Here is a 230,686-nt window from a genome sequence, read left to right as displayed (position 1 = left end):
CCTGAGCTTCCTTGCCGAACATAAGTCCTCTTGAAAATTCAGTTGATAAGTCCCCGACGATAACAATTTTCCCTTTATCCCGTATCAAACGAAGAGAGCTGTTGATTAGTTCCTCTCCAGGCCCTCCCGCACATAAAATGATGCTGTCGGCGCCATACCCGTCCGTCAACGCAGCTAACTGCTCCTCCAGCTTTTCCTGATTGTCATAAGCGTCTTCAACTCCACGCTGCCGTAGCAGCTCTGCCCGGTGAGCAAGGATATCGAAGCCCGCAACGCGGATAGCTGCCGCCGATGCGATCTGGGCGATCAGCTGCCCCAGAATGCCCAGCCCCACAACGACGGTGGATTCTCCAAACCGCAGATCAGCCGTGCGGAGCGCATGAATGGCGATGGCGCCTAACCCTGCAAAGGCAGCTTCCTCCGGCTGGACATCTGGAGGGACTGCTGCCGTCAGGTTCGTCGGAACCGTCAGCCATTCCGCATGCCGGACATACGGCGCCCCGTAGCAGGCTACACGCTGGCCAACCTGCAGGTGGTGTACATATTCGCCCAGCTCCTCAATCACACCAACAGCGCTATACCCTAACAATCCCATCTGTTCGGACGCACGGCGAATGAAGGTCATTTCCGTTCCTGGACTAATGGCGGAATATTCCGTACGTATCTTCACATGCCCTGCGGGAAGTGGACCAGCCTCCAGCTCTGTAATAAGAATGTTCCCTTTTAAAGCCGCAACTGCTTTCACCTTGCTTCTCCTCATTTCCTTCAGCATTTAATCAACCGGCTTCTTGCGAAATTCGCTTGGCGAGATGCCATAATATTTCTTAAAGGTGGTGGTGAATGTGGAGGCATTCAGGTACCCTGTCTTCTCCCCGATTTCCGCCACACTCAACTCGCTATGCTTGAGAAACTCTCTGGCATGCGACAACCTTACCTTGTTCAGATAATCCACATAACCGACACCGAAAGCTTTCTTGAAATAGTTAGAAAAATACTTCGGACTCGTATTCAGCACTTCTGCCATATGATCGAGATACAAGTTTTCCATGTAGTGCAGCTCAATGTACTGGGTAATAAACTCCAGATTCAGCTTGCTTTTTCCTTCTTGAAGCCGTTTGCTGCCGATCCATTCAACGACTGCTTGCAGAGCGCCCGTGATATCCCTGTAGCTATAAGCGTTATCTACCTGCAGGCAAAACTCCATTTCCAGTTGGAAACTTTCCTTGCTGCCGACAGGCGAAGTCTCTGCATGTTTCATTAAGTAGTAAAAAATGCTTTTCGCAATATGCGCAAACTGGTGATGGTGAATGCCACGCTCTGTATTTTCGTGAACAATGTCCTGCAAAATGTGCTTGGCTTCCTCCTTTTTACCGCTCAGCAGCGTATTCGACAGCTTCTCAATCTTCTCAAATGGAAAGTGAATATGGGATACGTACCGGATTGACTCCAAATCGACGACAGCTCGCTCCGAATTGATGTTCCGGTATATCCTGGCGTTCTGAATATCTTGATAAGCCTCCTGGCAATTGGTCATCTTGGAATCATACAGCTTGCTGACGCTAGCCCAGAGCGCGAGCCCCTGCAGCTCTTCCTTGGCCGCCCGCCTCGTCAAGTCTTCTAGGCATTCGATGACCGCTTTGCGGGCGGAAGGCTGACGAATCGCTACGAGTGCCACAAATTGTAAATGTCCCGTGTAGAAGACTATGGCAGGACCAGCTGCACGGAGATGATCTTCCAGCATACCCGCAATATCAGCTACAGGCATACCTAGCTGCGAATCGCCGTCTGATGGAATCTTGAATTGCAGCGCAGTCATCACAAATTGTCTTTCAGGAAAAAAGAAAGCATAGTTCTTCTGCAGCTGCATCTCTAGCTCGCGGGAATACGCATAACCATCCAGCATCTGCAGAAAAATACCTCTGCGAAGCTCCTTATCCGCAAAATCCATCTGCGTTCTCAGCGATTCATTCTCCGCTTGCACCTTGACGATACCGCTGTAAATTTTACGGAAATCGTTCCCCTTCACATGGCCTCCGCCGAGTAGTTTCAAAATATCTTTCACCGGTCGGTACAAGTAGACGCTGAGCAGCGCGGACAGCAGAACCGCACTGATGATCGCTGAAATCATAATCATATGATTGGCTGTTTCCACGGAGCCGATATTTTGAAACTGATAAGGAACTTTGTTGATATAAATGAAATCGTTATAATCCGACTTATAGAAGTTATACTCGAAATCTTTGCGGGTCAGGGTCGCTTCTTTGGCAGGATTAAAATAAACCTCATCCAAGATGTCACTAGGATCTTGCGTTTGATCGGTGCTGAGTACAACATTTCGATTGGCATCGAGCACGACAAGGGATGCGCCGGGGATCATTGATTTGAGATCGATTTGTTTAAGCAACCTCTCCGCATTGAGCAGGACCATCACATTCTTATTGGACAATCGGACTTTGTTGCCGTCCATCACCGTCATCAGCTGCTGGGTTCTGCGGGTTAAGCCATCGGTCGAGACTGCGAAATCCGCAATGGGGAACACCGTCAGAGCATGCTTGGAATCGGAAAACATTCTCCAATAATTAGCACTATAGGTGTCATGCTTATACTTTTTATCAAAAAGGACGCTGAAATCGCTCGTTCCCTTGGAAGTAACGGCCAAGTCAAGGCTATCGTAAAATACAATCACATCTTCAACATAATCAATCGATGAGGCAAGCCTGGAAATATGTTCCTGCAGCGTGTAGGCCTTGGACATATCCATGCTCTTATCTTCCGACTCTAGATCGTACGGCAGCCCGTGTACGGTAAAGATCAGATTGTTGACTGCAGCGAAGGAGCTGTCAAACGACTGAATAATATTTTTAATAACAAGCCGGTTGTTCTGGGTCACTTTATCATAAATGCCGGAAATGGAGTTTTTATAGACGATATAGTTGGATACAAACATGATTACGATGACTAACAGCAATGCGAAAAAAATTTGCAGAAGTCCCCTGCTCGCCATTAAACGATGGATAGGCGTCACCTTATCACCTCTTACGATGTTATCCAACTAATATTCCACATTCGTCCCTTCAACCCTTTTCCGAACCGAGCATCACCCCTTTAGCAAAATATTTTTGGGCAAACGGATAGATAAGCAGCACAGGAATCATAGAGAGTACAATCGTCGCATTTTTCATCGCTTGCGGAGCCAGCGCAGCCCGATCGACAAGCCCAGCATCATTCTCAGCGTTGTAGATGAGCATATCTCTCAGAACAACCTGCAGCGGATACATCTCCTTGTCGCTCAAATAAATCATCGGGATGAAGAAGCTGTTCCAATGTCCCATGAAATAAAACAGCCCAATCGAGGCAAGCGCCGGCTTGGAGAGCGGAATGACAATGGAGAACAAAATGCGATAATCGGATGCCCCGTCGATGAGTGCAGCTTCGCGAATTTGACTGGACATGTTCTCATAGAAGCTTTTCAAAATAATAAGCTCCATGGTCCATATCGCGTTCGGAATCACAAGCGCCCACACCGTATCTAGAAGCCCAAGCTGCTGCACGACCATATACGTCGGTATGATCCCCGCATTAAAGAACATCGTAATGATGATCATCAGCATAAACCACTTCCTGCCGAAAAACGTGCGCTGGGAAAGCGGATAAGCCGCAACCGCAGTGAAAAGTAAATTAATAAACGTACCGAGCGCTGTATAGTACACGGAATTGAGATAAGCTCTCGGGATTTTATCGTTCTTCAGTACTTCCTTATAGGCATCGAAATTGAACCCCTTCGGAAACAAGAACACTTTGCCCTGTACGACAGCCGATGTATCACTTAAGGAGACGGCCAACATATACAGCACCGGATAGAGCGTCGCCACGGCTACACCAGAAAGGAGAAGCGCATTCAGAATGGTGAACCAAGTTATTTTGCGGTTTCCTACCATAACCCGTTCCCTCCAATCCTTTTGCTTAAATAGTTGGCTCCCAGCAGCATAATCATCGCAACCAAGGCTTCGAACATCCCAACCGCAGATGCGTAGCTGTAGTTCGATTCCAGCAAGCCCTTCCTGTACACATAGGTGGAGAAGACGTCCCCTACCTCGTAAGTCATCGGGTTGTACAGCAGCAATACTTTTTCATAGCCGATCCGAATCATGGAACCTGTTTTCAAAATAAACATGACCAGCAGGGTAGGCAGCAGCCCTGGAAGCGTGATATGGCGCATCATGCCAAATCTGGTTGCTCCATCGACTTTCGCCGCCTCATACAGTGTCGGGTTAATACCGGCTATTGCCGCCAAGTAGATGATCGCTTCATATCCGATCTTCTCCCAAATATCCGAGATGACATAGATCGGGCGAAACCAACCCGGATCAATCAGAAAATATTTCTTTGGAAATCCAAGAACCGCCAGAAATTGATTAAACAGCCCGTTATTCGGAGACAAAAAATCAATAATCATGGAAGAGATGATGACAACGGACAGAAAGGCCGGCAGGTAACTCAACGTTTGAACAGATTTCTTGAACCACTTCACTCTTACTTCGTTTAGCAAAATAGCCAGCAGGATGGGAAACGGAAATCCGAAAACAAGTGTATAAATCCCTAGCAGAAACGTGTTTCTAAACAACATCCAGAAATCTTGATTCGTGAAAAATTGAATGAAATACTTGATTCCCACCCAATCGCTGCCCCATATTCCAGTGAACACGCTATAGTCCTTGAATGCAATAATTAAACCGTACAGCGGACCGTATCGGAACAGAATATAGAACAGCAAACATGGCGCAAAAAGGATCAGCAGTTGTCTGTCCCGCTTCATGTGCCGAAAGACATCGGCAAACCTTGCCTTCAGCGGCTTCTTGGAGCGTGCCGGAGCTCCCGCCCCTACGATTGGTTGTTGCACAATAACTTCCCTCCAATCCGGATAAGTAGCGCCCTTCGGCCTTGCGGCGTTATCTTTCGAGGGCGCCTTCCCGGTTATCCGTGTTTCGTCTTATTTAGCTGCGTCATACCGCTTCTGCGCATCGTTATAGACTTTCATATAGGCATCCAGACCTTTTTTGACAATGTTTTTCTTCCATTCTTCCCATTGCTCGCTGCCGTACTTTTTATCCAAAACATACTTGGCGTTAAACTCTTCGGCTGCTTTCTGCAGCGTCGTTTGCAGCTCAGCCAGCGTGGAAATCTCGGCATCGGTGAAATTCAGAATCGGATCAGCCGCTTCCCGTTTATTTCCTTTGAGAATTTTATCCTGAGCCTCTTGTTCTTTCTCTGAGAATTTGTAGTACACGCTGCGGCGGTCCGGCCGGAGATACGCGCTTTCAAGCCACATCGCGTAGCGGTCCTCCAGCACACTGATATCCACGAGCGGCAGATCCTTTAATTCCGGGTACACAGGAATGCCGTCTTTACCCCATTCGAAGTTAACCCCTTCCACACCCACCGTCATCAATTCACTGCCTGAAGGGCTGGTCAAATAATCCAGCAGCTTCAAAGCCGTTTCTTTGTTCTTGTTATTCGCCACCGTCACGCTGAAATCGGATACCTTCGGCAGCGTTCTGACGTTACCCGTCGGTCCAATCGGATTCGCATACCGCAGATTGTAGTCAGCATTCTTCGATTTAATTTGGTTATAGAACAAATCCAATCTGCCGATCCAATCCCATGTCACGAAGGATTTGTCCGTTGTCATCTTCGTTGTCCAAGAATCCTGCGTATCCGTCAAAAATTCAGGATCGATCAGCCCTTCATTGTAAAGCTTCTTCATGAAGTCGAGCATTTCTTTATGTTCTGGCTGAATGCTGGCGTACTTCCAGGTTTTATCCTTCTCATCGTAGTAAGCCGGATAGCTCTCGCTGCCGAGCCCCCAACCATAGGACCAGTCTTTAAAAATATTGACAAGTCCTTTAGACGCGTAAGGGTACGAGTTCGGATACGCTTCCTTCAGTTTTTTGAGCGCTTGATAAAACTCGTCTGTATTCGTCCACTCTTTAACACCGAGCTTGTCGAAAATATCCTTTCGATACATAAAGCCATGATTGACGTCCCGGTTCAAATTATAGATGGGCCATGTGTAGAGCTTTCCGTTTTCATCGCCGTAGGATTTCACAACCCAGCTGTTTTCTTCCAGGTACAGCTTTTTGAAATTCGGCAGCATATCTGCATAGTCGTTAATCGCGACTACCCCTTTTTGCTTCCCGATCTTCTTTAACTCTGCCGGCTTCAACCCGTCGAAAATGTCCGGCAGCTTCCCTGACGCAACGATGACTTTCAGCTTATCCTGATACGTTTGAGGTGAATATGTCTGAAATTCTACTTTGATGCCTGTTCGCTTTAAAATTTCCTGGACAACCAACTTATCTTCTTTAATATTGGTGGAATTACTCGGCAGCATCCAGGTTACCGTAGTTGGTTCATTGACGAGGGGTAGCTTCAAACCTCCCGTATCGCCATACTGCTTGGTTGCCGCAGCTGGTGTGCCTGCTGGTGTGCTTGATGTCTGGGTTGGACTTGTCTCATTCTTGACGCCTGCATTCCCGCTGCAGGCAGCCAGAACGGAAGTCATCATGGCGATTCCCGCTACTGCGCTAATCAGCTTCTTTGTCATTTTCGTTCCTCCCTTTATAGCTTGCGTGTTCCATTTTATAATAAAAGCGCTTTCTACATCCGTAAATAACATGATTTCCATACACTTGTTTTTTTCACTTCCGCACGTAAAAAATGCCGAGAAACCTTGTCAGATCAAGGATTCTCAGCATGTAGATAATGCTAAAGGAGTAGAAAATCGTAAAAATGCAATGCTAGAAACATTCCGCGTGAAATGAATTCATTTAGGAAAACGGTTTATCTGGTACCCAAACGATCCCACTGTAAGTTGAAATATGATACCAATTGACCCCCTCTGGTGAAATCCACTTTTCAAAAGATAGGACTTCCTGATCATTGAAGGTTCCTGCTTTATGGAAAACTTCTCCTGTCAGTGGGAAATAGTAGGTTTTTGTTTCTGAGGTTAATTTTACTTTTTCTTGTGTTAATGTAATACCCTGAGGTCTTTCAAATGGTGCTCTATCAAGGTTGACCACTTTCCAACCGAATGGGGTTTGGATACGTGCCCAGCCTTCATTTATTTTGTCAGCTACATATGTTCCCGGCTGTAGCCAATTTTGTAGACTAATGCTTGCGTCACCGTCGATGTCGAAATAACGGGTGGCGGTTCGCAGTGTGATCTTTTCGTTATCTAAGTCAGATTGCATTAATGGACCACTCTCAGATTCAAATAGAGGATACGATTTAACCCATTTATAAGTTCCATCTTGTAATTGAATCTTGAACCATCCATAAATTTGAGTCTTAATGTTGAAAATGGAGCTTGCAACCGCTTGAACTATTCCAGGAGTCGCTTTCACTCCTTTACTAATTCTTTACTCAGTTTATCTGCCCATAACTTAAATAAGCCAGAAAGGAGCTGCTTCAAGGCAACCCCTGGGCTATCGGGATTTTACAATGGATATACGATAAAGTTACAAATTACTTAACACCTATGTTAAAATATGCTAATATTGTTAATAAGGCGGTGGTTAATAAAGTGAAACAAATCTCTGATTATCTTTTTATGAGTTCTATAATTCTGCTTATATTAACTTTACTTTTTAAAGGCGTAGGTTCTAAAGGTTCTTCTAATTCAATTGGAAATATCGATTTAGCCATGCATGAAAACCATGGTAATGATTTAAAAAGTCAGGACTCGATTGTCAAAAGTATATTTAAATCAGTTTTCGTATGGATTTCAATTTTAGGAATACTTGTTTCAATTCTCTTGTCGAAATTATAAATTCCTGCCTGAAAACGAACAAAAAAGGCGCTGGTAACAAGAGCGTCTTTTTTGTTCGTTTTCAGGTAAGTAGCTAGAGAATGAGAAGAACAGCGGTATCTACACCCCATGTCCGCTATTTAACTAATTTTTTCCTTTAGCAGAATGACTAAGGATTCAGCCCATTATTACCCAACTCTATCATTGCTATGAAATCAAAAAATAAGTGACTATTACTGCCGACTGCCTTCTCCTAATATCTAATCAGCTATAATTATCCGTTAGTAGAACACCTTGTACGGCACGACTATTTCTCCAACTCATAGCGGGCCGCGATAATGCCCGACTTGAGCGTTCGGCTGGACAGCAGCTTGAGCCTGATTTTCTCACCGTCGCGGTGGAATGCCGATTTTCCGCCGCCCAAGATGACCGGACAAATCGTCAGTAGGAATTCGTCGATCAGGCCGAGCTCAAGCAACGTCTTCGCCGCCCCCGGACTACCGAAGATAACGAGATTTTTGCCAGGCTGCTCCTTGAGCGCCTTGATTTCCTCTGCGATATTGTCCTTGATCAACATCGTATTGTTCCATTCCACAATGTCCATTGAGCCGGAAATGACGATCTTCTTAACATCCTGCAGCCATTTGGCATGCTCCATCCCGTGCCTCGACGCATTCGGATCGTCCAGCACCGTGGGCCAGTAGCTCTCCATCATCCGATACGTCGTGCGTCCGTATACGGGAGAGCCGACTTCAGCTACGACCTCCTCGGCGTATTTCTCTAATTCCTCGTTGTACGGAATCCAATCTAGTCCTCCGTTCGAATCTGACGCATACCCGTCCATCGACACATGCATGAACAATACAAGTTTTCTCATGTTTGCTTCTCCTCCGATTTCGAATTTAGTTGTTCGTTTTTTTGGCAGTAGGCTCGTGGTTCGTCCTGCTCTTACGTTCACTATAAATCATTACGTTACGTAAGGATCAAGTGGAAATCTAAATTTTCTTCGCACAGGTCTATTGTAGAAAAAATGTTATTAAATAAAATATACCATATATTGGGACTATTCTGCCCTTTAGTTGAGCAGTAAAAAAAGAGACCCGCAGCAATGGGCTGAGGGTCTAAGGTTTATCCAATCAGAAAATGTTGCGAAGAACTAAATAGGGGGACATGAGGCTGTTCTCTCCAGTTGAAATCCGATTCGATACTGACCAACTACAGACCCTAAGCTATTGCGTATTTCATCTGGACACAACATACGGAGACGCGCAATTGTAGTCTCATCCTGATATCCAATTTGAGTAAGAATGGCAGCCACGACATACGCCCACTTTTCTTCACTTCCATCTGCAACCTTTAAAGCAAAAGCCAATCTCTCTCGCTTCAGAGCAAAACAGTAGATGCCTTTTGCTCCACCTTTCGCAACAATATTAGCATCATACAACAACGCTGGACAGATGAGCCCTGTTCCAGATACCCAATCCGGACAGCCATTCATGGCTGCGGTCAAGTCGCGCACAGCAGCGGAAGTGGCTGAATCCTCAATCAGTTCGGGATGTGCGAGCTTAAGAAACGCTTGCGCCGCATGGTACAAGGGCATCGCATAGACAGGAAGTCCGCAGCCGTCTATACCAAGCTGTATGCGATCGCCCTGAAGGCCTGCCATTTCGCCTATGATCGCTCGAATCTCCTGCTGCAGCGGATGGTCATCCTTTTCATATCCATGAAGCGCGTATTCTTCTGCCTGACATACGGCAAGCATGCCTATGTGCTTCCCTGAACAGTTATGATAGAGCTTCCTTTCCAGATGACCATCATGAAGCATTCGATAATGGCTTGCCGTATGCAGAGGAAAGGATGCCCCGCAAACCAATAGCTTTTCATGCAAACCAAGCTTAATGAGCAACCTTTCTAAAGTATTCACATGAAACGACTGACCTCGATGCGAGGCTGTTAGAATAGCCTGTTCCTCCAAGGTTAGATCATATTTCGTATGAAGCTGTCTGCGAAAAAAGGGAATCGCTTGGAAAGGCTTTGCCGCCGATCGTAAATACGTAACATGATGGGGATCGCCTACCTGATATCGGATATTACCCTGCAGGTCGATCCCAACCACATGTCCCCAAAATTCGCATTCCACTAATTGTCCACGCCATTCTTCCACTAGCAATGCTGCATTCGTCATATGTAGTTTCGTACCTCTCTATACCTCATGCCACAACCGCCTTGCATTGTCCATCGCGATCTTCGAAGCTGCCCTGCATTCCTCCATACCTTCAAATTCAATGGTAAGATAACCGTTGTATCCTGAATCCTTAATGAGCTTCATGATTCGACGCATGTCGATATCTCCTTGACCGACGATCGCGCCTCTTAAATAGTTGCCATTCGCGGTTGTAAACCAAGCACCTTCGCCGGGATGCTCATCGTACGGTCTGAAGTAAAAATCCTTTACATGGATCAGTGAAGCATAGGGCAAATTTTTACGCACACCGATAAGCGGCTGCTCATCTACACACATGAAATTGCCGATATCCAGTGTCGTCTTAAAGTTAGGGCGATTAACCTCCGTTAGAACGCGTTGTACACGATCACTTGCCTGTACGCTGAAGCCGTGGTTTTCAATGGTCGTGGTGATCCCGTACTGCGCCGCATAATCGGCAATGAGACGACTTCCTCTTACCATCGCGTGTAAATTCGCTTCGAACCATTGAATCGTCATCTTGTCAGTCGGTAAGGTAAAAGCTGTTACATCATGCCGCATATGTGTCATACCTAGCCTATTCACCAAATCAACATGCTGCTTGACTCTTACTATCTCTGCTTCGAATGCCTCTTCCGACTCCTGGACAAAGTTAGCCGGCATCGAATAATTGGATAGTTCAATGCCAACTTCCTTAGCTTTAGATCGGACTGCGGCTGTTAGCTCGGGCTGGTCAATCAGTGTAAAACCGTAGGGGACGATTTCCATATGTTCGCCGCCATGATCTGAAATCCACTGTATGACGTCTAGGACTGTCATTTCCCCTGTTTTTAATGCACCCAGTAAGCTATATGTGCTAAGACCGATTTTCAACGCTTATTCACCTCTGCCTCTTATTCGATTTCCAGCGCGATCACCGTATCCATATCGTCTGGTAGTTCGGCGCCGGTCAAATGAATGAATGCCCCGCTTTCAGTATCCGAATAATGTTCTGCCATCCATGGTATAGAAACCTTTAGTTCTGAACCGTCTGCGAGGAGCCTCGCCTTCTTGATTTTCCCCTTAAGCCCCTGGAAATAAATCGGTCCGATACCTCGATCAAATACGTGGGCATATAGCATATTCCCGTTCTGTGTATAGCGTCCCCATTCAGGCTTCGGTAGTGAAGAAGCTCCGCAGCCATAAATACTTTCCCCATTACGCCGCATCCATTCACCAACCGAGGTCAAAATTCGAGTGGATTCCGTTGGAATTTCTCCTCTTGCATCTGGTCCGACATTTAGAAGCATATTGCCGTTCTTACTGATGCATTCGACTAAAGCTCGAACGACCTGTTTCGGTGATTTGTAGGCAAAATCCTTCGCATGATAGCCCCAATTGTCGTTGAGTGTAATACAGGCCTCCCAGGGTACATTTAATCCGTTTTCGTCAACAATCCCGCCGGGAGGAACGATTTGCTCAGGAGAATAAAAGTCGCCGGCGTATACTTCCGGTTCTGACTTTTTAATATCTCCACCGAGCCGATTGTCAATAATAATGTCTGGTTGCAGCGAGCGAATCAGGTTAACCAGCTCCGTTGCCCTCCACTTCTCACCTGTCATATCATCGTAGGAGAAATCGAACCACATGATATCTATTTTACCATAATTTGTAAGTAACTCTTTCACTTGTGCATGCAAAAAATCCACATAACGCTCGAATTGGATGGACCGGTTTGCATAAGCTTCATTGTCTCTCATCGGATGAATGCGATCCCCATACGCCGGATAATCATCGTGATGCCAATCAATCAGTGAATAATAAAAGCCGACCTTCAATCCTTCATCGCGAAAGGCTTCTACATATTCCTTGATCAAATCTCGCTGCGCAGGTGTGTTCGTCGCTTTGTAGTCCGTAAATTCGCTGTCAAATAAACAGAAGCCATCATGATGCTTCGTCGTTAAGACAGCATATTGCTGCCCCGCCGCTTTCGCTGCCCTTGCCCAAGCTCGCGGGTCATAGCGGTCCGGTCGAAACTCTCGGAAGTACGGTTCGTACGCCTCATTACTCAGTTTCTCGACACTTCGGACCCACTCCCCCCTAGCGGGGATTGCATACAATCCCCAGTGAATAAACATGCCGAACCTTGCTTCTCGGAACCAATCTGTTCGTTCCCAACGCTTGTTCATGTTTTCCCTCCATTTTGGCGAATCGTTATCTGACATCACTTTTTATACACTTTATCGTAAGCATCCTGATAGATTTTGATGAATTGATCCATGCCGGAATCTTTAAGACCCTTCACATAAGCATCCCAATCTTTGTCAATGCTTTTGGCTCCCATGATGAACTGCAGCATAGACTGCTTGACGTAATCCGTAATAATCGGCTTCAATTGCTTCACTTGATTAGCCTGATCGTTCGTTAAGAAAATATCCGTCGGGAACTCTTCTTTCGGTTGGTGTCCCTCATACAATTCTTTGGTAGCCTTGTAAAGACGGGTTTCCAAACCATCCATCGTATAGATGTCTTGGCTTGCTGCATAGGCAGTTTCTCGATATTCGGAGGAACGAAGTCCTGGTCCCATTTGATTCCAATGGTCGTTCTGCACCTGACCTACACCATAAGTCGTTTCTTTCACCTTGAACTTAGCAGCGGTTCCGCGTGTGTTCTTATCATTCGCATCCGCTTTCACCCAGTTTCGGCCTTCTTCCCCGAAGTTGGACAATGTCGTGCCCTCATCCGAATAGAGATAATCGGCTAGACGAATTGCGGCTTCCGGATTTTTATTTTTATTCGTCACGGCAAACACCGAGTTTCCAATGCCAATGTAGTGAGCTGCGAACGACGCACCATCTGGACCCGTAAGTGGCGCAATTGGATCATAGTCTTTGTGGCGCGTTGCCGTTGGTGAGGCATCTGTGAATTCGCCGAACCAGCCTGCAGGAATCGCACCAGCTATCGCAACACCAGGACTATTCCCTTTTTGGGAAAGCGCATCCGATTTCTGCGTAAAGGCTTCCTTATCAATCAAACCTTCCGCATACAGTTTGTTTAAGAATTGCAAACCTTTTTTGAAGCCTGGTTGGTCGACCGAGGTTGCCAGCTTGCCTCCGTTCATCATGAAATAATTGTTGTCCGCATTGAAATATACGAACGCATTCATGACGAATGTCTCAATATCCGTATGCCAACCCGTTGGTGAGCCCGTGAACGCAATTTCGTCTGCTTTGCCATTCCCATTCGGATCCTTTTCCTTAAACGCTTTTAACATGTTATAGAAATCGTCGGTCGTCTTCGGTGCGTTAAGGCCCAGTTTTTGCAGCCATTTCGTATTCACCCACATTTTGGCAGAAAACTGACAGTGGTAGCACTCATTCACGGATGGTATCGCATAAATGTTGCCGTCAGGTGCTGTAATCGCCTTCTGTAAGTACGGAATATCTGTGAACGCTTTCTTAATATTCGGCGCGTATTGATCAATCAACTTGTTTAAAGGGAGAAGGACGCCTTGTTGACCGTATAACAGCTGCTCCTCTTTCGTTAGATTACCTTGCATGAAAATATCGGGATAGTCACCACTTGCTAGCAACAACTGCTTTTTCTCATTCAATGCCGCTGTTTCTCCAGGCACTAGCTGCCAGTTCAAATGAATATTCGTCTTACCTTCCAAATATTTGGTGAACCAATTCGTATTCAAATCGGCAATATTCGCAGATTGAGGCGCGAAGGCACTCATTGTAATTTTATTTTTTGCAATCGGAAAGCCAGTTGTACTAACGTCTTTTCCGCCATCAGAGCTTGCAGCCCCTGTTGGACTAGCACTACCTTGTGGATCATCATTGGACGTGCAGCCCACTACAGGCAATGTTATAAATAAAATCAGGACCGCCGATAACCAAGTTTTTCTGGTTCCTTTATTTACCATGCGTAAACCCTCCTTGTTTTTCATAGCTATTCAATTTCCATGTGGACACAACCTTAACAATTTCCCGGCATCCCTCCCCTCATTGTGTACCTGATGTCAACCTTTCAGTGAACCAATCAAAAGTCCTTTTACAAAATGCTTTTGTACAAACGGATATAACATGAGAACAGGCGCGCTCGCCACGACGATCAGTGAATATTTAAGAAGTTCTTTTAACCCTTGCCGATCCGCAAGTTCTTTGACATCCTTAATCATCGTTGGATCAATGGAGTTCAAGATCAGAATATTTCGTAAAATAAGCTGCAACGGATACAATTTAGCCGATTTCAAGAAAATTAATGCTTCAAAATAAGAGTTCCAATAACCAATCGCATACATAAGCACGAGAACGGCAATGATCGGTTTAGACAACGGGATGACAATGCGGAGTAGAAACTTAAAATCGCTGCATCCATCTAAATGTGCTGCCTCCGTTAATTCCGAAGGAATTGAGGTTTGAAAAAACGTCCTTGCAAGAATGACCTGCCATACCGAAATGGCGCCTGGAATAATCATTGCCCATCTCGTGTCGAGCAACCCCATTCCTTTAACAGTTAAATAGTAGGGAATTAATCCTCCGTTGAACAGCATTGTAAAAATAAACAGTGCGGTGATGACGTTGCGTCCATAAAAATTTTTGCGCGAAAGCGGGTATGCCGCTGTTATCGTCAACATCACGCTAAGCAGTGTCCCGAAGAATAGATAGAACAAAGAATTCCCGTAGCCCGTCAGGATTTGCGGATTCTGAAATACGGCTTTGTACCCTCGAAGGGTTGGCTCAACTGGGAACAACCACACCTTGCCTGAGATCACAGCTGACGAGGAGCTGAACGATGAACTAACGATATAAATGAGCGGGTATGCCACAATGATTAAGCAAATAATCAGAAATATATAGACAAAGAACAAATACATTCTGTCGACACTATTTTCAAGAATGCGTGTAGGTGCCTTTCTCGCCTTGAGCAGCACGGTTTGCTCGGAATTCACCATCTCATTTACCTCCTACCACAAGCTTGTCTCTGAATTTTTCCTTGCCACATAGTTGACCACAATGAGCAGTAATAAATTGACAACCGAATTAAAAAGTCCGACAGCTGCAGAGAAACTGAAGTTCGCTCCGACCAAGCCCATTTTGTAAACATACGTAGATATGACCTCGGACGCTCCAACATTAATTGCATTTTGCATCAAGTACACCTTTTCGAATCCAACGTTCATGATTTGACCAGCATTCAGAATAAGTAAGATAACCGCCGTTGGCATGAGGCTGGGTAAGTCGATATTTATCATCCGTTGAAACCGTGATGCACCGTCTACTTTTGCCGCCTCATACAAATGCGGGTCTACCCCTGCCAGAGCGGCAATGTAAATGACCGAGGCATATCCTGTAAACTGCCAGACGTCGGAAAGGACATAAACGGTTTTGAAATACGCCGGCTTTGACATGATATTCTCCGCTGGAAATCCGAACTTATCTGCTAATAGATGAACGAAGCCTAACTGAGGAGAAAGGAACAGCATAATGATCGAAACCATGATAACCGTAGAAATAAAATAAGGAGCGAATGTGACTAACTGTACAGTCCTTTTAAAAATCCCGTTTTTTAGTTCATTCAATGCAAGTGCAAGTATGATTGGTGCCGGAAAGCCAACGAGAAGTGAGTAAAGGCTGAGGAGAGCCGTATTTTTGATCACCCTCCAAAAAATGGGTAGATGGAAAAAGTCCACAAAATGCTTGAAACCGATCCAATCACTTCCCCATATTCCTTTCGTGACCATAAAGTTTTTAAACGCGATTTGTACGCCAACCATCGGTATGTATTTAAAAATGATCAAATAAACAAGTGACGGCAGAATAATCAGATAGAGTTGCCAGTTTTTCTTTACCATTTTAAGTGCTATACTCATGGTACTCCCCCTCGATGCAGTGACTATTCGCTTGTATTAAGCGCTTACAAATCCAATAATAACGAAATATGTCTCATAATTATAGTGATCATTTTTAAGCAGGTAGTGTCCGTTTATAAGGTGGTGTGATCCGTGAAATTGAAGCCTGCTTTCAGCTATCAGAACTTGTCGATTGTAAAAAAAATGGCAATAGGCTACATCTTCATCATCTTTATTCCGATTATTTCATTCGGTCTGTTCCTTTATAACCAGAACTATAATAGCTTTCTCGAGGAATACGCGCAAGGCAGACAAAAAATTGTGAATCAAGTCCTTAATAACGTCAATGTAAGTACGGTACAGATCGAATCTGCGTATCAGTTATTCCAAAATAATTCGAACACGATTGCCTATTTAAGCGGGAACTACCGGAGCGATTTTGAACAAGTTTCCAATTTTTTGACTTACATCAGACCTTTGTTTTCTTATATTTTGTCATCTAATCAAATGATTGATGGGATGACGATCTACATGGAGCAGCAAAACGGTATGGTTTTCCGACCCGAAATGGCAAGAATGGACGAATTCAAGTTGGATGAGAGCATTAAGAAGCTTCCGCTAGGTATAGGTAAATGGATAACGTTTACGAGTGGCTCCAATCAAGACATCAATCTTCATTATTTTCATAAAATTGGAAATCGGAATTTTGAGCAAGACATCGGACTTCTCGATATCAAGGTGACTTCTAATTTCATAAAACCTTTATTGGAATCGCTTAATTTAAACAGCAAAAGTAATTTTTATGTCCTCGATCAGGATAATCAGGTTATTTCTCATATTGAAAAAATTCCCTTATCCAAAGATTCAGAGATGGCCTTATTGGACCAAGCCTTCCAACCTAATGCTAAATACGCGTATCACACGTTTAATGGAAATAAAATGCTGATTGAATCCTTTTATTCTGACAGCTTGAAACTGCAGTTTGTAATGATGGAGCAAGTAGACACCGTCTTTATTGGGATCAAAAAAAATAAGTATATTCTCGTATTGATTGTAGCTCTCCTATTACTGCTTCTTTCCGGCATCTACTATCTGATCGCCAGTTCGATAACGAAGCGCATTCTGAAGCTTTCCAAGCATATGCGGCAAGTTGACGAAAACCATTTCCCTATCTATCGCGGGGAAATCAATAAAGACGAAGTCGGACATCTGACTTCCTCTTATAATGCGATGATCAAGCGCATGGATGAGTTGGTTAATACCGTCCATCGTTCGGAAATGCTGCGAAAAGAATCGGCCTATCTCATGATGCAAGCACAAATCAAGCCTCATTTTCTATACAATACACTCGAATCGATTCGCATGATCGCAGAAGCCAACGATGACCCCGAAGCAGCTGAGATGTCCTATACGCTAGGCAAGCTATTCCGCTACAGTCTATCTGGAACGAAAAATGAGACTTCGCTCCGAGAAGAAGTGGACAATGTCAAAGACTATATTAAAATTCAGCAAATTAGATTGGCTGACCGCCTGAAAGTAACGTTTGAGATCGATGCAGCTATCGATAATTTTCAATGTCCCCACTATATGCTTCAGCCGATCATTGAAAATAGTATTGTTCACGGGATTGCGAATGTAAGAAAACAAGGATCACTTTCGATCCGGATTTGGGAGGATTCTGCTTTCATGTTCATTAGCGTTGTTGATACGGGTATTGGGATTGAGGAAGAACGCCTTATACTCCTCCAAGGCGTGTTAAACGGCACCATGGATGTCCATCGTTTGCAGAAAAGTGGCGGAGGTCTCGGAATTATGAATGTAAATGAACGTGTGAAAATGTTTTTTGGCGATCGTTCCGGTATTCAAATAGAGAGTAAGCTTCATGAAGGGACGATATGTTTACTCAAGTTAGCTAAGGGGGTAACATCATGAAGCTGATGGTAGTCGATGATGAACCTATCATCTTAAATGGTATTATCCGTATGATTGAGAAAGCGCATACTCCATTTATCGAGATCATCGGTGCTAATGACGGCGTTGATGCCATGCATAAACTAGCGACTTTTCAACCTGACTTGATTCTTACGGATATTCATATGCCTGAAATGGATGGACTCACTCTGATAAAGGAAATACAATCTTTGAACCTTTGCAATAAGTTCGTTATCTTGACTGGCTATGGAGATTTCGCTTATGCCAGACAAGCGCTTCGCTATCAAGTCATCGACTATTTGTTGAAACCGATTAATAAGGAAGAACTAATAAACGTACTAGAGCGAATCGGGAGAAGCATTCAGGATGAACAAAAGCAAATCATCGAGTATGACCTACTTCTGCTCAAAGAACATATCCTTTTCAATACGCAATTTGATGACTTGCCGTTTAAACCTGAACAGTTGCAATCTCTGTTTCCCCATCCTTATACTACGATAATTGTGATCCAAGCAACCAATCATATACCGCTTTTGACAACCGAAAGCCTCTCAAGTAAGGGTACCCATCTAGCACGTATTTTTCAGAAATTGTACACATTCCAATCTCGCTTCTTGCAGCAAAGTATCATAATTACGAATAGTGTGCACCTCCCCACCAATGAAGATCTACAGCTTGCATGTGGCGAGTTATTCGGTACCGAGAGAAAGCAAGGCAGCGGATTTTGCATTGGGGTTAGCATACGGAAGAATGATATTGAGCATATACGTGATCTGTATATTGAGGCTATGGCTGCGATGTTATTCAATCGATACTTTTCCTCCAGCACCATAACCCTCTATAAACCGGAGTCAGCATACATACATCAAAACTTTGATAAACTTGTACAATACATTGAACGTTCAATTGACGAACAGCTTACAATAGAGCAGATCGAGAAGGATGTACAATCCATACTTCCTCATTTTCCGGGCAATACTGTAAGTAATATCAAGCTTCGCGAGCAGTTTCTTATCTGTGTTAGTGTTTACTTGCAAAGTGTTGGCTTAACGCCTGAAGCCATCTGGGGTGAATATGCAGCATCCAAGCTTTTTTTATCGAACAACACGTTACATACAGATATCCATATCTCGGAGATCATTGCGCAGCTTATTCAATATATTCGCATCTCCAACCACCACCAACCGAACATTCATACAATTGATAAAATCGTCGCTTTCGTGGAACAAAATTACAAGTTGGATTTATCGCTCGATGCGGTTGCCGATCATGTGCAAATGCACCCTAATTACATCAGTATGTTGTTCCGGAAAGAGATGGGACTGACCTTCCTTCATTACTTGCATACCTTTCGAATTAACAAAGCAAAACAAATTATGCATGAGAATCCGGAATGGCCGATCAACACGATTGCAGAGCAAGCTGGTTATGAAAACCCACGGCAATTTTTCAAAGTATTTAAAAAATTCGAGAACATTACACCTGGACAATTCAGGCTTGAAAATTCCTCTTTTTGAAGTTCCACATAACGAGACAGATCGCTAAGAAATATGTTTATACTATTCTTCATCCTTATTGTCCTCTCACTTCAAATTAAATATTCCTTTTTTATCCAAATATCGATATAATGAGATTTGTTTACATTTTGATGAAAGAGAGGTGTATGGCATGCGCCTTAAATCTGACCAACCTTCCAAGGGTCGGCCAGTTCTATTCTCGCTCTTCCTCGGCATTGTGCTAACCTTATTGATTTCTGTAGCATCAGCTGTAGCAACCGTTCAAGGCTTGGGTGATACAGGCATGTTGATCGCCCAAGGGTGTGCATTCTTCGTCATGGCTATCGCTATTACAATGTATATGCTAAAGAAGGACAGCACGATGTCCATCTATGGCTTCAAGCGGCTGACAGGAAGGGACACTAAAGCAGCGCTGTACTATATTCCGCTCGGTATCATTGTCCTAGTTCAGCCTGTGATTGGTGGATTAAATAGCGAACTGTCCTTAGGTAAGGTTGTCTTAATTGTCCTTTTTTCACTTTTAGTCGGGTATACCGAAGAGTCAATCTTCCGAGGGATAATTTGGGTCAAGTTGAGGGAAAAAGGTCCCCTGTTTTACATCCTGTTTTCTTCCATCTTTTTTGGTATCCTACACATGGCCAATGCCCTAAATGGCAGGGACTGGTTGTCAATTTTACTTCAGATAATAAACGCGTTTCTTATCGGACTCATTTTAGCATTGCTGATTGAAATGACAGCTCGCATTCTCCCCTTAATCATTTTTCATTTTATGTTCGATGCACTCGCCCAACTGACAAACTCAACAACAACTGATAACGAAGTTTTTGTTGTTGCTGTACTGAATATCTGCTACTTGCTTTATGGTACTTATTTAGTTGTCAAAGTAACACGCAGACGCAAAACGAACATTCAAATATCTGCCTGATCTTATTCATTTGTAAAAAGCATTCCCTGCTGACGTAGTCAAACTGGAATGCTTTTTTGTGTTTTTCAGTAGATTTACTTTATTATCCCGCCTTATAAGTTCCCGAATTCTCTAGGAACAAATGGAGATTCACCTTCAAGGCAGGTTTGACATTAGGTGAATGGTAAATTTCTCGCCATTGGCGAAGATCATATTTAAACATTTCCTTACCCAAATTCAGCAAGTCGGTGTTGGATTTTCGACCCAGTTGAAAGGTTTCCATGATTTCATTGCGTATCGTTTTGTCCACAGCCGCCCTCAGCTCTTCTTTGGAGAACTGACCATTCCCCATTTCCATACTGGCTTTTATTTTTAAGTCCAGAATATATTGAAGCTGTCCTTTCGCATAAGTCCACTTTACGCTCCGATGACTACTTCTCACCATACACGTCACTTGAAATTGCTGTCCATTTACCTGCAGCAGGACCTCATCTGAAGGTTTGTTCATCCAACGAATTCCTTCGACATCGGAAAGCAGAAATTTCTTTTTATACTTTTTTTGATAAAAAGCATAGAGTCCATCGATATAGGCTACGGGCATCGGTTTTTCTTTAGTCTCCCAATTGTTATGTAACGATAGAGAGGGAATAAACGCCGTTTCCCCGGGCTCTCTATAGGCCTTAAGGAATTGTCTCACAGAAACTGGCCGAGTCCGTGCTACTTTGGCGGCAGCAGGTCTAGGATTGTGGATGACCGTCAGCTCAGGCGAGAGCCCAAGTAGAGCATCTGAACCAAACAATGGCGTGATGGGCTCTTCGGTCCCAAATAACCAGACAGTATAACGAAGCTCCCGATAACGGTATAACGCTTCTAGGATGTCCCCTACATCTTGCTCAAGCGCCCGGCTGGTTAAGACAAGAGCTGTCACCTGTCCTAAATATAACTGCTGCTGGGATGTCATTTGATTTAAATTTTGAAAAGCGACAAACGGGTTACTACCGGATGCTGTACCTATCCATGTGCTCTCTCCAGCATTTTTTCCCGTCCCACGCTTGGCAACGTTACTGAAATTAATAAGTTGGGAAGATACGAGATATTGTCCGTCTTTATAATCAACGCCAATTGCAGCTACGAACACGGTATCTTGAAGCTCTCTTCGATCCCAACAACCGGTGAGGAGCAGGCTGCAGCTTAGAATCAATACAACGATACGTCCGAAGTTCAAGAAGCGTCATCTCCTTGACGGGTGGCATCTTTTGGGTGCAGAGAACCTGGTCTCTTTTTCATTTGAGATAGTGGTTTTCTCACTAAAGCAGGTATCAATTCCTTCCAAAGCGGTGGAGACATTGGAGTCAAGTAAGGGATGCCGAAGGATTCCAAGCCGGACATATAAAAGACAATGCAGATAACGGAAAGGATGAACCCAAATATGCCAAAAAAGCAGGACATGAGAAGAACATAAAATCTAAAAATGGTCGCAGTCCCATTTAAATTTTGGTTGATCAGCATAAAAGATGCAACGGTAGATATCGATACGACCACGATCATGATTGGCGAGGTAAGACCGGCTTTTACAGACATGTCACCAATGATAAGCCCGCCGACAACGGCAACCGTCTGACCGACCGATTTGGGCAAACGAACGCCTGCTTCCCGAAACACTTCAAAAATACTAACCACTAGAAACGCTTCGAGTGTGGACGGCATAGGAAGACCAGCCCTGTTTACTTTTGCTGAAGCCACCAGGGAGAAAGGGAGCTGGTCGATATTGAAGGCGGATAATGCGACCCAGAAGCCCGGCAATAGTGTACCTATAATAAATCCAAGTATTCTAAGGAGTCTTTCAAGGGTAACAAATTGAAAAGGTAAATAGAGATCCTCCGGTGTTTTGAGAATCTCGGTAAACGTGACTGGAGCAATAATGGCGTTAGGGGAGCCATCAGCTAAAAAAACAAACCGACCGACCATTAAGCTTTCAGTCACATAATCCGGACGCCCGATATAATCGATTAACGGAAATAAAGAAATCGGACTATCAGCAAGCATGACCTCCAATTGGCTGCTATTATGCAGCACATCCACATCAATTTTACAAAGACGTTCTTTGGCTTCTTCGATCAAATCAGAATTTGCAATATCATTTACATACAATAATGCTACCTTGGTTTGACTTCTTCTACCGACAGTGAAATATTCAACACACAATGTGGCTGATTTAATTCTGCGTCGAACCAAGGCGACGTTGGTTGTCAAGTCTTCGGTAAAACCGTCACGCGGCCCTTTTACTGAGACCTCTGATGCGGATTCCTCAGGATTGCGTTTCGGAGCATTGGCGATTTCCAGAGAATAAAAGGTTTTTGATTTTTCTAAATATATAATTAAGGTTCCAGTAAAAACATCAGCTGTCAGCGTATCAACGTTGTCATTCCCATTCAGCTTTTTCAATCGTAAAGGACCGAAGCACTCAAGAGATTGTTCGTCCGGATGAAGCTCTATCATGCCCTCCAAATGAAGCAGGACATAATTATTGATTTGCTTGGAATCGGCTATGCCGATGCAGTAGATTAAAATCACGCTATGCGTTGAATGACGAAAATTCATTAATACGTTATCGATTTGAACATCTTGGCTGTTTTTGAACAGCCGCCTGATGGAGTGCTCCTCTAAAGAACCGATGGTGATCTTGTCTGACTGCAGCATAGTTGTACCACCTTTTTAAACTACTTTGTTACATTCTTTTGCCTCCATAGAGCGATAAGAACGAGCAGGATCACGACGATCAGCAAATGGAATAGTAATACCGCTGGAAAATACCAATGCCGTAAAAAAAACAAAAAATCATAATCGCTGATATGTAGTAGGCTAGCCAGGATGAATCCTGCACCAATCAATGAAGCAGCTAATGCTCGAGTACGCCGCTTATTCAAATTCGCAAGATCGAGAATTAGACAGATGCCAAGTGAAATTCGAACGGATGCACCGGTGACCCACTGATAAATGGACAAATAATCCATATGCTCAATAAAATGTCCAATACGTAGAAGTCGCCATTCTTCAAAAGAAGGATATCGTTGTTTGGCAGCCTCCACAGGCCCAAACTCACTGATCGAGCCTAAAGTCGGACCAAAAGCCAGGAAGACTAACAGCAGAGCAAGTAATATATAATAAAATAATGATTTTTTTGAAGCTTGCTGATTTAGAAATATGATGATGACCAACTCCGACAATCCGCCTCCAACATAAATCAGCCCTTTCAGAATAGGACTCCAACCGTTTTCAAGGACTGGAAAGATACTGGAGTAATCCTTATTCGGAATGTTCGCAAAGGAAATGTAGAAACCGAGCAAAGATACGGTCGGCAAAAAAATGCCACATGCAATCATAATCATGCGTACACCAAAAACGCTGACAATCGTGGATAAACCACATAAGAATAAGGCAATGACAAGCACGGGGGTATGTGGTAAATAGGAGACATGCGTCCACATGACCGTATCTTTAACCGCGACGAAGACGAAAAAAATAAAATATATGATCCATAAACTCCGAAATAAAAGGGACGGTATAAAGCCATAGTTGATCTTGATCCAGTCTTGAATGTTACGTCCGCTCGTTTTTTTACAGATGTAGTAAACCGGAATCATAAATAAGCAGATGGGTGCAGTCAATATTACTATGCTGATCCAAGAGTCCCTTTGTACCGTTTCCAATAATAGAGGGACCATTTGAACGTGATTCATTAGACCGACAGACATCATTAAAGTCATCATGACGAGCGCAAAGGGCAAATTCTTTTGAATCATGCGTGAATCCCCCTCTGAGATGAAATGAGCTTGATTTTTATATGCTTACCCATTTTCAGGAAAATATCCCTTTCATTTTATTCTCTGCGAATTTTCAGGTGTTCTTTAATCGGACAACTAACAAGCCCTAGTCTCCGGATAATTGCGAACATGGTTCTTAAAGTCAGTGACAGGGTTGTAACAACTTTACCTTATGCAATCAATCCGCAGAAGGCTCTCGATTCTCGGCGTTCTTGATCAACGTAAAAAGACGGCATATGTTGCCGCCTCTCGCTCTTTTAATACCCGGTATAGTGTAAGCTTGCTAATATAATGCTTATGTAATTTATGTTACTAATCCCTACGTTTTGGTGTTACTGCATACCCATAAACAAACACAGCAGGATATTTCCTCATAAATCCAAGCATCTCATTAACAGTTGGAGAGTTATTCTGTCTATCTTGTGGGTTAAGAATATTGAGTAATGTTTGAGCTTTCTCTGAATCGGGTATGTAATACTAGGGCTTTTAGCCGCTATTGCAATCGTTCAGGAGGTGTTCGTAATGAGTAATTCTATTCAACTATTAGACCGTACCTGTAGACTAAAACAGATGAGAAAGCAAGGGAAAATTCCGGCAGTCGTATACAGCAGCAGAATGAAAAGCGAGCATGTAGCTGTTGAGGAGAAAGTAATCCGCGCCGCACTTAAAAGCAATGCACATGCGATTCTGGAAGTCGCCCTGCCTTCCAAGAAAAAGCATCCCGTGATGATTCAGCAAGTTCAAAAGGACTGTTTAAGCGGACAATTGATTCATATCGATTTTCTGCAAATCAATATGAAAGAGAAGCTTGATACTGCTGTGGCCGTTCATTTCAGCGGAGAACCCCTCGGCACCAAAGAAGGCGGTATGCTGCAGATTGAGATGCATGAGGTCCTGATTCGCTGTATGCCAAATAAGCTGCCGAGTTCATTGGATGTGGATATCAGCAAGCTGAGCATAGGCGACAAATTGCATGTTTCCGACTTGGAAGCGGGCAAGGATGTAGAAATCTTAACAGATCCGGAAGCAATTCTTGTAACCATCCTGGCAGCTCAGAAGCTAGATGAAACACTTGAGCCTGCAGCCTTAGAACCTCAAGCAGATTCAGATGCCGCGGAAGCGGAAAGCGCAAGGTAGAAGTTTATGGAGGCAGCCGATCATGCCGGCTGCCTCCCATTGGTGTTTATTGAACAAACATTCATCGTTAGCGGAAAAATTGCTGATGATGCATTATTTATTATTTATTTTTTATTAATTCTTCTACTAACACCCCGTTAATCTTCAATCCAGATATATCACAATCGCGAATATCCAGATTTGCTAAATTACAGTTTGTTAGTTGCCCATTAGATAAGTCACAATTTACAAAGCTAGTTGGTTTGTAATCGCCATTTGGATTGTAATTACCATCCCCCTCCATAGGGAGAACAACATTACGAAATTCAGTGCCAATTAAATGAACATGGTCAAGAACAGCATGACTAAAATTGGCATTTTTGATTTCTGTGCCAGTGAGATTAGCATTTGAAATTCTAAAATCAGACATATTCACATCATTTAATACCATGCCTCTCATATTTGCATTATTAATTTGTGTCTTTGTCAAATTAACATTGTCAAAATATAATTCCTCAGCTTTAACCTTTTGAAACCTCGACCCAGAGAGATCAGCCATTTCAAAATCTAAACGTTCTACCTTTAATTCCATCTTCACAAACCTCCAATATTAGTATTAAACCAATTCTTCGACAGCTCACTTTTAAATTTTCATAATGTACGAAGTCGTAGTTCAAAAAAATACTGTACAATTGGATGCTTTAACTTCATCTTCTCGGTCATGTTTAGAATTCGTTTTTTTCCAACTCGTCTGTCAACCAAAGCTAGAATATTCAATAAGATATCATTGCTCTCTATGCTTTCCTCTATTGAAATGGATAAAAACTTATTAGCTATAACGATAAAATTTGATTTACTTAATGCTGATTGTGCTGACAAAAGCTCCTTTGCATATTCCGATATTTTTCTACTTCTTGCTATTACTTTTAAACGATCCTCCGGAACACTCCCGTTAGTATCTTTTCTGACCGCTTCAATTTCATCATTATTGATCGGAATCTGGATATCTGAATCATTCTTAATTTCCAACTCCGTCTGATACCATCTGATTAAGGTATCACTCATATTGAGTACTTTCTTTTTATCAACCGCAATATAGCAAAGTCCTGCTTTATCTGGTAAATAGCGGTAGCTGGTTGAAAGGTATTCGACCCTTCCATTTAGCGCAGGACTGAGAAAACTCTCCAGTTGTTGTTTCAATTTGCTCCAGGCCATTTCATCCTCCTGTATTTTGTATTATAAAAAACCGTTGAAGCTCTCGTTCTATTTTCTATAATACAATAACCACCACATCGATCCAAAACACCAATCCTCCCTCCTCTATTTCAGGGCTTGAGTTAATTATAATTAATCTTTCCCTATATTGTGGATGATCTTAATGTTACGATACTGTTGCCGCAAAAATAAATCGTAACGAGGTGAGGACAATGATAACAAAAAAATATACGTCTTATCCTCATGTTGCTTTTTAGTTATTCTTTTACGAATACATTAGTCCCTGAGGGTAGAATTCACTCACAGGGCTTTTATATTTAGACAGAAGAAACGTTTAAGCTTTCTTGCCGTCTATGACAGCCACTTACGAAGTGGCTGTTATTTTTTTAGGCATCGTTTCCCGTTATTCACCGCTTTCCAAATATGAAAGGATGATGCTTTATTAAAAGACTCGCTCAATATTTTCGCTCATTACAATCCGGACAGTCATCTTACAGTATGATTTATGAAGGTTCATACTATGAAGATGGAGGGACGATATCTGACCCAACCTATTGGAATAATGATGTTGCCTATTACATTGAACGGACACATAAACTCACACTGGATAAGCCATGTATCACCATAAAAATACCTTTTGATCGTCTCGGCTTAGATGAAAATATCGATCAAGTTGTTCTCTCAGATTTTGCATTACGAGAATGGGTTGATCATATTGAGGCATTAAATAAATTGATTTATAACCGGTCTCGTTCTGATAAAGAAAATGGTGCTTTTTATTGCTTTCGTCCAACCAATGTGGTGTTGCAACGGAATGCATCCTTTGTCGAAGTCATCTCCGAAAAATGGTATCTATGCTTAATGATTACCGTTCAACTTCCATTCAAGAATAATGATAAAGCTATGCGCATGCTATGCAAAATGCTTCCCAAAGAAGTGGAGGATTTAATTGCCAAGTGGGATCTCATCCAATTAAATGCTGCCTATGAATTGGTAATAAAACAAAATAGGATTCGCGAATGGCTGAAATCTAGTAGATATTGTGCGTTTATTGCGAATGGCAGCATATTGCCAAGAAATAATGACAACAGCGGACCACTGGAGGGTGCGTTACCTTTTACATCCCCGGAAGATGTTGAAATTGACATTTATGGTTTGCGAGGAATGGGAATAAAACATGGTGTGACGGTCATCACCGGCGGTGGTTATTCGGGTAAAAGCACATTGCTGGACGCACTAAATTCGGGAATTTACAATCACAGCATTGGCGACGGGCGTGAATTTGTGATTACTGATCAAAGTGCAATGGAAATTTCTGCAGAGGAAGGTCGTTCCATAACAAATATCAATATTACACCTTTCATCAAATGGATTCCCAATGGTTCCGCTGAACAGTTTTCGACTCACTACGCCTCAGGTTCCACATCTCAAGCCGCAAATATTATGGAGGCAATCAACGTCGGGTGTAAGCTTCTTCTTATTGATGAAGACAGAAGTGCAACGAATTTTATGATTCAAGATATCAAAATGCGTTCCTTAATCAAGCATGAACCCATTACACCTTTTACGGAGCGTGTCAGGGAGCTTTATGAGGCTGCCCACGTATCTTCCGTTCTTGTTATTGGAGGTAGCGGTGAGTTTTTATCCGTTGCCGATCAAATCATCCTGATGGACAATTTTGTGCCAATAAACGTAACTCAGGAAGCAAAAAAATTATGTGAACACGACAAACCACGCGAACGTATCCCCCTTACAAAATGGGAGATAGAAAGAAAAATAACCTCCGATCAATTTTCGAGCTATCCCCAGGGCAGTGGTACAGAAAAGCTGATGGTTTCAACCATGGGATACATGATGATAGGCGATGAACAAATTGATATCAGAGGGCTTTATAATATCACATCACAAGCCCAGCTTGCAGCTATTGCCTTTTTAATTCGAAAAATGGCTATAAGTAATCAGGACCGCCTCATTTTTCTTCAAGAAAAGTTCGAAAAAGCCCTCGAAGATATGGAGAGAGAAGGCGTAGATATCGTATTTTCTTCCTTTTTTCCTGGGTTCGAAAGATGGCTTGAATTACCAAGAATTAATGAAGTATTATCTGTCATAAACCGAATGAAACATTTGAATTTTATTCAGCTTGAGCCCTATGAACACCTCTAAATATAACATAAATATACGAATGCCAAAGAGCTACTGTCGCGTGGAAGCGGTCCTTATTTCTATATGCCAAAATTGGAAAGCTACTTTTCAATTTCACTCCACTAATCTCCCTTTACTTGAATGAACAAATAGAGGAGCTGCCGCGATGCAAGCTCCTCTACTATTTAATCTTCTAGATAATTTTCTTAGTTCGCATCTGCTTTCCAACTCTTTTGTAGCTTACGAATATAACAGATTTGACCAATGTGATAGGCATTATGAGTTGAGACGTTACCGATTATTTCCCACCACTAGGCAGCCTCTGGGAAACCTAATACATCACTTTCGACTTTTTCTTCAGTAAGTAGATCTTGCCATTTTAAAAGCACCTCTAATAGTCGTTCTTTTATTTCAGTGAATTTTTGATCTTCGGGAAAAATAAAACTTCTATTATTATTTCCTATGGAAGGCACAGCATTGACATGAGATTTTTGGTACCTGGTTTGCCAAGTTTCATTCCAATACAGTAAATGCTGCACAATTTCAGCGATACTATTACTATCTTCACTAGGTTTCCATAACGCAACTTCCTCTGACAAATTATCAACTGCATCGGAAAATGGTAGGTACCAACTAGGGTCATTAGCATTTGCTAACAACTGATTAGATAAAATATCTTTTACATGAAACATACTTTTCACACTCCTTATGAAGGATAAGCGGCAGACGGTACTTCTTCAAGCATTAGAGTTTACTCACCGTACCCCTTAGGCCTGTTCTGTCTCTTCTAGCAGACGGTCCAATGCGTAAAGCACGAACGCCGAAATAAATCATAGCCGCCCAGAGAACATCACCGAAATGTTTCACTTTCACCACAAAATCGGGGAGCGAGGAAGTATTCATCCTCGAACCGATCCCAAGCATTATGCATACCAATACTGCTAGAAGGTACTTCACTCTTGTTCTCACAAATTCCCTAAATTGGAATACCCCTCTTGCTGTTATTTAATAAGGTGAAGCGACTCGTCATCAAACGGATTATAGGAAGTATTTTTCATTTTAAACCTCCTCAAATTTCACTATCCATATTATAACATTTTTCTGATAAAAAGCCGTATATCTCGTGATATACGGCTTCTTGCTTTACTATTCACTTATTTGATGATCATGACTGGACATCAGCTAGATGATAAATCACACTGGCGGGATCCCCTGTTTTTAGCTCGGCTGAGAATTCAACCCCGTTAACTAAACTACATTTGAAAGCTATCGCCGAGTATACCCATCTACCATGATGATTAAGAAAGCAAAGAGCGAGTTGACCGACTTCTTTTCGTCTGAATATACCTCGATTACTTTAAAGTACTTATGTCACTTTAAAGTGCGTACTTCCTATGTATGGTTAGTTGATGCAAAATAATGTTATACAAAGAATAGTACAGAAGGAGCTGAAACCCTATGAATAATGAATCTACAACAACACGCAAAGTTGCCTTGGTCGTGGGTGCGAATGGTGTTATCGGTCGCAACCTCATTGATCACCTCATCACTCTTCCTGATTGGGATGTGATCGGCGTATCGCGTCGCGGTGGAGAATCTAACAACCATGTTCGATATGTGGCTGCGGATCTACTCAATATAGACGATCTTCACGAGAAGCTAAGCGATTTAACTGGGGTAACGCACATTTTTTATGCTGCTTACCAAGACCGTCCAACTTGGGCTGAACTTGTTCCACCGAACCTCGCCATGTTAGTGAACATCGTAGAAGTGATCGAACCAATCGCATCGGGCTTGAAACATGTCAGTCTGATGCAGGGATACAAGGTATACGGCGCACATCTCGGCCCGTTCAAAACTCCTGCTCGTGAGACAGACGCTAACCACATGCCTCCTGAGTTCAATATTGATCAGCAAGATTTCTTAGAACAACGGCAAAAAGGTAAGGCTTGGACTTGGTCTGCACTCCGTCCTTCTGTAGTCTGCGGCTTCTCGCTTGGAAATCCGATGAACCTCGCAATGGTCATAGCGATTTACGCATCAATTTCGAAGGAACTTGGAATACCTTTGCGGTTTCCAGGTAAGTCGGGAGCTTACAACAGCCTCTTGGAGATGACGGATGCTGGGCTTCTCGCGAAGGCAACAGTATGGGCGGCGACCGACGAGCGCTGTGCGAATCAGGCATTCAACATTACGAACGGTGATCTGTTCCGTTGGAATGAGTTATGGCCGAAGATAGCTCAATACTTTGGTATGGAAACAGCGCCTCCGTTGCAGATGTCTCTGGACGTTGTCATGGCGGACAAGGAGCAGCTTTGGAACAAAATGGTTGAGAAGCATGGGCTTGATCGAAATTCCTATAAAGACGTATCTTCTTGGTTATTCGGCGATTTCGTGTTTGCATGGGATTACGATTTTTTTGCCGACGGAACTAAGGCTCGTCGTTTAGGCTTTTACGAATTCGTCGATACCGAAGCAATGTTTATGAACATCTTCAACGACTTCCGCAAACGTAAAGTCATCCCGTAAACTACCGTATAAAATAAGAAAGCCGACCTTGTATTGGGTCGGTTTCTTAACTGTTATTAACGTCAGTAAGTATTGGATTAGCCAGAACAGTAGCCTTTCCCTCGTACTTTCTCTCTATATGCGAGTCTCCCCAACGACACATCAGATGTAGGATTTCCTTTAAACTCCAGCCGTAGTCTGTCAACTCATACTCAACTCTAGGTGGTACCTGATTATAGGAAATACGTAAGATGACACCCTCTTCTTCAAGCTCCCGAAGGTGCTGCGTTAACATCTTTTGGGTAATTGCGGGAATCAAGCTCTTAAATTCATTATTACGTTTCTTACCGAATGTCAAATGAAAGAGAATAACAGGTTTCCATTTCCCACCAATTACCTCTAATGTTGCCTCTACTCCAGTGTTGTAATTTTTTTCAGTTTCGTTCATACAACTTGCCCCTTTTCGAATATTTCGACACAGGTCATTAGTAACTCCTGATGAATTGGAGCCATTAAATGTCCCTATTAAACATTATAACTACACTATTAATCATCCGTATAGCTATCTTAACTTCATTTAACGTTAACGCCCACATTAATAAACCAAATGCACTCTACCTTCCACTTTATAAGGCTTCTCTCAACTTGTATCACCTGGTAAAGAAGACCCATCGCGTCTCTCTCCTCAAAACAAATTCATACCAATTAATTGCAATTAATCAAACAAATACCCCTCGATAAAACTTTATCGAAAGGTATTTGAATGCATGCCATGGAATTCATTACGTAGCCGCGACCCATGCCACGTCTTTTTTCAATAAATACTCTTCCCATTCCTTCGGTGCTGGGACATCGCTGACGATAATATCAACATCTTTCAAATCTGCTATTTTATAAAATTGGACAAGCCCGAATTTGGAGTGATCCGTGACGACGATATTGTTCTTGGACTGTTCCATCATTTTTTTGGCTAATTGACCACGTTCTTCATCAAAGCCTGTAATGCCCTTGTTCATCATGATTCCATCAATCGAGATGAAGGCTTTATCCGCGTAGAAATTCTCTAACATTTTTTCGGCTAATGATCCTGATACACGGGATTGCACGGAGCTCACTTTGCCGCCGATAAAGAAAATATCGCCTGAAAATAACTCTTTATTTTTATAATCGATTAGTAAATATAGGGCAGGAACCGAATTCGTCAATACGGTAATATTTTTCTTATTCAATAAATAATCAATCATATGTAGCGTCGTCGTGCCATCATCGATGAAAATAACTTCATTATCCTCAACCAACGTGGCTGCTGCTCTACCGATTTTCCGTTTCTCTTCTGCGTACAGCACTTCGCGCTTTAATTGAGAAGGTTCTTCACGTGAGAGATTGATTTTCACCGCACCGCCATACACCCGCTTTAGCTTGTTTTCTTCCTCCAGCTCCTCTAAATATCTACGAATCGACTCCGAAGACACACCAAGACTCTCAACTAACTCATTTGTCTTTACTTTGCCTTCCAGATTAAGCTGGTTAAGGATATAATCCTTTCGCTCTTCACCAATCAATGACATAACATGTAACCCCCATTTTTTCATTGCGTTGTAGTGTAATTATATGGTTTTACTTGTGACTTTGCCAGAGGGATCAAGATTGCAATCGTCATCATCCAACAAAACACACGATACAACCGATCACGCCATTTCCCCTCCGGAATTTGATAAGGCGTTGATTTGGAGGAGGTCATTGAACGTTGCTTTCGATCCACGAATCGATCAACCGCAAATGCGATAAAAGCCGGAAAACACACAGCGGTAGGAGTTAAAAGGAATTACATGCTCCGCGCCAGGGAGCAAAGGTCCAAGCCCTCTGCGGAAAGCACCCTCACCGCCAACAGATTTGGCATCGAGGGAAGCGCCGTGAAAAGCGCCCCACATGGAAAGTGTCTTATACTTTCCAGTGACAGCCCGCGCTAGCTTCAAAGCCATGCCAATCGCCGATGTCGCTCCCGGTGCGAAAAGCACACGGCTCAGCGATCCGTTCGTTAGTTCAACTAATTTATTGGCCAGATCAATAGCAGGAACATTCGTATATCTTCTGGTGCAGAAAGAGAGTTGATCCAACTGCTGTTTGACGGCTTCAATAACTTCCGGATGGCCAAAGCCAAGCTGATGCACATTGTTGCCGTGGAAATCCATAATTCTTCTTCCCTGAGCATCCTCTACGTAAATCCCTTCACAAGCAGATAAGACGTTTAGACAAGGTGAAGACAATGTTTGGTGTAAGAAGACATCCTCATCCTCTTGAAGAATGGTTCGCACTGCATCATCCACTTGATCGCTCAACCACGCTTGGCGCGCATCCGTCAAATTGATATCGCCTTCGGTCTTCATATAGGCTTTGTTCTCGTACATCGTAGTCACCTCAGGTTGGATTTGGTTGTTCTTGTTTCTTATGATACAAGGCATTTGTCATCTCACGGTTAAATACATGTAAAATTTATGTTTTTGTGTTGTTTTATTTTGTTTTAGTTTGATTTAAAGAAAAAAGGCTCCTAATGGGATTTCCCCATTAAGAACCTTACATTTTGTTTAATATTGTTGTTTGTTGTTGATTTTTGTTTAATCGAACGAAAAATCAATTGATAAAGCACGATTTATAAGGTACTATCAACTTAAACCTCAATAAAACAACAACATTCCAGAAAACATACAGATCCTATGTTGCTGCATTAGAGATCCAAAACAAGGAGGATTTCACATCTATGTATAAGAAGCAAGCCCTAATTTTCGACTTAGATAACACCTTATTATGGGATGAGAAGAGCATTAACGAGTCGTTTCAGGCAACATGTCGTCAAGCGGCAATTCAATTCGCTGTAGATGCTGTGCAACTTGAACATGCCATACGTGAATCGGCAAGTCAGCTATTTAAAGCTTTGGAATTATATGATTGGTTGCATATGATTGATGTGACCGATCTAGAAGCATTATGGGGAAATTTCCATCAAGGCGAACATCCGAATTTTGGCAGAATGCAAGAGTTAGCCCCCCAATACAGACGTGACGTATGGAGTCAAGGACTAAACGTACTAGGCATTGATAATCCATCATTAGCTGTCCAACTGGCTCATCAATTCATGGAGGAAAGAAGAAATCGTCCTTATGTTTACGACGACACCTTCAACGTACTTGAGGAATTACGCAAAGAATATAAACTATTGCTAATGACCAATGGCGCACCTGATATCCAACAAGAAAAAATTGATAGTATACCGGGACTTGCGGATTATTTTGATCATATTGTGATTTCTGGGACCTACGGAGTCGGCAAACCGAATCCTGCCATTTATCGCCATGCGCTGGATCTGCTTAGTCTCACTCCGAGTGATACGGTAATGATTGGAGATACGCTTATAACAGATATACGAGGGGCGCAGTCCGTCGATATCACTAACATTTGGATTAACCGCCATCATGTTCCCCCAACACTTCCCATTCGACCAACCTTTGAGGTTCACAGCCTAAGCGAAATTCCACAGCTTTTACTTTCGATTCAACGACAATAGATGACAATAAAAAAAAAAAAAAAAAAAAAAAAAAAAAAACCGGAACCCCTTGTTTGGAGTTCCGGTCTTATTCATGTTAAACAACTTCATTTAATCGCACAATCCGATGATTCCGCTGGAGCTCAAAGTTCCCAAAATTCACTACTACTACTTGTTAGTTATCATCAGTGGTGAAATCGTCCAAGCTGTCGATACGCCACGCAGGCCGACACGACCTAGTAGAAACGCATTCGGATCCTTCCACGTCAAGATAGGTTTATGGCTATCTTCAGAGAAAACTTCCATGGATGTTCCTTTCAGGTTCACAGAAATGTGGCGGGTTTGTCCAGGTTTAAAAGCAAGAGCGCCGGATGTCGCTTCCACCGAGTTCTCGTAGCTTACACGCCTTAGCACAACTTTGTCATTCAGAAAAGCAAGCGTGTAGCCCATGAAAGCATCCTTCACCTGATCCTTGAAATCAGACTCGTTCGTAGTCCGCAGCAGGACGCCCACTTCGTCCGACGTTGTTGCTTTGAGTGTCACATCGAAACTTACGGAATAATCCGTCCAACCGGGGTCCCCGCCGAATCGATTAACAAGGCCGACGGCCGTCGGTTTAATGACCGTCTGCTCTGGCACAGCAACAGTTTGACTCGCTTCCACGTATCGAAGCGTGACTTCTCCCTTCGCACCATGCAGCGACAGCCATTGTGTTCCTGCTTTCAGCTCGAACTCGCCAAGCGGTATCTTTGTCCACGCTGCATCGTCTGCGAATAAAGACGCGTCCAGCTTGATTGACTTGATGTTTCCGTTGGTTTCAACCGCCAACGTTGAACCTGCCGAAGTCTTGGCTGCATTTACGGAAAGCAGATAGCTGCCATCCTCACGGACGTTGATCGGAAAGTTGAGACCATCTTCCTTCTTCGAAAGGACGACTGCATCACTGCCATCCGGCGTTAAGCCAGATTGGATAACTGGACTGCCTTCAACATCAGCATGAACAGCTTCCAATGTACCGGGTAGCGGTTTGATCACATGCCTATCACTACTGCCGTTCACTTCATTCGAGAAGGCTGTGTAATGAAGCTCAGGCTTCGCCCCTTGCGGCCACGCATAACCGATTCGGCCAGCTTTCCCAGCCATTGCGGTTTGCTCGATCTTCAGCAGTCCGTCCCAATAAATGATTGTACCCGAGCTGCTTGACTCGATCCGGATCGTATGGATCTTCGCTAGATCCGTCCCTCTCGGCAGGTGCTTCGACGCAACAACTGTTTCGACGCCTTTCACACGGTCGATCAGAGAAAGCTCCATTGTCGCTCCATTCACACGCGTTAAACGGTAATTGTCAGCATCCCCATATGCGAATATGGCATCCAGCGAAGAATTCAGCCCGCTACTTTTCGCAACATTCCATCTAAAATTGTATTCAGTGGTGTACAAGTTACCTGTAGCTGCTCTTGTGAGCAAAATCTCCGTACCATCGGCTTGACTCACCTGCTCCCATTTGTCAGCAGAAGGAGCACCGCCCGGAACGTCGCGAAACGCCGGCATTCTTGGCGCTTCCTGCGGTGAACCGTGTGTCGGACCGAGAACAGACATCTTGTCACCGTTGAACACGAGCCTGTCCAGGTTCAGTTTGCGAACAGGCGGTCCTTCTGCAGACCGTCCGACTAGGTTATGGTAGACCATAAAATAGGAATCTAGATCAGGACCCATGACTGTCGCACTGTGGCCAAGTCCGTTGAAGTCATTGGCTGTGGAAATCAGAATCGGATTGTTCTCAGGGATTTTATAGGTACCTATCGGAGATTCATGATTGACCCCGTAATTAACACGGTATCCTTTGCTAAATACGTGATTTCCCGTATAAGTGATGAAATAGCGCTTGTTACGCTTGATGATCATGGAACCTTCTGTCCAATGTCCGAGCGTGGCGTTCAACTGCTTACCCGGTTCAATTGTATAGGGATCACTCATCAAGCTTGCCATGATACCGTTCAATTTGGCATGTGTGAAATACCATTGCTCATCGTCGTCGATAAACACGGAGCCATCGATTGTGAAACCGAGATTATCCGTCTTCTTCACGAAAGGTCCTGTCGGCTTATCACTTTGCAGAACGTAATGACCCTTGCCCGCCGGTGACGTATACATATAGAATGCGCCGTTCCAATAAACGACCTCGGGTGCATACGCACCTTCACTGATCGCCTCCTCGGTTACCAAGCCTTCATAGCGCCAGTTCACAAGATCGTCAGAGCTCCACGCTTTCACACCAACTCTCCGATCCTTCGTACTGCAATACAAATAATATTTGCCGTCAAACCGGAGAACATAAGGATCCCCAATGCCGTAATCTTCCCATTCCTGCTCCAACCCGAACGGATTCTGGTACGTCTGACTTAAAGATATCGCCATCCTATCGGTCCCTTTCTTTCCCCAGAGCCGGGGCGTAATCATCACAATTGCCGAAAGAAGTACACAAGCAACTACAATCCAAATCCATGTCTTTTTAACTTGTCGCATCCAATTATCCTTTAAGGCGAGTGATTTCCAGTATGTAGACAGACGATGCCTTTAGCTCACAGCTTACTTGGGCGTTCACAACTGGAACGTCAAATCCTTTGCAAACTACTGCCTCCGGGTGATGCACATTATTGAAGGCATCCGCATGTTCCCCTGTTAGTGCTAATAGACGGGCTGTACCCGACTTAACGAATCCATCCAACAGCACTTCGGTTACGACATTCTCTATACCCCGATTCACCATGAAGATCGTGAGTGTATCTCGGTCAACACTTTGGCAAGCCACAACATCCAAATTCGGCAAATCATCTAACTTAGGCGCAGTAGGTACAAGACTCTTCACACTAAAGCTGCCACATTCGGTATGACTCTGAACGACATAGCCTAAGTCTCTGTTAGCATACATGTTCATGACATAATAGGTTGGTGTACCATATACGGTTAAGGCGTTCTCCGTTCTGCCCGAGGACTTACCTCGAAACTGATCCGCATAGAAATCCCCTACTCGAATACATCCCCCAAGCCAGCCATTGACTAAATCGGAGAAACTGCCGATCTCGATTAGATCACTATTTCGAATAAATTCATTCAAATTAGCTGCATTTGCAGCAGCTGCTTCAAGAGTATGTTCATTGGGAAGTCCCTTACGAATTGTATTCGGATAGTACATCGTGTTATATTCGGTGATTGCTAATTTCAGATGGGTGTAGCGCGAATCGGAGTTGATCAATTCTCTTACTTGTCGAACAGATTCCCGTGTCCATTCTGGATAGGAAAGGATTGCTTTATAACGTTCTTCTTTCGATGTGCGATCATTCATCCCAAATCGATTATAGCCGTGATACAAATGCAACGTTACATAATCCATATGCTCTGCAGCTCGCTCTAACAGGATTCGGTTCCAATCCTGCTTATCATCGCCACAAGCAAGCAGCTTAATCTCAGGATCGATGGCCTTCATCGCTTTTGCGAACCGTACGTAACGATCTGCGAATTGCTCTGCGCTGCAGTGCCCGACTTGCCAAGGCCCCCAGACTTCGTTGCCAATCTCCCAGTACTTCACGCCATACGGCTCAGCGTGTCCATTCGCAGCCCGCAGTTTCCCCATTGGCGTGTCCAAACCGCCATTACAATACTCAACCCATTCGGCTGCTTCTTCCGGCGTGCCAGAACCATCGTTCACACAAATAAGCGGCTCCACCTGCAAGTCACGGCAAAATTGGATAAACTCGTCTGTGCCAAAATACTTATTCGTCCAGCCTCCCCATGCTTCGTTAATCACACAAGGGCGCTTATTCACAGGGCCAATCGCCTGCTTCCAGTGATAAGCACTAATATAATTTCCTGCAAGCCGCATCATGCCGGCGTTCAAGTCCTTCGTCATATCGACAACTTCCTTGCGAACAAGGCCAACATGGTCAGACGGAAGCAGTGAAATATGATCCAGCCAAAGCATTCCTGTGGAGACATTATCTCTCCAGCGTTCATGCTCCGCAGGAACATATAATCTGAACTCCGCTTGCTCACAAAGTCGACTGACCTTGATACGAGATGCATATCGTTTCCAGTTATGACTCTCGATCTCGATGCGGGTAGACCCCAGCACTTCTCCACTGGCTGTGTCCACGATCTCTGCTGTAAGGAACTTAATTTCAATAGAAGTTCTAGCATAGAGAGCTAATTCGTAGCCATGCTGATCTTCTTTTACAGCAATTGCTTGACGAACTCCTGCATAGGCCTCGTCATCGCTATATATATGTATCAGTTGGCTATGCCCGGAGTGATAAGTAGCAGCAGGTTCAAGCGCGAACACCGTACTTTTCCCATTCGTGAATGGACGCCAGCTTCCAGAAAGCCCTCTATACGTTACATCGTTACTTTCAAAATCCATATCCGATAGCGGATACGCCAACATTGCATCCATATGATCACGAATATCTTCCACAAAATGGCCGAATAGATACGGATTAATTCTGTCCTTACCGACTTGATTCGTATTCACTTGAATCTTAGCTTTTGCTTGCATGAACATAACGCTTCCTTCCATTCTTTATCCTTTTAATGAACCAATCATAACGCCTTTCACAAAATGCTTTTGTACAAAAGGGTACATCAGTAATACAGGTAAGCTGGAAATAATAATGACGACATATTTGATGCTTTCAGCCAAAAGGATTTTGGATTCAAGACCTACACTACTGTCCACCACGTCGGCTTGACTAACCATCAGTACTTCACGCAACACCAGTTGTAACGGGTATAAATCTTTGCTGCGAATATAAATCAAGGCATTGAAGAAGGAATTCCAGTGACCAACCGCATAAAATAAGACCATCACCGCCATAATCGGCTTTGATAACGGTAAGATGACATGGGTTAATAACTTCCAGTTGGAACATCCGTCCATATGGGCCGCTTCTTGAATCTCCCAAGGGATGTTGGATTGAAAATAGGTTCTCATCACGATCAAATTGTATGTGGCAATCGCACCAGGAATGACTAATGCCCACATCGTATCCACCATGCCTAAATTTTTTACAAGGAGATAAGACGGGATAAGCCCTCCGCTGAAAAACATGGTTAGCGTGATGAATACCATGATAATTCCCCGACCAGGTAAGTCTGGTCTCGACAGCGGGTAGGCCGCTAATGTCGTCATGATCAAATTGATTATTGTTCCTACTGCCGTGTACAAAATGGTATTTGCGTATCCGTTCCATATTTGCTCGTTTTGAAAGACGTTCTGATAGGCCTCTAAGGTGATCTGTTTAGGCAGCAAAATCACTTCCCCATTCAAGACCAACGCAGGATCACTGAAGGAGGCACTCACGATAAATAGGAGCGGGTACAGGACCACCACGACGATAAGGAATGCTAATCCGTTAACCACGGCATCGAATACTTTCTCATCCGACTTCCTTTTCTTGCGCATTTGTGCCTGCATCATAGGTCCCTCCTCACCAAAGACTAGTCTCCGCCTTTTTACGGGCAAAGCGATTCACGAGTAATAATAATATCAAGTTAATGACAGAGTTAAACAAGCCAATAGCTGCTGTATAGCTGTATTCGCCTTTTAAAATACCTGTCGAGTACACGAAAGTGGAAATCACATCACTGGAATCCAAGTTCAAATTATTTTGCATAAGCAATATTTTCTCGAAACCAACATTCATGAAATGTCCTACATCCAGAATAAGCAAAATGACGATAACCGGAAGTATGCCTGGGATAGATACGTGCCAAATGCGCCGCATCCGGCTGGCGCCATCCATCTTAGCCGCTTCATACAGTTGCGGATTGACTCCGGCGAGCGCTGCTATATAGATAATTGATTGCCAACCCATATTTTGCCATATATTCGAGCTAATGAAGATCGGCTTGAACCACGCTGCCGAATCGAGAAATCGAACCGGATCTCCGCCAAACGACTCAATAATGGCATTCAAAGGACCACCACGCGGAGATAAGAACAACATCAGCATCCCTACCATGACGACGATGGAGATGAAATGCGGGATATACGTAATGTTTTGCACAATTTTACTGAACGCTTTATTGCGGATTTCGGTAACGATTAAGGCAAGTAGAATAGGGATTGGAAACGCAAACAACAAAGAGAACAAGTTAATCGAGATCGTATTCCATAGCAACCGCCAGAAATAATAAGATTCAACGAATCGCTGGAAATGATCAAGACCCACCCATGCGCTTCCGCTAATCCCTTTCGCCGGACTGAAGTTTTTAAACGCAATTTGCAAACCATATAAGGGTCCATAATGGAATACAAGGTAATATACAATGGGAATGAGCAGCATCAAGTAGAGATCATAGCGACTACTCAATGTTTTAAAGAGGCTGGAGCGCCTCGATTTGGTTCGAGACGCAACGCCTGCTGTCTTTGCTGTATTGTTCATCTGTAGCCCTCCAGCCGTCAGCCGTGCTTATTTTTGCTGTTTGAGGTTATCATAGGCGACCTGATACAGCTTCTGCAGTTCATCGATTTTCATTTTCTTCAATGTGTTCTGGAACTCTCCCCATTTATCAAAACTTAGGGCGCCAGCAATAAATTTCGTACTCTGCTCTTCGTAATATTTATCAATATCGTTACGAAGTATATTGATCTGTTGCGCTGTTTGCTCATCAAACATAGGCGCTGCATAGCGAATCTTCGGCATGAATGGATCAAGCTTCTTCTGTGCTTCTTGAACTTGCGGTGGGTTAATGAAGGAAGCAACCTTATCACTGATCAAATGAGGTGCCCCGCCTCCAGCATAAGGGGTGATTTTGGATTGATTGCCAGTAGCCAAGAAAGCATCCGTGTAATAAGGAATCCCATTTTTCAACTCATAATTCTCACCCTGACGTCCGAATCGCAGCATGGTGGATCCTTCGTCACCATAGAAATAATCAACCCAACGCATCGTTGCTTCCGGATTCTTATTTACCGATGTGATCGCAAATGCGCCAAAATCTCTCGGTACCGGAGCGGCTAATTGCAGTCTATCACCATGCGGTCCCTTAAGCGGTGCGATACCGATATATTGATCTTGAACCTTCCCATCCAACATCGGATTGTTCGTCTGATCGAAGAAGAAGCCCGTATTTCCCGTCCCTTGCTTCGTCAGATATTGCGCTTCCTTTTGCGTAAATAGCTCTGTATCCAACAGCTTTTCCGCATACAGCTTATTTAAATACATCAATAATTCTTTATTCCGGTCGCTTCCCATCCAGAGATTAACCTTGTCATTCTCTAGGTTAATGTTATAACCTAATTGGAAGTCTAGACCGAAAGAGCCAGCCATGATTGGTACGATACTGAGGCCATTACGCGCCGTCATTGGAAGTTCGTCCTGCTTGCCGTTGCCATTGGGATCTTTATCCCGGAAAGCTTTCAACACCTCATACAACTCATCCGTCGTCTCTGGTTCCTTCAGATTCAACTTCTTCAGCCATGCTTGATTTATCCATTTTTTATCGGTTCTGGCCGAGTTGACACTCACAATACCTGGTAGCGCATAAATATGACCTTCGGGTGTTGTAATAGCGGAACGAATCTCTGGATACGTTTCCATTAATTTTTTTATGTTAGGTGCGTAAGCTTCTATCAGCTTCTCCAGTGGGATTAATTGACCACCAGAACCATAACGAGTTGCCTCTAGAGGCGTAAGGGCCGAGCGATACATAACATCAGGAAGCTCATTCGAGGCAAACAACAGGTTCTTCTTCTCAGGGAAGCCATCTGTTGGCGCTTCAATAAATTCAACTTGGATATTGCTCATTTTTTCATAGTCCTGGAACACTGGCATATCTTTAAAAGGCCCATTGGACGGCGCGATTCGTGTAAACATTTTTAGCTTCAGCGGCTCTTTAACGATAGGAAAACCTGCTGTAGTAACACCTTTTGACTCATTCGCCGGGGTTTTACCCTCATTTTCTTTACTAGATGTGTCCGAACTGCAAGCGGAAAGTGTCAAACTGGAAATAACTAACGTTGAGAAAAGTACTGTCCCCCAATTTCTTTTCATGCTTTTGTTCCTCCGATCAAGTTGTTTTCTCGCCCTATTTAGAAAGCGTTTTCTAAGGGTTGCTCTCAGTATAAGGAATTATCACTTTCCTGCGATTCAACATTTATGACTTTCCATTCTACTTTTTTGACTGTTTCAGTTGATCCATATACACCTGAGGGGTCATCTCTGTAATACTTTTAAAAACCTTGAAAAAGTAAGTGTAACTTACAAACCCTACCTCACTGCTGATCTGTTTTAACGCATATGTGCCTGACTGCATGAGCATGCAGCTTGTTTGAATACGAACCCGGTTCAAATACTCAGTAAATGTCATTTGCATTTCCTCTTTGAACAGTCTGCTTAAATACGATGCATTCAGATTAAGTGAACTCGCCGTCATGTCCAAAGAAATATTAGAAGAATAGTTGTCAGCTATATATTGCAGTGCTTTCGTTATATGGCGCGAATATGAGCCTCCTACACGCTGTTTCTTGATAGCCTCAACAAGGCGTGCATAGTAGTTTACCATCCAAAGCTCAAGCTCAGAGACACTTCCCATACGTCCAAGTTCTGCCCTTGTGGGGATATGCTCGGTATCTTCTAAAGCAGTCTGCGGATTATGCCGTTTCCATGCCATTTCAACGAGATGTAGCAGTTCACTGACTATGATTTGTACGGTCAACCCATACACAGGCTGCCTGCGCAGTTCAGCAAATATCGTCTTAATGAATTGGCTAGCTCGTTCGCCATCCAATTGCTCCAGATAAAGCAGCAGCTGCTTCTGTTCTTTCATGCTTGGAGAGGCTTTCAATATGGATGCGTTTAGATCCTGATCGTGTTGGACGTTCAACTCTTGATTCGCTTTGATGTAGCTTGGACGAACCAGTCGCAAATTTCCGCAAAGAGGCCCTATCGCGTAAACGCACTTTAAGTTAAGGAATTTCTCCAAGGAATGCGATAGCGCACTCATGGCTTGATTCATTTGCGTCGTAACCGCATGTTCACTACGCTCCTCTGAGGAAAACAAGACGATAAAACGTCCCTCCCCTACATAGCCTACCGTCCGTTTCTGAACATCGCCAATCGCCATCTGCATGACTTCGATCGCTTGAAGCACTAAACGATTCTTCTGTACATCGGTTAAAGACTCCGTCAACAACAGAAAAGGGACGATTTGTACAGCAGCAGATCCATAATTAATTGAATTCATATAGAGCTGATTGTCACGTGCGTAAACCTGCAGCGCTTCACTTGCATCAACAGTATCTCTAGCCAAATTAGCTACGTGCTCGCGAAGAATAACCGGACTTAGATGTTCAATCATTTTGCTATGCGCGTTTCGAGCTTCTTCACTCCGCAGCTCTTGGACCGCTTTATCGAGAAGTGTCAGCAGAGCTGACGCTTGTAATCTATGTTTGAGTAAGTAATCAATAGCCCCATTCATCAGACAAGTCCGAACATAATCATAGTCGTCAAAGCTGCTCAGCATAATCATTTTAACCTTTGGAAATCTTTCCTTGATCTCCCGGCTTAGCTCTACCCCATTCATGATCGGCATGCTCACATCCAAGATCGCGATATGCGGTGTCATCTGTTCCATCATGGTAAGTGCCATAGATCCGTTATACGCCTCACCACATATCGTGAACCCGTGCTTTTCCCAATCCAACATACTCTTCACGTCATGACGCGCCAATGCCTCATCATCAACTAATAATACTTGAAACATCATTCATCCCTCCTGAGGCAAGTGATTCTTAACCGGCAGTAATGGAAATCTAATCTGCACAGTCGTATGCGTATCGGGTTCACTATAAACAAACACGCCGTATGGCTCCCCAAACAAGCGTACAATTCGTTCATGGACATTTTGAACACCCATACCACTAAAGCGTGTATTCGTCTGGACTTTATTCCTTTCAAACAGCGCCTCAATCTTTTCCTGGGACATCCCTTTGCCGTTATCTCTCACTTCAATTCGCAGCTCTTTGTTCTCCTCATAAATCCGAATCAACACCACACCCTCATACCCCGAGGCCGATAGTCCATGAAGAATGGCATTTTCCACAAGAGGTTGCAGCATTAACTTCAAAACGTTATGTTGTAAAAGCTCTTCATTTTCGACATCGATATTCAGTTGCAGAGGCTCTACATATTTGTATTTTTCAATGGTCACGTAACTGCGGACGTACTGCAATTCTTCTTGCAGCGTAAGAAATTCATTTGTATTCCCAAGAACGCCGCGCATCAGCTCAATCAAGGATTCTGATACCTCTACGATATTCGGCACCCCGTTAATCTTGGCCAAATACTTAACCGTATTCAGCGTGTTATAGAGGAAATGCGGACGTATTTGAGCTTGTAAAACGGCCAATTCCGCTTCACGCTTCTCTTTCTCGGTTGTTACGATCCCTTCAAGTAAACGCTTTAATTCTTCAACCATGCTTTTAAAAACGTGATATAACTGTCCTATTTCATCCTTGGTATGAATTTCGACGGTTGGCAGGGTCATATTGCCCTCCATGACATGCATCATCATCGAACGTAATCTGCGAATATTTCTTGTTATTCTGGAGGAAACTTGCAGTGTCCCTATGACGATAATTACAAACACAATGATCGCTACAGTGGACAATACATTACGAATATGGGTCGTTTCCGTCAAGAGAGACTTCATCGGAACGATTGCCACTGTGGACCATCCTGTATAATCCGATTTCCGAGTGACAACTAGGTAAGATTGTTGGTTAATGATTCTTTCAACCGAACCGTCCGTTCCGGCCAGTTTCTGATTCATTTGAATGATCGTCTCTTTGTCAAATGTACTGTTTTGAGGTTGGTAGATGAACTCATTTTTTCTGTCTACCACGTACAGCATGCTGTCCGATGTCGGTTTGACATCAAAGATTTTCTTAATGAAATCGTCATTGAGATCGAACATCACCATACCGATTAAATTTCGGTTATAACGGAGTTCGCGACCGGTAACGATGGAGTTATTGAAGCCTGTTTGATGAAAATAAGCATGGCCTGAGCCATTTTGAAGTAAAGCATCCATCATCGGTGAGAATAACACGTTCTTGTCAAGCCAAGGAGAACCGACGAAAAACACCTTTTGATTCAACCCAATGACGGCCACTCGTGAAATGTAGGATTTGTAAGCAATCAAAGCCGATAAAAATTCCTCGATCCGTTTTTGCTCCTGAAACCACTCGTAGCTTGGTTCCTCTGTCTTGCTAAGCAGCGTATCCAGCACTGTTTTATTCGTAGCAACGACCGTATTTAATCGACTAACCTCCTCCAAGCGGAGATTTAATGACTCGTCTGCCTGCCTTATGCTTTCGTTAACGGAAGTAATGGCATTATTCTTCACAGTTTCTCTCATATATAAATAAACAATACTAGTCACAGCAACGATGCCAATTAACGTAACCAGACTGAATGCTACAAAGATTTTCCCCTGAATGCTCACCGTAGGCGAAATCAGCTTTTTGATAGAGAACAACTTCATAAACGGGTAGCTCCTTTCCATTTCAACTAGCAAAAGAAAAAACATGAACCCAGCCCAATCCAGAGCTTGATTCATGTATTTATCTTACTCACAATAAGGCTCGATGCATAGCCCCGCTTCATCCTCTTCGACATGAAGTACGACAATTCCTGGACGCGTCCGGAATGGCGCAGTGCGGTCGTTGCCAAAAAATGTAGACATGAGTCTGCCGTCATGATCAATAAACATCGTTCCGTGGCCGCCATGTGGAACTGCCAATCGTCTTGGGGTATACGGGCCGTACAGCTCATCCGCTACCGCATACATCAAATCGTAGGTACCGTCAACGCGTTTATCACCGTTCCATTCTGCCGCACCCAGAATATACTCGCCTTTATATTTCACGATGAAGGCACCCTCGTAGCCAACGCGTTGCCCATCCGTACATAACAACTTGCGAGGGTCTTCCGCAAAGCCCGTCATATTCGACTTCATCCTGGCAATTTTACCGTCCTGCCAAACAAAATACACCTGACCATCCTCATCTTGAAACAGACTGGAATCAATATCCGTATTTGTCATTCGCCCCATATCGATATAGGGTCCCTCCGCAAGTCCGCTTATGCTTTTAATCATCCCCGTACCGCCGCCTTGAAGTGAATACGTGATCCAGAATGTATCATACAGATAAATCATCTCTGGTGCCCAAAGACAAGGGTTCTCATAAATGTTGTTCTCCCAAGTGCCATTCTCGGACAAATCCCATACCTTCGCTACATGCTTCCATTCCTTCAAATCTGTCGAACTCCATACGTGGAGCTGGTTATTTCGATCCCAAAAATTGTGATGAGGCTTATCCGACGTTCCCGTCAAATAATAGATGCCATCCGGCCCTCTACTAATATGCGGATCACGAATCGGGAAGTCAGCGATGGGTTTAAGCGTTCCTACCCCACCTTTTTCAAGCAGTATGTCCTCACTCGGTCTTATTAAACCAGATCTCACCACGGACATTTGTACTACGGAAGGATAATGCTCGACCAGTGAATAGCTGCCACATCCAGAAAAAGAGGCATACAACTGATTGTCTATATCCGTAAATAATGAGATTTGACCGCCATGAGGAAGTGCCAAATACCGCCGACTGTAGGGACCATAGATCGATTCACTCACCGCGACAAAGGTATCCACAGCATCGCTCCCCATCCTAGCAAGAGCATCTGCGCAAAACATGTAATAATACCCGTCCCTTTTGTATAAAAAAGCCCCATACGATCCTACCTGCAAATGCTGACTAAACGAGGGATGATCTTCCCTCCCCGCAACCTTCCAAGGCTGTACTTCTACCATTCGAGGTAATTCCACGAGACCTGTCAGGTCCTCCGTCATTCTGGCGATGTTGCCGTTTCCGTAAACCCAATAAACCGCTCCGTCATCATCCTCGAACAGCGAAGCATCCTGTCCATCATTCGTTATTTTCCCCATATCCCGAAATGGACCCTGAACAGAAGCAGACAAGCTTTGGAACAAACCCGTGCCGCCTTCACTTAACCCGTAAGTAATCCAGAACGTCCCTTTCATATAGTGGATTTCCGGAGCACAAATTCCCTTAGAACCACTGCTCGCCTTCTGCCATGTGCCGTGTTGCTCCAAGCTCCATATGTTTGTTGGACCGCTCCATGATGTTAAGTCGGAGGATGTCCATACTTGTATATTTAAGCCATCTGTCGTTCCGGTCAAATAGTATCTATGATCCGGTCCCTTACAAATACTCGCATCACTTAACAAAATATCTAAAATTCGTTCTATGGGTAGGGCAGATTCCGAATAGCCTGTACACGCGGACCATTCCGTCTCAGGATGCGGAGGCTGCATGAGAAAATCGCTTTTCATTTCGATGATTCCTTTCATCTACCTAGTTGTGTTTGTAGGATAAGTATAGCGTGCTTTGTACAAACGCTTAATAGAGAAAGAGGTACGTGAGGTGAGGAAAAGGGACATCTGAAATCAAATAATGCTGTTGTGCTTCATCATGGATTCTTGGTAAAATTACCGAAAGATGAAACTACGACAAAACTACTTACCAATGAAGAAAGAAGGAACCCCATATACAAGTAATGCTAAATAAACCTGGTAAGTCTGGGCCTATCTATCACCTGCCATTAGTAGGAGAGCCTCCTCCTCTAAGTGTGCAGTTCTTGGGAATTAATTATTGTGAAAAGGAATACAGGAATATTCGAACGCTTGCAACGATTACCGTTTTCGGTTTCGTATTGTCAGGCCAAGGCGTTGTTAGGGTCGATACCCAATCCCATACAGCTTGTGAGGGCGACATATTTATCCTGCCAGCAGGTTGCTACCACGAGGTTACCTCGGACATCCATCATGAGGAGCAATGGAGCTACATCTGGCTTAATATTAGTGGAAACTGGATCCTAAAAATGCTCGAAGCTTACCAATTGCTTCCACATATCGTGACGCAGGATAGCGGGTTAGAGCATCTGTTTAAAGAGGCCATTGAAGCCGCAAAACAAAAATCCGTCGAGGACATGCAATGCGAGCTTCAAATCATCCTCATGCGAATGATCGTTGGCCTTTCTGAAACATTACGTAAAAGAGGCAATGCCTTAACATCAAACGTACAAGCTATCAAGCAATTTCTGGATAACAGCATCCTTCATCCCTTCGACTCGCGAGGGCTCTCCTCCCATATTGGCCTTTCCATGAAGCAAATGAATCGCTTATTTAAACGAGAAGTCGGAACAACCATCTATAATTATGTGATTACTAAGAAAATAGAATCCGCTAAGCTAATGCTGCTCGACACGAGACTAACTATTAGCGATATTGGTTATAAGCTGGGATATGATGATCCGCATTATTTTTCGAACCTGTTCTATAGCAAAACCAGTGTGAGACCAAGCGACTTTCGTCGGATATTTAGTCAAAGCGGATAGGTGAGGAGAAGGAGGATCTCCCATTGAAGCTTCAGGGGAGATCCTCACCTATTCATCAATCCAAAAAAATCCTTTGTTGTATGCGCTGTTGAATCCGCAACTTCCTGAGCAGTTTTACCAAGGCATGCTGCAACTGTCGCTGCGATGTGCGGAAGAAAAGCGGGCTCATTCCGGCCGTCCTGCGGCTTTACGGGCAAATCTCGCGGTGTGAGAAAAGGTGCATCTGTTTCAAGCATTAGACGATCTAGCGGTACTTGCTTCACAAGTTCACGCAGATGCTTACCTCTACGTTCATCGCAGATCCAGCCCGTGATTCCAATATAGAATCCTAGTTGCAGATATACGTGAAGCTCTTGCAGAGATCCCGTAAAACAATGGACAACAGCTTTATTGATTGAACCGACATACGGCTTCATGATACGAACGAAATCGTAATGAGCCTCTCGCTCATGTAAGAACAGCGGCATTTGCATTTCGCAGGCTAGCTTAATCTGCTCCTCAAACCATTTCCGCTGTATATCGCGAGGTGAGAAGTCACGGTTATAGTCCAGTCCACATTCACCAATGGCAACCACTTGAGGCAGTTTCGCCAACTTGCGCAGTTTATCCATCGTATGCTCCTTGCAATTGCGCGTGTCGTGCGGATGGATCCCTGCCGTTGCAAATAATTTCCCAGGAAATTCACCTGCATATCGCGACGCTTCATCGCTGCTTCTTAAGCTTGTTCCAGTCAAGAGGAGTGGGGTCACTCCCGCCGCAACAGCTCTTGCAACCACATCTTCGCGGTCTTGATCAAAAGAGCGATGCATTAAATTAACACCAATATCGATGAGTTGATTACTCAATTTTGTTTGCATGTCACCCTGTAACATCTCAATCACGTCCTAAATTAAATTCATAGTTAATATCACATTTCTCAACTAACCAAAAAACCAACCCTCACGTCTGTATCCTCTTTCAACCATGTCATCGTCTGCCCTTTATGCAGATCCGACTTCATCGATTTCACTAGCTTCTCGATATCCACGCTTTGCTCATAATGCCATTGAAGTGCAGCGGATACATACAATTCATTTAACTGGGCAAAAGTAAACCCTTCTGTTTGCTTCGCTGTCAAGAGTATCGAGGCTTCACTCAAAAGCTTCCCTATCCCCTTTTGCTCCAAATAGGTCTGTCTCAGCTCTAGGTCTGGGAGTTTGATTTCGTAAGCACGGTCGAATCTCCCTGCCCGGTTCATCAGTGCCGGATCAATTTGCTCGGGATAATTCGTTGTCCCAATGAGGAATATCCCTTCTTTGGAAGTCGCACCATCCAAAATGTTTAAAAAGTACGACCTTGCCCGCTGCGGCATCGCATCGATATCTTCAATCACAAGAATCATCGGCGCCATTTTAGCAGCAGCTTGAAACGCATCTTGAATAGATTCACTACCGGTGTTCTCCGTTATTTGCCAATAAGCAACAGGCGCTTTTACGCTGCCGGCAATCGATTTGACGAGCGTCGTTTTTCCATTCCCAGGCTTCCCATAGAGAAGGATTCCTCTTTTGTAAGGAAGATCATACTCTTTGAAAAAAGTGCGATCCTCCGTAAAAAACTGATCGATAGCGCGATAAATATCTGTTTTCACTTCGCTCTTCATGATGACCTCTGAACGATCAACCATACGTGTTATGGGCGCCAGTTCTTTTTCCATGCCATGAGGTCCATCCGTGAAAACGGTCACTTGTCGACGGTCCAAATCCCTGCGCCGCTGCCGAGCGTGTTCTAGAAAACGTAGTAAACTCGCATCATCGACAGCAAAAACAAAATCCTCTTCTCCGACACCATTCGTTCGAAAGATAGGTACTCTAGCTAAAGCGACTCCCCAGGACGGGTAAGCAAAAACGTTGTTCCGCAGGGTAGGATACGTTCGATATGCCGCAGCATCATTTTCCCCATCGATCCCGAAAGCACGTGACTCCATATGATCGAATATCCTAGTGACAAACTGCACATCACTTGACCCTGTCTTCACATCTTGTTCAAGCAGCTCCCAATACTCTTCTTTCCTATCATCACTCAAATAGAGTTCAAAGTCGTGACAGTACTTCTTCCCCAGCACGTTTTGAATCCGTTCTACTACATAGGCATAGTCCCCATATGCTTTAAGCGAGTCGCCTTTAGTCCTAATCGGAGCTGTTACTGCCGGTGATTCTTCGTTCATTTCTATGCTATGCACATGTCTCATTTAGCACCTTTTACTGTCGCCATAGGCTTACATTTAGCTACTACTTCAGCCAAACCCGCTCCGACGACACTTTCAATAATTTGATCAACATCTTTGTAAGCTTGAGGCGATTCATCTAGAATCGACTCTAACGACCTATGATTTACGACAATTTCATCATCCGTACCTACTCGCATGGAAGAGGCAAATTCATTCAGCGTTATCAATCTTTTCGTCGCACTGCGTGAGCGAATTCGCCCTGCTCCATGACAGATGGAGTGAAAGTTGGCTTTGCCACCCGGTGCTCCTACCATTATGTAGGAAGATGTCCCCATTGAACCCGGAATCAGCGCAGGGTGACCTGTTGTGAGATAAGGATGTGGGTTATCCGGATGGCCTGCCGGAAGCGACCTCGTTGCCCCTTTACGATGTACAAAATAGGACTGCCCTTCCTGCTTTTCCTCCCATGCATAGTTATGCATTAGATCGTACAGGGTGGTCATTTCAAACTTCGAGCCAAACACATCTTTACCAGCCTCACGAATGGCATAGGCAATCAGATGGCGATTGACAACCGCATAATTGAGTGCAGAATACATCAGATTGACATAAGTCTTCGCTTCAGGATGTTCCAAGGGTGCAAATAAGAGCTTAGGATCGGCCGTTCCTAATCCGTTCATCCGCATCACCTTCAACATATCACTGCTGCAAGTTTGGCTCACAGAGCCACCCCATGCACGCGAACCCGAGTGAATCATGATGACCACTTGACCATCAAATAGTCCCCAGGCTTCAGCCACCTCTCGGTTCTCTTCCGCAATCTCTATCGACTGAATCTCTGCAAAATGATTCCCATTCCCAAGTGTACCAAGCTGTCGATGTGACCGATGCCAAACATGACTCGGAAATCGATTCAATGCATTTTCATCCAAAGTAAATTTACTGCTCTCAACATGCGTAAGCGATGTTGCCTTTCGAGGCGTATAGCCATCCGGAATATACTTCTTCGGTAGACCATGCAGCCCTTTGGTAACGATGTGTTCCAATCGGATGTCCGAGAAATGACCGCGTGCGTGATCCTCAACGGGTAAATACTTCTCGATCGACTTCACCAGTTTGCGGCGCAGCTTCACATCTTTCAGCTCATCTTTATGCAAATTCGTCATATGCACGCGCATGCCACAGCCAATATCGCTGCCAACAATAGACGGTGATACATATCCGTTATCCGTATGCCATACTGCTGTCGTACCGATGCAAGTACCAACACCGACATGTACGTCAGGCGTATAGCTCATATACACTTGATTTGGAATCTGCAAATTGTTATTAGCCATCTGAAATACTTGATAATCTAGCGCTTTAAATAACTCAGGTCCTGCGTATACATGGACGACTCCCGCTGGGATCTGGACCTGTTGATAATAATTTTCTTTCATTGTTTTGTTCCTCTCTTTTGTAGACGCAAAAAAGCCGTAGACCAACATCGTCTACGGCTTTTCATGTCAAATTTAAATAGGCTAACTCAAAGAGTACCTACGTATTCGTCACAAGTCCGGTTGAGACCGATGGTATGAAGTGCTTTTCAGTTGTCAGGTTATTCATAGAAATTTGATTGCGAATCATATCGTCGGCCTCCTTTCCATTCATTTACAAACATCATACGAGTCAAAGCCAAGAACTGTCAATCCATCTGCGGCGGAAAGATTAATTATAATGATCATACCTATTAATAAAATCTATCAGCCCTTAGAAAGGTTTCTATCTCCAACAAAAGAGTTCAACTGCTCTAATAAGTTGCCTCCACCATGAAAAGAAATCGTCCCGATTTTCTCACAGATCTTCTCCAGGAATTCAAGCTCCTTAAGCCGGAACAGGGTTTGGTTCTCATCCATAAGCTTAGCCGTATTCAACAAGCTTCTCGTAGAAGCCGTCTCCTCGCGCCGCGTAATGAGATTGGCTTGAGCTTTTTTCTCAGCCAACAGGACCGTATTCAGGATATCTTTCATTTCACCTGGCAAAATAATATCTTTCACACCCGCCGACAAGAATTGCACGCCATAATCTAGACTTTTCTCATTCAAGCGTGACAACACGTAGGTAGTAACTTCCTGCTTCATTCTCAGCAAATCATCTAACTTCAAAGTACCGACATACTCACGTAATACAAGCTGCAGTTGAATGTACATTTGCTCTTCAAACGACTTGATTTCAAGCGCTCGAAGAGCGTTCAAAACGCGATATTGGCACACAAAGTTAAGTCGCAGAGTGACCTTATCCTCTGTCATCATTTCTTGCCCTGTCATATCCATTTGCTGTTGACGAAGGTCGACGGTTTTCACAGAGACTCCGACAGGTCCCTTCCAGAAATAATATTTGCCGGGAGCAAGCTCCTTTTGCATGACATGGTTATAATACAAGGCTCCACTTTCGTGACTAGCTACATCAAATGTTTGATAGTAACCAATGAGCTTAGGAATGATAGCTGGATCAATCTCATTGGGCAATTCAGGATTACGTATGTCTGCCCGAAGATAGGTGTGCTCTTTCAATACATTCCAAAAAGCATATCTTCCAGCTGTCAACAAGCCAACGAATTTGCCATCTTCATAATGCAGCACATATTCATTGTCTTGAACCTGTATCATATCCAGCTCTTTGATGAGTATGTCGTCATGCATAAACAACTGAAGATCTTTTCCTTTTACATGAAAAGCGTTCATAATATTTAAAATCTCAACATGATCATCCGAAAATGGTGACAGCCGATAAGTGCCAGGTTGTAAGCTTTTATAGTAGCTGCCTTTACGAAATAGCAGTCCTCGTTCGTCATTGTGTATCGTTACTTTTTTAAACATGTTAAACCTCCTTGAGTGTTAGATCACGTAGTTGGAGTCCCCCTGCGATGAAGGCGGAATTCTGCTTAAGAATACAAGGAATGAAGAAAGCCATTTGAAATGAGTTGGAGATATTGGGTTCTCACTTGTAAACCATCTATCTTCCCGTTAGTAACAAAAGGTTTTAATCGTTCTTGCCATCGGTATCTGCAGATTACAAAGCCGTAGCGCAGTGTGCGATGTGAAAGCCACTGAAGACTCCCGTACACGATCAAATAAGAATAATTTTTTGCTCGATTAAAAGTCGAGTGCTCTACCACTGAGCTAATCGTTCCACACGATAGGGGATTCGAACCCCTGCACCTGGGGAATGTAAGTCGAAATGAACATTACAGTATACAGACACATAGAGATGTGTCCGCACTGCCGGACGATTTGACATCCTAGCCAAGGTAAAATCATTCGTACTTACATCCAAATTTATGAATACGTCAATTGACGTCTATCATCACTACAATTTCCTAAACACCTTTAATCGCAACCACAGGCTTACAAGTTGCCACCACATCAGCTAGCGATGCACCCACAATACTATCAATAATCTGATCCACATCTTTATAGGCTTGCGGACATTCATCAAGGATGGTTTGCAAGGAGCGATGATTAACCAGTATCTCATCATCCGTCCCAACTTTCATCGATTGCGCGAATTGGTCGACGGTGACAAGCTCTTTGGTCGCTTTCCGTGATCTCGCTCTGCCCGCACCGTGACAAATGGAGTAGAAGTTTTTAAGGCCTTCGTCTCTCCCCACCATAATATAGGATGAGGTTCCCATGGAACCGGGGATTAATGCAGGATGACCCGTTTCTTTATATGCAGCTGTATTCAGGAAATGACCTGGCGGCAGTGCTCTTGTCGCACCCTTCCGATGTACGAGCATCGGTTGATTGCGGTGAAATTCCTTTAGCGCATAGTTATGCATGAGGTCATACAGTACAGGCATTTCAAGATCTTCGCCAAATACTTCTCGGAACGCCTCTTGAACACCGAAGGCAATCATATGCCGATTACTTACTGCAAAGTTAAGTGCGGAATACATGAGATTTAAGTAAGTTTGCCCTTCATGACTTGCAATTGGCGCATATAAGAGATTCCGATCCGGATTGACGACACCCCAACTGTTCATTACCTCTCTGAAAACCTTGGTGAATTCTTGACCCAACATGGCTCCCCATGCACGAGAACCAGAGTGAATCATGACGACAACCTGACCGTCAAACAAGCCCCATTTTGCCGCTAAATCCTTATGAGCTTCTGCCACTTCTAGATACTGAATCTCTATAAAATGGTTCCCGCCACCAAGGGTCCCAAGCTGCCCGTGAGCATATTTACGGATTTTTGCTGGCAAATTCTCAAGATAGCCCTGTTCAAACTTGAACGTAGACTCTTCGACATGTGTTAACCACTGATCGCTTGGTACGTATTTTTCTGGGAGTCCATTTAATCCGTTTTTAACGACATCCATGATATCGATATCTGAATAATTCGTATTTGTACGCTCATTGGTTGGGACATATTTCTCGATCGCTTTGATTAATACTCTACGAACACCCTTGTCTTGAATATCACGTTTATGCAGTGAAGTCGTATGCACGCGCATGCCGCAGCCGATGTCTACTCCAACAATGGAAGGGGAAACGAACCCATCCTTCATACTCCAAACTGCCGTTGTCCCAATGCAAGTACCAATACCAACATGGGCGTCAGGGGTGTAACTCATATGCACATTACGCGGAATACGTAAGTTATTATCTGCCATTTCAAATACTTTGTCTTCAAAGGATTGGAACACATCCGAGTTTGCAAACACATGTAAATTGCCATGCTCTAGATGCATTTCGTATTGATTACCGCCGTGTATGATCGTTTTCATATTCATTGGGTTAACCTCCGTATTTCTTCTAAAGCTATCTTCGCTTATTTCCCTAAGAACGAACATGGTGAAAGTATGGCGACAGGAAAAAGTTTTCCATTTACTTTCTCGTTTCCTGTTAACGAAAAAAGATACCCACAGACTGAACACTTTTTCAATGTGTCCCATCTATGCGTACCCGTGTATTGCATGCCGTCCGTCTTTACCTCATCTTTGTTCCCTAGACAACATTTTTTGGACTACTTGAAAATCATACATCAGACGCTCATAGGCAGGAAATGGCGCATGGCATTCGAAGGTTATCCATCCGTTATAACCGACTTCTTGCAGCGCATCGAACATCGGTTGATGGTCAGCTTCCCCCTCGCCCAAGCGACTTTGCAGAAACGCTTCTTCTCCGCGATGCGTCAAGTTACGGAAAGTGCCTGGTGCTCCAACATCCTTCACGCGAATCTCATCTTTGACATGAACATGGAACAAATGCTTGTCCAGATTCACGATGGAATCCCTGCCGTAATCCGTCTCTGTAATATACATATTACCAGCGTCGTGAATCATCCCAACATTGTCATGCTGGATCAAATTCAATAGCTTCAAGCTGCTGTCAACGGTTTCTACAAGCGATTCATTATGAATTTCAAGCAATAGTTTTATTTGAAGTTTTTGAGCCATCTCAGCGCATTTATTCAGCCAGTGAGCCGCTTTGGCATAGTGGTAGTCGTATGCCATGAAAGCATTCGGCCCTCCCGGAGAAACCCGAATCATGGAAGATCCCAGCTCTCCGCCAATTTCCAACAAACGATTGAAATCGCTGAATGCTTGCTCACACTCTGGATCGCTAGCCGTCGAGAACCCGCCCATATATCCGGCAAGCACCGGAATTTCCAGTCCCAAATCCGCTGCTAGCGCCTTGATTTCCTGGATCCGCGGCGTACTGGTTGTCGGAGAAAGATGTGGCTCGCGAGCAGCAATTTCGATCCCATCCATGCCCAGCTTTTTGGTCAATTTCATAGCTTCTTGAATACTGTGTGCCATAAAAACACCGCTAAATGCCGCAAATTTCAATGATATCTCCTCCTAGAGATGAAGTTGATTTCTACTATATCAACAATGCTTCTCTTAAAGTTGACATTTTTTTCGAAGAATATAGACATTTTTTAGAAAAAAATAAAACAAACCGGAACCCCTAGTTTGGAGTTCCGGTTTTATTCACGCTTCCTTTGCTGGGCGTTTTAGCAGCATAATCCCATTTACCGGTAGATCGATTACACCTTTTACCGTTTCATTCGATTCCAACAACGTGTAATCTCTGTCGTCAAGCGAAATACGTTCGCTTTGGCCGCTGAAATTCATGATAAATACATACTCCATTGAAGTATCTGTGCGCACCTGAACAGTTACTCCCTGAGGGATGTACGTATTCATCGCTTTTGCAACGCCCGTTTGCTCAATAAGTTTCGAGTAAAAAGCCTGAAGAAAATCTGCCTTCAAACGCGTAGCCATGTGATAAGCTTTCCCTTTTCCAAAACGATTAACCGTAAGGGCGGGTTGCCCTGCATAGAAGCTGTCCGTATAGACACCCAGTACCTCAGCGCCTTCGGTATGGATCAGTTCACAGATCTCATGCGACTCGAAAGTGCCCGTTAGTCCCAGTTGATTATTTATTGACATCGATAGGCCATTACGATCGTGATCATATAAACCTTCAATCTCTTCTGCCCAAATGCCAAGCGTTTTCCGAAGTGGTCCCGGGAATCCACCCAGATGACACAAATCGTGCTCGTTGACAATACCAGACCAATAGGTTGTTACCAACGTTCCGCCTTGCTCTACGAACCTTTCCAGTTTACGACCCGTTTCTTCACGACATAGATACAACATAGGCGCAACGACTAGCTTGTATGAAGATAGGTCATCCTCCGAACTAATAACATCGACCGGCACACCTTGTTCCCAGAATGCTTGGTGATGGGCAAGTATGGTTTCCTCATAATGAATGCCCATATTACGCGGTCCTTGTGCGTCTTTCACGGCCCAGCGGTTATCCCAATCGAACAGAATCGCTGTTTCCGAAGGCGTCGTAGTGCCTATTACTTCGGAAATAGTGGATAAGGTCTCTCCCAACTCTGCTACATCTTTAAACACACGTGTATATTCATGTCCGCAATGGTCAACGACTGCTCCATGGAATTTCTCACTGGATCCTCTGCTTTTACGCCATTGGAAATATTGTACGGAATCCGAGCCATGCGCTACAGCTTGAAGGGAGGACAATCTGTGCATGCCGGGTTGCTTCAGCTTGCTGACCGACTGCCAGTTCGTAAGGCTAGGTGTGCTTTCCATCAACAGAAAGGGCTTCTTCTTCAGCGAGCGGAACAGATCATGATAGAAAGCAATGGAAGCACCTAATTGACTGTCATTCTGCCCTTCATGCCAAGTTGGATAGGCATCCCAAGAAATCACGTCCAATATTTCGGCAAACTTTCGATAGTCCAGGCCTTCAATTAAATGCATATTTGTTGTAACGGGAAGAGCAGAATTAGATCCCCGAACCGCATCAATCTCATGCTTGCAGAAATTTACTGTTTGGTCCGTAACGAATCGACGCCAATCCAGATTATGCCCATGTACCATATACTCACCATGTGGTGCTGGAGATTCGACCTGCGACCAATCCGTAATCGTATGTGCCCAGAATGAGGTCCACCAAGCCGCATTTAACGCTTCCAGCGAACCGTATTTCTTTTGCAGCCACTCTCGGAAAGCATCCTGACAATACGCACAATGGCAATCTCCACCAAATTCATTAGAAATGTGCCAGCCAATGACCGCTGGATGATTGCCATACCGTTCAGCAAGCTTGGTGTTGATTATCGCGGTCTTTTCCCGATAAATGGGACTGGTAAAGCAATGATTGTGCCTAATGCCATACAAATTACGTACGCGGTTCGCTTCTACCCTTCTAACTTCTGGATAGCGTTCTGACATCCACGCAGGACGTGCTCCACTAGGTGTTGAGAGCCATGCATAGATGCCATTCTCAGCAAACGTATTCAAAATCCGATCCATCCACTCGAAAGTAAAGGTTCCTTCTGCAGGCTCTAATGCAGCCCAAGCAAAAATACCAATGGCCATCACGTTGCAGCCAGCCAGCTTCATCAGACGAATATCTTCTTCCAACACCTGTGGATTGTGAAGCCATTGGTCTGGATTATAATCAGCGCCGTGCATCAAGACGGGGAGCTTAGGGCTAATTGGATGAAATTTGTGAGTCATTTTCAAATCATCTCTCCTCTATGTTTATCCTCGTATTCTCTTATATATTTTGATTATAGGACAAATAGCTGATAAAATAGTAGAACTTATGAATTAAAAAATCGTACAATATGAACATTGGTGGTGAAAATAAGTTGATGCCTTTCCTTTTTGCTGAATTTGCTATGCTCGATAACAAATTGCCCCTCTATGTGTATTGTGTAGGCAGTCATGAGCAAAAGCATCTTCTAAGACCTGATGGGTATCCAGCTCATCAACTTTTCTTAAGCCGACGCGGGAAGGGAATATTTCGCTTACAGGGTAGTCAGGATATGGTGATGACGCCTGGCGCCATGCTAATCCTTCCCGCTGGTGTACATCATGAATATTTTCCTGATGAAAGTGAGGAAGCTTGGGAACTAGGCTTTGTGGCTTTTAGCGGCTCCATTGCTAGTTCCATTCTCGAGCATCTTGGCAACCACAATCCCACGCTACTAAAGAATAACCAGTTTCAGGAGTATTGGAATAAGCTTGAATCCTTATGGCAGCTTATCAACTTGAATAGCGAAAGTGGTTATTGGGAAGCGTCTAGAAAAATGTATGATTTCCTATTGTCTGTCATTGAAGGGCAGTCCGATCAAGAAATAAATCAGCGCATTAAACCAATTGGACATTCCAATGCTGCTTTACAAGAAGCGATTAAGCTTATTCATGATCACTATAATGAACGCTTGCATTTATCCAACTTGGCAAGAGCAGTCGGATATTCTGTTCAACATTTCCATCGTCTGTTCGTAAGTATTTACGGTATGTCACCCATGCTATATATCCAACAGATCCGAATGCGCCGTTCAATTCAACTATTTGAAGAGAACCCTTCAATTACTGTTGAAAAGGTGGCACAGCAACTGGGTATGGAGACAAGTTATTTTATACGAATTTTCAAACGAACTTATGGCAAGACGCCTAAACAATTTATTAAATATGTATAAAGTTCCTTTGAAATTCAAATATAAAAATGGCCGGGCTAAGGCCAGCGGAGCTGTTCCTACACAAGACGTGAGATCGCTATACCCCTTCATTTTGCAAGATATATCAAAGTTACACAGACGAGATCCACGAGTAATTCTTGGACGATCGCTGAGTTAAATCTGTACCAATAGAAAACAAAAGGTCAATCTACTCAACAGATTGACCTTTTGTTTCGTAATCAGCCAGCTATAACATCTGATTTCATAAATCATTGCCATTGGACCTCCCTTCGTCGACTTGCCAGTGTTGCGTCCGATATTCACTAGGACTTTGCCCATATTTAGTACGAAACGCGCGACAGAAGTAAGGATAGCTGCGGAAACCGGATGCTTCAGCAGCATCCTCAAGCCGCATGTCACTGTACAGAATACGTTCGCTGGCAATGACTAGACGAACCTCAACGGCATATCGCATAGGCGGAACGCCAAAAGCTACCTTAAACATATGGGAAGCGGTTGACGTACTGACGCCATTGCGCGCGGCCAGCTCCTCCAGCGTGAGCGCTTCCGTCGCATGCTTTTCAATATATTGCTTAAGCTTATTAGCAATGAAATGTTCCTTGCGGCCGACGCCGGCCAACATTTTAACGACGGACCGCTCAAGCGTCAAGCAAAGCAACTTGGCGCAGCAGGCAATTATTTCTGTGTTTTTCTCATGCAAATTCCGTTTTTCATAAATTAACCTCCGCCACAGACTAAGCAAATCATCATTGACCTCAATGTGAGCGACATCGGTTAAGGTCTGACTGGAGAGCCATTGGTCAACCCATTCCCCCCCACATACCACATAGTAATCCGCACTATCAACAAGGCACTGTTCATCCATCCCCCTCTCTTCGCCTATGAATAACTGATAGGTGCTTCCTGGTCTGGAAATAATCAAATCGCCGGTGCGAATGTGATGTGAAATACCATTGAGTTCAACACGGCAAGTCCCATTCACTTGCAGCCTCATCAGTACGCCATCGTTTCTACGATCCAACTGGTTGCGGTGTGGTGCACGATGGTGGGAGTAACCCACATGTATATAACGAAATCCGTAATTTTCCATGGTCGCCTCCCTTATTCACTTTCAACTCTTATATTTTAATAAAATGCAAAATAAGTCAACTGATACAAGATCGGGCATTCCTCCTCATAAACGCATTTCTTATAATAAATTTGCATGAACGAAATTTGAAAAAATTAAATTGGATAAGCATGTGTGAGCACATGGAGGAGGATTGAACAATGAGACCAACATATCGAATTGGCATCGCTGGAGCTGGCGGCATTTTCAAAGAGTCGCATTTGAAGGCCTGGAAGGAAAATCAAGAGTGCGAGATCGTCGCCATCTGCGACGTGAATGAAGCACGTGCACACGAAATGGCTCAGTTGTCGGCTGCAAAACTCGTTTACACCGATTATAAGCAAATGATAGCTGAGGCTAATTTGGATGTCATTGATATTTGTACACCAAATCTGTATCACTCGGAAATTGCAATTGCCGCCTTACAAGCGGGAATCCATGTTATCTGCGAGAAACCGGATGCGGTCTCTCCCGTCGAGGCGCAGAAGATGGCTGATGCTGCGGCCCAAAGCGGTAAGCTGCTCATGACGATCCGCAATAATCGCTTCCATCCGAACGCCCAGTTCCTACAGCAGTATGCAAAAGAAGGCGGCCTTGGTGAGATCTATACCGGACGCTGCGGCTGGATTCGTCGCAGGGGAATCCCCGGCAAGGGCGGTTGGTTTACGACGAAGGAATTATCTGGCGGTGGTCCTTTAATTGATTTAGGCGTTCATTTTATCGATATCGCGGTGTGGGTCATGGGCAATCCCAAGCCAGTCGCCGTCAGTGGAGCCACCTATCGGAAATTTGCCGACAGCGATGTATCGGACTCGAAGCATAGCGGCTTTGGGGAGAAGCAGACGGGTGGAACGTTCGATGTGGAAGATTTGGCTGTAGGTTTTATCCGCTTTGACAACGGCGCTACGCTGCAAATCGAGTTCAGCTGGGCTTCCAATATTGAAGAAGAGACTTATTTTGTTGAGCTTCGCGGGACGAAAGCAGGCGCAACTTACCGAAATTTCGAGTTAGGTCTATTTTCAGAAATGAACGGCCAATTAGTGGATACCAAGTCTTCCCGTACCCAAGGGAAACCAGTTAAGATGCATCATGCCAATATTAATCACTTTATCGATTGCTTGGCAGATCGAGCAGAGCCCATTATTCGGCCAGAACATGGCGTTGAAATGATCCAAATCTTGTCCGCCATTTATGAATCAGCAGAAACAGGCCGAGAGGTTCGCCTCTAGGTGCAGAAATGGAAACGGCGGAACGCATGAATTGCGTTACCGCCATTTTTTTTATTAATTTATGGAGCTAATTTCACCTCAACATCATCAAAATAAACTTTGAGCAAATGCGTGTACACACCGAACTTCCCTGCCGAGAATGTGCTGTCTGTAGCGGTGAGAATTGGGTTCCCATTCACATAAGCCTGCAAGGTATTCCCTATCACAGTAAATCGCAGCGTATGGTAGGTGCCTGTGGTAAGCGGCGTGATGGCAGCTGAAATCGCTAAGTCAGTTTGAACGCCATTTTGTAACTTACTGATGTAGACTTTCTTTGTAAAGGTGTCATAAGACATACTGTAATAGTTGTTATAGTCAATGAATCTCGCTACTAACCCCATTCTGCCGCTACCTGTCTCCATTTTCCCCTTAGCTTCTACGCTATAGTTGGTCCATGTTGATATGCCTGCGACTGACTTCGTTCCTCCTTTATCCGCATTATCAGATAAATAAGCTTTGGAGCCGTATACGTCTGATACGACGGAGTAATTCCCCCAAGAAGAAACGACCGACCACCCAAGCGCGTTACCTGACTCGAAATTATTGGTCAGAAGCGTGCTGTTCGTCGTGACGACGGTTTCACTGCTAGCTTCGGATTGATTGTTCGCCGCATCTAACGCCTTGACCGTATAGTGATACGTCGTAGCGAGGTTCAATCCCGTATTTTTGTACGTATTCACCGCACCATTAACGGTACCTACTAATTGCTGGTCACGATAAATAGCATAGCTAGTTACCCCTGTATCATCGGATGATTGTGACCATGACAACGCTACTTCTGTGGATGATAAAGCAGTGGCCGTTAGTCCTGTTGGGGAAGTCGGCGGCGATACGTCAGGCTTTGGAAGTAGTTTCACCACGATGTCGTCAAAATAACCTTTCAACAGGTGCGTATATACACCGATCTTCCCAGCTGGAAACGTACTATCCGTGGCCATGGCAAGCAGTTGCCCATTCACATAACCCTGCAAGGTATTTCCCGACACGGTGAATTTCAACGTATGGTATGTGCCGGCCGCAAGCGGTGTGATCGCAGCTGAAACGGCTAGGTCGGTAATATTACCGTTTTGCACCTTACTAAGGTACACTTTCTGGGTATAGCTTTCATAGGTCATACTATAGTAGTTGTTATAGTCAACGAATCTAGCTACAAGTCCAATTCTGCCCCTCGTTTGGTCCATTTTAGCCTTGGCTTCTATCTGATAGTCGGTCCACGATGATTGCCCCGCAACAGATTTCGTAGCCCCTTTGTCCGTATTGTCCGAGAGATAGGCTTTCGTACTGCCGTCCGTTATCACGGCGAACGTTCCCCATGAAGATACGACAGTCCACCCATTCGCGCTTCCAGACTCAAAATTATCTTCCAGCAGCGAGCTTTTTGTCGTTGCTATGGCATTACTACTTACAATAGAATAATTATTCGCTGGGTCAAATGCTTTAACAGTGTACGCGTAGGTAGTACCAAGACTTAAACCCGTATCAATAAAGCTCGTGCTCGACCCGCTGACTGACGCAATTTCTTGCCCATCTCGATAAATAAAGTAGCCAGCTACACGGTCATTATCGGTAGATGGGGTCCAAGAGAGTGATATCTCATATGACGAGAGCGCGGTTGCCGTCACATTGGAAGGTACGGAAGGTGCACTGACATCTCTATATGCAACAAGGAAATTATCATAAGAAACTGGCCCCATAACCCGCTTTACGATTTCTAGTAATTTTGTTAAAAAAGAACCGTTTGAACTTGTGACCCCTTCATTCAAATATCCCTTAATCGCGCTTCCTAGCGTTGCTAACCATTGTTGACTAGCCGCACCAAAAGGGAATCCTGCTGGCAGTACAAGATCCTTGGTTAATATACCTGCGGATCCATTTGCAATCGTGCTATCTGTTGCTGTAACGACTAATTGACCATTTATATAGCCATTCAAGCGATTGCCCGCCACGTCAAACCTAAGTTTGTTCATGACATCTAGCGGCATTGCCAATCCAGAGGTTGATTGGAGAACAATTGTTTGATCATTATTCTGTCTCTCGATGGATGCCTTGCCAAGAAGTGCATCATAAGTAAAGCTATAATACTTGCCTTGATTCACGTATCTCGCAACAAGCCCTATCGTATCCTTAAAAGTTGTGATTCGAACATCAGATTCAACGAAATAGTCCGCTCCGTAGGTTTGTGCAACAACGGATGTTGATTGTTTTGTCGTCCGATACACATGGTTGCCATTGCTCTCCGTTTGAATCCCGAAGTTCCCTTTGACCGTGGTCCATTCCGCTGCACCTGACTCAAAATCCGTGGAATATAGCGGATCGTATACGAGCTCAAAGGCTAATCCTTTATCCGTATCCAAGGTAACAGACACTATCTGACCATTCACGGTCACAGGTATTTCCTGAAGACACGCACCGTTCAGCGCAAGCTTATAAGCTTTAAAGCCTCCAGCAGGTTTCGTCGTTGTTAACGTGAACTTAGCCCTTTGCTGCTTCACTAAGGTTGGCAGTGTACCTTTGTAGTATTTGATTTCACCAGAAGGCAGCGAAACATATTGTTCCCCTGTAGCTGCTACATCCGTTGTATAGACAAGCAACATACGGTCGCTATCCTTCAGCGCATTCCCGTCCAAGGAGGATGCGAAAAAAGTACCCTTGTCGACATCGCCTGTCACTGTCGTTTGCCCCAGTGCGAACTTATGATTATTCATTGTTCCCGCTGCCGCGATGACTTTCGGCGTATTCACGAAGTAGGTGTCCAGATTGAGATCAAATGTAAGCTCACCGGTATCTGATAGCAGCTTATTCTGACTCAATGCAGCTAACATTTCAGCTTTCTTGTTCGCATCATCCAACGAATGAATGAACAATTCGGTCATCTGTCTATTCGACATCGAAGACGAAATCGGCAGTTTGTTGGCTTCTGGCAGATTGCCGCTAGCAATCTGTTCTGGTGTGTTGTCAGGCGTGATTTTGTACACAGTTAACGGCACATTCGGTTTATCACCATACACAGACATGGTCTTGAACAGATGTGGAATGTACATCATGTTCGTCAGATACGCGTCGCCTTCTGAGGCTGCTGCCTTATCGCGCGACCATGTGCGATCCCATACGAACACGAATTTCGGACTTGCGGCTTGAATGGCCTCATTTCGGAATAAGAGCGCCGCTTCTGCCTCCGACATAATAGCAAGCGGATCACCTACGATAGAGAACTCTTCAGGAGCACCTAACTTCATATTTTTATAAGCATCCCCTATATTGACGCCGAAGGAGTATCGGTTCATCATGTCCCAGCCTTGGTAAGCCCCAACTGCGCCATTGAAGATACCGATGTCTTCACGCCCTTTGACGGGTTGCGTATCCTGAAACTCCGTAAGCACAAATGGTTTGGCATATGGCTGCCTTAATGATAGGGCTGGATAGTAAGATCCAAAATTCGTATCCGTCGGCCAATCCTTCGGATAATTGGCAATTGTAGTGCTATTGAACGCCATGCTTAGACGAGGCTCCTTGAGCGGATTGTACTGATAGCCACTCCCATTACTGTCCGTAAATCTATTGTTTGAAAATTGGTAATAGGCATGTGTTTCATACACATCCGACGCTTGATCGCGCCAATAGTTCACATTCGGGCTATAAATGTAATTTAATCCGCCAATAGGCGCTTTAACGCCAAGATCCTCTTTCAAATAAGTCCTCATCGCATTTGAGACATGAATGGTTTTATTGGAATAATACGCACTAAGCTGATCCTTAATGTCCCCTGCTGCATCCCAATAATTGCCTGGGAAACTAAAGATGTCAGGCTTACCTATCGAGTCCAGATACTGGTTGAAATCCTGAAGCATATAGTCGCGCAAAGGCACCTTCATGCCGCTAAGATTCATATTCAGAAGCAAGGATTCATTCCACGGGCTAACACCGATTAGAACGGGATCATGCTTCAAAGGGAGACCCGTATAGGGGTTAACATGGGATAGCCACATGTCTGCAATCGCTTTCCACATGTCGAGCGCTTGGGGGAGAAGAGGAAGCAAATAAGGTGATTTCGTCCCATCTGCGTATTCGCCAAGCCCCGGTATATTTTTGAAATCATACAGGTGAAAAATGTCAATTGTTACGTAAATCCCCTTAGACTTCAACTTTGCAATAAAGTACTCTAATCGATCCAATCGATCCACATTTAGTTGTGGCGTCGTTGATCCATTTTGGATGAAAATACCTTGTACCCAATCGGCCATTGCATCCTGTGCATGTATTCTAACTGCGTTATAGCCTAAACGTGCTAGGCGATTCGCAGTTTGATCCGCATCATCATGCGAGCCGTAGAACATATTCCAGGTTATATTGGCTCCGTATAACTTCACCTTTTTTTGCGGTGCTTGCTCAAACGTATAGTCGCCGTCAATACCTTGTTGGATGAAGCCATATTTACCTGCTGGTGCTTCATTCAATCCAGATAAATCCAGGGCACTGCCAGGAACCGTCATCGGCTCTGTATCCATAGGCTTCCATACATCAGCTGCCTGAGCTGTCGGTACATGGCCTAAGATACCACCGCCAATAGCAGAGAACATCATGGTCAAAATAAGCAAAACGGTTATACGTCTACGGATCGATTTGTACGTCATTATTTAGCTCCTTTAATAGAGATTACAGTCGATCCCTCCATGTATCCAATGGCACAGTACTAGACTTAAGTCGTCTGTGCTTTATATTTGAGTTGTTTCCCTTATCCCCCCTCTCCATAAAAGTCCGCAAAAAGGCATATGCAAGCGTGTGAAGAAAGCTATCCACTCACGAACGTTGCATATGCCAATGTGCTAGCTTATACCATTAAAGTATTATTTCTTGATATTCGTCGGCCAAACGAACGGTACACCTAAAGCTTTCTTGGCTTCTTGGAATTTTTTGTTTTGATAGTCTAGCAGCTTTTGAGAGCCAAGTTTTTCTTCTTGATCAATGCCTTCTTTGTAGAGTTTCTCAACATCCTCTGGTGCTTTAGCGAGAATCATTTTCGCTCTTGTTTTGACACGAACCTCTTCGCGTTTTGCATTGATGCCCGCTTCTTCTGTTCCGCCAAGCGGTGAAGTGGATTCGAAAGCAAGCATGTCGTACGTATATTTACTGAAATAAATATTCGATTTGGTTCTTTCCGTTTCTTGTACACCGTTCACTGGCAATGTGCGTTGAACAGGGACATAGTTAATCAGCCAATCTAACGTACCATTTCCGTATTTCAATTTCGTTTTCGCTGCATCTTCGCTTCTAGCCTTAATAAACTCATCTGATAATTTAACCTTACCATTCGCATCATAATCCCACGTAATGCCTTTAGGACCATAAGTCACATTCAAACTCATTTCATCAGACGAGAGATAATGCATGAGCTTAATAATGCGATCCTGATTTTTGGCTTTACTGCTAACCATCGTCAATGTCCAACCTGAGGCTTGAACTGGATCAATAACAGGTTGTTTGCCTTTATCACCAAGAACCGGTCCAACTGAAACAAAGATTGCCTTCGGATCCTTGGCATATAAGGCATCCCATTTAATTGCCTTGTTTGTGAGGGCAAAGACTGCGCCATTATTCACTTTCTCGGTAAGCTGTGACTGATTCAACGTTTGACTATCTTCTGGCAATAAACCTTCCCGATATAAACGGTTGAGGAACTGATACGCTTCCAATGTCTCCGGAGTTCTTTCACGATCCAGAAGATTACCTTGCGCATCTTCACGTGGAGCGCCGAAGAAACTTGAGATGACCCAGCTCTCGAAGTAAGCGGGAGTTACATCGAAGCCATTATATTTCGTCTTTGAATCCTTTACTTTACGCAGCGCTGCAACCAAGCCTTCCTTGGTATTGAAGTCCTCAGGTTTAATGCCAAGCTGATCCATAATATCTTTACGCGCATATAAGCCTTGGTTGCTGTAAATGGTATCTCCTGGTTTAAACGTTTCTTTGGCCCAGAAATAGTTGGCATACCCATAGAAGTGGCCATCTGGATTACGGAACCAATCCTGCATGGATTTCGCTACATTAAACGATGGATCATGCTTCTTAATCAACTCATCTAGCGGAGCAACCAAGCCAGATTTCTCAAGCACACCTCGCTGCGGCGCCCCTTTATCCACGGTAATCATATCCGGGATATCTCCTGATGCGATAAGAGCGCTTAATTTATCATCATTTCCTGAAGTAAATTCAATTGAAACGCCCGTATCCTCTGTAATTTTCTTATCCAGTAAGTTATTCACTGGATCCCAGTTCTTTTTGTAGGATTCTTGATCGACGAACCAAGTTATCTTGATTGGAGATTTATCATCAGGTTTGGCTGACGCTTCTGATGCCTTTGGCGAACTCGCCACTTCTGTTCCTTTATCCGTTGAACAACCTGCAAGCAAAGTCCCCATCAACGTCGTAACTAGCCCCATACTTACTAAACTTTTTTTCATTTGCTTTGCCCCCTTTGATATGCGTGAACTAACCTTTCACAGAACCAATAAGCACACCTTTAACAAAATACTTCTGTAAGAATGGATAAATGGCGACGATTGGCGCTGTTGTTGCGACCATCATGGCTAACTTCAACGTAGCCGAACTAACATGCTTCGCTTCTTCTGGCATAAAGCTCATGGCTTGCTGACTAAATGATTCCCCGTACGAAGCATCTGTCACCATCCGCATGAGTACAAGTTGAACAGGCTCTAAGGATGATTTCGTCGTAAACATCAACGCATCCATATAAGAGTTCCAATGATATACCCCATTAAACAAAGCAATAGCGGCTAAGACAGGCTTCGTCAACGGCAGCACCAACTGCAGCAAAATCCGGTATTCCCCGGCCCCATCCATCTTAGCCGACTCGATAATTTGTTCAGGGATCGTTCGAAAGAAGGACATGATAATAATCATATCCCAAACACTGAACAAGGTGGGAATAATATAAACCATAAAATTGTTTAACAGGCCAATTTCTTTATACAGCAAGTAAGTCGGAATAAGTCCACCATAGAAGAACATGGTCGTGAGCATAATCACGAGATATATGTTGCGTCCACTAAGTCCTTTACGAGACATACCGTAGGCAACGAGAGCTGTAAAAGCGATATGCGTGGACATACCGAGCAGCGTTCTGCTAATCGTAATGAAAAACGCATGATAAATGGTCGTATCTGAGAATACTGCTTTATAATTCGCAAGCGTAAACTCCCGAGGCCATAAGTACACGCTTCCTCGCAAGTAATCCAACCCGTCATTAAAAGAACCAACCAAAGCAAACCAGAACGGAGCCAGCGTTACGAATACAACTGCAGACATAAAAATGATATTACCGATGTCAAACCATTTGTCCCTTCTAGAACGGATATTCATTATGTGTTCCTCCTTACACGCAGGCATCCTCTTAGAACAAGCTATTGTCTGTCACTTTACGAGATACATAATTAGCAGCAAATAACAGAATCAGGGCAACCACTGATTTCGCTAAGCCTACCGCAGTCGAATAGGAATACCTCATTTGCCTCAGGCCTACCTTATAGACATACGTATCGATTGTTTCACTCACATCCAGATTTAGCGGATTCTGCATGACCATAATCTGCTCGAAGCCCGTGTTCAAGATAGAGCTTATCGCAAAAATGAGCATAATCACGACTGTCCCCATAATGGCTGGCAGCGTCACATACCACATCCGCTGAAATCTGCCTGCACCGTCAATCTTGGCTGCATCATACATTTCTTGGTCCACACCGGCTATCGCTGCGATATAAATAATCGCTCCCCAGCCAATCCCTTTCAATATTTCAGCGCTCACCATAATCATCCAGAACAGATGCGGTTTCGCAATGAAATTAATCGGTTCATCAATAATATGCAAACTCGTAAGTAAGAGATTGAGAATCCCATTCGAAGGCGATAGCACTGTCAGCACTAACCCTCCAAAAATAACCCACGAAACAAAATGAGGGAGATAAGAAATCGTTTGTACAAAGCTCTTGAAACGTTTCTTATTCAGCTCATTAAGGAAGAGTGCAAACACGATGGGCGCAGGAAACCCAAGAACCAACCCCATAAGATTCATCGCTAGCGTGTTACGTAGTACATTCAAGAAATTCGGATCATTCAGAAATTCCTGGAAATGTGTAAACCCAATCCACGGTGAATTCATCACACCCAAGAAAAGATCGTACTCCTTAAATGCAATTAGAATGCCATACATTGGAACATACGAGAACAGAAGCAGAAACAAAATCCCCGGCCATACCATGCTTTGCAGCGCGAACTGACTCTTGAAACGCAGCCATCTACCCGTCACTGATAATCGTGGCGACCGAACACGTTGTTTTGCATTTACGGCTCCATCCACTTGACTTACCTCCCCGATTTACTGCCCCAAGTCGTGATAACCAGATGACAGCGTTCTCTATAATGCTAACTCTACTTCTGCTATAGCAAAGCAACTTCGGAAGCATATTCTCACTATACATTTTGAAAGCGCTTATAAAAATATCATCATTTTAGTTTTGATACCTTCATTTGGGCTCTGCCTAGTTAACGAAAGGTTTAGCATGCCTTGTGTCGAATACCTCCTACAAACATCTTTAGAGAAAGAAGGAGTGACGTTGCAACGTGCCTTTAATGCCATGAGTATCAAAAGTAAAGTGACGCTAGCCTTTATTTTTTTCATACTAATCCCCTTCAGTGTGCTCGGACTCTACACGTACAATCAATCACAGCGCTACGTGCAAGATCAACTGCTTACCAATTCACAGACCACCGTTAAACAGATTAAGTATACAATCGAGAATAAAATTGATCTTATTGAAAGCGTTAGCAATAACATTACGTTTAACTACCGCTTGCAACAATTTCTCGGAGAGCCGTATTCATCCGACTCCAATTCTTTAGATACGTATTTCAATTTCGCTGCTCCACTTGTTAACTATGCGATGTTATTCCAGAAAATCAACATCCAAAAAATTTCTATCTATACAAACAATGTTTCGATTCCAGAAGGTTTTGGTTCCTTTTTCTCCGAGCAGAAAATTAAAAAAGAGGCGTGGTACGATACCTTTATGGCTTCGGATCAGAAATCTCTCTGGGTGCTGGATACGAAGCAGGAAGACGGTAGTGATATTTTCCGCTATATCCAGAAAATGATCTCTATTGAAGGCTATTATCTAGGAATTACGATGGTTGACGTGCGCTCTGTTGATCTTCTTGAACCCGCTGAGGGCCCTAATGTTGTCAATCAGCCTGTTTATATATTGGATGAAAATCAAGGCTACGCCAAGGAATCCGGTTTTTTATACGTCGCTGACTCGTTAAAAGAAGTCCAGCAAGTCATCGTTATGGCGATTCCGCTCCCACCTCTGCTCGGTTCCTTGCAGGTTGTGGCTAATCTAGCTTTTATTCTTACCCTCATTGTTCTATTGTTCGCTTTCTACTTCGTCCTCAAGATGACGCTAAGTAAAATGAAAACGAGCATTAAACAGATGGATCTCGCCATTGAGACAGGGTTTCAGCCCATTCCTATTGTACGGAAGGACGAGTTCGGTGTTATCACCGAGAAATTCAACATTTTGCTGAATAAAATTACCCTGCTGTTAGCCGATATGATCAAAAAAGAGACCATGCACAAGGATGCACAGCTCATCGCACTGCAATCGCAGATTAATCCGCATTTTATCTATAATACGCTGGATATCTTTAGTGCCAAAATGGAAATTGCCGGCCAATATGATGTGTCCGATGCTATGGCCGATTTCGGCAAAATGATGCGCTATAATATGGACGGTCACGCAAAATTCGCAACGCTCCAAGATGAGCTTCGTTATCTGGGGCAGTATATGACGCTTCAGAAGGTGAAATACGGAGACAGTATTCATTTCCGCGTTCATGTTCCCAACGAGCTTCTCAGCATTCAGGTCTTAAAATTTATTCTTCAACCGATTGTCGAGAATAGCGTGAAGCATGGCTTCGCTAAGCAGGACACACTCGATATTGATATTTATGTGAGCCAAGAAACTGATTTATCCATCCGTTTATGTGTAAGAGATAATGGCATTGGGATTGAAGCAGCACGGTTGGAAGAAATTAACGAACAATTTCGCACTTCCGTGTATATGGCCAAAGGTAACAAAGACCGAGAAAGCATCGGTTTAGGCAACATTAATGAACGATTGAAATTATTTTACGGGGAGAATTATCCCTTACAAATCAACAGTATCCAAGGCCAATTCGCCGAAACGATATTAACCCTTCCTTATGACGCAAGAAGAAGCGAGGAGAATGACGATGTATACCGTATTAATCATTGATGACGAAGAATTGATCGGCAGCGGCGTCAAAGCCAAACTAGAAAGGGCCAATGTCGCTGGTATACGGGATATTTATGTCGCAAACGGTGGTCCACAGGGACTTGCAATGGCTAAAACCTTACAACCAAACATCATTATCACGGACATTCGTATGCCCGAGTTAGATGGCATTCAATTGATTAGAGAGCTTACCCCGCTCCTAACACGCACCAAATTCATTATGTTAAGCGGCTATGGTGATTATCCCTATGTCCGTGAAGCCTTCAAATACGGCGCACAAGACTATTTATTGAAGCCCGCAGCGTCCGATGAACTCGGCCAGCAAGTACAGTCCGCCATTGCGAGTATTGAGAAAGATACCCTCAACGACCAGCTCGTCGAAAGAAACCAAACGGACGCTCGGGCACTGCTTATTGCTCGATTACCCCTCGTCATCCACGGTTCGAACGCCATGGTGAGCAGCAAAGATTCCGAGCCACAGCAATCACTCGAAGCTTACTTTACTCATCCGCGATTCGCCGTTTCCATGTTTTCCTTCGGCGACGTTACCTTCAGCGAGGAGCATTTGGATAGGGTAAGTGAATGTTTGGAACAATGTGTTCAAGAAGATGATCTAACATCACATCTACGCTTCCTAGCATTTCATGATGTGCTAGGATCGGTGTGCCTTGTGTTTAATTATGCGGCATCCATTTCCTTTGATACCGTTCAAGGTGTACTTAGTAAAGCTGTTATCCTGCTTAGGAATGGCAATCTGCGAACGCCTACGGCCTCGATTAGTCAATCAGGGCAAGGCTTAGATGATTTATCACGACTTTACAAACAAGCGCATCACGCGATGTCGGAGCGGATTTTACGAGAACCAAGCGAGGTTTTCGAGACACTTGAACCAATGGATAGGACGGATGCTTGGCTGCCTGTCAAAAAGGAAATGGAGGAGTTCAAGCAAGCTGCCGAAACCCTGCATGTGGAACGTATCGGCCTTTGGGTTGACCGCCATCTACGCGATGTTTTACGCTCACAGATGTCTTTGGAGCAGCTCAAGTCCATTTATGACCTCGTGCTTTCTGAGATCCATCGCCATGTCCATGAGCGTTTTCTTTTTGAAGAGACCGAACGCGCAACAGCTTTCGACACTTTTCACACGTTAGGAGAGCTCCGGCATTATTTAAAAAGCTACGCCACAGATACGAAACAGCTGATCTCGGAGCAGGCTAATTTGGGCGAAACCGTTATTACTGTAGCGGAGTCCATCGTTCGTGAGCATTACAGCCGCGATCTGCAGCTAGCCGAAGTGGCTAATCGGGTATCGATGAATTACTCGTACTTTAGCAAGCTTTTTAAGGAACGAACCGGCTTAACTTTCACTGCCTATTTAACCAAAGTCCGCATGGAAGAAGCCCAGAAGCTGCTCAAAAACCCCACCTTACGGATCAATGAGATCTCAGAAAAAGTTGGGTATGGCAATCTCTATCATTTCTCGCGTGCTTTCAAAAACTATTTCGGCGTTTCCCCAAAGGAACATCGGAAATCGATGTAACGTGAGATTCGCACTTTTGCAGGCTGGGCAGCTTTTGGGGATTAACTGGATTTCCTACATCTATTTCCGGGGAAAACTAGCCTTTGATGATTTTAACTGGATTTTATGCATCTAATTTTGCCCGAAATGTTCCGTTTGGCGAAATTGGCCAGAAATAACGGGAGGAAATCCAGTTATTTTACGAAAAGCCGTGATTTTGCTTGAATTAGCTGCAGAAAATCCAGTTATTCTCCTGGCCAGGAGCAACGCCTCACACCATAACCCACGCTGATAACAAATAAATAAGGGTAAGCTTCTCTTACCCAAAACCCCAAACATATAAATTCTGGGGTGGTAAAACAGCAAGCCCCAGTTCAACGAACTAGGGCTTGCATCATATTAATAACAACGCACTTCATAGATGGCCGCAGACGGATCTCCATTGGTGGCATCGATGACGACACGCAGTCTTTGCGTTTGGACAGGTTGAGCTAGCGTATAACGGCAATGGCGCTGATAATTCTCCTTCACCTCTAAGAGCTGCTCCCATGCACCGCCAACAAAGGCTTCAATCCTATAATCTTTCGGACATTGCGGGTCACGATAAAACGGTGCATATCCATGGTATTCCCATAGAAGGCTTCCCGGGAATGTGAGCTCAATCTGTCCAATGGATTGTTGATGATCCCATTTCAATTCTAGCCATTGCGGAAGCTCCTCTCTCGCATCCGAGCGCCACAAGTTCGTAAAACGATATGGTCGCGTTACACCACTAATGACATGTTCAGGGCTGTACGCATGCTGCGGAGGATCCACGCGGAAGCTGCGCGTCGGACCATTCCAATCCCGGCGCATCTTGCCCTCGCCCATTTCATATGCGCACGTATGACCTGGAACTATGCCATCCCCGCAATGCCACGCAATGTGGGGATTTGCTAGTAAATCCAAACGCACATAGGTCCCTGACTTCAAGCCATCCGCCTCGCTCAACTGCACATCCCAATCGATCCATTGATAGGTCCCCGGCTTGATTTGTAGTTCCGTTGTGGCCAGCGCTGGGTTTGCTTCACAGCGGTAGTCCCAGATATGATCCACCGGAATAAGTTTCGCTTCCACGATTTGAAGGGTGTCGCTCGTATTCGTCACACAGACAGATACTCGGTTCAATACTCCCTCTGAAATGGCAATCCATTGTCCTTTACGTTGACGGAGCAGCTCTTCTTGATGACCCAATTTGCCAGATGCTTGTAGCTCCGCCTTCACTTCCGAACCACTGCACGCAGCCTGACTGCTAGCCGTAACGCGCCCCTTGCGTGCCAGATCCAGCTCGTCCTCGTTCGTTGTGTTTAGGAGGAAACAGCCATCACGCAGCAGCGTTTGCTTCACTTCTTGTATAGCCAGACCTGGTACGTCCGCGAGTGCTAATCCATGCCTCAATGCAATTGCAGCCGACGTCCCCACGGCCTGCCCTATCAACGCGGTTGTTGCCATTACGCGCACCGTACCTAATGCGGCATGCGTCACAGAGATATTCCGACCAGCCATCATCAAATTATCGACATCCTTGGCAATCGTTGACCGCAATGGAATACCATAAGGGCCACAATAGCTTTTTACCATATAGGAGGAGGTTTCATCATAGCCCTCTGAGCTGGCATGCTCACTGGTAGGCGCAAGTAGTCCCCCAGGTGTATGCAGATCAAGGAACCAGCCACCATAAGCAATCTCATCCTCAAATACCGTCTTATTCTGTGGATCATGCTCCGTCATCAGATATTGCCCCATAATTCGGCGGCTTTCCCGTTTACCCGGCACTTGGCCGATCCAGTCTATGGCATGATTAGCTGCCAGCTCTTTCGTAAGTGGATCTTTATTCTTGATCCAATCCCAAATACCTAACACATACCGCGTCAGCTCATGACGAATATCTTCACTTTCATAGATGGTGTGCCAAGGCATGCCGATCTCGATCCACCAGTAACCACCGCGCATATCATTCGGATTCCGACCCTGTTTATAGAAAAAGTCGGGATTATCGAGCTTCGCAGCCCAATCAGGAGCCGTGAACGGAGCCGGGGAACCAAGGTCTTTCGTTTTAAAAAGCAGCGAACTCCCCATCACATCTCCGCTAGCCTGCAGTGGTGCATGCGGTTCGGCGAATTCCTCGCGTCCTTCCGAGCCCATCCGCCATTCACAACCTGCACGGTCGGCAACGATGCCGTCGCCTGTGCAATCCACGAATACATCTGCTACAAGTTCGATCTCCATCTCAGCGTTAGCAACGTAACCCACGACCGACGCAATCTTGCGCTCACCCGCCATCCGAACATCCAGAATGGATGTGTTCAAGTAAAAGGTCAAATTCTCTGTTCGCTGCGCCATATCATACATCGTCATATCCCACACGCTGTTGGTCCAGCCATTCTCAAAAATCGGCTCATGATTTCGTGCGCGTTCCTCAATCAATAACTCAGATATGATCCCGGTTTCCTTCGCATAAACATGAAAGGCAGCCGCGCCATGAGGCGTTACTCTGACCTCGGACGAACTGTTTCCCCCGAAGACAGGGCGATCCTGTACCAAACATGTTTTGGCCCCATGTCTAGCCGAAGCTACAGCCGCACAGAAACCCGCCAGTCCACCCCCGCAAACGACAACATCGTACTTCTCTGTTTTTTGCCCATGCTTTCTTGCTGAATGATTACCTTCCTTGCCCGTATCCCTGAAGTTATTAACCATCTCTCTTAGTCTCCCTTTATGTAGCCGCACCTACTTCTGCGTAGATGATAGCGTTTTCTTTTCCTCCTTTACACTTTATCCTGAATAAGATCACAATAAAATATCACCGTTTTTGATTTGATGCCTTCATTTTGGCATCGAATTATCTAGGCACAAATTTGACGGCATCCGCAATAACGAATCCGGTTGTCCCCGTATTGCTAATGACCACATTTCCAGATGTCCCGGCATTAAATGCGTATCTCCCTATGAAGTTCCACATCCCACCGTTGGCCTGCTGATTGACGATTATACTGTCTGGTCCACCAGCATGATTTATAGTGACGGGTACATTATTTGCTCGATTCGTATCCGCATTCCACCACATGTAGACATCATAAGAGCCTGCAGATGCGATATCAGGTGCATACTTAACGCTCTTGGATCCCTTCGCTGTATCCCCGTCATGCAGATAGTCCGCACCAACTCTTTGGCTGCTGTAGGTACTGACCGTCCAAATCCCCGTCTGAGTTATTCCAGTTGGATGACTGTTATCCATAAGGATGGTAGGTTCGTATGCGCCAATGCTTGGCGGATTGCTCCTAACGTTCTTGAAGTAATCCTCTGCTACATCGGTTAGATTATTCTTCCCCTTAGCAATACACGGAGAAGTGCCCTGCAGTTTGAAATAGTCGGGTCCGAATGTGCCGCCAACAAGCAATGGATTGCCAATGACATCATTCACATTCGAAGCAACACCAGTAACAGCACTGGACCAGCAGTTATTCGAGAAAATTAATCCTGCACTCTGATCTACGTTTTGTAAAGAACCTGTGTTCGACTTGAATATATTGTTTTCTATCCTTGTGTTTACATGGCTTGCACCGCCGGTAATGGATATATTCGTACTTGTTGAATCAATAAAAGTGTTGCCTGCAATGATGTCATTATCCAAGCGAGTTCCTGTTGCTAATCCCGTGTTCCAATACGCAAAATTCTTGCTGTTCCCTTTCAGAAAATTATTAATAATCTTCCTGTTGTAGCCGGCTGTAAAACTTTGAAAAGGCTCATCCGCTATGGCAATCCCCATACTTGGACTTCCACCTCTGAAATAAATCGCATTCCCCGTGTTGTATATGAAATTTCGCTGTATGATTACGTCGTGAGCCTTGTCTACATAGACTTCCAATGCATAATTATCATAAATTACGTTATCCTCCAACACCACATCATGCGTGTTGTACCAGAAGCCAACCCCTTCACCCCAGTTGTGGTAAATCGTGTTGTTCTTGATTGTTCCATATGCGCTGCCTCGTATCATCAGAATTAGCGGCCAGTTCAGTTCATTGGATAATCGGCTAAAACGATCAAAATTGGCATTCTCCCACACCCTATTGCCGTCCAAAGTAAAATAATCAACATTCTCTACCTGTATCGCCTCACCACGGTTCTCATGAATCTTCGAATTTCGAATGATAATATCATGATATCTGGTTGTCGCCGAGTTACCGGCATAAATTCCAGCACCATAGGATTGTGTCAATTCAAGACCGTCAATGGTAATATAATTGGCCGTAATACTCATCAGCGAATTCCAGGAAAGCGTAAATTGCTGTCCGTTCGTATAGGTTACTCCATCATTGGTAACGGTAGGTCCCGTATATGTAACAGTTTGAAGACTGAGACTGTGATTCGGGTACGTATTCTGACCAGAAATGACTGGCGTCTCCCCTGAATATGCCTTGATCGTAATTGGGTTACCGCTTGTTCCTGAAGTAGTAATACTGATCGTTGATGTAATATTGTACGTTCCGCCTCTCACAATAACCGTGGAACCGGGGCCGGCAACCCCTGCCATATTTACAGCTTGTTGGATCGTAGCAACGGGTTGGCTCAGCGTACCAGGATTACTGTTGTTTCCTGTATTAGATACATAGTAGGTTGTTGCAGCAGCGCTGACTTCTGTCTGAAGGCAGATTCCCAAGGCAACCAGTATAAGGGACATTACCAAAATCACGATTACCAAGGATCCTTTTCCCATGCTTCTTGTTAACATCATCTAATCTCCTTTTTGGTCGAAGTAAATTTGAATCTCTTATGTAACCGTTTACAATAATTCATTTAACTTATGTTTTTGGTAGTTCTATCACCTCTTTCCTTTGCTGCTTTTATGTAAATGGTTCGGCGTGCCGCCAATTTACCATAATTAAGCTTATTTAAAAATACCTTTATTTAACATTGGATACCCTTATTTTAGGTGAATACATGAACTTTAAGACAATCAAAATAATCGGCTCCGCTGTCCTTTGAGGACGGTGCGTTTATGGTGAAATATAGCTAATAATCATAAAAAAAACATCCATCGGAAGCAATCCGAGGATGTCTCTTTTTTAAAGCCTAGCCAACGCTGATCCGCAAAACGCATCTACGGGCGAGGTGCCTATGAAGGGCTGTTTGCCTATCAAACAATTTAGAATCTCCCTTTGAACGACAGCCGAGGCATTATAGCCATTAATCATGGTTGGCATCGTTGGCATCTCGTATAAGGTGTACGGGTTACCTAACGAAATGAACAGCGTTGGTACGTAGGTAGGATACCAAGTAAAGATACCTCCCGCCTCCTCAGGTGACATACGCAGGGAATTCTGCATAAAGCTCGGCGACTTCTGCGTCACATAAATGACCAGATCGATGTCATTCTCTTCTTGTTTGAGGTGGTAATTTCTGACCACTTCAAACCCTTCCGTTACCAGCATCTGCTCAAAGCCGCTGCCTCCTGCACCATTCTCTGTGAATAATGAGCCTTCACTCCCAGATGCAATGAGCAGAATTCTCTTATGCTTTTCAGGTGAAATGGGCAGTACGTTTTGCGTGTCCTTCACTAGCGTCACCGAGGTTCGAGCTAATTCTTTGGCTAAATTCACATGCTCATCTGACCCTACACAAGCTAAATCTTGCAGCGCTGGTCTTTCATGATGCAGCCCCAACGAAGCTTTCAGTCCAAGTACTCTCGTAACCGCTTCATTCAGACGTTCCTCTGTAATAATGCCAGCGTTGACTCCTTGAAGCATGGCTTCAAAATCGTATTTGAGATCCGCTGTGAATAGAAACATATCCACACCAGAAGCGATACACTGGGGAACGATTTCATGTCGCGGCCCCCAGCTCGTCATGCCGACCATCGCTGACGCGTCGGAAATGATTAATCCGTTAAAGCCCAGTTCTTCTCTTAGAAGTTTCACATTGAGTTCATAGGAAAGCGACCCTGGCGTATGCTGCTTTCTAACATCATGAATACCAAGCTCCTCATAGTAAGCGGGAAGAGCAATATGCGCACTCATCACACTTTTTACACCCGCATCAAAAGCGGAACGATACACTCGCCCATAAGTTTCACGCCACTGCTGCATCGGCATGGCGTTTACGGTCAGAACCTTATGCTGATCGCGGTCATCCATGCCATCACCTGGCCAATGTTTCACGCACGCTGCCATTCGACCGGTTTCCTGTACGCCCTCTATAACTGGGATTGCGTACGTTTCTACAACTTCAGGCGTGTCTCCAAAGGCACGCGTATTGACAATCGAATTTTGATAATTATAGTTAATATCCAGCACAGGCCCGAATACCCAGTTAAAGCCAATTGCCGAGCCTTCTACTTCAATGCCTTTACCAAATGCCTGCGCCAGCTCTGGTTTCCCCGTAGCCGCTACCTGCATGTTCATGCCAAGATTGGTGCCGTCAACGGCTCCGCCAAATCCGCCGGATTCCAAATCGCCGGTCACCAACAACGGCAACTTGCTGCGGCTTTGCATATCCGCTATTTTCGCCTGTTGATTAACCTTTGTGGCATCAGAACTAAAAGCAAAGAGATGCACCCCACCGGGGTTAATGCTCAATAAATCCTCCGGCTCCGGTGAAAATGGCTTCTGAACTACTACAAACAGCTGCCCGACTTTCTCTTCCAAACTGAGTCCATCACGCGTTTCCTTCACCCAAGAGACGTCAGACTCTGATAAATAAAACGGTTTTTGACGAAGTTGATCATCTTTCATTTCGTGTACGACCTCCCGTTACAGTAAATACTTTCGAATAAAATACGTAGGTGTACAGCTCCATGCATGGCAATAACTATTAATTAAATTACTGCCATAGGGGGATAGTTTTTTATCATTGGGGTTGTAGATTTCCCAGAAGCAATCCGCTCCGTCTTTGACCATTTCTCCCCAATATGCTCTTATTTGCTCCAATGCTTTTTCGGATCTGCCGCTTTCAAATAAAGCCTCAATTAAATGATGATACATATAGGGTGTTGTCATTCCAATTTCTGGCGGTGACTCGAATAGCCGATCCATTAATTGACCATTCTCTTCCTCGTTCAACACGCCTGCCAGAGCTATCCACACCTGAGATGCCCATGAAACCTGCTTAGTTACTCCACTTACAAAAAAGCCTGTTTTCTCATCCCATAAATGCTGAAGCGCGCTGCTTGTCACACGATCAATTTGTTCTGAAATGAATGTTGCTTCTTGATCTTTTTCCAGCTCTTTCGCCAGTCCAAGGCCACGTTTGAGACAATACAACAAAATGGATTGCGCGGATGCTTGTTTATTAAGCTCTGGATGCCAATCCGTGAAGCACCACCAGGTTTCATCATCACGCACCAATCCGTATTCATCTAGTCGTTCTAATCCGATCTGTATTTGTTCTAGGGCAACTGGCCATAGTTCTACTAGCGCTTCTCTATCCTTGGACGCCTCATAATAATCGAATAGCGTCGCTACGAAAAAGAGTGAATAATCATAAAGTCGCGTATCATCGACTAACGGATTGGGCTTTTCAAAGACACAGGCCCCAACTGCTCCGTCATCAAGTGTCATACCGCCAAACAAATATAAGCATCGCTTCACCAGATCATGATGATGGAAGGTCTGATAATTCGCCAAAGCTTGTAGTCGTAAATCCCCAATCCACAGCCTGCGATCCCGCTTGGGTCCGTCCTCAAACACCGTTTGCATACAGTCTTGAAGCGTCTTGATGCTAATGGCATCGATGGCTTGTAAGTCTGCTGGAATATTAGCAGGCAGCGGCGTTAGTTCCCTCAGATCAGCTGAGGTAACCGCCGTACAATGAATATCGCTAAAGGAGACCGTAAACTTACGGGATGTATCGATAATCATCATTTTTACATACCGGAAACAATATCTACGAGGCAGCTTTAGGACTGTAGGAAGCACATCCATATAGATCGTCTCTTCCTGCAGCCAGGATTTGCTTAACCAACCATCATAGCTGTCAAAAGGTTCCGCTACCTCACATGGCATCTCGCCAAAGATTAGCTTCAGCCCAAGCGGAGCATCTTGTGGACTCCCAACAGATTTGATCGAAAGAGAGATATAACCAACTTGATGATCGCCAAAATCCAAAATGAAACTTTCATCCTTACCGAAGGATTTGGATTCTAACTCGGAGATACTCCCCGTCTCTTGCGTTCTCCACCCTTGAAACGCTTCTTCATCCGCTACAACCTCAATCACTGATTTAGGTAAAACAATCGACTCGTGCAAGTCGGGAGTGAGCTTTTCCGCCAATTCCACAAACTTTTGATGTATTCCCATAACTCTTAGCCACTCCTATCTGATCTTGCAAATACTTTAAATGAGAACTAATTCCGCGAGCATTGCATCTATTTGTTTCCGTGTTATGCCTGTCATCGTGTTCTCCCCCAGCTGCTTAATCGTCGATTTTCGAACGAAATTAAGAAAGGGACCTTCGAATATGGCTGACATATGTGTTTTGAAAATAGCTGTTGCCGCTTCATGATCCAATACATCATTGATTCTAGAATGTTCATTAAACGTTACGCGGAATAGATCGCTATTCAAATAGGTGAATGTATACTCACCTGATCCTAGATGGACACGCACGCCTTGCTCGGCTTCACTTATGGTTTGAATGCCAGGGATCGAGGTGTCGAGGGAAAGCCCTCCTTCTTGCACGCTGCCAATTACGGCTCCTGTCAAAATAACTTCTGCGGTTGTATTAGCTGGAATACGAACCCTCATTTGAATTTGCCCCTGATCCACTTGCCATCCAGATTCGATGCGTCCATATAGGGAGTTATGTGCTGTTTTGGCATAAGCTAGACGATTCCCTCCAAACAACGGTTCGATATGAATCCGTTTGAAAGCTGGTAGAGTAACGTTCATATCCAAGCCAGCTATTTTGCGATACATCCAGTCTCCGATCGCGCCATAAGCGTAGTGGTTAAAAGAGTTCATATCATCGCTCCAGAAGGAGCCGTCTGATTTAATGCTATCCCAATGCTCCCAGATGGTTGTCGCACCCTTCGAGACGGAATACAGCCACCCCGGATAGCTTTCTTGCAGCAGCAGCTTAACCGCTGTTTCGTGATAGCCGTTATTCGAAAGCGCGAAGCACAAGTAAGGTGTGCCTACGAAGCCCGTTGATAAATGATAATCATTATCCAGAATCAGTTCATTGAGATCCTTCGCGACTCTTTCACGCACCTCATCTTCGACGAGATCGAAGACGAGCGCAAGGATATGCGCAGTTTGCGTCGGGGCAGCGACGCGCCCATTTTTCGTTATAAATTCATCTCGGAATGCTTGAATTACGCCTTGGTAAAGCTCATCGAAGGCTTCCGCCTCTTCCTCATGTCCTAGCGCTCTTGCGGCATCGCGAACAATACGTGTCGAATACGCATAATAAGCCGTTGCAACTAGCGCAACCGGTGTCGCACCGATGTAGCTATTTTCCTTGGCATCCAGCGCAAGCCAATCGCCAAAATGGAAACCTGTGTTCCATAAATATTCCTGATCACCTTGAGATCGGATGTAAGAAATCCATCCTTTCATGCTTTCATATTGTTCAGCAAGGAGACGCTTATCTCCATAATATTGATAAACCGTCCAAGGGCAGATCACCGCAGCGTCTCCCCAAGCAGCTGAATTCTCGCCTCCTACAACATCTGGAACTACAAATGGAATCCCACCATTAGGTCTTTGTTCGGCTTTCATATCATGCAGCCATTTCGTGAAGAAGGGACCGCCTTGGTAATTAAATAGCGCCGTAGAGATGAAAACCTGAGCATCCCCCGTCCATCCTAAGCGTTCGTCACGCTGCGGACAATCTGTCGGCACGTCAAGGAAATTACCTCGTTGGCCCCAACGAATGTTGCTTTGCAGCTGGTTCACCCTGGCATCCGAGCATTCGAACTCACCTGTCGGCTCCATATCGGTATGCATGACTTCACCGACAAAAGCATCCAGAGGCAGGCCATTTTCTTGACCTGGAAAGCCCTCAACCTTCACATAGCGAAAGCCCATGAAGCTGAAATAAGGTGCATAAGTTTCAGGGCCATCCCCTTTGGCGATATAAGTCACGACCTGCTTCGCTGGACGCAGGTTGCCGAAATAGATATTGCCGTCTTTATCCAAGACTTCAGCATGTTTTAGCTTAATTTGCGTACCCGCAGGAGCAGTTAAAGTAAAGCGCACGCGGCCCACCATATTTTGGCCCATATCCAGTACATGATCGCCGGCAGGCGTTACGAAATATGCGATAGGACGAATTATTTCCGTTACACGTGTCGGTGCGTTTTCTTGAGGCACTAGCACATCATGGCTTACATCCGAACATATCTGTGTAGACATCCACTCGTCATCGCGGAAATTCACCGAGTTCCAGCCCGCTTGCTCCAAACGCGCGTCATACGTTTCACCATGGTAAATTGTCGAATATTGAATCGCTCCTGTTGAAGCCTTCCAGGTGGTATCTGTGGCTACAATAGTTTCTGTGCCGTCTTGATATCGAATATGCAGCTGTACGAGGGCAGCCCGGCGTTCACCGTATTTAAAGTTTTTATTCTCAAAGCCCATCCCGCTTTTGTACCAGCCATCACCAAGCAGAATGCCGATCCCATTACCATCACGTTGGAGCAGATCCGTTACGTCATAGGTTTGAACCTGCATCCGAGTTGGATAACTTGTCCAGCCTGGTGCCAGCAGCTCATCGGAAACACGCGTGCCATTCACATACAGCTCATAGACGCCTGCAGCCGTCGCATATATACGTGCAGACAGGACGTCTCCTCCCACCTCAAACTGCTTGCGAAGCAGAAATGCAGGCTCGGACTGCGGATCCATCTCACTTTCGTGAGGTGTGATCCACTCGGCTTGCCATTCCCCTTGATCTAACAAGCCCATCTCCCACCAAGCTATTTCACTCCATGCAGATTCACGACCAACGTTGTCCCATACTTTGACTTTATAGAGGTAACGAGCTCTTGATTGCAGCTCCGGCCCCTCATAAACAATTTGAATCGACTGATCGGATTCTATATAACCTGTATCCCATACCGGATTCGTAAAATCACCATCTTCGTTAGCTACGATGATCCGATACCCTTGCTGCAGCGTACCGCGGCGATCGGATTCAATTTGCCAACTTAACTGTGGGTTTCGCGCTCCTATACCAAGCGGATTCGTTCTATATTCACATTTCAATGCCGTAACTTTTACATTCCCCATTGTAATCCTCCTCATTAACAGTCCCTTGATTAGCCTTTAACTGAGCCTGCTGTCATACCTGCTACAATTTTTTTGTTAAAGAAAATGAATAAGACGAGAGGCGGTAGCGTGATCAGTAAAATATTCATAAATAGCAAGTTCCATTGCGTGACAAATTGACTTTGAAAGTTATACAAAGTAAGTTGTACAGTCGCATTCTTGGCTCCCGGAAAGAAATACAGAGGGTTTGTAAAGTCGTTGAAAATCCCGACAGATGACGTGACAATAATCGTTGCCGTTACGGGCTGTAGAAGAGGCAGAATGATTCTGTAGAACAGTCCAAATCCGCTGCTTCCATCCATCACAGCTGCTTCATCTACTTCACGCGGAATGCCTGACATAAACCCTTTGTATAACAAGACTCCGAAAGGAAATCCGAGTGCCACCTCAACTAGAACGAGACCTGGCAGCGTTTTGAACAAACCAATACCATTTAAAACCCAGATCGTCGGTACGATAGCTGGCGGTATAATTAATCCTGACAGGACAAGGAAGTTGAGCCATGGCGTTGCGCGATCACTTCTACGCTGCATCACAAAGCCTGCCATCGCACACACCAGAATCAACACGGTAATGGATATGACGGTCAGCAAAGTACTGTTGTAAAATGCCCGCAATAGCATGTAATCCCGGGCGGTAATCACTTCCTTCAGATTATCCCAAAGATGAATCGTGGAAGGCCAAGCTAAGTTTAATAAAGAAGATTCTTTCTTGTCCTTCAGTGCATTGACTACGACAAAATAGAAAGGAATCCAAAAGATAACAATGGTCAGAAGAATGGCAATGACTTCTATCCCTAAGCCTTTTATTTTTCTGCTCATAGTTCCGCCTCTTTTCTGTTCAAGTAGGAATACAGCGGAAGGGCAAGCGCCGTTACCACAATAAATAAGATCACGTTTCCTGCTGTAGCCAGACCATAATAACCGCCTTGATACTGCTTATAAATAATGGACGCGATAAGGTCAGTCGTAAATCCTGGCCCCCCTTTGGTCATCGCCCAAACGAGGTCGAAGGAGCGCAGGCCACCGATAAAGGAGAGAATGATGACAGAATTCGTTGCCGGTCGGCTTAAAGGTAGAATAATATTCCAGAACTTATGGAATGCGCCTCCACCATCCATTTCTAGAGCTTCATAATACTCTTGAGGAATAGAGAGAATTCCTGCGATATAAATAACCGTAGCGAAGCCCACGCCTTTCCAAACATCCACAAGCGCAACAGACAACAGCGCAATGCGTGTATCGCCTAACCAGTCTGGACCAACAATGCCGATTGCCTCTAAAGCTGTATTGATTAAGCCTTGTGTTGGATGCATCATCATGCTGAATGTGATTCCGACTGCAATGGTACTTAGCAAAGTTGGGAAAAATATGACAGACCGCAGATAGCCCTTGGCTCTTATTTTTGAAGTTAGAAATACGCCTAGCAACAAGCCCAAAACAACTTTTAACACACAAGTTACTACCGCATAAATAAGGGTATTTTTAAATCCGATCAGCAGCGAAGCTTCTTGGAAAAACATTGTAAAGTTATCCAAACCGATAAACGTCCAGCTTGTTAAATTCCATCTTGTTAAACTAAAGAAAAAAGACATAATAGTCGGAAAGATGAAAATCAATACGTAAATAATGGCTGCAGGAATAAGAAAAGCATATGAGTACGTACGTTTGAATACCTTGGCCACCGAGATCACCCCTAAGTTTAAGAAAAGAGCCGGTCCTGCATGAATTTCGCATCGCCGACTCCCTTCTGATTATTCTTTAATTATTACCAGCCTTGCAGACCTAATTGCTTGGCTTGTTTTTCAACATCTTTATCATAAACCTCTGCGCCTTGTTTACCCGTTTTGATAGCTGCGCCGACTTCCGTTGTAATTTGCGGCAAGCTGGATCCTTTAATTGGGGAAACGAATTCCAAAGCTGGTGCTGTTTTGTTACCGTCAAAATATGGCGTCATATCTTTAACTGCTTGTGCAACGTTATCTGGCAGCTTTGAACCTTTAATCGCATAAGGACCTGATGGCGTGGAAGCAGCCGATTGAGCAGCAACACCATCCATGGAAGCGATGAAATCAACGAATTTTTTCGCTTGCTCCGCATGTTTAGTTGCTTTATAAATATAAGCACCGCTTGGCATCCACACCGTCAAACCATTCGTAGCTGCACTATCCCCCGGCTGTGCAAAGAAGCCGATATCCTTCATTTTGTCCGGGAAATTCTGCGCAAGCGCTGGTGTTGCAAAGGATAACATCGGATATTGAGCACCTTTACCCTCCGCAAGCATCTTCAAGCCCGCATCATATGTCGTTGCTAAGAAATCTTTGTTCATGTACCCTTTTTTCGCTATTTCCTCCAGCTTTTCGAAACTTTTTAGTGCCGCTGGATCCGTCGCATATTTCGCTTTATTCGCTGTATAATCATCCGCAAACTTCGGATTGGCAGCTTGCACATTGTAATAATCCGCTAACACGACCAGTTGTGATGTCCAATCATCTTTGTATGAACCGATGACAGGAGTGATCCCGGCTGCTTTAATTTTCTCACTGTTAGCCATCAATTCTGCCCATGTTTTCGGCACGGAGAGACCGAGGTCAGCATAAATCTTTTTGTTGTAGAACCAACCGCCGGCCATCGTGGAGCCAATCGGGCCCGCATAGACTTTACCTTTCGAAGAGACAGTTGGTTTAAAGGAATCAATCACATTCGCTTGAAAAGGTTCGTTTGTCAGGTCAAGTAGATTTTGTTCTGGATTAAGCGCTTGCATAAGTGAACCGCTGTTATAGAAAAACACGTCAGTCATATCTCCAGTAGCTAGACGGGTTTTGACGATATTATCGCCTTCTCCGCCACCCGGGCGTGTCTCTTGTTCAACATGAATGTTCGGATACTTTTTTTCAAATGCCGCGACAATCCCTTTTGCAACATTGACTGAATCCTGTGTATTATCGATTAGAAGTGAGATGGTTACCTTCTCATCTGTTTTTTTGGTACCCGTATCTGTTGCATTCCCTTTCGTATCTTCGGATGATGTGGATGTCGTTCCACAGCCTGCTACCACACTAGCTAATAATACCGAAGTGGACATTGCGGCAACCCATTTTGTTGTCTTTGTACTCATTTTCAAATCCCCCTTAGTCATCTTGGTTAGGATGAATCGATTCCTATTGATCGGGCGCGAGTTCGTTTTCCCCGTGCTTTAATCTTAATCGCTTTTCCTAACCCCAGGCAGTGCGTCATTCTTCTGATTGATGTCCGTATTTTTTAGATTCCCGAGGGGTTGGTTAACTGCTCTTTATATTGTCCAGGTGTATGTCCCGTGTATTTTTTAAATACTTCAGAGAAGTGTCTATACGTATGGTACCCAACTTTCTCACTCACATCATTCACTTTCAAGCCGCGGCTAAGCAGCGTCTTAGCAAGCTCCATGCGAATGCGTGTCACATATTTAATATATGACTCGCCCACTTCCTCCTTAAATAACACGCTGAAATAAGTGGGATTCATGCCAACATGCTCGGCTACCTCCTGCAGCGTGACATCTCGCGTATAGTTTTGCTCCATATAATTACGAGCACGTGTGACGGAGGCATGTCTTGAATGCTCACGAGCATCGATCGTACTTCCAACAATCATTTCAAGTTGACTGCGAAACCATTCTGTCATTTTCCCTCTTGCGGCCATTTCCCGAAATTCCACATGTGGACGGTAATCTTCAGGAATGTGACTGACTTTGTCCCCAGATGACTTTCTCGCTTCTTCGAGAGCCAAATAAAGCAGCTTAAGCATCTCATGCTCTGCTACTTCGCTATCCAATTTTTCCGTTTGAATCCATGCTATGAAACGATCAACCTGCTCAAGCATGCCCGCCTTATTACCAGAGCGCAAACTCAGAATTATGGCTTCCTCTCGTTCGTTTAAGCCCTCAGGACGCGTAATCAAATCACCTAAATCTTCGAAACGCACAATTCCTTTTTCCCCCAGAAAATGAGCGGATCGCAGCGCACGAAGCGCTTCTTTAAAGCTATGTGCGGCATCTTTCAGCTCTGCATAAGTCCGACCGCTCCCAACAGAGACGTTAGCTTGCTCGGACTCCAATTGCAGCTGCTCCCAGAACTCAGGGGTTGGCTGCTGGGCATGCACGCATACAAGTAATCTCTCTTGGCCATGGCGCAGCGGAATCACCGTACAGTCCGTATGCTCAGGAATCTGCAGCCGATCTGACTCCGTCGCTAGAACGGTCACTCCAACGAGGGGCTCCACCCCTGCACCATAAATTTCTCGCCATTTCGATTCCGCTTCTTCGCCGATAAATAGCAAATCGAATGTCGCCTTCTCCAAGAGCTCGCGTTGACTACTGTTTACTTTTGTTTTAAGATCCAGCACTTCTTGCTCCTGGCTGATCTTGTCCATCACCTTGCGAATCGCTTTCTCAATCATTGGAATTGTAATTGGCTTCTCTAAATAATCAGCAACCCCGAGATTGATAGCTCTTTTCACATATTCAAATTCATTAAACCCGCTAAACACGATACATAGCGTCTCCGGTGCTTCCTGCATAATTTCTTCAATCAGCTGGAGTCCATCCATTCCTGGCATCCGAATATCAGTAAAAATAAGCTTGGGCCTATGCTCGCGAAATACTTCGAATGCAGACAGACCGTTGTCAGCCGTTCCAATGAGTTCAATGCCAAAGCTTGACCAGTCTATCATTTCACGAAGGCCTTGAAGCACAATATATTCATCATCAAACACTGCGGCCTTAAGCATCTGTATCCCTCTTTTCACCGAATAGTTGAAAACGAATCTGGATCTGAGTGCCTTGATTGACTACACTCGAAATCGTTAATGAACTGGTCGTTCCGTAGCACAAGGTCAATCGTTCACGTACATTTTTCAAACCATATCCTTGTTCCGTCGCATTTAAATCAGCTATTCCTACTCCGTTATCTTCCACAGTAAAAACAAGATATCCATCATCTCTTTTTCCGGTAAGCCGAATCGTACCTTCTCCTACCTTAGGTTCTAAGCCATGATAAATGGCATTTTCAACAAGAGGTTGAAGCAGCAGCTTCATAATCTCCATACCCATTATGGCAGGCTCTACTTCTTCCATATATTGAAAGCGATTATGATAGCGAATATTCTGGATCGTCATGTAATGCTCAATATGCTTTAATTCCTTATAAACGGAAATGGTATCTTTCCCTTTGTTCAGGCTCAATTTAAAACTTTCCGATAAGGAAATCGCCATCTGAGCGACATCATGATTCTTTTGCAAAGTCGCCATCCAATAGATCGAATCTAACGTGTTATATAAAAAATGCGGCTTAATTTGCGCCTGCAGCGCCCGAAGCTCCGCCTCTCGCTCCTTTAACTGGGAATGAATCAGCCGCTCATTTAATTCTTTATTTTCAGACACAACGCGTTTAAAGGTTTCCCCAATCGTCCCTACCTCGTCCTGTTCGAACGTCTCTTCGAATTCTCGAGCTCCTTTCGTCCAATCTACCATCATTTTTTTGATCTGTAGAAGCGGACGAGTAATACTGCCGGATATAAAAATGGAATACAATAGCGCAATAACCCCCATAGAAACAGCAATGAGTGTTGTTATTGTCCTAATTTGATTCGATTGCTTAAGCAGTTCATTCAGTTTAATCAGATGAATAAATGTCCAATCGGTCGTTTGGTTCTGGTATTGGCTAATGAGATACCCCCTTTGCTCCAATTGGCGAATAAGAGATTCATTGTCTCCTTCTTTGAGTTCGGCATTGTCGGTTAGAACGTTATTAAACACGACTTTACTTCTTTCAGGAGTATTATCCAGCGCCATGAAACCACCGGCATTGCTGTTTTCATTGAAAATATTGGTAAAAATATCCGTTGATATATTCACAACTAATAGACCCATCGTTTGTCCGTTTGGACTTGATGCATCGCGAAATAATTTGACTGTGGAAAATGAATTCTTCGAATGATCGAGTACATCATAGCCAAGAAAAACAACTTTACCCTGATCTTGTAAAGCACTTTGATACCAATCGGTTTGCCGGATGAGCTTGATTTTGTCTGGCTGTTCATAAACCCCTGCATCATCAGAGCGTCCAGCACAGAATGTCTTGAATTCCAAATTAAATACACAGATGGAGTTTACAAATTTGGTGTCAAATTGATTGTTATTAATCGCTTTTTGCAGCTTATTGGAGGTCCATTCACTGGTGGATTCCGTGGCATCCGCAGATTTAGGTTCATTGCTCTGAGCCAAGTTGCTGTTGGACAAAACCTCCCGCACCTCATTGTTCACCACGATCGAACGGTTCATATTAATAATGCTTCGAAATAATAAATCCGCCACTTCACTTGACGTTTCTAAATGATTTTCATAGGTTTGCGCATTCGTTTCCATCAGTGTGTTCTTGGCAATATCGAAAGACATATATCCTACAATCATAATTGGAGGCAAAGAGATAACAATCATAGCAACGAGAAACCGACTTCGAAGCCGCTGTAAACGGAATTTCGATACGAGATACCGCAATCTGTTTTTCATATTGTGCATCCCCCATCCCTTGTTATATGTATCTTGAGGTAACCTGAAAGCTATACAGGTATTATAACTAGATCAACCCTAATTACATAATGTGCTTATTATTTGGGTGAGTGTCCGTTTTTTTTGGGAAAGGGCATTGAGTTCCCTTGGCTCGAATGACAAAAGAAGATTTTAGTTGATTTCCCCCACTTCCTTACGTGGATTGTCCCTCTCTCTCGAACAAAGCTGATGCTATGCCTATCTCGATCGTAAACGGCAGCTTTGATCAGGGGTTAACGGGGTGGGAGACTACGTCGCTCTCCTCTTCCAGCTCGGTTTCCCTTGAACCATCCGATGACCCCATGCTCGGACAATGCTTGTACGTGAAGAACATAGCACATGACGACCAGGTGATTTTGGCAATGACAGATACGATTCCGGTATACGCTCAGGAGCATTACAGCATTCAGACGACCCTTCGACTGGACGAACTCTTCTCAGAAGAGGGCATATACGTCGAGGTCATAATCCTCAATGCCGCCGGGCAGCCCATGGAAGTGGTCTATACGTCCCCCTCTTTTAACCGTAAAACTTTGAATAATAAATATAAGAAGAACGGGGCCGTACCCGCTGTGAATACCCCTGCCGGTATGTCAAGCGGCATGAATAGCATACTTCCAGCCAAATCATAGTTGAGAACAGTTCTCACTATTAACGAGACAGGACAGGAGCTAACTAAGCTCTCATTTGATGTACGTAAATTAAAAAAGAGCATTCGATGTCTCTGTAAAACAAACTACACGAGAAATCGAATGCTCTATTCAGCTTGACCTCTATGCTAAAAACTAGTTTCTCTCGATCTAGCTGTTTGTGGGAACTTAATTTTGTTCTATAGCGAAATGAAGGGTTATTGGTTTACTTGCATCCTTGCTAATCCACTGTGCTAAGCGATAATTGCCGTTGCGATTCGGCATTAGCGAGGGAAGAACTTCAAGTTCAATGTCTTCGGATTCTGAATGTGGTTGGATTGCATATACCGCATTCGAATAATGGACGAACAGCTTATTGCCTTCGACACGGATGACCGATTCATCCGTTCCATTGGACACTAACACCGGTACGGTTACACCGACACCGGTTAGTTCCGCAGCCTCCGCCGCTTCTACCAACCATGACGTTGTTACTCCCTCGTTAGCGACCCGATATGATTCAGTGATCGTTGCTACACCTTCGATGCCTGGCCTTGGTAGTATATCAGCGATAGCACGCAAGAGGACTGGATGCATATTTGGATCTGGGTCACGCAAATCCATATCATTCAGCTGTTGAAGTCCAGTGGATGCATAGCGAATTTGGAAGGATAGCACATCACCAGCTTCATCTTTATTATCAACTGACGCATGCCAATGCATCTTCTCATCCTTGGTCGGCACCCCGTCCTCATTCAACGATGCAAAGGTTTCGTGATTTCTTCGGCCATAGTTGGCTAATCTGTGCCAAGTACCGTACCCATCTCGCCATGTCAGACCAATCGCTGCCGGCGTGTGCGGGCGTGGTATGTTCTGTTTGGCCACTAAATAATTCATGTGAAGATTACCACTGAGCCCAGCTATCCCCATGGAGAGCGCGGTTTCTTCTTTCACCTCCGCTTTATGCAGCCTCACCCAGCCAGTTGCATCATGCCCCATTTGCGCAGCTGTATCTATCACGAGATGATAGGCGCCTTGCCGTGGTCCAGTCGTGGCATAGATGCGATTAAAGGATTCAATCGGAACAACATATCCCCCCATATCCGCAGGTGTTGGCTTCTCGGGGATGTTTTCAACCGCACATTCATAGCAAGAAGCCGCAATTTGCGCAGCATACAAGCTGTAGGTCGAGTAATACGCATAGAACTCCCAACCGTTACGCATCTCGCTCCTGAATCGATTCTTCAACAATCGGAACTCGGAGGGATCCTCGATCCAGCGTTGAATGGATCCAAGTGATTTTCGAGCAGCTCGCTTAAAGGTACCTGCCCACGCTAGATCACCCGCTTGCGCATATCGCGTAGCTTCCCGTTCACAGAGATTGGCAAAGGTCAACTCATTCCAAATAATCTGATTACTTCTGCCGCCGCAGCTCGTGCCCCCCGTGCTAGATTGCATAAATAGCATGGTTTGAGCACCTTTGCGAAGCTGAGATTCAAGAAATAGCTTCCATTCGCCGTTATATCCGGCGTCTAGTAAGCCACTAAGCTGCTGCCGCGCAGCCATGTCATAAACCGCCGGAAGATTAGGATCACGGTATAACCCTTCTGGCGTGAACCGCGTCATTTGCGGTTGTAAATATGTCTCGATAAAGGCGTTCGATTCCGTCAAACCCTCGCTGAACCGCATCATTTCGCCATGCATCGCATAAGTAGCCCAGTTACGGATCGTACGAATGTCGGGGAAATTGCGGATCGTTTGGCTATACGTTAACTCAGGCTCAATTTGCGACAAATGCTTCTGCCATCTGTCACTACGCTCACGTCCTGCCATTTCCACAAGAAGCTGATATGCTCTAACCAGCATATGAGAAGTGAAATCGGCATGATCATCTGGGACTTTATTCTCGCCTAAACATTGGCTAGCCCAATCCATCGCTAGCATAATCTGATCTTGCAGATCCCTACAACGGCCGTTTGCTACTAAAATAGCTCCGGCTTTCACAAATGCAGCCGTGGCAAATTCGTGCTCTTTCCCATCGTTAGGCTCCAAAACCCCTCCGTATTCACTTAGATAAGGAACAAATTGACGAACACGCGCTTCGGCAAAGTCCAAATATAGATCACGAGATAGCCCAGTTTCTGTGATCTCATTGTTTTTGCTGTTTTCTTTGAAAGCGTCGATATGTGGTTGTATAGGATTAGACCCAAATAATCGTTCGATATATGCTAATTCTTGTGTTGAAAACATACGCTACCTCCAAAACGATGACTGTATTCTTACGAAACTCGAAATTCCCACAGAAATATAACAAATGTATATAAATGTAAATTTTCCGGTTGCCAGTTCGAACTAAAAACAGGACTGGAGCGTTCCCGCTCCAAGTCCACTCTTACCGTTCTACTGAATACTTATATCATCAAAATACGATGTATTCGTATTACCAGACCATAGATCTCCAATCGATATTCTTTTGAAGTTCGTTAAACCCGTCGGCGATGAAACCAATACACCATCGATATACATATCTACTTTTGTACCAGACGTATAGTCCCACTTGAACTCATGCCAGCCTGTTGTTCTGGTTACAGTCGTTGCAGAATGTGTACCGCCTAACCGTACGGCATATTTTGTAGTTGAAGTCGGGGTATTGACCTCAATTCCCCGAATCGTTACATTGTCATCGACAAAACCTGCTACTTGCATGTTCGTTACACTGGCATTGTCATAGAACCACATCGTAACCACTTTATTGTAGCTAGAGCTAAAATTTTGCTGAATAGCGTCCATATCCTCATTGACTATGTAGCTATTACTCCCAGAATGTTTCACGGTTGTACTCGTCGTTGGCGTCCCTTTCCCAGGTACAACTACCCAGTTGCCCAGTCCGCCTTCAAAACCGTCAAATGCGTACATGGATTGGTAAACGGTTGAATCCGGGATAAGTCCTGCATCATCCGCATAAGCCTCTCCCGAGCCTGATGTTTTCTTAAAATAAATTGTGGCACTCGTATTCGCTGCCCCTGTCGTAAACGTGACCTTCACAAAGGTCCAAGTGGCACTGTTGGATGGCGTCGATACATCAGATCCACCATAGTTTTTAACACCTAAAGCAGCCGTTTCACCCCCCGGAGTTCTCAGCCAGCCTCCAGCAACATAACTCGTATTTGGTTGCAATCCTGAGATCGTCTGTTCAACCCCATCTACGCCACCGCTAAACTTAACGCCATATAATTGAGATCGCGAATGTCCTGCATTAGCTGCGAGTCCCCAATGATTTTCGTTGTATGCAACAGCGTTGCCAGCATCCGTAGCCACCCAACCCGAGAGGTTCCCCAGCTCAAATCCTGCGTTGGACACCCTATTCATGGTTGGTGTACTTGGAGTTGCATACGTCGGACTAGGCGGAGCCGCAAAATTATGACCAGCTGTCCAATTTGTGCCGCCGTACTCATACGCACCAATATCCGGGGCACTGCCTACATAGCCATCCGTAATGCAAGGTATGATGATACCCGCATCTCTGGCTGCTGAAGTCGAAAGCAACTGATAGTCACGAGCTGCTTCATTCACAAATCCCGGCGTCGTTGTCAGATTGCTTCCTATGGTCGTATAGGCTGTTGTTTCAGCATCATAGCCCTTCACAATGTTGTTAAAGATTCGGTCCCCATACATATCCGTGGTAAAAATATTCCCCCAAGCTTGAACCGTCCCTGCATTCGTCCATGAGGTATTATTGTAGACGAGGTTATATTCCGATGGGATATTCAACTGCAAACCAGCATTATTCCAAGTCACATTATGATGAATAATGAAATTGTTCGTGTAATTATCTAGGTAGATACCCATGCCTAAACTGGCTGATTTAGCATCGTGTACCCAATTGTGATGAATCTCCGTATTCCCTCCATCTGTATTCGGTCCATAAAGCATCCCAAGGTCATTGGTCAGCCAGCCGGCATTATAGACGTTGTTATATTGAATGTCATTTGCGCTCATACCCGCATAGAAGTAGATAGTAACCCTGCCTGAATCACTTACCGTATTGTGGCTAATCAAGCTATTTAACCCTTTCAGATTCACAAGTCCTTCCCAATCAGGTACATAACCCCCATCATGGATGTAGCTGTTTATCACGTGGTTCGAGGTGCCCTTTACCGTAACAAGACTGCCTGAGCTATAGGCAAGCTCACTGTCTCTAATCACATTATTGGTTCCGTCTAAAATGATGCCTAAATTCGTTTGCTCGTTCGCAGTCGTATTGAGCTTATTATGTGAAATATATGTGCTTACGAGTCCTTGCAGCAAACAGTCATTCGTCGAACCATCCATTTGGATGGTCGAGGCAATCGTTTGAATGCCTTTAATATCTACGAAACCTTTACCAGATAGGTCGAAGGCAGTTGTTCTTTTTTTCGCTTCGACAGTTTGACTGGATGGACTTCCGCCACCTGGTGCCCATAAGTAGAGCATGGCGTTTGCCGAGTCGTACCACCACTCCTTCTCCACATCCAATGCACCTTTAATCCCAGACAAATAATATTTGTTGCCTGATGCTGGCACGTACGACGCTCCTGTCGACTTTAACGCACCAAAAGTCAGTTTCTTCGTAGTAGCATCAAAAGCTGTGATCGTTGATGTCATGGCAATCCATCCGCTTCCACTTGTCGTCCATAGGGTTGCTCCATTCCAGAACCCAGTGGTCCCAGGAAGATTCGTGTCGACGATGTGCGTTAAATCCGATCCAGACTGCATAGACGCACGGGTCGGCTGAAGCAAGGTGCCCGTTTGGTTGGGCCAACGTGCTTCATCCATCATTACTCCATTCACGAACACTTGGTTACCTGATCCTAGGGTCCAATTCATTGGAGCTTTATATATGTTCCCAGCATCAACAGTCCAACCGGAAACAACATCATTTCCACTTACGATAACAGTTTCCCCTGAATAGTTCTGATAGGTAATCTTGTTTCCTGTTGTCCCTGAATTAGCTGGCGTAACGGTTTCTCGATACGTCCCTCCCCGAATATTGACGGTATCTCCTGCTTGCGCTGCGAGTGCAGCCTTCTGAATCGTAAGGAATGGCGTGCTTAACGATGTCCCATTATTGGAATCGCTTCCATTTGTAGCAACATAATAGGTCGTTCCTGCCGCATGCACCTCAGAAATAGGGACTGCCGTGACCATTGGAGAGATCAATAAGGCACTTAATACGCATTTAATTAACCGATTCTTCCATTTGCTCTGGATTGAATTCATGTACACATGCTCCTTTTTGATTATTTTGAGTGTTCATTGGTTTGAGACACAATCAAAATCTTCTTGAGACTGAGCAGCGATGACGATCCCTAACTGTTTCCTCCCTTCGTTACAACCGATTACGATATATGAAATAGGCAGCCTGTTCAACCATGTAAACAGGCTTACCTGTACCGCCGACTATTAAACGCTCTCACCAATTTCAAAACAAAACTCAGAAAGCATCTCTCGCTCCATACTCGTACGATTCAATACGATTCGGTAGAATGGCGTTCCTATTTTATAATGAGAATCCACTTTCATTTCTTCCATGTCCAATTCCCACTGCTCTGAATTGTAAAGCAATGTCACCTTATTCATCTGTATCCGGCCTGCACCGATGACTCTAGGTTGTATACAACTTATGAAAATCTCTTGGAATGACTCCGGCTTTGTATTACTAATGACGCGATCCCTGACGATCAACTGCGGGGCTTTATGCACCGAATGATCCCAAATAAATTCTCGAGTGAAAATGTCCAATGAAACGCAATCATAGGCTTTCGTCAAATCCATAACGACATGAACTTGATCATCTGAAATTTGACTGTGAAGAATTTCAGAACGATACGACTTCCCAAATCCCTGTCTGCAGCCATCCACAATCGGTACGGAATGTCCGTGAGAACCCGCATTGATCATCTCGTACCGATAGCTAGGTTGGAAATATTGTTTGGTATATACCCCAAGCCCTAGATCGGCCAACACATTGTCACCATCAACATGTAAAATAAAATGCCCAAGATCATTATGATTGTGAGGCTCTTCATTATGTCCGCCTTTGGCAGCAAAAGCAGTCATCCCACCTTCAGCATCCTTAATTTTCGAAATCACCCATTGATTACCGATAAATACCTGCTCTTGAACCCTTTCTCCGTCATTAGCAGAAATTAATGGTTCTGAGTCTAATGACCAAAGCATCAACCTTGTAACATCCAGCCAATTCCCTATAACTGGCTTCATGCGATAGTAGTCGGTCGGAAGCTCCAGCGTTGGTACATATTGTTGCAATCGTTGAATAAGACCTGGATTCAAAGTGACTTCTTCTGGAGAATCGGAGAAATTGACAACCTTCCCCCCCGATAACATACAGAATTGCGGAAATTGCGAGATGGCCTCGACCTTAGCGTCTGTGAGGAGTGCAATGCGTCCCTGTGTTCGCTCTTTCAACAATTCCGCGAAATACACAAAATGTGAAAATCCAAATTGCCAATAAGCAGGTCCCTCTGGTGTTGCTCCTTGCTCGTCAAAGCCTGAGAAGTAATTCCGCAGCACCCCAATCACACGCCAGAGCATACCTGCCAGCTTCTCACTATCTTCGATCATATAGATCGCCGTTGCTCCGATACTTGAGGAGCAAACTGCCGGCCAGTTGTTCGTCTTCAGTTCCCAATTTTGCGGTGTAGGGTCATTGAAATAGACTTGAAATATGCGCTTATCGATTTCTTCGTTCACACGATGAATGATCCACGGATGCAACCTGTCTTTCAGCAAATGAACGGTCTCCGCTAACGTAAATGCGGTCATTCCTGCATACAGATCTACCGTTTCTCGTGGCGGAAGAGGCTGATCCCAGATCCCATTCGGATAATCATTATGGTAAAGTCCAACATGCGCTGGTGAAACCCAGGTATACTGGTTACATATATGCCAAATTGCGTTCTCTAATCCGGTCTTCCACTCCTGCTTTTCCTCTGTTAGGGCAAGCATGCTAAACATAGGGATGCCAACGAACAAGTCATCTTGCTGTTTCTGATAGATCGCCCTGTCACCTGTATCCCCGAACAAAGTGAACTCTGAAAATAATGGTGCACGTACGGGGTTTTCAAGTAAATGTGTCGCTTTCTCTTGCAATGTATGCCAGAATTCTGCGTAATTCACATCTTCTCTTATGCGTTTCCATTGCTCAGAGGAATGAGCTTCTGAATAAAGTGTTCGTGGTTGGCGCTGTGTTTCTTCCAATGCATTCTTAAGCTGACGAAATGTTATATGCTCTAGCATCATTTTCATCCCTTCTTTTAACAAGTAAAGGGGGAACCAAGAAATACTGGATCCCCCGCTATACGTCAATCATTATTTCTGTGTCTTTCTCCACGCATCGACTTGCTTTTGAATTTCTGCCAACACTTTATCCTGACCTGCTGCTTTTCGTTTATCGGTGTAAAGCTTCATCATTTTGTCCGGATCATCGAGTCCGTTGATAAGAATTGGCTTAAATTCCGTTGTTACAGCTGTCAACTGAGCAAGTTCATTTTCCACATTCGTACGGTCAAATGTAAATCCAATTGCAGGATCAACCACAGAGGTATCATTCAGTTTCTTCGTTTGATCCCAAACATCATCCGGCTGTCCAGGTACAACAAAGCTATTGAATTCGTTTCCGAATAACCAGCCAGGTACAGAGTAAGCATTTGGTTTCGGTTCAATGCGGTTGGCAGAAACCTTGGTATAATCCTGCCCCTCAAGTCCAAACTTCAGCAAGTTGAACAGCTCTTTATTGGTATCAATCAAGTTGATCAACATCATGGCGCGATCCGGATTTTTCGAAGTAGTGCTTATTGCATTTAGCGTACTCGTTACTGCAGATTTACTAATGACAGAAGGGCCGGTTGCGAAATTCACAACGTCAAATCCATAAGATGCTTTTAGTTCGGCGTCGACACCTGGTTTTTGACGACTGTATCTGCCGAATACTTTTCCAGCTTTGATTAAGGACAACTCGTCTTTCAGAGTAGCAACATCTTGCGGGAAAAAGCCTTTTTGGTACCAGTCTCTCATCAGCTTAAATTGAGGGGCCAACTGTTCATATTGGTTAGTTACTTTCCATGTCTTGGTATCCACTACAAATGTGTCCACAACTAATGAAACAACATCATTGTAAGCAACATTAATGCCGTTACCATCCCTAAGGGCAGAAATACCTGGTTCTCCGTCTTTAATAGTTTGTAGAACGGGTGTCAAATCATTTAACGACTTTACTTTGGTCAAATCAATTTTGTACTTATCTGCAAGATCCTTCTTCAACCAAAATCCCGGCTGGTCGCCCATGATTTGGTTATTCGGAACGCCATACGTTTTCCCATTGACTTTAACGGCATCCCAAATTTCCTTTTTAAACATGTTCGTCAAATTAGGATATTTTGCCAACAGATCGTCTAACGGAATATACGCTCCTTTACTGACGTTATTCACATAGTTATTTACCCAGCTTGCAGTGAAAGCGATATCATATTCCTCGCCAGAAGACATAACGAGCTGCATCTTTTTATCATAATCGGCTGGAGCGACATACTTGAATTCAACGGTTGCCTTGATTTTCTCATTGATAATTTCATTCGCTTTTTGCATGACAGCAGCCCCATTTTTAGGTTCTGCACTTCGCAAGTACCAAACCAACTTTACTGGCTTTAATTCTTCCGGCTTTTGAGACACCGATGTTTGCGCTGTGCTGGTACTACTCGGCTTATCCGTATTTGTTGAACAACCTGCTAGAAGAGCCCCAATTGTTAGAATCGAAGTTAACGCTACAGTCATCTTTCTTTTTCTGTTTACCATGAACAACCCTCCATTATTATATGCTTATCTTAAACCTAGAATTTCGGGAATTCTAGTCTTAATTCATGCTTAGCGCTTAGCCTTTGACAGCGCCCACCGTTAATCCTTTGGCGAAATACTTTTGAAAGAATGGGAATATGAACAGCATGGGTGCAATTGCTAACATGCACATGGCCATTCTGGCTGATTCACTCGGTAATTTGTTTAAAGCTGCCGTATCCACTATTCCGCCATCTTGCATATTTTTCAATATTTCTTGGATGTTACTCAACATTACCTGCAGCAAGTATTGGAGTGGGTACATGGATTGTTTGGTAATAAATAGAAGCGAAGCAAACCAAGAGTTCCAGTAGACAAGTAATGTCAACAGCCCTACCGTGGCTAACACGGGAGTTGAGAGTGGAACAATGATTGTTAAGTAAATTCGCATCTCGCTTGCGCCATCAATTTTAGCAGATTCGACTAAGGAATCCGGCAGTGCCTTGAAGAAAGTACGCATTAAAAACATGTTCCAAATGTTTCCTAATAAAGGGAGAATCAATGCCCAATACGTATTTTGTACATGGAAAACCTTTGTCATTAGAATATAGTAAGGAACAATGCCCCCACTGAATAACGTTGTGAAGAACAAATAAAAAGTAATGAACCTGCCATACTTAAAATCCGATCTAGATAGCGCATAGGCACACATGGAAATGATAAGTACGGATACAAATGTACCTACAAAGGCCATAATGATCGTAACTTTATACGCATTAATAATGGTCATCGGATATTCCAAAATATAACGGTAAGCACTAAAATCAAGATTTAAGGGAATCAATCGGTAACCAAACTTCGATAAGTCTACTTCATTAGAAAGTGAGATTGACACGATTGACAACAGTGGAATGATGAACAAAGCAGAAATAGCGATAAAAAATAGATGAATCGGCAACATAGATAACTGGTATTTCCTCAAACTTGCCATTCCTCTCTTCCTCCTCCATTCCTTTAAAATAACGAATTATCTGAGTTTATTTTTCGCACCAACGCGTTCGTACTGACAACAAGCAGCAAACCCAGAACCGATTTCGTTAATCCTGCTGCGCTTGACATGCCAACATTACCTGAATCCGTTAACGCTCTGAAAATATAAGTGTCAATCACATCCGTCGAGCTGTATACGGTTGGCGAATTCATTGGAAGCTGGTAGAACAAACCGAAATCAGCCGTAAAAATATGCCCAATGGCTAAAATCGTAAGAATCGTCATGAGTGGATACAGAAAAGGTACAGAGATTTTGATAAGAATCTGCCACTTGCTCGCTCCATCCATCTTGGCCGCCTCATAATAGGTAGGGTCAATACCTAGAAGCCCCGCATAATAAATGATGGCGCCGATCCCGATCTCTTTCCACATATTCGCTATTGGCATGATGTAGATCCAAGGACCTGACTTATTGTACCAGTCTACGGATCCTAAACCAATATCTGCCAACCACTGATTTAACATCCCCGATCTTGGGTTTAGAAAAGAATAAGCCATATAGGCAACCACTACCCAGGATAAAAAATGAGGATAGAACATGATCGACTGATACGTTTTAAGCAGCTTCTTATTCGTAATTTCATATAGTAGTAAAGCTACAAAGACAGATCCTACTAAATTAAGAACGATAAACGCTGAATTGTATCCCAATGTGTTACGAACAATTCGCCAGAGATCCGGAGAGCCGAATAAAAACCTGAAATTACTTAAACCCACCCACTCACTACCCAAAATACCTTTGTTAAACTGGTATCTTTTGAAAGCAACCATTGCTCCAAACATCGGTACATAACTGAAAATAGTTACATATATCACGAGTGGTAATGTTAGAGCAAGCAGTACTTTGTTCTTCCGAAAATCTTTCCATATTTGTCTCAGCTGCATGATGCGATGACCTCCTTCTGGCATTTATCGTAACAGATAATTTGCCAGGTGAGATAGGCACAAAATTGAAGAATCGGTTTAAAATCAAGGTTCAAATTATGTGAATGAGTTCAATTCGAGGCAAATGAATTCCATAATCTCGCCCTTTCAACTATAATAAATGGAGACAACACATGATTTTAACGTAAAGGGGGCGACGTATGAGGGTGAGATTTTTTCGTACGGGTCAGATCTATTTTTATAGCATGTTTACCAAAATCACATTCTTGCTTACTTTAATCATGCTTGCGCTTTTGTTGTTTCTCCATTTTAACTTTACAAACTACAGCATTGGGCTGCTCAATTCATCTAATCAGAAATTAATGAACCAGATCTATCAGAATGCCCTGCAAATAAACAACTCGGTGCGCACCTACTCTAATGCGATTTTTAATAACCCCAATACAACAAAATTAATGTATAGCGATGACATATCGGTTTTGGATCAGCTTAACAGCATTAATACTATTGAAACTTCGTTAGGAAGTGCGCCATTCATCTATTCCGCTTATGTGTATAACGGGAAGACGAACACCTATTATGCCATTGGACCGAATACAGTCACTCGGAAAGATCAGTTTTATGACACGGAATTGGTACAAATGTTTAAAGATCCAAAGCTATTACTGTCTCATACACCTATTCCAAGAAAAATCCCAGTATCAGAATTAGATCCTACGAAATTCGAGAATGTATTTTCCTACATCCTGCCTGAGTATTTTCCTGATAAACAGTTGAAAAATGCACTCGTTATCAATGTCCGAATGAATTGGATTTTCAATTCTCTTGCGTCCTATCAGGAATCTGATTCATTAACAGGTAATAATATCTTGATTATGGATCACAACGGGAACGTCATTGCCAATTCGGATCAAGAAAAAGACCTATTTCTAAGCAGTTTGTCCAACGAGCCTTTCGTTTCTCACGTATTAAAATTCACTAACCAATCTGGTGTTTTCACAGCTGACTTCAGAGGGACCTCCTCGATCATTACTTATACGTCATATGAGACATCGCCATGGATCTTGGTAAACATCACACCTTACAAATATATTGCTGGAACCGTGAGTAAGGTGAAAGCGATTACAGTGACGATAGGACTTGTTATGCTCATCATCTGTCTCATTACAGGATTTTTACTATCCAAGAATTTGTATGATCCTGTGCGAAATTTAAGAAAAACAATCGGACGTCTGAATCACACACAGGAGCCAAAAGGGGATCATCACAATGAATTCGAGTACATCACTGATTCCATAGAGTCGACTCACTATCAACTTAACTCCCTTGAAGATTTCCGTAAGACCAATCTGTTCACGTTGAAACAGACGTATTTGAAGGATCTTCTCTTGAGTAAACATGTAAAAGAAGTCGATTATGAAGCGTTTTTTAAGCAGCATAATGTTCATTTTGATCCAAGAAGCTCCATTGCCCTTATTCTCTTTAAAACAGATCATTATGCGGCTTTTCATGCGAACTATAGCTCGAAGGATCAATCCTTATTACGATACTCGCTTCTTAATATAGCAAATGAAATCGTGCATCCTTCCTATCCATGCGAGTCCATCGATGCGGGTCGGGATCATGTGGTTACCTTATTAAATATGGAAGTATTCAGTGATCATGAACCTGGTTCCACAGCACACATCGAGCGTTTGAAGAGCTTGGCACAAGAGATTCAGCAAGTGTACGCCAAGTACTGTTCGATTAGCGTTTCAGCCTTTATTAGCGAACCCGTAACTTCCATTAAGGATGTCCGGGCCCTGTATGAGAGAACATTAGAGCTTTCCCATTATCGGATTAAATATGGTCATGGTTGCCTGCTCACCCAATTAACGATAAATAAGGTCAATTGGTCCGATTTCAATATCAATACGGCCTCTGTGCAGCAATTTCTAGACTGTATTCAGAAAGCCAAATTAGAAGAAGCCAAAACAGCCTACTGGAACTTGATACAAGAACTAACAGATTGCAGCTTCAATATCATCATGTTTACCTTATCGTATTTGTCCTCCAGCATCTTCAATCTGGTTAATCTCATGGAGCGAAATGGGACGATCTCCTTTGGTCTAGACTTCGTTTCCTTTGACAATACAATGAAATCAATGGAAGTATTCGACGAGATCAATAACGAGTTCATTACCCTTATATCCGCGATTATTGGGAAAATTGAACAAAACCGAAGCGAGAAATCAGATATCGTGGTTTCCAACGCAATCCGCTTCATCGACTCCCATTATATGGATACAACCCTAACGTCCAATCGAGTAGCAGACCAGTTTAAATTAACGCCGGCTTATTTAGGCAAGCTCTTCCGTGAGCATTCTTCACGATCGATCGCTGACTACATATCTGAAACTCGACTAGTGAAAGCATCTGAATTGCTCAAGGACTCGCCATATAACGTAGATGAAATTATCGAAAAAATAGGTTGGGAAAATAAAAAGCATTTCTTCACCTTATTTAAAAAGCGGTTTGGCACTACCCCCACCGAATATCGGCTTAAATCCAGAGTGAGTGATATTCAGGAGATCTCACCGTAAATAAAAGCGGCCATTCTCAACTTGGAGAAGGCCGCTTTTGGTGTTCGAATTACTGAACTATACTAACTTCAATATCTTGTTCTTATTTCAAAAGGTATACGTCTAATTCCTACCAGAAGGTGTCGTGTACGCCGCGTAGTTTGCAAACTGCCTCTGCGAAGAAGAAGTCACCATAGATCATCGGTACATTCACATGGGCATTCCGAGGCCGATTAGCGGTTCCCAATCTCAGAATGGCTTCCTCGTTCGGATCGTCCCACGCCGTATAATTTTCGTTTAATTTAAAAATTAATTTCTCAGCCGCACGGCGATAGAACTCAGCTTCACGCTCAGGTACCAGCAAACTCAATTCTAACATGCCCGTAGCTGCGCAAGCTGTCGAGCTCGAGTCCATTGCCATTCCTTCTTCCCATGGTGCTCGGAAGTCAAAGGGAGGTAACCCATCTTCAGGTACATTCGCTAGGAAGAAATGTGCTGCACGTTTAGCTGCATCGATATAGCGTTGATCTCCTGTATAGCGTGCGCTTAGGGCCATACCATATAAAGACCATGCCGTGCCTCGCGCCCAAGCAGAATCAGGCGCATAACCTTGCCCGCCAAGGGCCTCTAGTCTCTCGCCCGTTTCGGGGTCGAAACACACGATATGGTAAGTCGATCCATCTGGGCGAAGAAACTCACGCAACGTTGTATCCGCATGTAAAACTGCCACATGTTTGAAACGAGGATCTCCTGTTTCTTGGCTAGCCCAATACAGCAGCGGTAAATTCATCATGCAGTCAATAATCGCCCAACCAACTCGCTCAGGCTGGTTCCAAGCACGAATGAAACCGCCTTTCACATTCAAACGACCAACGAGATGACTAGCTACCGTCAATGCCCTCCGCTTCGAATCTTCATTGCCGAACAGCTTGTATTGGGCCACGGAAGAGGGGCTCCACATAAAGCCAACATCATGGTGCAGTGGATAAAAGTCGGCGATCACCGTGTCCATTTTAACTTCAATCTGAGCAGCTGTTTCTTTGAGGCTTTCATTCTTGGTCTCACGATATACCATCCAAAGAAGACCTGGCCAGAAGCCATTCGTCCACCAATCAGCCGCTTCTCTGTTGTACTTGCCATTCTCCGAAATGTAGGGGAATTCAGTGCCAATAGACGCATTCATGTGTTCAACTTTGTTTACAATTTGATTCCAAACTTTATCCAACCATCGTGCATGCACGGCATCCGCTTTCATATTTGCTTCTAACTTAGACATGGGCTTATCATTCTCCTTTTACCACTGTAGTTGCTGACCTGGGAATAAAGACAGCAAGCGATCTAATTCATGTTGCAGGATACCTACGCCATCGCAATAACTGGCATTTAGTCCTAGCGATCGCAAGGAAGTAGTTCCAGTTAACGTTACCGTAATGTCAGGGCTAGCAAGGCTGAAGCGCATCGCAGGCTCAATTAATCCTTTCGGCTCTGACTTACGAAGGAAAGCTAACTGATCGATTCGTTGTTGCGCTTCGTTATATAAAGGCGAATCTGTCTTGATGAATGGCGCTGGGGCTTCTGCCAGAAGACCCATGCCGAGCACGCTGCCGTTAATAACGGCGACATTATGCTGTTTCGCCGTCGGTAGAAGCTCATCCATAGCCGTATAGTCGATCAACATATAACGGCAGAAGGTTTGCACGGAATCGATGTGGCCAGATCGAATAAATGGCAGCAATAGCGACGGATTGAAAGCATTAACTCCGATAGCCCGCACTTTGCCTTGCTCCTTCAACTTCAGAAAAGCCGGGATCGTTTCGTTCATCCCCATTTCTGCATTCAACTCTGAAAGCTCATGCATCTGAATAAGATCGACATAATCCGTCCCTAATCGCTTCAGACTATCTTCCACAGACTGAATCGTATTCTCGTATGTATAAGGAGTACCTCGCATAACCGCCTTTGTCGCAAGAAAAATTTGTTCTCTCTTGCCCTGAATCGCCTTCCCAATTCGTCTTTCACTTTCACCTGCACCATATAAAGGCGCTGTATCGATGAAATTGATTCCTAATTCCAAAGCCCGACCGATTACTTCAATGACTTGTTCATCCGTAACCGGACCGAAATCTCCACCAAGCGGAGCGCCTCCAAGTCCAAGCTTTGAAACTCGCATTCCTGTTCTGCCAAATGACGTGTATTCCAAAATAATCGCATCCTTTTTTCATGATTGTTCGAACTTACAATGTCTTCATTATATGAAATCTGCCCGTGTCAAAGTTATTCTCATTCGCATAAAATTGTTGTTTTCTTGTCATGTTTTCATAGATCATGTTACACTAAGCTCGCTGGACAATTCTATGCAATGATGGGGGAAACATCGAATGAAATTATTGGAAGATGTTGAATTACATGAAACTCCCTTTCGCTTCAGTTATCGCAAATTCACAACTGATTTATATAAAGGATTTCACCATTGTCATCAAGGAATGGAGCTATTATTCGTTCATCAAGGCACCGGTCAAATCGTGGTGAATCGCCAAGTATATTCGATTAAATCGGGTACGTTCCTCTACCTGCAACCCTATCAACTGCATAACATACAGGTTCATGTACAACCAGACTCACCATTTGAGCGCACGATTGTCACATTAGAGCCTTCGATATTTGAACACTATTTCTCTTCATTCCCCCACTTAGAGCGTTATTTTCAGCATCTGTGGAAAAATGAAGTCCAAGAACAGGTTCTCCAAAATGTTGACCAAACGCGGTTTATCTGCGAGTTATTCCTACATTACAATGCTAATTTCGCCAATTATCAGGAGCATGAAAAACAACATAACTTCGCTTTAATGCTTCTGCAAATATTTCATTTTCTCTATGCTAAAGGATTTGGTAATCCCGTTGAGAATAACTTACATCCGCAAAGACAGCTTCGCTATTCAGAAAAAGTAATGAATTGGCTGGAAGGACATTATTCCGATGATCTATCCCTTGATACCTTAGCAGAGCATTTGCATATATCCAAGTATTATGTGTCTCGCATTTTCAAACAAGAAACCGGCTCAAGTCTAATGGCATATATCCTTGCAAGGCGAATACGGCAAGCTTGTCTACTCTTACATATTACCAACAAAGGGGTAGAACAGATCAGTATTGAAGTAGGCATGAATAACTTCCCTTACTTTTGTCAAGCTTTCAAAAAGCTTGTGGGTACAACGCCAATGAAATATAGAAACAAAACAGCAACAAAATTGACATAAGATAAAATAACCGGTACTGAATTTCTCAGTCCGGTTTTTGTGTATATACCATTGCTATCCTACTGTCTGCTTATCCGCATTGAGGGCTCGGACGGACAACACGCTGTCATTCCCAGTACCTTTCCAGACAGCTGTAACCGTGCGACTTTCCCCCGGCAGCAGATGGAATCCGCTGTGGCTGATATAGACCGATCCTTCGGCATAGAGTACTGTCTATAGTCACGCTCATCGTCGGAAACGAGCTCACAAATTCTTTGTGATATTGCCCATGTTCCTTCAAATATTTGAAGGTTGGAAGCATATCCTTGCTAATTCCTTCATCAATTGCGGAAGATAGCAAGGAATCCACATGTATGAAGATAACCGGTTTTACCGAGTTGGGTTTATCTATCGCTTTCATTTGGACGAGATCAGGTATCGATTCATAACATTCACATCCGGTACTATTATTCACCATCATACTTAATATCTTCCAAAAAGTATTAAATAATTCACTCTAACCTGAAATCCCCAGCTCTTAAGCAATCTCCCGCTACGTCCGCTGTTATCACCTTTGAAACAATATACAGAACAACCTCACTTAGATTGAAGTGAGGTTGTTTGTTGAGACTTATATTATTCATTAGCCACCAGAATTATTATTTGCATCATCAATATCGTTATTTCTGCTGTTTTTGTTATTGTTACTTGGCTTTTGGTTTTTTTGCTTTGCTGATTTTACGCTCTTTTTCTGGTTCGTCATGACTTTAGCCCACCCATCTTGAGTAATTTGAAACACAGATATTATATGTTTTTAGAATTAATTTACACCATCCATATAGTGGTCGTTATTTCACGAATATTAAACCTGAATGATAATTGGCAATATCATTGGCCTTCTTTTGGTCTGGGTATATAAATATTTGCCAATCGCTTCTTTTAGAGCTTGCTTATAAAGCCCCCATTGATTCGTTTTCGCATCTTGTAGTTGAGTGATTGTAGTTAATGCAATCCGGTGTACATCCTCCATCAATCCCTCGGATTCTTTAACATAGACGAATCCGCGGGATATGATATCTGGCCCCGATACAACTTTCCCATCCGACTTACTCAGGGTAAGCACAAAAATTAATATCCCGTCTTCAGATAAAACTTTTCGATCTCGTAACACAATATGACCTACATCTCCAATACCAAGCCCATCAACTAATGTATTTCCATTTGGAACATGACGCTCTTTACGAGCTTTGGAGCTTATAAAGTCTACAACCTCGCCGTTATTGATAATAAAAATGTTATCAGAATCTACACCAACTGCTTCAGCTAATAAACGGTGCTGATGAAGCATTCGGTATTCCCCATGTATAGGGATAAAGTATTTTGGCTTCATTAATGTCAGCATTAGCTTTAATTCTTCTTGACTTGCATGACCAGATACATGCATTCCTGTTACGGATCCAGATCCGTAGATGACTTTAACCCCTCTTGCAAACAAGTTATCTACAATGCGCGATACGTTTCTTTCGTTACCAGGAATTGGCGTTGCCGCAAGTATAACTGTATCACCTGGGGAAACTTCGACTTGACGGTGTGTACCGCTGGCCAAGCGGGCTAATGCTGCCATGGGTTCCCCTTGACTTCCCGTACAGAGGATGACGAGCTCATCTGGAGAATAGCGATTCACATCTTGAGCTTCAATTAACATATCAGGGGGCATTCTCAAGTAGCCTAGGGATACAGCAATGTCTACGACATTGACCATGCTTCTTCCTAAAAGAGCGATTCTACGGTTCGTTTTCTCTGCTGCGACAATGACTTGCTGTAACCTGTTGACGTTAGATGCGAAGGTCGATAAAAATATTTTTCCAGTAGCCTTTGCAAATGCTTCCTCAATATGATCACCAACAAAGCGTTCAGAAGGTGTGAATCCTGGCCGCTCAGCATTCGTACTTTCGGAAAGTAGAGCAAGTACACCATTTTGGCCAATAGCTGCCATTTTATGTATATCCGCATATTGTTCGTTTACCGGTGTTAAATCAAATTTGAAATCTCCAGTATGCACGACAGTCCCTTGCGGGGTATCGAAGACGATACCTAGGCAATCAGGAATGCTATGGTTCGTTCGAAAAAAACTTAGTGGAATGGCACCTAAAATAAGGCTAGAATTTGCATCAATCTCATGCAAAGTAGTCGTGTTAAGAAGACCATGTTCTTTAAGTTTCCCCTTTATAAGGCCAAGGGTAAGACGTGTAGCATAAATTGGCATGTTCAACTGTTTGATTATATAGGGAATACCACCAATATGATCCTCGTGTCCATGAGTTATAACCAAACCCCTTACCTTATCTCTATTTTCAAGTAAGTAGGAGATATCAGGGATAATTAGATCTATTCCCAACAGGCTTTCATCTGGAAATTTGGCCCCACAGTCAATAATGACGATATCATCGTTATATTGAATAACGTACATATTTTTACCAATTTCATTTACACCACCGAGGGCAATGATGGAAAGCTTATCCTGGTTTGAGCCCAATATAAAGACCTCCATAGCTTGTACGATTAAGTTGTAGGTAAATTCCGACGCTTAACAATGGTACATATAAAACATTTCGCTTTTTTTCCTTTTAACACTTGCTCATTCTCGCAAAGTAAACAACGCATGTGATCACCTCTGTTGTATTGTGTCCAAAAGAAATAATCAAAAATTCACTTTACAGTTACTTTATTCTATATCTAGTTACTATCTGTCCCCGACCATGGACGCTCTGTCGGTAACGTAGGGGTAAATAACCATAAATTCACAGGATAAAAGCAGGTTGAATCCTTATAATAATGTAGGCTTCTACGGCCAAGATAGATAATCTAGGAGGGACTATTCAAATGAATCAATTCGGACAGCAAAGCCAAAACAATGCATCTCAATCATCTTATACAAACGGATACGCTAATTCGTATACTTCGCAGGACCCGGTCATTTCTCATTACGGTGGCTATCAAACTCAACATACACAGGACAACGCATTTACACAGAATGCTTCACAACCAGTCATTTCTCATTTTGGAGGTTACCAGGCTCAAAATCGGGAGCAGAGCGGACAGCCTTACCATCTTTCTCAAATGAATGCTTTCTCTCAAAGCGCCTCACAGCCTGTCATTTCTCACTTTGGCGGTTATCAGGCACAGAATTCCCAGAACAACATGCAGCCTAGCCATGCATCCCAAATAAATGCTTACTCTCAAAGCGCCTCACAGCCTGTCATTTCTCACTTTGGCGGTTATCAGGCACAGAATTCCCAGAACAACATGCAGCCTAGCTATGCATCCCAAATTAATGCTTACTCTCAAAGCGCTTCACAGCCTGTCATTTCTCATTACGGCGGCTACCAAGCACAGAATTCCCAGCACAGCATGCACCCTAACCATATATCCCAAATGAATGCTTATTCTCAAAACGCCTCACAACCGGTCATTTCTCATTACGGTGGCTACCAGGCACAGAATTCCCAGAACAGCATGCAGCCTAACCATGCATCTCAAATGAATGCTTATTCTCAAAACGCCTCTCAGCCGGTCATTTCTCATTACGGCGGCTATCAGGCACAGAATTCCCAGAACAGCGGATATCCACAACAAGGATCCATACAGTCATCACAACCGGTCATCGCGCATTACGGTTATAGCAGTAACTAATTAGTCGAATAGTAAATTGAGGACCTTCACCTCTAGTGTTAAGGGAGATGAAAGTCCTCTTTATTCTGTGCCAATAACTCCCCCATTAGAAATGGCCACTGTTGAACATCCTAACTAGTGTTGTCAAATAAAGATTTGAGAGGAGATAGGGACATTATGAAAAAGGTTCAAACTCTTACGTTTGCTATTTTATTAACATCAGCATTAAGTTTTGGAACAGTTGGAGCACATGAAAATGCAGGTGTTGGAATGAATTCTTCAACAAGTATAAATACAAATAATAATGTGAATAATTACAGTCCATATGGTACAAATACAGGAACGATTAGTTCACCTCCTGCGTTTCCCAGTACTAAGCTAAACCAAACCAATTACGGAACTGGGCTAAATTCTTACTCTACTAATAATTCTATCCGCGCTTATGATACTGCAAATTCGGGATCGAATGCTTCGAACTGGGGTTGGCTTGGATTGCTTGGTCTGATTGGCTTAGCTGGAATGAGATCAAGAAATAACGTTGGAGAAAGATAAGCTTTTAACTTCATTCTGCTGTCTCCTTCGCTCAAATGTTTTCCGAAAAACTGAAAATGGGAAGCTCCCGCTTCCCTAATCCCGTTCCAATCCGTCATACTATATTGAAACAGTTTGACAGTCGGGTAAATCAGGAATAACACCAGCAACCCAATCGGCAAAGCCAGAAAAGAAAAAATAAGCACTCTCTTTTGCATCATGTCATTCATGTGAGTCCCTGCCTTATATCATAGTTATTTGTTTATCTATGAACGGAGCTTTATTACAAGCGGATGTGTCGTATCTAGCGTATACCCACCAGCAAAATGTATGTCATTACCTTCGATTGTGTACGCCAAGTTATCGCCATTCCATTGAATTTGTTCAATAGCAATGAGTTGCTCTACGGGAAGTTTAAATACCTTTAAGTGGAGTTGCCCCCCTAAAATTTGAAGGCGTAGTTGCTCCTCACGTTTCTCGAAGGTCCCCCAGCCTGCATCGAGCGACCAGAAGGTACGGAATATCCCCTCTTTGTATTGTACGGGGTTGAAACCGATCATACCTGTAACCATATTGTACTCAAATCCGCTGAAAGCCTGCAGCAAGGAGTAGCTAGCCATCGATCTGGCGTAGTTGCTGCCGCACTCGATCTCGTTCCACGGATTGCGCTTTTCGCCGTCGTAACGATCACGAATTGCTTGAACGATGGACATCCCCTCATCAATGAATCCTTCCTGAATCATGTGCGATGCTGCTTGATATTCAAAACCCGTCATTGTTTCCGTATTGTACGTCAATGGAATCGCTGGTTTGCTTACTCCTTCGGGCCATGTGCAGATCACAAGTCCCCCCTCATCACCCAGCGAGTACAACCTCCAGGTATTGGCCTCGTGTCTCATACTGGTTTTAAAATTATACTGATACAGTGACTGCAAGGCGGTGCGAGTTTGGCCTTTATCAAAAATCTCGCCTAACCCCGATAAATTAGCATGCCACTGCGCAATGACCTGGTCGATCACACAGCCTTCGGCAACCTGATATTTGATTTCCCCTAATTCCACATTCCAATAGTGACGAACCGTTTCCTCGTCGAATTGATCTAGCAAGGATTTATCCGATAAATCCACTTGTTGAACGTAATACTGGCCATTGAATAGGTGCTCATCTACCCACTGTTTACCGGTTTGAAACAAGTTGCTGAACTCCTCTGATGTCTTCTGATCGCCTAAGAACTCAGCCATTTCAGCTCCCGCTTTGAGCGCAGCCAAATAAAATCCGCTCAACCAGGAGTTTGGACCGTAAAGCTCCATATCCAACGTATGGTGTTGTCTGCCTACAAGAACTCCTCTCTTTTCGGTGTCCCACTTGTCCTCATTGGTGTCAGACCAAGCGTATTCAATCGATTGCTTGATGGCGGGCCAGACAGATCGCAACCACGCCGTATCTCCTGATATTTTCCAATCGCGATAAGCTTTCATGACGCCGCCGAATTGTCCATCTGCACAAGCACGGAAGTCCATCCTCTCGCGACCTAGCGGGAGCATCAAGCGGAATGACATTCTACCATCATCGCGTTTGTTGTACGTGAAATCTAGATCCCTCATGCTGCGTTCCAGCCTCGGAAACAAAAACGGCATTGCGTAAGCGTAATTCCACACATGCGTACAAGATCCTTCGCAACACCCAGTGTCCTCGATGACGCCTTCAAATCCATAAAAAGAACCATCGGTTAGACGTAAGCTAGTCGCCGACTTAAGGACAGATAAGTTCGCGGAAACCGCGTCTTTGACAACGTCAGGCACGGTGGAAGAAAACAGAGCTTCTTTAAATTTAAGTGTCTCTCCGACTAAACGCTTCCAATGTTTAAAAGCATACTTCGCGCTTGCCCGAGAATCTTCAAATAGGGTTGCATAGTAATTTCGCCAGACATTAGGACCATCTGGATTCGGATTCCAATAATTATTCACATTCGGGAAGCTCCAACTGATTGTGAATCTGATCTTTTTCTTCTCGCCAGGCATCAGTTCCGTATGCGCAGCTAGCGATGCCGTATCTCTCCTGCGCACAGGTGGCTCATCCTCGCGGTACTGCCTGTTGTTCAAGTGCCCAGGCTGCGTGAAGTCATGCCAGAACATCTCAAGATTATCGCACCACCCGCCACGGTACCAGAATTCTTGGTAGCTAATATCTGCCGCATCTGTGGCAATCGTTATATCGCCAAAATAAGGATCTTCACTGTTAAACTGATTCGATCCTAACAGGATCGAATGGACGCCATCGCTTTCACTGTACTGGTGAACAACCTTTTCTGTTGGAATCGGATTACCGGCAGACAGACAAAGCGTATACATGAGTGGGACATCCTCCGTATTTTCCAGCTCCCACTCGAAAAAGGCAGCGGGAATACTGGAATCATCCTCTTGAAGGGGGATAAATGGATTAAAAGCTACTAATTCAATACGTCCTGGGAACTTTGATTCCGCAAACGACATTTCGGCAAATGGGAATTCTCCCCTGAACTCAACTTCTTCGAAATGCGGCATGCCTGCCATTGTCTGGCTCTCCGGTCCGAAGCCATATCCGCTATGTAAAGGAGCGTTTCGAACGTGTTCGCCAACGTAGGATGCTTGCAAATCTCCGTTTATCACGCGTGCATCCAGAATTTTCCCCTGACTTTCTGCTTTTATTGCAAAGTGGCTAAAACCGTTGAAACTCTTTTTGTTTGGGCGATTAAAAATTTCCCAGTCCACCAATCTTCCATTCCCCGACAAACCTATGCATCCGCTTCCTATTCCACCTATTGGAAAGCTGATTTCTCTTGTTTTGGCGCCTTTATACACGTTTTTCATGTGTTTCCTCCGATTGTAAAATGGTATACTAAAGTTATCTACTCCCTTTATCATAATGTAAAAACAGACTAAATTCTTTGTGGATAAAACGCTTTTTTTATGTAAAAAACAACTGCAATTGCATCCTGAAAGAGGTGTACATTTGTGATTTTAGAAAATTATGCGGTAGCTCCTTTTATTCGAATCGCGGGTTATGCAGTCCGACCTCCGTTTATTTTAGGTGAACGCAGCTTGCTGGATTACATCCTCTTTTATGTGCAAGAAGGTCAGTTTGAGATTCAACTGGGCGGTGATACCCATATGTTGAAGGAAGGCGACCTATGTCTGTTTCAGCCTGGTGATGTGCATACCATCAAGGGGATTACCTCTACGATTAATCCATATATTCACCTTGATTTTTTCTATAATCCATTAAGGGAAAGCAGCTTTGTAACTCTGCCTGGGCAATTGGACATGACTCCCTACGCCTCTTATATGCAACCTAGGATGCATGATTGCCAGGATCTCCGAATCCCTTTTAAGCTGGAGACGGCCCACTCGCATAAAATGAGAGATCTGGTGCTGAAAATGATCGAGTGCTGGCAGTCTCAAACGTATACAGGCGTCATGGAAGCCAATCAGCTTGCCCACGAATGGCTGACTATTATATTCAAAATCTACATGAAACCCCAAACGGCATCGGTATCTCCACAGCCCTTTATGAACTGGATCACGTCTTATTTTGCATTTCACATTTCCGAACCCATCAACGTCATCGATATGGCAAAGAGAGCCGGGCTTTCGCCATCTAGATTTAACGTGCTCTTCAAACAACATTTTGGCACGACACCTTACCAATATTTGTTGCATTTACGCATCGAGCATGCGCGAGAATTATTATACGAGGGCGTCTCTATTCAGAAAGTGAGCGAATACTGCGGCTTTACGGATGTTCATCATTTCTCCAAAACGTTTAAATCCATCATAGGTACTAGCCCTGGTACTTATCGAAGAAACGAAAAAAAAGAATGGTCTGCCTTTTGAGCGCAGCCATTCTTTTTCAAATGATGAGATCGACTTCTTTTACAATTGAAATATAACTGTAGGATCCGTTGCTACGTTCCGTACCAGTTCTCTGTACGTCCCATTGTAAGTCATGCCAAATGTATAAGAACCAGGCAATAACTCCTTGCTGATCCCCCCGCCTGTTGTAACGCCAATCGTCTGCCAACTGCCCGCATAATAACTGGCCGTACCACCATCCAATAGATTCCCGTGGCTATCCTTTACCTGTACCGTGACCTTGACCGTCTGAAATACGACTACGGGGTCTGTTCCTGTATTTTGTACTATTTCCTTATATCTTCCCCCATACGTCATGCCAAAGGTATAGGAGCTAGGCAGTACCTCCTTGCTGATCTCGCCTCCGCTTGTATTGCCGATGGTCCGCCAGCTTCCTGCATAATACTTCACCGTACCACTATCGAGGGGATTCCCCAGACTATCCTTTAACTGTACCTTGGCCTTGACGGTCTGAAATACGACGACAGCGTCCGTTCCTGTATGTTGTACAATCTCCTTATACGTTCCCTCATACGTGATGCCAAAGGTATAGCCCTTATCCTGTAAAGATTTGCTTGCATTTCCCAAGGCATCTGTTACGCCAAAATCTTTCCATCCGCCGTCGTAGTATTTAACCACTCCGCCGTTTAAGGGATTGCCGGTACTGTCCTTGAGTTGAACCTTCACCGTTGAAGCGGCAAGATTGAAACTTACGCTCTTGGCTGTCTCACTGTTGCCCGCTAAGTCGGTCGCTCGGTACTGGAGCGTATATGCCCCCTGTTTATCAAAGGTAAGCGCGGCTGTATAAGGCGTCCATGTCGCGCCATTATTCACGCTGTAGACGACCTGCCCAACGCTAGACACGTTGTCAGTAGCGCTTAATGTGACTGTAACAGGGCTGACGTAGGTACCGCTTGGTCCGTCAGGCGCAGATGGGGCAACGACTGACGTTGTTGTTGGAGCCGTTCCGTCGATACGGACATTGACGGTTTGCGTCGCTTCCTGATTACCAGCCAAGTCCTTGCTGTAAAAATCCAGCGTGTGCACGCCTTCGGCAGCGATGGAGATCGTATTCCCAACCACGTAAGCGCTGTGATCCAAGCTGTAGAACGTGCCTGCGACGCCACTTCCCGAGTCACTCGCCGTCAAGTGAACAACCTGAGCCGTTGTCTGCCAGCCGGACGGCGCATCACTGACCGTAACGGGAGGCACATCATCGACGGTCAATGGTCTGACCTCTACGTCATCAACATAGAACGGAGTGCCGTTACCCTGAGTTTCGGTGTATAAAAACATGGTCGTTTCGGTTACAACACCCGTTTCATTAATAATCAGACTCCCTTGCACTTGTTTCCATTCTGCAGCATTTAGGGATGGACTGACGAACATAATATACTGTTTAGGCATAGGATCACCGTCTAGCTTATACTGCAAGCCGATCCTGATCGTCTCGGTGGAAGCAGGAGCAGATGCTAGTTTCGCCCAGGTTGAATAGTAATAGGGTTTGCCTTTTACAAGTGGGACAGGAAATTTAACACCTCCGTATTTATCGGTCTTCGTCAACAACAAGGACTTCTGGCCCGAATGTTGTTCCGCCGAAGTCAGGGAAGGCACTGCCTGATAAGCGTAGTTAGGAGCCGCTAATATACTGCCTTCCATGCCAGGATCTACAATCAGGTTTGAGCCTTTTACAACGTTCGTCGGTGCTGTTACCGTAACCGAGGCGATAGCTTGCTTACCCGAATCATCGGATGTTGCTTTAATTTGGGTTGTGCCCGTCCCCACGCCTGTAACGATCCCATTGGCATCGACGACCGCCACAATTGGATTCGCGGATTCCCATTTGATGAGCTTATTGGTTGCATTGGCCGGTGTTACCGTCGGAACAAGCGTTTGCTGAGTGCCGAGCGGCAAGCTGAGTGAAGTTGGTGTTAGCGACACCCCCGTAACCGCAATCGTATCATCTACGGTGACGAGCACAGATGCGACTTTTCCGCCATCTACCGTCGTTGCCGTTATCGTTGCGGTGCCTAGGCTCACGCCATACACCATGCCGTTCACATCCACAGTCGCTGCACTTGGGTTGCTCGAACGCCAGATTAATTCTTTATTACTTACATTCACTGGTGTGTACGCAGGAACCAATGCTTTGGTTTTACCAACACCTACCGTCATTGAGGTCGCACCAAAACTTATATTCGATGGATGAACCCAAACCGAACTTCCCGAATTTGTTATTGGCTTAACCGCAACGTCATCGACATAGTAAACGCCGCCTGGATTGTTAATCTCCGTATAGAGATACATTAGAACATTCGTTACGACTCCTGATTCCTGAATCGTGTAAGTACCTTCGATTTGTGTCCACTCTCCCGCTTTCAGACCAGGACTTGTGAAAATAATGAGTTGCTTGGGAGGACCCCCGTCCAAATTATATTGGATTCCCACCCTTAAAAATTCATTGGTCGTCGTGCCTGCTGCCAACTTGGCCCAAGCTGAGTACGTATACGGCTTGCCTTTTTCCACATTCACTGGAAAACTAATACTGCCGTAACGTGTCGATTTCGTGATCTTGACGGACTGATGGCCGCTATGTGATTGTGTCGTATCCTTTGCAGCAGTCGCATTCTGCAGCTTATATTGTGAAGTTGTACTTCCTTCAAATCCCGGATCTTCAATGAGATTATCTCCTTTTAGTGCAACAGTTGGCGTAATTTCCAATTGAACGGAATCCAGACTGAAGGCTCCGGAAGCCGTCGTTGGCACCACTTGGAGCTGTTTGATAGTTCCCGTCCAGGCAGCTAAGCTTGACGTATCAAACACATACTCACGATAAACGGAATCATTTGGGAGAATATAGGAAGGGATCATTTTCGCCTCATTCCAAGTGGTATCTCCGGTCGTCGTAAAATATATTTTAGCCTCTTCACCGTTTGTCATATTGTTCATTCGGACGCGAATTCGCCTAATATCCGAAGCTGCATATTCCAAATTATCCGGTGAAAGGATCGTTGGCTGGACACTTCCCGATACCCCGTTTGAAGTTCCGCTGAAGACGCCATTCGCAACGACGGGATTCGCGATCTGACTGTTAGCCGTCCAACCGCTGCTCGTCGCAAAATCCCATGTGATGGCCGTTGGATACACACTCACTGTTTGCGCAGTGGCATCCCACTTCGCCACTGCGCCAAATGCTTGGCGAAGATAGCTGAGCGGCACCATCACCGTTCCGTTCGCAAGTTTGACAGGCGCATGCTCTAACGTAATTGCCTGATTCCCCTTATAAGCTATGCTATCGCCAACCTTTACTTTATAGACGACGTTATCTTTCACAGCCAACAGAGTATTCGTCGCAGAGTCCCATTCCGGCTTTGCGCCGATTTGCAGGTACATATCTTTCATGGGAATCATGACGATGCCATCTTGTAAAAGCGCAGGCTGGCTGAACCCTTTGTAAGTGCCGTCCACGTAAGTCCGAATACCCGGCTGCGGAGAATAAATGGTTCGAATATAATCAATACTGATCGGTCCTACAGCCGAAATTGGATCGATCCGCATTTGCCGGATAGTCCCCGTCCAGTTCTTGTTTCTCCACGCCTCAATAATGTATTCCGTATAACCACTATCCAACGGATTTACAAAGAAGCCGACAGCTTTAGCCTCATTCCAGGTTCCATCTGTCTCCGTCGTGAAGAAGAAGCGGCCGTCGATATCATTCGCACTGTTCTTCATTCGAATCACAATATAAGGAATGTCCTCTGCCTTAATCCCAAGGTGATCAGCGGAACGAATGCCGGGATCGGTATTATTCGTTACCCCCGAAAAAGTGCCATCCTGTACGGTCACGCCCACAATCTGCTTTTCAACTGTCCAGCCCTCCGCATCGCCCGGCGTATTGAATTCCCACATATTCCCGTAGACGTTGGTCATCACTGCCTGGGGTTGGTTTAAATTAGGTACCACCCTCCCCGCAGGATAAAGGGTATTGATCCGATCCTTCTGGGTCTGCGTTGGCACGCTGTCCGTATGCGGTGCACTGCTTCCAAACACATTGCGAATGGCATCCACATACCCGAAACCGGCCAGCCCCGCAGGCATGATAAAGTGGCCTTCTCCAAACTCATTCCAGTTATCTAGCATCACCAGCTTCTTACCAAGACTGCCCGCAGGAAGCGATGGCATAAAGCTATCCTTCGTCCACTGTGCCAAAGACTCGAATTCCGACGGCGTAGCATAATAACCGAAGTTCAGGCGCCAAGCTGTATCATCTCTGCCCATGCTCAAACCAGGGATAATATCGATGGCGCCGGTATCCTTCTCCTGCGTCATTTTCAATTTCTGAAATTCCGGATGTCCGCCAAAGGAGCCCCAGGAATACGCATACACGCCATCAAAGCCAGCATCTTTGCGTTTCTTCAACTGCGCGTAGTCCGTCCCGTTATATACGTTCAGCAGGATAATACCTGGAATACCCGCATTGCTCACTTCGGTCCGTAAGTTATCCAGCTCCTCCTTCACATGATCGTTGCCATTGCTGTCTTTAAAAGCATTTACTAACTCGTCATAATTGTAGATTGTGAAAACAGGTTTACCGTCGATCTTCATATAACGCGAATCTTTAAAATAATATTCAATCCAGTAAGGAATCAGGTTCGTTCGGAAATCTTCAATATCCTTAACTTTGGAATTGAGGTTTTCAAACATAATGGCGAATTGGGTTTGATCGCTATACGCGCCATTAAAATAACCGTTATCCAAAGCATGGGATAAATACGAATCTTTAATCGGCATCCGATCCGTATCTCCGCCTAGCGGTCTGAACCAGCAGGACATCTGGAAATCGATGCCGTGCTCTTCCAGCCATTTCGACTCCCAATCCGCCGTTTCCGGGTTACCTTCATCATAAAAACCAAGAAGAGGAGTCCGATCCGGATAAGGCTGAATCATATCCCAGCCCAGGTGATGGCCTTCCCGCCACATCGGGCAGCTTTGGACGCCTACAAGCGGAGCGCCCTCGTTCTTACTGACGGCAACAGGAGCCGGCACATAATCGACCGGGAGGGGAACAGTTTTATACAAAAGAATATCATCGAGCCACATCTCTCCCCGATACGAAGAGGAGGTTGTAAATTTTATGCTGTCAACGGCTGTCACGCCTGAAGCGAGCGCCACACCTTGCTTAACAAGCTTATCATTGATATAAATATCCGCTGTAGCCGTCGCCCAGTTCACCTTGATCTGAATGTGCGTCCACAGATTCGCTAAATACTTGTAATCCAGCGGGACAGGTTGCCCGCTGTTGTTGACATAAGCCAAATAATCCCCCGCCGTCGTTAATTTAATGACACTCGTCGTTCCACTCTTAAGTTCGGCTTCCAATCCATCCTCCTTCTGCTTAAAGAGAACCTTGTAGTCATAGGTAAAGTTATCCGACATGGGCGAAATCGTTTTGGTCAGGCTCATACTGCCTGTAGCCGTGCTTGCGCTCAACTTCATGCTGTTAATGTCTGGCTGCGGGGAACTAAGCATGCTACCGACCGTGATGGCGCCGCCCGACGTAACCGCTGTCCAATCCTGCGGAATCGCACCGCCGTTAACGACCGATATGAGCCTCTCATTCACCGCGTACCCTCGATAGATTTTCAAAGGCCCAAAGTAGAATTCCCCCATGGAGGCATCGCCTGTTCTTACTTGAAACTGATTTAGATCCGCTACGGTATTTTTAAAGGTTGCACCGTTCGCCTTCCTCACACCATTGATATACACATCAGTAGTGTGTGTGTTCAGGTTGATAACGACCTTAATGCCATATTCGATGTTTGCCGCATAGGTTTGCAGAGGAACAACAGTGTTTATGCCGGTCTCCAGACTAAGCGTATTGTTTTGCGTAATTAAGCTGACGCCTACGACCTCATTGCTGAGCAACTGCCATTTCAAGCCATCTATGATGGACAAAGGCTTAATTCGAAATTCCATAGTCAAACTGCCTTCGCTTTGCGAAACAAATTTCTTATTCATAGAAACGGGCAGCACCGTGCTCGTATCGCTGATTTTGAAATTCGTGTTGTACATGGAGACCAACGCCCCTCCTGCAGCGCGAACATCCCACCCGGATGGCTGACTATTCCCTGGCGTCAAGGCGGATAAGAACGAGAAATCCTCATCAATGACATACCCAACTTCCGGAGTTGCTCCTTCCGCACGAGCACGAGAAGGCTCAAATATAGTTGTGAAAGCGCATACAATCAGAACTGAAACGACCATGCCTAAGAGCTTTTTAATCATCAATAAACTCCCTTTCCTAATGAATTAGCTTTTTTGACAACAATGACCCTACTTATAATTAGTAGAGTCATTGTTGTCACGAGTTTAACTTTAGTTATTTGCCTGCCTTCCAAGCATCGTATTGCTTCTGGATCTCAGCCATCACTTTGTCAATGCCAGCTTCCACCAGCTTTTTCTTCGTGTCCTCGACGTACTTCGGATAATCCGGCATGGATCCCGTCGTAAAGATCGGATTGGCCTCTTTATTGACCGCATTGATTTGCGCAATCTCCGTCTTAACCGGCTCATTATTAAAGACAAATCCGAGAAGACCCGATGCCTTACCGTTGTCGTTTGTTTTTCTCATCGCTTCTAAGGCTTTCGTTGAATTCCAGTTGGAATCCCATTGATCCCAAAGCGGTCCAAGCCAGTTGTGCCAAATCGCCCACGTTTGTTCAGCACCGCTTTTGGCTTCGATCGTTGGGTTAGCATCTTTCACCGTACCCGATTTAACGGTGTAATTTTTACCTTCAACGCCATAAGCAAGTGTATTCAATAAGTATTTATCACTCCAAATATAATCGAGCAGCATCATCGCTCTTTCTGGATTCTTCGACGTTGCACTAATCGCTGTCGCAGCAGCAGTCATGGAAGCAGTTGAAATCGTCGGCTGTGAGCTGAATGTTTCAACAGTTGGGAATCCATACGTGCTTGTCGATTTCGACCCATCCTCGGTATAACCGCCTGAATCACGCAGCACGGCATATTTCCCTGATTTCGCTTCAGCTAGATAATCCGTTTTGATTGCAGCATCTTTGGCAATATAGCCTTTCTTATAGAAATCATTCATAATGCGATAATTTTCATAATTCTGTGGAATATCAAGGGTTTTGACGAATTTACCATCCTTCTCGCTGAAAGATATGCCACCAACGACAGTTGTATAGTCGGGTAACCCTACGCCAGAGGTCGCTCCATTGGCCGTGGCAATGACGGGAATCATGTTCGGCTCATTTTCCTTAATCTGTTTCAGGAATGGCTCTAAGTCAGCAAGGCTCTTGACGTTCTTATAATCGAATTTATATTTTTCAACTAAATCTTTTTTAAATACATAGGCAGATGCCGGACTGTAAGGGGTCTGCGCAGGGATCGCCATAATCTTGCCTTTATAAGTAACAGCTTTCCAAGCGCGAGGATCTACTTTCTTCAAAATATTTTGACCATACTTCTGCAATAAGTCATCGAGGGGCATAAAAGCACCCTTTTGCACATTCGCATTCAAGTTATTGGACGAATTGGACGTAAATACGAGATCATAAGGCTCGCCGGCAGCGGATTTCAGCTTGATCTTATCTTCCCAGCCCGCATTATCAATTAAGTTAAATTTTACATTGGCATTCAATTTTTCCTTGATCAGTTTATTCGCTGCCGCTTCAACCGCTTCCTGATCCTTCATATTGTCGATCGGTTTGGGCATATACCAGCTAATCTCCACAAAATCTTTCGTCGGACTCGTACTCGCTGCTGCGCTTGCAGCTGGACTTGCAGCTGGGCTAGTGCTTTCACTCTTTTTTTCAGTTGTACTACAGCCGCTAATCACAATCGTTGTTGCAAGCAAGACGGATGTTCCTGGTCCAAACCATTTTGAAGCTTTTGTTTTTTGACCTTTCACGTGGATTGCCTCCCTTATATTGTCTTTATATAATTTACAGACGCAGCGCGTTTCTCCTGCATCTGAAACTATTAACCTTTGACAGACCCTACCGTTAACCCCTGCACAAAGTACTTTTGAAACAGTGGGAAAACAAGCAGCATCGGTCCTGCAGCCAAAATACACATCGCCATGCGAGCAGTTAATGAAGGTACTTGCATACCTGGTTTCACAAGTCCATACTGAATGGCCTCAGCCGAATTCAAATACTCCATATTTTTTAGAACACGAATAAGTAAATATTGCAGCTTCATTAAATTGCTCTGATCCATGTAAAGCAAGGTCAGCCACCAATCATTCCAGTATTGGAGAGCAAAGAACAGGCCTAATGTTGCCAGTGCCGGTTTGGATATTTGCAAAACAATTTGCGTAAATATGCGCAGCTCGCCTGCGCCATCCATTTTAGCTGACTCGATAATGGCATCCGGTATGGTCTGCAAGAATCCTTTCATGAGGAGCACGAACCAACCGCTAATCAGATACGGCAAAATGAGTGCCAGGATATTGTTGCGGAGTCCCAACCATTTCACCATGAGAATATAAGAAGGAACCATCCCCCCATGAAAGAGCATCGTGAAGAAGATGAAGAAGGCAAGGAACGTACGGTAGGAATAATCTTTGCGCGAAATCGCATAAGCGTAGGTCGTGGTTACCCACATCCCAATCAAAGAACCGATGACCGTCGTACCAATCGTAACCAGATAAGAGTTCAACAGAACAGTTGGCTCACGCAGAATCACCTTATACGCATCTAACGTAAAGTTCTTGGGAATCATGGAATACCCATATTTGATAATGTCATTTTCCGTTTGAAATGAGGTGCCGATAATGACAAGAAAAGGAAACACGCACACCGCACACAACAAGATAAATGAGATATTAATCACTAATTTTCCTATGGTCAGTGTAGGTCGTAACCGAATTACTTTGTGAGGATTCATAGTCGATGCTCCTTAGAAAAGTGAATTTTCAGGATTAATCCTTCTTACGATCGTATTGGTTAACAAAACGAGGCAAAACCCGACGATCGATTGAAAAAATCCTGCTGCTGATGCCATCCCAATGTCCCCCATATCAATCAGAGAACGATAAACGAAAGTATCAATGACATCTGTTGTCTGATAGATCAAGGATGAATTTAACGTCACATTGTAGAACAAACCGAAATCACTGTAGCAGATACTTCCGATTTGAAGGATAACCAACATGATAATCATGGGTTTGATCATTGGAACTGAGATCGAAAAAGCTTGCCTAAACTTACTCGCTCCATCAATTTTCGCTGCATCATAATACTCAGCATCAATCCCCATCAGAGCTGCGTAATAGATGACAGATCCATACCCGAGTCCCTTCCAAACAGCAGCTGCGACTAGGATGTACGGCCAATACTGAGGTTCGCTGTACCAGAGAATGGGTGCTTTACCCACAGCAACCAAGATGCTATTGATAACACCGTGATCCATATCAAACAGCGCCCTGAACGCAAAGCCAGCAACCACCCAGGAAATAAAGTAAGGAATGAACAAAATCGTTTGATACACCTTCACAAATTTTCGACTCAGCTCAAATAACAATAAGGCAATGACGATGGAGAGAAACGTCCCCAAAATAATGAAAACCATGTTATACAGGAGCGTATTGCGTAGAACACGATAAAGTACATTGCCATTAAATAGGAATCCGAAATTGTCAAACCCGACCCAAGGGCTATTCCAAATCCCCAAATTGTACTTATAATTCTTAAAAGGAAGCAGTAATCCGTAAAGCGGCACATAATTAAAGAGTAAAATCAATAGGAATCCTGGCAGTGCTAGCAGGGTCACTCCGAAATTTTTCTTGAAAATTCTTACCATCCATCCAACACATCCTAGCTTTGAAATTTTGACTGCCATCTTGGTCGATACCCCAACTTTAGGGGATGCCCTGGAGAATGTATATTATGAACTAGGTATTTTCCTCTAAAAATGTGTAGGTTAGGTCCCTTTCGACAGGATAGAAAACTCCAAATCAAGTGAGTTCCTCTAACCTTCGTAGCGATGGAACGGAAACTGCGTCGTAGCCTCCACCTAAGGCGAATGATATTGTATACTACACACATGGGAAGACATGGAGAGGAGCGTAGACATGCGAAAAGGATCTGTGCCATATCGCTATATGATCGATGAATTTCTTACTCCGTCTTTTCATTTCAGTATCTCCGAATATGAGGTAAGCCGGTTTCACAATTTGCATGGCCATGAATTTTTTGAAATGGAGATTATTTTATCTGGAAAAGGCACACAAATTTTGAACGGAGAGTCCTCCCAACTCACCCCCGGCTCGGTTTACCTTTTAACCCCTGTCGATTTCCATACCATTACTCCTGATCCTGGTTTTCCTCTTCGTTTAATTAATTTGAAATTTACCGAGGAGTGGCTCGATGAGGAATTGCGACTCTTACTCTTTAGCCAGCCTAATCGCTTGTCCGTCTGCTGCGAGGGTGAACATTTGGTTGACATCGAAAAGGAATGCCGCCGATTATTAGCGGAAAGCACAGAATCCAGAATCGGCAAAAAACAAGCGATCCGTGCCACATTGGACAGATTGCTTGTTGATCTGCTGCGTATGATTCCGACTGATCCTCAGCCAGTATTGGAAACCACTTCCAGCGATGTGCCAGAACGGATCAAACTGCGCAAAGCCCTGAACTATATCGATTTCCATTTTCGTGAACCGATTACACTAAAGCAAGCTGCGCAACACACACCATGGAGCCCGAACTATTTTAGCGAAAAATTCAGTACCATCATCGGTCAATCATTTCAGCAATATGTGCAGGAGCATAGACTTCAATTTGCCCATAGGCTCCTGCTCAATTCCAGCTTACCCGTTACGGAAATAGCACTGGCATCCGGCTTTAATTCCTTGCCTTATTTCATCCGTTGTTTTAAAAGCAAATATGGGGTGTCTCCTCGTGCTGGTCGGCGGGCTTGTGAAGTAGCGGGACAAAAGCTTGGAAATAAAGCCAGTGCCCATAATCATTCGGATGATTGATGTTGTTCAGGAGCAGACTTTCCGCCGACTTGCCAGCTGCCAGTTCCTGCTCCCAAACCGCAGTGACGTCAGCTACGCCAACACCGTATTCTCGGCCCAGCCGACGGATGATTTCCGCATACCTGCCAGTCAATCCACTGGCATACCACCATTTCGTATTCGGCAGGCAAGGCGTCACGAGCACAAGATCGCTATTGTCCAACTTCTTGACGGCCTCGATCATTTGACATAGATTGCTTTCAAAATCCTCCGGAGAAACGCCCACCCCTTCCCCATATTTGTTCTGATCGTTCATGCCGAATCCGATGATCACGAGATCGGGGTGCAAAGGAATGACATCGCGCTGTATGCGATTCTTTCCATCTTTGCTCGTTTCACCGCCGACTGATTTGTTCAACAGACGGATTCGGCTGCGCGGATAGCGTGAAGTGAGAAATTGATGAACACGGTTGAAGTACATAAACTTTTCTTCGCTAGCCTCTCCACCTGCACTAATGCTGTCACCAAAAACAACGATTGAACGCTCATCGCCGGTTTGCAATTTGGAAAGCCAGCGCTCCACCCCCGCTCGGTTCCCGCTATCGGGGGCAACGAAGCCGTCCGTAAACGGATCGTTCTCATACACATAATCCCCATACACGGTATATTCACGATTGCTGCAGTTTTTGAACACCGTATGATCAAACACCGTTTGGCCGTACAATTCGTGACGTGACCAATCTGGGATCCGGCTTTGCTCCGTCCGGCGAATGACACCTCGGTCATAATCGACGACATAGTCTATTCCCTCTGCGTAAATGATATTACCCGGATGATCCTCATCCGCATGACTCCGCAATACCATAGCCTGCTTGGCTAAAGGGCGGTATCGGATAGACATGTTCTCTTCCTTTACAAAAATGAATGCTTCCGCAGTCTGTTGGCGGCTCTCCGAATTCATGGGCACGCAACTCCTTCAATTGTAAAATCATATTTACCCGCCGTCAGATCGCTCATTGAACAAAATAAACGCCTTGCTTCTTTAATTCTTCATGCAGCTTCTCCATAGGAATGTCCCTTAGTTTGCACTTACCGTCTATGGCAATCGAAGCAGCTACCCCCGCCGCTTGACCTAGTGCGTAGCACGTAGCTTGAATTCGCATCGATGACATCGCCACATGGGTAGCGGAAATGGCGCGTCCCGCTACTAATAATCCCTCGACACTTGCAGGTACCATACAGCGATAGGGGATGTCATAGCCATCAATGTGCCGCTCATCGGTAACCTTCGCACCATCAGGACTATGGATATCGATCTCGTAGTTGGTTTGCGCCACCACATCGGGGAAACGGCGCCCTGTCATTAAGTCCTCTTCCGTCAACGTATATGAACCAACAAGCTGATTGGTCTCTCTGACTCCAGTTTGAGAAGCAACATGGGAAATGGTGTACGTTTCAAAACCATTACGTTGTAGATAATGCGCGATAGAAAAAACTTGTCTAAGACATTCCTTCTCCGCAAAATTAATATCGTCGATTTTCGCGCCATATCCTTTTACCCGACTCATATTCACTAGCAGCGTGCCATCGCCCATTCGCTCCCAGTATAAGTGTCTCCCCTGGGGCAAATCCTCTGGCTTTTCATAGTAATAACATCCTTCTGGCAAATAGGGTTGTACCGTTGCTCCGGTATTCTGCATCATAAACATCAGCGTCATGGGCTGTGTCATTCCATCCGATTCGCGACCTGTTGTGTAGGCAGCGCCAGCATCGATCGCAACACGAGCATCTCCCGTGCAATCGAGGAACACAGCTCCTTCTACTGCCCTTAGTCCTTCACGGGTGTTGATCATAACAGCCTTCAGCTGATTCTCAATGATAACGGATGATACAAAGCTTGTATGGTAGCATACCTTCACATGCTCGCGTTCCAGCTTTTCATTTAAATAATAGCGGAGCCGAAAAGGATTAAATTGATGTTCTAATCCTTCCTCATGCCCATTCGGCAGATGTGCAGAAGCAAATTCAGCAATGAGCTCCCTGTAAATGCCCGTACAATTGCCAACCTTCATAAAAATACTCACATTGCCTAGTGTCCCCATCCCGCCGAGCTGAGCCGTATGTTCAAGAAGGATCACCTTTTTTCCGCAACGTGCCCCTGCTATGGCTGCAGATACACCTGAGGGACCTCCCCCGATCACTACCAAATCAGCTCGATCGTAGACTGGAATCTGGCGGTGAAGCTCATAATGATTCGTAACCATGTGACGACCTCATTTCCCCCGATTTTTCCATATGCAATAACTCATGCTGCCTTCATACCTGCTACACAACTCCACTTTAGGTGATGATCTCGGCAAAGTATATTACACATTAAGCAGTTTCCTTCAAATTTAGTAATATCCGAAAATCGTGCAATTTTTCTGAACATACGGCAAGTTTTATCCTAACCTCTCTTTTACAATGAGTTCATTGGCACTTAATTTAGGGAGGTTTTCAAATGACAAATGAACTGTGCCTGGACGGACAATGGAAGCTTGTTTATTATCCGCAAGGAGTATGGCATATCCACCATCCAGATGAATTGAGCAAATTAGGTTTGCCTTCTATTAATGCTTCTGTTCCAGGGAATGTGGAGCTCGACTTGGTAAGCAGCGGCCTTCTTCCTGAGCCCTTCCTCGGAACGAATATCAATGAACTCCGTCCTTACGAGCTTTATGAATGGTGGTACAGTCTGGAGTTCACCGCTCCACCCGAGATGGAAGGCAAACTAACAGAATTGGTGTTCCAAGGGGTAGACTGCTTCGCAACCTATTGGCTGAATGGGGAGGAGCTTGGCTCCAGCGACAATATGTTTATCGAGGTAAGACTCGAGACAACGAATTCACTGCTCTGCCATGGTGTAAACAAGCTTTATGTACGGTTGCGTTCCCCCATTATTGAAGCCGGGCATCGCAGCACTGACGCCATTTGTTACGGGCCACTTACGAATGGCGAGCAGTTATTCGTACGAAAAGCGGCTCATAGCTTCGGATGGGATATTATGCCCCGCGCGGTTTCTGCAGGCATCTGGCGATCCGTATCGTTGGTCGCAAGTGAGGAACATGCGCTGAGCGACCTATATTTCTATACCTTATCTGTCGATGCCAATCTTTCGGCTGCAGAAATCGGACTGTTTTACAGAGTGGAAACGGATCCTGCGTATTTTTATCATGGATTGGAGATTCGGGTAACAGGCAAATCGGGGGCATCGGAGTTTCAGATCTGCAAGCCCGTGTTATTCAATGTAGGCTCCTTAACCATATCCCTCAAGAATCCACTGCTCTGGTGGCCAAATGGGTATGGGGAAGCCCATATCTATGAAGTTAAGACCGAATTACTCCATCAGGGACGTGTACTCGCTTCACGTACGGAGCGAATCGGCGTGCGTCACGTCCATTTAATTCGCACAGAAACAACCACTATGGAAGCTGGCGGCGAATTTCTATTTAAAGTCAATCACACCTCAATCATGTGCAAAGGCTCCAATTGGGTTCCGATGGATGCGTTCCATAGCCGAGACGCCAGTCGCTACGAGAAGGCTCTTCAGCTATTTATTGAAACAGGCTGCAACATCGTCCGCTGCTGGGGAGGAAACGTCTATGAGGACCATGCCTTTTTTGACTATTGCGACAGTCATGGGTTGATGGTCTGGCAAGACTTTGCAATGGCTTGCGCTGTCTATCCACAAACGCCCGAATTCCGTGAGTCCATGCGACTTGAAGCTCGCTCCGTTGTCAAAAAATTACGAAATCACGCTTCGCTTGTTCTATGGTGCGGGGATAACGAATGTGACGAAGCTTATCAGTGGTATGGATTGCCTGATCCTGGTGTGAATCAGATCACCCGCACACTGCTTCCGCAAATTATCCAGCAATATGATCCTCACCGGGCTTATTTGCCAAGCTCTCCCTACTTGTCTCCTGAGGTTATCCGATCAGGGAACATGAACTTAGCTCCTGAACGACATCTTTGGGGGCCGCGCGATTATTATAAAAGCTCCTTTTATAAGACGAGTACGGACCATTTTATCAGTGAAATTGGCTATCATGGCTGTCCGAATGTATCGTCAATCCAGAAGTTCATTGAACCTGCGCATCTATGGCCATTTAACAATAAGGATGAGCAATGGATCGCCCACGCAACGGATGTTAGCGGCTCACAAGGTCATAACGCGACGCGTATCCAATTGATGGCGAATCAAATTAAGGAATTGTTCGGAGCCATTCCTGACGCTTTGGAGGATTTCATACTTGCTTCGCAAATTTCCCAAGCTGAGGCCAAAAAGTTTTTTATCGAGACCGCTCGGCTCAAAAAATGGCGGAAAACAGGCATCATCTGGTGGAATATGATTGACGGTTGGCCGCAATTCTCAGATGCAGTCGTTGATTATTACTATGGTAAGAAATTGGCTTTTCATTACATCCAAAGAAGCCAAGTCCCCGTCTGCATTATGATCGATGAGCCTGAGAATTGGCATGTGCGAGTAGCCGTAGGCAATGACTCCCGAGAATCAGCTGCTGGTTCATATCGCATTTGGGATGCCGATTCCAAAGAAACGCTTATGGAAGGTAGGTTCGAGGTGGAGGCGAACGGGACTTCTGAGCTAGGAAAAATCCCTATTTCTCACGCCAAGCAGCAATTGTTTCTACTGGAATGGAGTCTCAATGGACGAACCTATGGCAATCACTATCTGCTTGGCTTCCCGGCGTTTTCCTTGGAAACCTATAAAGGCTGGTTGCCGCAAATTGCCTCTATTTCTAACGATTTCCGAGCCGACGAGATCGGTCGATAAGGAGGGTTTTTACGATGGAGAAATGGATACTCGAAAACGATATGCAACAACTCGTAGAGCGATACCCAGACTTGGAAGGTTGTACATCTGACATTATTGCAGCCTTCCAATTATGCGCAGACGCTTTCCATTTATCTGGTAAAATGCTGCTATGCGGCAATGGGGGAAGCGCCTCTGATTGTGATCATATTGCCGGCGAACTGATGAAAGGCTTTCTATCCAAAAGGCCTGTCCCCTTATCCTTCCGTGGTTCTTTAATCCAAATATGGGATGAAAAAGAAGGGGACTATTTAGCAGATCATCTGCAGCAGGCGCTCCCCGCCATTTCACTTACCAATCACGCTGCCTTGATAACTGCGTATGCTAATGATGTAGAACCGGAAATGATTTTTGCCCAACAAGTGTATGGTTATGGGAAAAAGGGAGATGTCCTCCTAGCTCTCTCCACTTCCGGGAATTCAGCGAATGTCATTCGGGCTGTTCAAACCGCGAGAGCGATAGGAATGAGTACCATCGGATTAACCGGAAAACAAGGTGGCCGATTGAAGGAGTTATGCGACGTGACCATTAGGGTGCCTTGGGAGCGAACACCGGATATCCAGGAGCGGCACCTGCCGATTTATCACATCCTATGTACGATGTTGGAAAGGGAGTTTTTCGGATGATGACGATCCTTGCTGGCTTTGATATTGGAGGAACCAAGTGTGCCGTTACTGTCGGTCGACGGATGGATCATAATGAGATCACGCTACTTGGCAAAGTTCAATTTTCCACTCCCAAAGATCCGTATCAGACCATCACGAAGCTTATTTCAGTCTTAGAGCAATTATTACTGGAACAAGGTGGTTCACTCGCAGCGATTGGCATCAGCTGCGGGGGGCCGCTGGACAGCAAAACAGGGGTCATCCTTTCACCACCGAATTTGCCTGGCTGGGATCACATCCCCATTACTTCGTTAATCAAGGAACACTTTGGTGTTCCCGTTGGCTTGCAGAATGATGCCAATGCCTGTGCGTTGGCAGAATGGCGCTGGGGTGCTGGCGTTGGAACCCGGAATATGATATTCCTGACCTTCGGTACAGGTATGGGCGCTGGTCTTATTCTAGATGGCAAGTTATATACGGGGACCAATGATATGGCCGGTGAGATCGGTCATATGAGGCTTGAGCCTACAGGACCCATCGGTTATGGCAAAGCCGGTTCCTTCGAAGGCTTCTGCAGCGGAGGCGGCATTGTTCAATTGGGACGAATGAAAGCCGCGGAAGCTTCGGCAATTGGGCAGCCTCCAAGCTTTTGCCAGTCCGAGTCGCAATTGGACGCGATGACAGCTCAGCAGATCGCGGAGGCCGCGCAATCAGGGGATCTTTTAGCGTTACAAGTATTTCGTACTGTGGGGGTACAGCTTGGAAGAGGGCTATCTGTCCTGGTAGACCTTCTTAACCCCGAGTTAATCGTAATTGGCAGCATGTATGCCAGACAGCGGGACCTGCTTGAAGCTTTCGCACTTGAGGAACTTCAAAGGGAGGCACTCCCTCACGCTCATCGTGTATGCCGCGTTGTCCCTGCCGGGTTAGGAGAACTTGTAGGCGATTACGCTAGTCTGTCCGTTGCGGAATATCAGGTGATGTGACCTAGCCAATGGCTTTGCTATCTTACTTTTGAATCAAATTCGTCATATTTCTCCGTAAGGCATATTCCTTCGGAGTGACCTTATATTTCTTTTTGAACAAGCTGAAAAAATAGGTTTCATTCAAGATCCCGACCTTTTCAGCAATTTCATACACACTAAGGTCATCTTGGATAAGAAGGTCTGCCGCTTTGGCTAATCTAAACTCGTTAATAAAATCAGGAATCGAGATATGGGTAGCTTCCTTATATGTCTTGCTTAAATTCCTTGTCGATATTTTCATCATCGAAGCGATCGAAGTCAAGCTCAAGGAAGGGTCTTGATAGTGGTTATGAATGTATTCCGTGACCGCATCTACCAAAAAGTAATTTAGTTTATTGGTATTTCCCTCGAAATCTTTTTTGAACGAATCTTGCAGGGCACCTACAATGATCCGATGAATCTCGGCAATCGTCTCCTTCTCCAAGATATTGCGACTGATTGATGAGATGTGCAAAGATGGCGCAGCTGTCACTTTCATTTCTTCTAGCGTCTCAATAACTACATCCACAAGTCTAATGATGGAGACTAGAGCATTGTGATAGTTTAGCGTGCCCAGCTCTTCAAATAGATTCCCCAAAACCTCTTCTATTACTGCGGTGTTGCTCGATTTCATCGCTTCCACAAGCCATTCCTCATGATTTTTGGAATATCCTGTTTTTTTGCTTTCCACATTTTTCTTAACCGTTTCGTAGGTAATGACGGAGGAATGGCCTAGTAATAAGCGATACATCCCCTGATCGAGAGCCTTATGATACAGGCCATTCAATTCCTGCATCTGACTCGTTTTTTCACTAATCGATGCCGTAAAGGAGATTTTAAAAAATCGGGAAACATTCTCTTGAACCTCTTTTATAAGCGAGTGGATATGTGATTGAAACTGATCATCTTCTTCCGGCATACTGACAATCAATACGACATGATCATCCTTCATATCAAGTCCTTCGTTAGGGTACTTTCTAGCCATAATTTCTGATGCAATATTGATCATAGCAAAGCGAATCGTATCTTTATCCTTGGGATGGAACGCATGTTGAAATTCCTTATAGTTATCAATCTTTAATAAACATATGGCATAGGAACCATCCAAAACTAAAGAAATCCTCATTTCTTTAAAAATGCTTTCCAATTCTGACCTGCCGATCGATAAGCTTTCCGTGAGCAGTCTGCTTAACCAATAATGCTTCATGACGTCTTTATATTGCATCTTTTCCTTATCGTAATGATCGAGCATTTCCATAGATTGTCTGTAAACGGTGTTCAAATAAGAGATCTCATCGACGACCTCGTCTTTGTCCGATCTCCTTATCCGATCCAGCATGATCGAATTCACCAGTTTCCCCACTGGACCATATATTTTCCGGGAAATAACAATGGATATCACAATTGCCATGACAAGAAAAATGAGCGTGATGATGATAATGCTATTTCTTAAGCTGTTGATATAGGTATAGATTTCAAGAACAGGCTGCGTTTTTAACAGCGTCATCCCCGTGTTGTCGACATTTGTGTAAGTGACTAAATATTTCGTTCCGCCATGCTTGCTTTGAAAAAAACCATCTCGATCGGCCTGTGGATGTGTTGTTTTATATGCCAAAAAATCCGTTTTCAGCCAACTTTTAATGGTAGGATCATGGGTACCATCATCCAAGTACTCGCCAACCTGATCCAGAATAAATACGTTATCTCCCTTTTGTTTATCGATCATATTGATTTGATTAATATTCTCCAGCAACCACTCCGGCTTCACATTAATAACGACAACGCCATCCGGCTTAGCCCCACTCACTGTCGTTTCGTATATGAAATAGGAGAATACATACTCAGACTCGGTTACCCCATTTACTAGTTTTTTGATATCACGGAAAATCGGTTTCAACTTAGGCAGCGCTTGATCCGAATTAATAAAGTCGAAGAGCATCTGATCTTTAAAAAATAAAGGAAAACCCGTGCTATAGGAATGATCCAAATTCCGATTATAAATGCCAATCGAGTGAATATAAGGAATAGCTGAAGTGACAGAGCTAACGACTTTAGACATGTGGCTTGACACTTCAATCATATCTTCCTTTTTCGCATACATAATAGCGGTTACATCGCTGTTCAAGTAAAGAAATTTCGATAAATTGGAAATCGTTTGATCCATAAAAGACATATTATACTTGACCTGATAAAGTATTTTCTGATTAGCTGCATATTCATTTTTGACCAAAAGATTTTGCGAATTAATATAAATAACCGTTGAAAGAACAACAACAAGAATCAATATAGCTACGCTAATCCAAAGAACCATTTTTATAAAATAGGCTTTAGCTCCTAAAAAAGCTTTTATGTTCATGCCTTTATATTCCCCTTTATTCGAAGTGAAATCGACTGGCATGCACCAGTCCCACCGCACAATCCAACGACAATACACCTACATTTAGGTTGTCATCTTAATGTAATTGCATGAAGCCCGAATGTATACTTTAATATAAGTCATTTCCTATGAATATGGGAACTTTAAAAAAATCGCCTTGCCCGGAACTACGATCCGGGCAAGGCGATCTACAAAATAGTCAAAAAAAAATGTTAGTCAATCAGTTTCCCAAGAATAGGGCTAAGTGTTTCCGCTATCCGATAATAGCCTAAATCCGAAGGGTGAATACCATCTGTGGTACATTCCTGGTAATCCGCCCCTAACAACTCTGCACCGTCACAGAAGTGGAGATTCGCATCCCCTTCTTGCTGCAATCGCTCAACGATAGCCATTTGAAGCTGTTTGCGTTCTTCCCGGCGGCGAAGCATGGTTTCGTCAAAAGCTTCCTTCGCTAGTCGAATCTGTGATAGGACGAGAATTGGAACTTCAGGATGGCGTGAACGATAAATCCGGATAAATTCAGGCAATGATTCCTGGAGCCGTTCTGTACTAGGCGTATTAGCTTCATAATCCAGAACAAGCAACGCCGGTTCATCGATTTGACTGATCAAATGGGCAAGCTCCGGCTCTCCTTGTGCATTTCCAGAGAAACCGAGATTCACAATTTCAATTGGAAATTTCCGACTTAAAATATTGGGATAGGCCATACCAGGCCTCGAAGCGCAAGCGCCATGGGTGATGGATGTCCCGTATATAAGTACTTTCTTGTTGGTGGCAAAGCCAGGAAATCCAGCTACCGATGAAGATGGATCCAAACCTATCCAAATCTCCTTCACGCCTTGATATAGGGGAAGATTAAGTGTGATATCCCGCATTTCCCACGGTATGGATTCAAAAAGGATGGATTCGTATTCATTTTTTGACTGATCAAAGCGAGTGGTATTTATATAAAGCTGAGCTCCAGTTGCACCGACGTAGCAATCAACGCCACATTGACCAGTGGCAGGCATTTGGTACATGGTGGCCCTGTCAACCAAAACGACCCTTACAGAAAGTTTTGGTGAATCTGTCTGGAAACGAATCTGCACGCCAGCCGTATAATTCGCAAGTCGATCTACCTCTGATCGAATCGGATGGCTTGGTTCAAGTGGCAATCTTCGATATACCCCGTCTTGTTCCAGCCAAGGCAATCCTGTTATCCGAAAAGGTTCATTGCGCGGTGAGTACCATTCCCAGTCGCTGTTGGTATCGACATCCATTTTCATACTACTGTCCAGCTTCTCTATCTCATTCTTCCTTGATACATTCATCCGTTTTCACCAACCTTTTATATAACTGATGGTTTCAAATAACTAGACGATTAGACGCCTACCATGAAATATCAATGTTCCCGCTAATTTGGGTTAATCGTATACAATTCCCTACTACTTTACCAAACAATTCCAAGTATTGCTCACCGTTCCTCACTTCAACGTCACCTGCTTGCAGCTGTGCAAGAGGCGGATAAATGGTAAGATCGGCCTCAATCAGATTGTTCACACTAAAATTACGAAGCGTACGGTTATGCTTCCGAGGTGTTGGATCAGGCGATTTTTCTTTACACGTAATGCGAGATGTTTGCTTTTGCTTAACAAACACGCGGCATTCGTCATGAAACGTTCGATCAAGTGTATAAGTCGCAGTCGTTCCTTCTCCAATCATAACGGACTGCCCGATAATAAGTGGAGCGCCATCGGGAAATTGAAGCTGCAGCCCAACGGATGTATCCTGCTTACAACCAGTAAGGATAAACGCATTGTCATTCCTTGTGATGAACATCAATGCTGATTCAGATGCTGCCTCTTCCTTCACCTGATACAAGGAGTAACCAAATTGTTGCAGGACATACCGTACGAAGAGCGAGGAATCCAGAAATTCTTTTTCCTGACGAATCGGCAAATGCGATACACCAGCAGATTGGAAGGGCAACGAACCGCGTACCCACCCTACTTTGCCTCCATCCCATTCAGGTAAAGCTCTAGTTATCGTAAATGCACGTTCTAGCCCACTCTGACTCACACTTGCATGAATTTGAGTAGAGCTATCAGCCAGATCTTCCACAACTTCACCTAACCCACCGCCTGAAATGTGTGGATGATGGTGCAATTTATGATTCCCATCTCCTCTAGTAGGCTCCTCATTCTTGATCGTATCTTCAGGCAAGGTAAGTTTAACGGAAAAAGCACCTTCCAGTTCAGGCTCGTTTCTGAGATTCAACAGGTTGAGTAGATCCGGATCTTCGACACGACCATAGAAAATGATCTTCCCTCCGTTACGAACATACTCGACGATTCGCTGTGCTTTCTCCCCTTTTATCCAAAAGGCCGAAGTAAACAAGATCGTATCTTGCAACTTATGGATTGCCTCGTCCTGCATTGCGAAAAAGTCATCGGTACTAAGCACCGTATTCAGCGGCAAGCCTTGGTTAATTGCATTGCGCACAAACCAATCATGGAAGAAAACGTCGCTCGAATGCTCGCCCGATTCCGCCATCGCTTCATGCAGCTCTCGAAACGGGTACAACCATGTTAAGATCCCTGGCTGGTCTGGTGCGTCTTTTAATGCTTTTTTAATATGAGGGATAACTTCCAACGGGATATCTGCATCCATCTCGCCTTTTTCCGAATCGATGGTCAAAATCTCTACGACACCCGGACTCTCCAGCTCGCCCTCCGTATTAACTCGAGCGACGGTGAGTGGACAATAAATGTCATGTGGCTCCCGATCATAGAGATCCCACCACGGATTTTGCCAGAACCAAGGATCATTGGCATAGAACCGGAAGAGGTACGTCTCTGCCGGCAAAACTGCGATACGCGACATATAGCCTGTAAGTTCTAGGCCGAAGTCATAGTTAAGAGCTCCCCATGGCGAATTCGGCGGCGGATATTCCACATATTTTCTCTCATATAGATCAAGTAAGGGGATACAGTCCTTGGCAAGATCCATGCCTGTTCCGTAGTTCGTCCCTCTGATTTCTGTCCGGTAATTCGGGCACTCTTGCTTGAAAATTTCCCAGAATGACAGCATCTTAGACGATAGCTCTTCATACTCCGCCATCGCAATCTGCGTGCCATCATAATTAGCTCCTAAATATGTCCACGGAAAGTACGACAGCGCGAATCCATTGGAAAACCATATATAATCAAAGCCTAATGTAGGTAAAAAGCTGGCACACTGCCGCCCCAGAAACTCGCCAAACGCTGTGCTTTCGGGAATGCCATCAGGATAAGCCGCATACGCTACGTGGTCCTCTTTCAGCTTCGACCAACTACATACGACGGTATAGTCCGCCTTCAGTGAAATAAATTGCCCACCAACTTCGGCGCGATTGATTTCCGGGTGCAGCTTATATTTGAAATCCGAGTAGGCAAATTCAGGTCCTGCGTCAAAGGTGGCCCCCACCTCCATGCGAATGCCATAACGCTCGGCTGCAATTCTTTTAAAAGACGCAATAATAACTTGCAAATCACCATAGGTGATTCGTGCCGGTTCACTAATGTAAGGCGTGGCAATTCGCGGGTCTTTGTCGTTCTTAATATGGCCGAAATACTCCTCATTGGCAAATCCGATATAGCGGCCCCATTCAATCTCGCGCTGCAAATCGCCGTCCCAAACTAGGATCTCGCTCCCATCAGCGACCCACAGCAAGATCGAACAGCTGTCTGCCATGCCGATTAGTGGAAGCCATTGCCTTATAGCCTCGGTACATACAGCTTCGATAGCCTCAGGTGCCATACTCTTGAATGGCTTTAGACTCATTTCAAGTGTAACTCTCTGCAAGGACTTCTTTGGTTTTACGCGTGTTGTCATATCACTTCCACCTCAATGCCTAGTACTTTGGCTACATTACGAATCTTGGAACCCACATGCCCTACACCAAGCGCAAAGTGATGCGTAGGACCTGCTGAGCACCATTTTTCCACGAATTCTGAAACACTATAATCAAATTTACAACGTGTATTTGTATTGCCAGTCTGTGGAATTTCACCTTTGATGGATTCGCCTTCCGTGGCGATCATTTTGTATTTGCCATTAGCGGTTTGTGAAATACTGAGCAAAGTAACAGGGCCTGATTTGATGCTGAATTCAACGCCGATGCCAGAACCGCTTTTACCATGAAACAGATCCAATCCACGAATGATCGGCTGCCCGTCGCTAATTTTAATATTATGCGGCCCGTCATGTCCGACCAACACGATATCGTCGACAAAGTCACAAGGATGCAGCTCTGCGAACGAACCTCCAGCATCTAGACGATCCATGATTAGCATCGCTGCGCATGTCTTCAAATCGGCTTCTCCAGCAAGCGGAACCCCTTTGCCTGTCAACAGCGAGTTACCGAGTACCATGTTCGATCCGATCCGTTCATACTCATTATTGTCGAGTCCCCTGTAATAATAGGCCAGACCTGTTAACCCATTTTCCACAATCAGCTTATCCAGTCCAACCGCAACTTTAGCTGACCAATCGAGATCCTCTTGTTTGATCGGTCTTGTCACCGGATCGATAAAAGGATCGGATATTTTGAAAACGCTTTTAATTTCATCCAGTTTATTAGCTGTTTCCTTAGCCGTTACACCATTGACCAGCTTGGCTAAATCACACATTTCGAGCATTTGCACATGCGAACCAAAAGCAGCCGTAAAAGCTGTTGGATCGGAGTTCATATCATACATACCTTCATAGGTATGCCCCATATAGCCGATTTTGGCATATTTGAACGCTCTGCGCGTATTGGCGACTTGGCACCATCCTTGTAACTCCGTCATCGCGCGTGGATCATCATAGAGCGTTCCTACGATCATCCCTGCCGCAGGCTTTCCTGCCCGCACAAGCACGCCGCCTATTTCTGGAAGTGAACAAATATTATCGTTAGCTAACTGCATATACGTCGTCGTATTTCTATAGTCAAGACGCTTCCTCGGCTGCAACGCAACAAGTACCGTCGGTACAGACAAGTTCAGAATCGGGGTAGCAGCTGTTGACGACGTCACATACGTGCTCAAGAAGCAAAATAAGAAATCAACATCTTGACTTTTCAAATAGGATGAAGCGGCAAAAGACTTATCTACGGTATCGACAAAGCCTGCCGACACCACCTCGACGTCATGCTTACGAAGCATTTCCTCGAATTCACGTCCGTAGCCTTCCAGCTCCTCTTTTAACCCCGGAAATTGTACCCAATATGGCTCGTGACCTACCGTCATCACGCCTACACGCGCTTTAACTTTTTGGAATAAACTACTCATTTCTCCCTCATCCTCCCCGCATATCTTTCATCTTAAGCTTAGTAAAATCAGGCTATTGAAACAATGAACTATACAATAATTATTTCAACAATTCTACGATTTCAGTTATACTATGAGAATGAGTATTAGACCTCACAGAGGTGTGAGTATCGACCGAAAGGAGCACGTTATGATCCAACCTGTTGCTATCTACTTCGAGCATTGTGAGCCGAATTGGCACGTCCCTATGAGTAAGACGAACAACCATATTTTAATCCTCATGACCAATGGAACCATTCACTATACCGTTGAAGATCACACCTTTACAATGCAAAAGGGGGATCTTTTATTTGTCCCTCAAGGTGTTTGGCGCAGCGCGATGAATTCAACCAAGGAACCGCATGATATGTACGTCGCGCACTTTCATTATCAAGGAGACGGGGATGGACTTCCGCTGCTAATAACACCTGATCGCTGCTTAACCAGACCTTTTAACTTTGACTATATGAAGCAAAGGTTTTCATTGTTGACCCAACATTGGCTGCGCAAATCCGTCTATTCAGACACCATCTGCCACGGCATTCTGCTTGAAATGCTCGCGGTAATCAACGAAGAAATTGATTCGCAATCCACACAGGGCAAATCCTATAGCATCGTGATGCTGCTTCAAGCCTACATACTCAACCATTATCACCGAACGATCACTTTGAGCGAATTAGCCGAATATGCGGATCGGACCCCTAACTATGTCAGTACCATTTTCAAACAGGTTACCGGACAATCCGTCACGGACTACATTCAGCAAATCCGTATTGCCGCCGCTTGTGACCTGTTGACTAACTCTCAGATGAACGTAGGAGAAATCTCCGATTTTCTCGGATTCTGCGAGCAGTCCTATTTTAATAAAGTGTTTAAAAAATGTACGGGCACTCTGCCCTCCACTTATATGAAAGAGAAAGTTCAGGTTTGGAAGTCTTAGGGGATTTCGTAGACCCTCAGGCACACTTCCATATGAAAAAAGCTGCCTCGTGGCAGCTCTTTTTTTAGACAACTATGTAATTTCAGCTAATCTATCCGCGATTCGGTGTAAGTTCTTTAAGCTAAGCTTCACGCAATCCATGGGATTACCTTGACACACATCCTGCTCCACAACGTACCACTCCACACCATTCTGCTCTCCCCATATCAATATGGGATCGAAATCGATCACGCCTGTGCCAATTTCAGCATATGTCTGTTGCTCATCATCAGTCATATCCTTTACATGCATTGTTGGCATCCGGCGGCTATATGGACGAATGAAAGCAGCTGGATCTTTCCCCGCTTTTTTCACCCAATATACATCTATTTCTGCCAATATCGCATTATCCGCAGAGGGTTCAATCAGATATTCCAGGGCATTCCTACCATCTATACTTGTTTCAAACTCGAAAGCATGGTTGTGAAAGCTTAGTGTGAAGCCATCCTCCTGTACTTTCTTCGCAATCTCATTTAACTGGTTGCGAAATTGCCGGTAGCCCTCCTCATTTCGAAGCTCATGGGGGACGGAAGGACAGATTAAAGTTGTCGTACGACAAAGTCGCGCCTCCGTAAGCACGCTCTCCAGCTCACTACTCAAACGCTGAAAAGACACATGCATACCTGCCGTTTGTAACTCTGTTTGTTGCAGCACGTCGGAAATCTCTTCAGCCGAGTAACTATGTAGACCTGCCAGTTCAACCCCTGCCCAGCCCATCTGTTTCAGTTCTCTTAGCACCCCTGGAAAATCCTGCTCACATTCGTTACGCAAGGTATACAGTTGTACCGCAAATTTCTGTTTCATTTCATACGCCGCCTTCGCTATGATTTCGTGTAATTGATCGTGGTACAATCTGGTCTGTTGTGAGGGCAATTTCCCCGTGTCGTATCGTAATCTCCCGCTTCTCACCTGGAAGCAAGTCAAAATATTCGTCACTCAACTGAATCGTTTCATCCAATCCAAAATGCACCGCATGCGCAAAAGCTTCACTTGTAACCGTACAGCGAATTTGCCCTGGTTCAATGACATGAATGTTTGACACTTTTAGTCGTGCGTCAGGCAAAATGAGATCGCGAACCACTTCGTTTTGTATCACGGCTGGCAATATTTCGCTGGATTCACCTAACGCTCTGACAAACATACACGCCTCTCTCGAAGGATAGGCAGGTGTTGCCCATTGCAAGACGACTTCCCGCGAGAAAGGCGGCAGTTCAACTTCTATCTCCGTCGATTGCTTCTCGCTCCCATCATAGTAAACAAGGCCGTATTCTAGGACTTCACGAATAGCCGAGCTAGTTTCATTGATCGCCGTGAGCTGAATCATCCCATCCTGCTCGCGTAAAATGAGTTTTACCGGTGCTAATGCTCGTTTCACAAAATAATACGAAATTTTACGCGTTAGGTAATAATCAAGGATCGACCAGCCTACCTCCCCCCAGCAGTCATTGTACATCCAGAATAACGCGCCGGAACAAAACAACTTGGATCGAATCGCCTCAAGTGAATACCCCAGCATGACACCCTGACATAAGCCTGCGTATAGCAAGTAATCGTCGATTCCCAAGTGTTCGGTAGTCAAATAATGCTTGTTTATACCGGCAAGTACCGTATCTTTTTCGAAAATATTCGTATGAAGCTGCCAAAGCTTGCTCTCACGATCCAATTCCTGACCATTGTGGTACATATCCATGGAAGTCTTCCGACATGGACCGATGTAACCATACTCCGAGACAAATTTAGCACTCACCTTGTCATATTCCTCGGGTGTAATCCGCTTTTCCATGTCGGCATGCATCATGCAATCATTCCAATGATGCGTGTCGCCCGATTGGTTGCCATTCGGATGGGCACCGCCGTAAGGCGAGCTATTCCAATAGGGAATAGCCGGGCAGTTCCGCTGGACAATGCGTGGGGCGATGTCATTGTAACAGACCGCTCCCCCATAGAAATCGGCAGCTAAGGTCTCATTCCACCATTCTTCAAAGCCCCAATGATTCTCGTTATTTCCGCACCAAAGTGCGAGCGAACAGTGATTGCGAAGCCGCCGAGTTTGGTAATCGATCTCCCGCTCTACTTCGTCCCGAAACCAAGCCAAGTGATCTGGATATTTCGCGCAGGTGAACATGAAATCGTGCCAAATGAGAATCCCGTACTCGTCACATTTGTCATAAAAAATGTCTCTTTCGTAGATACCTCCTCCCCACACGCGCAGCATATTGAAGTTAGCTTCCTTTGCTTCGCTCAGCAGGGTTTCATATTTGGCATCCGTGACCCGCGCATAAATGGCGTCCGCAGGAATCCAGTTTCCACCTTTACTGAAGACAGACACACCGTTAATTTCAAAAGTGAACGAACGTTCATCCTGACTCTCCAGGATTTTATCCATGTTTAGGTACAACGTGCGTATCCCATATGAAAAGGAGGGATATTCTACAGCATGCGTTGTCGTCTGCAGCGTTGCCCGAATCCCATACAGCGGCTGCTCGCCCATCCCATTGGGCCACCAAAGCTTAGTATCAAGCACCTCCATCGGAATTGTGACGTAGTTCAGCCCGGAACGAAGACAACAATCCTTTTGAATAAGCTGCACTTCCTTGCCATTAAAAAGCAGTGCCAGTTTCAACTCCGTTTCTAACGTTTGAAAAGGGTGCAGATTCAGAAGCTCCAATTGAAACTGTAAGTGTGCGGTTTTACTCGCAGCATCCAAGCTTGTCGTGGTTACGTGAATGTCTCGAATTTGAAAACTGTGGGCAAACTCAATACTCACCTCACCCATGATCCCACACGTCACGACCCTTGGTCCCCAATCCCAACCAAATACATATTGCGGTTTTCTCAGCATGCCTCGACGATGATCGCCTCTGTGCCCGATCTGCTCGTTCTCATATACCACTTTGGCCTCACTAATTAGCGCAAGATCATTCTCCGAATAGAGCTCCAACCCCGAAGTAACACGTACAAAGAGTTGATTAACCCCTTGCTGCAACTTGCCTTTCACATCACAAACAAACGGATAAAAGGCACTGCGATGATGGCCCAGATGGCAATCATTCATCCAGATATCTGCTTCTACATCCAAAGATTCAAATCGAAGGATCATTTGGTCTGAAAGCAACTGCTCTTCCGTCAGCATAAAAGTCTTCTTAAACCACCAAGAGCGGTTCTCCGTCCATTCACTCGCAAAGCACTGATCCGCTACTAACGGCTCTGCGATGATCCCTTGCGCGATGAGCGGCATATGCACATCGCAAGGCAAATCGGCCCGCAGCCAATCCTGCTGTTTATTTTTAACTTGTATATAATCTGCCGTCTGGCGATAGAGCGGCTCCCACGTTAGCTGCCAATCTTCATTAAGAAGTAGTTTCATCGTCATCGCACCTCTTTACTTAACTATTCCGATAAGTCCCAAATGAAAATTCGTCCCCGTGCATTCCTCTCTATTGCCGTGAACAACCTCCAGCTCTAAATGATGCAGTCCGTCCTCCAGATCATCTGCGATCCAGTAGATACGAAACCAGCCGCTATCTCCGCACCAATTAGGTCGATCCCGACAACTCGTGATCGCAGGACCTCCGTCGAGCTTATACATGAATTCCGCTGATTTTTTGCCAAAATCGAAGGCTAACGCCAATCCCTTGCCTGTGAACGACAAGGACAGCTTCGCACCAATCGCTGATGTGCTTAGAATCTGATCAACCCAAGGCATATGAGCCGCTGCCCGTCTAATCATCCATGGTCCTTCCAACTGAACTTCGTCGAAGGAAAGCGTATTCACTTGCCCCCAGTGATTGTTATTAAGCGGCGCTGCGAGCGGTTTATAGGTTTCGGCTTTCTCCTCATCGGGAGACGTTAGCAATTCTTTTTCCAAATAGTCGATTACACACTGTCCATAACTCAGACTGCCTCGATGCGTAGGATGAAGTCCATCCGGCAACCATTCGTCCCAGGTCATTCGGCCTTTCTTCACTTCCTGCCAGGCATGCAGTCCGACCCAAACCGTGTTAATGCCGTAATGCTCGGCTAGCTCCTCGAATTCAGCGATGCTGGCAGGGACCATCCCCCGTGACATGTCCTCGTACATTTTCTGACAGTAGGTATAGACGAAAACGAGCTCACTACGCCCATCTGCCAAAAGTTTGCGAATCAAACCTTCTCTCGCCCTCATCCGCTGTTCAGACGGTGTATTGTAGTCATTGACGGCAAATTCAATGAAAATCAGATCGCATTGACGGTTAATCAAGTCCCGTTCTGCACGGAAAACAGCCAAATCGCTGCCTGTCGCACCAATCGCTGCATTCTCCACTGTAATGCGTGCGTGAGGAAATGATTCAACAAACCAACGCGCGACTGGCTCCGGCCAATTCGCCATCACTTTGCTATCTGCGGTTATAGATCCACCAATGAAACCCAACGTTAATTGCCCTGTTTGCAGCTTACTTTTGACTTGCGTTAACCGATTTCGAAGCTGTATTGTCTCCATTGTGCATTCATCTCCATGTGACTTTCGAGTATGGTGAGCCATCTTGGCAGCAGCCCAATCCTTCATTAAACGTAGCTAACACACGATAGAATGTATACTGTAAATTAGGTCGAATCTTCCGAAAATTGTAGTGAATAGGTTGCATTCCGTTAACATTGGGTCCAATTATGCTCATTAAGCTCCGTTTATGAGCTATATGATTTTTGTTGGTTACTTTAAGATTTGCAAATTATATTTACTTTTACTTATATATAAGCTATTCTCACTTCTACAAGGCATGGAAGGAGCAAGATTATTAATGAAATTAAACACCTTATTTGCCTCCAAAAGCTTTCTTTTTAAAATCGTCTTGTGGATCAGCGCATCCGTTCTACTCATTGTTGGCATTCTGTCTGTCATCATATATTTAAATGCACAAAGCTTAATGATCAGCAAGGAATCCGACAACAGTAAAAAAATTCTCCTCCAAGTCAAATACAATACAAATATTATGAATGAAACGATGAGTCGACTCACGCAATCCCTCTATTTAAATAACAATATTACTTCCATTATGTACGCTGAGCATGAGAATATGTCAGATGTCATCACACGCATTAATAACGTCGTTAACTCACTAACATCCTCTTACCCCTACATCCACTCCATTAGTGTATATAACCGCAATCTCGATCAATTTTATAATGCGGGGTCGCCAATTTTTTTCGATGATCCTCAACTGTTAGCGTTATTTAATTCGAATCAATTACTTCCAAAATTAAAACCCATTTTTCGGGATATTCACAAAGTAGTTAATGGTGATAACAAAAGTGAACGCGTACTTTCCTACTTTATGTATGAGACTGCCCTGAACGCTGAAAAACCGAACGGTGCTGTGGTTATTAATGTTAAACCAGAATGGCTGCTTGGCAACATTAAGCAAATTAATAGGGTTGATCGGCAACAGGGAAATAATATTTATATCCTCGATCAGCATAGGGACTATATCCTTGAAGATGACAATCAAGAAGATCCTGTCAAATTGAAATGGTTGAGGGATGAAGTTGAAAGTCGCACCAACAAACCTTCATCTATAGATGCTGAAAGTTCGTTCACAAGTAAATACATGGACACACAGTATTTAGTAACCTACCTGTATATCGATAGTATTAACATGACATTATTGAAGATTCAACCGTCCCTTGAGGTATATGGGTATATTCAAGGTTTTAAGACGAGCATTATCTTTATAACACTTATTTTCCTAGTCATGGCAATTATTATTTCCGTAAGTATTTCCCGCAAAATCTATAGCCCTATCGGCAATTTAGTACAAACAATTTCATCTGGACGTCTCCATAAATTCGAACAAAGAGGCAAAGGCGATGAAATATCCTATTTGGATTATGTGTATAAGCAGTCCATGGAAACATTGCAGCTCTACGACAAACAAATCTACCAATATGGGGATGTGATGAAGCACTACTGGTTAAATCGGATACTTACGGAAAATTTGAAATTGGGTACCGCCGAGCTGGAAAGCATTTTTCGTGAAATGAAGATAGCCTTGCCACTAGACAATTCCTATGCGGTTTTACTTATGAAAATAGACAATTACAAGGATTTCCAGCGAAGTTTTTCTTCCAAAGATAAGGAAACCATACGCTATGCGATGATCAACATCACCTCGGAATGGATTTCCCGAACTTATATCAATGAAGGACTTGATTTAAAAGATGATCACGTTGTATTAATTGTTAGCTATCCAGACCTAGATGAAGATTTTGAAAGCTCTGTGACGTCCTTAACCCAAGAAGCACAACAATATGTCCATCAGTTTTACAAAATTACGTTTACAGTGTCACTAAGTCCTATTTCAGAAACGATTGATTCCTTACATATCCTCTATAATAAAGCCTTGGATCAAAGTGTTTATCGATTTAACTATGGCCATAATGCTATTCTCAATGCTAAGGCCTTACTTCTCAACGAAGATAATCCAAAAACAGGATATGCCAAGAATCTAGAAACTAATTTGCAGGAGGCCCTTCGTAAACGCAACTTGGCTGATATTGAGGACGCTATGAGACGAATATTCGATGGGATTAGTCAACTCAACTATTATAATGCGCTTGCTTCAACTTTCCGTCTCTTAGAAACGACAAAGAAAACGTTAGAATTCAGCTCAGACCCAGAAACGCCTTCACTTATGTTGGATCTCTCTAGCTTCTCACTTCAGCTTATGGAGAAAGAGACTTTAAATAGTATCTACGAAACGATCATTAGCGCAATTCGAGAATCTTTGCAATCAGAGTCAGGAGTTATTACAAATAAAGTAAATCATTACGTCGTAGAAACGGTATCTGAGTACATCAAGACACACTTCCAAGACTCTTCACTCTGTTTAGCATCCATTGCTTCTATTATGAAAGTATCTCAAAGACGTCTAGGCAATCTGTTTAAGGAGGCCATGCATCTATCCGTTGCCGACTACATTAATGAAACAAGACTAGCCAAAGCAGCAGAATACTTAACCGAGAACGAAATCAGCGTGCGTGAAATTGTAGAAAAAGTAGGCGTTGTAAACGAAACGTATTTCTTTAGCCTCTTTAAAAAGCATTTTGGCATTACGCCTAAAGAATATGCGTTAAAAAGCAATGTCCAACAATTAAAACTCTCGAAAAATGATTTAGAATCTTAGTCACAGACTGTGAATGCTATTACCTATAACAAACGAAAAGAGGCACATCGATGAAATAAACGGCCTGAATGTTGTTCGACTGCATGACGAAATAGCGAGAAACATGATGGGCGGCTGGACGAAATTTGATACGCCGATTATCTTTGTTTCCCACTTTCATCCTTTCGTTCATAAGGAATACGAGGCTTCCATCGACACCATCATAAATACGTATGGAGATATCGACTGTACAGCCTAATATCTGTTACAGGCAATCACAGGCTCAATGCCGATCAATAGAGAGCTGGTCGCCCACGATTAATACACATAAAAGGCCGAACATGTTAACAGATCAATCTGTTAGATGTTCGGCCTTTTCCTTTAAACGTTATTGCGCCCAATCGAATACGACGGAGAAGACGTCATTAGGGTGTAAACGCAATTGTTCGTAGGCTGATGCTGCTTCTGTATAAGGGACAACGCGATCGATATAAAGCCGGGGATCAATCATTTTACTCCGAATGGCTTCAACGGCATTCAACCGATCTTCGTTCCCTCGGTCCCCAGGCATTAGTAGGAGAACACCCTCCGAATTTAAATCAACCCTTGGATCAAGACTTAGTTTCTCTATGTAAGTGCCTTGATAGACAATGCGCGGCCAATGACCGACAGAACCTGAAATAGGGTTCACATAATACGTTTTCGGATCCCGGTACACATGTGGTGTTTTACGAATCAGCTTGTGTGCAAGCGCTACGCCCTGTGAGGAACCTGAAGCTTCAATAACGATATTGGCACCGCCATCACAATAAGCAAGAATCCGCTCCAAGGCATCGGGGTCAGCGGCCTGAACACAAGCGTGAACACCGTAACTCAAGGAACGCTGAAGTCTGGACTCCGATAGATCAACAGCAATCACTCGGCATCCTTGACTGACTAGAAGTCCCGCGGAGAAAGCTCCAATTACCCCCTGTCCAATGACCACCGCACATTCATCACGCTGTGGCTGCGCTGCCATGACACCTCGCAAGCTGATAGCCGCCACCTGGCTAACGACATAGTCCAAGGGATCTGACCCTTTTGGCAACAGAATCGGCTTATCTTCCACGCCAACCAGATGCATACTAGCCTGCCCTCCCCATTGCGAATAGATGTCCTTCGGACCCGATTGCGGATTGTAGCTCAGAAGGTCACCCACTCGATAACCCTTTACGTTCCCACCCATTTTGACCACCTCACCGACAGCCGCATACCCAGGGATTAACGGGAATTTGTCAGACGCACCATAGTGACCACCCAAGACGCGTGTTTCTGTACCACTTGAAACAAATGTATAGCGTGTTCTTACAAGCATTTGATCGTCAGTCATTTCAGGTAATGTGAATGTACCGAAGCCCACTTTGTTTGCACTTTCAAATACGATGGCATGAATTGTTGTCATATGTACTGGTCTCCCTTTTAATTTCAATATATAAGGTAAACAAAACGAAGATCCGTAGACCTTCGTTTTGTCGTCCTCACAAGGTTACATCTCAAATACGATTGTTGGATTTGTTGTAATGGTTGCTACAATTTCTTTGTACACGCCTCCATAGGTCATGCCAAACGTATACGTACCAGGCAACAATTCCTTGCTGATCTCACCGCTAGTTGTAGTTCCCACCGTTAACCAGCTTCCCGCATAATAGCTCACGCTGCCGCCGTCCAGCAGAAATGATCACGCTCCCTTATAAGTCATATTGAATGCGCTTCCAAAGCCTATTCACTATTTCCCCCTATATCTGTTGCTTTTCATCTAAAATTGGAACCGAGTGAAGAATAGCCCGGTTCCAACTTTCAATTACTTATTCTGTGCTTTCCACGTATCGAGCTGCTTCTGAGCTTCGGCTTTAATTTTCTCCAAGCCAGCATCTTTCAATCGTTGCTTCATATCGCCTAAGAATTTATCATAATCAGGCATCGCACCTGAGATAAGAATAGGAAGCAATTCCGCATATACAGCATTTACTTGTGCGATTTCTGATTTGACGACTTCCCCATTAAAAAGGAATCCGAGGATTGCCGACGTTTTGGCTTCATTATTATTTTTTTGCATTAACTCCAGAGAAGCCTTGGAGTTCCAGCTGGAATCCCATTGATCCCAAAGCGGTCCTAACCAGTTATGCCAGATCGCCCACGTTTGTTCCGCTCCACTCTTCGCTTCTACGGACATGGCATCGGTTCCGGCACCGGATTTAACGGTATAGTTCTTTCCTTCTAGCCCGTAAGCAAGCGTGTTAGAGAGCTTCTTATCTTTCCAAACAGCATTTAGCAGTTCCATCGCTCTTTCTGGATTTTTTGAGGTCTTGGAGATGGCTGTTGCCGCTCCGACCATATTACTTGTTGCTATGATGGGATAGTAGACAAGCGATTCTGCAGTTGGAAAACCAAATAGTGCCGTCGATTTGGAACCATCCTCTGAATATCCACCGGAATCACGCATGACCGCATATTTCCCGGATTTAGCCTCAGCTGTGAAGTCTGTTTTAATGGCAGCGTCTTTCGCGACATAGCCTTTCACATAATAATCGTGCATAGTGCGATAATTATTGACGTATTGGGGAATCTCGATTTCCAATACGAGTTGGCCACCTTTTTCATCGTACCGAATCCCTTTGGTTACAATGGTATGGTCAGCAATATGATCACCCGCTGCTGAAACCGTTTTCGTGACAAGCAATGGCGTTATTGTCGGTTCATTCTTCTTGATTGTTTCTAAAAATGGCTCAAGATCTTGTAGATTTTTAATTTTCTTATAATCCACATTGTACTTCGTCACCAAATCTTTTTTGAATACAATACCTGATGGCGTTGTGAAAGGTGACTGGGATGGAATCGCCATAATCTTGCCATTATACGTCACTGACTTCCAAGAGCGTTTATCCACTTTCGCGAGAATATCCTGCCCATATTTCTTCAGAAGATCATCCAGTGGTAGAAATGCGCCTTTCTGCACATTCGAATCGATCGGGTTCGTCCAGTTCGAAGTAAATACCAGATCGTAGGGTTCGCCTGAGGCTGACATCAATTTCATTTTGTCTTCCCAGCTTGCTGCGTCAATAAAGTTAAAATGCAGATTCGCGTTTACAGCGTTCTTAATCGTTTTATTCGCTTCCGCTTCAATGGCTTCTTGATCCTTCATCGTATCAATCGGTTTACGCATATACCAACTAATATTCACCAACTCTTTCGATGGCTCGACTGCTGCGGTCGTCTTGGGTGCTGCTGAACTGGTGCCCGTGGCAGTGGGTTCTTCTTTCTTATCTGAGCTACACCCGCTAAGAACCACAGAAACCACCAACCCCATCGAAACCATGCCGCCCACAACTTGCTTTGTCTTTTTATTTCCCCTACTCACAAACATACCTCCTTAGATTATGATGTTCATTTATATATAACAGACACAGGACGAAAGATCCATGCGCTGGACTTACTAATGTTCGCTAACCTTTTACAGATCCAACCGTCAAGCCTTGCACGAAATATCTCTGAAAGAATGGAAATATAACCAGCATTGGTCCTGCAGCAAGAATACACATCGCCATCCGTGCACCCAAACTAGGAACTTGCTGTCCTGGCTTAACCAGACCGTATTGAATCGCTTCAGCACTATTGAGAAACTCCATGTTACGCAGTACTCGGATGAGTAAGTATTGCAGCTTCATCTTATTCTCATGGTCAATATACAATAGGGTCAGCCACCAGTCATTCCAGTACTGCAATACCAGAAATAAGCCAAGTGTTGCCAACGCTGGTTTACTGAGAGGAATCACGATGCGTGTAAAGATCGTTAGCTCACTGGCTCCGTCTATTTTAGCGGATTCAAATAAAGCGTCAGGCAGCGTTTGTAAGAAGCCTCTCATTAACAACACATGCCAACCTGTTATTAAGAAGGGGAGAATAAGGGCTAAGAGATTATTTTTCAAATCCAACCAGCTCACCATCAAAATGTAAGAAGGAACCAGCCCACCCTGGAACAGCATTGTAAAAAACACATAGAAAGAAAGCTGCTTCCGATAGGCATAATCTTTCCTTGAAATCGTGTAGGCAAAGCTTGTTGTAATCCACAGCCCTGCCACAGTCCCAATTAACGTTGTATAAATCGTTATCATATACGCACCCAGCAAGACAGCAGGATTATGGAGAATGACACGATACGCAGTTAAATCGATCTTCTTCGGCAGGATTGAATATCCAGATTTCAGAATATCACTTTCGCTCTGAAAGGAGGTGCCTATAATGACTAGAAAGGGATACAGGCAAGCGATACATACGAGGATAAAAATCGCATGAATAATCCATGTACTGAGCATAAATGGTGAACGGGTGTTAGAAATCCGTGGTGTCATCATGTGACATTCTCCTTAAAATAATGAATTTTCACGATTAATTCTCTTCACGATAAAATTCGTCAAAATGACTAAGGTGAAACCAACTGTAGATTGAAAGAACCCCGCAGCTCCCGCCATACCAATATCGCCCATATCGACTAGTGACCGATAAACGAAGGTGTCGATCACATCTGTCGTTGCATACAGGGAGGATGAATTCAGAGTTACGTTATAAAATAATCCGAAATCACTATAGAAGATTTTGCCGATTTGCAGGATGACCATCATGATAATAATCGGTTTAATCATGGGAATCGAGATCGATATGGCCTGCCGCAGCTTGCCTGCCCCGTCTATTTTGGCCGCTTCATAATACTCCGCATCCACACCCATCAAGGCAGCATAATAGATGACCGCACCGTACCCAAGTCCCTTCCATACTGCACCAATGATGAGAATAAAAGGCCAATACTTCGGCTCGTTATACCACATGACTGGCCCTATTCCGATCATTTCCAATCCCTTATTAAACACGCCATAATCCATATCCAAGAGTGCTCGGAAGGCAAAACCTGCTACCACCCATGAGATGAAATAAGGAATGAACAAAACGGTCTGGTAAACCTTCACAAACCGCTTACTGACCTCCCGAAGCATCAGCGCAAATGTGACTGAAATCATCGTACCTAACGTAATGAACGCCAGGTTATAGAGCAGTGTGTTTCTCAGGACGCGTTGTAAGACATCGCCTTTAAATAGAAACTGAAAATTGTCCAAGCCTACCCACGGGCTATTCCAGATCCCCAGATCATATTTATAATCCTTGAAAGGAAGCAATAATCCGTAGAGCGGCACATAATCAAAAATGAACAAAAGTGCAATGCCCGGAAAAGCCAATAAGGTCAAACTGAAATTTTTTTTAAATGTTTTCATGTACCTGCCCCTTCTTGTTGGAGTGCCTGTGATGATTGCGTTTGTGATAACTTCACTGTAGATAATTGAGTCTTGCATGTATATTATGAAAATTGTCTTTAACTTGGAAAAATGACTTTTACGCTGGGGAATGGGCTTTGATTCATTCCGATATATACGATAAAAGACAAAAAGCGTTCAAATGACTACCTAGCAGTCATTTGAACGCTATAGAGATTACTGGTGACAACAACGGGTGGGTGACATTAAACATTCTTATTCAGGGGGAATGACGATCGCGTTGCCTGCTCCTTGTAAATCCAATAGAAATCGCCACTACTTACAGGAACAGTTTTATCTTGCGTCCAATATAATGCCAGCTGTTTCCTCAATAGCTTTCTCCGTGACATCTATGACCATGCATCCAAGCTGTTTATACATGCCGTACGCATATTCCAATTCTTCGACAACCCTCTCTAACGCTGAGTATTTAGCACCAAATGGCAGCCCAACCGCTTTTAGCCGTTCGGTACGGATCTTGACTAGTTGATCAGCGCTCATCGTCAAACCAACTAGTTTGCTTTTGTTTAACGTAAACAAGCTCGTTGGCGGCTTTACTTCTGGTACTAGCGGATAATTGGCCACTTTGTAGCCTTTGTGAGCCAAAAAGATGCTTAATGGTGTTTTCGATGTCCTAGAAACCCCAAGTAGAACAATATGCGCTTGTTTTAATGCACTTGTATCTTTACCATCATCACATTTGACAGCAAACTCAACGGCTTCCACTCTTTTATAATAATCTTCGTCCATTTGATGCAGTAATCCAGCTTTCTTTTTAGGTGAATCTTTATACGTATCCATAAAGGCTTGCATAACAGGACCTAAGATATCTACACTAAGCACATTTAAGCGTATTGATTCTTGACGCATCATCTCTCTTAGTTCCGGAAGAACGAGTGTGTAGACTACAAAACTGCCTATTCGAGAAGCTTCTTCCATCATTTTTCGAATGTCTTCTTCCGAACGCATGGATCCAAACCGTTTCACATAAATCTGACTAGTATTAAACTGACGAATTGTCGCTTGAACGACTGTATTCGCTGTTTCCCCAACTGAATCCGAACATACGAATATCGTATGAACTTTCTCCTCCATTCTTTCCTGCCTCCCATATTCCTATCAAACTACTTGACTTATTTTTATTTCATTCGGATTACCATGTAGGATGAATGCTTGTGCAGCAGCTATGCGTGCCAAAGGAATGCGGAAAGGGGAGCAACTCACATAGTCGAGTCCCGTCAAATGACAAAAGAAAATCGATTCTTTATCTCCGCCATGCTCACCGCAAATACCTGTTTTGAGCGAAGGCTTCATGGAGCGCCCTCCATGGACGGCTAATTCAATTAATTGCCCGACCCCTTCGGTATCTAACACTTGAAAGGGGTTATGCGGAAGCAGCTTTTGATCGACATAATGGGTTAGAAATTTCCCTTCTGCATCATCACGGCTGTACCCATACGTCATCTGTGTCAAGTCATTTGTGCCAAAGGAGAAAAAATCCGCATAGGCCACAATTTGACGCGCAGTCAGTGCGGCACGTGGTACCTCAATCATTGTCCCTACCTTATATGGGCATTCTCTAAGGTTGTCTTTTCCCATCACCTGTTCGGCGACGAAATCAACTAGCTCCCTTAATACTTTAAGCTCATTCGCATGGCCAACTAGTGGAATCATAATTTCAGGAATGACTCGAATACCTTTGTTATTACACTTAGAAGCTGCACGGAAAATGGCCTCGATCTGCATATCATAAATCTCTGGAAAAACAATGCCCAATCTACAACCCCGCTGTCCTAGCATGGGGTTCGTCTCATGAAGCGCTTGTACTTTGCGCAGAAGATCAGCTGTCTCTTCTCGTTCCGAATCTGCCCCCTCTGACTCATAGGTCAGCTGTATATGTCTTTTTTGCAGTTCCTCGATGTTTGGCAAAAACTCATGCAAAGGCGGATCTAACAATCTTATTGTTACCGGTAAACCGTCCATTTCCTCGAATATACCTTCAAAATCGGATTGCTGCATAGGAAGCAGCTTCGCAAGTGCTTGCAATCTTTTCTCCTTATTATCCGCTAAGATCATTTGTTGAACGACAGGCAACCGAGTTGGGGAGAAAAACATATGCTCTGTTCGGCATAATCCGATTCCTTGAGCACCTAATTTTCTGGCCGTTTTGGCATCTTCCGGATTATCTGCGTTAGCATATACGTTCAGTGTTCGAATCTCATCCGCCCATTGGAGTACAGTTAGCAGCTCATCTGTCATTTGAGCTTCTCGCAAAGGCATAGCACCAAGAATAACGCGCCCGGTCGCTCCATCAAGAGTAATCCAATCTCCTTCTTCAACGATCCTGCCTCCAGCCGTCATCTGCTTATCATCAAGCATAATTCGAACTTCTTCACAGCCGCAAACACAAGGCTTACCCATTCCTCTTGCCACTACTGCTGCATGGCTTGTCATCCCGCCACGGCTTGTAAGAATACCTTCGGAGGCAATCACGCCATGAATATCCTCGGGAGTCGTTTCATTTCTTGCCAGAATAACTGTCTTACCAGCACGGCTCCACTCTGCCGCAGTATCCGCGTCAAATACAAGCTGTCCGACCGCAGCACCCGGCGAAGCCGGAAGTCCTTTTGCCAATACATCCTTAATTGTCTCTTCATCAATTCCTCTGTGCAAAAGCTGATCAAGATGAGACACTTCTATGCGTCCAATAGCTTCCTGCTTTGCCAATAATCCTTCGTGGACCAGATCGACCGCAATTTTCAGAGCAGCTTGGGCATTTCTTTTCCCATTACGTGTTTGAAGCAAGTAAAGCTTATTATTTTCAACCGTAAATTCGATATCCTGCATATCTCTGTAATGCTTCTCAAGCTGCTTGGAAGCCGCAAACAATTGCTCGTAAATCTCCGGCATCTCTTCCTTCAAAGCAGCAATCGCAAGCGGAGTCCTTATACCTGCTACAACATCTTCGCCCTGCGCATTAATGAGATATTCACCGAAAAATGTATTCTCACCCGTAGATGGATTTCTTGTAAAAACAACGCCTGTGCCACAATTCCCTCCCCTATTACCAAAAACCATACTTTGAATGTTGACTGCTGTCCCTTGATCATCTGGGATCCGATTTATTTTACGGTAAATGTGAGCCCGTGGGTTGTTCCATGACTTGAACACAGCCTCTATCGCCATTCTCAATTGCTCATAGACATGCTGCGGGAAAGCACGACCTGTTTTGGCCAAAATACACTTCTTATAATCCTCAATGAGAAGCTTCCAACCGATAGCCGAAATATCTTGATCATGCTCTGCACCTTCTTTCTCTTTCAAGCGATGCAATAGCTGTTCGAAATGGTAGGATTCAATGCCCAGAACCACGTTTCCAAACATCTGCATCAAGCGACGGTAGCAATCGTATGCAAATGTTTCATTACTTGTAAGAGCGGCCAACCCTTGTACGGTGAGATCATTAAGTCCAAGATTCAAAATGGTATCCATCATACCTGGCATCGAACTTACAGAACCCGATCGCACAGAAACCAAAAGGGGATTGGTGTCATCCCCGAATAATTGTCCTTTTTGTTTCTCAAGCACTTTGAGCGCTGCTGAAATCTGATCAAGCAACTCATCTGAGATCCTATTTCCCACTTTAAAAAAAGTTAAACAAGCCTCTGTTGTAATTGTAAATCCCGGAGGGACAGGAAGGCCAGCACGAGTCATCTCTGCTAAATTAGCCCCTTTTCCTCCGAGAAGCATTTTCATTGAAGCGTCTCCCTCTTGGAACAGCAGCACTTGTTTCTGAGTCTTCATTTGTTAGCCTCCTTATTTTTTTCGATACACGTCATATTCTTACACAAGCCATAGAATTTCACATACCTATCCGTTGGTAACGTAGCAATCACTTCATTGCACGATTTGCAGATCAAGATACCCAAATCAAAACGTTGAATAGCCGCTAATTCTACATGAGCTGTTCCACTTATCCCAACTCTCATCACTGGCCCCCCAATCACAATCCATTATTTAGTATGTCATAAATATATCACTGCATTATTAATGACACAATATATATTTTAATCATTATATAAAATGTACTATATAGATGATTGCAGGGATTTAACATCATATAGTGTGTCATATTAAGTTTTTTTTAGCTTTCGATTATACGCCGACTGAATCGAAAAAATAGCCTGTCTCAAAAGGTCTAAATTGACCTTGAGACAGGCTATTCCTATGCACCACTTAAATCTTACTTACAATCTTCCTGTTCTGAAGCAACGCAACGAGGTAAGCCAAGGTCAATCCTTGACCCCATCCCTGAACCCGCTTCTTGGAAATTACTTTATAGTCATCCGCAGAATACATAACTGCTGTACCAGCCGATACGTTCCGAACCGAGCCGTCTTCATCAATGTTGGCCAGAATGCCCGCGTACGCACTAGCCATATAGTTTTGATGTAAGGGATGTCCATGAATGGACATCCCAGCGGCGATGCCAGCGGAGGCGGAGGTTTCTTCATAGGAGGTTTCATCATTCAGTACTGTACGCCACAGCCCATTAGGCGTTTGCAGCCTCACTAGTGCGCTCAATTGGTCGCCAAGAGCACCGCCGATTTGCATCCACATGGGCATAAACGGGTTCAGCATCTTGTAGGCCTGGGCCATGGTGTATGCCGCCCATGCATTGGCTCGCCCCCAGTAAATACCGGACAGATGGTCCTTCCTCACGTTATCCCATGCATGGTAGAAGAGATTGTTCTTGGGGTCCTGAAGATACTCCTCGTGCCAGTAGAATTGGTTCAGCGCATCTTCAATGTATTCCTTGTTATCTAATTTGAAGCCTAGCCTCAGCAGAAAGTATCCCGCCATGAACAGCGTGTCCGCCCATGCCTGCTCGGGAAAATCGTTCTCGGAGGAGACCGTGTGCTGGAATACGCCTTCTCCGAACCGGATGGCCTCTTTGCGGAGATACTCGGCCTTCATCAAAGCCAGGTCCAGATACTTTTTATCGCCAGTAGCCTCATGCAGGGTTATCATTGTATGTCCCATAGCACAGGCATTCACCATCATCGGTGGAAGCCCCAGTTCCAGATATTCGTCCACCCAATTCACCAGAAAATCGATATATTCCTGATTTCCTGTCGCTTCCCAAGCTTTGCAGATTCCGTAAAAGGCCACTCCGCAGGACCAATTCCAGGTAAAATCAATATTCATTGTTCTGCGGACAATCCGGTCAATAAGCTCCTTCACTTCAGCTTCGTTGCATTCAAACTTGCGCATTCCATCCATCTCCTTTATTTCGATGCGTATTGGATTATTCAAAATTCTGTTCTTAACAAAAGATCTGGAACAGGCACTTTGGACCAATTCATATCCGTACCTAGATAAAAGCTGGTGTTGCAGGGCTGGTTGTACACCACGTTCTGCCAGGCTACCCCTGTTCGGTACTGGGGATCATGCATCAGGGTGTACAGTTTTCGATCTGTCACCTCAGTGCTCATGTAAATGCGGATGGCCTTGCTATCCGTCGTTCGCACCACCAGCTCCTCCCGCCAGTCTCCGAATAGATCCGCCACAAGGCACGGATTGCCCTTGGTGCCATTGTTGGAGCGAGTCCCTTCGGCCGTCAACAGCCGGCCCCGCTTCCAGTCTTCAATGGTAACCGGTTCGTCAAAGGTGCCACTAATGAACTGGCTGGTCATGTCTGCCGCCCATTTGATGCTCATATTGGTACCGGGGGCCATCTCATCTAGCCTTTCGCCTTTGGCCGACCGTAATCCCCGGGACGGCTCATGAGCCAAATGGCTTTCGCTGCACCAGGTTTGCAGCCCGGGGACTCCCGGATCCACTTTGCCGATCATGCCCCGTCCCACATCCTCCTTGGCAAATGCACCGTACAGCACCTCTCCGGTTGCCGCATCCCGCAAGGTATATCCATAAGGGCCATGAATGCCAGCCTCATGGACCATATAGATCTGGAGACCGTCCCTATCCGGATCGATAACCGCCACATGCAAAGCATCCCCGTGACCCAGCTTGGCATACTCCCCTGGATCCGCGCTCCCCTCCGGCAGAATTCCCCCGGAGCTGTATAGAATGCTTCCGTCTTGATCAATGGTAGCCGACCCGTAGACGATTTCCTGACAACCGTCCCCGTCCACGTCGGCGGTCGATAGTGAATGGGCACCCTGCTTGGCCAGCCCGCCGAAGCCAGGGTTCCGGCCGTCCTGAAGGTGCAGCGTATCCCTGAAAGGATTGTTCATCGTGACCCATCCGCTGTCGGTGAACCATATTTCCTTCAGCTCCTGACCGTCCCAGCTGTAGGCTGCCATGGTAGCCCGGGTGTAATACCCGCGGGCAAATAAAGCATAAGGCTTGCAGCCGTCCAAGTAGGCAACCCCTGCCAAGAATCGGTCCACCCGGTTTCCTGGCTCAATGCGGTTCCAGGCATAGTCCCCCCACATAAGCCCATCGTCATGGCGTCCCGGTTTGTAGTGGAGCGTTTTAAGCTCTTTTCCCGTTTCACCGTGGAAGACGCTAAGGTACTCCGGTCCTTTCAGAATAAAGCCCTCGAATTGGCGCAGCTTGTTGCGTTCACTTCTTTCGGGTGCATACACATCTAGGAAATAATCTGCTAGATGCACTGCATCCTCCCGAGAGAGCGGATAGTCATACTGGGGGGAAATACCGAAGCATTCCTCAAGCGTAGCCGGCCAGCGTCCTTCCATTACTTCCTCATGCTTGTGCCAGCCCTGAAACATATCTGCCACATACTCCGCATAATCGGCGCTGCTCATGCGATAATCATCATCATGACTGCAGCCGGCTTCCACATCCTCCGGCAGTAAAGTGATGAAGGTTTCGGAAATGGGAGTACCATCCTGATACCGGATCACACGGGTACCCGGGGCAGTTTTGAACATGAGCTCCGCCTTGCCATCCCCGTCGAAGTCATAGACTAGGAACTGCGTGTAATGTGCCCCTGCCCGAATATTGACCCCCAGATCGATACGGTACAAAAGGGTGCCATTTTGCTTATAACAGTCCAGAAATACATTCCCCGTATAGCCTACATGGGAGACATCCTTGGAGTTGGACGGATCCCATTTGACGATATATTCGTATTCCCCATCGCCGTCCACATCGCCTACACTCATGTCATTGGCGCTGTAGGTATAGGACTGACCCACAGGCGTAACTCCATCCGCAGGCTTCTGCAGCGGAATTTCCAGATAAGGGGCTTCCCAAGGGCGGATTTCGGCGCAGCGTTCCTGCTCCTTCCCGTCCATCACTGCGGCTACCGAATAAGCCGATTCTCGGGTACCGACTTTATCCAAATAATTGGTACTGTCGCCGATCTCCGCAACAAGTAAACCGTTGCGGTACAATCGGAAATCCGCGCCGGTTAGGCCGTGGTCCGAAGCACCTGTCACCTCCTGCCCCAAAAGCCGCCAGCTGATAAATATTCCCTCGGAAGTGCATACTGCCGCCAACCCCCGGTCCAAATTCTCCATTTGTACGCTCATTCCAGATCCTCCAGTACTTATCATACATATTCACAATGACCCACACGGATAGCCTTTTCCCATCTAAGCCTTGTGAATGTCAAAGCTTCAAAAAATCAACACCTGTAGCGTACTTCCTCGCGCAACTTCCGGCAATGAGACATTTTTGTCCAGAGTTATACTATTTTGAGCGGATGCATCTCCATTTGGAGTGACTGATGCAATATACCTATGAAACAAGCCAAATTACGATACTTAAGTATGACCTGAAAGTCGCATATTTCACAATTTGTATACATTTCATATATACATATAGTATTTACAGAAATGTATCGTTAATTTATAATAGTCATAATTTGTAAGAGTAATATTTTGTAAATAAGTTATAACTGTAAAGAGCAAACTTATCGAAAGGTAAGGGCGCAAAGTTATGGGCCTAAAGCTACGAAGCTATGGCTGCCAAACCGCCAGTTTGTGATAGTAAGCCTATCCCGAACCTTTGGGATAGGCTTTTTTATGTCTCTATCACTACGGAGTCTTCAAAAAATGTCGAAGAATGGGGGATATTCACAGAATATAGCGTTTCGTGTCAACAAAAATAGCATCTAAGGAGTGCAGTTAAATTGAAGACCAAGAACTATTTCGGCAAAAATCTTTTATTCTCGATGTTGAATTTGCTAGTCATCGGGGTCGTGCTTATTTCCATCAGCGCTTATTTTCAGAATCAAATTTTAACAGATACGTTGAGAACGCAGACCCATAATATGACATCCGTGTGGGCACAAGGTATAACCTATAAAGACGTCCAGGGTGCACTAAGTGATAAAAGCTATGAAGCAAGCGAGCAGCAACGATTAACCAAGCAATTTGATAGTTACACTGCCTTCAATGCCAATGTAGCGCAAGCTTACATATTTGGGGTTGAGTTAGCGGATGGGAATAAAACATCGTTGATTTCGTTCCCGAGTCACGTTGTTAAAGCTTTTAAAGAAGCAGGTTTGAACATCGGAGATATGTATGAGCAACCGAAAGGGATCGTCAGCGGTTTGAAAACCATGTTGAAAACCAAAACCGAGACCTTCACTTCTTACTATAAAGATGATTACGGCACATGGGTCAGCGTCCTTTACCCAATTATTGACGATAGCGGCAATGTTGCAGCTTACTTTGGCGTGGATGTAGACGCTAAAGTGATTCCCGATGCTCAAAAATCGTTCCTCTTGAGTTCGATCATTTTACTCTTAATCGCCTTGGTGATTTGCAACGGAGCGCAATATTGGGTGGCAAGAAGAACGCTTATGCCGATCAACCAATTAATGCGTGGAATCGAACAAGCCTCTAATGGAAAGTTCAATTTCACATTGGAGGAAAACGGCGGTTTCGGCGAACTAAATAAGAAATTTAATATGATGCTTTCTAATATTCGCGAAATATTATCAAGTATTAAGCAAACAGCTTCAAGTGTATCCGACGCTTCCAACGAACTGTTCAGCATCACTGAAGACAATCGTCACAGCATCGAGTTGATCACAACAGAAATCAGAGACATGAATACGCATGTCGACCAGCAAAAAAATTCTACAGAAGAATGCGGACGATCAGTTGAAGAAATTGCAGCTTCTTTGCAAGTCATCGCTCAAAACGCAACCGAAGTTGCCACTGCTTCTCATGCTATGAAAAATCTATCTGAAGAAGGCAATAAGGCCGCCCAAACGATATCGGATCAAATGGGACGCATCAATACGAACTCGATTTCTACCGCAGGTACAATCAAGCTCCTTGAATCGAAATCAGAAGAGATTGGTAGTATTCTCAACCTCATTAAGGACTTAACTGCTCAAACCAACCTACTGGCATTAAACGCAAGTATTGAAGCTGCTCGAGCTGGCGAACATGGCAGAGGGTTCGCAGTTGTAGCTGCTGAGGTACGTAAGCTTGCCGATCAATCGAAAAATTCGACAAGTCAGATTGAAACGCTTGTTGCCGACATTCAATCAGAGACTCACAACACAGCTACATTCGTGACACAAGGTACCAATGAAACCAAAAAAGGATTGGAAATTGCCAAAAGCACAGGAGAATCCTTTACTAATATTTTGGATGCCTCGCAGGTCGTATCGAATCAAGTTATCGATATTTCATCCGCTACACAAGAAATGTCTGCAAGTACAGAGCAAGTGACTGCCATGATGGGTGAATTGGGAGGAATATCCAGGAAAACAGCGCACAGTACTAACAAAATTATGGAATCAGTTCTGACTCAGGAATCATCCTTACAAAGCATTTCTACTTTCGCCAGCAAGCTCTCAACGGTTGCTGAGGAATTGAGCAATATGGTAGGCAAGTTTGATATAGAGATGAAATAAACGGATAGGAATTCCGGATTACATGGCGGTTGTCGCCCTGTAATCCGTTCCAATAAGATAATTCACATATAGAGGAGAGAGACCATGCTGAATCTCGTCAAAGAAAAAAAGTCCATCTACAGTGAAATCAACCATACGGACGAAGCCTACCCAGAAACAGAAACGATATCCTCCATCTTTCGGCGCGTAGCAACGAGATATGCAAGTAAAGCAGCAATCTCCCATGGTGACATTGAAATTCTTTATGCCGATCTGTTCACAAAGAGTTCTCAGGTTGCGAACGCTTTGACCAATGCCGGCTGCCGTAAAGGCGATTTTGTCGGTATTTATATGGAGCGCAGCCCCGAAACCGTTATCTCCATTCTTGGAGTATTGCGTATGGGCGGTATTTATGTCCCTATTGACCCGGAGCATCCTATTGAACGCAATCGGTATATCGTACAAAACGCTAGTTGCAAACAATTGATCATCAAGAAGAACCACGTGGAAACTGCTGCAGAGTTATGTCTTTCCTTAGGTGTCGATACCCCGATTTCGATAGAAAACTGTTTTTCAAACAGCGCAACCAGCTTCGAGGATGCGAACATCACTCCGGATGATTTGGCTTATGTGATTTACACTTCCGGCTCCACCGGAAATCCGAAAGGTACGCTGATTGCTCACAGAGGCGTTGTAAATCTTTCGAATACGTTCACCAACAAATTGGAGATTTCGAGCGCAGATGTGCTTACTCAGTTTTCTACATTTAGTTTTGACGCCTCTATTTTAGATACGTTCAACTGCTTGCTCAACGGTGCAACGCTTGCTATTTTAACGAAGGAAGAGCAATTGACACCTGATCTTTTTTTGTCACTTCTTGAAAGCAAAAAAATTACTATCATTGGTTGTATTCCCACATCTGTATTCAATCGACTATCTGAGACAACAATTTCCAATCCTAAATCAAAGTGGCAGACGGTAAGAAACATTACCGTAGGTGGGGAAGCACTTCTCTCCGACCATGTACGCAAGTTCCAAGACAAGTTTGGCATGGATACCGTCATTTTTAATGCTTATGGACCAACAGAGTGCACTGTCGTTACAACTACATTCAAGATAACTGACTATTGGAACAGCAATTCGATAACTGTCCCTATCGGCTCCCCTATCGGCAATTATAAGATTTATGTTGTTAAAGCTGACGGGACGCTTGCGGTAGTCGGCGAAGAAGGAGAGCTTTTCATTGAAACCTTTGCCCTTGCCAAAGGATATTTGAATCTCCCTGACAAAACGAACGAAGTTTTCATTACGAACCCGTTCAGCAGCGCTCCTAACTCCAAGGTTTATAAATCGGGCGATATCGTCAAAGTGCTATCCGATGGCAATCTCGAATTTCAATATCGTAAAGATGGGCAATTAAAACTACGTGGCTTCCGCATTGAAATTGGCGAAATTGAGAACGCTTTGTCCAAGCATCCTTCCGTTCTCGATGCAGCCGTAGTGGCTATCCAAGAGAACAATACGGTAAAGCATCTTTCCTGCTTTTACTCTACAAAATCCGATGTATCCAGCACTGAGCTGCGTGAGCATATCAAATCTTACGTCCCCTATTATATGATTCCAAGCTTTTTCTATAACCTACAGGAAATACCGCTCTCTCCTACAGGTAAAGTAGACAGGAAGAAGCTACTCGCCATGGATAATATCGATTTTGCAGAAACGAATAGTCCTTATGAAGAGCCAACTGGCGAATTAGAGCATGCCATTGCATCGCTATGGTCTAAAATTCTAGGACTTGCGCGAGTCGGTCGCAACGAAAGTTTCTTCGAGATTGGCGGAGACTCTCTAGGTGTTATGGCGGTTTTATCACGTTTAAAACAGGATTACCTCAACTTGCGGATGAATGATTTGTATCAGCATCCAACAGTGAAAGATTTGGCTGCCTATATATCTACATTACCCAATAATACTGACGAAGTTGAAGAAACATCCTTCACCGAGTACATGCTACTTAAAGAGCTGCCCATACTTCCAAAGGCGCATATTAATGCCCAAAACGGTTTAGGTTCGGACATTTTGTTAACTGGGGCAACCGGATATTTGGGTTCACATTTGATATATGAGCTGTTGACAACCACTGATGCCAACCTCCACCTACTGGTTCGTCCCAAATTTGGTCATAACGGGATTGCTCGGGTTTGGGAAACCTTGGACTCCTATTGGGGGCAAAAGTTTTTTGCCAAGTATACGAATAGGATTTTCGTGCTCGAGGGTGATTTAGCGAATGCTGACTTAGGCTTGGGCGCCGAAGAACGAAAGGTTGTTTCTACTAAAATTACTTCTATTATCCATGCTGGTGCGGATGTTAGACATTTTGGCAGTATGGATGATTTCCATGCAACCAATGTGATTGGCACTCAAAACCTGCTGAAATTGGTATACGATAGGCCAACTGTCCCCTTCCACTTTATTTCTACAATAGGAATACCAGAAGATATGGCATCATCAGGATATTGGGAAACGGTATCGCAAAATTTCCAGGAGTTTTATAGCTTGAAATTGGATAATGTATATACAAACAGTAAACTTTTAGCAGAAAAATGTGTCGTTGAAGCCATTAGTGCGGGGCTGCCATGTTCGATATATCGAGCAGGCAATTTGTCGTGCCACAGTGTGACCGGTCGCTTTCAAAAAAATATACATGAAAACTATTTCTATCGTATGATCAAGGCATTCTTGCTTCTAGGTAAAGCGCCAATCGTAGACGCATATATGGATATCTCTCCCATAGACTTTGCAAGCAGCTTTATGGTTTCCTTAATGAAGCAGCGAACATTCGGTGAAATCTACCACATTTGCAACCCGGTTCAAGAACATTATGATGCATTCATTGAAGCGCTGAGAGAACTAGGATATGCTATTGACCTAATACCGCAAAAAGAGTTTGAAAAGTGGGTCATTACAGTAGGCAACAACATCAGTAAGGAAGCTGTTCAATTAGCCATTCCATTATTGGAAGGCGACGGGGTTAGAACTTCACCGTACCTTTATAGCTGCGAGAGCTCCATTCAGAATGCTAGTTCCTTAACTCCCTTGCCAAGCTTGAGAACATTGGTAGCCGCATTGGTCGAACATGCAGTCGATCGTGGATATTTCCCCAAACCGTAGAACCTAACATCTGAGGCCTCTGGGCAAGCCAGCATACTGAATAACGGATAGACAAGTTGAATGTTAGTAGGGGCAGACAAATTTTTCAATTTGATCTGCCCCTTTAACTAAACATTCTCCAACAACTGCCCAAAAGCTAGCTAGCTAAACAAATATGGAGGAAACATTGCTCCCCCTTGAACAACAAAAAAATGCCTGCAAAGACCAGATTAGCCTAAGCTAATCTGGTCTTTGCAAGCTGACTATGACTACCGCTGAATCCCGATTGTCACGATCTCACAGGGGCCTACTGGCAACGTCAAGCCGCCGTCTGCCTTCACGGCCAAACGCTCGCCTTGTATCTCCAAGATCGTGCTCTTATAGAAATTCCGCTGCGGAAGTTGCGTGCTGACCTTAACCTCCGCATGCTGTGAACGCATGTTGTACCAACGAAGCAGCACATCACCTGATGCTTCATTCATTTTCATCGAGGATAAAGCCAGACCCTCACCTTCCCATTGGAAAGGAGCAAATGTCGATGCGATTCGGCCATAATGGATGCCGGTTTGTGCCACTGTCCAAGGAATTTGGAACTGGTATGCAGCCGTATAGGCTTCATATTTGTCGCCATCACCAGTATGCGGGAAGATCGCCAATCGAACCGTATGTTCACCCAGACACTGCGCCTCCGGAGTCGGAAACAAGCCCCAATCGCCGAGTTCGCCAACCGCGCGCAGAAGCGTTACCGCAATCGTATTCCGCCCATCGCGCAGAACCTCGTATTCGTTCAATCCGAGATTGGCAACAACCAAGCCCGCTCCCGCTTCGCTAACATCAACGAATGCCTGCTGATGCTGGGTATTGCTTGGGTTTTCCCACTCTGCGGCTGGCGTATTATCGCGCTGCACGACTTCAAACATCGAATCAACATGATGCGTTTGCGCCGTCATATCGGTTGGGAACAACATTCGCAGACGATGATCTTTCGCCTGATTGTTGAAGGATGGCTCGATCTCTACCCCTTGTCCGCTCCGGCTCAAGCTAACCACGGTGCGGATCCGCATCGAAATCATGCGCGTTGAACGTTGTGCTTTGCGATGCGGATAGTACACTAAGTCACGTTGTTCAACGTCCAGCATATCATCTCCTGACGCAGGAATTTCCCAATCATGGACGATTTCGATGGAAGCTTGGTAGGCCGTATCTTGGAGCACACGGATTTGAGCTTGCAATCCGCTCGTTGTCAATGGTTTTTCGCCATCTGGTTGGCGGAACATATACTCGTTGCCAATATCTCCGGTATTCTCGTACACACCCAAATCCCGGTACGTGCGGCCGTTCTTCTTATCCGTCAGCGTGAATGAACCGTTATCCGCGATTTCAATCTTGATCGCTGCATTTTCCATGACCCGCTCATTTGTGAATAACGAGGAATCGGCTAGTTCTGTTTCCCTCTTCACCCAAGCGTAAGTTTTCAAGCCTAGTGCCGGCACCTTATCTGCTTCAAAAGTCAATCTTACTTTTCGGCACATATACGGCTGACGGAACTTGTCGTCCGGCAAATCGTATCCGAATTGCAAGCCGAGATCCTCGACTGTGCATGGCAGAGGCTGAGAAGACGCATCCACGAGCGCTCGTCCTGTAATATCTGCCGCTTTGGCAAAAGCGCTTGCTTCTTCAAGCGTATAACCATCTCGGAAATAAAGGCGTAAAGCATCGATCTCGATACTGACAACCCCCGAGCGTTCCCAACCCGACGTATTAAACACGACTACAGGCAGAGCGCCTTCTCCTGCCAGCGTAAAGTCAGTTGTATCGATTGCGTCCGCAATGGCTTGCTTGCTGTCATCGATAATGGCTTCAGCAACATGGCGGCTCTTATCGAAGCGTGTGACCATTTCACGGTGCACTTCATCCACGGAGCAGCCGCAGATGCTGTCATGCGGATGGTTTTGCATTAAGGTTTTCCACGCATATGTGAATAGATGATGCGGGTACTTCTCCCCGACTTTGAGGACATGGGCGAATGCCGCCAGCGGCTCAGCCACTTTCTCCAACATCGCTTGTCCCAGCTGATTCATCTGCTTCAAATACACACGCGCGGAAGCGGTATTGACGAGCGTAGACCATCCGTCCGTCCGCTGGCTGCGCAGCTCGCCTTTGACTGTCGAAAGCTCCTGCTTGCCTGAACGCTGAACGGCCGCCAAATAATCGTTAAAATTCGAATGTACAAAGGTTGTATCCGGGAAAAGCTCACTCGCAGCTTGAATCGCTTCCGGAAGATCCAACTGAACAGGCTGATGATCGCAGCCATTCATGAAGAGCAGTTCGCCTGTGGATGCATATTTCTCAGCATCCGCCAGTTTGCGTCCCCAATAAGCTTTTGCTTCTTCCTTATCAACCGGGATCTCATTGCCGTTGGAATACCAGTTGGCAAAAAGAATGCCCAGCACCTGGGAACCATCTGGCCCCTCCCAAATCAGCTCCGAGAAAGAGGATTCAAAGTCACCATCCGAAACTGTGTTGTTGAAACCTGTCGGCTTCACACCTCGACCGAATAAGGCATTCGTGATGCCGGACTGCTGCATCAATTGCGGTGTCTGCCCGACTAAGCCGAATGTGTCGGGAAAATAGCCGATTTTAGAAACATCGCCATACGCTTTCGCATCTTGATGTCCAATCTGCATATTGCGGACATTGGCTTCGCCGCTCGTCAAGAAGGCATCCTGTAAAATATACCAAGGTCCAATGAGGATGCGACCATCCCGAATTAGTTTGCTTAGGCGATCCTTTTTCTCGGGTCTGACCTGCAAGTAATCCTCCAGAATAATCGTCTGGCCGTCCAGAAAGAAACTGCGATAATTTGCATCTTGATCCATTTTATCTAATAACGTATCTACGAGTTTAACTAGACGCACATGGTGCTTTTCATAAGGTAGGTACCACTCCCGATCCCAGTGGGTATGGGAAATGATATGAGCTGTTCGCTTGGTACTCATGGGTTAGCTCCTTTCAATATGGACTTCATCTGGGCGGTAAATGGAAATCACTTGCCCTTGCCGATCTGCGGCAAAGAGCACGGAACGATCTTTCTCCAATGTAAAAGCATACGTTGTCTCACTATCGGTATCTCGAACTTTAACCGTCACATCCCAGGCAAATTCGGAGACAAATACGTACAAGAAACCGCCCTTGAAACGAAGCTTCCTTCCGTAAATCCCCGCGATATCGCCTTGAAGCCACTGCAATCCGCTGCTGCAACCCGCTTTATTTACTGCGTATCGGTATAGCGCCTCTACAGTATCCATCCGATCGTTTATTTCCACTGGCAGCGGACTCCATATCAATCGGCCATTGCCTAAAGGAAGATCAACAACGCGATCTCCGCCAGCACTTGGCTTCGCTTCCGAACTTCCAAGTCGTACTTCTTTCAACGTTTCAGCAATTCGGCGTCGCCCATAGGAAACAGGGTGCAAAGTGCCTTCCAGCTCAAGCATTTCTTCACGGCGCACATTATGAAGTTCTGCATCACCAAGCTCCTCGAGGAGTCGCGGCTTTTGCTTCCAGTATGCGTCGAGACTGATTGGACCTGTAGCCAATAATGTCGCACCCGTGCTCTTCACAATATCGATCAGCTTTATCCATGCTTGTTCATCCAAATTATGCGCGCTTGGAAGCAAAATCAGCTTCGCCGGTTGATGCTCCAGCATCTCCAAATGATATTCCGATGCCGCGCGGAACGGCAGTTTCATCTTATATGACAGCACACGCGTCATAGCCGTCGTGGCATCGAACGCCAATTTCCGGTTGGAGAAATCGTTGGAATAAGGGAATACAGCCACGATATCTTCTAGATCCCGCTCCTGGAAAAGATCTCTGATCTCGGCCATAAATCGGCCGAATTCATACGAAACATCCGCTTCCGGTTTCTCTGTACCATCGGCACGAAGTGCTCCGATATGCGACTCGTTCGCGTTATCCATATAGAAATTGGTGTTCCAAATCCAATGAATCGCTCCTGCGCCTCCGGTTGCAAAGGCGTAAGCATATTTACGCTCCAACATGCTGCGCAGCTCGATCTCCGAACGTTTTGCACGTCCATCCGGGGTCTCTACGTACATAATGCCAGTCTCTTGAATGACATTCGGTTTATTGGCAGTTTTGGCAAAGATGCCATCCCAAACGAGGTTATCGTTCAACCACCACGAATGGACCGTTGTGTAATCTACCGCTTCTTCGTAGAAAAGCGGTGAAGGCCGCTGAGCGCCAAGCGCTTCATCCTGGCCGACGACAACGAGATGTTCAGGCACAATCTCTTTGATTGTGTCATACAGCTGTTTGGCCCACTGGTTGTGCATCTCCATCGAGAATAGGCAGTAATCGAGCCAGCGTGTCCCCTTTTTCGCCCGGTGCATGTCCTGCACGTCAAAATTGATGTCTGCCGCCTCCGGAATGACAGCCGCTTCATAAGTCGGAAGCTGCACAGGCGTCATATTCCAGAGTTCTTGCAGTAGTTCAATGCTCTCATGCCGCTGCTTGAGCCACGCAATGAAAGCTTCTTTCTCATATTTGTCCCGACTGGAACGAGGGCCATCCGAGAAAATCTGAGCGGGATCGAACATCGATGGCTCGTTGATCAAGTCCCAATCCACATGGGTTGTCGCCTGATGTCGGGAAACGATGGAGCGAATAAACCGCTTCTGAGCTTCCACACTTTGCGGATCGAGATAGGGATTAACCCCTTCCCAAGTTTCTGGTGTGAAAGAGAAGAAGGTGAACGTGACCTGCAGTTGATGCTTCTTGGCCGTCAGGAGGAACGCATCGATGGCTCTCAATACTTCTTCCGAAGCATGGCCATCCACCTGCATGATATTGCGGTAGGCGGTCCAAATGCCCGTACGAATCCAATTAATGCCTGCTTTGGCCATTTGGGCCATATCTCGATCCCAGACATCGCTATTCGGCAGGAATAAGAATTTGCGAGCCACATCAGACGTCATGTACGTCATGCCAACTACGGGCAGTGGACGACCATCTTTGATGAAATAATCGCGTCCGCAAGTGATTGGCTGACCTTCTGCGAGAAGCCCTGCATCGTTCCCCCAAAAACCTTGACGAAGTATACGCAGCTCGCCATCCTCTGAGTCTGCCTTGCACGTTACGCGATACAAACCGCGCTCTATATTCATCGGTACCGGAATGCGTACCACATTGAATTCCTTGTTAACTTGAACAGTTAGACGATGCGTCCAAACATCCTGTGTCCCTTTGTCATGCTCGACCCGAAGATCCAGTGTCCACGCCTTAACTGCAGCTTTATCTCCGATATGTTGTGTCTGAATCGTCAGCATCGCATGTTCGCCAGGTTCATAGCTGGCATAATTCGGCTTGATCCACAGTTCGGTCACACCGCTCGCACAGAATTTCGCCCACTGGGCCAAACTCTCCGCACCGCCTTCGCTCCAGAACGAGGGACTCAGCGGCACATTGACGAACAGCCAACGTGAACCGATAAACGCACCGCGTGAATTCTCCCATAGAACGACAGGCGCCGCTACTTCGCGGCCTGTCTTGCCGAGGCTTTTCAGCAGCGGATAAATCTGTGTGCTCATCGTACCCGCCGCGCCCATCTGATGGGGCAAATCACTGTCGCGCGTCGTATGCGGCACCATATTCCATGTATCGGCAAGCGCGAATAGGGATTCTTGCCCTTCCAACAGCGGTAACGTTTCCGACGTGATATAGGAACGGATTGGCGTACCTTCAACGCGCAGAATTTCATGAATATGCAGCTGCTGGTGATAGCCCGTCTGCTCAGATTCCACATGCCAATTCTCATCTTCCCAGCGGACAGGACGCTTGAAAGCTGCGCCGCCAACACTCAGGAGGCCGCCGCCGCGCTGCAAGAACGCTAGGATATCAGGCCACGCCGCTTTCGGAAAATACGGCGCATGCAGATTGACGAAACAACCGCCTGCTGCTGATCTTAGCGCCTCTCCAAGTGCATGGGCACCTACCACAACTGCCCCTTGCGCCGTCAATTGCGCGATGGGCACATCGCTCCACGAACTGCTCGGGAATCCGGGTTCATGGAAGATAAGGACTGGACGACTCATAGAAGACCATCCTTCATCGCTTGATAAACTAATTGTGAGAACAGGCTGTTCGACCACGCAAACCACTTCCGCGTGAAAATCGTTGGGTCATCGACGTGAAACCCTTCATGCATGAATCCCGTATCTGCATCTGTCGCTTCCAGCATCGCGATCATCTCCAGCTTCTCTTCCGCCGTCGATGCCGTAATACCTTGCATGGACAGAGCCATATGCCAAATGTAGTCGTCCGGCGTATGCGGACTGCCGATTCCTCGAGCCACCTTGCCTTCGAAATAGAACGGGTTCTCTTTGCTAAGCGCAAAGCGTCTTGTATTTTGATAAATAGGATCGTCCGCGGTCACATAGCCCAAGTAAGGAATCGACATAAGACCCGGCGTCCCGGCATCATCCATCAGACAGTGATTGCCGAAACCGTCCGTTTCATACGCATAAATGGGACCAAATGTCGGATGACGATAAATCCCATACAATTGTATGCCATGGTCAATGTCCGCTTCGAGCGCTTTGAGTTGTGCGAGGAAATCCATGTCCCGGAACACCCATTCCGCGAATTCTTGCATATGGCGAAGAGCGACTACCGCGAACATATTTGCTGGAATATTGTAATGAAAGTCACACGCATCGTCACTAGAACGGAAGCCTGACCACACCATCCCCGTATAATTCACTGGCATGCCCAAGCCGTTATTACGTAGAGAATCGGTTGGTATCCCGTTATTGCGGGTAAAGCGGTAAGGCGACTTTTCAAAATGATGCTGCTCGGTTAGGAACAACTCATAAATCTTAACCATCGCTGCTTTAAAGCCAGCATCAAAGATATCCGTCAATTCGGTTTCCTTCCAATATGCATAAGCCAGACGCATCGAAAAGCACAAGGAATCGAGCTCAAATTTGCGCTCCCATACCCATGGCGACATCTCCGTTTGGTCTGCTTTGTTCCAATGCCAGTCATTGGCCGACTCATTAAACGCATTTGCATACGGATCAATATGAATGTACTGCATATGACGTTTAATTAATCCGCTAATGATGCGTTGAAGATCCCTATCTTCTTTGGCAAAAGGCACGTAATGCATGACCTGTTCGACAGAATCACGCAGCCAGGACGCCGGAATATCTCCAGTGATGACAAACGTGGTGCCATCTGGCATCAGCTTGGTTGTTGTTTCTAATGTATTCGGAAAACAATTTTTAAATAATTGCAGGAGTTTAGGACGATGCGCCAGCTTTTCTTCGGCTTCCAACAAGACATCTTGTATGGCTTGTGGCAGTTCCAGCTTGGGCATCGGAATTTTGGGCAGTCTGAATTGTTCCACGGTAAATCCTCCACATTTCTATAATCTACGAAGTTGGTTAGGGCACTACTCTTTTACAGCACCAATCGTCAAGCCTTGTATAAAATAACGCTGGAAGAACGGATATGCGAATATAATCGGTCCCGTCGCAAGCACAACCATCGCCATCCGCGAAGTATCCTGCGGCAGCGATTGTAGCAAACCTATACCAACTGACGGGTTGCTCGTGTTCTGAAGCAGGAACTGCATGCTGTTCTCAATCCGCATCAGCATCGATTGCAGCGGCACCAAGTTCGGCGTGTCGATGTACAGCAGCGCATTGAACCAATCATTCCAGTACCCCAAGGTACTGAATAACCCGATCGTTGCGAGCCCAGGCAGGGACAGCGGCAACACGAGCTTGACGAATATGCCGAATTCGCCGGCTCCGTCCATTTTGCCCGATTCAATAATGGCATCCGGTACAGATGTACTAAAGAAAGTACGCATAATCATGATATAGAAGGCGTTACCCGCTAATGGCAGAACCAAAGCCCACAAGGAGTCCTTGAGTCCGAGCAATTGCGTCATGACAATATAAGTCGGCACAAGTCCACCGTTGAAGAGCATCGTAAAAAAGGCGAAAAAGCCGAAGAAATTCCGGAATTTAAAGCTCTTCCGAGAAATCGCATAGGCGAATGTAGCGGTCAGAATCAAGCTGACAAGCGTACCTACAACCGTTACAAGGATTGTGACCCCATAAGACATCAACAATTGATCGCCTGCTTTGAAGAGATAACGGTACGCTTCCAGGCTCCATTTCTCCGGGAAGATGCTATATCCGTTCGTATTCAAAGATTTCTCATCCGTGAACGAAATAATCGTCACAAACAGAAACGGAAACACACAGGCAATGGTAAAAAGACCCGCGGCTAAATGGGCGAACACATTCAAAAGTGGCGGCAATTTATGAAAGTCTTGTTTTTTCATCGCTTTGACAGCATTCATAATCAGTTCCTCCTTTCCTCAATCCTCAGTTAAAAGAGTGCATTGTCTTTATCAAATTTTCTAACGACATAGTTCGAAGTCATCACGAGAATGAAACCGATCACGGACTGATACAAACCAGCCGCTGTACTCATCCCGATTTCTCCTGTAGATTTAAGGCCGCGGTATACGTACGTATCGATAACATTGGTTACGGAGTATAACGTCCCGGAATCTCTAGGCACTTGCAGGAACAGTCCGAAGTCTGCATAAAAAATTCGTCCGATCGCGAGCAGCGTCAGAATCGTCATTAACGGTTTTAACATCGGGAAGGTAATGTTGCGGATCTGCTGCCATTTGCTCGCGCCGTCAATCATGGCTGCTTCATAAAGCGATTTATCGATCCCCATGATCGCCGCCAAATACACAACAGAGCTATAACCGACTGATTTCCAGAGGTAAACGAGAATAATAATCAGCGGCCAATACGTCTTGTCGTTGTACCAACGAATCGGATCCACGCCAAACCAGGGAAGTATATGATTAAGCATTCCTTTATCCACACTTAGGAAACTGAATACGAAATAGCCAACGATGACCCAAGATAAGAAATAGGGCATGAACATACCTGTTTGATAAAGCTTAGCAAGCTTTTTATTCGTAATTTCGGATAACACAATGGCAAGTCCAACGGACAGCACCAGACCTGCAATAATGAACACAATATTGTATAACAGCGTGTTGCGCGTAATGATATAAGCGTCGTTCGTACTAAATAGGAATTTGAAATTCTGTAAGCCAACCCACTTGCTCTCCACAATACTTGCCCAAAAACCATCACGGCTGTAACGGTACTGCTTGAAAGCAATGACCATGCCTGCCATCGGTAAATAAGAGAAGAACAGGAACCAAAGTGTTGCTGGTAATGCCATGAGCAGCAGCACTCTGCTTTGTTTAACATCTTTGAAAAAAGTTCCTATTCTGTTCATACAATCACCCCTCCGCTGATAGCAAGACAAAGATCAGGTGAATGCAGAACATTCACCTCATCCTTAAACTTGCCTCTATTTTTTGTTAGCTGCTTTCCAGGCGTCAATTTGACTTTGTGCTTCCGTCATAATTTTATCCAGCCCGGCTGCTTTGAATTTCTCGTTTGCAAGCGGAATGTATTTATCTGGATCAACGGTCCCCGTCATAAGTGTTGCCCAGAACTCTTCTTTCACGTTCTGTACAGCGGCGATTTCATTGATTACTTTGGTAGGATCGAAGTTAAAGCCAAGCAGTGGGGCAGGTACGCCTGTATCGTTAAATTTCTTGAATTCTTCCCATTTGTTCTCAGGGTCTTTGACATCTCTGTATGTCAACAGCACATTACCAAGGGAGAATGTAGGCATATCATAGTTTTTGGATGCCGGTAAGTTTTCCATGGTGTCATTGCCAGCTTTTTTGTAGTGCTCACCTTCAATACCAGAATCGACCATGTTGCGAAGTACAGGATCTGTGTTGAGCAGGTTCAGGAATTCCATCGCTTTTTCCGGATATTTGGAGTTGGCTGAGATCGCTTGCATGGAGCCCATTACGGACCAGTTGTAAATTAAAGCTGGGCTTGCTGGTTTGGATACAACAGGGTATCCATAGCTTGCTGACCAAAGGTTGTCCGCGAAAGGTTGATTTGTTGCTTTATCGGAGAACCACTTGCCAGTCACTTGTACATCATTCAAGGATGTCAGCGTGGATGCTTCTGTTGGAATGTAGCCGGCTTTGTAATATTTATTCATTGTTTTCAAAGCTTGTTTCATTTCTGGTGTATCTAAAATGTTAACGACTTTCAAATCTTTGTTGTCTACGCTAACTGCCATTGGCATTTTCTCAATGATGTAATCGTATGGCACATACGGCATGTAGTTTTTATCAACAGCCAATCCGTACGTGTTCGGCTCTTTGGCTTTAATTACTGAAAGCAACGGTTCTAAGCTTTCCAGTGATTTCACGTTATCCAGACTAAGGTTATATTTATCAGCCAGGGTTTTGTTGAAACGCCATACGTCTTGTGCTGGCAGCTCTTTATTAGCTGGAACACCATAATTATGTCCATCTACTTTGGAGCCGTTAAGGAAAGCAGGGTCCAATGCTTTGACAATGCCTTGTCCATTTTTTTGCAGCAGCTCGTCAATCGGCTTGAATGCACCTTTACGCGCATTTTGCACATAATCAAATGCCCATGAAGACGTAAACATAATATCCATAGGTGTGCCGGAAGCGGTCATTACTTGCATTTTTTGGGCATAATCGCCCCAATCCGTCATATTCATCTTCACCGTAACACCGATTTTCTCCGCGGTGTACTTGCTGACTTCAGCCATAACGCGATCCACATCTTTCTGTGGCGTTCCGATCGTATACCAAATTAATTCAACGGGTTTATTCGCTGTCGCATTCCCTTTCGCATCATCGGCATCTTTACTGCCACAAGCGCTAAGCGTCATAGAAACCGCTAACGTCAATCCTAGTGTAGTGACCAAGTTTTTTTTCATTTTGCTCATTTTTTGAGTCCTCCCTAGTGAATACTCGTTCGTTTGTCTATGCCCGTAGGGGCTATATTTACAGTACTGCATGAAAGCAATTACAAATAGACGATAAACTAAATGAACCCTGTCTAAAATAAAGAAAAAAACGCTATCAAATCATTTTCGCACAAAAAAAAGACTGCTTCTAAGTTTTCCCTAGAGCAATCCACGATAATCCGTTGGCGAGATGCCAACATACTTTTTGAATTGTTTATAAAAGTAACCCAATTCGGAGTAACCTACCTCTTTGGCAATCTGATGAACCTTTGCATGCGTTGTCTTGAGCAGTTCTTTTGCCTTCTCAACTCGGAAACGATTCATATACTCCGTGAATGTCTCATTAATCTCTTTGTGAAACAACTGCCCTAAGTAAACAGGATGGATGTGGTAGTGGGAGCCAAGCATTTTGAGCGAGAGCTCTTCGGCATAGGACTGTTGAACATATTTCAATACCTGCTGCACAATCGGACTTCGAACATCCGAAATCAAAAAGCCAATTGTCGTCTCGGCTATCTCCAGGATGGCAGCTTCCAATTCTTCCAGCGCGACCGCCTCGCGAATCTGTTCAAAGGCAAGATGATACGCCTCCAGTTCTTCGGTATGACGGATTGCTTTGATTTCCAACTTGAAATGAATGACCATCTCAAAGGCGATATTCTGAAAATCGTGCGGCGTAATGCCCGGCAAAGCTTGCATTCGCTTGAAGTCGTTATGAATAGAGGCACGCAAGTTTTCTATATCTTTGGCAATAATAAGCTTCGCATAGGCCGGCCAATCAATGATCGAGAAATCCACCTTGGGATTGTCTTGATGCATAGCCAACTCCTGATAATCAATCACTGGCAGCTCAGGATAAATCCAGAAATACTCCTGTGCTTTTTTGGCGGCTTCATAGCTTTGCGCGACGCCATCCGGCAGGTGACCGACGGTCCCTATCGAGATGCGAACCGATTGGTCTTGAAGCGCGGTATGAAGCTGATGAAGCAGTGCTATCAGTTCTTTTTTGCCTTCTACTATGTGATCTATGGATGCAAGCAACAGAACATCTCCGTCCATATCACGGAAAACGGTCACCCATTTGTAGGCATCCAGCCGTCCAGCGATAAATTCCAGGCCCTTATCTGCATCAACAGGCATTCGCAGAACGGCTGCGACCATATAGGTACTTGCTAAGTTGATGCCTAAAAGTTCTGCACGCTCATAGAACTCCAGCGGCGCAATCTGCTGCGTCAACCAACGATGCAGCGTGTTGTCCTTCAAAATTTGCTTGCTGTATGCCTGAACCAACTGTGTCTCGTTCATGGTATTCAGCTTCTCTACGGTATTTTGCAACGAAGCCTTGAGTTCTTGAATGTTAATGGGCTTGAGTAAGTAATTTTCGATGCCTAGCTGCATCCCCTCTTTCAAATAAGAAAACTCATCGAATCCACTGAGTACGATCACTTTTAATTCCGGATGAACCGATCTGGCGTGCCGAATCAAATCCAGTCCATTCATAATCGGCATGGAGATGTCTGTCACCAAAATATCGACGGATGTTTCCTGCATAGCGTCCAAAGCCTTCTGTCCATTGCTGGCGTGCCCCACAATCTCCAATCCAACTTCCGCCCAATCAATAATGTCATACAACCCTTCGATAATGAAAGGTTCATCGTCCGCAAGAAAGACCCTAAACATCGTCCACCTCCGCTCCACCGTCCATCGGCAACCAAATATCAATGGTCGTTCCTTGGCCTGGTTCACTATGTAATTTCACGCCGTATTCACTGCCATAAAGCAGTTTAAGCCGTTGATTGATGCTTCGCAACCCAAAAGACTCCCCTTCCAATTCCTCATCTTGCAGAAATAACGCCAATTCATTGAGTCGCTGTGGTGAAATCCCATTGCCGTTGTCTTCAATCTGCACATGGAGAAACGCCTCTACCTGCTTCACCCGGATATGAAGCTCATTATCTGAGCTTTCGCTTCGCAAACCATGCACAATGTAATTCTCAATGATCGGTTGCAGCGACATCTTCATCACACGCACAGACCCGAGCCGTCGATCCCAATCCATGGTATACGTAAATTTATCCTTATATCGAATTTGAAATAGTTCCAGGTACAGACGACAGGCTTCCAACTCATGTTTGAGCGTATAGATTTTCTTCTGTTGGACAAAACTTCGGAACAGCGCCGATAAGCTGTAGATCATTTCGCCAACGTCATGTGCGCCTTGTGAGATTGCCCGCATCCGAATCACTTCCAGCGTATTGTAGAGGAAATGTGGATTGACTCTAGCTTGTAGCGCCGTCAGTTCCGTCTGTTTTTGCTTAATGTTCGCCTTATACACCCGATCAATATAGAGGTTCAATTCCTCAATCATCTCGTTAAAACTTCGGGATATTTGCCCGATCTCGTCCTCCCGCACATCGGGTATCCGTACACTTAGATCACCTTGCTTCACCTTGCGTGTGAAACGGATGATTTGATTGGTCCGCTTGGCGACACTCATCACAACCAGGAACGGAATTAGAATGGCGAAAAAGATACAAATCGCACTGATGAGGAAAATCGTACTGCCGATTTTCTTCGAGGAAGCATCTAGCTCTTTGCGGGGGATGATGCTAACCGTGCTGAAATTCCCCTTGCTTTGCGTAAGCTTCGTCACATAGTCGCCTTGGCTGGAACCACCATTTTCATACATCGCATTGATTTGATCCATATGTGGATAGATCTTCCCAACGTTTTGATTAGAAGAATCGAACAGCACACCGCCGTCCGGGGCCAAGACAAGAATCATCCCCTTCAGCTCGTCTTTATCGTTCTGCAAAATCTTCCAAATCCCATCCGTACTAAAATAAACGACCTGCTGGCCAATCGTCTTCAGCGTTAACTTGTCCGTGATTGGCGTTCGAATCGCATACAGGTTGGGATCCCATTGTCCGATCGCTTCACGCACCCAAATATTTGGCAATTCCACACTCTTGCTTTCGAGAGCCATCACATCCGGGATATAAGAGCGTGCGCGATTCGCGGTAACGAATTTCATCTGCCCATTTTGCCCCAGCGCATATAAAGTCTGCTGATCCTCGCTGTATAGCAGCAAATTACGGATATCTTTGTTGTCTTCCACCTGATTTTTAAAATATTGCAGCCCATCGCTCCACATGCTGTTACCGCCTAAATTATACTGCTCCAAACCGTGTTGGACATATTCTTGAAAAGGATGCTGCAGCATAAATGACACACCTGAAGCCAGCGAGCTATCCCGATAGAGGCCAAATAGGATTGACTGGGCTGAATCATATTTTCCACCCAAATAATTGTTAACGTTCGTCAGCGCTTTCTTCTGTATATCCAACTCTCGATTGATCGCCGCTTGAGACATCGAGTAGTACATAAAATAAGAAAACGAAATAATCGTTAGAACTGTAATCATGGAAAAGAGGAGCAGCAGCCTCATAAACAAATTATTTTGCAAATAGTTCCGATATATCTTGCGCAGCACCATCCAGTTATCATCTCCTGCTGTTAATCGGGTACATTATAGCATAAAAATCTCGGACTGATGAATTTCGGCCCACTCGCACAGAAACCTAAAAGAGCTGCCGAGAGGCAGCTCTTCCAAGTTAAACTATCATTAGCCGTTTTAGATTAAAAACAACGCAATTGTTAATGGATAAATCGAAGCCAGCCGATGTCGATGTTGCAGCCGGGAAGAAAAATGAGTGACACGGTGTTTTTGCCTGTGATCGATTCGTCTAGACTGAACACGCTACTTGCGTACTCATCCCTGATTTCCACTTCTATCATTTTTCTGATTTCACGCTGGCCATCGGTAAACACGAGCTGTATCGAATTTGGTTCTATTTTTGAACGCCAGCAAATTTCAATTTGTCCTGCACCTAATTCACCGAAATCCATATTTTCATACACGAGAGATACGTTATTCCCTATATTTTCAATCGTATCTTCATGAATGGTAAAGCAATCGCCATAAACCCTTGTAACTTCAGTGGCCTTCAACTTTTGGAACGCCTTTTGATACTCGGCAAAGGTAAAGCCTTTGATGTGTACCTTTTGTCTAAACACAAGGCATAAGGTGGTCAAACCCATCAGTCTTCGCGGGAGCTTACAAACCACTTCCTGGTAAGTATTCCAAATTGATCCTTTATCATAGTGGATGGTGCTGAGATGCTCGCCTCCATCCAAAGGCATTCCCTCCCAAATCTCAAAAGTAAAAGGGTCTTTACTCAAAGGGAATAGAGGCAAAGTAATCTCATCCGACCCGTAATCTCCAAAGTCCAAGTCTTTAAACCCGACATGACTTTCGCCATCTCTTAACGTAGCTATGCCACGCTCATTGCCATTGGTCAGCTCTACGTTGCTCGCATTGTACAGTCCGCCGGATACGAATTCATAAGGATTAATAAAGGTCTTTCCTAAGCCTTGAATTTGCAGGGTAATCATTGAGATAAAAGCAAAATGGTTTCCGCCATTTTTAGGGGAACACCGGACATAAACTTCGCCGTCTCCTCTAGGCTTGATAGTTGCGCTTTGTCCATCTTCAGATACGACAATCGTGGCCAACTGGCTATCAATACCAGCGGAATCTGTGACCCGCCAATATAAGTCGCTATAGGTTGCATGTTCTGGAAAAGTCTTTGCCCTCACATGGTAACCATCCACTGTTAATTGGATTTTGCGAATAGGTACGTCACTCTGCTCTAATTTTGCATGAATGATAGGAACGCTATGACCAACCCGCTTTACGATGGCCAGCAGCTTCCCGCTAAAGAGCCGCCTGGAGTCCGTCTGATACGGGTCATAGTCCGTAGCATCGCCGTTATCCAGTGCGAGCAATGTTCCGCTCTCGACGGATACCTGGACACGACAGTTGGCATTTTCAACGGGATTGCCTTGGAAATCCAAGGCTGTAATCGTTGAAAAAAGAAGCTCGCCTATGATTTCGTTCTCAAGCTGCAGCCCTACAGCATCACCAAAAGATGTTCTGCTCTGCTTTGCAATCTGTTTGCCGTTTTCATCGTATGCCACCGCGCGAAGCGTTCCAGTGCGATATTTGATTTGCCAATCCGCAACAATTTTATCGTGATCCAGCGACACAATACCTTGACTTTCCTCATTTACAAACAATTCGACTTGAGCAGCGTTGGAGCAAACTCTTACGTCGATGACCTGACCTTCCGAAAAATCCCAGTACGGATACAGATGGACAAAAGGCTCTTTTCGATAGTCGGTCCATGCAGCTTTAAACAAGTAATACGAATCTTTTGGAAAGCCTGCCGTATCTACATGTCCAAGATAGGTATTCTTGGTGTGGTAAGGTGTTGGCTCGCCAAGGTAGTCCTGGCCTGCCCAAATAAACTGTCCAAGAGAGAAAGGAGTGTCTGCGTCTGCTTTGATACACCATTCCACGCTTTTGGCTCCCCAGCTTGTGGCGCTGTTGCCAAGAGCCGAACATTGCAGATCATCGTCCGCTAAAATTGATTGTGACAGTGGAAAATGATAGATACCACGGCTTTGCACCGTGGAACAAGTCTCGCTGCCATAGATGATCCAATCCGGATGATCAGAATGATGCTTTACGTATAATGGCTCAGCGTAGTTATAGCCGATTAGTTTGATAACGTCGGCGCATTGTTGCGTATTTTCCCAGGGCATGTAGTTGGAGCATAAGGTAACAGGCGCATGAACATTGGGATCATGCTTTTTCACCAATTCCATGAGGTAAGTCATCGTTGCTTTTCCAGACTCTGCATCTGCATGCGTATCATGAACTTCGTTGCCAATGCTCCACATGATAATCGAAGGATGGTTGCGATCACGGCGAATCCAAGAGGCCACATCCTTTTCCGCCCATTCATCAAAGAAACGCGCATAGTCATGTTTCGTTTTGGGACGTTTCCAAACGTCGAATATTTCGCTCATGACAAGGAAACCCATTTCATCTGCAATATCGTTGAAAATGCTAGCGGGCGGGTTGTGAGCTGCACGGATGGCGTTTACTCCCATTTTACGGAATATCTCAAGCTGCCTGCGAATAGCGTCCGGGTAAACTGCCGCACCCAATCCCCCGAGATCGTGATGGAGGCAGACGCCATTTAACTTGACATGCCTGCCATTGAGAAAAAATCCCCGATCTGTCGTAAACTCGATCGTCCTGAAGCCAAAGCGGGTATCCACTGTATCTGTCATCTCACCGTTAACAAAGAGTTCGCTTCGCAGGGTGTAGAGCTGGGGTTTCTCAACGTCCCACTCTACAATTTCGTCATTCTTTTCTAAAAGCGTGTGGTGAACCTGATAAGGCATTCCTTCGGTTTCTACTTCCACATCTACTTCGTAACTCCACTTACCGCCCACTTTACGGGTCGTAATATAGATGCCGTCAGATACGAAGTGACAGGCGTTTTTTACAATCAGAAACACATCCCGATATATGCCAGCCCCTGTATACCATCGGGAGTTTGGCGCTTGATGAACGACCTTGAGCAGAATGGTGTTTATGCTGTCTTTGCTTATAAAACCTGTAATATCAAATTCAAAAGCCGTGTACCCATACTTCCACTGACCCACCTCTTTGTCGTTAACAAACAAGGTACTGTCCATATACACGCCATCAAAGCGGATCAATAGACGCTGTCCGTCTTTTACGTTACTTGCGTCTAGATCACGCTTGTACCAACCGATGTCATCTTTGTACAAATTTTTTGTATCTGCAATCAACCAGTCATGAGGAACGCTGACGGGTACAAACTCGCTTGGCTCCCCTTTTGCAAACTGCCAACCATCATTCAAGAGCTTCATACGAATTCCATGCCTCCATAAAAGCCTAGAGGCTTGCATCTGCAAGCCTCTGGTTTTTATCAATTTTAGAATGCTATTTCAGCTTTGTTTCTTTTCCGAAAGCTTTCTCCCATGCGGCTGTTCGCTCGTCGATAATCGCTTGACCGCCTGAACCGAGGTAATCCTTCATGCCCGCGTCATAGACAGCGTCAAATTTGTCAACAGGTGCCACAACAGCCTTGTTCAAGAGCGTATCACGTTTCTCTTTAAGTGCTTGACCTTGCCCGTCTTCTGCCTTAATAGCACCCACATTGGCATTCTTACCTACACGTCCGTCATGAGTTGTAATTTGATTCGCTTTCTCAATATATTTGGCGTCAATACCAGCATAACCGTTGGCAATTGATTTGACTGTCTTCGCTGGATCGCCAAGATCAAGACCATTGCTTGTGATCGTGTAGTCGATGTTTGCTGGAGAGTTCATAATTTTTTCGCCTGTTGCTGCAATTGTCTTCACGGAACCGTCAGGCAACGTTTGACGAGTAACGCCTTCTTCTCCAAATTGCAGGAATACGCGATTGTCAAGCTTGGAAATCCAATCTAAATAGAGTAGAGAAGCAATTGGTTCTTTGTTTGTAGCTGGGAAAAATATTTTACGGTCAACAGGACCTGATAAAAATTTCTTATAAACACCAGTATCGTTGGCAAATGGTTCAACAGCAATATAAGCTGCATCTGGGCCAACAAGCTTCTGAATGCCTGCCTGAATGCTGTCAGCGCCGTTACGATACGGGTAATCCCAGTTGTGCATAAATGCGCCTACATAGCCTGCTTTCATGAGATTATCTTCCGTTTTATCTCCGGCAGGATAAAGTGCGAAATCCTTCCAAACCAGACCTTGGTTATACCACTTGTTTAACGTTTTTATGCCTTCTTTGTAGTTCGGGTAGAGGAAACGTCGATCGTCAAAGTCGTGCGTGTAGATGTCCTTGTCTGTTATATTAGAAGGCACGTAGGCCGCAGTCAAATGATCTGTACGCCAACCGACGTCAAAGCTCGTTGAAAAAGGAATCATCTTGGCGGCATCTTTTCCTAAAAGTGTGGAAGCGTTGTCTTTAAATGCCTTTAGCATGTTTTCAAATTCTGATAACGTTTTTGGCGCTTGAAGATTGAGCTTCTTTAACCAATCCTCGCGCACAAAGGTATTCGTGCGGTTAAGGGTGTTCAAACGAGACTCTATGGCCCACAAGGTTCCTTTGCTAGGATCCTTGTCCCAATAGATGTTTGCTTCAGTTAAATAATTCCACATGTTTGGCAGAAGGTCTTTGTTATCTTTGAGAAGAGGGCCTAGGTCAAGGACACCACCCATATTGGCGTACGTTTGGATTGTTGGATAAGAGTAGGTGAGACTGATATCCGGCGCTTGATTCCCTGCCAAAAGGTTGTTAATCGCCTCGCCCTCTGTCCAACGTGGAACAGGAACAAAAGTAACGTCTACATTGTGGTCACGAAGCATTCCGTCTTTGATATATTTTGTATAGACGTTGTTCTCTGGTTTGGTTCCCCCGGGATTACCACGGTCATAAACCTCTACCTTGATTTTACGAGTCTCCTTGAATTTGAAACTGGCATCGAGACCTAGCTTTTCTAGTGCTGCGTTGCTGTTGCTAGGAGCACTAGATGCAGGCGCTGAAGTTGATGGAGTTTCGGATGAAGCTGGTTTATCGCTGGTGGTACATCCTGAAAGTGCTCCAGCAAGAATGGTACTAGTCGCTAGAACGGACAATGCTTTGCGAAATTTCATGTTTATTCCTCCTCATTCTTGTCTACTATTTCTCATTGATTTATAAAAATTGACGTAGCCAATTCCTATCATGCCGTTAAATTAACCTTTTACCGCGCCGATTGTGACGCCGGAGATAAAGTATCTCTGCAGCCACGGATAAATGAGCAAAATCGGTACGGTTGCAAACATAACTGTTGCTGATTTAATCGTTTCAGACAGGCCTGGGCTTGAAAAGCCTTCCTGCGTAGCCACCTCAATACTGCTGACACTATTAAGTATGTTGTAAAGCAGCAATTGTATCGGGAAGTAGGTTCTATCGGACATAAACATCAATGCATCAGAGAACCCGTTCCAGCGGCCTACTGCATAGAAAAGAGCCAGCGTTGCAAGCACAGGTGCGGAAAGCGGTAGATAGATGTTGATGAGTACCCTAAGAGGTCCTGCTCCATCGAGTTCAGCGGATTCTCTAAGACTCTCCGGAATCCCGAAGAAGAAGCTGCGCATGATGATAACATTGAATACACTAATGCAGTTTGGCAGAATCAGTACCAACGGATTATTGAGCAAGTGCAGCTCTTTCAACAGCAAGTAGGTTGGGATTGTGCCTGCACTAAAGTACATTGTAAAGATAATGAGTGCCGTGATAATCCTTTTCCCTTTCAGGTTGTCATAGGTAAGCGGGTATGCACACATAATTGTCATTAACATCGACCAAAGCGTGGTAATCACGGTTAGTATTGCTGTCCATAACAACGCCCATGTATATTTGGAATCTCCAAGTACCGTTGAGTAAGCATCGAAATTCAGTCCTACAGGCAGAAGAAAAACTTCATTTTTCACCAAGGAACCCGCAGAGCTTAAGGATCGTGCCAATATATTCAACAACGGCAGGAGACAAACTAAAATACACAAGAAACACATGAAAGCGATAATCCAGTCTCCGATTCTAGTCCCTTTTGATTTAATCATGTTACAGCCTCCTACCAGATGCCACGTTCGCCAAATTTTTTCGCCAAAGCGTTTGCTGCAAACAAAAATATGACGCACACAACGGATTGAAATAGACCGACGGCAGTGGTGAGAGAGAATTGCAATCCACGAATACCGTTGTTATAAACGAATATGGAAATAACGTTAGAAACTTCTGAGACAAGCTTATTGCTGAGTGCGTAAGGTCTGTCAAATTCACTGCCCAATATGCGCCCAAGGCTTAGAATCAGCATAACAATGATCGTAGGACGAAGTCCTGGCAGCGTAATGTGCCAAATATTTCGTAAACGACTTGCTCCATCCACCGATGAGGCCTCGTACAGTTCTGGGTTGATCCCTGTAATAGCAGCCAGATAGATGATGGTATTCCAGCCGCAGCTTTGCCATATGCCCAGTAAAATATAGGTGACCACCCAATACGAAGGTTCATTCAGAAACGGAATTGATGCAAAGCCCATCTTGTTTAGCACGATGTTGATAAGCCCTGTAGTCGGGGCAAAAAGCTGTAGTGCCATACCTGAAATGATAATCCATGATAAAAAGTGCGGCATATAGACGATTGTTTGGGTGAATCGCTTAAAACGTTTGAAGGCGAGTTCATTTAAAAGAATAGCCAGAATAATAGGTGCAGGGAATCCAAATAGTAAGTCAAGAAAGTTAAGACCGATCGTGTTTCTAAGTGAATAAAGAAAGTCGCGATTGGAAAATGCCTTAATAAAATATTCGAACCCATTCTTTCCTGCCCACTCCATCTCCGATGGGCTTTTTACAATGCTATAGTTTTTGAATGCAATTTGAATATAGGCCATGGGTATGTAACGGAAAACGAGAAAGAAGGCAATTGGGAGAACCAACATTGCATAGAGTATCCAGTAACGTTTCATATACCTGAACGATTGCCTTTTATTTGTAATTTCCATATCTGCACCACCTTACATATAAATTTTTCTTCCCTTTTCATCGTCAATTCCTGTTTTGCGATAGAAATACGTATTCACTTGATCTCGCCACTCACGAGCATTGAGAAGTTGAAGTTGAAGTCGCGCTTTCACCGAGTTAAAGGCTTCCTGTGGAACTCGGTTTTCCAGAGTCTCCCAGGATTGTAACAATGCTTCCGCTTGCTGAGCACCCTCAAAGTGACTGTCATATATGTACTGAAGCAAGGTTCGTCCGTCTTTCATTTTGTAGTCGTACCGAACTCGATGGAAAAACAGCAATAGTTCCTCAGGACAACTTTCTATATGGTCATACATCCTTTGTAGTGACTCTGGATACTGAAGTGTAAATCCCGTTCCTTTGGAAGTTCGATCGACACCAATCGCATCAGAGCTTGCTCTGTGATAAGTCCCCCAATTGGAAAACTCATAACCGTCAACATTAGGCCCGTAGTGAGAACTTGGATTTACCATAAAGCCAATACCAAGAGGAGCTGTATAGCTCTCATAAATCCCTCTTGATGTAAGCAGCATCTCTTCTATCGTTTGGCGTCCATGCTCATCTGTTTCAAACGTAATTCGAATCCACTCACAGATCAGCTCTTTAGCAGTAAGTTCCGGATTCCAAGCCATTCTCCCGAAAGCGTACAGATTGCACTGTGCAAGGGTGTTGCCTGTCCAGTTCATGTTATTTCCTGTATTTGTAACCGCTGTCACAGCAACGATTTCTTGACCAAACAAGCTTTTCAACTGCTTCCCTTTGTTAACTTCAGTTGTCAAAATTTCTTCCCACTGTACAGCTAGGCTGAACAGGTCGATTTGCTGGCCTGTGTACTCCTGAGCAATTTGAAACTCAATGGCCTCACGAGTGTTTTTAAGGTTTGAAAAAAGAGGCGATACTGGCTCTCTCGTCTGAAAATCTACTGGGCCATTTTTGATTTGAAGAATGACGTTCTGATCAAATGTACCATCCAGTGGCTGAAAGTGCTTATAAGCCGCCATTGGACGATCGGTTTGTGCATCTCTCCAGTCCTGCTGGCAGTTATACACGAAGCAGCGCCAAAAGACCAACCCTCCAAATGGAGCGACCGCTGCGGCAATCGTATTGGCACCGTCTGCTTGAGTTCGTCCAAAGGCCTCCGGACCGCCTCTAAACTCTGAGTCCGCTTTCACCAAATAACCTAAAAAGTCTGGGATTTTATCGTATACAACTGCGGATTGAACTTTCCAAAATTCCTTTACTCCCGCATCCAGCGGATCAGAGGTTGTAAGCCCGCCGACGATCATCGGTGCGTCAAAATGTACGGATACCAATAATCGAATGCCGAAAGGTCTAAACAGTCCAGCTAGTTCTGCCATGTCAGAAAGCAGCGGTTCAGCAATCAGACCAGCGCTTACTTTGTTCACGTTCACATTGTTAATGCAAATTCCGTTAATCCCGATAGAAGCCATCATTCGGGCATAATTTTTAATTCTTTCTTGATCGTAATCAAATTTATTATTATGGAAAAAGAAAGAATTACCGGCATATCCGCGTTCAATGTGCCCATCCATGTTGTCCCAATGATTAATAATTCTATAGTCCACTTTGGGTGCTGAGTGTTCATGAATCTTTTCCATGCTCTCTCCAGTGGCAAGCCGGTTTAGGAAACGATAAACACCATATAAAAGCGCATTCTTACTGCCGCCTGCGATTTCGAATCCATTTTCCAGTGGGGTAAGTGAAAACTCCTCATGCTCCAGGTCATTCATTTTTAATTGCAGCGTGTACTCATCGCATTCTTGAATTTCTCCCCATAGGCGAATTAAACCTAGACGACATTCTTGATGGATAAAATCTAAATCGAAGCCTGCACGGATTCGCAAAGCTTTAGGCTCTAGACTGGATTTTGGCTGCAGCCAAGCATTGTATTCGGAATATATACGTCTCGCGTGATCCATGATGCACCTCTATCGCATAAATTAAAGCGTTTTCATAAACTACAACATATAGGGTGTGAATTTAACATTTTATTCCTATTAAGTTCATCGTTCAGCACCTACAAAGATAGCCAAAACACTTTTGTTTCTTAATTAAGAATTTAGCATTCAAGATATCTTTCAACAATAGTCTGAATATAGTTAACCATGCCTAATTAAAGATATTATTTGCAAAAAAAAAAGACTAGCGTAAGCTAGTCAGGTTGATTTCTGAGACAGTGTGACGGTGAATATCCTTTGATCATTTTAAATTGCTTTCGAAAATGCGACAGATCGCTATACCCGCAACGCTCTGCAGCTTCGGTTACGTTGCATTCACCATTTTGCAGCATGTCCTCTGCATGGTTAATTCTCGTTTGCGTCAAGTATTGATTGACCAGTATGCCCGTTTCATTTTTAAATAGTGCCCCAAAGTATACGGTATTGAGCCCTACGAGATTTGCAATCTCTTTTACAGTAACATTGCTCGCGTAGTTTTCAGATATATAGTTGATAGCCTTTTTTACCCGATAATCTGATCTTGCGGGATCTTTTTTTAAGAGAATCAGCTCATACAATCTGTGCATAATGACAAGTAGCAGACCTCTGGCTTTTGTGTGATACCCAGTTTCCTTACGAACCCAGGCATTGGATAACTCGCGAAAGAGCCCGATGAGGTCGCTTTTAATCCCAATATGCGTCAGCAAAGGAAGAGGCAGGTCGGCTTGTTGTCCGTTCATATCATAGAGTTTGAAGTTAGCGGAATATACGTTCATAAGGTCATCGACAATGCATCGGGCCATACGGATACTTCCGCGTGGAATGCAGAGAAGATCACCGCGTTTCACCTCGTATTGTACGCCATTAATTGTATAGATTCCTCTCCCTTCTATGACATAGGTGATGTCACAAAATGAGATTTCATTTTTGGCGATTTCCCAGGTTGGCGTGCACTTTCTATATATTAAGTAGCCGATATCAGGAACTAAGAAATCATTAATTTCCACTGACAAGTTGATCTCCCTCCCAAATAATATCTTTAATTTATACCCTATAACTTTAGTTCAACCATTGTCAACAAAAAATGTAAACGCTATAATTCGTTTGGAAAAAAGGGAGACCAAACCTATCATTTACCTTGCAAACTGAAATAGCCCTACGATTTCTCGTAAGGCTAATATCCATTACTGTATTTTCAATCCTAAGACAACTCCGACGGAAAATGCTTCCGTCGCATGCAGCACCAGCGGGTCGTGTGTCATTTGGTTCTGACTCGTCCGGTGTTAATTTCCCCAGCGGTGTTGATATCTTCGTGTCCAGCAACATAACGGAAATCGGTTATCCCGTGAAATCGCTCAAAAACAGTACAAATCCAACCATCGATCTATCTTTCGTAACTCGGACAGGGCCGTATATTACATGTAAGATTAACACAGCCAAGACGGCTTGGTGGACGAATCTGGTTTTGATGATTGGCAAACAACACGCATGGAGATAACTGGATTTACCGGAAGCGTCGACAATTTTTCGGGCATTGTCGCACATTTTTTTGCGACAAGATCCGTATCGTTTTTTTTACATCGGAAACATTGAGGAATGAGGCGTTCTGCTCTCCATCATACATTGCTTTCACTTTTACCTTGCACCAAACTGCGCCGAAGATGCTATTGAATACACCTGGAACATTAGGAGTAATATTTTTCACTTGAACGACTTTCTCTTCTCTGAACTTAACGCCAAAAGACTTTAATATACTTCTGACGATCCAAAGATCGCTCGGGCTTTCCGTATCGGGTGAACCAGCTACGAGCCTAAGACTATTACTGTGGTTGTGTTTTTTAATGACAGTGATAGCGGTTATATTCACACGTTGCCTCGCAACCTTGGCCAAAATACAACTTAACATACGATCTTTTGCAAAAAAGCTAAATTGTGTACGGATGGAATAGTTGAACTTCAATTCAATCACCCCTATGCATATTTCTGTATTCATCATATGAAATGCTGCTAGTGATGATTGTACAAATGAATTGAAAAATTTGTCTGGTCATTTGTTGCATACAATAGTTGAACCGACCTCACTTTTTTCTTATCATACGTCGGGAATGAGATAAAGCACTTGTCACCTGACAACATGGGACTTGCTGAACAGCTACACCAAGGTTGAGATCGAATTCGGGAGTAAGCCAAAAAAATGTTAAAACACTACTGACATACTGTTGTCAGTAGCGTTTTATTATAATCGGAGTAAGTAAACATAAAGGAGTGGGAGATAAATGCGAAGTATTCTGGCCCAAAATGAAATGATACGGTATTGTATCATTTATTATAGAAAGGATGGTATCTCGTGAATTTTGCTTCTGTACGCATCATTACCGACGACGTGGATCGTCTCGTCAAGTTCTATGAGAAAGTCATGGGTGTTTCGGCGGAACGCCCCGCACCCGTATTTGCCGAACTCGTTCTGCCATCGTGCACCCTGGCGATCGGCCACTCCCAGACAGTGCAACTGTTCGGCGCTGGTTCCGCAGTGGCGGCCGAAAATCGCACTGTCATCATCGAGTTCCGCGTCCACGATGTCGACGCCGAATACGAGCGCTTGAAGCCATTTGTCAACGAGTGGGTAAAGGAACCAACCACGATGCCTTGGGGGAACCGTGCTGTGCTGTTTCGCGATCCCGACGGCAATCTGGTTAACCTCTTCGCGCCGGTGACCGAGGATGCGATCAAACGGTTCAGTGGTAGGCGCTGACGGACAGTTGAAGTGAGTGAGGCCTCAATTTGGGGAGTGACAACGATTCGTATGGCCATTTTGGCCGAATGTGCCTATAACATTCCTCCGATGATAACATCGTCTTTCCCATTATGGCAATGAACCCGAATGGCGCAACACGACTACCAATGTGTATATATCTTATGGTAGAAACTATTCCAATTTGTGGTCATTATCATTTAGTATGTAAGAATTAACATGTCAAGGGAGCAGCTACGGCTGCTCCTTTACTGTTTTCAGTACTGCTTGCTTTCTGGTCTCAACCCTTATTTATGATAAGGTTCAGCGCGATTCAGCAATGGCAAGTTAGAAAAATAATATCCCTTTTGTCCATACTCTTAAATTATTATTGAATATTGTAATGTTAGATTCTATCAAAGAAGGGTTGCTGAGCGATGACATCATTAGAACCGATAAAATATTTGGAGACGCTGTCTGGAAAAGCCGCACATTTGTTGTCATTTAATGATGGAAACCGTTATGCGGTAAAATGTAAAAACAATTTCCACGGAACAAGGGAACTGGTAAATGAATTCGTGATCGCCAGATTAGGGCAATACCTTTCTTTGCCTGTGGTGCCATTTAAAATAGTGAATATGACAGAGCAGCAGATACAATATATCCCGAAAAAGTTTTCTTCTAAATACAATCCAGGCACACAATTTGCGAGCCTATTTATAGACAATTGCAGAGGCCTCTCGAAGGAACCTCCTCATCCGACTAAAATGGATATCAAAAATAACCAAGTATTAGCCGGAATTTTCGTATTCGACCATTGGGTGCATAACTCTGATCGTACAAAAAGCAACATTCTTTTGGAGCGACTACCGGAAGGCAAATATGATATTCACATGATCGATCACGGTAAATGTTTTCCGGGAGGATATAAATGGAATAAAGCGACATTACAAAAGCACGATAAGTTTAAAAAGGATTCTATCGTTCATATTTGGACTATGGGCATGCTTGAAGATCCATCGATACTCTCTTCATATATTGAACAGATCCTTGCTTTACCTGAAACCCTCATTGAAGAAGTAATTCGGGATATTCCTGAGGATTGGGGTGTACCGATTCAAGACAAAGAGGCCCTTATTACTTATCTCAAAGTACAGAAAAAAACATTTGCCGATTCGGTGTATCAATTTGCGAAAAAATATGGAAGGGGCTTAATTTTTTGACGGTGGTGTTACCACGCTACACTGTTCTTCGTATTGCGAACTGGAATATTTCCTGTAGGCCAATATTCCGGTTGCCGCGGAGAATGACATCAAGATGGCCACTTTCGGATACCAAATTTAGCTGCAGCAGAAAACATCCGAATTCTTTTTTTTTCGAATGCCGGCTATTCCAACAATTTATTTGGTTCATTCGTCCAATCAATCACTATTTAACGAACATATTTTATACCGTAGTGATATATCACCTGAGGGGAATGAGTAAACATGGGAGCAGTAGGTTATGGTGGAAGTTGTGCAGGGTACGGCACAAGCGCAGCAGCTATTTTGGTTCTTTTTATTCTTTTGGTTATCATCACATCAGCTTTTGTATGGTAATTCCTTAACCCAACACAAAGAATCAATATGAGAAAAAACGGCCGCGAAATAAAACACGGGCCGTTTTTTTCGTTGTTCTTATCATAAAAAGGTCGCCCTTAATCTTAATCTAAGGGAGACCTTTTTTTATGGTAATTGAGGGTTGAAATATGAGACGAGTGGGCTGTGGGGGCTTAATATATATAAGATTCAAATTTTTAAATAATGCGTGGGCACATAGCGGGAATTTCCGGTTATTCTTTTTCAGGTGTTATTACATACCAATTCTATTTTACGAATACCGGCTATTTAAACACTCAATTTGGTTCATACGTCCAATCAATCACTTTGTAACAAACATATTTTATCTCGTAGTGACAAATCACCAGAGGTGAATGAGTAAACATGGGAGCAGTAGGTTATAGTGGAAGTTGTGCAGGTTATGGTGCAAGCGCAGCAGCTATTTTGGTTCTTTTTATTCTTTTAGTTATCATCATATCAGCTTTCGTATGGTAATTCCTTAATCCAACACAAATAACAACTAGACAAAGTCACCCTTCATCTTTAACTCAGGGTGACTTTTTTCTGTACGCTAATAACCCGTCTCCCACAATCATAACGATAGCACTCAACGGGATTCCCCATCGCGCAGCAACACGCCAAACACTCCTGCCATTTCCTCTTTCAAGAACGGTTCTACTGCTAGATCCAAGACCAATAGTCGCTTACGGTTCCGTTCCAAGACCTGCAAGGCCGACTGCAGAACATCCGATTTTAACGTCACTTCACATGAAGGGATCTCCAAGATTAGCGGCAACTGTTCAACTGTATGAACCGACGATACCTCCAACACTTTCGATGTGAGGCAAGCCGGTTGGTTTTGTGCCACCAACAAAGCCTGCTGCAAAGCATCTCGCAATGCCAGGGTCACATTCAAGCCTACACCGCCATACCAACGATCACTTGTACCGACCCACATCACAGGGAATCCGAATATTTCATCTCCTAAACCAAACATGGGTGCTCCCTTCATCGTCGTCAGAGCCTGCAAATAAAACTGGCAATATATATCTTCTATAGTAGATAACTGTACTCGAAAGACAGAAGGCAACTGACATGCCATTCGCTTGCCCAGTACATCGGCCAAACTCCGTTGTAACCCTCGGCTAATGCCTTCCGCAACCGTTTCTCCCGCTCCAACGCCGATAAATTCATGCTGATCTATCTTGTTGCCCTCTGATTCCTGATAAGATGGAAGCCTCAAAACGAGCAGGCAAGCCATTCGCGACACATACGCTTCAATCCCGACCAGCCCCGCTTCCCGCCTCGCTCCCTCATGCGTCAAATTTGTACAAACAATGTCTGGCAGAAGACCAGCCGGCCCTTCCGATAGCGGATCGACGGGCTGAACGCGACACTGAGAGAGCGGTAGCTGCTTTAAGTCGCCTTCCTCCCAAATATGAAAAATCCCTGATACAGTCGATGTCAATCGGCTGAAGTAAGGAAGCAATCCGTTCTCACTTTTGCTTAATCTCCGTTCGAGCTGCAGATCGATATCGTGAATCCATTCAGCTGCAGTACGTCCGGTCACAAGCGGATGGGGCATAAACGAATGCCATTTTCCTTCCAATGTTTCCAGATTAAGCAGGAAGAATTGATTCCCTTGTTCCGCATCGTTCGCTCCCGTAATCTTTTTTAATAATTCAAACACGATCACATTTGCTAACATCGCTCCCGCTGTGGAAGAAAAGGTGTGCAGCTGAGGGTTTTTATAAATCACAAATTCGTGAATGTTGCGAAACGCTGACTCCCAGCATCCCTCAAAGTCCGGATGCACTATCGGCCCCGCCAGACCCACCTGCTGCAGACATATTGCGGGAAGAAACAACTTCCTCTCCTCCCTACAAATCGCGTGAAGAACCCGGAGATCCTCGATATCACCCTCCTGTGACACAAACAAAATTGAATCAAACGGCCTCACAGCCTCCCGCAAACTACTAACCGCTTTCTTCTGCAGGGTAACTTCCTCTATTCTCACCTTGGGGTCTGTTTTACGGGCATGTGCCGCCAGTTCTTGTATCCGTTGTCGATCAGTCGGCCCTGTGCCAGAGACTAGAATGTGAAACTTGGTCATTCCGGATACAAGCAGCTTAGAAATGACCGAGATCAAAAATGGACCAGAGCCGACCGCCAATACTTTGGCCTGACGATAGGACTGAAACCGGTAAGCACCAAAATTACCATAATTGTCCAAAAATTCAATTTGAGAAGCATACTCTTTGATAACTTCTTCCGGCAATTGATGTGGAGTGTCTTGGCCCATATCATTTCCCTCCTCCGGAATTCCCGATCTGTCCCAACTCTTCACAAGTAATTTTATGTACAGCTATTTGTCCCTCATGTCATATACTTAAGAAAAGCCCACTCGAGTTAACCCCACTCAAATAAAGAAAGTTCTATAAAAAAAGGACTGCGCCGAAATAATCTTTCGGTGCAGCCCTCATATTTCAAATTACCACCAAAATCCTGGACCACCGAAGCCAAAGCCTCCGCCAAATGGGAAACCTCCAAAACCACCGAATCCAAAAGGTTCCGTGCCGATTGCTAAGAGATCAAACAAAACCAATGGGATGATCGCTTTAACCTGTACATTTTTACCTTTTTGTGGAGCTACAATCAATTTGTTTCCACTAATTCTGACCAATTTGCCTGATACGACTGTTCCGTCTTTTTTCAGTGCCATAATTTGTTTACCGACCATTTTACGAACGTCCTCTTTCCGAATTTGTGATGTCACGAACGTCCACCTCCTTCTGCCACCAGAGATACATTGCTATATAATGTACTCCTGTGTAGGTAACATCGTATGGATACAAGTCCACCCATGCGTAAAAACAGTCTTTCACCTACTAAAACGCTACTTTTCCAGTCAAAAGATCTGAAAATTCATATAGTACAGACTAAAACTGTCTTTCCTTTTTTTGATGATCCATATGTTAAATCGACTTTGTGGTTATTATTAAAAAATTTTATGCCCATGTCCAATACGTGTATATAGTAGTCATTACTAAAATATAATTGATGGATAAAGGGCTGCCGACTGGCAGCTCCTTCTCTTCTGTCTCAGGGAGATTAGCGGAGGAACCCGCCGAAACGAGCTGGGCACATTGCTGCGAGATGAGGTGAACTCTTGAATGCTATCATTTCAGTTGTCGGAGAAGGTTTATTGGCCGACTACGTATGCGGAGAGCTATTTGACCATTATCAGGTTGTTCGACAGACAGATTTCACTTCAGACATACCGAAAGCAGCGAAATTAGTTCTGGTGCTGCACGATGACTGGCCTTCCTCCGGATACTTCGAAGCTGAAGAGGCTCTGCAGCAGGCCGGCATCCCATGGTTGCGGGGTTTTATTTCAATGGATGAGGGCATAGTCGGGCCTTTGGTTCGTCCTGGTACGCCGGGATGCTCCCAGTGTGCGGATAACAGGCGTTTCACGGCGTCGCCTGGGGACATACAACGCGTAAAATCTTCGCCTTCAGGACTTTGGCATGCAGCTCACTTGCTGATTGCCGAGACGCAGCGAGTGCTAGGGGGCAGCCGAGCCCATACGGAGGAGCATATGTATATCGTTGATCTGGAAACGCTGAATAGCTCGCTCCATTTCATTCTGCCTGACCCACTCTGTGAGATCTGCGGCCATTTGCCCGACGATTCATCGGCGGCAGCAATCATTTCGCTCAAGCCGAGACCTAAGATAAGACCCGACAGTTACCGCAGCCGTCCGATAGACGACCTGAAACAACATTTGGCCAAAGACTATATGGATTCCCGGACCGGCGTTTTTAATGCGAAGATGCTTGACCTTGTGTCGCCGTTTGCCGGGGTTGGGGTTAACATGCCGTCGTTTCTGATGGGAGATGAGGTAACGGGAGGCCACAGCTTTTCTTATGCGGAAAGCGAATTAACCGCGATCTTGGAAGGATTGGAGCGACACTGCGGTATAACCCCCCGTGGTAAACGATCTGTTACTTGTGACAGTTTCAACCATGTTGCTGATCATGCGCTCGACCCCTCCAAGCTTGGGTTATACTCAAAGGAACAGTATACGCAGCCTGATTTCCCGTTCGAACCGTTTGATCCCGACCTCCCGATCGATTGGGTATGGGGTTATTCGCTAGTGCGAGAGTATCCGATCCTTGTTCCGGAGAGTCTTGCTTATTACAGTTCGGGATTCGGTGACAGTTTTGTTCAGGAAGGCTCCAACGGGTGTGCGTTAGGCGGAAGCTTAGAGGAAGCCATCTTATACGGGATTTTGGAAGTGGTCGAGCGCGACTCTTTCCTGATGACGTGGTACGCCCAGTTGTCTATCCCGCGCTTGGACCCCTGTTCTGCTAACGATCTGGAACTGAGGCTCATGGTCGAAAGGCTGGGCGCAGTTGCCGGATACGATGTACATTTGTTTAACATGACAATGGAGAATGGGATTCCGAGCATTTGGGTGCTCGCGAAAAGCATAGGCCCCGGAAAGATGAATCTTATCTGTGCTGCGGGAGCTCATTTGGATCCGGTACGGGCCGCCAAAAGCGCCATTCACGAATTGGCCGGCAGGTTTAACTTCCTGCAAGAGAATTTTGAGGAGAGACTGGAACATGTTAAGCAAATGCTCAACGATCCGTTTCTTGTTTTGCAGATGGAGGACCATGCCATGCTGTACGGTTTGCCACAGGCACAAGAACGGCTGCAATTTTTGTTGGACAGAAAACGTCCGATCAGAACGTTTGACGAGGAGTTCAAGCGTAAGGCAAGTCATGCGGATTTGACCGATGATCTGAAGGACACGATTGAGGTGTTTCGCCGCTTGAACCTCGATGTGATCGTCGTTGATCAGTCCTCGCAGGAAACGCTGCGAAACGGGCTGCATTGCGTAAAAGTTCTGATTCCGGGAATGCTTCCGATGACGTTCGGACATCACTTGCAACGCTTGACGGGGCTGAAGAGAGTACTTCAGGTGCCGGCGGATCTTGAATATGCGAAAGAGGCGCTGACTGCTGGACAACTCAATCCTCATCCGCATCCGTTTCTATAAGTCGCGATGGGTCCAGCCAACAAAACGTGGATTTCGCAGGCTAAGCCATTTTTTATACAAATAAACCGGGTTCCTATACGCTTAGGAATCCGGTTTATTTGGATCATTTTCACGAGTAGCGGATTAAACATAATCCCCTCCAAGTAGACTGTAGTGCATAATTCGCACTACCTACTTAAAGGGGACAATATCAGAATACCAAATTGATTAGCATTTATTGTTCCATAAAGTAATGTTGCTGTTTCCAGCCGAGAACCTCTTTGATCTTATCATTCGATAGAAAGCTAGCTCGGCCAGGTAAATGAGGGACATATTTAGCAAGTTCAGGCAAAAACCTATGGATCAGTTCTTCACTAGAAAGATCCGATGAAGTATCATCAGCTGCTAGAATAAGCGATTGCGCGCCAAGCCCGTCTTTCTCCACAGCCAATCTACAGGCTACTGCCATGTCTCTGACATCGATGTAACTCCATAGAATCCGAAGTCGTTTCTCTGGATTCGTGAAGTCATTCCTAACTCGTGAATAATCTTTCGGTTCCAATATATTTCCCAGACGAAAAGAAATAACCTGCATTCCTGTTCTTCTATGGAAAGACTCCCCTGTCATTTCATTAACCATTTTGGATAATCCGTAGCTATCTTCCGACTTCTGAGGATGGCTTTCATCAATTGGCAGGTAATTCGGTGCGAAAAATTGTTCTGCAAACACGATGCCATAGGATGATTCGCTGGATGCGAGTACTACTTTACGGATACCCAGATTAGCTGCAGCCTCCAAGATGTTGTACGTATTCATGACATTATTTCGAAATGTCACATCATTCGGATAAATAAAGGCTTCCGGTATTGCGGCGAAGTGAATCACTGCTTCCACAGGTTGTCTATCCCTGACACTATGTTGGGATAAGGCATTGTGAACCTGACCCAAATCGTTCAAATCTACAATCTGCGTCTTGCACAAGGGAACCTCTGGCAGTTTCCAATCCAAATTCAAAACCTCATACCCTTGTTCAACCAATTCTTTCACAATCCATTTACCAGCTTTACCACTTCCGCCAGTCACAATTATTCTCTTCTTCATTGTATATCTCACTCCAGTTCATCTTAATATTTTATTTGCTATTTTCAGGCTTTCTTGGCGAAATTATTCGAAAGCTATTTTACGAATTTCGGCAAGTGCGGGCTCATCCAGAGTCAGATCGATGGCTGGCAGTACACTTAAGATGTGGCTCGGCTTGCGAACACCTACAAGTGCACTAGTTAATGCTGGATGGGATAGAACATATGCGATGGCAAGCTGTGGCATGGTAACGCCGTACTTGCTCGCGATAACTTTCAGCTTCTCGACGCGGTCCACGTTTTTCCTCAGACCCTCCCCTGTATGTGCAGCATTGCGGGATCGCCAATCGTCATCCGAGAATTTGGTGTCGTAGGTATAATTTCCCGATAGAAGACCTGATGTGAGCGGGCTGTAGGCGACAACACCGATTCCTTTCTCCAGACAGAACGGCAGAGTCTCCTTCTCAACAGCCGGTCTCAGGATGGAATACGGTGGCTGAAGTGAATCAACATGTCTTACGGCGAGCGATGATTCCAATAACGAAACATTGTAATTGCTTACGCCGACATAGCGCACTTTGCCATCTTGTACGAGCTTATCCATGGCGCGCATCGTCTCTTCAGCCTGTGCGTTCGCATCCGTGTCAGGCCAGTGCATTTGATACAAATCGATATAGTCGGTACCAAGACGACGCAGAGATGCTTCCGCTTCGCGAAGGATAGAGTGGTAGGTTCCATTCTTGGAAATGCTTTTGTTCTCGTCCCAAACCAGACCGCATTTAGTCGCCAACACTACTTTGTCGCGGTCGCCCTTTAGCGCTTTCCCTATGACTTCCTCTGAATGCCCCAGACCGTAAACTGCCGCAGTGTCAAAAAAGTTGATCCCGTTATACAATGCGACGCGTACGCTCTCGACTGACAGCTCATCGTCCTGATTCCCCCAAGCGCTCGCCCAGCCGCCTCCCCCAATTGCCCAAGAACCGAAGCCAATAACTGATATTTCAGGGCCGTTCTTGCCAAGTTTACGATATTTCATGAGTTTAACTCCTCCTGTATCTATACTTTAAAGTATTCCGCTCTTAAATCACACACTTGCATACCGAGTCTAGCAAAAATACCAAGTGTATGATTGGAAAAACGCTCTCGAATCGCATCGATTCTTCCTTGATGAATTGTATAGATTCTCAATTCGTAAATCATTGATCATTTTACCTCCGATCGTCTATCCTTTATAATCATGGATAATCGATGTCTTCGGATCAAAAACATGGATCTGGTACAGATCAATGTAGTCCGTTCGCAAGCGGCGCAAACTACTTTCGAGTTCCTTTAGAATATGCTGACACGAGGAACCTCTGGTGTTCGGACCTTCTCCTAGTTTTATACCCACTTTGGTCGCAAAAAGCACTTACTTCACAAAAGTGTGTATTCTGCTTCAGGGAAGATATTCATCCTTCCCAACATATCATCTAACATTTTCAATTATAGATAGTCATTCCTGTTATGAGAAGAAGTGAAAATTTTTAAACTTAGTTACCTGAAGTTAACTGTAGCTTGAATGATATGCCTTCATACCCCAATCCTCATCATGACATCTTCACTTAGTTGATTTTCAAATAATCGATCGAAGAGATATTGATGCCGAAAAGTTTAACAAGGAGGGAACCATCCAGTATACGGGTCCGGCGATCCCTCCAGAATTTTCAAAAGATATTTTGACATATAGATGTGCCTAATCCACATAAAAAACTGCACCCCAATTGTTAGTTATATCTAACAATTGGGGTGCAGTTCACTTCGAGGCCTATCTTTATTGTTGTACTATAGCGACAAGCTCTACAATCAAAATGGGAGCCTATCATTGCTTATACACTTATTTATTCATTTTTGGATAATAAGTGAATCCCTGAAATCTAAAATTTCAGTTGTTCTTCTGATATCTCGTTGCACCTGGAGAGTCAAGATGAACTTTCCCGAGTCATTTCATGTCTTGCGCTTGCCTCCACTGCTCCTCGATGATTCTTTTGAACAGTAACGCTTGCTGCCATCGGTCGGAAACTTCATGTTCCTGCCCTCGCTTGTCTCGGTAGGTCATTGCATAAAAGTTCGGCGGTCCAAGCTCTGAGCAGAACGGAAATATATCTCCTGGCTTCGCTTGTTTAAGCCAATGCACCATACCTTTACGCCACCAGCGTGTAAAATGCACCACCATCGGATGATCACCATCCACGCCTATATCTACTTGAACCTGTTCACCGCTTGAAACACGGGCATGCATACCTGCAGAGCGCTCCAGTAGCTTATCGAAATAGACTTCAACCTTCTCATTCGTTCCTATGATTTCTCCAGCAACGACATAGTGAGATAAGTCGATCATCAATTTGAGATCAGGAAGGGCATCAATATAGCCTGCCGTACGAATTAAATCTTGCGTAACCGTTCCTCTATGCGTCTCAATAAAATGTGGAATACGAAATTCATCCGTTACCTTCAATAACGATTGCAGTAACTGAACAGCTTCTTGATCAATGACAAAAGAATCAAGTACCTGCGAATTGATATATTGTACACGGCCAAAGTCGTTAGCTCGCTTCATGATATCAATTAAGTCTTGCGGCTTGGCGGGAAAGGCAATCGCACTGAAGCTCAGTTTATAGCGGTCAAGCAAACGATGCCACAAGTCCATATCTGCAACAGATGGCAATAAATAGCTGACACCTGTAAAGCCCGCTTCAGCAATTTCCTCAAACTTCTGCTCCAGTGACCATTCTATTCCGTTCTCTCCCAATCCTTGCATGGCCCAAATGGCTTGTTGAACATCCAATTTTGGCGGATTAAGGGTCCCATCATTAATGCGATTCCAATTACTCATGTTTTACTCCTTAAAATGAGGATTTTGAATTCAAAAGCGACTTTAATTTCACATCCGGATTTGCTAAGACTGTAGGATCGAGTACTGCCTGTTTTTGGATCAGCATTTCTGCAAAACGAATATCCTTGGCAATCTTTCCGTTCAATCCTACAGCGCTGGCCGAAACCGATTGCCAGTACCTACCTCGGGTTCCGCAGCCAAAGTCGCCCCCATCGGCATCAGAGATACAAGTATGGTTACAACCGCTACGAGCGCAAACAGGCGTCTCCAATATTGCCAGCTTTTTAATGCCGTGTTTCGTTTCATTACACTTCCTCCTTTGAAAGTAATTGATCATAAGTTAAAGTAAGCGCTTTCGATAGTAATTTTAACAATGGTATAAATTTGCGTATATATCACTTTTCAATGATTTCTTGTACTTTCTTAAAGGAGCAAATGCCTACGAACCCACCGTGACACAAAAGCAAATAGCCCTACGATTTCTCGCAAGGCTAAAATCTTCTTTAGTTTTTTATTATGGTTACACCTCTCTCAGTGCTTCCTCCACGGAAAGCATTTTGCCCGTTCTCGAAGATACGGCTGCAGCATGCACCAAGCTTTGCGACTTCAAATAATCTCTTCCGCTAGGTCTTGGCTCTCGCTTCTCCTTCAAAGCAGCAAGAAATTCATCTATCGACAGCACGTTACCTACCCCGTCAAAGGTGTACACTTCATCGGCTTTTCCTTCTTTCATAAGCTGCACTCGATTGCTTGTCACCGCAATCGCGCCTTCCGCACCTTCGAAACGCCAATCGCCGTACCATTCGGTTAGTTTTCCCTTGGCCATCATGTTGCCGTGATAATCCACGACCGTCCCGCCGTCAAGCTCCATCCAAGCGCTAAGGTGGATCGTCGTCGTATCCGTCCAGCTACCAGGTGGATTGCTATTCATGGCGAACACTTTCACGGCTTCCTGACCGGTAAAATAACGGATCATATCGAAATGATGAATAGTAACATCTTCCAGCAGTCCGTTTGCCAGCCGACCGAAATAAGGAACGGTTACGACATGATAACGGTCGAATTCAATGTGTACCGATGACAAATGTCCGATGACGCCGCTGTCTAAAAGCTCCTTCGCCTTGAGCACCGGAGCGAAGAAACGGTAATTCTCGGAAATCATGAACGGAATGTTTTTCAGTTCAGCCTGACCGACAATATATTGCGCGTCCGTAATATCGTTCGAAATTGGCTTCTCGCAGAGCACCGGCAGGCCATGCGAGAACGCGATCTCGTTAATCGTAGTGTGAACGTGAGGAGGTGTAACATTAATGACGAAATCGGGGCGTTCGCTGATAATCGCTTCTTCCAAAGTCAAATAAAACGGTGTTTCCGGATCAATCGTTTCCCGAAGTTGGACGTTTGATTCAACAACACATACCGTCTGCACACCCGGATGACTTCTTAATCTCTTGTACCACCCTAAACCGAAGTTTCCTAAACCAACTAGAACTGCCTGCATGCTACTCATCCTCACTTATCTTTATTAAAATTGATTTTTGTTTCGTGACGGCCCTGCATGAAACCAGACGACGACGATAGGATCTTCGACGCTTGAAATGAGATGATGATCCTCTCCCGGCTCAATAATAACGACATCTCCCGTCTTAACGGGATGCATGATTGAACCTGCTTGTTCTTTGATTTCAACCTCGCCCTTGCCCTGCATGATCAGGAAAGCTTCGCAATCTTCATGCACATGATAGTCGATCCCGCCCGGCCCGTCGTTCGTATGGGCGCGTGCTCCTGGCTTCTCGAAGGCAAGTCCACCGTAAGAAATGTAATCCCCCGGCATGATGTCTTTCAAAATATGTCCTTCCATAACATCGGCGAGCTGCTGTAATCGATACGTTCTCATTTGAAACCACTCCTTATGAAATATGGTTCGATCTTTTAGGATTCTCGATAAATTCTCACTCTGTGATGGCAAAGACGAACGACTCGTCTGCACCGGTCGCAAACTCAAACAATGAACCGCTCAAACGCTTAACTTCACGGCCTCCCTGCACTACGGACACTTGCCGTTCCCCCCAAGGGTTGCGCATTCTGCAAATACCGCCGAGCGTGGATTCAATACTTAACGAAACGATAACACCTTTTCGGATCTCAGACGTAACTTTAAAACCTCCGTGACTCCAAAGCGAGAATTCCACATCCCACCCATCAGGGACTGTGGGGAACACGTTAATGATCGGCTCTTTGCCAGGGGTGCCGGGCCCGCTTTGACAGAGTGCAACCTGTAAGGCGTACGCCACATTTCCGAGCCTCTGTGCGCTGATGGCGTTGACACCCTCCCGTACCGTCAGCCGATTGTCGTAATATTTGATTTTCCCCGTATCTGCATAGTAGCAATATTCACGATCGGCATTCACACATTCCAGCTGCGCCACTACAGCTTGTTTAAAGCCTTCGGCCACTCCCATACCGGCTAGCATGACGGCAACGGACGACATTTCGGACACAGCCTTGCTCCAGTCACCACCCAGCATATTCTGTTGAAAGGCTAGGGTGCTTTTGCCTGTTTGGAACCAATCCAGATTTTCGCTCGCGGTCTCTAAGGAACAAAGAATAAAATCCCGCATCGGATCGTTTGCGATTTCCCGCCGATCGTCAAGCACATGACCGATCGCCCCAACCCAAACAGGCTCCTCATCTTCTTTTGTTCTAAAGACAGCCTCAGGATGATCGCTTCGCGGGAGCGGAGCCAGGTTGCGATAAAACTCATCCCACACCGGCCACATGTCTTTATCCACACCCAATATATGAGCGGCTTTCAGCAGCACAGGCATAATCCCGTGAAGCGAAGACATCACTTGAATCGTATCTTTGCCCCCAATGTACTTCTCACCGCTGATCGTATTGTGCATATGGTATTTGCCATCATCCTCCTTTCGCAAGTGCGGATAATTGCGCAGGAATTCCGCCGCCCCTTTGATCATCGGATATGCCCGATCCTCCAGCCATGCCCTGTCTTTGGTGAATTCATAATAATTCCAATAATGATAGGCGATGCCCGCTATGTTCCAAAACATATGGGTTGTGGATCCGAAAGGGCCCCAGCTCTTATCGGAATAGACCAGATCCCCGTCTACCCATGATTCGTGTCCCTTCCAGTTCCAACGGCTCTCATGCGGATGCTTTTTATGTGCATATTGCTTGAATCTTTCGGAGCGTTCCTCCCAAGGCTTATGAAGCAAGTAAAGCTCTCTCATTTCGGAGGCAATATCTTCGGGCAGCTCATCCACACCGTTAAACCATACAGTTTCGGGAATATAGATCCCCTTGCTGCCCCACTGCTGCTCCGCCGCTTTGGCGCACGAATCGTACATACCCGAATACATGTCGAAATAGGGCTGCATCAACTCATAGTGACCTGTTGCCAGAACCGCATTGTAATATAACCTCAGGTTGCTCCACCATTGCATAGCTCCCCAGTGTCTAAAGTCACCGCGCGGGCTCAACAACATGCCGCCGAAGTTGGGAGCATATTTGCCGCCTCGGGAATTTGACGCCATCAGATACACATAGTACGTGTAATGCTTCTCCACCAACTCGGCGCTGCCGTCATCGCTGCTCAGGCGAATGAATGATTTTTGCCAAAACTGGTTCCACCAAAGCTTATGCTCCTTCAACAAGCGCTCATAGCCCGCTTTTCTTGCTGCTTCTAATTGATTTATTGCCAACGCTGAGACGTCCACTGTTTCATCAAAGGTAGCGCTGCTTGCTATGTAGACTTCGAATCTTCCCGTACCTGGTTTAATGCATAAGCGCATTTCCGTCTCATTCGGCTGCCCAAGTACTTTGCTCTCTCTAAAATCAGTGACCGGCGCCCTTCCGCCAAGTTCATCGTTCATCCGGATGATCCCTTCGCGGTCAGAGATTCCGACCGCGACCGCCGAGGAGCAGTAATAGCTGCCCTCCCTGAATTCCTGCTTCAAGATCATCACGTCTTTGTGCATGATGAGTTTGGAAACCGCCGTATGACTCTTCGTCGCGACTTCCGCAGGCCGGAGCATCTTCAACTTGATGTTGATGCCTTGCGGGCTTTTCCTTCCATCCTCGACCTTAAAGGCATACACATCGCTGTGGTCATAAGCAATCGCTTCGAGAGCAACTCCGTTACCGTGGATGGAGGCCGTCGCATCGTATAAACTTAAATGCTGGCGAACCGTTCCGTCCTTAAACACGTCTTCCCCGTAATCCACAAAATCGATGTCGACGAAACCGCAAGCGTAGCCGTAATCCAGATGCCTTTGATTGAAGCTGTTCGTCGAGCGGTCATTGGCAAACACATCGACGCGATTTACCTGTAATTTCACAGCAGACGGGGATGTCCAAAGAAGACTTCCCATTTTTCCGTTTCCGATCGGCAGACCGCCTTCGTTTCTTTTGACGGTGTGTTCGTAGTGTAAATCTCCGCGAGACACAAGCTCTCGATAATTCATACCTGAATTCACGCTCCAAGTCTGTTATTTCTTATATTTGTTGTACAGCTCAGTATATTCCTTGATAACGTCGGCGCCGCCCGACTGCTTCCATTTCTCAAGCTCTTTACCCCAGCCCGCTTCGTCGATGACGCCCATGATGAACTTGATTTTCGCGTCGTCGATGATTTTCTTATTCGTCGACAGCTTTTTCTTACTATCATCGCTTAGGATGAGTCCGTACGATGCGTCCGCAACGCCGTACTGTTTAATTTCCGCAAGCGCATCCGTCGCCTCTTTCGCAAGCGGCGTTCCGTTGTTGATCAGGACCGAACGCATGGCGAGGTGTTGAATCGGCACGACTTCCTTGTTGTATTTGGTGTCGTCCAAAATCTTCTGTACGCCGTTCTCATCCTTGTAATGAACCCCATCAATGCCGAGCAGGACCGTTTTCACCAACTTGTCGTCGGCCATCTTGTCAAAGAAGCTCAAAATCTTCTTCAAATCCACTTCCGTCTTGACGCTCGACTTCGGAAACATATACATGCCCAGGAACCCGCTGCCCTTGGCAACCCGCTTTTGACCGGTCGTGGATACTAGCGCCGGGATGAAGTGAACGTCTGCGCCCGGCAGTGTCTTGCCTAGGCCGACGAACGTTTCGCCTCGGTAAGCTTCGACGATGTTTCCTCGGATGCCGATTTTCCCGTTGGTCCAATCCTCCGATACTTTGGCGCCCGGCACTGTGGCAAAGTCCTGGTTGAGGATCTTCTCGTCGTATAGCTTTTTCATGAATTTCAAATAGTCCACATATTCTTTGGACATGAAATCGGGAACCATCTGGTTATTGATATACCCCCAGCCATACGGCGCGCCGAACAGGAGCGGAAACGTATAGGTGCCCAAATCTTTATTTTCGGTGATGCCCCAAGTGTCCTTCTTCCCGTTTCCATCCGGGTCATTCAACGTAAATGCTTTTAGCAAATTATAATAATCATCCACGGTTTTAGGCTGCTCTTTAACACCTGCTTTATCCAGCCAATCTTTCCGGTAATACATGACGATCCTTTCCGGGTAACGACCCCGATAAAGACCATATATTTTTCCGTTGATCCGGGTATTGTTCAGTGTATCTTTATCTAGTTTGCTTAGGTTCGGATAGTCCTTCAAATAGGGCTCGACATCCCAGAAGAACCCGCTCTGTGCAGCGCTTACGATGACCGTATCCTGCGGATTGACAACAAGCATCGCCTGCGGCAGGTCCCCGGATGCCATCGATACGTTCAATTTATCCGTATAATTGGAGTTCAGCACCCATGTGATATCGAGCTTCGTATTCGTCTGCTGTTCGATATATTTCACAATGGGGTTGTCCGCTGTCGGGGGCTCTGCCGTTTCAAATTGGCTCATCATTTTGATTCGAAACGGCGTTGACGAATCCGTACCGACCGCGGACGGATTGCTGTTACTTCCGGAACATCCGGCCAATGCCGCGATAAGCAGCATCGACACCGCAGGTGCCATTCTCTTAAACCCTTTTCTCATAAAGCATAACCTCCATATTTTTATTGAATGGTTTTCCGCTCCCGAGCCGTCTTTCTTACTCTTTTACGGACCCGAGCAGCACGCCTTTCGCAAAATGCCGTTGCAAGAAAGGATATACAAGCAGAATGGGAACTGTAGATACGACTGTAACGCCCATTTGGATCGTTTTCCCGGGCGGAATCACCCCCTCGAAGTTGTTTGCGGAATCACCTATGCCGGTTTGTGACAAAAGGACAATTTGACGCAGCCATACCTGGATCGGAAACTTGCTTGCATCATTAATATAGAGAAGAGCGTTTAGAAATTGATTCCAATGCCCGACTGCATAAAACAACGTTAATGTCGCAATCGCCGGCATCGACAGCGGAATCACGATCATAAACAAGATCTGTGGATCGCTAGCACCGTCAATTCGGGCCGAATCCTCTAGTTCATCCGGTAGCTGAGCGAAAAAGTTTTTCAATATGATCAGATAAAAGGCGCTGATGGCCCCAGGAAGCAGAAGTGCCCCGTAAGTGTCGAGCAATCCTAGATTTTTCACGACCAAATAGGTCGGAATCATACCTCCGCTGAACAGCATGGAGAAAATGACCATCAGCATGACAGGCTTGCGTATCCGCAGCCGTTTATTTGCCAAAGGAAACGCCATCAAGGCGGTAAGCACAATGTTAATGGCCGTTCCCGCAACCGTGATGAAAATCGTGACCCATAATGAGTGCGGAATCGTATTCGTGCTGAAAATGTACCGGTAAGCGGCGAGTGAAAACGTCTCCGGGATGATCACAAAGCTTTTCTGGAGAGCTTCCTTGGGAGCTGCGAACGAGCCGGTCACGTTGAGCAGAAACGGAACGACTGTAATCACGGCCATCAGAAATAAAAGAAAATAATTAACGCTATCGAACAGCTTACTGCCCCATGATCTGTGCATATCTATGCCTTGACCTCCTTTCCTGTTAGCTTAGTAAATGCCTTCTTCCCCGAATTTTTTGGCCAGCCGGTTTGTGAGCAAAACCAATACGAGTCCGATCACTGACTTGAACATGCCAACCGCCGCACTGAAGCCAAATTGGCCGCCTAAGATCCCCACCGTGTATACGTAGGTGTCGAACACCTCCCCGACTTCTCGGTTGAGCGTATTCAGCATCAGATAGATTTGTTCGAAGCCGGTATCGAGAAACGATCCCAGCCGCAGAATCAACAGGATGACGATGGTGCTTCGTATCGAAGGCAGTGTAATGTGATAAAGCTGCCGCCAGCGGTTCGCCCCATCCATACGGGCCGCCTCATAAAGCTGAGGATTGACACCAGCCAACGCCGCCATAAAGATAATCGTTCCCCATCCCGTCTCTTTCCATATGACTTCCAGGGTGACCATCGGTCTAAACCAACGGGTGCTGTCCAGAAAATGTACTTTCTGGAATCCCAGCGACTGCAAGATTTCATTAACAATACCGTTCTCGATCGTAAAGAAAAAATAGAAAAAGCTAACAACGATTACCCACGACAGAAAATGTGGAACGTAAACCAGCAAAACAACAAACTTCTTGAACACTTCATGCCGGACTTCATTGAGCATTAGCGCGATAATTATTGGCAACGGAAAAAATAGAAAAATGTTGTACGCCGCCAGGATCGCGGTATTTCGCAGCAGCATCCAGAAATCAGGGCTACTGAACAAAGCATGAAAATGAGCGAAGCCCACCCACTCGCTTTTGGAGATTCCAAGGAACGGCATATAGTTCTGAAACGCAATCACCAGTCCCCACATCGGAAGATAACGGAAAATCAGAAAATATATTACACCCGGCAGCAGCATGAGATATAACCAATAGTCCCTTTTTACTTCTTTTAAAAACTTGCTCCTAACCCCTTCCGTTTGGGCGACGTTAGGATGGTGATGATTCTCTGCCACTTTTGTCAACGCTTTCAATTTGATTCCTCCCATCTCGTGTTTGATAAGGCTAAGGTACAAGAAGGGAAGGCAGATTGTAAATAATCCGCACCACAGTACTCTACTGATCATTCCGTTTTCCTGGTTTTCGCGGATAATCTCGAGCACAGTAACGAACTGATTACCCAAAAAGTGACGACTGCCTTCGAAGTTAAATCCGATTACTTTTGGGGGCGCACCCTCATAGCCAAAAAACGCGCATCCCACGCGCTCTTTCGAGAGCGATCGGCCTGCGCTGTCCAAGGTGTTTTATTCGTTATGCTTTACCAAATTATCTCGGTACTGTTTAGGCGTAATGCCTTCCATCTTCTTAAAATAACGAATAAAATTTTGCGAATTGCTGAATCGCAGTTTTTCGGCGATCTCCTGAATTTGATCATCGGTCTCCGCCAGAAGTTTTCTCGCCATATTTAACCTATAATGGGATAAATAATCGCTAAAGCTGCTTCCCATTTCTTTTCGGAATATTTGCCCCAAATAGTTCGGGTTATAATGAAGACGGGAAGCGCAGGCTTCCAACGTCAACTCAGAATCGTATTCATCATGGATGTTTTGAATCAGTGTTTTAATGATATTCCTCTGCTGGGATTCGCTGCGAGCCAACATTTCCTTCAATATCGGTTCCACGACATGATCGTATATCCAAGTCTCCATTTCTTGGACGGAAGTCAGCAACAGCTGATCCAGTTTCTGAAAAATCGATTTTTCTTTAAACAACGAGATGAACATTTCATCTGATTGATGCGAAATCTTGATCAAATCCATCAGCAACAGAAAAATATACATGGAACAATTCCGATAGCCATAGTTACCCGAACACATTTCTGCAATGATATTATGAAGAGTGCGCTTAGCTTGCTCAACGTCAGCGAATTTGATCGCATCGATTAATTCTTTCACCATAAATCCGGGGTATTTACCGGTATTGCCCGATTCGTTCACATCAAAATCGGAAGCATACAGGATGGCTTCCCTGCCCTGGGTAAACCTTGATTTTAACGCATCCGTTGCCTCGCCATATGCAGTAGAAGCATCTATCGGCTGGTGGAAGGGACGGCTGATCCCAATGCTTACTTGAAGACGCAAATACAGCTTGACAACTTGCTGGATAGAACGAGACAGTACATATAGTTCCTCCTTGAAATCGTCAATATTTTGATACTCTGCTCCGAGCAGAACGACTTGCATATGATTCATAATGACTGGATTTAGGACTAACAATTCCGAGGCGGTTTCGCCCAACATATTTTTTACTGCAAATAATAAAAGATCGCGGTCCGTATCCGAATAACCGGTATCTGTTAAAGTGTCGATCTGCACAGTGAGTACACAAAAATGATTCCAGTCCGCATCAGGCCCGAGGTTACTTTTAATTTCCTGTGGCCTCACTTCACCTTGAAACAATTTATATGCAAAAAAATCGTTCAGCTGATTCTTTTGAATATGTAACTGGCCTCTGAGCCTCTGGCTGTCCTGAAAAAAAGCATGCATTCGATTATTTATATAATCCATTTCGTTGCTTTGCGACTGGACATTCAATTTATCTGATGAGTTGAACGCGACCATATGGTACAGCCGTTTGATAGGCGAGTATAGTCTTCGGGTACCGTAAAACGAAAACACGAAAAATACACTAATCACAACAAAACCTGTGATAAAAATAAAAAGGCCGATGAACCGAGAGTTTTGTTCGGCCTCTAGGGTCGATACCATCGATAGATAGGTCCATTTGTATTTCTCTGAATGTCGAAAAGTGAACGAATATTGGGATCCATTTATCCTGGTTAAGAAATTACCTTGAGGGACTTGCTTCACTTGCGATTGGGTCATTTGGGCAATCTGGTTCACGTCTTGATCGCGAAGAGCATACTGCGTTATGTTCCGAATCACTTTGCCCTTATCGTCAATCATCGTTATTTGACCTAAGTCGTTGTTCGCCACCAACTCACGAAACGAATCGATGCTTGAAATTTTTGTTCTCACGATTCCCTGGAATCGGTCAAATGCTGAAAAGGGCACTTTCAATGTGTAATGGAAAAAATCAGAATCAGTCGTTTTACTCCAAGTTGAACCTGAAGCGACTTGACTAAGCTGATTCAATTCTTCACTAGTGTATACCTCGGTTATCGGGAGTACCCCACCATTTCGTAAAACCCACCCTTTTTCCAAATTAATAATTTCCAGACTGTTGATGATCGAAGAGTGCGAATATAAAGAGCTAATCTCTCCTACCATATTTTTAACCTTTACATAATTGTCATAGTTGTTCATCGTAAGGTTATCGTTCAATATACTTGTAAAGCTCGGAAGCAAAGTAAATTGGATGATGGCGCTTTCAACCGATTGAAACGAATTTTCCAACTGGAGCTGGGTCTGAAGGAGAAGCTGTGCATTTATTTTATCGATCTTCTCGTTCATTAAGCCGGATGTTTTATAATAGGCAATGTAACCGAGAAACGAAACGGCAATGATGACCAGTACGATGTTGAAGAAGAGCAGCTTTACAAAGTAACTTGTCCTTCGCATGATCATCCCCCTTTTCGAAATAACATTCACATTGTAAGAATCAATGGGATGACGAGACATTGCAGCGTATCAATCCAACCTAGTATTTGACTTGACTAATCGGGATATAAATGAAACAATTATTTTATGAAAAATCGATACCTTTTAACCGGAGTGATTATATGGATATCCTATCAATGCATAACGGGAAACACTGCGTTCCAGAATGGAAATGGCATGTTCCCGTCGGTTGTCATCCAGGGTTTACTTTGTGGAGTATTTGGGGTGGAGAAGGTCAAATCATGCTAGGCAAGAACTGCTACAAATTAAGCATCGGTGATGTTTTTTTTATCAATTATGAGAACGAGGTCAACGCCTATCAAAGTGAACATACCAGTCTCGATGTACGTTATATTGATTTTACATTGCAAAATCCGGATATCTTGCGTGACTTGCCTGAGCATCGTCATTTTGATCAATATCATTTTGTACTTGAGCTTTTCAATCGCTTTCGTTTAGCAGAACAGAGAAATAACATAACGCAAATGGAAGTATGGCTACAAGCACTTATTACGGAATATCAACATATAACGCCAACATCAACCGGAGCATATACAATAAAAATTGATGAGTTATGCCGTATGTTTCAACAACATCCACAGCAGCAATATGATATGAGCGAACTTGCCCAGAACCTTTCCCTTACGACAGATCATTTTATTCGCATTTTTAAACAGGAACGTGGTGTTACGCCCTACGCCTATCTGCAGCACTGCAGACTGGATACTGCCAAGACCCTGTTACGCATGTCTAATCTCAGTATCACGGACATTGCGAGCAGTTGCGGCTTCTCGGATATCTATAATTTTTCTCGTTTTTTTCAGTCAAAAACAGGAATGTCTCCAAGCAGATTTCGTAATTGAAATGCTTTTTCAGTCCATCATTCAAATTTGACTGGCGTGCCATTTTCAGCGCTCAAGTAAACCATATCTAACATTTGTGTGATCTTAAGTCCCTGTTGAGGCGTGCACGGTACCTCTTCATCATTAATAATAGCATCCAAAAACGCTTGCCGAACATTAGGCATTTTTGAAATAATCTTATCATCTAAAGGAATGTCATGGACTTCTCCGCCGATTTCCAAAAACACTTTGTTGCTTGCAGCATTCCCATCTCCAACTACTCTATGAAGGACCGCACCGCCCTTGGAGCCATAAATCCGTGTTGTAATCACCTCGTCCTCTCGATTGCTGGCCCAGGATGCTTCCAATTCAAGCATCACCCCGCCCGTCATACGAAACATAGCTACACCCATGTCTTCAAGCTCGAAATTCTGAATGCCTCTGCGCGCAGCCTCGTCCTTGGATACCTTACAGAACGTGTTAGCAAGTACCCATTCCGGATCAGGATGCCCGCAAAACCACATAGCACGGTCAAGCACATGGACACCAAGATCAATGATTGCTCCACCACCACATACTTCTTTTCCAGATGAAAGCGGATACCACCAGGGTACTCCTCGTCTTCGTTGCCACTGTGTACGCACATAATAGATATCACCAAGCTTGCCTTCGTCGATAATGGATTTTAACGTTTGGCATTCGTGTAGAAAACGCTGATTGAAGTTGATCATCAACTTCTTGTTGTGCTTTTGAGCGGCTTCAAGCATTTTTCTCCCCTCTGCCGCATTTCTCGCCATAGGCTTTTCACACAGCACATGCACGCCCGCTTCCATCGCCTGAATGGAAAGCCTCATATGCAAGAAATTAGGAACTGCGAGGCTAATCGCATCCAAATTTTCCTCTTTCAGCATCTTATCGAAATCCGTATATTTTTTTGAAATGTTATATTTATCGCCTATCTCTTTCAGTCTTGATTCATCAACGTCACACAACACAATTTCTTTAACGGTGTCGCTGCTAGCGTAGTCTTTAACATGACTTGCTCCCACAGTTAATCCGACAACACCTACTTTAAGTTTTCTGTTGCTCAAGCTGATCCCCCCGTTATTTTATTGCCGAAGCATATATCACGATAATTCTTAAATCCTCTGGACCGTTATTAATAAGACCGTGACTGCCGGTTGCACGGCAGACGCTTATGTCACCGGCCGACATCTCGTATTGGTTACCATCAAGTTCCATGATTCCGTGGCCAGAAATGCAATAATACCACTCTTCCATGGGAGCATCGCTGTTATGTTGGTGATAGCCGAAGGTAGAACCAGGCGGGATTATATCATCATGAATGAATTTGATGTACTGTCTATCGCTCGATGTAACGGTTTGAATAATATCCTTTAATTGAAAAGGACCTTTGCCACCATGGCAATTTTGACGAGTCTCATACGCTTGTGACTTGTTTTCGATAAAATCTGTTTTTTTCATAAATTAAAACTCCTTTTCGAACATGAGTTGTGTTAATCATTTTGATAAATTAATCATAGGCTTGACAAACTGGAATGTAAATGTAAAAAGGCGATATTATTTGTGAAAAATCGATATATAATAGCATACTCCTATTTTTCGATCATTTATGTAAATCCCTTATTTGATGAGCTGATTTGGTAACGAGTTTGCCATAAAATAAAATACGCGTTCACCCAATGGAATGAACGCAGTTGTTAATTATGGACAACTATCCTGTATATCTTGGTGCTATCAAGTCTCGCAACAAATATTAAAGTGTTTTGCTCACAACACGGGACCTTCCATGATCATCACAATTTCTAAATATCAATCGACTAAAATTGTAAGCACCGTTATTCCAAACATGAAAATCATGAAAACCATCCTTAATCAGAATTTGATAAAAATGATTAAGATGATCCCCCGATTGATGTATAAGCTCATCTATAGATTTTGTATAACTGCCAATTGCTACTCCGTCCGCATCGCCACAGGTGTTATATAGCAAATGAAGATCATGGACGCAAGACGCAAGACTAAATCCAAGCGTTTTACCATCACTCGACGTAGGCGCGTTTGAAAAAGCTCCGACATAAGCGAACAAATCTATCATACCTGGTGCGAGCACAGTCTTATCCAATTCGTTGTTCCAAGGACTCTCCGTGCGAGTGATGCGCGTCGAATCATGCCGGTAACCGCCGAGAATCAGATTCAGGGCTTGCATTCCCCCCATAGAAAGCCCAGCGATCGCTCTGTGGGTGCGGTTATATAGGATTCCCTCATGGGAGGTGTCTGTTATATCTGCGGAGGTTTTGTAATTGGATTCTATAAATGGAATCAAATTGTATCTCAGCTCATAATCGAAGTAATAGAATCCCAGCATATTGGTTCCTTCGGGATTGAAGGAGGTGTCTGTCCAGTCATGCGCGCTTCTTCCGTTAGGAAATACGACGATCAACGGATCGATATCACCGTTGGCAATGAGATTGTCAAATAGATTGCAAATGATAAATCGTCCGTCAACTTTACCGTTGCTGCTTAACCACTCATATTGATCTCCGCCTACGCCATGAAGCAAATACAATACATTGAATCTGACAGTATTGTCGTTTGGGTCATAACCCGCAGGCAAGTAAACGTTGCATTTCTTCAAAATGGCATCTCCCGCAACGGTTACTCTTCCTGCTTCACTGCTATCAATGTTCCGATCTGTTACAAGCTGTCGAGACAAATCAATATAGTTGCCTACCTTGTAGGTAACTTCCTCAACCGTACCTTGAAGCTCATCATTAACTGACTTAAAATATTCGGCAGGCACTGCCGTCACGTTCTTGCTTCTCATAGATCCTCAATTTCCCTTCAGATATAACTTTTCCGGTTAATCCCATCCTACACTGGAAACACCAAAACAAAGCTGCCGCACATGTCATCCATGTGCGGACAGCCTTCCTACTATTCTTTACTGGTGTTATTGCACGTGTTGAGCTTCCAAAATCCTAATAATGATAACCGCCGCTTCTGCACGGGTGCTGAATGCCTTCGGCTTCAGCGTACCGTCTTCGTAGCCGTTAAGAACACCCTTAGCGGTCAAAGCCGCAAGTGGCCCTTGTGCCCATGCGGAGACGTCTCCACTATCCTTATAGTCCAAGCCGCTGTTGACAGATGCCAACTGTGCGGCACGTGCAAGGATTACGGCCATTTGTTCCCGAGTGATGTTGTCATCCGGGCCGAAGGTTCCGTCCTCATAGCCTTCCACGATTCCCAGCGCCGAAGTGGTTGCAATGGCTTCCTTCGCCCAATGACTGGCAGTATCTGCGAAATCGGTTCCGCCTGCAGCGTTCAGATGGAGAGCTCTGACGATTATGGATACGAACTCGGCTCTTGTTACGTTTGAATCGGGCTGGAATGTGCCGTCTTGGTAGCCGTCAATCACTCCTGCTTTTACAAGTTCTTGGATACCTACTTCCGCCCAGTGTCCTTTAATATCGGTCAAGGCCGGAAGTTCGACAGATGCGGACTTTGCTGCCGCCAATACGGCAAACTTGGTGAAGTGGGTCACACTGCCGGAAACGGTGCCTTTCACCAGGTCGATTTTAATATCGTCCAGTTTGACCCATTTGCCGGTTTCTTCGTTGTACCAGTACAGCGCCGGCTCATGCTCATCGTCTAACAAGCTGATGTTAAACGGAAGGGTGATCGTGACTGGTTTCTGGAACGGTCCTGCTACGTCCTTGATAATCTCGTACACATCTCCAGCCAGCTTCAAATCCGGATCCGGCTTCAGTTGTGAGATGTCGCTCAACTTTTTAATGCTTACATATATGTCACTTCCTATTGCTCCTGCCGGCAAGTTAACTGCCGCTCCATTACTCTCTATCTTGCCGCCTGTATCTTTTTGTACCTTAACCGCCCCTTCTGGTTCTGCTGTCGAGACAGAGGAAGTCTGCGAGGTCGACGGTGTGGATGTCTGCACTTGCTCAAGCTTCAAAACGCCGAATCTCGAGGTGTTCTGGTAGGATTGCCCTGTTGGATCGCTCCAAGAAAATACGCTGTCACGGCTTCCTCCGTCCTGGTCATTATTAACCTGGAAGTCAAATCCGATCACGGCTCCAGCGTGTGGAGTAATCGTATCCAGCACTATAGCCGCTTCTACAACATAACCACCATCTATAATTTTGGTGGCCGATGTATAGTTATTTTGGGTTGCGTGGCCGCCGACGGTCTTTACATTTTTGAAATTGATCCGGTATTGACCATCATCACCTTGGTAGCTGTCCGTTTTTCCGTTGTTCTGATCAACGAAAATCTCCATCGAATCCTGCTCCCATGCGTTGGCATTGGCATCGCTCAAATTGCTGTCTAACACAACGGCATAGACATAGAGGTTATGCTCATCCCACATGGCACGCAATTGAGCTTTGGCAACTGCATTGTTATGCTGCTCTACCATCACATCAGTCGTATTAACTGGTGCGTTCGCCCACTTGCTGTCCATTTCGCCATCGATTGCAGGAGTTCCGTAAGAAGCACTTGCCACTTTTACGGCATCGATATAAGTCAGGATCCCGTATCCAAGTACATCGTTGTCCTGGGTGTTCCTTGGATCACTCCAGGATACGATAACGCCATTGCTCCCATGCTCCGTACCGTCATTAATCCCCTTATCGGTGGCTCTTACGTCAAACTTCACTTGCTTGCCCAATGTGCCTACCATCGGAATTGATGTTTGCAGCACATAACCGTCGGTTCCTTCCGTAATTTGAGCATCATTTCGTGCGAATGTATATTTCTTAATGCCATTGTCATCCACGAAGAGTTCTATTGTATCTGTTGCGGTTTTGGTCATGTCTTTGACCGCTATGCGGATATAAACATTTTGTTCATCCCACAAGGTTTTCACTTCAGCTTGAAGGGTGCCTAATTGTTGCGTTTTCAATGCAGGAACCGTGTTCCAAACCGGATCTGAAGCATTAGCCGGTGTACCTTTCGCTGTATTTGCTGTCTGAGCGGTTATTGGTAGGTGGGATGGCGTCAACGTCTTTACTGCTTCAATCATTCCCCAATAAGCATATTTGGCTTGGTACTGTGCATCGAATGGAAAAGGAGCATCTTTACGGGTTGCACCTTGGTTATCGAGCCAAGTATGGTCGTCTGCAATCCCCCACAACGTAACATTGCTGATCCACCCGTCAGGATTATATGCCTGCGTGTTCGAGGCAGCATTTTTGCCCTCATTGTCCAGCCGAACAAGCTCTTGGAACAATTGCTTATAACGGTAGCCTTGTTTCACAAGGATAGACTCATCATAGCTGGTGGAGTTGCTGTCGGTATAAACCGAAACGTCAAGCTCCGTTATTTGATTGTCGAATCCAGCTTCTCCAAATTTCCTTATGGAATCAGAAATTTGCTCGATTGAAGGACCGCCAATGCTGATGTGCGTTTGATGACCCACACCGTCAATGGGAACTCCCTCGCCTTTCAGCTTCGTCACCAAATCGAACAAAAAGTCGCGTTTGACAGGATCCTGCGTACTATAATCGTTGATATATAGCTTTGCGTTTGGCAACTCTTGACGAGCAACCCTAAAGGCTGTACGGATGAAATCCAAACCAGTCAGCGTATACCACTCGCTCTTTCGCATGCCATCCGGCTGTCCAGGATCAATAACTTCGTTGACCACATCGATGGCATCGATCGGCACGGCTAAAGCACTGAAGTGACGCGCCACGGTCTGGATATACGTCGTCAGACGGTCAAGCACCAACTGTTTATTCTCCGGCGTAGCTGCAAGCGGCTGGCCCTGCGCATCCTTAAACATCCATTCCGCAGCCTGTGAATGCCAAGCAAGGGTATGCAGCCGGAAATTCATAGCGTGATCCTTGGCATATTGTGCGATCTTGTCTGCTTCCGACCAGTTCCATTGCCCTTCTGCCGGTTCCAGAGAACCCGGCTTTGTGGCATTCTCAGCTACGAGGGAGCTATAGTGATAATCCAGAAGCGTGTGAACATCGGAAGTAAGCTGATCTCCTGTTACGGCAGCACCAACTTTGAAGTTGTGCGCATAGATGTCCTTCAAAGGATCAATATCCGTTTGAATCGGCTTCGGCCCGGATACTTGACCCACATAGGACAAATCGAAATCGTCCATATAGAAGGATCTTGTATCTTCGTACTTGTTGGCTACTTCCACATATGCATTCAATACGGTCGGAGTGGCAGCAACGGTAAATGCACCGGTCAACTGTACCCATTGATCAGAAGTTACCGTCACGTTTGACGAAACATTCGTATATGTACTATCGCCGCTCTGTACAGAGATCCGCAATACAGTGGGTGATTGTCCCGGAGCCATTTTTACCCAAGTAGATAAATTGTACTTATAGCCCTTGGACATCTTGCCAAGGACGTTCAGCAAAGGCCCGTCATATTGCTCTGATACCGTGGTCAGCAAACTCTTGGAGCCGCTTGTGGTGTGATTGTCTGCCGTAGATATATCGATATTGCCGGAGCCGTTTCTGCGCACCCAATTCCCTTGCCCGTCCTCAAAGGAGGATTGGACCCCAGTTTGGTCAACTGTTCCCGAATCAACCGGTGCAGCAGGCGTGACATCCGTTAGCTGCACTTCATCGATATAGAGATCCTCCATAGTCGTGGAAGCTGAATCCGACTCCACCCATATTTTGAACCCCTTCGTATCGCCTGGCAGCTCGTATCCCTTCAGTTCAAAGGGGGTCCAATCGGAGGAATTAACCGATTTATTTCCGACCAGCCAAGGATATTTGTTAGTCAGCGAGGCGGCATCGACATTGGAAGCGATATGGAAATTATCGGTTCCTGCACCGACTTTAAGCTTCAATGACAAATCGTACGTATGGCCGGCTTGTGTGTACGAAGTCAAATCCAGGAACGGGGAGCTGTTACTTGCAGCACGGTTCGTCATCGCCAAAGATTTGGAGCCATTGGAGGCCGTTGCCGACGTCACGGCAATGGTACCGTCTCCCATCCAGGATACCTTAACCCAACCGCCAGTTTGGTCGTCTTCAAAGCTTTGGGACAAAACAACCGAATTGCCAGCAGCGGATGCCATTACAGGCATTAGAAATTGTGTGGCGATCATCCCGAACAGCAGCACAATTGCCATCCATACATTAATTTGTTTTCTCACAAGCATTTTCATCCTCCTCTTTCTGCAATCGCTTACAATAATATCCCAATTTCATTCTACAACTTAGGCAATTGGCTTCACATACTCAAAATAAAGAATGATCCCCCCTCAATTATGGAGCTGCATAACTAATGTGCGCACCGTTTCCACCAATTGAGACTTGTCACTGAAGGCTTCATGGACCGTTTACCCTCACTTTGTTTCCTTGATTACACGCCAAAATGCCTGCTTAGGCCGGAGATCTCCATCGAATAGAAACGGCCAATTCTTTCTGCCGCGAACAGGGAAGTTGTCCAACCAGGTATAGTTGTCAGCCGCTCCCCAGAACGTTACCGACGTAATGACTTCTCGATACTCTTTAAATAGCCTGAAGATATCCTCGTACCGCTGCTCCTGAAGCTCCACCATCTGCTCAGTGGGTACCAACAGATCGGTCCGCCTGTCCTCAAATTGAAACATGGAAAGATCTAACTCTGTGATGTGAAGCTCCAGATCGAGGGAAGCGTATAGCTCGATCGCTTGCCTTATTTCATCCAAGGAAGGACCATAGATATTCCAATGTCCCTGCATGCCGATTCCGTGGATAGGAACCCCCTTCTCCTTCAATGAACGGACGAGATTATATATCTTATCCCGTTTGACTGGCTCTGTCTCGTTGTAGTCGTTATAGAATAGAAGCGCATTCGGATCGGCTTCATGTGCTGACTCGAAGGCATGGCGGATATAATCCTCACCGAGAATCTCCAGCCATTTGGTGCTTCGCATCACGAGGTCCGCCTTGTCTTCTATCGCTTCATTGACTACGTCCCACGCATATACCTTGCCCTTATAACGACCAACGACCGTACGGATATGCTCCTGCATCCGCAAGAGAACCATTTCTTTGCTGGCTGCACCGCCAGAAGGGCCTTCAAACACCCAATCGGAGGTTTGATTATGCCAAACCATCGTATGCCCCCGAACGGCAATCCCGTTCTGCATAGCGAAATCCATGATTTCATCCGCTGCCTCAAATGAATACCGCTCTTCCTCAGGATGGATCTCCTCGAACTTCATCTGGTTCTCCGCTGTAATGCTGTTATAATGCTGGGCGATGAAGTTTCCTTCGGATCGAATGGTCTTCGTGCTAACAGCAGCCCCAATTCTGAATATGCCCTTATAAGCCTCGTGTAAGTTCGGTACCTTGTTGTTCATAGATTGATAAACCTCCTCATCATCCCCTGTTTAAACAGGCCATCTATGTTATATGATATAGAATCCGACTACACTTACCATTCACAGATTAAAGAACTCTCCCCCTTATTCTTAGAATCTTTCAAGATTGTGTGCGGTGTTTTCAGTCGCACTCATAGCAAATAGACGTGTATCTCTTAGAAAAGAAATACACGTCCTTCATTTGACGTCCTTTATACTTTGCTTAACTGTCTAAACACACCGGGCTTGTCAGACACACGTTTCTCAAACTCTTTGAGGAAATGATGATAGTGAACGTATCCGATCTGCTCCGCAATTAGACGAATCGTCTCATCAGTTTCGCATAGCATACGCTTCGCCGCGTTAATTCGCAGGTCATGAATATACTCAATGATCCCTATGCCGTTCCTCTTCATAAACGCTTGACCTAAGTAAATTGGGTTCATGAAGAACCGTTCTCCGATATCTTTAATCGTTAGCGTTTCCCGATAATTCTCCTGTATAAAACGCTCAATAACTCGAAGGGGATGACAGGAGAACTTCTCTTTATGCTGCTTCAGCTGGCTCATATACTGCTGCACATACGACTGCAGGGACTCTTCCACTTCCTTTAGGGAACGATGCTCCCTTCTCAAAAAATCGCGAACACGAGGCAGTGCCTCCGAGTCAATACCGATCTCCCGCATGACAGCTGCGCTTTTCAAAACAATGCGTATGACCAGCAAATGAACGACTTCCCGGGCCGTTTTGTTAGCTGACAGCATCAGAAACATTTGCTTAATCAGGTCCTCAACCCGCTTTTCCTGAAGCGCCTCGAGGGCACTTTGAATGTCATCTACGATAGAAACCGCATGAAGATCATAGCTAATTTGCTTGTGATGAATCTTATCGTAATCGAGTGGACCTCCGGATATATGAAAGAAATGATGCACGGATGTCTCTAGAGCTCCTGCATACGAAGCTTCTATATAACGGAGGGAGTCCACCCGTGGTCCTATCGACAGACAGCATTCGATACCCTGCTCGCGCAGGTCTTCGTATACCTGTTGAGCCCATTCCTCGATCCCGGTGAATGACTCCATAACAAGGCCGTCCTGGCTGCCAAACAAGTCGATTGCATGAGCTTTTCGAGAAAGGAAATAACGTGCATCCAGCTCTCGTTCTGAGCCACTAAGCCATTCTAGATGAATATACCTCCAGCCCTGATCTCCTTGTGCCAAGGGATCTAGGATTTCCCCAACGTTCCCGACAGTTGCCGAAATTTCCCCCCGAAGCATTTGAGCAAGCAGAGTAGGAACTAGACGGTCGGAAACGAGGTCATGGCGTACCCTTTGCTGTTCTCGGTGCTGCAGCTCTTCAATAACGAATTGAATGATTGCCTCCCATTCCTTGTCCAAAGCCGGTTTAAGCAAATAATGCTTTACCCCGTACCTTAGGGCGGATCGCGCATATTCGAAATCATTGTAGCCGCTTAAAATGATGAATACTGGATCGTTACCTGCCTTTTGCACCCGATCGATCAATTCTAATCCGTCAATGACCGGCATCCGAATATCCGTCACAACGAGATCAGGTTTACAGACTTCAATGCTGGCTAAAGCTTCTTCGCCGTTCTCGCACATGTCCACGATTTCAAAGCCAAGCTCTTCCCATTCGACCATGAGCTTTATGCCTTCCAAAGCGAAAGGCTCGTCATCCACGAAAATAACCTTATACATGTCCGATCGTCTCCTCCTGTTTCCTAATAAGACTCAAAGGAATCTGTATGGTAACGCTCGTTTTCTCGAAGGGGATGCTTTCAATTTGGAACAAAGAGCGTTCAGCATAAAACAGATTTAAACGTCGGTACACATTGCGAAGTCCGATGTTCTTGCCGTTGTCTTCTCCCTTATACAGACTCTGAACAATTTCATCCAGTTTTGCGCTGTTCATACCAATTCCGTTATCTTCGACCTTCATGAGCATGTTCATCCCTGCTCTTTCTACAGATATCCGAATTCTGCGATTCCCTTTCACCGATTGAAGCCCATGCTTGCAAGAGTTCTCAACGAGCGATTGAATACTCATCTTCGGGATTCGATACGATAGAACAGAGTCGTCAACGTTCAATTCATAGTGAAACCGATCTTGGAATCTGAACTTCTCGATCTGGAGGTACATATCTGTAAAGCTTAGCTCTTCTTCTACTGTCACCAAATCCTCTTTCCAGCTTAGCAGCCTTCTCAAAATCTGGGACAAGTTTTGAATAATTTCTATCACATGCTCATAACGATATTTCTTGCATACAACAAGAATCGCATTTAACGTGTTGAACAGAAAATGAGGATCTACCTGGCTTTGCAAATAATTCAGCTCGGCCTGTACGCGTTCTAGCTCCAAATCTTTTTTTTGAATTTCGAGTTTGTACACGTCATTAATTAAATTACGAATTTTCTCCGTCATCAAATTAAAGCTGCGAAGAAGATGACCGATCTCATCTTTTCCTTCATACATCGTTATGGGTTCAAACCTCTCATTTTTCACCAACTGCATATGTTTGGAGAGCTTTCTTACTCGGAAATTGAAAGAGTGCATAATGATGTAAATTAGTATCGTCGGAATAATTGTACTAATGAGAGTCAGCCAGGTAAAAAAGTGGATAACCGCTTTCCTCTTTTCCGCAATTCGACTTCCCTCCGGAATCCCGACCAGCTTCCAATTAAGCACATAACTGGCGCTACTGAGAGGACTGACGAAACTCTTCCCAGGTAAGCCTGTGAGCTGAAAATCCTTTGAAACAGGCAGGGTCGGCAACAAAGGGTCAACTCCCTTAAACGCACCTGCTGATTCCAGAACAAGCCGGTTTTCCTCATCCACGAGCTTGATCAACAAGTAATTGTGCTCTTTATCAAACAGCTCCAGCAGCTTATCCATTCGAATATCGATACGCAGATATTTAGAGAATTTCATGAGGTCTGGGAAATTGTCCAGCTTCCGAATAATGCTGACATATACCAATTTTTCCTCGGGATTCATGGGATTCGTATCCAAATAAGAGGTCACTGTCACTTTATCTTTATTTTCGTTCATCTTCTGATACCATTCACTCTTCAGATCATTAGGCTTAAGCATAAAGTAGCTTCCACCATTGGATAGCGTTGGGTTAGATGTGTATACACCAATCCAAGAGATATAGGGATAAATATTCGGATACTGCCCCAATTTGTCTCGGAGGTAACTGTCGTATTCTTCATAGTAAGCAACATTATCCGAGTACGTAAATTCTAGCATCTCATTAAATACACGATCAGCGGAAACAGCGTTGCCAATCACAACACCTGAGTTCACCATTTGCATGATTTCATTTCCAACTCTATCCAGAGAAATCCGCAAGTTATCCATCTCTCTACGTTCTGTATTTTTGCTATCCTGTAAGAAAAATAAGCTGTTTATACACAATATCGGCAGCAACACACACATCAAGTAAATGATCAGAAACTTGAACTTCAGGGGAATATCATTAACAATACGTAACAGTTTCCATTTCCGGCTCATATTTGCTCTCCTTGTCAGTCATAGGTTAACCCTTCTTGTAGGCAGAGGGTAACAGGCCAGTAAGTGCCTTGAACTTGGTTACGAACTGTTCGGAATCCGAGTAGCCGACACGATCAGCGACATCGGATATTTTCAGTTCTTCTCGGCGAAGTAATTTTTTGGCCTCGTCGATTCGTACGACATGTAAATATTCATTGAAGGTGAGGCCAACTTGCTTCTTAAACCTCTGGCCAAAATACGCAGCATTCAGCTTAAAATGCTCTGCAACAACCTGCAGTTGCAGCTTTTCCCTATAGTGCAATTTGATATATTCTCCTGCTGCGGATACGACTTCATCTTGCCCTACGCCTTTTTTCTGACCAATCCACTCTACTGCTTGTAGAATTTCTTGTGTTACTTTACGCTCCAAGAGGCCAATATCCATTGGAACAGTGGGAACAAACCAATTTGAAGCCCAATTAGGATCACCGCCAAATTGGGTAATTGACTTATAAATTTCAAGCTTAATGTTGTCTACATAAGCACTTACCCAAGATTCAGATACGGACTGCCTCGAAAGAGCGATGAATAAGTGGTGTACGTGGGTTCGCACTGTTTCTGGACACCCACTCCCTACGGCATCTAGGATGGATTCCGTCACTCCAACAAAGGCAGGCAGCGTCTCCGCTGACCGTTCTCCTTGATAGATGTAAATCCCTTCAGTTCGAGAAGGGAACTTGCACATTTCAGCCAAAAGTCCCTCACGGAATGCTTCTTTTAACGCATGCGGTCCCTTGTGTTCGCCGCTTATCGAAAACGAGAGCGCACTGCCCCAGTTATTTCGGACACTGGCAATTAACTCTGTAATTTTTGCTGGAGAAAGATCGCGCTCCTCGGTTCCCGAGACCAGCAAGAACCCATGTCGTTCTTTGCCCACGCCAAATGGAAGCAGCGTCGTTTGAGTAAGCTTTATTCGATCTGCAATAACCTGCATCAGGTCCGCTTGGACATGATGCTGAATGTCAGGCTCTAGCAAGATGCAGCGGAAGTTGGAACGTTCATGAAAATCCATTAAGGTGTTCGCCTGCTCAATCCATTTCTGTCTGATTTCTCCCTGCAATAGCTTTGAAATCGTTTCCAATCGTAAGCAATCCAAAGCAGCGCTTTCGAACTGGCTATTAGCTCTACGCTCTAGAATCGTAACTGCGACCGCTTCCACTGCAGCTACAAGCTCCGCTTCCATCAAAGGTTTCATCAAATAATTGGCGACGCCATGACGCATCGCTGTTTTGGCATATTCGAAATCCGCGTACCCACTCAAAATGATAAATTTTATTTCAGGATGGAGGCTGGACGCTTGTTCAATCAATTCCAAGCCATCTATAACAGGCATTCGAACATCCGTCAGCACCAAATGAGGCAGGGTCGACGCCATCAAAGCTAATGCGTCTTCCCCATC

Annotated in this window: 156 protein-coding genes, 2 pseudogenes and 1 riboswitch (2 of these 159 cut by a window edge); of the genes and pseudogenes, 34 read left to right on the top strand and 124 right to left on the bottom strand. The window is 44.7% G+C overall.

Annotated features, from left to right (window positions below; genetic code table 11):
* The 6 genes from ASL11_RS21795 to ASL11_RS21770 form a co-directional block, all read right to left on the bottom strand.
* Window positions 1-745: the 5' portion of a zinc-dependent alcohol dehydrogenase gene (locus tag ASL11_RS21795; protein ID WP_056619595.1), read on the bottom strand. It extends 257 nt beyond the left edge of the window; the window shows 745 of its 1,002 coding nt (coding positions 1-745); the start codon lies at window positions 743-745; its stop codon lies off the left edge, out of view.
* Window positions 746-772: 27 nt separating this feature from the next.
* Window positions 773-3,052, bottom strand: a complete 2,280-nt coding sequence (locus ASL11_RS21790) for a helix-turn-helix transcriptional regulator (protein WP_235550533.1) — start codon at window positions 3,050-3,052, stop codon at window positions 773-775.
* Between the two features lie 22 nt (window positions 3,053-3,074).
* The gene (locus tag ASL11_RS21785; RefSeq protein ID WP_056619592.1) at window positions 3,075-3,938 is read right to left on the bottom strand and encodes a carbohydrate ABC transporter permease; all 864 of its coding nucleotides are present in this window, start codon (window positions 3,936-3,938) and stop codon (window positions 3,075-3,077) included.
* On the bottom strand, window positions 3,932-4,816 hold the full coding sequence (locus tag ASL11_RS21780; protein WP_082595716.1) for an ABC transporter permease: 885 nt from the start codon (window positions 4,814-4,816) through the stop codon (window positions 3,932-3,934). Before ASL11_RS21780 ends, ASL11_RS21785 begins: the two co-directional genes overlap by 7 nt.
* A 174-nt stretch (window positions 4,817-4,990) precedes the next feature.
* Window positions 4,991-6,604 carry an extracellular solute-binding protein gene (locus ASL11_RS21775; protein ID WP_056619589.1) on the bottom strand — a complete coding sequence of 538 codons (1,614 nt, stop codon included), beginning with the start codon at window positions 6,602-6,604 and terminating at the stop codon, window positions 4,991-4,993.
* A gap of 223 nt (window positions 6,605-6,827) precedes the next feature.
* Window positions 6,828-7,403 (bottom strand): hypothetical protein, encoded by a 576-nt coding sequence (locus tag ASL11_RS21770; RefSeq protein ID WP_056619585.1) that lies wholly within the window; start codon window positions 7,401-7,403, stop codon window positions 6,828-6,830.
* A gap of 179 nt (window positions 7,404-7,582) precedes the next feature.
* Between ASL11_RS21770 and ASL11_RS21765 the strand changes: the two genes are divergently transcribed.
* Window positions 7,583-7,828, top strand: coding sequence for a hypothetical protein (locus tag ASL11_RS21765; protein WP_157257009.1), 246 nt, complete (start codon window positions 7,583-7,585; stop codon window positions 7,826-7,828).
* Window positions 7,829-8,114: 286 nt separating this feature from the next.
* Here the strand turns inward: ASL11_RS21765 and ASL11_RS21760 are convergent, their stop codons facing one another.
* The 7 genes from ASL11_RS21760 to ASL11_RS21730 all read right to left on the bottom strand — a co-directional run bounded on the left by ASL11_RS21760 (window position 8,115) and on the right by ASL11_RS21730 (window position 15,867).
* The gene (locus ASL11_RS21760; RefSeq protein ID WP_056619581.1) at window positions 8,115-8,684 is read right to left on the bottom strand and encodes a dihydrofolate reductase family protein; all 570 of its coding nucleotides are present in this window, start codon (window positions 8,682-8,684) and stop codon (window positions 8,115-8,117) included.
* Between the two features lie 279 nt (window positions 8,685-8,963).
* On the bottom strand, window positions 8,964-9,992 hold the full coding sequence (locus ASL11_RS21755; protein ID WP_056619578.1) for an asparaginase: 1,029 nt from the start codon (window positions 9,990-9,992) through the stop codon (window positions 8,964-8,966).
* Window positions 9,993-10,010: 18 nt separating this feature from the next.
* Window positions 10,011-10,883, bottom strand: a complete 873-nt coding sequence (locus ASL11_RS21750; protein ID WP_056619576.1) for a sugar phosphate isomerase/epimerase family protein — start codon at window positions 10,881-10,883, stop codon at window positions 10,011-10,013.
* A 20-nt stretch (window positions 10,884-10,903) separates the two neighbouring features.
* Window positions 10,904-12,178, bottom strand: coding sequence for an alpha-L-fucosidase (locus ASL11_RS21745; RefSeq protein WP_056619573.1), 1,275 nt, complete (start codon window positions 12,176-12,178; stop codon window positions 10,904-10,906).
* Window positions 12,179-12,213: 35 nt separating this feature from the next.
* Entirely contained in the window at window positions 12,214-13,917 is a 1,704-nt protein-coding gene (locus ASL11_RS21740) for an ABC transporter substrate-binding protein (RefSeq protein ID WP_056619570.1), read from the bottom strand.
* A 96-nt stretch (window positions 13,918-14,013) separates the two neighbouring features.
* Window positions 14,014-14,949: a carbohydrate ABC transporter permease gene (locus ASL11_RS21735; protein ID WP_056619567.1), complete on the bottom strand. Its 936-nt coding sequence runs from the start codon at window positions 14,947-14,949 to the stop codon at window positions 14,014-14,016.
* A gap of 12 nt (window positions 14,950-14,961) precedes the next feature.
* Window positions 14,962-15,867, bottom strand: coding sequence for an ABC transporter permease (locus ASL11_RS21730; RefSeq protein ID WP_056619564.1), 906 nt, complete (start codon window positions 15,865-15,867; stop codon window positions 14,962-14,964).
* 132 nt (window positions 15,868-15,999) lie between these two features.
* Here ASL11_RS21730 and ASL11_RS21725 point away from each other — a divergent pair, with 132 nt between their 5' ends.
* From ASL11_RS21725 to ASL11_RS21715, 3 genes are all read left to right on the top strand, one after another.
* Window positions 16,000-17,778 (top strand): sensor histidine kinase, encoded by a 1,779-nt coding sequence (locus ASL11_RS21725; RefSeq protein ID WP_056619561.1) that lies wholly within the window; start codon window positions 16,000-16,002, stop codon window positions 17,776-17,778.
* Window positions 17,775-19,295, top strand: coding sequence for a response regulator (locus tag ASL11_RS21720; RefSeq protein WP_056619558.1), 1,521 nt, complete (start codon window positions 17,775-17,777; stop codon window positions 19,293-19,295). The genes ASL11_RS21725 and ASL11_RS21720 overlap by 4 nt, the downstream gene beginning before the upstream one ends.
* A 151-nt stretch (window positions 19,296-19,446) precedes the next feature.
* Window positions 19,447-20,220 (top strand): CPBP family intramembrane glutamic endopeptidase, encoded by a 774-nt coding sequence (locus tag ASL11_RS21715; RefSeq protein WP_056619554.1) that lies wholly within the window; start codon window positions 19,447-19,449, stop codon window positions 20,218-20,220.
* Window positions 20,221-20,302: 82 nt separating this feature from the next.
* Here the strand turns inward: ASL11_RS21715 and ASL11_RS21710 are convergent, their stop codons facing one another.
* From ASL11_RS21710 to ASL11_RS21700, 3 genes are read right to left on the bottom strand one after another with little or no spacing between them, the layout of a single operon-like run.
* Window positions 20,303-21,424 carry a Ger(x)C family spore germination protein gene (locus tag ASL11_RS21710; protein ID WP_056619552.1) on the bottom strand — a complete coding sequence of 374 codons (1,122 nt, stop codon included), beginning with the start codon at window positions 21,422-21,424 and terminating at the stop codon, window positions 20,303-20,305.
* Window positions 21,421-22,899, bottom strand: a complete 1,479-nt coding sequence (locus ASL11_RS21705; RefSeq protein WP_056619547.1) for a spore germination protein — start codon at window positions 22,897-22,899, stop codon at window positions 21,421-21,423. The genes ASL11_RS21710 and ASL11_RS21705 overlap by 4 nt, the downstream gene beginning before the upstream one ends.
* Before the next feature lie 20 nt (window positions 22,900-22,919).
* Entirely contained in the window at window positions 22,920-24,002 is a 1,083-nt protein-coding gene (locus ASL11_RS21700; RefSeq protein WP_056619542.1) for an endospore germination permease, read from the bottom strand.
* Window positions 24,003-24,545: 543 nt separating this feature from the next.
* Between ASL11_RS21700 and ASL11_RS21695 the strand changes: the two genes are divergently transcribed.
* Entirely contained in the window at window positions 24,546-25,160 is a 615-nt protein-coding gene (locus ASL11_RS21695) for a 50S ribosomal protein L25 (protein ID WP_056619538.1), read from the top strand.
* A 100-nt stretch (window positions 25,161-25,260) separates the two neighbouring features.
* On the opposite strand, the gene ASL11_RS21690 is transcribed toward ASL11_RS21695, so the two are convergent.
* Window positions 25,261-25,731 carry a pentapeptide repeat-containing protein gene (locus tag ASL11_RS21690; RefSeq protein ID WP_056619535.1) on the bottom strand — a complete coding sequence of 157 codons (471 nt, stop codon included), beginning with the start codon at window positions 25,729-25,731 and terminating at the stop codon, window positions 25,261-25,263.
* Window positions 25,732-25,790: 59 nt separating this feature from the next.
* Window positions 25,791-26,354, bottom strand: a complete 564-nt coding sequence (locus ASL11_RS21685; protein WP_056619531.1) for an SF0329 family protein — start codon at window positions 26,352-26,354, stop codon at window positions 25,791-25,793.
* A gap of 498 nt (window positions 26,355-26,852) precedes the next feature.
* On the opposite strand from ASL11_RS21685, the gene ASL11_RS21680 reads away from it, so the two are divergent.
* The gene (locus ASL11_RS21680; RefSeq protein ID WP_056619529.1) at window positions 26,853-28,517 is read left to right on the top strand and encodes a P-loop domain-containing protein; all 1,665 of its coding nucleotides are present in this window, start codon (window positions 26,853-26,855) and stop codon (window positions 28,515-28,517) included.
* Window positions 28,518-28,702: 185 nt separating this feature from the next.
* Here the strand turns inward: ASL11_RS21680 and ASL11_RS21675 are convergent.
* Together ASL11_RS21675 and ASL11_RS36630 are read right to left on the bottom strand one after the other, a co-directional pair.
* Window positions 28,703-29,188 (bottom strand): annotated as a pseudogene (locus ASL11_RS21675) (DinB family protein).
* Window positions 29,189-29,240: 52 nt separating this feature from the next.
* Complete coding sequence (locus ASL11_RS36630) at window positions 29,241-29,399, bottom strand: hypothetical protein (RefSeq protein WP_157257008.1); 159 nt, start codon at window positions 29,397-29,399, stop codon at window positions 29,241-29,243.
* A gap of 555 nt (window positions 29,400-29,954) precedes the next feature.
* Here ASL11_RS36630 and ASL11_RS21670 point away from each other — a divergent pair.
* Window positions 29,955-31,025, top strand: coding sequence for an SDR family oxidoreductase (locus ASL11_RS21670; RefSeq protein WP_056619526.1), 1,071 nt, complete (start codon window positions 29,955-29,957; stop codon window positions 31,023-31,025).
* Between the two features lie 46 nt (window positions 31,026-31,071).
* Here ASL11_RS21670 and ASL11_RS21665 read toward each other — a convergent pair whose 3' ends face one another.
* The 3 genes from ASL11_RS21665 to ASL11_RS21655 all read right to left on the bottom strand — a co-directional run bounded on the left by ASL11_RS21665 (window position 31,072) and on the right by ASL11_RS21655 (window position 33,412).
* Window positions 31,072-31,452 carry a winged helix-turn-helix transcriptional regulator gene (locus tag ASL11_RS21665; RefSeq protein ID WP_056619524.1) on the bottom strand — a complete coding sequence of 127 codons (381 nt, stop codon included), beginning with the start codon at window positions 31,450-31,452 and terminating at the stop codon, window positions 31,072-31,074.
* 334 nt (window positions 31,453-31,786) lie between these two features.
* Window positions 31,787-32,572, bottom strand: a complete 786-nt coding sequence (locus tag ASL11_RS21660) for a DeoR/GlpR family DNA-binding transcription regulator (protein ID WP_056619521.1) — start codon at window positions 32,570-32,572, stop codon at window positions 31,787-31,789.
* Between the two features lie 201 nt (window positions 32,573-32,773).
* The gene (locus tag ASL11_RS21655; RefSeq protein ID WP_056619519.1) at window positions 32,774-33,412 is read right to left on the bottom strand and encodes an aminotransferase class III-fold pyridoxal phosphate-dependent enzyme; all 639 of its coding nucleotides are present in this window, start codon (window positions 33,410-33,412) and stop codon (window positions 32,774-32,776) included.
* A 350-nt stretch (window positions 33,413-33,762) separates the two neighbouring features.
* Between ASL11_RS21655 and ASL11_RS21650 the strand changes: the two genes are divergently transcribed.
* Window positions 33,763-34,566, top strand: coding sequence for an HAD family hydrolase (locus tag ASL11_RS21650; protein WP_056619516.1), 804 nt, complete (start codon window positions 33,763-33,765; stop codon window positions 34,564-34,566).
* A gap of 147 nt (window positions 34,567-34,713) precedes the next feature.
* Here ASL11_RS21650 and ASL11_RS21645 read toward each other — a convergent pair whose 3' ends face one another.
* The 8 genes from ASL11_RS21645 to ASL11_RS21610 all read right to left on the bottom strand — a co-directional run bounded on the left by ASL11_RS21645 (window position 34,714) and on the right by ASL11_RS21610 (window position 47,961).
* Complete coding sequence (locus ASL11_RS21645) at window positions 34,714-37,071, bottom strand: family 43 glycosylhydrolase (RefSeq protein ID WP_056619513.1); 2,358 nt, start codon at window positions 37,069-37,071, stop codon at window positions 34,714-34,716.
* A gap of 4 nt (window positions 37,072-37,075) precedes the next feature.
* Entirely contained in the window at window positions 37,076-39,097 is a 2,022-nt protein-coding gene (locus ASL11_RS21640) for an alpha-L-arabinofuranosidase C-terminal domain-containing protein (protein ID WP_056620231.1), read from the bottom strand.
* 24 nt (window positions 39,098-39,121) lie between these two features.
* Window positions 39,122-40,018, bottom strand: a complete 897-nt coding sequence (locus ASL11_RS21635; protein WP_442953074.1) for a carbohydrate ABC transporter permease — start codon at window positions 40,016-40,018, stop codon at window positions 39,122-39,124.
* Window positions 40,019-40,028: 10 nt separating this feature from the next.
* Complete coding sequence (locus tag ASL11_RS21630) at window positions 40,029-40,985, bottom strand: ABC transporter permease (RefSeq protein ID WP_056619508.1); 957 nt, start codon at window positions 40,983-40,985, stop codon at window positions 40,029-40,031.
* 27 nt (window positions 40,986-41,012) lie between these two features.
* The gene (locus ASL11_RS21625; RefSeq protein ID WP_056619505.1) at window positions 41,013-42,596 is read right to left on the bottom strand and encodes an extracellular solute-binding protein; all 1,584 of its coding nucleotides are present in this window, start codon (window positions 42,594-42,596) and stop codon (window positions 41,013-41,015) included.
* 118 nt (window positions 42,597-42,714) lie between these two features.
* Complete coding sequence (locus ASL11_RS21620) at window positions 42,715-44,310, bottom strand: response regulator transcription factor (protein ID WP_056619502.1); 1,596 nt, start codon at window positions 44,308-44,310, stop codon at window positions 42,715-42,717.
* Window positions 44,311-46,089 (bottom strand): cache domain-containing sensor histidine kinase, encoded by a 1,779-nt coding sequence (locus ASL11_RS21615; protein WP_056620230.1) that lies wholly within the window; start codon window positions 46,087-46,089, stop codon window positions 44,311-44,313.
* 84 nt (window positions 46,090-46,173) lie between these two features.
* The gene (locus ASL11_RS21610) at window positions 46,174-47,961 is read right to left on the bottom strand and encodes a family 43 glycosylhydrolase (RefSeq protein ID WP_056619499.1); all 1,788 of its coding nucleotides are present in this window, start codon (window positions 47,959-47,961) and stop codon (window positions 46,174-46,176) included.
* Between the two features lie 305 nt (window positions 47,962-48,266).
* Here ASL11_RS21610 and ASL11_RS21605 point away from each other — a divergent pair, with 305 nt between their 5' ends.
* Window positions 48,267-49,025, top strand: a complete 759-nt coding sequence (locus ASL11_RS21605; protein ID WP_162261662.1) for a helix-turn-helix domain-containing protein — start codon at window positions 48,267-48,269, stop codon at window positions 49,023-49,025.
* A gap of 44 nt (window positions 49,026-49,069) precedes the next feature.
* On the opposite strand, the gene ASL11_RS21600 is transcribed toward ASL11_RS21605, so the two are convergent.
* The 7 genes from ASL11_RS21600 to ASL11_RS21570 form a co-directional block, all read right to left on the bottom strand.
* A complete protein-coding gene (locus ASL11_RS21600; protein ID WP_056620228.1) occupies window positions 49,070-49,882 on the bottom strand; it encodes a TatD family hydrolase in 813 nt (270 codons plus the stop codon).
* 59 nt (window positions 49,883-49,941) lie between these two features.
* Complete coding sequence (locus ASL11_RS21595) at window positions 49,942-51,252, bottom strand: AAA family ATPase (protein WP_157257007.1); 1,311 nt, start codon at window positions 51,250-51,252, stop codon at window positions 49,942-49,944.
* Complete coding sequence (locus tag ASL11_RS21590) at window positions 51,249-52,670, bottom strand: RtcB family protein (protein WP_056619493.1); 1,422 nt, start codon at window positions 52,668-52,670, stop codon at window positions 51,249-51,251. The genes ASL11_RS21595 and ASL11_RS21590 overlap by 4 nt, the downstream gene beginning before the upstream one ends.
* Before the next feature lie 303 nt (window positions 52,671-52,973).
* On the bottom strand, window positions 52,974-54,089 hold the full coding sequence (locus tag ASL11_RS21585; RefSeq protein ID WP_056619490.1) for a slipin family protein: 1,116 nt from the start codon (window positions 54,087-54,089) through the stop codon (window positions 52,974-52,976).
* A gap of 500 nt (window positions 54,090-54,589) precedes the next feature.
* Window positions 54,590-56,002 carry an RtcB family protein gene (locus ASL11_RS21580; RefSeq protein WP_056620225.1) on the bottom strand — a complete coding sequence of 471 codons (1,413 nt, stop codon included), beginning with the start codon at window positions 56,000-56,002 and terminating at the stop codon, window positions 54,590-54,592.
* 207 nt (window positions 56,003-56,209) lie between these two features.
* Entirely contained in the window at window positions 56,210-57,067 is an 858-nt protein-coding gene (locus ASL11_RS21575) for a sugar phosphate isomerase/epimerase family protein (RefSeq protein WP_056619486.1), read from the bottom strand.
* Between the two features lie 144 nt (window positions 57,068-57,211).
* The gene (locus ASL11_RS21570) at window positions 57,212-59,278 is read right to left on the bottom strand and encodes a beta-galactosidase (protein ID WP_056619483.1); all 2,067 of its coding nucleotides are present in this window, start codon (window positions 59,276-59,278) and stop codon (window positions 57,212-57,214) included.
* Between the two features lie 137 nt (window positions 59,279-59,415).
* Between ASL11_RS21570 and ASL11_RS21565 the strand changes: the two genes are divergently transcribed.
* On the top strand, window positions 59,416-60,249 hold the full coding sequence (locus ASL11_RS21565; protein WP_235550551.1) for an AraC family transcriptional regulator: 834 nt from the start codon (window positions 59,416-59,418) through the stop codon (window positions 60,247-60,249).
* Window positions 60,250-60,490: 241 nt separating this feature from the next.
* On the opposite strand, the gene ASL11_RS21560 is transcribed toward ASL11_RS21565, so the two are convergent.
* Window positions 60,491-61,339 (bottom strand): helix-turn-helix domain-containing protein, encoded by an 849-nt coding sequence (locus tag ASL11_RS21560; RefSeq protein WP_056619477.1) that lies wholly within the window; start codon window positions 61,337-61,339, stop codon window positions 60,491-60,493.
* A 179-nt stretch (window positions 61,340-61,518) separates the two neighbouring features.
* On the opposite strand from ASL11_RS21560, the gene ASL11_RS21555 reads away from it, so the two are divergent.
* Window positions 61,519-62,586 carry a Gfo/Idh/MocA family protein gene (locus ASL11_RS21555; protein WP_056619475.1) on the top strand — a complete coding sequence of 356 codons (1,068 nt, stop codon included), beginning with the start codon at window positions 61,519-61,521 and terminating at the stop codon, window positions 62,584-62,586.
* 59 nt (window positions 62,587-62,645) lie between these two features.
* Here the strand turns inward: ASL11_RS21555 and ASL11_RS21550 are convergent, their stop codons facing one another.
* The 4 genes from ASL11_RS21550 to ASL11_RS21535 all read right to left on the bottom strand — a co-directional run bounded on the left by ASL11_RS21550 (window position 62,646) and on the right by ASL11_RS21535 (window position 70,996).
* Window positions 62,646-67,256, bottom strand: coding sequence for a family 16 glycoside hydrolase (locus tag ASL11_RS21550; RefSeq protein WP_056619469.1), 4,611 nt, complete (start codon window positions 67,254-67,256; stop codon window positions 62,646-62,648).
* A gap of 213 nt (window positions 67,257-67,469) precedes the next feature.
* Window positions 67,470-69,083 carry an extracellular solute-binding protein gene (locus tag ASL11_RS21545; RefSeq protein ID WP_056619467.1) on the bottom strand — a complete coding sequence of 538 codons (1,614 nt, stop codon included), beginning with the start codon at window positions 69,081-69,083 and terminating at the stop codon, window positions 67,470-67,472.
* A gap of 28 nt (window positions 69,084-69,111) precedes the next feature.
* A complete protein-coding gene (locus ASL11_RS21540; protein WP_056619464.1) occupies window positions 69,112-70,002 on the bottom strand; it encodes a carbohydrate ABC transporter permease in 891 nt (296 codons plus the stop codon).
* Window positions 70,003-70,033: 31 nt separating this feature from the next.
* Entirely contained in the window at window positions 70,034-70,996 is a 963-nt protein-coding gene (locus ASL11_RS21535; protein ID WP_056619461.1) for an ABC transporter permease, read from the bottom strand.
* Window positions 70,997-71,252: 256 nt separating this feature from the next.
* On the opposite strand from ASL11_RS21535, the gene ASL11_RS21530 reads away from it, so the two are divergent.
* Window positions 71,253-72,950 carry a sensor histidine kinase gene (locus ASL11_RS21530; RefSeq protein ID WP_056619458.1) on the top strand — a complete coding sequence of 566 codons (1,698 nt, stop codon included), beginning with the start codon at window positions 71,253-71,255 and terminating at the stop codon, window positions 72,948-72,950.
* Window positions 72,928-74,490, top strand: coding sequence for a helix-turn-helix domain-containing protein (locus ASL11_RS21525; RefSeq protein ID WP_056619455.1), 1,563 nt, complete (start codon window positions 72,928-72,930; stop codon window positions 74,488-74,490). Before ASL11_RS21530 ends, ASL11_RS21525 begins: the two co-directional genes overlap by 23 nt.
* A 378-nt stretch (window positions 74,491-74,868) precedes the next feature.
* On the opposite strand, the gene ASL11_RS21520 is transcribed toward ASL11_RS21525, so the two are convergent.
* The 10 genes from ASL11_RS21520 to ASL11_RS21475 form a co-directional block, all read right to left on the bottom strand.
* Window positions 74,869-77,208: an FAD-dependent oxidoreductase gene (locus ASL11_RS21520; RefSeq protein WP_082595670.1), complete on the bottom strand. Its 2,340-nt coding sequence runs from the start codon at window positions 77,206-77,208 to the stop codon at window positions 74,869-74,871.
* A 142-nt stretch (window positions 77,209-77,350) separates the two neighbouring features.
* The gene (locus tag ASL11_RS21515; protein ID WP_082595669.1) at window positions 77,351-79,246 is read right to left on the bottom strand and encodes a golvesin C-terminal-like domain-containing protein; all 1,896 of its coding nucleotides are present in this window, start codon (window positions 79,244-79,246) and stop codon (window positions 77,351-77,353) included.
* Window positions 79,247-79,577: 331 nt separating this feature from the next.
* Window positions 79,578-81,242: a glycoside hydrolase family 3 protein gene (locus ASL11_RS21510; RefSeq protein ID WP_056619449.1), complete on the bottom strand. Its 1,665-nt coding sequence runs from the start codon at window positions 81,240-81,242 to the stop codon at window positions 79,578-79,580.
* Between the two features lie 18 nt (window positions 81,243-81,260).
* A complete protein-coding gene (locus tag ASL11_RS21505) occupies window positions 81,261-82,805 on the bottom strand; it encodes an alpha-L-rhamnosidase-related protein (protein ID WP_056619446.1) in 1,545 nt (514 codons plus the stop codon).
* A 36-nt stretch (window positions 82,806-82,841) separates the two neighbouring features.
* Entirely contained in the window at window positions 82,842-85,739 is a 2,898-nt protein-coding gene (locus ASL11_RS21500; protein ID WP_056619444.1) for an alpha-L-rhamnosidase, read from the bottom strand.
* Between the two features lie 29 nt (window positions 85,740-85,768).
* Window positions 85,769-86,599: a carbohydrate ABC transporter permease gene (locus ASL11_RS21495; protein WP_056619441.1), complete on the bottom strand. Its 831-nt coding sequence runs from the start codon at window positions 86,597-86,599 to the stop codon at window positions 85,769-85,771.
* Window positions 86,596-87,462, bottom strand: coding sequence for a carbohydrate ABC transporter permease (locus tag ASL11_RS21490; protein WP_056619438.1), 867 nt, complete (start codon window positions 87,460-87,462; stop codon window positions 86,596-86,598). Before ASL11_RS21490 ends, ASL11_RS21495 begins: the two co-directional genes overlap by 4 nt.
* Window positions 87,463-87,545: 83 nt before the next feature.
* On the bottom strand, window positions 87,546-88,895 hold the full coding sequence (locus ASL11_RS21485; protein WP_056619435.1) for an ABC transporter substrate-binding protein: 1,350 nt from the start codon (window positions 88,893-88,895) through the stop codon (window positions 87,546-87,548).
* A 143-nt stretch (window positions 88,896-89,038) separates the two neighbouring features.
* On the bottom strand, window positions 89,039-90,544 hold the full coding sequence (locus ASL11_RS21480) for a response regulator transcription factor (protein WP_056619432.1): 1,506 nt from the start codon (window positions 90,542-90,544) through the stop codon (window positions 89,039-89,041).
* Complete coding sequence (locus ASL11_RS21475; protein WP_056619426.1) at window positions 90,537-92,324, bottom strand: cache domain-containing sensor histidine kinase; 1,788 nt, start codon at window positions 92,322-92,324, stop codon at window positions 90,537-90,539. The genes ASL11_RS21480 and ASL11_RS21475 overlap by 8 nt, the downstream gene beginning before the upstream one ends.
* Window positions 92,325-92,557: 233 nt before the next feature.
* Here ASL11_RS21475 and ASL11_RS36625 point away from each other — a divergent pair, with 233 nt between their 5' ends.
* The gene (locus tag ASL11_RS36625; protein WP_157257006.1) at window positions 92,558-92,995 is read left to right on the top strand and encodes a hypothetical protein; all 438 of its coding nucleotides are present in this window, start codon (window positions 92,558-92,560) and stop codon (window positions 92,993-92,995) included.
* 186 nt (window positions 92,996-93,181) lie between these two features.
* Here ASL11_RS36625 and ASL11_RS21465 read toward each other — a convergent pair whose 3' ends face one another.
* From ASL11_RS21465 to ASL11_RS21440, 6 genes are all read right to left on the bottom strand, one after another.
* On the bottom strand, window positions 93,182-95,242 hold the full coding sequence (locus ASL11_RS21465) for a hypothetical protein (protein WP_056619421.1): 2,061 nt from the start codon (window positions 95,240-95,242) through the stop codon (window positions 93,182-93,184).
* 150 nt (window positions 95,243-95,392) lie between these two features.
* Entirely contained in the window at window positions 95,393-98,251 is a 2,859-nt protein-coding gene (locus tag ASL11_RS21460) for a carbohydrate binding domain-containing protein (protein WP_056619418.1), read from the bottom strand.
* A 183-nt stretch (window positions 98,252-98,434) separates the two neighbouring features.
* Complete coding sequence (locus ASL11_RS21455; RefSeq protein ID WP_056619416.1) at window positions 98,435-100,294, bottom strand: heparinase II/III family protein; 1,860 nt, start codon at window positions 100,292-100,294, stop codon at window positions 98,435-98,437.
* Window positions 100,295-100,363: 69 nt separating this feature from the next.
* Window positions 100,364-101,845 (bottom strand): ABC transporter substrate-binding protein, encoded by a 1,482-nt coding sequence (locus ASL11_RS21450; RefSeq protein WP_056619413.1) that lies wholly within the window; start codon window positions 101,843-101,845, stop codon window positions 100,364-100,366.
* Between the two features lie 76 nt (window positions 101,846-101,921).
* Complete coding sequence (locus ASL11_RS21445) at window positions 101,922-102,815, bottom strand: carbohydrate ABC transporter permease (RefSeq protein ID WP_056619411.1); 894 nt, start codon at window positions 102,813-102,815, stop codon at window positions 101,922-101,924.
* A gap of 23 nt (window positions 102,816-102,838) precedes the next feature.
* Entirely contained in the window at window positions 102,839-103,759 is a 921-nt protein-coding gene (locus ASL11_RS21440; RefSeq protein WP_056619408.1) for an ABC transporter permease, read from the bottom strand.
* 200 nt (window positions 103,760-103,959) lie between these two features.
* Here ASL11_RS21440 and ASL11_RS21435 point away from each other — a divergent pair, with 200 nt between their 5' ends.
* Window positions 103,960-106,341, top strand: a complete 2,382-nt coding sequence (locus ASL11_RS21435) for an AraC family transcriptional regulator (RefSeq protein WP_056619405.1) — start codon at window positions 103,960-103,962, stop codon at window positions 106,339-106,341.
* Between the two features lie 109 nt (window positions 106,342-106,450).
* Here ASL11_RS21435 and ASL11_RS21430 read toward each other — a convergent pair whose 3' ends face one another.
* Both ASL11_RS21430 and ASL11_RS21425 read right to left on the bottom strand, forming a co-directional pair.
* Window positions 106,451-107,596, bottom strand: coding sequence for a glycoside hydrolase family 88 protein (locus ASL11_RS21430; RefSeq protein WP_235550532.1), 1,146 nt, complete (start codon window positions 107,594-107,596; stop codon window positions 106,451-106,453).
* An 18-nt stretch (window positions 107,597-107,614) separates the two neighbouring features.
* Window positions 107,615-108,520, bottom strand: a complete 906-nt coding sequence (locus tag ASL11_RS21425) for an aldo/keto reductase (protein ID WP_056619402.1) — start codon at window positions 108,518-108,520, stop codon at window positions 107,615-107,617.
* 178 nt (window positions 108,521-108,698) lie between these two features.
* Between ASL11_RS21425 and ASL11_RS21420 the strand changes: the two genes are divergently transcribed.
* A complete protein-coding gene (locus ASL11_RS21420; RefSeq protein WP_056619398.1) occupies window positions 108,699-109,577 on the top strand; it encodes an AraC family transcriptional regulator in 879 nt (292 codons plus the stop codon).
* Window positions 109,578-109,683: 106 nt separating this feature from the next.
* On the opposite strand, the gene ASL11_RS21415 is transcribed toward ASL11_RS21420, so the two are convergent.
* Both ASL11_RS21415 and ASL11_RS21410 read right to left on the bottom strand, forming a co-directional pair.
* Entirely contained in the window at window positions 109,684-110,037 is a 354-nt protein-coding gene (locus tag ASL11_RS21415; RefSeq protein WP_056619395.1) for a hypothetical protein, read from the bottom strand.
* 381 nt (window positions 110,038-110,418) lie between these two features.
* The gene (locus ASL11_RS21410) at window positions 110,419-112,092 is read right to left on the bottom strand and encodes a ribonuclease J (protein WP_056619392.1); all 1,674 of its coding nucleotides are present in this window, start codon (window positions 112,090-112,092) and stop codon (window positions 110,419-110,421) included.
* 347 nt (window positions 112,093-112,439) lie between these two features.
* Here ASL11_RS21410 and ASL11_RS21405 point away from each other — a divergent pair, with 347 nt between their 5' ends.
* Together ASL11_RS21405 and ASL11_RS36620 are read left to right on the top strand one after the other, a co-directional pair.
* The gene (locus ASL11_RS21405) at window positions 112,440-113,249 is read left to right on the top strand and encodes a hypothetical protein (RefSeq protein WP_056619389.1); all 810 of its coding nucleotides are present in this window, start codon (window positions 112,440-112,442) and stop codon (window positions 113,247-113,249) included.
* A 156-nt stretch (window positions 113,250-113,405) separates the two neighbouring features.
* Window positions 113,406-113,780 (top strand): WGxxGxxG family protein, encoded by a 375-nt coding sequence (locus ASL11_RS36620; RefSeq protein ID WP_157257005.1) that lies wholly within the window; start codon window positions 113,406-113,408, stop codon window positions 113,778-113,780.
* Between the two features lie 245 nt (window positions 113,781-114,025).
* Here ASL11_RS36620 and ASL11_RS21395 read toward each other — a convergent pair whose 3' ends face one another.
* Window positions 114,026-116,608: a GH116 family glycosyl-hydrolase gene (locus ASL11_RS21395; protein ID WP_056619382.1), complete on the bottom strand. Its 2,583-nt coding sequence runs from the start codon at window positions 116,606-116,608 to the stop codon at window positions 114,026-114,028.
* A gap of 144 nt (window positions 116,609-116,752) precedes the next feature.
* Between ASL11_RS21395 and ASL11_RS21390 the strand changes: the two genes are divergently transcribed.
* Window positions 116,753-117,631: an AraC family transcriptional regulator gene (locus ASL11_RS21390; protein WP_056619379.1), complete on the top strand. Its 879-nt coding sequence runs from the start codon at window positions 116,753-116,755 to the stop codon at window positions 117,629-117,631.
* 39 nt (window positions 117,632-117,670) lie between these two features.
* Here the strand turns inward: ASL11_RS21390 and ASL11_RS21385 are convergent, their stop codons facing one another.
* The 4 genes from ASL11_RS21385 to ASL11_RS21370 all read right to left on the bottom strand — a co-directional run bounded on the left by ASL11_RS21385 (window position 117,671) and on the right by ASL11_RS21370 (window position 127,480).
* Complete coding sequence (locus ASL11_RS21385; protein ID WP_056619376.1) at window positions 117,671-123,934, bottom strand: OmpL47-type beta-barrel domain-containing protein; 6,264 nt, start codon at window positions 123,932-123,934, stop codon at window positions 117,671-117,673.
* 94 nt (window positions 123,935-124,028) lie between these two features.
* Complete coding sequence (locus ASL11_RS21380; protein ID WP_056619374.1) at window positions 124,029-125,585, bottom strand: DUF3502 domain-containing protein; 1,557 nt, start codon at window positions 125,583-125,585, stop codon at window positions 124,029-124,031.
* Window positions 125,586-125,656: 71 nt separating this feature from the next.
* Window positions 125,657-126,565: a carbohydrate ABC transporter permease gene (locus ASL11_RS21375; protein ID WP_056619371.1), complete on the bottom strand. Its 909-nt coding sequence runs from the start codon at window positions 126,563-126,565 to the stop codon at window positions 125,657-125,659.
* A 12-nt stretch (window positions 126,566-126,577) separates the two neighbouring features.
* On the bottom strand, window positions 126,578-127,480 hold the full coding sequence (locus ASL11_RS21370; RefSeq protein ID WP_056619368.1) for an ABC transporter permease: 903 nt from the start codon (window positions 127,478-127,480) through the stop codon (window positions 126,578-126,580).
* Between the two features lie 271 nt (window positions 127,481-127,751).
* On the opposite strand from ASL11_RS21370, the gene ASL11_RS35945 reads away from it, so the two are divergent.
* Window positions 127,752-128,660: an AraC family transcriptional regulator gene (locus tag ASL11_RS35945; protein WP_162261661.1), complete on the top strand. Its 909-nt coding sequence runs from the start codon at window positions 127,752-127,754 to the stop codon at window positions 128,658-128,660.
* Here the strand turns inward: ASL11_RS35945 and ASL11_RS21365 are convergent.
* Together ASL11_RS21365 and ASL11_RS21360 are read right to left on the bottom strand one after the other, a co-directional pair.
* Window positions 128,554-129,600 (bottom strand): SGNH/GDSL hydrolase family protein, encoded by a 1,047-nt coding sequence (locus ASL11_RS21365; RefSeq protein WP_056619365.1) that lies wholly within the window; start codon window positions 129,598-129,600, stop codon window positions 128,554-128,556. The two genes, ASL11_RS35945 and ASL11_RS21365, sit on opposite strands and share 107 nt — an antisense overlap.
* Window positions 129,601-129,652: 52 nt before the next feature.
* Window positions 129,653-130,903, bottom strand: coding sequence for an FAD-dependent oxidoreductase (locus ASL11_RS21360; RefSeq protein WP_056619362.1), 1,251 nt, complete (start codon window positions 130,901-130,903; stop codon window positions 129,653-129,655).
* Between the two features lie 236 nt (window positions 130,904-131,139).
* Between ASL11_RS21360 and ASL11_RS21355 the strand changes: the two genes are divergently transcribed.
* From ASL11_RS21355 to ASL11_RS21345, 3 genes are read left to right on the top strand one after another with little or no spacing between them, the layout of a single operon-like run.
* Window positions 131,140-133,473 carry a glycoside hydrolase family 2 protein gene (locus tag ASL11_RS21355; RefSeq protein WP_056619359.1) on the top strand — a complete coding sequence of 778 codons (2,334 nt, stop codon included), beginning with the start codon at window positions 131,140-131,142 and terminating at the stop codon, window positions 133,471-133,473.
* A gap of 14 nt (window positions 133,474-133,487) precedes the next feature.
* Complete coding sequence (locus ASL11_RS21350; protein ID WP_200962465.1) at window positions 133,488-134,138, top strand: D-sedoheptulose-7-phosphate isomerase; 651 nt, start codon at window positions 133,488-133,490, stop codon at window positions 134,136-134,138.
* On the top strand, window positions 134,135-135,103 hold the full coding sequence (locus ASL11_RS21345; RefSeq protein WP_056619355.1) for an ROK family protein: 969 nt from the start codon (window positions 134,135-134,137) through the stop codon (window positions 135,101-135,103). Before ASL11_RS21350 ends, ASL11_RS21345 begins: the two co-directional genes overlap by 4 nt.
* Before the next feature lie 22 nt (window positions 135,104-135,125).
* Here ASL11_RS21345 and ASL11_RS21340 read toward each other — a convergent pair whose 3' ends face one another.
* The 4 genes from ASL11_RS21340 to ASL11_RS21325 form a co-directional block, all read right to left on the bottom strand.
* The gene (locus ASL11_RS21340) at window positions 135,126-137,477 is read right to left on the bottom strand and encodes an AraC family transcriptional regulator (RefSeq protein ID WP_162261660.1); all 2,352 of its coding nucleotides are present in this window, start codon (window positions 137,475-137,477) and stop codon (window positions 135,126-135,128) included.
* A gap of 233 nt (window positions 137,478-137,710) precedes the next feature.
* On the bottom strand, window positions 137,711-138,808 hold the full coding sequence (locus tag ASL11_RS21335) for an SGNH/GDSL hydrolase family protein (RefSeq protein ID WP_056619351.1): 1,098 nt from the start codon (window positions 138,806-138,808) through the stop codon (window positions 137,711-137,713).
* A 58-nt stretch (window positions 138,809-138,866) separates the two neighbouring features.
* The gene (locus ASL11_RS21330; protein WP_056619348.1) at window positions 138,867-141,350 is read right to left on the bottom strand and encodes a hypothetical protein; all 2,484 of its coding nucleotides are present in this window, start codon (window positions 141,348-141,350) and stop codon (window positions 138,867-138,869) included.
* Window positions 141,347-142,789 (bottom strand): L-fucose/L-arabinose isomerase family protein, encoded by a 1,443-nt coding sequence (locus ASL11_RS21325; RefSeq protein ID WP_056619346.1) that lies wholly within the window; start codon window positions 142,787-142,789, stop codon window positions 141,347-141,349. The genes ASL11_RS21330 and ASL11_RS21325 overlap by 4 nt, the downstream gene beginning before the upstream one ends.
* Before the next feature lie 169 nt (window positions 142,790-142,958).
* Between ASL11_RS21325 and ASL11_RS21320 the strand changes: the two genes are divergently transcribed.
* The gene (locus tag ASL11_RS21320) at window positions 142,959-143,747 is read left to right on the top strand and encodes a helix-turn-helix domain-containing protein (protein ID WP_056619343.1); all 789 of its coding nucleotides are present in this window, start codon (window positions 142,959-142,961) and stop codon (window positions 143,745-143,747) included.
* Window positions 143,748-143,819: 72 nt separating this feature from the next.
* Here ASL11_RS21320 and ASL11_RS21315 read toward each other — a convergent pair whose 3' ends face one another.
* Genes ASL11_RS21315 through ASL11_RS21305 form a run of 3 tightly spaced genes read right to left on the bottom strand, consistent with a single transcriptional unit; the run spans window position 143,820 to window position 148,266 of the window.
* Window positions 143,820-144,590 (bottom strand): sugar phosphate isomerase/epimerase family protein, encoded by a 771-nt coding sequence (locus ASL11_RS21315; protein ID WP_056619340.1) that lies wholly within the window; start codon window positions 144,588-144,590, stop codon window positions 143,820-143,822.
* Between the two features lies 1 nt (window position 144,591).
* Complete coding sequence (locus ASL11_RS21310) at window positions 144,592-147,153, bottom strand: glycoside hydrolase family 2 protein (RefSeq protein WP_056619337.1); 2,562 nt, start codon at window positions 147,151-147,153, stop codon at window positions 144,592-144,594.
* Between the two features lie 15 nt (window positions 147,154-147,168).
* Window positions 147,169-148,266, bottom strand: a complete 1,098-nt coding sequence (locus ASL11_RS21305) for an SGNH/GDSL hydrolase family protein (RefSeq protein WP_056619333.1) — start codon at window positions 148,264-148,266, stop codon at window positions 147,169-147,171.
* 298 nt (window positions 148,267-148,564) lie between these two features.
* On the opposite strand from ASL11_RS21305, the gene ASL11_RS21300 reads away from it, so the two are divergent.
* Window positions 148,565-150,946: a helix-turn-helix domain-containing protein gene (locus tag ASL11_RS21300; RefSeq protein ID WP_056619330.1), complete on the top strand. Its 2,382-nt coding sequence runs from the start codon at window positions 148,565-148,567 to the stop codon at window positions 150,944-150,946.
* Between the two features lie 367 nt (window positions 150,947-151,313).
* Here ASL11_RS21300 and ASL11_RS21295 read toward each other — a convergent pair whose 3' ends face one another.
* From ASL11_RS21295 to ASL11_RS21255, 10 genes are all read right to left on the bottom strand, one after another.
* The gene (locus ASL11_RS21295; protein ID WP_056619328.1) at window positions 151,314-152,366 is read right to left on the bottom strand and encodes a zinc-binding dehydrogenase; all 1,053 of its coding nucleotides are present in this window, start codon (window positions 152,364-152,366) and stop codon (window positions 151,314-151,316) included.
* A gap of 84 nt (window positions 152,367-152,450) precedes the next feature.
* Window positions 152,451-152,618: a hypothetical protein gene (locus tag ASL11_RS36615; protein WP_157257004.1), complete on the bottom strand. Its 168-nt coding sequence runs from the start codon at window positions 152,616-152,618 to the stop codon at window positions 152,451-152,453.
* 147 nt (window positions 152,619-152,765) lie between these two features.
* Window positions 152,766-154,322: a DUF3502 domain-containing protein gene (locus ASL11_RS21290; protein WP_056619325.1), complete on the bottom strand. Its 1,557-nt coding sequence runs from the start codon at window positions 154,320-154,322 to the stop codon at window positions 152,766-152,768.
* Window positions 154,323-154,407: 85 nt separating this feature from the next.
* Window positions 154,408-155,316 carry a carbohydrate ABC transporter permease gene (locus ASL11_RS21285; protein ID WP_235550529.1) on the bottom strand — a complete coding sequence of 303 codons (909 nt, stop codon included), beginning with the start codon at window positions 155,314-155,316 and terminating at the stop codon, window positions 154,408-154,410.
* A 12-nt stretch (window positions 155,317-155,328) separates the two neighbouring features.
* Window positions 155,329-156,228, bottom strand: coding sequence for an ABC transporter permease (locus ASL11_RS21280; RefSeq protein ID WP_056619321.1), 900 nt, complete (start codon window positions 156,226-156,228; stop codon window positions 155,329-155,331).
* Window positions 156,229-156,561: 333 nt separating this feature from the next.
* Complete coding sequence (locus tag ASL11_RS21275; RefSeq protein WP_056619318.1) at window positions 156,562-157,362, bottom strand: pyruvate, water dikinase regulatory protein; 801 nt, start codon at window positions 157,360-157,362, stop codon at window positions 156,562-156,564.
* A 24-nt stretch (window positions 157,363-157,386) separates the two neighbouring features.
* A complete protein-coding gene (ppdK, locus tag ASL11_RS21270) occupies window positions 157,387-160,071 on the bottom strand; it encodes a pyruvate, phosphate dikinase (protein WP_056619315.1) in 2,685 nt (894 codons plus the stop codon).
* A complete protein-coding gene (locus ASL11_RS21265) occupies window positions 160,068-160,256 on the bottom strand; it encodes a GapA-binding peptide SR1P (RefSeq protein ID WP_056619312.1) in 189 nt (62 codons plus the stop codon). The genes ppdK and ASL11_RS21265 overlap by 4 nt, the downstream gene beginning before the upstream one ends.
* Before the next feature lie 247 nt (window positions 160,257-160,503).
* Window positions 160,504-161,541, bottom strand: coding sequence for a glycoside hydrolase family 88/105 protein (locus tag ASL11_RS21260; protein WP_056619310.1), 1,038 nt, complete (start codon window positions 161,539-161,541; stop codon window positions 160,504-160,506).
* 38 nt (window positions 161,542-161,579) lie between these two features.
* Window positions 161,580-163,811: a rhamnogalacturonan lyase gene (locus ASL11_RS21255; RefSeq protein ID WP_056619307.1), complete on the bottom strand. Its 2,232-nt coding sequence runs from the start codon at window positions 163,809-163,811 to the stop codon at window positions 161,580-161,582.
* Window positions 163,812-164,153: 342 nt separating this feature from the next.
* Window positions 164,154-164,238: riboswitch (cyclic di-GMP riboswitch) on the top strand.
* Window positions 164,239-164,389: 151 nt separating this feature from the next.
* Between ASL11_RS21255 and ASL11_RS21250 the strand changes: the two genes are divergently transcribed.
* Together ASL11_RS21250 and ASL11_RS21245 are read left to right on the top strand one after the other, a co-directional pair.
* Window positions 164,390-166,132, top strand: a complete 1,743-nt coding sequence (locus tag ASL11_RS21250; protein WP_056619304.1) for a methyl-accepting chemotaxis protein — start codon at window positions 164,390-164,392, stop codon at window positions 166,130-166,132.
* Window positions 166,133-166,216: 84 nt separating this feature from the next.
* Window positions 166,217-169,279, top strand: a complete 3,063-nt coding sequence (locus ASL11_RS21245; RefSeq protein ID WP_056619301.1) for an amino acid adenylation domain-containing protein — start codon at window positions 166,217-166,219, stop codon at window positions 169,277-169,279.
* 248 nt (window positions 169,280-169,527) lie between these two features.
* Here ASL11_RS21245 and ASL11_RS21240 read toward each other — a convergent pair whose 3' ends face one another.
* The 14 genes from ASL11_RS21240 to ASL11_RS21175 form a co-directional block, all read right to left on the bottom strand.
* Complete coding sequence (locus ASL11_RS21240) at window positions 169,528-172,257, bottom strand: alpha-mannosidase (RefSeq protein WP_056619298.1); 2,730 nt, start codon at window positions 172,255-172,257, stop codon at window positions 169,528-169,530.
* Window positions 172,258-172,260: 3 nt separating this feature from the next.
* Window positions 172,261-175,374, bottom strand: a complete 3,114-nt coding sequence (locus ASL11_RS21235) for a beta-galactosidase (RefSeq protein ID WP_056619295.1) — start codon at window positions 175,372-175,374, stop codon at window positions 172,261-172,263.
* Window positions 175,371-176,690: a glycoside hydrolase family 125 protein gene (locus ASL11_RS21230; RefSeq protein WP_056619291.1), complete on the bottom strand. Its 1,320-nt coding sequence runs from the start codon at window positions 176,688-176,690 to the stop codon at window positions 175,371-175,373. The genes ASL11_RS21235 and ASL11_RS21230 overlap by 4 nt, the downstream gene beginning before the upstream one ends.
* 45 nt (window positions 176,691-176,735) lie before the next feature.
* Window positions 176,736-177,656 (bottom strand): carbohydrate ABC transporter permease, encoded by a 921-nt coding sequence (locus tag ASL11_RS21225; RefSeq protein ID WP_056619289.1) that lies wholly within the window; start codon window positions 177,654-177,656, stop codon window positions 176,736-176,738.
* Window positions 177,657-177,685: 29 nt separating this feature from the next.
* Window positions 177,686-178,624, bottom strand: coding sequence for an ABC transporter permease (locus ASL11_RS21220; protein ID WP_028553304.1), 939 nt, complete (start codon window positions 178,622-178,624; stop codon window positions 177,686-177,688).
* A 75-nt stretch (window positions 178,625-178,699) separates the two neighbouring features.
* Window positions 178,700-180,178, bottom strand: coding sequence for an ABC transporter substrate-binding protein (locus ASL11_RS21215; RefSeq protein ID WP_056619284.1), 1,479 nt, complete (start codon window positions 180,176-180,178; stop codon window positions 178,700-178,702).
* 180 nt (window positions 180,179-180,358) lie between these two features.
* A complete protein-coding gene (locus ASL11_RS21210; protein ID WP_056619281.1) occupies window positions 180,359-181,879 on the bottom strand; it encodes a response regulator transcription factor in 1,521 nt (506 codons plus the stop codon).
* Complete coding sequence (locus ASL11_RS21205) at window positions 181,872-183,695, bottom strand: sensor histidine kinase (protein ID WP_056619278.1); 1,824 nt, start codon at window positions 183,693-183,695, stop codon at window positions 181,872-181,874. Before ASL11_RS21205 ends, ASL11_RS21210 begins: the two co-directional genes overlap by 8 nt.
* Before the next feature lie 161 nt (window positions 183,696-183,856).
* Window positions 183,857-187,009, bottom strand: a complete 3,153-nt coding sequence (locus ASL11_RS21200) for a glycoside hydrolase family 2 TIM barrel-domain containing protein (protein WP_056619277.1) — start codon at window positions 187,007-187,009, stop codon at window positions 183,857-183,859.
* A 73-nt stretch (window positions 187,010-187,082) separates the two neighbouring features.
* On the bottom strand, window positions 187,083-188,792 hold the full coding sequence (locus ASL11_RS21195; protein WP_056619274.1) for a hypothetical protein: 1,710 nt from the start codon (window positions 188,790-188,792) through the stop codon (window positions 187,083-187,085).
* Between the two features lie 81 nt (window positions 188,793-188,873).
* Window positions 188,874-189,743 (bottom strand): carbohydrate ABC transporter permease, encoded by an 870-nt coding sequence (locus tag ASL11_RS21190; protein WP_056619271.1) that lies wholly within the window; start codon window positions 189,741-189,743, stop codon window positions 188,874-188,876.
* 11 nt (window positions 189,744-189,754) lie between these two features.
* Window positions 189,755-190,684 (bottom strand): ABC transporter permease, encoded by a 930-nt coding sequence (locus ASL11_RS21185; protein ID WP_056619268.1) that lies wholly within the window; start codon window positions 190,682-190,684, stop codon window positions 189,755-189,757.
* A gap of 12 nt (window positions 190,685-190,696) precedes the next feature.
* Window positions 190,697-192,640, bottom strand: a complete 1,944-nt coding sequence (locus ASL11_RS21180) for a hypothetical protein (protein ID WP_056619265.1) — start codon at window positions 192,638-192,640, stop codon at window positions 190,697-190,699.
* 233 nt (window positions 192,641-192,873) lie between these two features.
* Window positions 192,874-193,665, bottom strand: coding sequence for an AraC family transcriptional regulator (locus ASL11_RS21175; protein ID WP_235550550.1), 792 nt, complete (start codon window positions 193,663-193,665; stop codon window positions 192,874-192,876).
* A gap of 305 nt (window positions 193,666-193,970) precedes the next feature.
* Between ASL11_RS21175 and ASL11_RS36610 the strand changes: the two genes are divergently transcribed.
* Window positions 193,971-194,156 carry a hypothetical protein gene (locus tag ASL11_RS36610; RefSeq protein WP_157257002.1) on the top strand — a complete coding sequence of 62 codons (186 nt, stop codon included), beginning with the start codon at window positions 193,971-193,973 and terminating at the stop codon, window positions 194,154-194,156.
* 6 nt (window positions 194,157-194,162) lie between these two features.
* On the opposite strand, the gene ASL11_RS21170 is transcribed toward ASL11_RS36610, so the two are convergent.
* Window positions 194,163-194,654 (bottom strand): hypothetical protein, encoded by a 492-nt coding sequence (locus tag ASL11_RS21170; protein ID WP_157257001.1) that lies wholly within the window; start codon window positions 194,652-194,654, stop codon window positions 194,163-194,165.
* Window positions 194,655-195,005: 351 nt separating this feature from the next.
* On the opposite strand from ASL11_RS21170, the gene ASL11_RS21165 reads away from it, so the two are divergent.
* The 4 genes from ASL11_RS21165 to ASL11_RS35935 all read left to right on the top strand — a co-directional run bounded on the left by ASL11_RS21165 (window position 195,006) and on the right by ASL11_RS35935 (window position 197,482).
* Window positions 195,006-195,410: a VOC family protein gene (locus tag ASL11_RS21165; RefSeq protein ID WP_056619257.1), complete on the top strand. Its 405-nt coding sequence runs from the start codon at window positions 195,006-195,008 to the stop codon at window positions 195,408-195,410.
* 416 nt (window positions 195,411-195,826) lie between these two features.
* Window positions 195,827-196,612 carry a HipA family kinase gene (locus ASL11_RS21160; protein ID WP_056619254.1) on the top strand — a complete coding sequence of 262 codons (786 nt, stop codon included), beginning with the start codon at window positions 195,827-195,829 and terminating at the stop codon, window positions 196,610-196,612.
* Window positions 196,613-196,876: 264 nt separating this feature from the next.
* The gene (locus ASL11_RS35940) at window positions 196,877-196,987 is read left to right on the top strand and encodes a YjcZ family sporulation protein (protein ID WP_082595659.1); all 111 of its coding nucleotides are present in this window, start codon (window positions 196,877-196,879) and stop codon (window positions 196,985-196,987) included.
* A 384-nt stretch (window positions 196,988-197,371) separates the two neighbouring features.
* The gene (locus ASL11_RS35935; protein ID WP_082595658.1) at window positions 197,372-197,482 is read left to right on the top strand and encodes a YjcZ family sporulation protein; all 111 of its coding nucleotides are present in this window, start codon (window positions 197,372-197,374) and stop codon (window positions 197,480-197,482) included.
* 112 nt (window positions 197,483-197,594) lie between these two features.
* Here the strand turns inward: ASL11_RS35935 and ASL11_RS21155 are convergent, their stop codons facing one another.
* Both ASL11_RS21155 and ASL11_RS21150 read right to left on the bottom strand, forming a co-directional pair.
* Window positions 197,595-199,289 (bottom strand): putative thiazole-containing bacteriocin maturation protein, encoded by a 1,695-nt coding sequence (locus ASL11_RS21155; RefSeq protein WP_082595656.1) that lies wholly within the window; start codon window positions 199,287-199,289, stop codon window positions 197,595-197,597.
* A 189-nt stretch (window positions 199,290-199,478) separates the two neighbouring features.
* The gene (locus tag ASL11_RS21150) at window positions 199,479-199,763 is read right to left on the bottom strand and encodes a 50S ribosomal protein L33 (protein WP_157257000.1); all 285 of its coding nucleotides are present in this window, start codon (window positions 199,761-199,763) and stop codon (window positions 199,479-199,481) included.
* A gap of 393 nt (window positions 199,764-200,156) precedes the next feature.
* Between ASL11_RS21150 and ASL11_RS21145 the strand changes: the two genes are divergently transcribed.
* Window positions 200,157-202,055, top strand: a complete 1,899-nt coding sequence (locus tag ASL11_RS21145; protein ID WP_056619250.1) for a TOMM precursor leader peptide-binding protein — start codon at window positions 200,157-200,159, stop codon at window positions 202,053-202,055.
* 214 nt (window positions 202,056-202,269) lie between these two features.
* Here the strand turns inward: ASL11_RS21145 and ASL11_RS21140 are convergent, their stop codons facing one another.
* The 12 genes and pseudogenes from ASL11_RS21140 to ASL11_RS21095 form a co-directional block, all read right to left on the bottom strand.
* Window positions 202,270-203,136 carry an NAD-dependent epimerase/dehydratase family protein gene (locus ASL11_RS21140; protein ID WP_056619245.1) on the bottom strand — a complete coding sequence of 289 codons (867 nt, stop codon included), beginning with the start codon at window positions 203,134-203,136 and terminating at the stop codon, window positions 202,270-202,272.
* A gap of 63 nt (window positions 203,137-203,199) precedes the next feature.
* Window positions 203,200-204,150, bottom strand: coding sequence for an aldo/keto reductase (locus ASL11_RS21135; protein ID WP_056619242.1), 951 nt, complete (start codon window positions 204,148-204,150; stop codon window positions 203,200-203,202).
* A 207-nt stretch (window positions 204,151-204,357) separates the two neighbouring features.
* Window positions 204,358-204,522 (bottom strand): annotated as a pseudogene (locus ASL11_RS35930) (aldo/keto reductase); the annotation flags it as partial.
* 570 nt (window positions 204,523-205,092) lie between these two features.
* Window positions 205,093-205,986, bottom strand: a complete 894-nt coding sequence (locus ASL11_RS21130; RefSeq protein WP_056619239.1) for a sugar phosphate isomerase/epimerase family protein — start codon at window positions 205,984-205,986, stop codon at window positions 205,093-205,095.
* A gap of 147 nt (window positions 205,987-206,133) precedes the next feature.
* On the bottom strand, window positions 206,134-206,292 hold the full coding sequence (locus tag ASL11_RS36605) for a hypothetical protein (protein WP_157256999.1): 159 nt from the start codon (window positions 206,290-206,292) through the stop codon (window positions 206,134-206,136).
* 214 nt (window positions 206,293-206,506) lie between these two features.
* Window positions 206,507-207,487, bottom strand: coding sequence for a Gfo/Idh/MocA family protein (locus ASL11_RS21125; RefSeq protein ID WP_056619236.1), 981 nt, complete (start codon window positions 207,485-207,487; stop codon window positions 206,507-206,509).
* Window positions 207,488-207,511: 24 nt separating this feature from the next.
* Entirely contained in the window at window positions 207,512-207,883 is a 372-nt protein-coding gene (locus ASL11_RS21120; protein ID WP_056619233.1) for a cupin domain-containing protein, read from the bottom strand.
* Window positions 207,884-207,938: 55 nt separating this feature from the next.
* Entirely contained in the window at window positions 207,939-210,470 is a 2,532-nt protein-coding gene (locus tag ASL11_RS21115; protein WP_056619230.1) for a glycosyl hydrolase family 95 catalytic domain-containing protein, read from the bottom strand.
* Between the two features lie 24 nt (window positions 210,471-210,494).
* On the bottom strand, window positions 210,495-211,991 hold the full coding sequence (locus ASL11_RS21110; protein ID WP_056619227.1) for an extracellular solute-binding protein: 1,497 nt from the start codon (window positions 211,989-211,991) through the stop codon (window positions 210,495-210,497).
* A 55-nt stretch (window positions 211,992-212,046) separates the two neighbouring features.
* Window positions 212,047-212,919 carry a carbohydrate ABC transporter permease gene (locus ASL11_RS21105; RefSeq protein ID WP_056619223.1) on the bottom strand — a complete coding sequence of 291 codons (873 nt, stop codon included), beginning with the start codon at window positions 212,917-212,919 and terminating at the stop codon, window positions 212,047-212,049.
* Window positions 212,920-212,949: 30 nt separating this feature from the next.
* Window positions 212,950-213,807, bottom strand: a complete 858-nt coding sequence (locus tag ASL11_RS21100; RefSeq protein ID WP_436239589.1) for an ABC transporter permease — start codon at window positions 213,805-213,807, stop codon at window positions 212,950-212,952.
* A 384-nt stretch (window positions 213,808-214,191) separates the two neighbouring features.
* Window positions 214,192-216,468: a helix-turn-helix domain-containing protein gene (locus ASL11_RS21095; RefSeq protein ID WP_056619221.1), complete on the bottom strand. Its 2,277-nt coding sequence runs from the start codon at window positions 216,466-216,468 to the stop codon at window positions 214,192-214,194.
* Between the two features lie 110 nt (window positions 216,469-216,578).
* On the opposite strand from ASL11_RS21095, the gene ASL11_RS21090 reads away from it, so the two are divergent.
* Window positions 216,579-217,370: a helix-turn-helix transcriptional regulator gene (locus ASL11_RS21090; RefSeq protein ID WP_082595648.1), complete on the top strand. Its 792-nt coding sequence runs from the start codon at window positions 216,579-216,581 to the stop codon at window positions 217,368-217,370.
* A gap of 17 nt (window positions 217,371-217,387) precedes the next feature.
* Here the strand turns inward: ASL11_RS21090 and ASL11_RS21085 are convergent, their stop codons facing one another.
* The 8 genes from ASL11_RS21085 to ASL11_RS21050 all read right to left on the bottom strand — a co-directional run.
* Window positions 217,388-218,440 carry a Gfo/Idh/MocA family protein gene (locus tag ASL11_RS21085; RefSeq protein ID WP_056619214.1) on the bottom strand — a complete coding sequence of 351 codons (1,053 nt, stop codon included), beginning with the start codon at window positions 218,438-218,440 and terminating at the stop codon, window positions 217,388-217,390.
* Between the two features lie 13 nt (window positions 218,441-218,453).
* Window positions 218,454-218,834: a cupin domain-containing protein gene (locus ASL11_RS21080; protein ID WP_056619209.1), complete on the bottom strand. Its 381-nt coding sequence runs from the start codon at window positions 218,832-218,834 to the stop codon at window positions 218,454-218,456.
* A 292-nt stretch (window positions 218,835-219,126) separates the two neighbouring features.
* Window positions 219,127-220,197, bottom strand: a complete 1,071-nt coding sequence (locus ASL11_RS21075) for an alpha/beta hydrolase (RefSeq protein ID WP_056619207.1) — start codon at window positions 220,195-220,197, stop codon at window positions 219,127-219,129.
* A gap of 126 nt (window positions 220,198-220,323) precedes the next feature.
* The gene (locus ASL11_RS21070) at window positions 220,324-224,526 is read right to left on the bottom strand and encodes an endo-1,4-beta-xylanase (RefSeq protein WP_056619204.1); all 4,203 of its coding nucleotides are present in this window, start codon (window positions 224,524-224,526) and stop codon (window positions 220,324-220,326) included.
* 186 nt (window positions 224,527-224,712) lie between these two features.
* Window positions 224,713-225,714, bottom strand: a complete 1,002-nt coding sequence (locus tag ASL11_RS21065; RefSeq protein WP_056619201.1) for an endo-1,4-beta-xylanase — start codon at window positions 225,712-225,714, stop codon at window positions 224,713-224,715.
* A 212-nt stretch (window positions 225,715-225,926) separates the two neighbouring features.
* Window positions 225,927-227,432, bottom strand: coding sequence for a response regulator (locus ASL11_RS21060; RefSeq protein ID WP_056619199.1), 1,506 nt, complete (start codon window positions 227,430-227,432; stop codon window positions 225,927-225,929).
* A complete protein-coding gene (locus ASL11_RS21055; protein WP_056619195.1) occupies window positions 227,425-229,248 on the bottom strand; it encodes a sensor histidine kinase in 1,824 nt (607 codons plus the stop codon). The genes ASL11_RS21060 and ASL11_RS21055 overlap by 8 nt, the downstream gene beginning before the upstream one ends.
* Window positions 229,249-229,273: 25 nt before the next feature.
* Window positions 229,274-230,686, bottom strand: the 3' portion of a protein-coding gene (locus ASL11_RS21050; RefSeq protein WP_056619192.1) for a response regulator. Its footprint extends 105 nt past the window's final position; 1,413 of the gene's 1,518 nt are visible here — the last part of the coding sequence; its start codon lies beyond the right edge, outside the window — the gene reads right to left on this strand; it ends in the stop codon at window positions 229,274-229,276.

It is taken from the genome of Paenibacillus sp. Soil750, from assembly GCF_001428045.1.
Classification (GTDB): Bacteria; Bacillota; Bacilli; order Paenibacillales; family NBRC-103111; genus Paenibacillus_E; species Paenibacillus_E allorhizoplanae.
Note: the sequence above shows the minus strand (reverse complement) of the source record. Positions and strands in the feature narration are given on the sequence as shown.

What these genes read in the sequence shown, in the direction of transcription:
- ASL11_RS21760 (WP_056619581.1), bottom strand. Translation starts at nt 8,684, where the DNA reads ATGAGAAAACTTGTATTGTTCATGCATGTGTCGATGGACGGGTATGCG.
- ASL11_RS21075 (WP_056619207.1), bottom strand. Translation starts at nt 220,197, where the DNA reads ATGAGAAGCAAGAACGTGACGGCAGTGCCTGCCGAATATTTTAAGTCA.
- ASL11_RS21395 (WP_056619382.1), bottom strand. Translation starts at nt 116,608, where the DNA reads ATGAAAAACGTGTATAAAGGCGCCAAAACAAGAGAAATCAGCTTTCCA.
- ASL11_RS21520 (WP_082595670.1), bottom strand. Translation starts at nt 77,208, where the DNA reads ATGGTTAATAACTTCAGGGATACGGGCAAGGAAGGTAATCATTCAGCA.
- ASL11_RS21155 (WP_082595656.1), bottom strand. Translation starts at nt 199,289, where the DNA reads ATGGGCCAAGACACTCCACATCAATTGCCGGAAGAAGTTATCAAAGAG.
- ASL11_RS21560 (WP_056619477.1), bottom strand. Translation starts at nt 61,339, where the DNA reads ATGGAAAATTACGGATTTCGTTATATACATGTGGGTTACTCCCACCAT.
- ASL11_RS21595 (WP_157257007.1), bottom strand. Translation starts at nt 51,252, where the DNA reads ATGAGACATGTGCATAGCATAGAAATGAACGAAGAATCACCGGCAGTA.
- ASL11_RS21715 (WP_056619554.1), top strand. Translation starts at nt 19,447, where the DNA reads ATGCGCCTTAAATCTGACCAACCTTCCAAGGGTCGGCCAGTTCTATTC.
- ASL11_RS21130 (WP_056619239.1), bottom strand. Translation starts at nt 205,986, where the DNA reads ATGAGTAATTGGAATCGCATTAATGATGGGACCCTTAATCCGCCAAAA.
- ASL11_RS21500 (WP_056619444.1), bottom strand. Translation starts at nt 85,739, where the DNA reads ATGGGGAATGTAAAAGTTACGGCATTGAAATGTGAATATAGAACGAAT.
- ASL11_RS21665 (WP_056619524.1), bottom strand. Translation starts at nt 31,452, where the DNA reads ATGAACGAAACTGAAAAAAATTACAACACTGGAGTAGAGGCAACATTA.
- ASL11_RS21515 (WP_082595669.1), bottom strand. Translation starts at nt 79,246, where the DNA reads ATGATGTTAACAAGAAGCATGGGAAAAGGATCCTTGGTAATCGTGATT.
- ASL11_RS21585 (WP_056619490.1), bottom strand. Translation starts at nt 54,089, where the DNA reads ATGTTTAAAAAAGTAACGATACACAATGACGAACGAGGACTGCTATTT.
- ASL11_RS21570 (WP_056619483.1), bottom strand. Translation starts at nt 59,278, where the DNA reads ATGACTCACAAATTTCATCCAATTAGCCCTAAGCTCCCCGTCTTGATG.
- ASL11_RS21090 (WP_082595648.1), top strand. Translation starts at nt 216,579, where the DNA reads ATGAAACAATTATTTTATGAAAAATCGATACCTTTTAACCGGAGTGAT.
- ASL11_RS21190 (WP_056619271.1), bottom strand. Translation starts at nt 189,743, where the DNA reads ATGATTAAATCAAAAGGGACTAGAATCGGAGACTGGATTATCGCTTTC.
- ASL11_RS21415 (WP_056619395.1), bottom strand. Translation starts at nt 110,037, where the DNA reads ATGATGGTGAATAATAGTACCGGATGTGAATGTTATGAATCGATACCT.
- ASL11_RS21095 (WP_056619221.1), bottom strand. Translation starts at nt 216,468, where the DNA reads ATGCGAAGGACAAGTTACTTTGTAAAGCTGCTCTTCTTCAACATCGTA.
- ASL11_RS21705 (WP_056619547.1), bottom strand. Translation starts at nt 22,899, where the DNA reads ATGCTGCAGTCAGACAAGATCACCATCGGTTCTTTAGAGGAGCACTCC.
- ASL11_RS21550 (WP_056619469.1), bottom strand. Translation starts at nt 67,256, where the DNA reads ATGACGTACAAATCGATCCGTAGACGTATAACCGTTTTGCTTATTTTG.
- ASL11_RS21630 (WP_056619508.1), bottom strand. Translation starts at nt 40,985, where the DNA reads ATGAACAATACAGCAAAGACAGCAGGCGTTGCGTCTCGAACCAAATCG.
- ASL11_RS21545 (WP_056619467.1), bottom strand. Translation starts at nt 69,083, where the DNA reads ATGAAAAAAAGTTTAGTAAGTATGGGGCTAGTTACGACGTTGATGGGG.
- ASL11_RS21245 (WP_056619301.1), top strand. Translation starts at nt 166,217, where the DNA reads ATGCTGAATCTCGTCAAAGAAAAAAAGTCCATCTACAGTGAAATCAAC.
- ASL11_RS21310 (WP_056619337.1), bottom strand. Translation starts at nt 147,153, where the DNA reads ATGAAACTACTTCTTAATGAAGATTGGCAGCTAACGTGGGAGCCGCTC.
- ASL11_RS21465 (WP_056619421.1), bottom strand. Translation starts at nt 95,242, where the DNA reads ATGTTTTCAACACAAGAATTAGCATATATCGAACGATTATTTGGGTCT.
- ASL11_RS36625 (WP_157257006.1), top strand. Translation starts at nt 92,558, where the DNA reads ATGCCTATCTCGATCGTAAACGGCAGCTTTGATCAGGGGTTAACGGGG.
- ASL11_RS21510 (WP_056619449.1), bottom strand. Translation starts at nt 81,242, where the DNA reads ATGAAAGATGATCAACTTCGTCAAAAACCGTTTTATTTATCAGAGTCT.
- ASL11_RS21445 (WP_056619411.1), bottom strand. Translation starts at nt 102,815, where the DNA reads ATGGCAAGTTTGAGGAAATACCAGTTATCTATGTTGCCGATTCATCTA.
- ASL11_RS21300 (WP_056619330.1), top strand. Translation starts at nt 148,565, where the DNA reads ATGAAATTAAACACCTTATTTGCCTCCAAAAGCTTTCTTTTTAAAATC.
- ASL11_RS21655 (WP_056619519.1), bottom strand. Translation starts at nt 33,412, where the DNA reads ATGTACGAGAACAAAGCCTATATGAAGACCGAAGGCGATATCAATTTG.
- ASL11_RS21695 (WP_056619538.1), top strand. Translation starts at nt 24,546, where the DNA reads ATGAGTAATTCTATTCAACTATTAGACCGTACCTGTAGACTAAAACAG.
- ASL11_RS21070 (WP_056619204.1), bottom strand. Translation starts at nt 224,526, where the DNA reads ATGCTTGTGAGAAAACAAATTAATGTATGGATGGCAATTGTGCTGCTG.
- ASL11_RS21625 (WP_056619505.1), bottom strand. Translation starts at nt 42,596, where the DNA reads ATGAAAAGAAATTGGGGGACAGTACTTTTCTCAACGTTAGTTATTTCC.
- ASL11_RS21690 (WP_056619535.1), bottom strand. Translation starts at nt 25,731, where the DNA reads ATGGAATTAAAGGTAGAACGTTTAGATTTTGAAATGGCTGATCTCTCT.
- ASL11_RS36620 (WP_157257005.1), top strand. Translation starts at nt 113,406, where the DNA reads ATGAAAAAGGTTCAAACTCTTACGTTTGCTATTTTATTAACATCAGCA.
- ASL11_RS21460 (WP_056619418.1), bottom strand. Translation starts at nt 98,251, where the DNA reads ATGAATTCAATCCAGAGCAAATGGAAGAATCGGTTAATTAAATGCGTA.
- ASL11_RS21200 (WP_056619277.1), bottom strand. Translation starts at nt 187,009, where the DNA reads ATGAAGCTCTTGAATGATGGTTGGCAGTTTGCAAAAGGGGAGCCAAGC.
- ASL11_RS21120 (WP_056619233.1), bottom strand. Translation starts at nt 207,883, where the DNA reads ATGAGAACGTATCGATTACAGCAGCTCGCCGATGTTATGGAAGGACAT.
- ASL11_RS21450 (WP_056619413.1), bottom strand. Translation starts at nt 101,845, where the DNA reads ATGGTAAACAGAAAAAGAAAGATGACTGTAGCGTTAACTTCGATTCTA.
- ASL11_RS36605 (WP_157256999.1), bottom strand. Translation starts at nt 206,292, where the DNA reads ATGAAACGAAACACGGCATTAAAAAGCTGGCAATATTGGAGACGCCTG.
- ASL11_RS21505 (WP_056619446.1), bottom strand. Translation starts at nt 82,805, where the DNA reads ATGGGAATACATCAAAAGTTTGTGGAATTGGCGGAAAAGCTCACTCCC.
- ASL11_RS21280 (WP_056619321.1), bottom strand. Translation starts at nt 156,228, where the DNA reads ATGAAAACATTTAAAAAAAATTTCAGTTTGACCTTATTGGCTTTTCCG.
- ASL11_RS21610 (WP_056619499.1), bottom strand. Translation starts at nt 47,961, where the DNA reads ATGAAAAGCGATTTTCTCATGCAGCCTCCGCATCCTGAGACGGAATGG.
- ASL11_RS21680 (WP_056619529.1), top strand. Translation starts at nt 26,853, where the DNA reads ATGATTTATGAAGGTTCATACTATGAAGATGGAGGGACGATATCTGAC.
- ASL11_RS21305 (WP_056619333.1), bottom strand. Translation starts at nt 148,266, where the DNA reads ATGGAGACAATACAGCTTCGAAATCGGTTAACGCAAGTCAAAAGTAAG.
- ASL11_RS21375 (WP_056619371.1), bottom strand. Translation starts at nt 126,565, where the DNA reads ATGAATCCTCACAAAGTAATTCGGTTACGACCTACACTGACCATAGGA.
- ASL11_RS21210 (WP_056619281.1), bottom strand. Translation starts at nt 181,879, where the DNA reads ATGTTTAGGGTCTTTCTTGCGGACGATGAACCTTTCATTATCGAAGGG.
- ASL11_RS21285 (WP_235550529.1), bottom strand. Translation starts at nt 155,316, where the DNA reads ATGATGACACCACGGATTTCTAACACCCGTTCACCATTTATGCTCAGT.
- ASL11_RS21670 (WP_056619526.1), top strand. Translation starts at nt 29,955, where the DNA reads ATGAATAATGAATCTACAACAACACGCAAAGTTGCCTTGGTCGTGGGT.
- ASL11_RS21685 (WP_056619531.1), bottom strand. Translation starts at nt 26,354, where the DNA reads ATGGCCTGGAGCAAATTGAAACAACAACTGGAGAGTTTTCTCAGTCCT.
- ASL11_RS21355 (WP_056619359.1), top strand. Translation starts at nt 131,140, where the DNA reads ATGACAAATGAACTGTGCCTGGACGGACAATGGAAGCTTGTTTATTAT.
- ASL11_RS21255 (WP_056619307.1), bottom strand. Translation starts at nt 163,811, where the DNA reads ATGATAAGTACTGGAGGATCTGGAATGAGCGTACAAATGGAGAATTTG.
- ASL11_RS21220 (WP_028553304.1), bottom strand. Translation starts at nt 178,624, where the DNA reads ATGAACAGAATAGGAACTTTTTTCAAAGATGTTAAACAAAGCAGAGTG.
- ASL11_RS21720 (WP_056619558.1), top strand. Translation starts at nt 17,775, where the DNA reads ATGAAGCTGATGGTAGTCGATGATGAACCTATCATCTTAAATGGTATT.
- ASL11_RS21235 (WP_056619295.1), bottom strand. Translation starts at nt 175,374, where the DNA reads ATGAGTCGTCCAGTCCTTATCTTCCATGAACCCGGATTCCCGAGCAGT.
- ASL11_RS21335 (WP_056619351.1), bottom strand. Translation starts at nt 138,808, where the DNA reads ATGAATGTATCAAGGAAGAATGAGATAGAGAAGCTGGACAGTAGTATG.
- ASL11_RS21615 (WP_056620230.1), bottom strand. Translation starts at nt 46,089, where the DNA reads ATGAAGTTGTTCTCTATCAAAAAGCTGATTTCGCCTACGGTGAGCATT.
- ASL11_RS21215 (WP_056619284.1), bottom strand. Translation starts at nt 180,178, where the DNA reads ATGAGCAAAATGAAAAAAAACTTGGTCACTACACTAGGATTGACGTTA.
- ASL11_RS21485 (WP_056619435.1), bottom strand. Translation starts at nt 88,895, where the DNA reads ATGAGTACAAAGACAACAAAATGGGTTGCCGCAATGTCCACTTCGGTA.
- ASL11_RS21730 (WP_056619564.1), bottom strand. Translation starts at nt 15,867, where the DNA reads ATGAGTATAGCACTTAAAATGGTAAAGAAAAACTGGCAACTCTATCTG.
- ASL11_RS21195 (WP_056619274.1), bottom strand. Translation starts at nt 188,792, where the DNA reads ATGAAATTTCGCAAAGCATTGTCCGTTCTAGCGACTAGTACCATTCTT.
- ASL11_RS21385 (WP_056619376.1), bottom strand. Translation starts at nt 123,934, where the DNA reads ATGATTAAAAAGCTCTTAGGCATGGTCGTTTCAGTTCTGATTGTATGC.
- ASL11_RS36630 (WP_157257008.1), bottom strand. Translation starts at nt 29,399, where the DNA reads ATGAATACTTCCTCGCTCCCCGATTTTGTGGTGAAAGTGAAACATTTC.
- ASL11_RS21365 (WP_056619365.1), bottom strand. Translation starts at nt 129,600, where the DNA reads ATGAATTCGGAGAGCCGCCAACAGACTGCGGAAGCATTCATTTTTGTA.
- ASL11_RS21265 (WP_056619312.1), bottom strand. Translation starts at nt 160,256, where the DNA reads ATGAGAGTTGGGATAAGTGGAACAGCTCATGTAGAATTAGCGGCTATT.
- ASL11_RS21440 (WP_056619408.1), bottom strand. Translation starts at nt 103,759, where the DNA reads ATGCAGCTGAGACAAATATGGAAAGATTTTCGGAAGAACAAAGTACTG.
- ASL11_RS21555 (WP_056619475.1), top strand. Translation starts at nt 61,519, where the DNA reads ATGAGACCAACATATCGAATTGGCATCGCTGGAGCTGGCGGCATTTTC.
- ASL11_RS35940 (WP_082595659.1), top strand. Translation starts at nt 196,877, where the DNA reads ATGGGAGCAGTAGGTTATGGTGGAAGTTGTGCAGGGTACGGCACAAGC.
- ASL11_RS21135 (WP_056619242.1), bottom strand. Translation starts at nt 204,150, where the DNA reads ATGAAATATCGTAAACTTGGCAAGAACGGCCCTGAAATATCAGTTATT.
- ASL11_RS21125 (WP_056619236.1), bottom strand. Translation starts at nt 207,487, where the DNA reads ATGCAGGCAGTTCTAGTTGGTTTAGGAAACTTCGGTTTAGGGTGGTAC.
- ASL11_RS21160 (WP_056619254.1), top strand. Translation starts at nt 195,827, where the DNA reads ATGACATCATTAGAACCGATAAAATATTTGGAGACGCTGTCTGGAAAA.
- ASL11_RS21320 (WP_056619343.1), top strand. Translation starts at nt 142,959, where the DNA reads ATGATCCAACCTGTTGCTATCTACTTCGAGCATTGTGAGCCGAATTGG.
- ASL11_RS21780 (WP_082595716.1), bottom strand. Translation starts at nt 4,816, where the DNA reads ATGAAGCGGGACAGACAACTGCTGATCCTTTTTGCGCCATGTTTGCTG.
- ASL11_RS21525 (WP_056619455.1), top strand. Translation starts at nt 72,928, where the DNA reads ATGTATACCGTATTAATCATTGATGACGAAGAATTGATCGGCAGCGGC.
- ASL11_RS21755 (WP_056619578.1), bottom strand. Translation starts at nt 9,992, where the DNA reads ATGACGAATGCAGCATTGCTAGTGGAAGAATGGCGTGGACAATTAGTG.
- ASL11_RS21240 (WP_056619298.1), bottom strand. Translation starts at nt 172,257, where the DNA reads ATGAGTACCAAGCGAACAGCTCATATCATTTCCCATACCCACTGGGAT.
- ASL11_RS21455 (WP_056619416.1), bottom strand. Translation starts at nt 100,294, where the DNA reads ATGATGCTAGAGCATATAACATTTCGTCAGCTTAAGAATGCATTGGAA.
- ASL11_RS21480 (WP_056619432.1), bottom strand. Translation starts at nt 90,544, where the DNA reads ATGCTTAAGGCCGCAGTGTTTGATGATGAATATATTGTGCTTCAAGGC.
- ASL11_RS21620 (WP_056619502.1), bottom strand. Translation starts at nt 44,310, where the DNA reads ATGATGTTTCAAGTATTATTAGTTGATGATGAGGCATTGGCGCGTCAT.
- ASL11_RS21060 (WP_056619199.1), bottom strand. Translation starts at nt 227,432, where the DNA reads ATGTATAAGGTTATTTTCGTGGATGACGAGCCTTTCGCTTTGGAAGGC.
- ASL11_RS21600 (WP_056620228.1), bottom strand. Translation starts at nt 49,882, where the DNA reads ATGCAAACAAAATTGAGTAATCAACTCATCGATATTGGTGTTAATTTA.
- ASL11_RS21660 (WP_056619521.1), bottom strand. Translation starts at nt 32,572, where the DNA reads ATGTCATTGATTGGTGAAGAGCGAAAGGATTATATCCTTAACCAGCTT.
- ASL11_RS21275 (WP_056619318.1), bottom strand. Translation starts at nt 157,362, where the DNA reads ATGGAGGAGAAAGTTCATACGATATTCGTATGTTCGGATTCAGTTGGG.
- ASL11_RS21435 (WP_056619405.1), top strand. Translation starts at nt 103,960, where the DNA reads ATGAGGGTGAGATTTTTTCGTACGGGTCAGATCTATTTTTATAGCATG.
- ASL11_RS21080 (WP_056619209.1), bottom strand. Translation starts at nt 218,834, where the DNA reads ATGAAAAAAACAGATTTTATCGAAAACAAGTCACAAGCGTATGAGACT.
- ASL11_RS21650 (WP_056619516.1), top strand. Translation starts at nt 33,763, where the DNA reads ATGTATAAGAAGCAAGCCCTAATTTTCGACTTAGATAACACCTTATTA.
- ASL11_RS21100 (WP_436239589.1), bottom strand. Translation starts at nt 213,807, where the DNA reads ATGCTGCTGCCGGGTGTAATATATTTTCTGATTTTCCGTTATCTTCCG.
- ASL11_RS21295 (WP_056619328.1), bottom strand. Translation starts at nt 152,366, where the DNA reads ATGACAACAATTCATGCCATCGTATTTGAAAGTGCAAACAAAGTGGGC.
- ASL11_RS21055 (WP_056619195.1), bottom strand. Translation starts at nt 229,248, where the DNA reads ATGAGCCGGAAATGGAAACTGTTACGTATTGTTAATGATATTCCCCTG.
- ASL11_RS21330 (WP_056619348.1), bottom strand. Translation starts at nt 141,350, where the DNA reads ATGACAACACGCGTAAAACCAAAGAAGTCCTTGCAGAGAGTTACACTT.
- ASL11_RS21115 (WP_056619230.1), bottom strand. Translation starts at nt 210,470, where the DNA reads ATGAATTATCGAGAGCTTGTGTCTCGCGGAGATTTACACTACGAACAC.
- ASL11_RS35935 (WP_082595658.1), top strand. Translation starts at nt 197,372, where the DNA reads ATGGGAGCAGTAGGTTATAGTGGAAGTTGTGCAGGTTATGGTGCAAGC.
- ASL11_RS21170 (WP_157257001.1), bottom strand. Translation starts at nt 194,654, where the DNA reads ATGATGAATACAGAAATATGCATAGGGGTGATTGAATTGAAGTTCAAC.
- ASL11_RS21430 (WP_235550532.1), bottom strand. Translation starts at nt 107,596, where the DNA reads ATGTCTAAGTTAGAAGCAAATATGAAAGCGGATGCCGTGCATGCACGA.
- ASL11_RS21775 (WP_056619589.1), bottom strand. Translation starts at nt 6,604, where the DNA reads ATGACAAAGAAGCTGATTAGCGCAGTAGCGGGAATCGCCATGATGACT.
- ASL11_RS21340 (WP_162261660.1), bottom strand. Translation starts at nt 137,477, where the DNA reads ATGAACATAAAAGCTTTTTTAGGAGCTAAAGCCTATTTTATAAAAATG.
- ASL11_RS21360 (WP_056619362.1), bottom strand. Translation starts at nt 130,903, where the DNA reads ATGGTTACGAATCATTATGAGCTTCACCGCCAGATTCCAGTCTACGAT.
- ASL11_RS21105 (WP_056619223.1), bottom strand. Translation starts at nt 212,919, where the DNA reads ATGCACAGATCATGGGGCAGTAAGCTGTTCGATAGCGTTAATTATTTT.
- ASL11_RS21315 (WP_056619340.1), bottom strand. Translation starts at nt 144,590, where the DNA reads ATGAAACAGAAATTTGCGGTACAACTGTATACCTTGCGTAACGAATGT.
- ASL11_RS35945 (WP_162261661.1), top strand. Translation starts at nt 127,752, where the DNA reads ATGCGAAAAGGATCTGTGCCATATCGCTATATGATCGATGAATTTCTT.
- ASL11_RS21180 (WP_056619265.1), bottom strand. Translation starts at nt 192,640, where the DNA reads ATGGATCACGCGAGACGTATATATTCCGAATACAATGCTTGGCTGCAG.
- ASL11_RS21260 (WP_056619310.1), bottom strand. Translation starts at nt 161,541, where the DNA reads ATGCGCAAGTTTGAATGCAACGAAGCTGAAGTGAAGGAGCTTATTGAC.
- ASL11_RS21700 (WP_056619542.1), bottom strand. Translation starts at nt 24,002, where the DNA reads ATGATTCAAAAGAATTTGCCCTTTGCGCTCGTCATGATGACTTTAATG.
- ASL11_RS21580 (WP_056620225.1), bottom strand. Translation starts at nt 56,002, where the DNA reads ATGAAAACGATCATACACGGCGGTAATCAATACGAAATGCATCTAGAG.
- ASL11_RS21645 (WP_056619513.1), bottom strand. Translation starts at nt 37,071, where the DNA reads ATGCGACAAGTTAAAAAGACATGGATTTGGATTGTAGTTGCTTGTGTA.
- ASL11_RS21740 (WP_056619570.1), bottom strand. Translation starts at nt 13,917, where the DNA reads ATGGTAAATAAAGGAACCAGAAAAACTTGGTTATCGGCGGTCCTGATT.
- ASL11_RS21110 (WP_056619227.1), bottom strand. Translation starts at nt 211,991, where the DNA reads ATGAGAAAAGGGTTTAAGAGAATGGCACCTGCGGTGTCGATGCTGCTT.
- ASL11_RS21735 (WP_056619567.1), bottom strand. Translation starts at nt 14,949, where the DNA reads ATGGTGAATTCCGAGCAAACCGTGCTGCTCAAGGCGAGAAAGGCACCT.
- ASL11_RS21345 (WP_056619355.1), top strand. Translation starts at nt 134,135, where the DNA reads ATGATGACGATCCTTGCTGGCTTTGATATTGGAGGAACCAAGTGTGCC.
- ASL11_RS21350 (WP_200962465.1), top strand. Translation starts at nt 133,488, where the DNA reads ATGGAGAAATGGATACTCGAAAACGATATGCAACAACTCGTAGAGCGA.
- ASL11_RS21225 (WP_056619289.1), bottom strand. Translation starts at nt 177,656, where the DNA reads ATGAATGCTGTCAAAGCGATGAAAAAACAAGACTTTCATAAATTGCCG.
- ASL11_RS21325 (WP_056619346.1), bottom strand. Translation starts at nt 142,789, where the DNA reads ATGAGTAGTTTATTCCAAAAAGTTAAAGCGCGTGTAGGCGTGATGACG.
- ASL11_RS21140 (WP_056619245.1), bottom strand. Translation starts at nt 203,136, where the DNA reads ATGAAGAAGAGAATAATTGTGACTGGCGGAAGTGGTAAAGCTGGTAAA.
- ASL11_RS21785 (WP_056619592.1), bottom strand. Translation starts at nt 3,938, where the DNA reads ATGGTAGGAAACCGCAAAATAACTTGGTTCACCATTCTGAATGCGCTT.
- ASL11_RS21185 (WP_056619268.1), bottom strand. Translation starts at nt 190,684, where the DNA reads ATGGAAATTACAAATAAAAGGCAATCGTTCAGGTATATGAAACGTTAC.
- ASL11_RS21640 (WP_056620231.1), bottom strand. Translation starts at nt 39,097, where the DNA reads ATGCAAGCAAAAGCTAAGATTCAAGTGAATACGAATCAAGTCGGTAAG.
- ASL11_RS21495 (WP_056619441.1), bottom strand. Translation starts at nt 86,599, where the DNA reads ATGAGCAGAAAAATAAAAGGCTTAGGGATAGAAGTCATTGCCATTCTT.
- ASL11_RS21745 (WP_056619573.1), bottom strand. Translation starts at nt 12,178, where the DNA reads ATGAACAAGCGTTGGGAACGAACAGATTGGTTCCGAGAAGCAAGGTTC.
- ASL11_RS21590 (WP_056619493.1), bottom strand. Translation starts at nt 52,670, where the DNA reads ATGAAAGAAAATTATTATCAACAGGTCCAGATCCCAGCGGGAGTCGTC.
- ASL11_RS21065 (WP_056619201.1), bottom strand. Translation starts at nt 225,714, where the DNA reads ATGAACAACAAGGTACCGAACTTACACGAGGCTTATAAGGGCATATTC.
- ASL11_RS21370 (WP_056619368.1), bottom strand. Translation starts at nt 127,480, where the DNA reads ATGGTAAGAATTTTCAAGAAAAATTTCGGAGTGACCCTGCTAGCACTG.
- ASL11_RS21405 (WP_056619389.1), top strand. Translation starts at nt 112,440, where the DNA reads ATGAATCAATTCGGACAGCAAAGCCAAAACAATGCATCTCAATCATCT.
- ASL11_RS21475 (WP_056619426.1), bottom strand. Translation starts at nt 92,324, where the DNA reads ATGAAAAACAGATTGCGGTATCTCGTATCGAAATTCCGTTTACAGCGG.
- ASL11_RS21565 (WP_235550551.1), top strand. Translation starts at nt 59,416, where the DNA reads ATGCCTTTCCTTTTTGCTGAATTTGCTATGCTCGATAACAAATTGCCC.
- ASL11_RS21420 (WP_056619398.1), top strand. Translation starts at nt 108,699, where the DNA reads ATGAAATTATTGGAAGATGTTGAATTACATGAAACTCCCTTTCGCTTC.
- ASL11_RS21635 (WP_442953074.1), bottom strand. Translation starts at nt 40,018, where the DNA reads ATGATGCAGGCACAAATGCGCAAGAAAAGGAAGTCGGATGAGAAAGTA.
- ASL11_RS21540 (WP_056619464.1), bottom strand. Translation starts at nt 70,002, where the DNA reads ATGAATATCCGTTCTAGAAGGGACAAATGGTTTGACATCGGTAATATC.
- ASL11_RS21205 (WP_056619278.1), bottom strand. Translation starts at nt 183,695, where the DNA reads ATGGTGCTGCGCAAGATATATCGGAACTATTTGCAAAATAATTTGTTT.
- ppdK (WP_056619315.1), bottom strand. Translation starts at nt 160,071, where the DNA reads ATGAAGACTCAGAAACAAGTGCTGCTGTTCCAAGAGGGAGACGCTTCA.